The following is a 225,733-nucleotide window of genomic DNA, read 5'->3' as shown; positions in this document are numbered from 1 at the left end:
CCGGACACTGACCTTCTCGGCCCGCTTCGACTCCTTCGAGCGCCCCTCGGATCTGGCCGACCGGCTGCCCAAGACGCTCATCCACCGCAACGTCCCCGGTGAGCCCGTCCACGCCTTCCTGCGTGACTTCGACCACGCCTGGGCGGTCAACGCGCCTTTCGGCTCCTACGGTTCCCGCCAGCGCTGGATCGCCTCCGCGGAGACGCTCGCCGCGACCTGGCCGCTGGCCGAACGCCCCCCGCTCGGCGGCCGGTCGCGCTGGCGGCTCGGTGAGATCACCCTCCCCTGGTCCGCGGTCGCCCCGAGATGACCGGCTAGACTCTGCCGCGCCCTGAGCGAAGAGCGTGAGACGAGCGGGTACGCCGTGAAACGCATCACTCGACAACCCGTAGTACTACCCCTCGTGGTGCGGGGGTTAGTCTTGATGGTGTGAAGGGTCTCGGCGAGCTTGAACGCAGCATAATGGACATCATCTGGGCACAATCATCCCCCGTGACGGCACGGGAGGTCGGACGCCTGATATCCGACCGCGACCTGGCGCCGACCACCGTGATGACCGTGCTCGACCGACTCACCCGCAAAGGCTTCCTGGTCCGCACCCGCGACGGGCGCGCGTGGCGGTACGCATCCGCGGAGAGCCGCGACGCCTACGTCGCGGAGCTTATGCTGGAGGCGCTGGATCTGACCGGTGACCGGTCTGCGGCCCTCACCAGGTTCGCCCAGGCCGTCACCGGCACCGAAGCCGACATCCTGCGCAGGGCCCTGACCGGCCTTGAGGAGGAGCTGGAGGACGAGTAAAAATGACCGCGGCAGCCCTGGCGACGCTCGCCCTGGCCTGCACGGTCGGCGCCTGGCGGTTCACCAGGGCACGGTGGACCTACCGCGCTCCGCACGTGGCCATCGTGCTGTGGCAGGCACTGGGGGTCACCTGGGGGCTGGCCGGGACGGGCGCCCTGCTCGGCTACGCGCTGGAGCCCTATGGCCAGGGTGTGCTGCACGGCTTGGCCGGCTTCGCCGCCTCCGCGTTCGGCGGCGGCCGGGGATTGCCCCAGCCGTACGACCTGCCGAGGGTCGTCGCGCTCATCGCCGGGCTGACGGCGCTCGCCGTGCTGATCATGGTGCTCCTCGCCGCGGGCGTGCAGACGTTCCGCGCCCGGCACCGCCACCGCACCCTGCTCGCCCTGATCGCCAGGGAGGACCCGGTGGTCCCCGGCGTACGGGTGCTCGACCACCCGGGCGCCACCGCCTACTGTGTGCCCGGCCTCCGCTCCCAGGTGGTGGTCAGCGAGGGTGCGCTGAAGCTGCTCTCCGCCGACGAGCTGACCGCGGTGCTCGCCCACGAGACCGCCCATGTGCGCGAGCGACACGACCTGGTGCTGCTGCCCTTCGCCGCGCTGCGCAGGGCCCTGCCCTGGTCGCGTGTGGTCAAGGACGCGCAGAGCGAGGTCAGCCTGCTGGTGGAAATGGCCGCCGACGACGTCGCCCGCCGCTACTGCTCCCCACGCCGCCTGGCGACCGCCCTGCTGCGCTTCGGCACGGCGGGCGCCGTCCCCGCGCCGCACGGCGCGCTGGGCGCCGCGACCTCGTCGTCCGCCGCCGTGATGGCCAGAGTCGAGCGCCTGGTGACGCCGGGCCCGATCCTGCCGCTCGGCGTCCGCTACGCCATCGTCGCCTTCTCCGTCACCCTGACGGCCTCGGCCCCGTTGCTCTGGCTGATCCCGCACTGACCTCACCTCGGCGTACCGGCCGGCCCTGATACAACTTCACCCCAAAACGCTTGCAAGTGTTAGCCATGGTGTTTGCAATTGCAAGCATGGTGGGGCAGACTCAAGGTATGGCACTACCCAAGGTCGGCTCGATCGGTGAGTACATCCGCGAGCAGCGCACGCACGCGAAAATCTCCCTGCGTCAGCTCGCCGCGGCGGCGGGGGTCTCCAACCCCTACCTGAGCCAGATCGAGCGCGGGCTGCGCAAGCCCAGCGCCGAGATCCTGAACCAGATCGCCAAGGGCCTGCACATCTCGTCGCAGGCGCTCTATGTCCAGGCCGGTCTCATCGAGGAGCGCGAGCCGGACAGCGACGTGCTGACCGCGATCAGAGCCGACCACCTCATCACCGAGCGCCAGCGCCAGGTGCTGATCGACATCTACGAGTCGTTTCGCAAGGAGAACCGGGCCGAGGCTCCGGACGAGGATGCGCAGACCTCCCAGAAAGCGCATCCCGCACCGGAGCCCCGGCAGGGTGACGCGGGCTCCTCGCCGGACGACGAGGTACCGCTGCCCGGGGAATATCTCACCGCGTTGAAACCCTACGCGGCGCCCCCGAGCAACGGCCACATCACAAAGGAAACCAAGGAAGGTTAACCCATGCCCATCACCACCGAAGTCAAGAAGCTCGCCGAGTCCAAGCCGTTCTACGCCGTCGCCGGGGCCGGCGACTTCGCCGTCGAGAAGCTCATGAAGCTTCCGGAGCGGATCCAGAGGCTGCAGGGCCGCCGCGAGGAGATCCGCGAGGCCGCGAAGGACCTCCCGGAGAAGGCCAGGGAACTCGCCGGCAAGGCCGAGGGCTACGCCAAGGACTTCCCCGTGAAGGCGCGCGACTACGCCGACCAGTTCGCGGGCAGGGCCACCGAGCTCTACGAGGAGTTCGCCAACCGCGGCCGCAAGGTCGTCTCCAAGACGAGCAGCGAGGCCGCCCTGGAGCTGGAGGAGCTCTCCGCGGCCGCCCGGCCCACGACGCAGAGGAAGAGCACCCGCACCTCGAAGTCCGGCAGTTCCAAGGCCTGAGCCCGTCGAGGGCTCGTCAAGCGAGGTCGCGGCCGGGCAAACCGGCTCCAGGACCCGTTCCGGCGCCGCCGGGGCGGGTCCTGCGGCGTTCGAGGGCCGTTCCCCGGCCGCGGGTGTTCGACCGGAGCGGGCAGGTGGAGGCCGATGACGCCGCGAAGGGGACTTTCGGCATTAGGCTGAAGGAAACCGGTGAGGCGAGCGTTCTGGAGAAACGATGATCCAAATCCACGGTGCCCTGGACCTGGTCTTCTGGATCCTGGCCGTCGGGGTGTTCGCGCTGTCGGGCTGGGCACTCGTCCACGCGGTGAAGACCCCCGCACGGGCGTTCGCGGTCACCGGCAAGCAGAGTAAGAACCTGTGGCTGGTCATCCTGGGGCTGGCGGCACTGTTCGGCTTCGCCGCCGCGGTGGGTTATCTCAACACGCTGAGCATCTTCACGATCGCGTCCGTCATCGCCTCGAGCATCTACCTCGCCGACGTGCGCCCCGCCGTGCGGGAGATCGGCAAGGGCGGCAACCAGGGGCCGTACGGCCCCTGGTGAGGCACTCTCCCCCGGCTGAGGACCGGCGCCTCCGGCGATCCGGTTGCCCTGCGAGGTTTCGGCCGGTAGACACACCGAATGATGTTCGCGCACAAACCCACGCTCTCCGGAGAGCACGTGACGCTCCGGCCTGTCGGCCCCGAGCATGTGGACGGTCTCTGGGAGCTGGTCAACGATCCCGAGACCGTCCGGCTGACCGGCTCGCACGGCAAACCGGAGTTCGAGTCGATCAAGGGTTGGTACGGTTCGCGGGGTGACCACGACAACCGGCTGGATCTGGCGATCTGCACCGCCACCGACGACGCCTACGTGGGCGAGATCGTGCTCAACCAGCTCGACGCCGACAACCTCTCCTGCAACCTGCGCATCGCGCTGATCGGCCCGCGCGCCTACGGCAGGGGGTACGGCACCGAGGCGATCCGGCTGGCCCTCGACCATGCCTTCACCTCCACACCGCTGCACCGGGTGAGCCTGGAGGTCTACGCGTTCAACGAGCGGGCCGCTCACGTCTACCGCAAGATCGGCTTCACTCAGGAGGGGGTATGCCGTGACGCACTGCGCATGAACGGTGAATGGTACGACTCCGTAATCATGGCGATACTTGCCTCTGACTGGGCTGTCAGGGAAATTTGACATACATATGGTGATTTTTCGGAAACATCTTTTGACACTTCCGAAACAATGCTAGGTTCACTGGGAGCGCTCCCACCTGTGCGGAATCTTGGTGTGGAGGAAGTTATGACGGATCTACCCACACTTGCCCAGGTCGCAGCAGCGGCAGGGGTCTCCCCTGCCACAGCGTCCCGGGTACTCACCGGTTCAGTCAGAGTCAGCACATCGACTCGTAGGCAGGTGCATGACGCGATCTCGCGTCTCGGTTACGTAAGGCATCGCGCTCCCCGTGGCGGCTCCGGCCGCCGATCCGACCAAGTCGTGGCCGTGGTGGTCTGCGAGCCCGCGCACCGGCTGTTCACCGAGCCGTTCTACGCGAGAATGATCACCGCTGCCGAGGAGGTTCTCACCGGGCACGGCGTTCCCCTGGCCGTGATGACCGCCACGGCGGCCACCTCCACCATCGCCACGCCCCCGCTCGTCGCCGGAGGCATCGACGGCGTGCTGTTGATCGGCGCGCGCGACAGGCACCCGCTGGTGGTGACCCTGGCCGCCTCGGGCATCCCGGTACGCAGCGCGGGCCGTCCCCCGGACGGCATCGACCTCCCCCATGTCGACATGGACAACCGCGACGGCGGCAGGCAGGCGGCGGAGCACCTGTTGCTCGGCGGCCGGCGGTCCATCGGCGTCATCGCGGGGCCGCCCGCCCTGCCGGCCGCCCGTGACCGGCTCGACGGGTTCCTGCAGACTCTCACCCTGGCCGGGATGACCGGCGTGCCGGTCGCGTACGGCGACTTCAGCCACGCGTCGGGGGTGCACGGCATGCAGTGGCTGTTACGCCGGATGCCGCACCTCGACGCGGTCTTCGCGGCCTCCGACGTGATGGCCGCGGCCGCGTTACAGACCCTGCGCCGGGCCGGCCGCCGGGTGCCTGAGGACGTGGCGGTCATCGGCTTCGACGACGCCCCCGCCGCCCGGCGGACCTCCCCCACGCTCACCACGGTCCGTCAGCCGGTGGAGGAGTTCGCGGCGCTGGCCACCAGGCTGCTGCTGCTCTCGATGGGCTCGGCAGGCGCATCCCGTGACAACCCCGTACTCCCCACTGAGCTGGTGGTCCGTGAGTCCGCCTGACCCCGTCGGACTCCGTGCGGGAGACGTGCTCACCCGCAGGTACCTGCTGCTGGAGCGGATCGCCTGGGGCGGCATGAGCGTCATCTGGCGTGCCTTCGACCAGTCCTTGCAGCGGATGGTCGCGGTCAAGCTGCTGGACGGCGAGCTCGGCGTCGACCACGGGGAGCGCGAGCTCATCCGCAGGGAGGCGCGCGCCACCGCGCGCCTCATCCACCCCGACGCGATCGAGGTCTACGACTACGGGGAGACCGTGACCTCGCACGGTCGCCTGGCCGCCTACGTGGTGATGCGCCTGCTGGAGGGGCGACCGCTCGCCGACCGGATCATCGAAGGCCCGCTGCCGTGGGCGGAGGCGGCGCTGATCGCCGCCAGGCTGGCCACCGTGCTGGCCGCCGCCCACGAGCGGGGGATCGTCCACCGGGATGTCACCGCCGACAACGTGCTGCTCACCTCTACCGGCGCCAAGTTGCTCGACTTCGGCATCGCGGCGTTCATCGGGGAGGACGGCGACGACCGGGCCTCCGACTACGGCACGCCTCCCTACGTGGCGCCCGAGCGGCTGACCGGCACCGTCGCGGACCCGGCGAGCGACGTCTACGCGCTGGGCGTGCTGCTGTTCGAGATGCTCACCGGCAACCCCCCGTATCCGGAACGCACCTGGGAGGAGATCGAGAACGTCCGGCGGGAGGGCCCCCCGCCGATGGCGGACGTGCCGGGAATGCCCGCACAGATCAGCGCACTCTGCCAGATCTGCCTGTCACATCGGCCCGAGGTCCGGCCGAAGGCACAGGAGGTGGCCGACGGCCTGGCAGAAGCCCTGATGCCGCCCCGTTCGACCGGCAGGGGCACCCTGACGCGCTGGAGCATGGTCACGGCGACGGCGACGACACTGCTGGTGGGAGGCCTGGTGTGGAACCAGCTCGCCGGCTACCCCGACGGCCATGTGTCCGACCCCCAGGGGCGCGGAACGCTCCCGGCCGCCGACCTCGGCCCCACCACCGCGTTCCCCGGACCGGGCACGACTCCGAGCCCCAGCCCCTCCCCTTCCGCTCTCGCCATCCGCAAGGGGGGCGGGCGGGAGGTGGAGCGGACGCCCTGGACAGAGGCTGTCCGCTCCTCCATCCCGAACCTCAACCAGAGCCTGCGGAGCTTCAACGCCGTACTGGCGAAGGGGGAGAACGAGGGCAGGATCCGCCCGGACGTGGCCCTGGACCTGCGGCAGGTGCTGGCCAACAGTGTCCGGGACTCCGGCGACCTCACCTCGATCTGGGGAAAGATCGCCGACCGGAACCGGGAGGGCTCCCTGCCCGACGATTTCCGCCACGCGCTGGAGGCACAGCTCCTGCTCGTGTCGGTGGCCCTGACCGGTTGAGCCCGTCGCGCCGGCCTGCCGCGGTGGTACCCCACCACCGGTGAGCAGACCGGCGGGTGGCGCGACGGGTGAAACCTTCACCTGGTGATCGGCGGGACGGGAAGCGTACAGGGCGAGCTAGGAGGGGTCGCGGGTGCCCGCGAGGGGGCGGGAATGGTCCCGCACACGGTTGACGGGAGCGGGGTGAGCGCCGAACCATGGCGAACGCGACCGGCCGCACCTTCGATCGCGGGGGCCTCTCCTCGCGTACAGATCCCGTCCCCGAAGGGCACTTGATGAAGGTCTGGCTCCAGGAACTGATGAAGTACACCGGCACCGGGGTGAACGGCATGTCCTTCACCTACTGGTCGTGGAATCCCAACTCGGGTGACACCGGTGGCATCGCCAAGGACGACTGAATCTCCATCAATCAGGACAAGCAGGACATCCTCCAGCCGTACCTGATCCCACCGGTCGGCGGCGGTGGCGGAGGCACCCCCACGCCCACGCCCACCACCTGCCAGACCACCTACGCGATCACGAACTCCTGGTCCGGCGGCTTCCAGGCGGAGCTGACCGTGAAGAACACCGGGACGTCGACCTGGAACAACTGGTCGGCGAGCTGGACCATGCCGTCCGGGGTGACGCTCGGCAGCGGCTGGAACGCCACGGTCACCCAGAGCGGGACCACCTTCACCGCGAAGGCCCCGAGCTACGCGGCCAACCTCGGGGCGGGCCAGTCCGTCGTCGTCGGGTTCACCGCCACCGGGCCCGCCACCCCGGGCCCGTCCGACATCACCTGTTCCTGATCGACATCTCCCCGACGGGTGCCCGCCCGCCGGCACCGTCGAGGGCGTGCCGCCGAGCGGCACGCCCTCGCGTGGCATCTCTCCGGGTCCTGAAACGGATCCTGAAACGGGCCCTGCGCCGGATCCCGGCACGAACCCCGGTGTCCGGCGGCCCCCGGGGCCGGACGCGGCCCCACAAGCAAGCGCTCGACTCTCAAGATCGGGAAGCCTGAAACTTTCACGGCCTGCGAAAAAAGTGGCGCGGATCGTAGCAGCCTGGCGGCATGGGCCGTGAAACATCGACGTAACCGAGGACACATGCCATTGACATCCCCGGGACTGTCCCCAGAATCCCTTATGGGAGCGCTCCCACCCCCTCTCTCCCTTGCTTGATCCTGCGCGAGGCCACTACCAGCAAATTCGTGCTGATCTCACCCCCGGAGGCCCACTTCATGCATCGATATCCCATCAAAGCGGGAGCGCTCCCACGCTTCCGGAGACGAGTCGCCGCGCTGGCACTGCTCAGCCTGGCGGCCGGGACGACCACCGCGCTGGCAGCCTCGCCCGCGCTCGCCGCCGTCGCCTGTGACGTGACCTACACGACCAACGACTGGCAGGGCGGCTTCACCGCGAACCTGACCGTCAAGAACCTCGGTGACCCGCTGACCGGCTGGACCCTCGGGTTCAGCTTCCCGACGACCACCCAGAAGGTCACCCAGGGCTGGAGCGCCACCTGGGCGCAGAGCGGCCAGGCCGTCACCGCCAAGAACCTGGACTGGAACGGCAACCTGGCCACCGGCGCCTCGACCAGCATCGGCTTCAACGGCAGCTGGTCCGGTACCAACCCCAAGCCGACCTCCTTCACGGTCAACGGCGTGGCCTGTGGCGGGACCACCCCCGTCAACCAGCCGCCCACGGTGAAGATCACCGCGCCGGCGGCCGGGGCCACCTTCGCCGCGCCCGCGACGGTCCCGATCACCGCCGACGCGGCCGACAGCGACGGCACCGTCTCCAAGGTCGAGTTCCTCAACGGCAACACGGTGCTGAGCACCGACACCACCGCGCCGTACGCCTTCAACTGGACGAACGTCGCCGCCGGCAGCTACTCGCTCACCGCGCGGGCGACCGACAACGCGGGGGCGGTCACCACCTCCACCCCGGTGGGGATCACCGTCACCGCCGACTCCGCCGCCGCGGTGCTCGCCACCCCGTCCACGATCGCCGTCCCCGAGGGCGGCACCGCCGACTTCTCGGTCAAGCTCTCCAAGGCCCCGACCTCGAACGTCACCGTGACGACCGCCAGGACGAGCGGTGACACCGACCTGACCGTCTCCTCCGGCGCGTCGCTGACCTTCACCACCGCCAACTGGAACACGGCCCAGACGGTGCGGATCGCCGCCGCCGAGGACGCCGACCAGACCTCCGGCAGTGCGGAGTTCACCTCGACCGCCACCGGTCACACCTCGGCCAAGGTGACCGCCACCGAGGTGGACAACGACGTCAGCGGTGGCGACAACGAGTACATCAAGCGCTTCGTCGCGATGTACAACAAGCTCAAGGACCCGGCGAACGGCTACTTCTCGCCGGAGGGCGTGCCCTACCACTCCGTCGAGACCTTCATGGTCGAGGCGCCGGACCACGGGCACGAGACCACCTCCGAGGCCTACAGCTACTACCTGTGGCTGGAGGCGGCCTACGGCAAGGTGAGCGGCGACTGGAGCAGGTTCAACGCCGCCTGGGCCTCGATGGAGAAGTACATCATCCCGGCCACCGCCGACCAGCCGACCAACTCCTTCTACAACCCGTCCAAGCCCGCCACGTACGCCGGTGAGTGGGACGACATCAAGCAGTACCCGTCCAAGCTGGACAACGGCGTGAGCGTCGGCGTCGACCCGATCGCGAACGAGCTGAAGACCGCCTACGGCACCAGCGACGTCTACGGCATGCACTGGCTGCTGGACGTGGACAACACCTACGGCTTCGGCCGCTGCGGGGACGGCACCACCAGGCCCGCCTACATCAACACCTACCAGCGCGGCCCCGAGGAGTCGGTCTTCGAGACCATTCCGCAGCCGTCCTGCGACACCTTCAAGCACGGCGGCCCGAACGGCTTCCTGGACCTGTTCACCGGGGACAGCAGCTACGCCAAGCAGTGGAAGTACACCAACGCCCCCGACGCGGACGCCCGCGCCGTCCAGGTGGCCTACTGGGCGCACACCTGGGCCACCGAGCAGAACAAGGCGTCGCAGGTCTCGGCCACGGTCGCCAAGGCCGCGAAGATGGGTGACTACCTGCGCTACGCGATGTACGACAAGTACTTCAAGAAGCAGGGCTGCACCAGCACCTCGTGTCCGGCGGGCACCGGCAAGGACAGTGCCTCCTACCTGCTGAGCTGGTACTACGCCTGGGGCGGCGCCAACGACAGCTCCGCCGGTTGGGCCTGGCGGATCGGCTCCAGCCACAACCACTCCGGCTACCAGAACCCGATGGCCGCCTGGGCGCTGTCCAGCGTGGACGTGCTCAAGCCCAAGGGCACGACCGCCGTCGCGGACTGGACCGTCAGCGCCAAGCGGCAGCTTGAGTTCTACCGCTGGCTCCAGTCGAGCGAGGGCGCGATCGCCGGTGGCGCCACCAACAGCTGGCAGGGTCACTACGCGGCCCCGCCGTCGACACTGCCCACCTTCTACGGCATGGCCTACGACTGGCAGCCGGTCTACCACGACCCGCCGTCCAACCAGTGGTTCGGCTTCCAGGCGTGGACGATGGAGCGGGTCGCGGAGCTCTACTACGCGACCGGCAACGCCGACGCCAAGCTGATCCTCGACAAGTGGGTCAAGTGGGCCACCGACAACACCACCGTCAACGCCGACGGGACCTACCAGATCCCCTCGACCCTGGTGTGGACCGGCCAGCCCGACACCTGGAACGCGAACAACCCCGGCGGCAACAGCGGGCTGCACGTGAGCATCAGGGACTACACGACGGACGTGGGCGTGGCGGGTTCCTACGCCAAGGTGCTGATGTACTACGCGGCCAAGTCCGGCAACGCCACCGCCAAGAACGTCGCCAAGGGCCTGCTCGACGGCATGTGGAAGAACAACCAGGACGCCAAGGGTGTCTCGGTCCCCGAGACCAAGGCCGACTACCGGCGCCTCAACGACCCGGTCTACGTCCCCGCGGGCTGGAGCGGCAAGATGCCCAACGGTGACGTGATCAACTCCAGCTCGACCTTCCTGTCCATCCGGTCCTTCTACAAGAACGACCCGGACTGGCCGAAGGTGGACGCCTTCCTGAAGGGCACCGGGCCCGCCCCGTCCTTCAACTACCACCGGTTCTGGGCACAGGTGGACGTCGCCGTCGCCCTGGCCGAGTACGGCCGGCTCTTCCCCTGATCCGGCCCCAATTCCCGGTCCGGCTCTCGTCTGAGCCGGACCGGACGGGATTCCACCTCCCCTGAGACCTCGGGGCGTGGCAGCACCCCTGACCTGTTGCCACGCCCCGAGCACCACCTCCGAGAGGCACCCTATGAAATCCAGCGAGGGGACTGCCGGATTCGTCCGGCGAGGAAATCGCTCCCCCGTCAGTCTTTCTCTGTTTGAGGCGGGCAGGGCTTGTCCGTCGCCTACCCCGACCGGGGAAGGCGAGAAGCCGCTTCCTTCGAGGAGCGGAGGAGTCACGAAGAAAACCCTGGCGGTTCTCGCCATGGGGATTCTCACGTTGTCCGGCCTGACGGCCGTGCCGGTGCCCGCGGCGTCTGCCGCCGCGGCGCCGCAGTTCAGCTACGGCGAGGCGCTGCAGAAGTCCATCTGGTTCTACGAGGCCCAGCAGTCGGGGAAGCTGCCGAGCTGGAACCGCGTCAGCTGGCGCGGCGACTCCGGGCTCACCGACGGCCAGGACGTCGGGCTCGACCTGACAGGCGGCTGGTACGACGCGGGCGACCACGTCAAGTTCGGCCTGCCGATGGCGGCCAGCGCGACGATGCTGGCCTGGGGCGCGGTGGAGTACCGCGACGCGTACGTCTCCTCAGGGCAGCTCACCCACCTGCTGAACAACCTCAAGTTCGTCAACGACTACTTCATCAAGGCCCACCCGTCGGCGAACGTGCTGTACGGGCAGGTCGGCAACGGCGGCAAGGACCACGCCTGGTGGGGGCCCGCCGAGGCGATGCAGATGGAGCGGCCCGCTTACAAGATCGACGCTTCCTGCGGCGGAGCGGACCTGGCCGGGGAGACGGCGGCGGCGATGGCGGCGTCATCCATCGTCTTCCGTCCGACAAATCCGACTTATGCCGACACGCTGGTGACACACGCCAAGCAGCTCTACACCTTCGCCGACACCGTGCGGAAGAAGTACAGCGACTGCATCACCGACGCGTCGGGCTACTACCAGTCGTGGAGCGGCTACAACGACGAGCTGGTCTGGGGCGCGATCTGGCTGCACCGGGCCACCCAGGACGCCTCCTACCTGGCCAAGGCGGAGTCGTACTACGACAACCTCGGCACCGAGCCGCAGTCCACCACGAAGTCCTACAAGTGGACGATCGCCTGGGACGACAAGTCGTACGGCACCTACGTGCTGCTGGGCAAGCTGACCGGCAAGCAGAAGTACCTCGACGACGCCAACCGCTGGCTCGACTACTGGACCGTCGGGGTCAACGGCCAGCGGGTGAAGTACTCACCGGGCGGCCAGGCGGTGCTCGACCGGTGGGGATCGCTGCGCTACGCGGCCAACACCTCGTTCGCGGCCCTGGTCCACTCGGACTCGATCCCTGACGCGACGCGTAAGGCGAGGTATCACGACTTCGCGGTCAGGCAGATCAACTACGCCCTCGGCGACAACCCGCGCAACTCCTCGTATGTGATCGGGTTCGGCGCGAACCCGCCGAAGAACCCGCACCACCGCACCGCGCACGGCTCGTGGACCGACCAGATGACCAACCCGGTCGAGACCCGGCACACCCTGTACGGCGCCCTCGTCGGCGGTCCGCCCGACCCCGACGACGCCTACACCGACAAGCGCGACGACTACGTGATGAACGAGGTCGCCACCGACTACAACGCCGGTTTCACCAGCGCCCTCGCCCGGCTCCACCGGGAGTACGGCGGAGCCCCCGCCGCGAACTTCCCGGTCGCCGAGACCCCCGACGGCCCGGAGATCTTCATCGAGGCCGGAGTGAACGCCGCGGGCTCGACGTTCACCGAGATCAAGGCCATCGTCAGGAACCAGTCGGCCTGGCCCGCGCGCCCGCTGACCAACGGCTCGTTCCGCTACTACTTCACCCTCGACGGCGCCACGACCGCGAACCAGGTCACCGTGTCGTCGGCCTACAACCAGTGCAAGGCGCCGACCGGGCCGACCCTGCTCTCCGGTAAGACCTACTACGTCACCATCGACTGCTCCGGCACCTCCATCTCCCCCGCAGGCCAGTCGCAGCACCGGCGCGAGGTGCAGTTCCGCCTCGCGAGCACCGGTACCTGGGACCCGTCCAACGACTGGTCGTACGTGGGCGTCGCCACCACTCCCGGCGCGACCCCGGTCCGGGTGCAGAACATGACGCTCTACTCCGGCACGGCGAAGATCTGGGGCACTCCCCCCGGTGACGAGCCGCCGCCGCAGGAGGACCTCGTCGCCCCGTCCCGGCCCGGTAAGCCCGTCGTCTCCGCGATCACCGGGAGCGGCGCCACGCTGACCTGGGCCGCGTCGACGGACAACGTGGGCGTCAGCGGCTACGACGTCTACCGGGGCACGACGAAGGTCGCCACCTCCGCAGCCGCCTCGTACACCCTCACCGGCCTGACCCCGGCGACGGCGTACACCGTGTCCGTGGTGGCCAGGGACGCGGCCGGCAACTCCTCCGAGGCCTCCGAGAGCACCGCGTTCACCACGACCCAGGCCCCGGCGGGCGGTTGCACCGCCACCTACACGGTGGGCAACAGCTGGCAGGGCGCCTTCCAGGGCGAGGTCACCGTCAGGAACGAGGGCGCCTCGGCGATCTCCGGCTGGACCGTGACCTGGAAGTTCCCCAACGGCCAGACGATCAGCCAGCTCTGGAACGGCACGCTCACCCAGACCGGGGCGGACGTGTCGGTCAGGAACGTGGCCTGGAACGGCAACCTCGCCCCGAACGCGTCGGCGTCCTTCGGCTTCACCGCGAGCCAGAGCGGCGCGGGCGGCACCCCCACTCCGGTGACCTGCACCGCGAGCTGACACCTTCGTCCCTCCAATGTCCAGGCGCCCCGGTCCACTCAACCGGCGCCCCCTCCGCCCGGCCGGGCACTCCCCAACCGAGGTAGGTCATGCGTTTCAGAAGCCTGGCGCTGCTCGCGGCGCTCCTTCTCTCGTTCTTCGTCTCGATCCCACCCGCCCATGCCGCCGTCGGTCTCCGCGTGAGCGGCACGAAGATCGTTGAGTCGAACGGCAACACGTTCGTCATGCGGGGTACCAGCCACGCGCACACCTGGTACCCGTCCCAGACCGCCTCGTTCGCGGGGATCAAGTCGCTCGGCGCCAACACGGTCCGGGTGGTGCTCAGCGGCGGCCGGTGGACCGCCAACGGCGCCTCCGACGTGGCGAACGTGGTCTCGCTCTGCAAGCAGAACAAGCTCATCTGCGTGCTGGAGAACCACGACACCACCGGGTACGGCGAGCAGAGCGGCGCCTACACCCTCGACCAGGCCGTGGACTACTGGATCAGCGTCAAGAGCGCGATCGTCGGCCAGGAGGACTACGTGGTCCTCAACATCGGCAACGAGCCCTTCGGCAACAACGCGACCACCCCCGGCTGGACCCAGGCCACCTCGTCCGCGATCTCCCGGCTGCGGAGCAACGGCTTCCAGCACCTGATCATGGTCGACGCGCCCAACTGGGGCCAGGACTGGGGCTTCACCATGCGTGACAACGCGGCCACCGTCTTCGCCGCCGACTCACAGCGCAACACCGTCTTCTCCATCCACATGTACGGCGTGTTCGACACGGCCGCCGAGGTCACCGGCTACATGCAGAGCTTCCAGACCGCCGGGCTGCCCCTGGTCGTCGGCGAGTTCGGCTTCGACCACTCGGACGGCAACCCCGACGAGGACACGATCATGGCCCAGGCCCAGGCCAGGGGCATCGGCTACCTCGGCTGGTCGTGGAGCGGCAACGGCGGCGGCGTCGAGTACCTCGACCAGGTGACCAACTTCAACACCGCCAGCCTCACCAGCTGGGGCCAGCGGCTCTTCAACGGCGCGAACGGCATCGCGCAGACCTCCGTCGAGGCCAAGATCTACGGTGGGAGCACCACCCCCGACACCGAGGCGCCGACCAAGCCGGGCACGCCCGCCGCCTCCGCGATCACCGGGAACGGCGCCACGCTGACCTGGACCGCCTCGACGGACAACCGCGCCGTCACCGGCTACGACGTCTACCAGGGCACCACCAGGCTCGGCTCCTCGGCGACGAACTCGATCACCCTGACCGGGCTCGGCGCGCAGACCTCCTACACCGTCCACGTGGTGGCCAGGGACGCGGCCGGGAACACCTCCCCCGCTTCCAGCACCACCACCTTCACCACCACCTCGGCCCCGCCGAGCGGCTGCACCTCCACCTACAAGACGGTCAACTCCTGGCAGGGCGGTTTCCAGGGTGAGGTCACCGTCAAGTGCACCGCCGCCGTCACCGGCTGGAAGACGGTCCTGACCTACCCCTCCGGCGTGAACATCACCCAGTCCTGGAGCTCCACCCTGTCCGCCGCTCCCCCGGCCTTCACCTTCACCAACGCCGCCTGGAACGGCTCCATCCCCGCCGGCGGATCCACCACCTTCGGCTTCATCGGCAGCTGGAACGGAAGCGGCACCCCACCCACCCCCACCATCTCCTAGCCCGCCCACAGGCCCCACCCGCACGGAGTTCTCCCGCGCGAGCGACCCTCCCGTACGAGAACCCGGTGCGGCCGGGGCAAGGGGGTACGGCTCACCTGCCGTGCCCCCTCTCCCCGGACCGTTTCCGAAACTTTCGGTATATTCTCGCAAATTTTCTAGTCACCAGGCCGGATCTTCCCGACCCTCAGAGAGGACCCCCCATGTCCAGCCTCCGCAAAGCGATCTCGGCAGGGGCGATCGCCCTGCTCCCGCTCGTCACGGCAGCCGTCGCCGTCCTGCCCGCCACCCCGGCCCACGCCTCCGCCTCCCTGCGCGAACACGCCGCCGCGCGCGGCAAGTTCATCGGCGCCGCGGTCGCCACCTCCCCGCTGGCGAACGAGACCTCCTACCGCAACATCGCGGCGACCGAGTTCAACCAGATCACCGCCGAGAACGTCATGAAGTGGGACACCACCGAACCCAGTCAGAACCAGTTCAACTGGACCGGAGCGGACGCCGTCGTCAACTTCGCCACGCAGAACAACCAGCAGGTGCACGGGCACACGCTGGTCTGGCACAGCCAGACACCGAGCTGGGTGCAGAACCTCAGCGCCACCGACATGCGCTCCGCGATGCAGAACCACATCGCCAAGGTCGCCGGCCGCTACGCCGCCAACCCCACGGTCGTCTCCTGGGACGTCGTGAACGAGGTCTTCGACGACAACGGCAACATGCGCAACTCGTTCTGGTACCAGAAGCTCGGCGACACCTACATCGCCGATGCCTTCCGGGCCGCCCGGGCCGCCGACCCTGACGCCAGGCTCTGCATCAACGACTACAACGTCGAGGGCGTCAACGCCAAGAGCACCGCGATGTACAACCTGGTGCGGACGCTGCGGGCGCAGAACGTGCCGGTCGACTGCGTCGGGTTCCAGGGGCACCTGGCCACCCAGTACGGCTTCCCCGGCCAGGTCCAGCAGAACCTCCAGCGCTTCGCCGACCTCGGCGTCCAGGTCAGGTTCACCGAGATCGACATCCGGATCCAGATGCCCCGCGACGCGGCCAAGGACGCCCAGCAGGCCACCTACTACCGCGACGTCGTCAACGCCTGCCTGGCGGTGACCCAGTGCGCGGGCATCACGCTCTGGGGCTTCACCGACAAGTACTCCTGGGTCCCCGACACCTTCCCCAGCGAGGGCGCGGCCCTGATCTACGACGCGAACTACGCCAAGAAGCCCGCCTACACGGCGGTGCACGACGCGCTGGCCGGTGGCACCACCACCCCGGACACCGAGGCCCCGACCAGGCCGGGCACTCCGGTCGCCTCGGCCATCACCTCCTCGGGAGCGACCCTCAACTGGACCGCCTCCACCGACAACCGCGCGGTGACCGGCTACGACGTCTACCGGGGAAGCACCAGGCTCGGCTCGTCGGCCACCAACTCCATCACGCTGACCGGCCTCAGCCCGCAGACCGCCTACAGCGTCACCGTCGTCGCCCGTGACGCGGCGGGGAACACCTCGACCGCCTCCGCGGCGGTGACCTTCACCACCCTCGCCGGGCAGCCCGGCGGCCCCTGCGCCGCCACCTACAAGACGGTCAACTCCTGGCAGGGCGGTTTCCAGGGCGAGGTCACCGTGAGCTGCCCCGCCGCCGTCACCAGTTGGAGGACCGTTCTGACCTACCCCTCGGGCGTGAACATCACCCAGTCCTGGAGCTCCACCCTGTCCGCCGCTCCCCCGGCCTTCACCTTCACCAACGCCGCCTGGAACGGCTCCATCCCCGCCGGCGGATCCACCACCTTCGGCTTCATCGGCAGCTGGAGCGGAAGCGGCACCCCACCCACCCCCACCATCTCCTAGCCGTACGCGGACCGGCGGTCCAGCGTCGGTCTCACGGGCCCCGTGGCCGGTTCACACCGCGTCACGGGGTTTCCCGCCTCAAGATCGATAATGACGCGACGGAAGCCGGGCAGCGCGAGGCGGCGACACCGCGGTTCGAAAACCGCGGCGCCGCCGCCGGTAATCCTGTGAGAAACAACAACTCGCACTGTGTTGAGAGTCAGGATCCCGAAGAGATTCCTCCCGGGTTTCCGTGCCCTCGGTTCGGGGCGGCGTTTCTCTGTGGAAAAACACGGTCCCGGTGAATACCGGATCCCTATCTCTTGGCGACGCTTCCGGAGCCGCACGAAATCGCGGATCCGGCCGCGAGTGGCCTCACATCCCGGATGTCCCCGACATCCCGGATACCCCGGCCCCGCATCGCACCCCGATCAGAGCGCGGCCACGGCTGGACGGCCGGAAGGCCTAGTCATCGTCGAAGTCACGGAAGCGGGAACGACCGCTCCCGTTGCTCAGCCGGTTGACGTTGTTGTTGTGGTTGTTGATGATCACCCTGACCCGGCTGTGGCCGCCGCCGCGACGGCCCCAGCCGCCGCCGCAGCCGCCGCCGCCGCCGCAGCCGCAGCCGCGCCCGCAGCCACCGCCCCAGGTCGGGAAGGCCGCGGCGGTGACCGTGCTGGTGGTCGCGCCGGCGCTTGTGGCGGTGGTCGCCGCACCCATACCGACAACCCCACCGGTCAGCGCCGTACTGATCGCGAGCCCTGCGATAACACTCTTGGACTTGGGCATTGTGTTTCCCCTCGAAAGGTTCAGTTACCCCAATTTCCGGCATTTCCTAGATCGGCCGAAAATCGCCTGAGATGACCAGATATGAGCCATCTCTGATTGTCATAGTTTCCTGCCATGTCTGCCCACAAACAACGATTCAAGGCTTTTACGCTATTCTTGTCTAGTTATGGCGGACATTAAACTATTATGAGTCGCTTTGGGGTGAAATATCCTTTATGCACCCCGGAGAGCCGCGATCCACGAGGACCGGGCGAGCCATCGGACCCACGACTCCCGGTCCCGCCACCGTGAACGGACGGACCGCTTTTCGTACCGCCGGCCGGGGCAGCGGGCGGTGCGGGTCACAGGTGTGGGTCACGGGGGGCGGGCGTCGATGCCGTACTCGTGCAGCCTGGCGACCATCCAGCGGGCGAGGCGCAGATGGCCCACGAGGGTGGGATGGACGCCGTCAGGCAGCACCGCTCCTCTGCCCCAACCCCGGCCGTGCGGGCCGAGCGGTTCGAACGGGTCGAGGAAGGGCACCTCCAGCCGGTCGGCCGCGGTCGAGACGGCCTCCCTCACCCGGTAGGCCCATCGGGGAGCCCTCGTCATCCAGATCGGGCCGACCAGCACGATCCTGGTGTGCGGCCACTGCCGCCTGACCAGCTCCAGCAGGCGGAGCACCGCTCCCTCGATCCTGGCGGCCCCGATCCGGCGGTCGTTACGCCCGCCGGAGACGATCAGCAGGTCGGGCTCCGGACGCCAGGAGAGCTCCTTGACGAAGGACTGCTGGAAGGTCCGGCGCACCCTGCCCGGGTTGACGAAGCCCGTTCCCGCGGCGCCCGCGGTGATCAGCTGCCAGCCCAGCTGCCGGGCGACATGTGCCGCGTAGCCGTCCCATCCCCGTACCGGCCCCGACCCGACCGTGAAACTGTCACCGATGATCATGACGAGCGGCGCCTGGCTCGGGGGTGACGGGGTGGCCGAGGCGGGGAGTTCGGCACCCAGCGTCACCGGTACGGCCGTACCGCCCTCAGGGACACATCCCGAAATAAGACAGGAAATCGCTACAACAAGCGCGACCGCGAACGCCCACGGTCGTCTACGTGCGGGCGTGCGCATGCCACCTCGGGGGACGTCGGACTGCCGACAAGATTGTAGATGTCCGCCGGTAGCCGGACCCGGAAAGCGGAAAAGCCGGACCCGGTGGCATCACGGGGCCCGGAAGCCTTTCCGAGCGGCCTGCCCGTTCGGCGGGAGCGGGTCAGCTGACCTGGGAGGGAGGGACGACCCAGGTGTTGCAGTAGGCGATCCGGGCGTACTTCCAGCCCTGGTGGAGCCAGGCGGCGTAGTGCTCGCCGTTGCCGTGGTCGCGCCGGGGGTTGCCGTTCCGGTCGTCGCCGCGATCGTGGTCCGTCCGCAGCACCTGCTGCCAGCGGGCGCCGGTGATACCCAGCGGGACCCGCACGGTTCGGGCGAAGGCCCCGGCGAGACACTGCGCCTGAAGCTCGTGGCGACGGGAGTGCGCGTCCTGCGCCTCGCGGGACCTGGTGGAGACCTCCCACCACCAGGCCCCGCCGATGCCCGACATGGACTGCACGTGGTGGGCGTACTCATGGGCGAGCACGGTCAGGTAGGGCACATGGTTCCGGGCGGGGTCGACCTGACCGCTCTGCTGGATCACATGGCTCAGGCCGATGTACATGCCCCGGTTGGCCGGGCAGTAGTAGGCGGAGGCGTCGGGGTTGGGATAGACCCCGCAGGGCCCGCGTCCCGCACGGGACCAGTAGACCTTGCTCGGCCGCAGGAAGACCGCTCCGGCCTGGGAGAACTTCGCGCTCCAGGCCCGGTCCAGACAGCCGGTGACGGCGTTGAGGTAGGCGAGCATGTCGCCGGGGTGGGTCGAGGGCCGAGAGGCGCGGCAGGAGGTGGGGCGCATCAGGCCGGTGCCGTAAAGCGGGTTGCGCTTGAGCCGGGCCGCGGTGTCGGAACGGCGCATGTAGCGGAGGTCGACGGCCGTGCTCCGCTCCGCGGCGGCCGGCACGATCTCGGTGTCCCCCAGCGAGCCGAGGTTCAGCTTCCGCGGCGGGGTGAAGGCCGGCGGAGTGACCTCGACCTCGCCGGTCTGCGTGGGGACGGCCTTCCCGGTCGCCACCGGGCCGGTCCCGGGACCGGCCGGACTCTCGGCCTCCTCGCCACCGGCCAGGCCGGCGATCACCACGACCCCGGCGAACGCCAGGGCGAGAATGCCCAGAACGCCAAAGGCCAGCGGGTTCGACCTCCGTGGGCGCATGCGACCGCCTCTCCAAAGAGTGGATCTTCGGGCGGCAATCTAGCGGATACACACACATATGGGTTTACGGGCGTACAGAAATGGATACGGGGCCGATCATCACGGCTCGGTGCTTCTCGATAGGCTCCCGACCCATGGCGGCATCTTTCTCGCACCGAGCAGCCGGAAGCCTGGCCGCGACGGCCATCCTCGCGCTGCTGGTCGGCGCCTCCCCTGCCCTCGCGACCGTTTCCACGTCCCCCCAGGCCACCCAGGACGGCAAGGTGACGAGCACGACGGTCCAGCTGGAGCTCCGGCAGGACGGGGTGCTTCATGTCAAGGAAGAGGTCACCTTCGAGGGCGACGCACCGTCGCGCGACCTCGTCGACCGGACCCGCTACGACAGTCGCAGCGACCGGCTCTACCAGGTCACCGACCTGAAGGGCGACGCCACTCTGACCGGCGGCACCATCACCCTGAAGGGCACGGGCAGCGCCGTCCTGGAGTACGACGTCAGGGGCACCGTCACTCCGCTCACCGACGCCCAGGAACTGCGCTGGTACGCCGTGGGCGGCTGGTCCGTCCCGGTCGAGCAGGCCAGGGTCACCGTGAGCGGCCCGGCCGCGCTGCAGCACCTGTCGTGCTTCGCCGGCCCCCTGACCTCGGCGATCGCCTGCACCGAGGCATCCATGGACCACACGGGCGTCGCCGCCGAGTTCGGGCAGCAGGGCCTGGACGCCGGCGAGGTGCTCACCGTGGTCATCGGCTACCCCGCCGCCGCCACCAAGGGCGCGCCGATCCTGGCGCGCCGCTTCGAGTTGTCCAACGCCTTCACCCTCAACACCGTGACCGGCGGCGCGCTGGCCGCCCTGCTCCTCCTGATGCTCGGCGGCCTCGCCCTTCTCTACTGGACGCGAGGCCGGGACGCCCGCGTGGTCGGCCACGGGTCGGGCTCGCTCAGCGGCGTCGAGAACGGCCACTTCGCCCCGCCGGACGGCGTCCGCCCCGGTCAGATCGGCACCCTCATGGACGAGCAGGCCGACGTGATCGACGTGACCGCCACGATCGTCGACCTGGCCGTCCGGGGCTACCTCAGGATCGACGAGCAGCCCCGGCAGACGTACGAGACACCCGACTGGAGGCTCGTACGGCTGCCCACCGCCCAGGTCTCCGCGCTGATGGCCTACGAACTGGAGCTCTACGACGCCATCTTCGACGGCCGCGACACGGTGCTGCTCTCGGAACTCCGGGGATCGTTCGGCGCCAAGCTCGGCAAGGTCCGCGAGGCGCTCTACCGCGACGTGGTCAAGCAGGGCTGGTTCGCCCGCCGCCCCGACACCGTCCGCACCCGCTGGACGACCCTCGGCGTGCTCCTCACCGTGCTTGGCGTCCTCACCACCTTCGCGCTGGCCTGGCTCACCACGTACGGACTGCTCGGCCTGACCCTGATCATCGCCGGTGCCGCCCTGGCGGTGGGCGGCCAGTACATGCCGGCCAAGACCGCCAAGGGTGCGGGAGCGCTCGCCCACACCCTGGGGTTCAAGGAGTACCTGTCCGGCGGCGACATCACCGATGACGTGCCGACGGCCCAGCGGGTGGAGCTGTTCTCCCGTTACCTGCCCTACGCCGTGATCTTCGACAGCGTCGACCGCTGGGCCCGTGTGGTCTCCTCGGTGACCGGCGACGGTCAGCAGGCCGACAACCTGTACTGGTACCACGGCCCGGCCGAGTGGGACCTGTCCAGGTTCGCCGACTCGATGCGGACCTTCACCATGACCACCTCCGGCGCGATCTCCAGCACCCGCCAGTTCCGCTCCCTTTGACCTCGACGGCTGGGCACCGGGGAGACCTGTGCGGATCACTACCGCACGCGGATCTCACCCACCGGACGCCCGCCGCCGAGCAGCACCCCGGTGGCCAGCTCGTCGAGCTCGGGACCCTCGAAGCCGAGCGCCCGCAGGGCCGCGACGGTGACCGGAACCCGGGCGCGCTGGCCACCATCCTCGATCTTGACGGTCCCCGAACGCCCGTCGCTGAAGGCGAAGGCGTCGAACGCCTCCGCACCGACCTTGACCATCAGCCCGGGAATCGCCCGCATCAGCCGGGCCTCGGGGCGGCTGGTGCCCGACGTCCATTCGGGGTGGGCCCGGAAGGCGTCCGCGATCCGGCGCTCCGGAGTGCCCGGCTCGGCCAGGACCAGTGCGCGGAACGCCCGGGTCACGCCCAGCATCGAGACGAAGAACAGCGGGGCGCCGCAGCCGTCCACCCCGCCGGCCGCGACACGCTCGCCGGTCAGCTCCTCGACCGCGGCGCGGATCGTCCGCTGCAGCGGATGGGCCTGGTCGAGGTAGGTCTCCACCGGCCAGTCATTGACCACGCAGGTGGCGAGCATCGCCGCGTGCTTGCCCGAGCAGTTCATGTAGACCCTGGCCCGGCCCCCTCCGGAGCGCAGCACCTCCTCCCGGGAGGCGGTGTGCTCGGGCAGGTCCTCCGGGCAGCCCAGCGCGCTCCCGTCCAGCCCGGCCCCGGCCAGGATCTCGCGTACCCCGTCCACGTGGAACGGCTCACCCGCGTGGCTCGCGCACGCCAGCGCGAGCAGCTCCCCCTCCAGGAGGAGCCCGGCGCGGACCATGGCGAGCGCCTGGAGGGGCTTTATCGACGAGCGCGGCGAGGCCGGCGCGTCCACCGCCCCGTGCACCCTCACCAGGGAGCCGTCGGCGGCGACGGCGAGCATCCGCGCCCGATGGGTGGACTCCACGAACCCCGAGCGGACGACCTCGACGAACAATGACTCAGCAGACACCTTTGTCTCCTTTCGCCCAGAGTCTAGGGAGGTCGGGAGGCACGGGATGATGGGAGGCATGCGTGCGGTCGTGCAGCGGGTGAGTTCCGCGTCAGTGGTGGTGGACGGCGTGACGGTCGGGGCGATCGACGAGCCGGGGCTGCTGGTCCTGGTCGGCGTGACCCATACCGACACCCCCGAGCAGGCGGCCAGGCTCGCCGCCAAGCTCTGGGGCCTGCGGATCCTCTCCGGCGAGAAGTCCTGCTCCGACATCGGCGCGCCCCTGCTGGTGGTCAGCCAGTTCACCCTGTACGGCGACACCCGCAAGGGACGCCGCCCCACCTGGCAGGCCGCCGCGCCGGGTCCGGTCGCCGAGCCGCTGGTCGAGACGGTCTGCGCCGAACTGCGCGGGCTGGGCGCCCAGGTGGAGACGGGGGTCTTCGGCGCCGACATGAAGGTCGGGTTGACCAACGACGGCCCGATCACTCTGATCCTGGACGTCTGAGCCCCGGAACCGGGACTTTCCCGGTAAGCCGATCTCTCCGGGGCTCGGTGCCCCGAGGAGATCGCCCGAGAGGTGACCCGGAGAGGTGGCCCGACCACGCCGATCCCGGACGTCCGGCCGGGGTCGTCCCGGACCGGAAGCGATGCCGCCCATGACGCGACGCGGTGCCGTCAGCGGATGCGGCGGCGCAGGGCGGGGTCGATCTGGACGTTGCGCCCGGCGTCCGGCGGCACGATGACCTCCTGGGACGCGGCCACCCCGCCGGCCTCCAGCGTGGCGTCCACCGGCACCGTCCGCTTGACCACGGCCAGCGCGATCGGGCCCAGCTCGTGGTGGCGCGCGGCGCTGCCGACGGAGCCGACCTCCGCCCCGTCGTACGTCACGGGGGCACCGTGCTTCGGCAGGGTGTCGACGCTGCCGTCCAGGTGCAGGAAGACCAGGCGGCGCGGGGGATGGCCCAGGTTGTGGACGCGGGCCACGGTCTCCTGGCCCTTGTAACAGCCCTTGCTGAGGTGCAGGGCCGTGCCGATCCAGCCCACCTCGTGCGGGATCGTCTTGTGGTCGGTCTCGAAACCCAGCCGGGGGCGGTGCTCCTCGATCCGCAGCGCCTCGTACGCCCAGAGCCCGGCGAGTCTCAGCCCGAGCCCCGTCGCCAGCTCCTCGCGGGGGAGCAGGATGTCGCGCCCCACGGCGACCGCTCCGGCCGGCAGGTCGGGCCGCGCCGGTCCGGCCACGGAGACCACGGCGTAGCGATCCGTCACGTCGGTGACCTCGACCCTCAGCATGAACCGCATCTTGTCGAGGAAGGCGGCCAGCTCCGCGCCGGTGCCCGGCTCGACGTGCGCCCAGACGGCCGCACCGTCGTCGACGAGGACGAGGTGGTGCTCCACCCTGCCCTGGGCGTCCAGCAGCAGCGTCTCGGTGGGCCGGCCAGGTTCAAGGTCGTCGAGTTTCTGCGAGCTGAGGCTGTTGAGCCAGCTCAGACGGTCGGGCCCGGAGATCCGGACGACCTCGCGGTTGCTCCGGTCGACCATCGCCTCTCCGGCGAGCAGCGCGCGCTGCTCGGCGAACGGGTCGCCGTAGTGTCCGGCGACATCGGCGTCGGGGGTGTCGGCCGCGACCGCGCCGGGAGTGTCCAGCAGAGGGCTTCGCATGTACACAGCCTACGAGGCCGCACCGGGCAGGGCGGCGGCGGCTCCGCCACGCTCCCGGGACGGATTGCGGAGGCATCCACGGAATCCGGGTGTCCGCGGAATCCGGGGGCGCCCGCGGATCGCGGCGGCTCAGGGGCGAAGCGCCTCCGGAGGATCAACGGGTGCGCGCGTCCCCCAGCGGTCGGCACGATCCGGGCGCGGGCCACGTGTTTATCCGGTGGATCCGCCCTTCCCTCTCCCCGTACAGTCGCCGGAACGCGACGTCGTCACCGGGAGCGGATCATGCGAGTGCCCTACCCCCGCACCCCTCACCTGCCCTGGTCTCCCGGGGCCACCTCGGACGACGTACGCGCCGACGGCCTGTCGGGGCTGGCCGGCCGGGAGGTCGTCGTCACCGAGAAGCTCGACGGGGAGAACACCACCGTGTACCCCGACGGGGTGCACGCCCGTTCGCTGGATTCGGCGCACCATCCGTCCCGCGCGTGGGTCAAGGCCCTGCACGGCAGGATCGCCCGGTTCCTCCCACCGGGCCGGCGGGTATGCGGCGAGAACCTCTACGCCCGGCACTCGATCGAGTACCGGGACCTGGAGAGCTGGTTCTATGCCTTCTCCATCTGGGACGGCGACCACTGCCTCGACTGGGACCGGACGGTGCGCCTGACCCGGCGGCTGGGGATCCCGGTTCCGCCGGTGCTGTGGCGCGGCACCTTCGACGAGCGGGCGCTGCGGGCCCTGCGCCTGGACACGGCGCGGCGGGAAGGGTACGTCGTACGAACGGCCGCCGGATTCCACCGGGAGGAGTTCGCCCACCACATCGCCAAATGGGTGCGTCCACGACATGTCCGGACGACCGAGCACTGGATGCTCGCGCCTGTCGTCGAGAACGGCCTGGGACCGGCCGCCGCGCTGTGGGAGGTGCGTTCGGGAGCCGATCCGGACGTGCCGGCGCTCATCGCGGCGACGGGGATGACGGCCGGTGACCCGGCGGGGCCGGGGGCAGGCTCCCCGGAAGCGGCGCGACGGTCGACCACGGCGACCGACGACCCGGCGGGGCCGACGATCCCGGCGGCCGCCGCCGAGCGCGTCGAGGCGGCCGTGGCCGACGTCTCCGCCAGGCTCGACCTGCTCGGCCGGACGGGGGACGCCCGGCTGGCGGGCGTCCTGGCCACCCTGTGCCACGGCACCCGCCGGGCCTGGCTGGCGTCCGCCCTGGTGGCTCCCCTTGGCATGCCCCTGGCCCGGCGGGTCGCCGACCTGGCCGAGCTGAGCACCCGCCTGCACCGCCCCTTCCCCGACGAGGAGCGCAGGACCGGCCTGGTACGGCTGACGGCCGCGGCCGACCTGGGAGCCCTGCACGCGGTCGCCGCCGCGGCCCTGACCGGGCGCGCCGACGGTGACGCCGCCGACGCGCGCGAGCAGGTCGGCTGGTCCGAGCTGCACGCCGACGAGGCCGGGCTGCTCGGCGAGGCGCCGCTGGAGCCGCTGCGCCTGGGCCTGCGCCAGGCGCTCGGCGGATGTGATCCCGACGTGGCGGACCGGTGCTGGGCCGAGACGCGGGAGTCCTACGCGCTGGGCCGGATCACCACGGCCGAGGGGGGCCTGGCGGTGAGCGGGCGCTGGCGGTCCGGCCGGTTTCCCCGGCTCGTCGTCATGGTCGGCCCGTCGGGCAGCGGGAAGAGCACGTTCGCCCGCGGCCTCCCGGACGCCGGGGCCGTCGTCGCGCTCGACGACCTGCGCCAGGACCGGGGGTCCCGGTCCGACCAGCGGGCCAACCCGGCGATCCTCCGTGAGGGCCTGCACCGGCTCGACGCGCTCCTGGCCGGCGGCGGAACCGTCGTGTGGGACGCCACGGCCCTGAACCGGCACCAGCGCTCCCTGGTGCACGCCGTGGCCCGCGGGCGCGACGCGCTGACGACACAGGCGGTCATGCTGGTCCCCGGCGACGTGCTGGCCCGGCGTAACGTGGGCCGTGCGCACCCGGTGCCGCCGGAGGTGCTCTCCGCCCAGCTTCGCCGCTTCTCCCCGCCCTATCCGGGAGAGGCGCACCGCACGTGGTACATCGGGCCGGAGGGGAACGTCCTCGACGTCGCCGGAGCCCTCGACAGCGATGAGGAATGATCATGCGGACGAGTGAGGAGATCTTCCACCGGATCCGCTGGGATCCGCGGTTCGACCCGGCGCGGTTCGTCCTGGGCATCAACGTGCGCGGGGCCTCGCCCAAGCGCGTGCCACTGCCCGCGTTCGTACCGGGAGGCGACATTCCCTGGCACCGGATCCTGTTCGTCGAGGCGGACGGCGAGACGGTCTGGGACCGGTCGGCGGGCCTGGACCGCATCGACTCGTCGCAGGCCGGCCGGGTACGGGATCCGCGCAGGCTCCGGGCACCGTTCTTCGCGGCCAGGACGCCGTTCGCGTGGGATCCGGTCGCGGGCTGGCGCCCCGCGCCCCCCGTGCCGGCCGGGGCCGCGTCCACGACGGCACACCTGCGCGTGCTGACCTGGAACACCCTGTGGGACCGCTACGACAGCGACCGGCTGGACACCGCGCGGCGCCGACCGCTGCTGCTGGAGGAGCTGGAGCGGGCCGACGCGGACGTCATCGCGCTGCAGGAGGTCGAGGCCGAGTTGCTCGTCATGCTGCTGCGGACCCCGTGGATCCGCTCCGGTTACACGCTGAGCACCGACCCGGCCGGCCAGGACGTCGACGACGCCGGGCTCCTCCTGCTGACCCGCCTGCCCGTTCGAGAGGCGGGCCTGCACGTCCTCGGCCCGCACAAGGCCGTCGCGGCCGTCACGGTGGAGTCCGCCGCCGGGCCGGTCGTGGTGGCCGCCACGCATCTGACCAGCGACCACACCGACAACGGCCCCGCCCGGCGCCAGGCCGAGCTCACCCGGCTCGCCGAGGTGCTGCTCGGCGTGGACGGGGATGTGATCCTGCTGGGCGATCTCAACGACGGCGGGAGCCGGCCCGCCGAGGTGCTGGGCCTGCGGGACGCCTGGACCGAGGTCCACGGCCCCGATGATGCGACCGCCACCTTCGATCCGCGGGTCAATCCGCTGGCGGCCCTCTCCTCGCTCTCCGGCCGTGCCTCCCGGCTCGACCGCGTCCTGCTGCGCGGCCACGACCTGTGCGTCACGACCGCGGCCGTACGGGGTGACGTTCCGACGCCGGACGGCCTGTTCGTGTCGGACCACTACGCCGTCGCCGCCGACGTCGCCATCGGCGGGAGCGGGCACGACGTCCTCGGCGTCTCCGGCGTCCTCGACGCGCGCCCGACGGCACGGACCGCGCTGGCCTGGATCCCACCGCGGGAGCTCTGGCCGGCGATCCAGGGGATCCGCCGGGAGCACGACCCGCAGATCCGCAGGTGGCCACCGCACGTCACGGTGATGTTCGGTTTCGTACCGGAGTCCGACTTCGAGGAGGCGGCCCCCCTGCTGGCCGCCGCCGCGGCCGCGATTCCCCCGTTCACCACCCGGTTGGAGGGCGTGCACGCCTTCTCCCATCGGGACGGCTCCACGGTCTGGCTCGACCCGGCCGCGGGCGGAGCCGAACCGTGGGCCGCGCTGCGCGGCGCGCTGGAGCGCGGGTTCCCCCGCTGCCGGGGCCGCTCCGAGGGCTACACCCCGCACCTGACCCTGGGCAGGGTCAAGGATCCCCGGCGGCTCGTCGCCGACTGCGCGGCGCGGCTGGGCGGCCGGTCGGCGCGGGTCGGCGAGCTGGTCCTGCTGTCACGCCGGGGTGAGGAGCCCATGCGGCCCCGGGCGACCGTCGCTCTCGGAACGGGCGAGGTGCGCTGGCTCGACCACGGAACACCCGCGCCCGACGCCCCGCCGGACCCGGCGCGCCCCCCTGGGGACGCCCCGGGATCGGGAAAGGACGGCTCCGAGGCGCGGGAGCGTCACGGCGCCGCCTTGGCACGGGAGGTCGTGGCGCGGCTACGAGTCTCGCTGGCCGAGGGGGTCGTTCACGTCACCGGGTCGCGACGCCTGGGCTGCGCCCTGGCCGACGCGGACCTGGACCTGGTGGTGGCGCTGCCCGCGGCGGTCGCCCTCGCGGACGTCGAGGCGCGGGTGCGGGCGGCACTGCCGGAGGCGACCGGGCTGCGGGGGGTGATCGGTGCCAGGGTGCCCGGCCTCCGGTTGCGGATCGACGGTCTGGACGTCGATCTGGCCGTCGTGGCGGTCACCGGCGTCACCCCCGCCGAGGCGGTGTCGCGCCGTACGGAGCTGGACGAGGCCTCGGCGATCGCATTGAGCGCGGTCAGCGACGCCGACGCCGTACTCGCCGCGGTCGGCGCGAACCGCGCCGCCTTCGCCGGGCTGGCTCGGGAGGTGAAGGCATGGGCGAGGGCGCGCGGGCTGGACTCGGCCCCGTTCGGCGGGTTGCCGGGCCTGGCCTGGACCATCTTCGCGGCGCGGACGGTGTGCGAATCCGGGGATCTTCCTCCCGGCGACCTGCTCCGGCACTTCTTCGGTACGTGGGCCGCATGGGACTGGCACCGGCCGGTCGGCCTGTGGCCGGAGGCACCGGACGGGCCGCCGGGCGAGCCGCCGGGCGGAGGGTCCGGCGCGGCCGTGTCGGTCACGACCCCCACGGCCCCCGTCCGCCTGTGCAGTGAACAGGTCGGCGCCGGCGTGCGGGATCTGCTGGCACAGGAGCTCTACACCGCCTGGGAGGTCGTGGAGGAGGCGGCGCGGACCGGCCGGAGCCCACGGGAGGAGTTGCTGTCGGCGCCGCCGTCGCACCGGCGGCACGCCGCGTGGGCGGTGGTGACCGTGAGGGACGAGCGGGCCGAGAGGTTCGCCGTGACGCTGGGCCGCGTCCGGGGCCGGATGCGTGCGCTGCTCACCTCCCTGGAACGCGCGGGGGCACGGGACGCGCACGCCTGGCCCAGGCCGTTCGAGACCGGGCCGGGAATGGCCCGGTTCGCGATTGGGCTCGGCCGCACGCCGCCGGACGCGGCCGCGCTGGCCGAGACAGCCGGTCCGTGGGCGGCGGGCCTGCGCGGAGTCGGCGTCGAGTGGGCGGAGGGCGGCGAGGTGCCGACGCTCCACTGATCACACCTCGATCCGGGTTCCCCGCGGCCGGGTGTGCCTCCGCCGCGGCGCCGGCGCGGTCGCCGGCCGGCCGCGTCCGCGAAGGTGGCGGCCGGCATCCCGCCGCTAGCGGCAGTTCCGGCAGCGGCCGAAGACCGTCAGGTGGTGCACGTCGGTGACGAACCCGAGCTTCTGGTCGAGGTTGTCGACGAAGCTCTCCACCAGATCCGGACTGACCTCGCTGATCTCCCCGCAGCCGCGGCAGACCAGGTGCACGTGATCGGCCTCGGAGGTCAGGTGGTAGGTGGGGGCACCGTGCCCGAGGTGGGAGTGGGTGACCATGCCGAGCTCCTCAAGGAGCTCAAGGGTCCGGTAGACGGTCGAGATGTTCACCCCGCGAGCGGTCTCCCGCACCCGGTTGCAGATCTCCTCCGGGGTGGCGTGCTCGCAGGCCTTGACCGCCTCAAGCACCAGCTGGCGTTGCGGAGTGACCCGGTAACCGCGCGCCCGCAGTTCCTCATGCCACGACGTTTCGGTCATTCCCCGAGTCTATGAGCATCGGGGCCGCCGATGAACGTCACACGGTACGCGACCTGAGAGGAACAGGGCGCGAAACATCCCTCGAAGAGGGACCATACGCCGGCGCTCAGGGGCCGAAACCGATCCGCGCCGGGTCGCCGGTCTCCCGACCATCGGGGGTTCCTTTTCAAGGGGGTGCGTCACGCCTTGATCGTCATCTGAGGCCACACCGGAAGGTGTACGGGCATCCGGGCCAGGCGAGAGGGGCGCGGATGCCGCACCTGGAGCCGGTCGCCGTTGAGAAGCGCGGCATCGCAGGTGGTGGAAACCCGGCGACGGCGGCGAGGGGGCACGGGTCCGCTCATCGGCACCGCGCCGCGTGGGGCCCCCAGCCATGCGGGTGGGTACGAGGTCCGCAGGACATGCGGCCATGAACCGGTCACCTCCACGAACGTGACCTCAGTCCATGTCGGGCCTGGTCAGGGGGTCGGCTTCGGGGTGGAAGCCACGGCTTCGCGGGGCGGAGAATATTCATTTGCCCTGACGGTGTGGAGTTTCATAACGTACAGGCACGCCGAAAGGAGGTGGTCCGAACAATGGTTGATCATAGTTGGGCTAGCGAGGTGGCTGTCCGCTAGGACGCCGCGACCGGACTCTGTCCGGGCGTCTGGCGACGTTCGGCGAATCCACGACAATCACCGGAACCCCGGGCCGCCGGGGGCGGGCAATCCCGCCTTTGGTCCACCGGCCCTCCTGTTCAGCCAGGGGGAAGTGGCCCGGGGTTCTTCCCTTTCCGGCACTCCTCTTTCCAGACCCTCCTCACCCGGGCCGGGACGCGCCTTTCCGGTACGACTCCAGATCGTGTCGCGGTCGCCGCCCGTCAGGCCGCGATGCACGGACCCGGGACCGTGACACCCTCGGGGCCGAGGGGCTGGGAGTCACCCCTGGAAGCCGGGGTTGGCGCAGTGCAGCGGGCTTTCCCCGCCGAGGATCCTGACGATGTCCTCGCAGATCATCCGGGTGTGGTTGATCTCGGTGTCGTAGGTCCCCGAGCCCAGGTGCGGGGTGAGCACCACGTTGTCCATGTCGGCGAGTGGGTGGGACGGGTCGAGCCAGTCCCCGGCGAACCTGTCGAGGGCCGCACCGCCCAGATGGCCCGTCTTCAACGCGCCGACGAGGGCGTCCATGTCGTGCAGGGCCGCGTCGGAGGTGTTGACGAAGATCGCTCCGGCCCTCATCGCGGCGAACTCCACAGCGCCGATCAGCGGCCTCTCGGACGCGAGGGCGTGTACGGAGATGACGTCGGCCTGGGCCAGCAGGACGTCGAGGCCGTACCGGTTCTCCACCGCCTCGGGGTCGTAGACCATGACGCGCATGCCCAGCCCCCTCATCCGCCAGGCCACCGCGTGACCGACCGCCCCGTAGCCGATCAGGCCGACGGTCCGGCCCGCGAGCTCCCACGCGCGGTACCGCCGGTAGGAGACCATGCCGTAGCGGATCTCCCGGTCGCCGACCGCCACCCGGCGGGTCACCGCGAGGATCAGGGCGAGGGTGAGTTCGGCCACCGCGTCGGCGTCGCGCCCCGGGGCGCAGACGACGGGAATGCCCCTGTCGGTGGCCGTGCCGAGGTCCACGTTCCCCGCGTCGCCGCGGGCGCAGCCCACCACCAGCAGGGGAAGATCCAGCACCGGGCCCGCGACCTCGTCGGACTCGGTGATGAGGATGCGCGCCCCGATGTCCGCGAGCCGCCGGGCGAGGTCGGCGGCCTGGTACGGACTGTGCTCAGCAGGGTCGTGGTGGACGTCGATCAGCTCTCTCAGACGGTCCCACTCCGGACCTCGCATTGGCGCCAGCACAAGGGCTCGCGGTTTCACCGCGCCTCCTTATTTCAGGAAATTTCAGCATCTGGGAGCTTTCCACGAATGCCATGATCAATCCTGACATTGACCCGACTGTCACCAACGGCCCCATCAGCCTCTCCTGTTTTCGGACTTGTCCCTTCGTGGCCTCCTCCAGCGGGAAGTTCAGCGCGAAAATGCATTCAAGGTATGAGAGGTCAGAAAAAGCCAACGAATAAGGTCATCCGAATAAAACCCTCGGTCGGCGCCGTAATCACCGGCCCCGCCCACGCCGGCCCCGGTCTCCGGCCGGTGCCTCCAGGGCGGTGCCCCGGGCAGGCTCCGGGCAGTGCCCCGGGGCAGCGGAAAGCGAAGGTCCGTGACCGGGCTCGGCTCCGGTGGCCGGCCCGCCGATCCTCACGACCGCCGCGCCCGGCGCCGGGCGGCAGGGTCTCGGACCGAGGAGGCTCCCGGTCAGTGCTCGCCGCGGGCAGGGACGCCAAGGGCCGCACAGGCGTCCCGATAGAGGCGGACAACCTCCGTACGGACCTGCGCGCGTTCGGTCAGCGTGCTGCTCCACGGGACCCGGACCGGAATCTCAAGCCCGCCGACCACGGCGGCGAACTCGATCGCCTCGGCGTCGACACCGGTCGTCGTCGCGCCGGTGGCCTCGGGCTGTCCGCCGAGGCCCTTGCAGATCAGTAGCGCGTCGTCAGCGTGATCGTCGTTCATGTGGCGCTTGATGGCCTCGACCGCTTCGGGGGTGAAGGGAGTGCTCATCGGATACCTCCAGTGTGGAGACCCCCGCCTTCAGGCGGGGAAGGAAACGCGGCACGGTGCCGCGTTTCCGGGTGGGTGGTGTAGCCGTAGCCATCGGCTCGCTGGAGCAGGCGGACGTGGCGGTGGCCGATGCCCTGCACGAGGCCGTGCCGGGTGGTGATGTTGAAACTGCCGGTGCTGCGGACCGCGACCCGCCCGGTATGAACTCCGGTGTTCTTGCCGGTCGGGACGGTCGCGCGGACCAGGTCGCCGGTGGCGAACCCCTTGACCTGCTTGATCCGGGGGAGTCGTAGCCGGGGGAAGCCGTAGCGGTCGGTGCGAGTACGGCAGTAGGTACCGCGCCCGGTCGCCTTGACCACGAGCACGGTGGACGGCCAGGTGGTCACGGTGTCGAGCGAGCCGACGTGCAGCGCGTCCAACGTGTGGGACTTCGGTGCGCCGGTGCGGGAACGGTTCCATGTGGTGCGCCCGCCGGAGGCGTCTGCCACGGGTAGGCCGGTGGCCTTCAGCGCCTGCCGCAGTGCCCAGCGGGTGGTGCTGACGGCGGCGGCGTCAGCACCACCCGCTGGGCACTGCGGCAGTGCGGCCGGACCGGTCTCCCCTCGCCCATGGTGAACACCGGATACCGCCGCCAGGCGGTGTCCGTGAGCCGTTTCGTGCCCACCCTCGGGCGTGTCTGCTCCCACGGATTCGAGAGCTTGGAGCTGAGGAAGCACCCCAAGGTCGGTCTGCGCTCTTGTGTTCAACGTGGCCATCTGGATCACACCTCCAGTTCATGACGGCCAGGGCTGGTCAACACGGGGCTTGTAAAGCGCATCACCGCGCCTCAAGCCCCCTCCCTCAGGAAGGGGTCGTTGACTCCACAGAGCGTAGTCAGCGCCCTGCCTCTGTCGCCCCCGGGTGCGAGCAGGAGCGCTCATCCGGTACCCGGCTCGCGCCCCTTCGGGAATTCACCCGGCGTCGGGGACGAAGTCACCGACCCGCTTGAGCTCGGCCGAGATGTGGGACTGAAGCGGCTGGCCCATGGCCGCCATGTCGTACGCCCACATCAGGTTGCCGTTGACCAGGCCGTAGAGACGGTGGCCTCCGGTGTACTCCTTGGCGGTGGCGGTGCGGGCCACCACGTCGGTATGCAGCTCGATCTTGTGAAAGACCACCTCACCGACGTAGACCTCCACGATGCCCGTGGGATGTGACAGGCACACCTCCAGCTGACGCCCGGGGAGCTGGCGCCAGAAACCGGTCTCGACGCCCAGCGGGCGGACCTTGTCGCCCGCCTCGTCGAGCAGCCAGGTGCGGCTGTTGTAGGTCAGGAACGGCTTACCGTTGTGGCCGAAGACGATTTCCTGGCCGAAGTTGAAACTCTCGATCGTCGGATATCCCCCGACGCCGGCGCCTTCCCACACGCCCACGAGGAAGGCGATCGGCTCAAGATCGGGATGCAGTTCGGGAACGTCCATGGGTCCGAGCCTAGGCCCTGTCGCGCGACGCTCGCCGTGCTGAGGGCCGGTCAGCTGATGCCTCGCAGGGCGGCGACAGGGAGCGGCGGCGGGCCGCGATGACCGGCGGTAACGCGGTGAGGCGCCGCCTGACCGACCGCGGTGGGCAAAAGATCCAGGAAACAGGACCTGGAACCGCCCTGATATGGTTCGCGCCCGCGAGGCGGACCCGCATAGGCTTCGGCCATGGCACGATCACTGGTGATCAAGATTACCTCCGGCGAAGACTCACCCGAGCGCTGCAACCAGGCGTTCACGGTGGCCGCGGCGGCGTTGGCGAGCGGAGTCCCCGTCTCGCTCTGGCTGACCGGCGAGTCCGCGTGGTTCGCCCTCCCCGGACGGGCGAAGGAGTTCACCCTCCCGCACGCCGCCCAGCTCGGCGACCTGCTCGACGCGGTGCTCGCCGGCGGCAGGGTGACGCTGTGCACCCAGTGCGCGGCCCGGCGCGACATAACGGCCGACGACGTGATCGAGGGCATTCGCATCGCGGGCGCCCCCACGTTCGTCGAGGAGGTCCTGGGCGAGGGCGTCCAGGCTCTCGTCTACTGAACACCGCGCGCCCTCCGGCCGCCCGGCAAGGCCGTACGGCCGGTTTCCGGCGTCAGCCGGGCAGCACCGCTGCCAGGCGTTCTTCGCGGAGGCGCTCGAACCAGGAGTCGTCGATCGGCGGCAACTGGGCGCCCACCGCCCAGGTGAGCAGCAGGTCGGCGAGGCCGGAGTTACGGGCGAGCGCCGGACCGTGCAGGTAGGTGCCGACGATCTTGCCGGTGTAGCAGCCCTCGGTGCCGTCGCCGTTACCCGTGCCGACCGCCGTACGCGCCAGTGGCCGGACGCCGGGCCCGAGCCGGGTGACGCCCATGTGGTTCTCGAAGCCGGTCAGCGTCGGGATGCCGAGCGCCGGGTCCGCCTCCCCGGCCAGCTCGCCGACGGCCCGGCCCTCACCACGACCGCTGGAGATGTCGATCAGGCCGATGCCGTCGACCGGCTGCCCCTCCTCGCCGCCGAAGGTGGTGCCCATGATCTGGTAGCCCGCGCACACGGCCAGCAGGGCCGCGCCCCGTTGGATGGCCCGGTGCAGGCCGCCGTCACGCCGGAGCCGCTCGGAAGCCAGGATCTGCGGCCGGTCCTCGCCGCCGCCGATCAGGTAGATGTCGCCGCTCTCCGGGACCGGGTCGGCCGAGCGCACGTGCACGGTCTCGACCGGGATGCCGCGGCGCCGGGCGCGCTGCTCCAGGACCAGGACATTGCCCTGGTCGCCGTACGTGCTCAACAGGTCCGGATAAATCCAGACAAGGCGTAGAGCGCTGTCAGACTGCACGACCGAACTCCGATCGAATCTGCTGGAAGGCGGTGTAATTGGCGATCACGTCGACCTTGCCCGGCGGTTGCGCGCCGAGCGCCTGCTCGAACGATCCGGCCAGCTGGAACGGCACGTCCGCCACATCCAGCCGGAGCGCGAGGTCGAGCCGCCGCTCACCGGTCACGAAGACCGGCCTGCCGCGCAGCACGCGGTAGTCGACGTCCCACAGCCATGAGGTGTCGCGGCCGTCGGGGCCCTGGGCGTTGACCGAGAGGATCACCGGCAGCGAGGAGTCGAGCACGTCGAAGGCCTCCAGCCAGCCGGCCGGGTTCTTGGCCAGCAGCAGCCGGGCGTGCCGTCCGTCGCGCTCCACGGTGGTGTAGCGGCCGGCGACCGACCTGACCTCGCGCAGCCGGGGCAGCGCCCGCTCGACGGGCAGCCCGAACGCCTCGGCGGTGGCCAGCGCCATCGCCGCGTTGGCCCGGTTGGCTCGCCCGGGAAGCTGGATGTCCAGCACCCAGCGCTGCCCGCGCGGGTCGATCACCGCGTCGTCGTCGAGCACCCAGGACGGCTCAGGCCGCCGGAAGGTGCACTCGCGGCAGGCCCAGTCGTTCTCCCCGGCCTGTGAGGAGGCGCCGGAGCCGAGGCTGCCCGGCGGAACGTACTCCATGCCCTTGCGGTCGAGGGGGCCGCCGCACTCGGGGCAGCACCAGGAGTCCTCCTTCCACGGCTGCCCGGCCGACACCCAGGTGACCGAGGCCGCGGTGGAGGCGCCCCAGGTCACCAGCGGGTCGTCGGCATTGGCGATCACGTGGGTGTTCCTGCCGGCCAGCGCCCGCCGCCACTTCTGGGCGAGCAGCCAGATCTCGCCCGCCCGGTCCATCTGGTCCCGGCTGAGGTTCATCAGGCAGATGACCCCGGCGCCGGTGGTGTCGATCACCTCGGGCAGGTACTTCTCGTCGACCTCAAGCACCCCGTACGGGGCGTGCTTGGCCGACGACAGTGCCGAGACGTGCCCGGCGGGCATGTTGGCGCCAAAGGCGTTGGTGGCGATGTCGCCGAGATCCGACAGTGCGGAGGTGATCAGGCGGGTCGTCGTGGTCTTGCCGTTGGTCGCGCTCACCAGCGCGAGCTTGCGGTCGCGTGCCAGCTGGCGCAGCAGGTCGGGCTCCAGGAGCATGCTGACCCGGCCTCCGATCACCGACCCGTCTCCGCGTCCGGTGACCCGGGACAGGGTCGCGGCCGTCCGGCCGAGAGCGGTGGCGAGCTGCGCCCGCAGCGGAAGCTGAGTCATGCCGTCTCCTCGCTTGGCGACCGTTCGCGGGACGACCCGGCGGCCGGCCGGCCCGGCCGCGGGGCCGGAATCGCCGAATCGTTCATGCCGCAGATCTTAGCCGGGCTTCGGCACCCCAACCCCCGGACGGCACGTCACACGCCCCGGCCGGTGACGGTCAGCTGTGAAGGCCGCAGACCAGACCGCTCTCACCATACGGCGGGAACGAACTCCACAGGCTCCACAGCGGAAGATGTGGCCGGATATCACCTCACTGCTCGGCGAAGGCGAGTTCGACGGGTTCCTGCGAATCGGCGTCGAACGGCAGCACGAACCGGTGCGGCCACGACAGCACGCTCTCCAGCCAGCCCGCCCCCATCGCCTGGGCCACGTGCCGGAGCCGCTCGGCCGGGTCGATGCCGATGGTGACCGTGAGGATGTCGCGCTCCACACTCTCGCGATCGTCGTCGCCGAGGATCACCCGCCAGGCCAGTTCCCGGTTGCGGTCCACCTCCATGGAGAGCGGGTGGTGGCGGAGCGCCTTGGCCCGGTGGCCGAGCAGCTCGGAGCCGCCCGCGGGACGGTTGAACAGGGCGTACTCCATGACCGGCGCGGAGCCGCGCGGGTTGGGCGCGGGCTGGCCGTGCGGGAAGAGCCGATCCACCTCATGCAGCCACCGCACCTGCGGGATGACCCAGGCGGGCCCGGGCCGCTCTCCGGGGTCGCGGTCGGGACCGAGCAGCCTGGTCGCGATCGCGGCGACCTGCTCGGTCAGCTTGGCCGGGTCGTGGACGGTCCGCAACGACCACGCGCGGCGGCCCACGCACCGTTCGGCGGTCGTGGCCAGCAGGCATTCGCGGCGCCGTGCCGGGAGCTCCACCCACAGGTCGGCCAGCGCCCGGGGCACCCCGGGCGCCGGCCTGTTGGTACAGAACGCCAGCACCAACGTGTCCGTCCAGATCCGCAGCCAGGCCCACTCGGGCGCCTCGGCGAGCAGGTCCGCCTCGCGCAGCTCGACCAGCGTGCACGCCCGGCCGTTGCGGCACTCCTGCCCGCACGCCGCCGAGCGGCGACCGCAGATGGGCGGCGTGTGGCCGGGGACCGGGCGCTCGCGGTCCTCGCCCAGCGGCACCTGGATGCGGAGCGGCCGGTCCATGCCGTCGGCGAAGACCGCGGCGACGCCGGGCGGGAGCGAGACGACCTGCCGGGACTGCTCCTCGCTCAGATTCGTCGCCGCCCCGACCAGCCGGCGATCGTCCTCGGCGGGGAGCCTGTGGATGACCTTCAGCGCGGTGTTCTTCACGACGTCGGAGACCAGTTTCGTGGGAATCTGCTCGGCGACCACGATGCCCTCGCCGTACGCGCGGATCTCGGCGAGCATGCCCGCCAGGAGCTCGACGGCGTGCGTGCTGGCCCGCCCCGCGCCCCGGTCGCGGAGCAGCCGGTGCGCCTCCTCGATCACGATGACGTGCTTCAGCCCGCTGCTCCGCTCCTTCCTGGCCCGCATCCGCAGGTGCTCCACGATCCGGATGATCAGCGTGCCCATCAGGAACGCCTTGTCCTCGTCGTTGGCGACGTCCTCGATCGCGAGCACCACGTTGCGCTGGAGCAGGTCGCCGATGTCGGCGGGGTGGCCGCCCTCGAAGAACCGGCCGGCGGAGCCGACCCGGAGCGACCGCAGCCGCAGCGAGATGAAGCCCTCCACATCGGCCTGGACCTCCCGCCCGTAGCCGATCTCCTTGATCACCTCCATCGCGTGCCGCTGCAGCTGTTCGAGGGTCGGCACGGCGGGCCGCACTGCGGCGCCGGGAGCGGCCCAGCCGGTGACCACGTCCCACCCGTTGGCCTCGTACACCCGCTGCAGGGCGAGCGACATGATCTGCGGGAACGGCTCCTCGGCGTCGAAGGCCGCCATGAACAGCGCCCGGACCATGTCGATGTGGGCCTGGACCGGATAGCCGGGTTCGGGAGCGAGCGGGTTCACGCTGAACGGCACGCTCTCCGGGGCGGACGGGTTGATCACGGTCACCGGGGCGAGGTGCTCGATCCGGCCGCCCATCGAGGCGTACTCGGACTTCGCCGGCTCGATGGCCAGCCACGGGACGCCCGCGCCGGTGAGCTGTTCCAGCAGGTGCCTGACGGTCTGGGACTTGCCGGAGCCGGTGGCGCCGGTGACGAACGCGTGCCGGTTGAGGGTGGCCAGCGGGACCCTGAACGCGCCGACCGGCCTGTCCTGGCCGTCGAGGATGGCCCCGAGCTCGACGGCCGACGTGCCGGGCGCGGTGTCGGCCTCGCTGGTCACGTCGAAGAAGCCCGCGTCGAGCACCCGTACCCCCGGCACCTCCCGGTGCGGCAGCCCGGCGAGCGCGGCGAGCGCCCCGGCGGTGGCCGCGAACGGGGCGGCGGCACCGTCCGCCGGATCCTGCAGGGTCACCGCCAGCGCCTCGGCGAAACCGTGTACGGGGCCGGACAGCGCGCTGCGCAGGCGGTAGGGGTGGTGGCTCATCTCGGCGGAGCCGACGAGCACCGGGGCGATCTGGCGCAGTTCCTCGGGACCGGCGGCCCCGGCCAGCAACCGGACGTTCCACAGCCCCGCCTCGCGGAAGGCGTCCAGCTCCTGCATGCGCCGCTCGGCCCGCTCCGCGTCGTAGCGGGAGCGCTCGGAGGCGTCGCCGTACTGCCGCAACACGTTGAGCTGAGTGCGCAGGTGCGCGACCTCGGCGTCCAGCAGGTCGGTCTGCTCGGCCACCACCAGCCAGGCGAACGGCCGGGACATGAGCGTGACCAGCGTCGACTCGAAAAGCGTGGGCCGCCTGATCTCGTCGGCGTCCGGCTCGCGACGGCCGCCGAGCGGCGGGGCCTGCCGGCCGGGGCAGACGGTCCACACCAGGTCGGACAGGTCGCGGAGCCACTCGTCACCGATCCGGACACCGCGGGCGCCGCTGGGAAAGAGCAGCGGCTCGGGACCGCCGGAGGCGTGCTCGACCTCGGTTGCGGCCCTGCGGGGCGGGCGCGGTGGAGTCAGCGGTCCCGCGTTGGTGATCAGCTCCAGCGGGGCGCCGGACCCCCGTGAGAGCCAGCCGACCACGAAGGGCCGGTTGCGCTGGGCCGTGGAGAGCACGGCGGGCAGGACCGTGACGAAGTCCCACTCGGCGGAGGAACTGCGCGAGGGCGCTGTGATCGCCTGGATTCTGTACCAGGGACCGGTCAGGGCGTTGGGCGGACGGGACACACTTGGCTGCATTTGGTCTCCACCCGGGGGACCCGGCTCCAGGCCGGGGGGTTGACGCTTCACGGATCACTCCGCCATACCGGCCGACGCGTAATCGGGGGTAGGTCACCCCCGTAACCACGGTCGAACCTGACTCGGGGCTCGCACCTCCACATTGACCATCCCATTACGACATACGGACGCCCCATTGGCATGCCCGGCGATACCGTCCCCGACGGGATCATCGCTACCCGGATCCCCACCGGCCGAATCCCCGCCGCCCACCGACTCGTCGGCGGCGCGGGCCAGGGCCTCATTGGCGGCGGCGCCAGTCGAGCCTGGCCGGGGGCGGGCCGAGGTTGGGCGGCGCGTCCTCGAACGGGCTCGGCTCGCGTGGCTCCGCCTTGCTCTCCTGTACGCGCTCCAGCACGGCTTCCTTGATCTCGTCGAACTCGCCCAGCGTCGTCTTGGGGAAGGTCAGTATGGCCGGATTGGCATCGGCGAGACGGACCCTGCGCCCTTGGGCGGTGGCGTCGGTGACGATCACCGAGGTGGTGGGAAGCTGCTGGAGCTGGTGGGGCTCGACGAGGAACTCCCGGGAACGGTGCAGCACCCGCTCCGTCTCCCCCATCGCCTTGGTCGCGCGACGGCCCCACTCGGTGGAGGAGGTGATGTCCTCCTTGAGGTCCGCGCGGCTCACGTCGCGCTCGTCGTCGCCCTCCTCCGCCTGGCCGACCGTGGAGATGTAGCCGCCGTCCATACCGGCCCCGGCGGCACTGATCGTCTCGGTGAGCTGGGCGAGCTCCAGGCGGTGCTCGGTGCCGACGTGCTCGCTGGCGATCCGGGCGTCCTCGGCGTTGCCGAGCCGCATGAACGTGACCGCCGCGTGCCCGCGCCCGAGCCGTTCCCGCACGGTCGGGGTCAGCGAGCGATAGGTGAGCACCAGCCCGGTCCTGGAGGTCTCGCAGGCGTCCATGAGCCGGTCCAGCACGTCACCGCGGAGCTTGTCCGCGCCCGCGACGATGATCGTGTGGTACCAGGGCCGCTCGGAGGCGGGCGACTGGCGCAGGATGTGGGTCAGCGCGGTGGCCACGTACGTGCCGAGGACGCGGTTGCCGAACACGCCCGCCTGGCGGTCCATCGACACGACCCGCAGGCGCGCGGGCGGCAGGCGCACCGCCTCAGAGCCGAGGGTCTCCAGCTTGCGCAGCTGCGACTCCAGCGCCCAGGCCCGCTCGATCACCACGCGGTCGCTGACGCCACGGCCGAAAAGCGTGCCGATCCGCTCCAGCTGGGTGGCGGTGATCAGGCCGAACCGCAGGTCCTCCCGGGGGTCACCGACCTGGGCCAGGGCGCGCAGCGCGGCGGTGACCTGGTTGATCGTGGCACTCTCGCCGAGGACTTCCAGCACCCGTTCCAGGATCGCGTTGTCGAACGACAGGTCCCTGGTCGTGCGGTGCTCCTCGCTGACGCTCACGACGTGGGCGAGGACGTCGGCGAACGCCTCGGGGGCCAGCGTGGCACCCAGGTCGAGCTTGGGGAGGTCGACCGGCAGCACCCAGACCAGCGGGTCGTCACCGCCCCTGCGCGCCAGCTCGATCAGGTCCTTGGCGATCGCGCCCTCGGACAGGTCGAGCACGGTCAGGTGGCCACCGCTGTAGAGGCGGGTCGCACCGAGCAGTGTGATCAGCGCCGACCAGCCGGGCAGCGTGCCGCCGGCCACGTCGATCCGGTCGATCTCGTCGGGCACGGCCACCGCGTACCAGGTCAGCTGGCGGTCGTGGCGCTCCTTCTGCTCGGCCCACTCCCGGTAGCGGGCGGCGTGCTCCTCCTGGGCGGCGAAGAGCTCCCGATCCCGTTCCTCCCGTAGCCGGTCACCGGCCACCTCTCGCTCCCTGATGCGGTGGCGGACCGCCCGGTCGCCCTGGTGGACGGCGTAGCTGCAGAACACCGCGATGCCACCGGCGGCGATCACCCCGACGACGGCGAACGACCAGCTCAGCATCTCGGTGAGGCCGAGGACGAGGATCAGCGTGGCGAGCGCGGCCATGAACGCACGGACGATCTTGACCGGCCGGTTCAGCAGGTCTTCGTTGAGGCGCTCCCTGCGCACCCACTCGGGGTCGACGGGCTCCGCGGGATTCTCCACCGGCGAGGGTCGCTTGGGAGCCGGACCTGGATCCGGGTGCAACAGCGCATACTGCCAGCCCAGGTAGATCCGGTCCGCCTGGAGTTGCGCATGCTCGGGATGCACGTCCGCCACGGAACCCCTCCGCCATCGGGCTCATCGGAAGCCTCTGAGACAGCGTAAGAGTTCGACATCATATTCGGGCAGCGTTCCCGTCAATCCGCTGTATTTTCCCCAGCTTTACCACCACTTAGCGGATCAGGTTCCACGCCACCGCCGCGATCTCCTCGGCCGGACGGGGCGGATGCTCTCCCAGCCAGTACGTAAAGAGCCCGACCAGCGCGCCCGCCACATGATGGGCGTGGATCTCCGGTGGCACCTCGTCGTGCCCGGGGGGCCGGGAGCCCGCCGCGAAGGGGCCGCGCAGCTCCGCGACCAACGCCGCGCGCAGCCGCGCGCAGAAGCGTGCGCTGCCGGAGGGCCCGAGCATCCGCCGGTAGAGCGGGGCTCGCTCACCGACGTGCCCGAACAGCGCGACCAGCGACGCCGGCACCGGCCCCGGCTCCCGGTAGGGACACCGCGCGGCCTCGGCGGCCAGTTCCTTGACCGCGGCCTCCATCGCGTCGAGCACGAGGTCGTCGCGGTCACGGTAGTGAACGTAGACCGTGGCCCGGTTCACCCCGGCCAGCTGGGCGATCTCGGCGACGGTGATCGAGCCGGGATCGCGCGCGGCGGTCAACTCCAGGGCGGCGGACCGCAGCCGGGCGCGGGTTCTGCGGATTCTGGGATCGTCTCCGGGCACGCCGTCAACTTTAAACGACACCTGTCGAATAAACGACACCTGTCGTTTGTTGTAGCGGCCATGAAGCGCATCGAAGTCTGGGCCGACATGGTCTGCGCGTGGGCCTACATCGGCAAGCGACGGCTGGAGCAGGCCGACCTCGGCGAGGACGTGGAGATCGTCTGGCGTCCGTACCTCATCGACCCGATGGCTCCGGCCCGGTCCGAACCGCTGCAGGACGCCCTTCGCGACCCGATCGCCGAGGGTGCCCTGCGGGCCTGCCACCCCGTTCTGACCCCGGCCGAGAACCGGGCCCGGGTCTCACGCGTCGCCGCCGCGGAGCGGATCGGCGAGCACCCCGGTGACGGCGGGCGGCGCTGGGGAGCGGTGTGGCGGGCGAACACGTTCGACGCCCACCGGGTCATCGCCCTCGCCTACGACCGCGGCGGCGCGGCGCTCCAGGACGCGGTCGTGGAGCGGATCCTGCGTGCCCACTTCATCGAGGGCTCCGACATCGGCGACCGCGGCACGCTGGCAGCGCTCGCCGCCGACGCCGGACTCGGGGGCATGACCGAGGCGCTGGAGCGCGGCGAGGGGGCGGCGGAGGTCCGCTCCGAGCTGCTGCGCGGCAAGGCCGTCGGCATCGCCACCTCGCCGACCTTCGTGGTGGGTGACACGGCGGTCGCGGGCGCGCAGCCGCCCGAGGTCCTCACCGACCTGGTGCGGCACGCCGCTCCCCGGCGGGAACTCCCCGACGAGGTCAGGTGGCTACGCCAGGCCGAGGCCCTGCTGGGTGTCAGAGACCCCCTCGGCGCCCTGCGGACCCTGGAGCCGTTGCTGGCCGAGCACGGCGAGGACCCCGCCGTCCGCCTGCTGGCGGCCCGCGCCTACTTTGGTTCGGCCCAGCTCGGCCGGGCGAGCGAGACGCTGGAGTCGCTGCTGGAGCGCACCCCCGGTGACCACTACGCCCGATTCCTGCTGGGCAGGACCCTCGAACGCGCCAACCGCCACCCCGAGGCCCTGCCACACCTGCGCCTGGCCGCGGCCATGTCCCCAGAGCCCGACTACCTCGACGCCCTCCGGCGCGTCGAGCACCGGCTGGCCGGCTGACCTGGTGTGACCAAAAAAGGACCGGCACTCCTCCGAGGGAGTGCCGGTCCTTCTTGCTGTGCCGGCGGGCGTCGGACCGAAGGGTCAGACGGACACCGCGAGCTGGGTGACCTCACCCAGGCGGGCCTGGGCCGGGATGTCCTTGGTGACACCGCCGCCCGCGATGATGCGGACGGTCCAGTCACCGGGGGCGGCGAAGAAGCGGAAGACTCCCTCCTCGGACACCACGACCTCACCGGTGAACTCACCGGAGTGGTCGAGCAGACGGGCGTAGGCCGTGCCCGCGCCCGTGACCACGCCCTGGATGACGGCCTGGTTCGTAAGATCGATCCCGGCCGGCAGAGCGACCGTCTGTTCCGGAGCAGCGCATCCCTGAGTCATTATCGAGCCTCTCCCAATTCGATCGGCACGCCGACCAGCGAGCCGTACTCAACCCATGAACCGTCGTAGTTCTTGACACCGGCCTGGTCGAGGAGCTCGTGCAGCACGAACCACGTGTGGGCCGAGCGCTCCCCGATGCGGCAGTAGGCGATGATGTCCTTGCTGAAGTCGACACCCGCGCCCTCGTAGAGAGCCTTGAGCTCCTCGTCGGACTTGAAGGTGCCGTCGTCGTTGGCAGCCTTGGACCACGGGATGTTGCGGGCGGTGGGCACGTGGCCGACACGCTGCGCCTGCTCCTGCGGAAGGTGCGCGGGGGCGAGCAGCTTGCCGGTGAACTCGTCGGGCGAGCGCACGTCGACCAGGCTGAGCTTGCCGATCGCGGCGACGACCTCGTCGCGGGAGGCACGCAGGGACCGGTCCTGCTCCTTGGCCTTGTAGTCCGTGGCGGGGCGGCTGGGAACATCCTTGACCAGCTCGCGGGACTCAAGCTCCCACTTCTTGCGGCCACCGTCGAGAAGCCTGATGTTCTCGTGGCCGTACAGCTTGAAGTACCAGTACGCGTAGGCGGCGAACCAGTTGTTGTTGCCACCGTAGAGAACCACGGTGTCGTCGCCCGCGATGCCCCGGGCGGACAGCAGCGCCTCGAAGCCCTCGCGGTCGACGAAGTCACGGCGGACCGGGTCCTGCAGGTCCTTCTTCCAGTCGACCTTCACGGCGCCACGGATGTGGCCCTTGTCATACGCGCTGGCGTCCTCGTCCACTTCAACGAGAACGACACCGGGGGTATCGAGGTTGGCCTCGACCCAGTCAGCGTCGACCAGGACGGCGGAGCGGCTCATTTTGATCCTCCAGGATCATCGTGCGGCGGGTAGTAGGCGGCGAATGATCAAAAACATCTCGCAGCCAAGACAGAAGCCGAAAGCGGCGTTGAGAAATCCGGCGAAAAGTGCCGCCGCGGTGGCCCCGAGGGCCAGCGGCGTGATCTGTGCGACGTATCCGACCAAGCCCACCAGGGCGAAGGCGAGGCCGACTCCCTGCGCGAAGCGCGGCGGGCCGGCGTCCTCCAACTCCCCCGGAGGGCTTTTCACCATCCCTTTGAAAACCATCCCGTACGGCGAGAGGCCGAGAGTGCCCAGTGCGAACGCCACGGCCTGTGCGGCCAGCAGCCACGCACTGCCCGTCACGAGGACGAGCGCGAGCACGACTGTTGTGACGGCCGCGGTGAAGCGGAGAGCTCGGGGATCAGCTTGCATCGCTTGATGCTCCTGAAGGGTTGTGCAGATCGGTGCGGCTCGACGGCCGCTTGAGATCGCCCTTTAGGAAATACGACAGAGCGCGGTGGTCACGCGGCAAAAATCAACCGCGCGCCGCTTTGTGAGCAGCTCTGTCGTGGGGTTCATGTCCACGACAGTACCCCGGCGTCCCGCCATCTGTCACATCCCTGTCCAATTTCTGAGACGTGATCATTTAAGGAACGATAGGGTGCCCCGTTCATCCGTCGATCACCAGACCCAGAGCGCCGATCACGTCGGCCTTCCTGGGCTGGCCGGATGCTCGCCGCACCACCCGCCCCGACGCGTCGAGGACGAGGACGGTGGGGGTGCGCAGAATGTTCAGCGACCGGACCAGATCGAGGTGGGACTCCGCGTCGATCTCCACGTGCGCGACGCCGGGCACCATCCCCGCCACCTCGTCGAGGATCCGCCGGGTCGCCCGGCACGGCTGGCAGAAGGAACTGGAGAACTGCACCAGCGTGGCCCGCTCCCCCAGCTCCGCGTGGATGTCGCCGGACGTGAGCCGCTCCACCTCGCCCCTCACCTCTCGCGCCACGCCGTTCCGCCGCCGCGCCACCACGCCCACGAGCGTGGCGAGGGCGAGAGTGACGACCACCACCGTCAATCCGGTCACGGAACACGACAACAGGCGGGCGCTTCGAGCCATTCCCGCACCGCTCACGCATCCGGCGCCGTTTCCGCACCCCGCCGGAACGCTCCTCGCCCGCAACGCCCCCGCGCCCGCAACGCCCCCGCGCCGAACGCCCTCGCCTGCCGCGCGGCCCCCGGCGGCGCCGGACAGGCTCAGCGGGCGTCGACCGTGACCAGCACCCGTCCTCCGGCGGTGGCGATCTCGAACGACGTGATGCGCTCCGGCGGGATCGTCGTGGTGCCCGTGAAGGCGCCCGACTCGTCATAGGCGGCCCTGTTGACGGTCCAGTTGCCCGCCGTCTCCCTGACGCCACCGTCCCCGATCACGTCCAGCCGGCAACGCGTGCCTTTGGCCACGCCGGTGAGCACGACCTTGACCGTGGTCGCCCCCTGCCCGGCGGACGCGGTCACCACCGCGCGGATCGTGCCCGTACCGTCCCTCCCCGTGACCCGCAGGTCGCCCGGGGCGAGCAGGAGCTGCGAGTCGGCGCTGGGCGCGGGGGCGGAAGAGGCCTTGGCCTTGGCTTCGGGCTCAGAGGCCGAGGCCGAGGCCGAGGCCGAGAAGGGCTCGGCGCGCTCCTGAACGCCCTGCTCCTGACTGCTCAGGTCCGCGGCCGACTCGGGCACGGCGGACCCGGCGACCGTCATGCCGTCCCCCGGGGACTGGATGACGGCCCAGAAGGTCCCGCCACCGAGCCCGACCACCAGGACCGAGGCCGCCAGGACGAGCATCAGCCGGGTGATGCGACGCCGCTTGACCTTGGCGCTGAGCAGCCGCTCCAGCACCGCCGTGGGCGGGCTCGCCACCTGCGCCACATCGTCCTCGGACACCCTGCCGAGGAACGTCACCACCCCGCTCAGTTCGGCGAGCTCCGCCGCACACTCCGCGCACTCGGCGAGATGGGCCTCGACGAGCACGCGCTCGTCCGGCTCCAGGGCTCCGAGCACGTAGACCCCGAGCGACATCCGTACTTCGTCACAGGTCATCATGGCGCGAGCCCCCGCTCCTCCAGCGCCAGCTTGAGCGCCCGAAGCGCGTAATACGTGCGCGACTTAACCGTTCCGGCGGGGATGCCGAGCGACGCGGCCGCCTCCGCGACGGATTTCCCCTGGTAGTAGACCTCGGCCAGCACCTCGCGGTGCTCGGGCCGCAGCGCGGCCAGCGCCTCGGCGACCGCCCACGACTCCACCGCCCGCTCCAGCTCGTCATCGGCGGGCACCACGGCGAGCGCCTCGTCGCCCGTCTCCGGCGGGCGCGCCTTACGTGCCCGGTGCTGGTCGACGACGAGGTTGCGGGCCACCGTGAACAGCCACGCACGGATGGAGCGGCCGGCGAACGCGTTCGGATGGCGCCAGGCCCGCAACAGCGTCTCCTGCACGACATCCTCCGCTCTCCCCGAGTCGCCCGTCAGCCGCAGCGCGTAACCGTAGAGTGGCCCGCCGTGCTCGTCGAAGAGCGCTCTGACAAGCTGCTCGTCGGCGGTTCCGGCTTGACTCACATCCCCACGACGTACGGCGGGACGATCCGGTTCAGACACGGGGCACGTTCAGCCTCTCAGCGGCACGTCGGAGGCCTCACCCGAGATGCGCAGGCCCTCGGGCGCGACCTTGACGTCGGTCAGCTTGACGTCGTACGGCAGCTTCCCGATCGGGATCCGGAAGTCGATGAACCGCTCGGGATCGGGCACCGGGATGCCGCCGCCCAGGGTCACCTTCTCGGGGACGAGTTGCAGGCCGCCCTCGACGATCTCGACCTTCAGCGCCGCCTTCACCGGCACCTTCTGCCCCAGCACGGTGATCTCCCCGCTGACGTTGAGCGCGTCGCCCACGACGTCGACCTTGATCCCGCGGGGTGCCCGCCGGCTGAGCGTCCTCACCGGGACGACCACCGACCCCACCACGCGCTCGGCGCGCATGTCGACCTGCTGGGGGCGGAGCACCAGGTCCGCGAGCGGCGCGGTGACCCCGTAAAGGGTGAAGTCCACGCTCGACAGCGCGACACCCGAGACGGTCATCGCGCCCGCGGCGACCTTGACCTCCTCGTAGCGCCCGGCGATCGCCTGGGTCAGGAAGGGGATGCCCTCGATGGTGACCTCTGGCGGGGACTCCAGGTCGTACTTGGCCGTCGCCTGCGTGGCGATCTCACGCTGGACTCCGGCGACGGCGACCCTGTCCAGGATCGCGACGAGAGCGAGCAGCAGGACCAGAAAAGCGATCAGCTTGCGCATCCGACTCCCTGTTCATTCTCCGGCCCGAGGGTGGCCTGTTCGCATTCCCTCTCCCTGCAATCCTGTACGAAACGCCGTGCCGGCGACAGCACCCGATCACCCCCCCGCGAAGGGCGGGAGCACCTCCACCGTCGCCCCCTCGGCCAGGACTATCGTCTCGTGCGCCCGTCTGCCCACCGGATCCCCGTTGACCAGGAACGACGACCGCTGCAGCACGCGAGCCAGCTCTTCACGGCCCGGTGTGATTTTCGTCATCAGCTCGGCAAGGGTCTCGGCCTCGAAAGGCTCCTCCGCGATGCCCGCCGCGTCCTTGGCCGCGGCCCAATATCTGACAGTGCCTGTCGCCACCTGTGAATCAACTCCTCGAACACACACAGGGTTACCACACCCTTACGGTGAATCCACTCGGAGAACCGGTGTTCACCAGGTGGACCTTCACTGGACGCTTACTCCTCGTGGGTTATCCTCACGTACTACGGGACCTGGGCAACGTAGCCCCCGGGTCCTTACGTGTTTGTACGGCTATTGCCGACATGACGCGGGAAGGAGGCATTGTGGGCAATCTCCTACTGCTCACCAACGCCCTTGAGCCCTCGACTGAGGTGCTCCCGGCGCTGGGGCTGCTGTTGCACTCGGTACGTGTTGTGCCTGCGGAGGCGTCCGCCCTGCTCGACGCCCCGCCCGCCGACGCGATTCTGGTGGACGCGCGCCGCGAGCTCGTCCAGGCCAAGAGCCTGTGCAGGCTGCTCCGCACCACGGGCGTTTCCTGCCCTCTGGTGGTGATCGTCACCGAGGGCGGTCTCGCCGGGCTGACCGCGGAATGGGGTGCCGACGACGTCATCCTCGACAGCGCCGGTCCCGCCGAGGTCGAGGCGCGCCTGCGGATGGCCGTGGGCAGGCTCAACCTGGCCGCCGCGGAGGAGGTGCCGGACGAGATCCGCAACGGTGACCTGTCGATCGACGAGGCCACCTACACCGCCCGGCTCCGCGGCCGCGCGCTGGATCTGACCTTCAAGGAGTTCGAGCTCCTGAAATACCTGGCGCAGCACCCGGGCAGGGTCTTCACCCGCGCCCAACTCCTCCAGGAGGTCTGGGGATACGACTACTTCGGCGGCACCCGTACCGTGGACGTCCACGTCCGGCGGCTCCGCGCCAAGCTCGGCGCCGAGTACGAGGCACTGATCGGAACGGTCCGCAACGTCGGTTACCGGTTCGTCCCCGAGCGCGGCAACGAGGCCGTCGAGGAGCGCGAGCCCGCCCACCAGTAGGGCGAGCGGTTCCCACCGCGATCGGCACTGACCTCTCCAAGGTGTCAGGTCGGCCGCCGACCGGTGAGTTCGCGCGTCCACGGCCGTAGAGGTGCCTCCGTGCCCCGTGTGCGCGGGTTCCCGGCATCACGCCAGACCCACCGGAGGTGTCCCGGCAGGTCTGACGCGTGCGTCGTGCCTTTCGCCCCTGTTAGGGAGCGACCGTGATGTGGTTGGGAACCGGGGGCGTGATCAACGGGTTCGCCGCGAAGTGGGCGGCGAAGGCGTCGATGTCGAGCGGGCCGCTCCACAGGTCGGTGCCACCGGTGAAGGCGGCGAACGCGTCACCGCCACCGACGAGGAAGTTGTTGGCCGCGACCCTGATCGTCTGGGTGTCCGTCACGTCGACACCGTCGATCTTCATGGCGGAGATCTTCGAACCCCACGGCGCGCTCGCACTGTAGGTGTAGGTGAAGTTCGACGAGGGCTGCAGGATCTTGGTGAACGCCTGGGCGTTGGGGCCGCCGGTGAACTGCTGCTCCAGAACGGTCTTGAGCTGCGCACCGGTGAGCGTGATCACCTGCATGAGGTTGTTGAACGGCTGGACCGTGAACGCCTCGCCGTACGTCACCACCCCGTCGCCCTCACCGGCGGGCGAGCCCGTGTAGGTGAGGCCGGCCCGCACGCCGCCCGGGTTCATCAGGGCGATCTGGGCGTTGCCGCCGGTCCTGGTCGCGGCCAGCTGGCCGTCGGCGATCAGGTTGCCCAGCGAGGACTCGCCGGACGCGGACGCGGCGTTGGTGATGTCCGCGGTGATCTTGCCGATCGGCCTGTTGGCCACCGGCGCGACGCGGTCCTTCCAGGTCTGGACGAACGCGCTGATCTCCGGGTCGGGAGTGACGGTCCTGGTCACGACCTGGTTGTCGGCCACGACAGAGGAGCGCACGACGTCGCGGGTCCTGACGTCCACCTGGAAGTCGACCTTGGTGATGACCCGGCCGAAGGAACCACCCTGGCTGTAGAGACGGCCGGCACCCTTGGGGTCGGCCACCGTGCACAGGTAGGCCTGGTGGGAGTGGCCGCTGAGGATCATGTCGATCTCGGCGTCGACCTGCGTGGCGATCCGGTTGCCCGCGCCTGGCTGGGCGCTGCAGCTGTCGGGCGACCGGCCCGCGGTGACCTGGTCACCCTCGTGGACGAGCACGACCTGGGCCTTGACTCCAACGATCTTGAGAAGCCTGGACGCGACGTTCGCGGCCTTCACCTCGTCGATGAAGTCGAGGTCCTTGATGCCCTCCGAGGTGACGATGCTCGGGGTGCTCCCGGTGACCAGGCCGATGAAGCCGATCGGCACGCCGTTCATCCAGCGGATCGCGACCGGGGGCAGGGCCGGGATGCCGTAGTCCTTGAGCAGGGCGCGCAGCGAGGGGGTGTTCGTCCCGCCCAGGGCGCCCAGCGCCTGCTTCTCCGCGCCCTGCGCCGGCCGCTTGAAGACGACGTTCGCGCCGAGGTAGCTGTAGGCCGCGCCCTTCCACTCGCCCGCGGGTGAGCAGCCGTCCACCGGGTGGCAGCCACCGTTCATGATCCGCCTGAGCTCGGCGTACCCCTCGTCGAACTCGTGGTTGCCCACGGCGGAGGCGGTGACGCCGATCTTGCCGAGGAACTCCACCGAAGGCTCGTCGTGGTAGGCCGCCGAGATCAGCGGGGTCGCGCCGATCAGGTCGCCCTGGGCGACCTTCAGCGTGTTCTTGTCGGACAGCTGCTTGAGGTGGGTGGCGACGTAAACGGCGCCCCCCGCTTCGACCGTGGCGCCGGTCTCGTCGACCATGCGGCCGGACGAACCGGTCGGCGGCTCAAGGTTGCCGTGGAAATCGTTGAGGGAGAGCAGGCGGACCGGCACCGTCTTGGCGGGCGTGTTGCCCGCCTCGGCCGGCCCCGTCGCAAGCGTGACACCGGCCCCGGCGAGCACGCACGCCATGGTCAGCCGCAGGAAGGAACGAGACATCATGGTCCACGACACTAAGGGGACTATCTGTGCAAGGAATGTCCGAGAGATAACGATTCGCCCGACCGGTAGCTGGCGGCTTTTGCCAGTCCCCGGTGCTCTCCCAGGACGTGTACCCGCTTAGAGTCCAGAGCATGAACGTGCGTGTTGAACACCGGGGACTACTCGGCGAACAAGAGGTGTCCAGGGTCCTTGCGGTGGTGGATGCGGCCACGAAGGCCGACGGGGTCCGGCCACTCAACGAACATGTCATGCTGCACCTGCGCTACGGCGGCGACGAGCGGGCCGGAGCCGTGCTCCTGTACGCCGGGGACGACCTCGCGGGCTACGCCCACCTGGACCCGACGGACCCCGTCGAGGGGCCCAGCGGGGAGCTGGTCGTCCACCCGGCGTTCCGCGGGCGGGGATACGGACGGCGGCTGCTGCGGGCCGTGCTCGACCACGCCGGCGGGCACCTGCGTCTGTGGGCGCACGGCGGACACCCGGCGGCCGATGCCCTCGCCCTGTCGGAGGGGTTCGAAAGGGCGAGGTCGCTGTGGCAGATGCGCCGCCCCCTCACCGCCGACATCGGTGGTTTCGACCTCCCCCAGGGCGTACGGCTCCGCACCTTCGAGCCGGGCACCTCAGACCAGGAGGCCTGGCTCGCCCTCAACGCCAAGGCCTTCGCCGACCACCCGGAGCAGGGCGCGTGGACGCTTGACGACCTCAAACTGCGCGAGCGGGAACCCTGGTTCGACCCGGCCGGGTTCTTCCTCGCCGTACGGCCCGGCGGCCCCGAGGGCCGTGACCGGCTGGTGGGCTTCCACTGGACCAAGGTGCACGGCGACGGCGACCACGCGCACGAGCCGGTCGGCGAGGTCTACGTCGTCGGCGTCGACCCCGCCGAGCAGGGCGGCGGCCTGGGCAGGTCACTGACCCTGGCGGGCCTGGCCCACCTGCGCTCGCGAGGCCTGACCCACGTGATGCTGTACGTCGACGAGAGCAACCCCGCGGCGATCCGCCTGTACCAGGGACTGGGTTTCACCCGGTGGGACGTCGACGTGATGTACCGGAAGGGCAGTGCCTGACGGACTTGAAGTGGACCAGGTCCCCCCCGAGGGATCTGGTCCACCTGGAGTACTACTCGATCATCCAGTGGAGCGCGAAGTAGGACAGCGCGGCGACCAACGCGGCGGCCGGGATCGTGAGAACCCAGGCGGTCACGATGTTGCCCGCGACACCCCAGCGCACGGCCGACAGACGCTTGGTGGCGCCGACGCCCATGATCGCACTGGTGATCGTGTGGGTGGTCGAGATGGGGGCACCGAAGCCGATGGCCGCGGTGTAGAGCACCGCCGCCGCGGCCGTCTCCGCGGCGAACCCCTGCGGAGGGTCGAGCGCGATGATCCGGCGGCCGAGCGTCCGCATGATCCGCCAGCCTCCCGCGTACGTGCCGAGCGAGATGGCCGTGGCGGCGGCGAGGATGACCCACTGCGGGATCGGGTCACCGTCATGCTGGTAGCCGCCGACCACGAGGGCCAGGAAGATGACGCCCATGGTCTTCTGCGCGTCCTGAAGACCGTGGCCCAGCGCCATCGCCGCCGCGGAGACGGTCTGCGCGTAGCGGAAGCCCCGGTTGGTCTTCGCCGGCTGGGAGCGCCGGAACCCCCACAGGATGCCGATCATGATCAGCCCGGCGAGGCTGAAGCCGACCAGCGGGGACAGGATCATCGGGATGACGACCTTGTCCACCACCCCGTCCCAGTGCACGGTGCTCGCCGAGGCGAGCGCGGCGCCGACCAGACCGCCGATCAGCGCGTGACTGCTGGAGGAGGGAAGGCCGAAGTACCAGGTGATGAGGTTCCAGGTGATCGCGCCGATCAGGCCCGAGCCGACGATCACGAGACCGTGGCTTCCCTGTGGAGCGTCGATGATGCCCTTGCCGACGGTCGCGGCCACCTGCGTACCGAGGTGCGCGCCCAGGAAGTTCATGGCCGCGGCCATGAAGAGCGCGGCCCTCGGCGTCAGCGCGCGCGTTGAGACGGAGGTCGCGATCGCGTTCGCGGCGTCGTGGAAGCCGTTGGTGTAGTCGAACACCAACGCTACGACCACCACGCCGATGACGAGTGCGAGCGTGAGGTCCACTTAGCTTTCCTTGACCGCGATCGACTCGATCGTGTTGGCCACGTGCTCGAAGGCGTCGGCGGCCATCTCGAGCTGATCGATGACCTCCTTCATCTTGAGGACCGTCAACGCGTCGTACTCCCCGCCGAAGAGCTTGGCGAGAAGGCGGCGGTAGACCTGGTCGGCCTGGTTCTCCAGCCGGTTGATCTCGATCCAGTACTCGTTGAGGTTCTTCATCGAGCGCAGCCGCGGCATGGCCTCGGCGGTGAGCTCGGCGGCACGTTCCAGAACCTCGACCTGCCGGACGACCTCCTTGGGAAGGTGGTCGATCTGGTACAGGACGATGAGGTCGGCGGCCGCCTCCATGTAGTCCATCACGTCGTCGAGGTTCGAGGCGAGACGGTAGATGTCCTCGCGGTCGAAGGGGGTGATGAAGCTCTCGTTGAGCCGGTTCATGATCGCGTGAGTACGCTCGTCACCGGCGTGCTCACATGCGCGCATCTTCTCGGCCAGAGCTTCCCTGTCCGATCCGTCACTGATGATCTCTACCAGCAGACGGGACGCTGTGACGAGGTTGTTCGCCGAGTCTGCGAACAAGTCGTAGTAGCTGTCCTCACTTGGTGTGAGACGGAGGCGCACGTCGTTCTCCAGATGTGCGGGGATGGTCCGCAGAGAAGGGTACGGGTTACCAGCGGAAATGCGAACTTCACCCGCTAGACATGCACTCTTCCCGATGTCGCTACCCGGCGCATACCCGGCGACACACAGCTTGAGGCAGCCTTGAGGCCATCTTTCCGCTGACCGTTTTGCTGGTTTTCGGCCACAGTATGACGAAGACAGGCCAAGTATGGGACTTCTCTACCCCTGAACGCCATCCGGCATCTTCCCCGCGCTTCCCCCGGAAACCCCCGCGCCCAACGCGCTTCCCGCACGGTTCACCAAGGTCACCAGGGCTCGTCGGCCCCCGCGAAAGATCAGGGTGATTTCCATCACGGTCGCCCGTTAACCCGTATTTTGGCTGCTCGCAGCAGCCCAAACCGCGGCCCCGTTCCCGCGGCCTCTCGCCCCTCGGAGTCCCCGGGCGCTCCCCTTCTTCGGAGGGTTCACCCCGCCACGACAACCCGCCCCGGCATGAAAGTTCACTTTGAATTCATCATCAGTTCATCTTTGGCGGGGAATCCGCCTCCGGGACCTCAGATCGGCGTCCGGTGGAAGTTGAGGTACGAACGGCTCGGCGTCGGCCCCCGCTGCCCCTGGTAGCGGGATCCGTACTTCTCCGAACCATAGGGATACTCGGCCGGAGAGCTGAGCCTGAACATGCAGAGCTGGCCGATCTTCATCCCGGGCCAGAGCTTGATCGGCAACGTCGCGACGTTGGAGAGCTCAAGCGTGACGTGCCCGCTGAAGCCCGGATCGATGAACCCGGCCGTGGAGTGGGTCAGCAGGCCGAGCCTGCCCAGCGAGCTCTTCCCCTCCAGCCGCGAGGCGATGTCGTCCGGCAGCGTGACGACCTCGTACGTGCTCGCCAGCACGAACTCCCCCGGGTGCAGAATGAACGGCTCGCCCTTGTCGGGCTCGACCATCCGCGTCAGGTCCGGTTGCTCGACAGCCGGATCGATGTGCGGGTACCGGTGGTTCTCGAAGACCCTGAAGTAGCGGTCCAGGCATACGTCGACACTGGACGGCTGGATCATCTCCGGCTGGAAGGGATCTATCCTCACCCTCCCCGCCTCGATCTCGGCAACGATGTCACGATCGGAAAGCAGCACGTGAGGCAACCTACCAACGCCACGCCCTCCCGGGAGCGTCGGCACAGACCCCGATCCCGCTTCCCACAGTGGACGAGAGGCACCCAACTTCCGCTACAGTGGTGGGGCGGCACACCGCTGCGGGTGTAGTTCAATGGCAGAACATCAGCTTCCCAAGCTGACAGCGCGGGTTCGATTCCCGTCACCCGCTCCACGCTCAAAGGCCCAGGTCAGGGATGGATTCCCGACCCGGGCCTTGTTTGTTTCTAAAACTATTTGATCTTCGCGTGCCATTAGCGTGCCATTAGCTCTCGATCAGCGCACCGGGATCAGCATCCCCGCCGAGCCGTCCTCCTCCTCGTCGCGCCCAATGATCTGCCGGTCGATCGCGTCCGTGATCGTTCTGTCGGCACCCCGCACGGCGTGCTGATAGATCATCGCGGCGCGCACGTTGTCGTGACCCATCCGGGCCATCAGATCCTTGAGCCCCGCGCCGGACTCTGCGGCGAGCATGTTGCCCGTGTGACGGAGATCATGGAGGTGGAGACCGGGAAGACCCATCTCCCTGACCACATCCACCCAGCGCGTGCGGGTGTTGAACCCGCTGCGCCGGAGCGGGCCGCCCTTGGCACCGGGGAAGACGAGCGCGCCGGGATCGTCCTGGACATAGGTGCCCAGGTGCTCCCACAGCGCCGGAATGACGCCCTGGGGAATGCCGACGATGCGCCGGCCCGCCTTGGACTTGGGCGGGCCGAGGACCAGCTCACCCGTAGAGCGCTCGACGAAGGCCGCCCGGATGCGCACCGTCCCTGCGCCGAGGTCGATGTCACTGCGGCGGAGCGCGCTCACCTCACCCCATCGCAGGCTCGCGAAGGTAGTCAGGAGCACCAGGGCTCGGAAGCGCCGGTCATGGGTGCAGTCGGCCCGATCGTCCATCCCCATTTTCCACAGCGCCCGTTCGGCGTCCGCCCGTGTGGTGAAGATCTCCGGATGGGTGCGCATCTCGCCGTGCCGCTGGAAGCGCAGCCGATAAGCGTTGTCCTTGAGCTTTCGGACATTGCCGACCGGACGACGGCCCACCAGGTCGGCCAGCTCGAAGACCTGGGCCACGGTGAGCACCGGGCGCTCCTGGGCGTGCTCGTCGCCGGCCCCGCGAATCCGACACGGGTTGCGCGCAATGATGTGATCCTCTTCCGCCGCCGTCATCAGTACGGCCCGCAACAGGCGATACGCCTTGGCCGCCATGCTGACCGAGACCCCGTTGCCGAGCAGGTCGGCCCGCCACTGCCGAATCATCGCGGTGGAGAGCTTGCCAAGCGGCGGCGCGCCGCGCCGCCGTACGCCCCGCGCCGACGTCCCCGCGCCGCGCTGCGGCCTGGGGGCCGGTCACGGCGCGAGCGTCACGCGGGGCATCGCCGCAGGCACGCCACGCCGTACCAGACCAACGCGCCGACCACCGGCACACCGCCGCCAAGTTCTCGCCGTAGCCCTGCACCCGCCGCCCGATTGTCCGGGGCAGACGGAACCTGTCAAGGATGGCTGTGCAGGCAGGACAACCTCCCAAGGTGGAAGGTCACCGGCTCAGGGACACGCCAAGCCATCCTTGACAGAACCCGCCTGACAGTCCCGGAGGAGGCAGCTAGCGGGGGCAGGGGGAGAGTGGCGCATGGAAAGCGCGGGTCCGAAGAGTCACATCCCGTCCCTCACATCATGAAGCGGGCGGGAAGGTCCAATACAGGGTGAGGACGGTATAGCCATTCACGATCAAGGCAAATCCCGCTCTCCCACTCGACAACCGCCAGACACAACGCCCTGATGTAGATGGCGCCGTACTCGTCGTCATCAAGGTTGTATCGCTGGAAGAGGTCGGCGTACTTCACCAGTGGCCCGAGGGCCGCAATCACCGTTTCCGATGGGTGCTCCTCGAAGTATTCGATGTCCCAGCCTCCACCGCCTCCGTCGCCTTGGTAGTAGCTGAGCCCGAGGTTGTAGGAGTCCCATTGGACGCACCAATGGCGGGCATCCGGGGTGAGCGCGTCGTGGATCTGGCGGGAGAATCGTCCGTACCCACCCATGTCGTATGTGACGATGCCGGAACCTGCCTGCTCGATGAGGAAGTAGCCCTCCTCTATCGGGTTGTCCTCATCGGTGGATGTGCCCAGATCACGAGGACGCATGCCCATGCGGGTGACGACTTCCTTCGGAGACAGCGTTCCTGTCAAGGGGAACGTGACGGTCCAGCACAGAGCCTCAGGGTCCAGCACCCAGTGGTCAAGCATGTCGCGGTAGCGGGCGATTGCTTCGTGATGCATGCGGAGATCTTTCCAGAGCTAACGATCGCTATTGCAGCAAGTACTGCAACAGAGCCACACAACCGCTCACGTCCACATCCATCCAGCACTGCTCAGGACCGGGTTGCGCGCCCCTAACCACAGGTGGTGTGGTCCTGATAAGGAAGCGGTCTGGCCGTCAAGGAGCCTTGGCTGTACAGCCACAGCTACAGCCAAGAGCGCGGACGACGGCGGACTCTGGCGAACCACCACGGACGCCGGATCGCATGGTCAGAGCCTCAGAGCTTGATCGAATCGTCTTCTTTTAGTCCGCAGGTTTTGAGTTCGAGCCGTGCTGCAGCGCGGGCAGATTCCGGGCAGCGGAATGTGGTGCCAGCCTCTCCAGGCTGGCCGTCGGACGTGGCATCGTGGACGGATCAGCCAACGACGCCACTCATGAGCGGCCCTTTGACGATCTCCGGGGTCAGCACCACGCCGGTCAATCGGGCTGCGAGGAGAAGTGCTCCGGACGCGGACGACGGTGCCTCAGCACCGATTCCAGGTACGTCGTCGGGATCAAGGCCCGCCTGCCTCATCAGGTCGTTGAGCCGATCGGGATCACTTCCGTGCCGCCATTGGGGAATCTTGGGATTGAAATGCGTGACCAACTCCCCGTCCACCGCGTAGACGAAGTCGTCGGATGCGTAGTCGTGCCGCAGCACCGCCACGGCCACGGTCCCGGCCGAGAGGGCCTGTGCCTTGTCGGCTTCCGTGCACGTCCACCCGCTCTCCTCGATAAGCACCGTCCAGTCGCCCACTCGCCCCACGAGCACCGTCTCAGGAAAGAGGCCATCGTCTATCAACTCGTCATAGGTGAGTGGCCGGATGCTCTCCTGGTCGGCCCCCAGTCAGCGAAGCGCCTGCACCTCGCTGACTCCACGCACGAAGGTCAGGCACCACAGATCGCCCAGTTCGTCGTCTTCGGCCAGCCAGGCAACATCGGCGTAGGTAAACGCCATCCGCAACACCTCATCTGTTGATCGTCGTGCCATTAGCGTGCCATTAAGGGGGGTAACGAGGGGTCAACCGCGGTCACTCACGACCGGCACGAAGCCCAGGTCAGCTGCCCGACAAGGCGTGATCCATACGATTCCCAAGCTGACAGCGCGGGTTCGATTCCCGTCACCCGCTCCACTCACGAAGGCCCAGGTCAGGACATGAATCCAGATCTGGGCCTTGGTTGTTTTCGAGATTCTTTGATCTTCTCGGGCCATCAGCGGCCATTAGCTCTGTGGATCACCCTGCGGGCATCTCGTCGGCCACGTCCCGCGCATGGAGTTGCTTGTTGATCGCATCGGTGATCACCTTGTCCGCGCCTCGTACGGCGTGCCGATAGATCATGGCCGCCCTGACGTTGTCGTGTCCCATCCGGGCCATGAGGTCCTTGAGCCCCGCGCCCAACTCGGCCGCGAGCATATTGCCGTATGCCGAAGGTCACGGAAGTGCAGGCCCGGCATGCCCATATCCCTCACGACATCGACCCAACGCGTACGGGTATTGAAGCCGCTACGCCGCAGCGGCCCGCCCTCGGCACCGGGAACGACGAGCGCGCCCGGCTCGTCCTGGACGTAGGTCGCCAGGTACTCACGCAGGGCCGGAATGATCCCCTCGGGGATGCCGACTACCCGCCGGCCCGCCTTGGGACTTGGGAGGCCCGAGAACCAGTTCTCCCGTGAAGCGCTCGACGAAGGCCGCTCGGATGCGCACGGCCCCTGCCGCCGACCGCGAACGAACAGCCGCAGACAGCGTGAACAACCAGCTCAGCCAGTCGCTGAGGGACGGCTACAACCATGCCAGATGGACACTCCCGCGCAGCTGAGGCCGAGCAGGAACGGATGGACGGCGCCGCGTTCGATGAGGCCGACGAGGACGTTGGCCCCGGAAATGAGGTCGGCGAAATAAGCCACCATCGAAACCAGACCGATCACGCCAACGGTGACCAGCGTCCGCCCGAGTTTCAGAGAAAATCCGACGCGTCGGTGCATGCTCCCGAGCATGATGGCCAGTACGTTAGCGCCGACGAAGCCTGCGAAGGCGCCCAAGGCATGGAAGTCACCGGTGCCGTCGTTCATCGCCTCGCCGGATCCGGGAAACAATCCCAGCAGGACGCCGCCGGCGGCCAGCAGCGTCGCGGGCACAAGCGCTGCCCAGCGGCGCCAACCCAGCAGACCGCGCAGCACAGCCACACCGGCCAGAATTGTGATCCCGAACAGGAAGAAACCGGTGTTCATCACCCATGCCAGCGGTGAGTACATGTACTGCCCGAACAGTGTCGAGGGCCCGTGAACTCCGAGATTGCTGATGAAGTGATACGTGTAGCTGTAGGGCGGGTCTGTCCATGCCGCGGCGGCGATGAACTCGGCGAGCAAGAAGATCACCGGCCCGGCGATGAGTAAAGCTCCCGCGGTTCGGCGCTGCGAAGGCCGACGCGCGTCGGGGACGAGCGCTTCAGGCTTTGCGTCGTTCACAGGTTCGTTTCGTTCGCGGCTCGAGAGCGGGTTGATGTTGCTGGCCATGGTCATGGTCCTTTCCGGTGTCTGCGCTGGGCGCCGAGGCCGGTGCGGGTTCGCGCCGAGTCGACGCAGCATCGGGGATCCCAGCCCGCCAATTTAACTTAACTCACATACTTACTACATCGAGACTACTTTTACTGTCAATGTAGTTAGAGTCCGGCACTAGTAGGATCTGGCCATGGTTGATGGAACGGCCGTGGGACGGCGCGAACGCAAGAAGGCAGCAACGCGGGCGGCGATCCTGGACGCGGCAACGGCGCTCTTCCTCGAGCGCGGCTTCGACGGGGTCAGTGTTCGCGAGATCGCGGACAAGGCGGACGTCTCACCCAAGACGGTCTTCACGCATTTCCCGCAGAAGGAGGCGCTTGTCTTCAGCGACGAGGACGAACGGCATGAGCGCCTCGTGGCCGCGGTAGGTGGCCGGGCGCCGGGGACCACGATCTCCGATGCGCTGAAGGCGCACTACCTCTCCGAGATCGCCGCGATGAGGTCCGGGCCCCAACGTCAGATCCTCACCCTCATGGAAGAGACACCGGCCCTTATCGATTACGCGGAGAAGATGTGGTTCCGCCATGAGGACGCCCTGGTTGCCGAGATCACCAAGGAGTTCGGGCTCACGGAGCCGAACAACGAGATCCGCTTCTACGTCCGCTTCGCCCTGCAAATCCAGCTCAGCGCCACCCACGAGGCAGATCCAGGATCAACCATCGATGCGGGGTTCCGACTCCTCAATGAAGGCTGGGCGCGCTACTACGAGGCTGGAGACTGGAGCCGTATCCGGGTGCAGGCTCGCGAGCGGTAGCCTCGCCGAGGCGGACGAAGGCCCCAGCCACGGTGGCCGCTTTGTCGGGGCCGCAACGCTGCTCCCAAGCGCTGTGAGCTGTTGCGTACCCAACGCGCGTCGTACAGGTCGGCGAATTCGCCCGGCTCCACACTGAACCTTTTCATCCCTTGTGGCGGGTGAGCTGGCGTTCCGATCCGCCTGCACACTACGTGGGGCTAACCAGGGATCTGTTCCTCCCCATAGCTGAAAGAGATCCGCCCATCACTGTCCCAAGTCATCTCGAAGACGCCCGGATGAGCGGTGACGCCCTTCACCCGCAGCCCTGGGCGGAAGGGACGCTCTGGAGCGGCCAGATCAAGAACGAACGCCTCCATCACGACCTTACGGAACAGAGCCTGTCGCGGCTCGGAAAGCTTCTTCCAATCTCGCTCGAATCGCGGCGTGGTCTCAAAGGTCGGCATCACTCGTCCGCGGACCCCAACTTGTCCAGGTGGGCGAACATGCCCTCTGTGGACTCGCGCTTGGTCCCTCGCTCACGCCTGATGTCCTCGTCCGCCTCCCGCTCTCCCGCCCTGCTGCCGGTCGTGACACACACCTTGTGCCGACCCTTGGGCACTCTCAGTCAGGACGATCGATCGCGTGCCAGATCCGTGCCAGAACAGGCGGGGAACCTAGGCCATTCACGGGGACGCACAGGCAGTCGACCCGCCCTGACCTGCACCCCTGCCTTCCCAGCTCAGGACCCCAAGATCAGCAGATGATTCCCAAGCTGACAGCGCGGGTTCGATTCCCGTCACCCGCTCCAACATCAAAGGTCCAGCTCAAGAATGTGATCTAGAGCTGGGCCTTCCTCGTTCCCTTGGCGCTGACGACTCCCGAGCAAGCCTGTCGCGGCTGAAGACCACTACCACGGAAGGGGCAGCGGAAGCCTATGGACTGAGCCTCGAAGTTGCCGCCTGCAACTTATGCGGTCGCGAGCTGTCGGTGATGCACCGTTAGAGGCTCGATTTCAGTGGTGTCGTCGTCGACGACGAGTTCGACGCGGAACCGAACCCCCATTGCCGCACCGAGGCGCAGCAGTGTCGCTATATCCGGAATGCCGCCACCGCCCTCGATGCGAGACAGGGCGGGTTGGGACATCCCAGAGCGCTCCGCTACGACCTTCTGAGACAAGCCTCGGCGCTTACGGATCTCACGCAACTGGTCTCCGAGCTCCAGGTCACGGCCCGCCTGCTCGTATTCGGAGTGGGGCTGCGCATCCGCTTCCATCTCGCGCAGACGCTTCGCCTTGTAGGTTTCCCAACGGCTGTGACCCATCATGCGCTCCTCTCGAACACGTGCGTGGTGGTTAGGTCGTGCTCTGCCTCACACCGCTTCTTAGCAGCGATCGCTCGGTCGACGTCGGCGGTCTGCGCCCCGTCCCGTGTCTTGCGAAAGACCGTCAGGACCACGATCACCTTGCTGGATGGCTTCCAGAAGGTCAACCGCCAGGTTGTGCGGTCGAGAGCAACACGCAGCTCGTGCACACCTTCGGCATCCTTCAGCTTCTTCACGTGATCCCCGTCAGGGATGCCACCAGTGACGAGGTAGTCGTCTACGTTCCGCATAACCCGCTGGTAGAGCGGAAAGGAAAGTCCGTCCAGCCAAGACTCCACCTCCGGCTCTAAGTCGATCTCCCACCGAGACATACCATCAATAGTATATGCACTCGATGGTAACCCATGGCGGTAATGAACACCAGGCCCACCCCCGCGTCCACTTCTCGACCTTGGTTACTCGCCCAGTTCCTCCCGGGCGGCGTTGATCGCGTGCCAGATCCGTGCCAGAACAGGCAGGGAACCCCGGTCGCTCAAGGGGACTCACGGGGAACCGCACCCCGCCTACCTTCACCCCTGTTTTCCCAGCTCAGTCCACCAGCACCAGCAGCCGATTCCCAAGCTGACAGCGCGGGTTCGATTCCCGTCACCCGCTCCACCTCAGGAAAACGGCATCTTCCCGGCCGTATAACCCACATGCTCGGGATCATGCCTTGATGTCACACTGTCGCGGTGTCCCGAACCGACCTCAGCGATATCGAGTACCTACGTCACATCGAGCACCTGGCGCGCGAGGTCGTGAACGCGGCAGACAACGAGGGATGGCTCACTCTCACCACCACCTCCGATGAGGCCACGCCACTTCAGCGAGCGGTGATCGAGACAGCCCGCCAACTCCGTCACCATCACTTCGACGGGGACGGATGTCTCGACGAGGACCTTCCCCTGATGAAACTCGCCGGGGTGGTCATCCTCCGGCCGGACGCTCTTCCCATCGGCATGGAAGAGAGCTACAGCGAGATCTGCGCCCGCCTGGACGTCGAAGCCCGACCCGAAGGGTGGGCGATCTGGAACACCTGGGCCAAAGACAGCCAGCCCATCTCGATCGTCCTGATCGACTCCAGCGGCACCGAAGGACTGCTCACGAACTGGGCACAAGGCATCGAGATCTACCCGATCACCCCTCTCCCCGCCCAAGTGATCCTGACACTGCAGGGGTGGATCACCCCCATGATCTTGTCCCCTGCCAGTGCCCGGAAACTGGGGGCGACTCAGCCCATCCGTACTCAGTGATCAGGAGATTTTCGGAAAGGTCGAGTGACTCTGCACCATCGCTGCTGAGTCCGCCACCGCACCCGCTCCAGAGCTTCGACCGTCGGGCCATTAGCGGGCCATTAACCAGGGTGACGAGAGGTCAACCACGGTCACTCACGACCGGCCGAACGCCCAGCTCAGCCGCTCTACAAGGCGTGATCGATGCACTTCCCAAGCTGACAGCGCCTTGGTGTACACCGGAAGTCGGGACTGCAGAACTCCTCCCCTGGAGGAAGTGCTCCGGCCTCAGGACGATCCAGATAGGCGAGGTCGTAGGGGTTCCCAGCTCTATGGATCAAGACAAGATGGGTTCATGCGCCTGCCCCATCCCTCCGATCCGGAACTTATGGCGGCTGTTCGCCGCTACGTCACACCGGGCCGCGGAGTAGCGAAGCGATACATGGACCTCCTCCACGGCAATTTCATGGACAGGCCCGAGCCCGAGCGATCCCAGTTCACCCGCTCCCTCGTCAGAGCGGCGAAGAAGATCACCGACGAGGAACTCCACACGCTTCTGGACAGCGAATGGCGAGCCCGCCTCACCGCGTCCTGGCTGATCGGGTTGGATCGCCGCTCGCAGTTCCGCAGCCGCATCGGTGAACTGCTCCTGGCCAGCGAACTCGTCTATGCGGGCCAGGGCTACTGCTTCTCGCTCGCCCGCTTCGAGGACACCACTGATGCTGCCCTTCTCGTGGCCTACCTCGATCGCTATTTGCCCAGACTGGACTGTCAATATGACCAGCACTGGGCGATCGGCGCGCTACTCCGGCTCGACGAACGTCTCGGTACCAGCCATGCCGCGAGATTCCTTGCCCCGGACGGTCTGTGGCAGCACTCGGCGATGAAGAACCAAGATCCAGCGGAGTGGCAGGAGCGCATCGTCAAGTTGTGCTCCATCGCCGATGTGTGCATGACTCGGAAGCGCTTCCTCGAATCGTAGCTTTCTCCACTGCCGCTGGTGCCAGGCATGTGCCGCAACAGCTCTGGATCGCTTCCACTGATTCACAAGATCCGAAATATGCGCGGATTGCTCTTACTGAACAAGGACAAGGCAGCATCCAAACTGCCCGGTCAGGGTTTCCCGGAGGGCAATAAGCTCCATCCACTTTTAATCCGCAGGTTTTGAGTTCGAGCCGTGCTGCAGCGCGGGCAGATTCCGGGCAGCGGAATGTGGTGCCAGCCTCTCCAGGCTGGCCGTCGGACGTGGCATCGTGGACGGATCAGCCAACGACGCCACTCATGAGCGGCCCTTTGACGATCTCCGGGGTCAGCACCACGCCGGTCAACCGGGCTGCGAGGAGAAGTGCTCCGGACGCGGACGACGGTACCTGAGCACCGGTTCCGGGTGCGTCGTCGGGATCAAGGCCCGCCTGCCTCATCAGGTCGTTGAGCCGATCGGGATCACTTCCGTGGCGCCATTGGGGAATCTTGGGATTGAAATGCGTGACCAACTCCCCGTCCACCGCGTAGACGAAGTCGTCGGATGCGTAGTCATGCCGCAGCACCGCCACGGCCACGGTCCCGGCCGAGAGAGCCTGTGCCTTGTCGGCTTCCGTGCACGTCCACCCGCTCTCCTCGATAAGCACCGTCCACTCGCCCACTCGCCCCACGAGCACCGTCTCAGGAAAGAGGCCATCGTCTATCAACTCGTCATAGGTAAGTGGCCGAATGCTCTCCTGGTCGGCACCCAGCCGGCGAAGCGCCTGCACCTCGCTGACTCCACGCACGAAGGTCAGACACCACAGATCGCCCAGCTCGTCGTCTTCGGCCAGCCAGGCAACATCGGCGTAGGTAAACGCCATCCGCAACACCTCATCTGTTGATCGTCGTGCCATTAGCGTGCCATTAAGGAGGGTAACGAGGGGTCAACTACGGTCACTCACGACCAGCCCGAAACCCAGGTCGGCCGCCCAACAAGGCGTGATCCATACGATTCCCAAGCTGACAGCGCGGGTTCGATTCCCGTCACCCGCTCCACGTGAGAAAGCCCAGGCCGGAAGGAGATTCCGAGACCTGGGCTTTGATCTTGTGAGGGCCCTGTTCTCGCTGTCGTGCCAGACTCGTGCCGGGACAGTTGATCATGACGTCTCATCCCACCGACGAGAGCGCTTCGGGATCTGGAGTTGCCGGGCGATCCGGTGAGGTCGGTGAAGTATCTGGCGCGGTCGACGCGGGGCCGAGCGGGCTGAGCTGAGCCGGTGACGGGTCGCTGTACCGTACCGCGTGATCTGTCCTGCCCTCGGGTCACGACGGCGCTTGTTCCCGCGACCAGTCCTGTGCGTGCAGCTTGTCCTGTTCGCGTAGCCAGGGCCGCAGTGCGGCGTCCGTCGCCTCCTGCAAGCGGCGGCTCATGGCGGCGGGATCATCGCCCGCTGTCTCCAGCAACACCTGCAAAGCCCCGGTGACCGCCCCGACGAACGCCCCCACGAGAGCCGCCGCCCCGACCTCGTCCAGCTCATCGGGATAGGCCGCACACAGGTGACGCGCGATCTCCCGCTGCGCGTCGAGCTGGAGCTGCAAGCCGCGCCCCCGCACCGCGGGCACGCTCCGGATGAGCCGCAGCCGGAGCGCGGCCACCCTGCTCACCATCTCATCGCTGTCACGGTTCACGTTGCGCAGCGCACGCAGCAGCACGTCGGCCGGCCGGTCCTCGGGCCCGCGCGTGGCGATGGCCTCGACGGCGGCCGTAATCCGCGAGTCGCTCTCCGGGAAGAGCAGTTCCTCCTTGCTGGCGAAGTAGCTGAAGAAGGTGCGCGTGCCGATCTCGGCCGCCTCGGCGATGTCGGCGACGGTCGTGCGCTCGTAGCCATGCTCCTCGAACAGCTCCACGGCGGCCTCGACGATCGCCTGGCGGGTGCGCTGCCGCTTCCGTTCGCGCAGGGTGAGCTCAGCCATGCCGCAGATGATACCGCACAGAATGCGGATCGGCACTCATTGCAAACCTGCATTGAGTGCGGCTATCGTCCAAGACATGAAGACCGTGCTGATCTCAGGAGCCGGCATAGCCGGAAGCACCCTCGCCTGCTGGCTCACCCGCCACGGGTTCGAGCCCACCGTCGTGGAGCGCGTCCACGGCCAGCGTTCCAGCGGCAACCCCGTCGACGTGCGCGGTCCCGCCCGTGAGGTCGTCGAGCGCATGGGTGTCCTGCCCCAGCTGCGCGCCGCGGCGACACGCGTGACCCGGCTGAGCTTCGTCGACGACCACGGCAAGCGGGTCGGCGGCATACCCATGCCCTCCGACGACATCGAACTGCCCCGCGCCGACCTGGCCCGCGTCCTCTCCTCAACGGTGGCCGCCGACTACCTCTACAACGACACCATCACCGCCCTGCACCAGGACCCCGGCGGCGTGAACGTCACCTTCGAGAACGCCGCGCCCCGCCGCTTCGACCTGGTCATCGGCACCGATGGGCTGCACTCGGCGGTCCGCCGCCTGGCCTTCGGCCCGGAGCAGCGGTTCATCGACCATCTGGGCATCTACGTGGCCACCCTGCCCCTGCCCGGCCTCGCCCTCGACCCGCACGAGGTGCTCCTGCACAACACCCCCGGCCGGGCCGTCGCCCTGCACCCCGGCAGCGATCAGGGCGGGGCCGCGTTCTTCTTCCGCAGTCCCGCCGTGCCCGGTTTCGACCACCGTGACACCACCCAGCACAAGCGCCTGCTCGCCGACGCCTTCGCCGGGGGTTCCTGGCGCATCCCCGAGCTGCTTGATCAGGTACGGCAGACGGACGACCTCTTCTTCGACTCCGTCAGCCGGGTGCGCCTTGACAGCTGGTCGACCGGGCGGATCGCGCTGCTCGGCGACGCGGCCTCCTGTGTCTCGCTGTTCGGTGACGGATCCACCCTGGCCATCGCCGGCGCCGCGACCCTGGCCAATGCGCTGGCCGTACACCGGGACGATCATGCGGCGGCGTTCCGTGCCTACGAGTCCCAGCACCGCCTGCTGACCAGCCCCAAGCAGCGCTTCGTCTCCCCGGCGTCCCGGCTGCTCATCCCGGCCACCGGGTACGGCATCGCCGCCCGGAACGCCGGCACGCGCCTGCTGTCGGCGGTCTCGCGCGCCCGCGCCGCCTGATCGGGCGCCGCGATCTGCCTATGCATGCGGCAATCTCATGGCGTCGATCGCTTGGCCACCGCGCGGCCATGTCTGACGATGGCAACAATCTGCTCTGTCACCTCAACAACATCCTCGGGAATCGAAAGCGAAGTAGGCGGGTCGCCAACGTACTGTTCGGCCAGTAGCCCCTCATGCTGTAGTCCCGGATCACCCCGCGGCCGTCCCGGTGCCCTCGTCGTCGTCACGCGCTTCGAGCCGCCGGTTGATCGCGTCCATGATCGCCCTGTCGGCACCGCGTACGGCGTGCTGGTAGATCATCGCAGCGCGCACGTTGTCGTGTCCCATCCGGAACCTCAATTTGATCAAGGCGGTTGAGCTGAGCTGATTCCGTGTCGGCTGTTCTGGTGTGTTCTTCTGCTCGTTCGTGTCGTCGTTCTTGGGCTTGTTGATCCATGCCGGTCCGGGCAGGTCGGGCGGGGTGGGGGTGCCGCGGTTGACCTTCTGCTTGAGCATGGTCTGCCGGATCAGCCGTTCGGCCGGCGCGGCCGACTCGCGGGAGGCGACCATCCAGCCGACCACGCAGCGGCTGTAGATGTCGACGATCGTGTACAGGTGGTACCAGACGCCCTTGTCCGGGGCCGCGTAGCTTGGTGATGTCCCATGCCCATACGCGGTTGGGGGCATCGGCGAACAGTTCGGGGATGGTCTTGGGCGGGTGGGTGGCCTGACGGCGCCGATCACGTGGCTAGGACGGTTTCAGTTGGCCCCTTTTAACGCGGCTTGACCTGGACCCACTTGAGCGATCTTGGCCGAGGTGGCGTGACGGCTTGATTTTTAGCCCCACCTGGGGCGCCGGTAAGAAATGCGTCACCAGACCTGAACAAGCGCGTTCGCGCAGCTCAGCCGGCCTGAGCCAAATCGGATTCGGGGCTCTGACCAGGCATAACGCGAACGCTTGTGCCTGGTGGCACGAGCCTTGCCGACACCCCGGGCCGGCGTCTTCTTCCCGGCGGTCATCGGGAGGTCTCGAGTGCGGCGTCGATGAGTTCGAGGATCTGTTCCGTCAGGAGCGGGGCGGGTCGTGCGAGCACCACAGAGCGGCCCCGCCGCCCGGATTCGCGCAGGATCCCCGCGGGGTCAGGCAGACACGAGCCGTGCTCGAAGAACAGGGAGACCTCGCTTTCGCGGGGGAAGATTCCGCACAGGTACCCGGCTGTGGGATGCCGGTACCCGAAGCCGTGCCAGCCCGGCCAGACCTTCTCCTTGGCGTCGGGCAGCGCCGAGGCCACCAGATCGCGTAGCCACAGGGCCGTCTCGGCGACCTGTGGGTCATGGCCGCGCAAGAGCTCTTCGACGGTCATTTCCGCTCCTGCTGCCCGTTCACTCTGCCGGGGGAGCAAAGACCCCGAAGAGGTTGCCCGCAGGGTCGCGCAGATAGGCGTTGGCGGGACCGCCCTCGGCGGCATCGTGGCGTGCCACCACGATGCCGCCGAGCCGTTCGGTCGCGGCGCACACCGCGGCCACGTCGGGGACGGCGACAGAGAACACCGCATGGCCTGGCATCCGCCCGTCCGTGCCCAGGATCCCCCCTGCGGGAGCGCCCCCCGCCGGGGTGGTGATCAGCCGGTAGTCCATCTCGCCGGCCTCCCGGGTCGCGCGCCACCCGAACACCTCGCCGTAGAAGCGCTCGGCCCCGTCCGGGTCGTCGGTGGCGATCTCGAACCAGGCGACGGAGTTGTGGGCGGGAACGGTCATGACGATCTCCTGAGAATGAAGACGCCCGCGCGAGCGGGATCATGGCCATTCTCGGCACTGGAGGCGACAACCCTATGTCGGTGTTTTCGCGTGATGTACATCACTCCAGGTGGGGGGTCAGCGTCCGCAGCTCCGGCACCGAGGGATCGGGAACCGCCCGTGGTCTCGGCACCGGCTCGGGAGTGAGCATTGCGGAGAGCACCCGGTCGAGCCGGAAGGCCCGCGTGTCGCGGCGCAACCGGCACCAGCCCGTCAGGTACCAGCCGCGCGGCCCTGCCACCAGGAGCTGGGCCTCCACCTCCCGGATCGTCTTCTCCCCCCGAACGTCGGCGTACTCGATGCGCACCACCCGCTGCCGCCGCACCGCCTCCCGTATCTCCTGGGCGACACCGGCATCGAGGGGCTCCCCGGCGGGAACGAGCAGCCGCACCGTTTCAGCGAGTCCGTGCGCCTCACGGGCGGCGGCACCGGGCATCACCGCGATGATTTTCCGCAGCGCGCTGTGCGCGTCGCGGGCGAACGGTGTCCCCCGCGCGCCGCTCAGCGCCACGGCCACGGCCACCGCCTCTCCAGGGGTGAAGTTCAGCGGCGGCAAGGTCATCGCCTTGTCCAGCGCGTAACCGCCGTTGCGGCCCTGCCGCGCGCTGATCGGCAGCCCCGCCTGCCGCAACGCATCGAGGTCACGCTCGATGGTCCGCACACTCACCTCGAACCGCTCGGCCAGCCTCCGCGAACTCAGCCCTCGCGGCGCCACCGCCCGCAACTCCTCCACCAGCGCATACAGCCGATCCATGCGATTCACACCACAGAGCCTACGAAATCGCCACCTGATCATCATCGCCTGCGGCCGGACGTGCTGAGCTGCGCGAACGCGCTCGTTTGGGCCTGATGACGCGTTTCTTACCGGCGCCCCCACCTGCAACTGATCAAGAACGCCGACGACAGTTCGGCCTGTGGCCCCGGGGACTGCCGTCCCCGGACCCCTGCCAGGCGAGAACATCGCCCGCCCAGCGGGCGCGGATCCTAGCGCCGTATGAGGCGGGCGACGCCCTCGCGCCGAAGCGCAGGGAGAAGGTCATCTCGTGGTGCTGAAGGCCACACCTCAGGTGGGGCCAGTTCAGGCCGACATCGACTTTCCATGATCAACAGGGGGGCGAGGTGGGTCCACCGGGTGGGGACAACTCAAGCCGTCATAACCAATCACGGCCGACCTCATCATGGGCGCGCAGGATCCGGTACATCGTGGACTCTGAGGCCAGGTAGGTGCCCTCGTCCGGCAGCGTGAAGTACGCCGTGGCGGGGGCCGCATCCGCGAAGCGCTCGTTGAGCACGGCTCGGACGTGGTCACGCCCGGCGGTCGACAGCGCGGCCGGGTGCGGCTTGCGCGGGGTGATGGGACGGGCCGGAGCCGGGCCGCGGCGGTTGTTTCGGTACCAGTCGGCCTGTGGCACTCCGGCCGCCGTGCACGCTTTACGGCGGCCGGGCAACGGGGTGAGTGCCTCGACCGCCTCGGCCCGCGCGGCCTGGATGATCCCGGTCACCGCTCGCCCCGAGCCGTCGGCGTCTCGCTGCCGGTGGCGAGCTGATCCAGCAGCACGAAGAGCTTTCCCCGCACCTCGATCACCTGGCGGGTCTTGCCGAGCTCGGCGCGTAGCCGTTCGACCTCGCCCTCCAGCGTGCCGATCTGCTTGTCGCGCGGGTCGGCCTTCGGACGGCCGGCCGGCCGGGCCAGTGCCTGGGTCGCCCCATGGTCTCAGGCGGTCTTCCAACTGGAGACCAGCGAGGAGTACAGGCCCTCGCGGCGCGGTAGCGCGCCCTTGCCGGCCTTGTCGAGCTGCTCGTACTCCTGCAGGATCCAAGCCTTGTACGCCGCGGAGTACCGGCGGGCTGTGGCCCGCTCATGTACCTGCGGGTCAGGGATCTCGGGGTCCGGCTGTCATGCTCCCACGAAGGGATGCCTCCTTCCCCGCCCTTGATACAGAGTCATGCACCTTTTCGTCACCTCTGTCTAGTTTGACAGGGAGGGAGGAGAAATACAGGCGCCGGAACGAGGTCGAGCGCACGATCAACCGGCTCAAGCACTCCCGCGCCGTGGCCACGCGCTACGACAAGCGCGCCTATGTCTTCCACGGCACCGTCACCGTGGCCTCAATCCGCCTGTGGCTCAGGTCGTGATCAAGCAGATAAAGCGGTGGTCATCCGCCCGGCTGCCCTGACACGATCTGGGCGTGACCACGTTGTTCCTGATGGTCGGCCTGCCCGGGGCCGGCAAGACCACGCGCGCCCGGCAGCTCGCCAAGGAACACGGCGCGCTGCGCCTGACGCCCGACGACTGGATGATCCCACTGTTCGGTGTATCGGAGGCGGACGGGAAGCGCGACGTACTGGAAGGACGGATGCTCTGGCTCGCCCTGGAGGCGTTGAGGCTCGGCACCAACGTAGTCGTGGACTACGGCTGTTGGTCCCGGGATGAACGGTCCGCGATCCGCTGGCTGGTGGAGGCCGAGGACGCATACTTCCGCATGGTCTACCTGCCAGTAAACGATGAGACCCAACGCGCCCGGATCGCCCATCGCTGGGCAACCACCCCGGAGGAGACGTTCCCGATGACCGAGGCCGACATCCTGCACGGACGGGCGCACTTCGAAGAGCCCGACACGGTGGAACGCGACGGGCGCACGATCGACGGCCCGCCTCCCGGGTGGCCGACCTGGCGGGAGTGGGCCACCGACCGGTGGCCGTCGTTCGCGTGACTGTTTTGGCCCACGACAACGCCGCCGCGCCGGGCGTACCCGCACCAGTCCGTAAAGATCCGCCGGACAGGGCCCAGTGGTCTGTGACCTGGAGGTGGACACCACACGTACAGAGCCCCTGGCGCGTGTGCGGACCATCGTCGCCCACGTCGGCTGATCGACAGCTCGGATGCCGCACCCGGGTGGGCGACCGTGCCGTGCGGCACGGTCGCCCCAGGGCCCTCGATCCGATCACCCAGACGCCCGCCGTCCCACGAGAGCGGAGTGGGCGGGTGCGGGGACCGGAGCTTCCGGCGCGGCGACCTCCACCAATGACCCCCGCGAGGGATCAGGCGGGCTTTGTCAGTCGGACCTCAAGGGTGATGCCGTCGGCCCGGACGGCGCAGGTGCGGAAGGCGGTCTCGGCGGCGAGGCGCTCGAACTGGGCGCGCGAGTAGGCCCGGCGTTTGAGCATCGTCAGCGGCACCCTGGTCAGGATGGAGTTCAGCGGGCTGAGCCCCATCCTCTCGACCTCCTGGCCGATGTCGGCGCGGGACGCGCCTCTGTTCATGTCGTGGATCACCGCCGTACCGCCGCCGCGGAGGACCCGGTGCATCTCGTCCAGCGCGCGGACGGGCCGCCCGAAGTTCTTGAAGGCTGCCTGGCAGACGACCAGGTCGAACGAGTCGGCGTCGAAGGGCAGGTCGGCCGCGTCGCCGAGCTCGATCTGGACATGCACGCCGGCGCGGCATGCGTGTTCGGTCGCGATCTCCACGAACGTGTGGCTGATGTCCAGTCCGGTCACCGCGAACCCGAGCCGTGCCATCTCAACGGCCAGGTAGCCGGGCCCCGGGGCCACCTCCAGCACGGCGGCTCCGCGGGGCAGGCCCGCGGTCAGCAGTGCGGCATGGTGCTGGACGATCGCCAGTTGGGGGGCCGAGCCGCGCTGGCGGGAGTACCAGCGCGCCGTCGCTCCCTCCATCATTGGAGCCTGCGATCGAGTGGTGCTTGTCTTCTCCATGTTCCCTCCGGTTTCGGATGCTTTCCGAACCGGCCCGGGAAAGGAGCCCGGCTATCCTTACGGTTGCCACCTCGTGGCCGGACTGCGTTCCGCGGGTTTCGGTTCGAGGTCTCCCCGGCGGTCGTGTTGGCGCACGCCGCCGGGGTCCTGCCTTACGATTCGGCCGGTGCCGCCCCCCTTTCCGCGAGCTTCGCGATTTCGGACGGCTTCCGGCCCGTCTCGTGCCAGTCGCGCCACAGCGCGAGGTCGGGAAACGTCCCAGAGGTGAGCTCGTCGAGGAGTGACCGGGTCCAGGCCAGCTCGGCCTCCCGGATGGCGAGGTCGTACTCCGCCTCCACGAGGAACAGCCGGGGGATCTCGCGGCGCGATTCGGCCAACGCAGCCCGCTGGTCGGCGACCTCTGCCTCCATCAGGTCGAGCCGCCGCCGGAGCAGGCTCATCACCTCGTCGGGCGGGAGAACTCCGCACACCGAGAGCGCGGCCTCGAACTTCGGCTGCTCCCGGTCGGGTGCCGCAAGAAGGTCGCGAATCCAGTCCGCGAGTTCCTCCCGCCCGGCGTCGGTGATGCGATAGATCGTGCGCTCGGGGTGCGCGCTGTCGCGGACGCTGTCGGTCACCTCAAGGAATCCGTGCTTCTCCAGGTTGCCCACGACCGTGTAGAGCGAGCCCCATTTGATCCTCATGTCCCGGTCCTTGCCGCGGGCGCGCATCAGGGAGGCCATCTCGTAGGGGTGCATCGGCCTCTCGATGACCGTCGAGAGCACGGCCAGGCCGAGCATGTTGTTCACCTTGCGCCGTTCGGCCACACCGCCACCTCATCCTGATACTCGTATACGAGTATACGCTGACGAGTATCAGCGGGCAAAGGGCCGGAGCCCACGTGATTGCCGGAGCGGACGGCCGCGTAGAGTCCACCTCCGTGACCGTCGCGCGTTCTGTGCTCCTGTTCTTTCTGGCCGCGCTCCTGGAGATCGGTGGGGCCTGGCTGGTGTGGCAGGGCACGCGTGAGAGCCGCGGCTGGGCGTGGATCGGCGCCGGCGTGGTGGCGCTCGGCGCGTACGGCTTCATCGCCACGCTCCAGCAGGACGCGCACTTCGGCCGCATCCTGGCGGCGTACGGCGGGGTGTTCGTGGCGGGTTCCCTGGCCTGGGGCATGGTGATGGACGGCTACCGGCCCGACCGGTTCGACGTCATCGGCGCGCTGATCTGCCTGGCCGGAGTCGCCGTGATCATGTACGCGCCGCGAGGCCACTGACCTCGGCCACCACATGAACCGCGCTGATCATCGAGGTGGAAGCCGCGCCCGTGTGTTCATTGTGACGAGGGGTCCCGCGGGCGGCCGCGTTCGATGAGTACGGCCGGCCCTAGGAGGCTGGTGTTAAACGGCCGCTTAGCGATCATGGTGGAGCGTCACACCCACAGAGCGTCCATTCCGGAGGCGGATTCGGCCTCCAAGTGGAGTGTGTGCTCCCGATCCTCACCGTTTTTGACGGCTTGGTGGAGGGACCAAGATTACTTCGCGCGAAAAACACCAGCCTCCTAGGACGCTCTTTCTCCGCCGAGTGGCCCTCCATCCGGGGCGGCGCGACGAGCCCCGAGCGGTCATGCGAGACGGCCGCAACGGAAGGCGGTCCTCTTCAATGACGGCCATCTGCGGCCGGGCCGTCCCATGACTTACAAGTCGTTCTCCAGTGCCGGTCTCTAGCGTCATCGTCGACCCTCGTGCCCGAAGCGGCCGAGGAGGGGACGGAGACCGGTACGGCGCAGGGGCGAGCCCAGGCGCGCGAGCGACAAGGAGAAGAAAGATCATGATGGACTCCGAGGCAGGCCAGGCGATCGCCGTCACACGGATCACCGAGTGCTTGGGGGACGGATCGACCCACCTCGACCTGTCCCGTCTCCGGCTGAGCACGGTGCCTGGGTCACTCGCCCAGCTCACCGCCCTCGAACGGCTTAACCTGGGCGGCAATCAGTTGACCGTTCTGCCCAAGTCCTTGAGGAACCTCACCGCCCTCGAATCGCTCGACCTGTACGGCAATCAGTTGACCGTTCTGCCCGAGTGGCTGGGGAACCTCACCGCCCTCACCGGGCTCAACCTGGATGGCAACCATTTGACCGCTCTACCCGAGTCCTTGAGGAACCTCATCGATGTCGACTAGTTCGGCCCCGACGGTCGCTAACCGATTGCGGTCCCACACTTCCTGTGCGCCTTAGCCAGGGCATCGCCGCGTGATAGCGCCGCTCCAACAGAAAAATCGATCAGGGCCAATCCCGGCCTCCTGACATGCGACACCCGCAAACGACGCACGACAGAATCGCCGAAAACGGCACCCGTCAAACATCTCCCAGGACACGACAACCGAACGTAGCGAGTAGCTTGCCGAATTGTTCTTATGGGTTATCAAGGCGGCGGCGCGCCGCGCCGCCGTACCCGGCCCTCTGCCGCCCGCCGTCCGGACGTGCGGCGTGGGCGCCGGTCCCGGTCGGCGGCGCCCCGGGCCGTAGCCGCACCGCGCGCCCGCCGTAACCAATCAACGCGCCGACCATCGGCACGCCGCCGCATCAGACGCGCGAGTCGACAGCACCGCCCAGCAGCGACCTGTTCAAGACATCCTGAGTCAGGATGACGCCGGTCAGACGAAACGCGAGCAGCAGAGCACCGTCCACTGTCGGATGATCGAAGATTTCCTCTTCGTTCTCGTCTCCGTCTCCTGGCGCGTATCCGGGATCGAAGCCCACGGCCCGCATGGCGTCCACAAGGCGGTCTGGGTCGCTCCCATACCGCCATGCGGGAATCATCGGGTCGAAGGAGGTCACCATCTCCCCATCAACGGCGTACCCAAAAAGATGGGCCGAGTGGTCCTGCCGCATGACCATCACAGCCTCCGTCCCAGCCGACAGCGCTCGTAGAACACCGGGCTCCGACGCCCGCCAGCCATGCGGCTCGATGAGTACCGTCCAATCCTCTAGACGCCCGGCTAGGACCGTGCCGGGGAACAGTCCCTCATCTATCAGTTCCTCACAGGTGAGCAGCCGGATACTCCTCTCACTGGCACCCATGCGCCGAAGCGCTTCGGCCTCGGCGAGCCCTCGCGCGAAAGCCAGACACCACTGATCACCCAACTCATAGCCCCTGGCGAGCCAGGCGACATCGGCATATGTGATCTCCACCCACACCACTCCTCATCCGTCCCCTCAGGTATGTCGCCACGGTAACGATCACCTCCGACATCCGTGAGCCCCTCCGGCCCCTGCGGTTTTGAACACCATGTGCCTCCGGCGGGGGAGGCGTGTGCGTCCGCACGGGGTTCTCAGGCCGTGCCACTCGCGTGCCAGTAAGGCCGGGGAACAAGGGGGAATCACGGGGGCTCACGGACAGGGCAAGACCGCCTCTCACCTGCACAGCAGCAGTTCAGGGAGCCGCGTACCGAGATCTTGTAAACTGTAGGCCGGGCGTTCAATCTCTCTCCTATGTGCGCCCATGGCATTTCACCGGCCTCGGCTCTCGGAGTCGGAGACCGCTCATCCTCAGGCCATTAACCAGGGTGACGAGGGGTCAACCACGGGCACTCACGGCTGGTCCGAAGTTGCCGTTAACCAGGAGCCCAGGGCCCAAAGTCCGTGATCATTGCGATTTCCAAGCTTTGGGGTTCAGTAAGTACTGGAGGAATTGACTCGTAGTTTTCAGCACGGCGGGGTCATGCTGCGGCGCGGGCCATATCTGAAGGTAGTAGCCATCTATGGACCAGCTCTCCATATCCCCTTGGGTGTGATACCGCAAGCGGTATGTTCCGGGACCAGCAGGCAACGGAGGAAGGCTGTGCGCCTTTTCATCGTCCCAATCCATCTGCCATCCCGCCAGGAGGAGCTCGCCCGACGAAGATTCAAAACTGATCTCCACGATGTCTTCGTAGCCGTCAAAGTGGGTACCCGGATCCCGATCGGCGACAGCCACCGTGAAGTCCACCACCCCCCACTGAGTGGCGATATTCAGGCAGGCGATGCCTCTCCCCTCCACTTCGATGAGCCCAATGGAGTGAGTCGGGGAGTCATCCAACCCAGCGTCGGCCCCGTAGTCCTCCCGATCCAGGAGATAGACCGAACTGCAGTCCTCCACCTTCACCTCCATCCGCTGGGTGTGCACGACAGGGGCCTCGTCTCTGCTCATGGGCGGGAAGCATAGAGTCCGTCAGCGACAATTTCGGTTATCGGGGCAGTGCAACCGGGCTGCCCGCGAGCGATGGGTACTGAGCGGCTTCCGTGCCAGATGCGTGCCAGAACAGGCGGGGAACCACGGTCACTCACGGGGGCTCACGGGGACTCGGTCCGCCCTGACCTGCCCCCCTGCTTTCCCAGCTCAGGGCAGCAAGGTCAGTGGATGATTCCCAAGCTGATGGCTCCAACTCACCGGACGTGGCAGCTTCGGATAGTGCAGGACCTCCACGTACATGATCCGTTCCTCAACGACGTCAAGGATCAGATCACCTCTCGGCGGAAGCAGTGGCACGCATCTGTGCCCGGGACCGTACGCTCCGTCCGGCCGCTCGGCCGTATAGAAACTCTGGCAGAAGTCATCACCGCATCCGCACTCCCCGTAGAATCGAATGTCCCAGGTGGAGACGGCAAGATCTTCCTCCCCTTCTTCTCTCAGACACGCGATGAGATCCGCGACGAGATCGGGGAACAGCTCACGTACGAGCGGCCGCTCGATCTTGCTCATGTCGCACAGTCTCCCAGCCCCCTCTTCGGAAGCGGCATCAAGATCCGGACCATGCACGGATTTCCTTCCCCAGGCAAGAGGGAGACAGCATCCGAAACGCCAGGTCAGAGCATTGTGAATGCCAATAAGGGCCGTCCACTTTTAATCCGTATCCTACTCGTCATCTCGCATACTGGAATAGCCCCTGCGCTCCATGATCTTCTAGATCGATGCCCAGATGCCGGAGGCCGGCCACTTCACCCACCGCAGACTATCGGAAGCCATCAGCAGTACCAGTGCCCAGCAATGCGATTCGGGAGGCAGCCACATGGTTGGGAAACTGTCGTCCTGCTCTGCTTAGATCATCACCAGTTCAACAAACAGGAACGCCCTCCGGCGGTTGGGGCATGAAAAGGGAGCATTCGTGGCCGAGTTACTCGCAGACCTAGTACAGGAGATACATCCGAGACAGTGGGAGGGCGGCGGATGGATGGTGACCGACCAGGGGGCACTCATTGGAGATGAGCTAGCAGTTTGGGATCAGGGGTGGCCGAGAGTATCGCACGGATGGTTCCAAATCGGTCCCAACGCTGTGATTTTTAACGACCACGACAAAATCGCGTACGTTCGATACGAGTTGTGGAGCGAGGAACCACCTCAGGCCGAGCCCGAATGGAAATACTCCTGGTCGGGCGAGATCTACCTGCGGACAGGGCGGATACAGCTCAGTCACCACCATCCCCAGGAAGACGAATTCGAGGCATTTGACCTTGGACGACCAGGCGCCACATGGCGCGTTCGCGTGCTGCAGAGAGAGCCGCAGAGCGTTCCGAAGATTGAGTACCCCACTTTTGTTCATATGGTTGGTATCTACAAGCTTCAGTTCTGGGGGCCTGCTCTACCAAGAGAAGTCCCGGAAGCATGACTCAGCGTTCCGTACCGAGCCACTCATGCCCAAGCTGGTGACACAGGGGTGATGAGTGTTGTCCAGTTGCACTGCCCGTTGCAGTACAGGGTTGTTCAGAATCGTTCAGGACGGACCGCACATGTCCGCTGACCTGCATTGAACTGTCCAGAACAATGCAAAGTCGATCTCTTAATCCGCATATCTAGCATCAGAGTTCCGGCGGATCTCCGCCGACCGCGTGCAAGGCGTCAAGGTAGCCGCCGCCGACATCAAGCCTAGCGATATCGACCGTTCGGTTCTTGAAGCAGGTGTTTCCCCAGGTTGCTCGGGGGCTGATTTCCTGGAGCCGCAAGTTCTTTTTCCTGGTGACCCCACGGGCGCGGCCGATATAGCAGGAACACGGGTCGATCTCCTCGACGTAGACACCTATCAATGGGAATGTCTTGGTCTATGAAGTGTTCCGAAACCGACCCTTACCTGGCCCGCAGCAGCTCGGAGGGTTGCGTGCCGAGATCTTCCAAGATGGCTCCTCCGATCATCGAAAAATCGAAAGTCCACCGCCCGGCAGGCAGGCGAAGCGTAAATCGTCAGGACCGCAGGTGCTCCACGCCTCGAATTGGGAGTCGGGTTTCACGTTCAGGTGCGTCCCGGTGTCGAAGACCAACCGCAGCGCACCAGACTTGAAGGCAACCGACGACACGATTGTCGCGCCGAAGAGAGCCAGGGCCGGTGCCACCTCCTGACGTTCAGGGGCCAGCTGGACCGGCTCCGCGTTGGGAGCGCTCAGTGGGCCGCTGGTGAGCGTCACCGTGCACTCGATGTTCACCTGAACGTCACCGTCGAGGAGCAACGTCAACCGATAACTCACCCGGACTTGAACCACCTGCATCCCCCGCTAGGGCAGAAGCCAACGGTCCTCCAGCTCAGCCAGATCTGCCGGTGTGTTCACAATGCCGTCTGAGCGCATGACCGCTTCCCGGATCAGCGGGTCAGCAGCCGCATGATCCCTCCTCCGGTGGTTTACCGAGATCACCATCCGAAGCGCCTCGTCGCCGTGCGGAAGCACGTAGGCGAGGAGTTTGTACTCCTGGCCATCCTCGCCGGTGACGTTCTCCCAGTCCTTGTCACCGTTCTCTTCCATCACGGCAAGCTCGTCGTAGCGCGCGACACGTCGCCACCGGTCCAGGTACTCCTCCGCGATCCCCGCCGCGACCTTCTCGTTCAGCTTCACCAGATCACCCTGTCGCTCGTGCCATTAGCGTGCCATTAGACAGGGTGACGAAGGGTCGACCACGGTCACTCACGACCGGCCGAACGCCCAGCTCAGCGTCCCTGCAAGCCGTGATCCACACACTTCCCAGGCTGACAGCGCGGGTTCGATTCCCGTCACCCCCTCCAAGATCGAAGGCCCAGCACAGGGACGACCCGATCTGGGCCCTGTTTTCAGTGTCGTTCGGCTCGACTGCTCCCACTTCGGTGATCTGCGGCTCCGGAAACACATCGGAAGATCAGCTCGCCTCGCGCAGGGGTTGGAACTGAACGCTCAGCCGCATCTCCAGAGCCTCCGCGAGCCGCTCCAGCATCGGGATGGTCGGCATCGTCCCGCCCGCCTCGAACCGTGCCACCGCCGGCTGCTTCAAGCCTGTCCGCTCAGCCAACTCGCTCTGGGTCAGACCGAGCTGCTCACGGCGCAGCCGTACCGCCTCCCCTAGCTCAAACCGGACCCTGGCCGCCTCATACGCCGCTCCGGCCCCCGGACGGCTCATGATCTCAGCCCGCTTGGCACCCCAGCTCTTGCGCTCACCCATACCGCTCACTCCTCGTCTGCCGTGTGAGCCTCGGCGATACACCGCTGCATGGCCCGCCACGCCCGCTCGATCTCAGCGGACTCGCGCATCCGCTGCTTGCGGAACACCGTCAGCATGATGATCCGCCGACCTGGTGCGATCCAGTAAGTGATCCGTACCGCCTCCCGGTCGAGGTGGAAACGCAGCTCACGTAACTTGCCGCGGAGCTGACGAGTGTGGGGCTCATCCAGCAGGACACCACGCTCGGCCAGCAGGTCGACGTAGAACGCCGCTGTCTCCTGCCCCTCCTGATCAAGCGTGTCGAACCACTCATCGACCTCTGGCTCCAGTTCCACCTCTCCCCAGTTCATAACACGGACGTTATAGCGACGGCAAGTATCACGTCCTGAAAACGCTCCTGCTCTTCCTGCCGAGAAAGGCCCGCAGCGGGAGGCCCATGAGCACGCTCTGCCCCGAGGGCAGTCGTCCGGCTTCCCCCGCAACGTTGATCACGTGCCAGATCCGTGCCAGAACGGGCGGGGAACCCTGGTCACTCATGGGGAACCGCATCCCGCCTACCTGCACATCTGTTTTCCCAACTCAGCCCACCAACACCAGCAGCCGATTCCCAAACTGACAGCTCTCCTCCGCGTTGCCGGCTGCGCGATCATTGGGTGATGAGAGCACGCGTGCCCCTCTTCCGCTGGCTGGATCTTGAACACCGTGGCATCGACGATCCCACCAACGCGTGCGAACTCCTGGAGATGTACGTCGGTCCGCAGAACGAGCCGGGTGACGAGCAGTTCCAGATCACCGTGTGCACTCCATCCGCCCTTGCCGAACAGTTGCGCCAGCACCACTTCCTCATCGGCCGGCACTACCTCTTCGTTCGCGAGCTGTGTCCCGCCGAGGTGACGTGCTGGTTGAGCGACCGTATCGCCGTACTGGAGGCCCCGACATGGGGCGAACTCGCTGAGAAGATCGGTCGGATCGGGTTGTGGGAGTTCGAGGACTACGAGGACTGACGCTCTGATCCGGGTTGCAGTTTGGGTTGCGGTTCACCGCCGTACCGGTGCGTTCCAGGAAGACCAGGGAGGGGGCGTTGGTCCAGGTGGGACTGCCCTGAACGATGGCCTCCCGAGCTGCCAATGCGGTTTGGGTTGGGCGTCATGCCGTGCCCGTTGCGTGCCCGTCAGGAGGGTGAACAAGGGGGAATCACGGACACAGCGAGACCGCCGCCGACCTGGGAAGCAGCAGATCGGAGAGCCGCGTGCCGAGATCTTCCAAACTGGTGGTGCGGTGCCACCACAAGGAGTCCGTCGTGCGGCGGCTGTGACTTACGGCTCAGATGGACTTCACCCATGACCGAGCTTCGTCAGCAGGCATCGCAAGCTCACTTTGAACGAGAAGCACAGCTTCCTCTTCATTGCCTCGAACCTTGAGCTGGCGCACCCGACCAATAATGTCCATGGCTCTCATTGGATCTGTGTATTTAAGTACACGGCGTTGTCGAATACCTTTGACCATCAACACTATAAAAAATATGAAGAGGCAAACAAAAAGCGTGACGAAGAGCCCGATGAAGATAAAGGGGAGCACGAAGTCAGGCATCTGAGGATCGTAGCGTAGTGGCTGAAGTAGGGGCTGATCACCCTGCCTGCCGTCGGCCCTGGACAAGCCAGGCAGACCTCGGGGAGGGGCAGATCACACCGCCAGAGGAAGACCAGTTCACAGGCTGATCCTCGGGCCATTAGCGGGCCATTAACCAGGGTGACGAGGGGTCAACCACGGTCACTCACGACCGGCCGAACATCCAGCTCAGCCGCCCCACCTGCCGTACTCGATGCACTTCCCAAGCTGACAGCGCGGGTTCGATTCCCGTCACCCGCTCCACTCTCTCGTCCAGCCTGGCCAGGCGATCCCTTGATCACTGCTTAAGCTTTCGATCTTCATGGGCATACCGTGGGCACACCACACGAAAACGATCTTCTGAATTCCCTTTGGCATGCCATCTGACCAGCTGAAACTGGCTCCGCGGCAAGCATCAACAGCGGGTTGACGACGGCCCGATCCTCCTCCTCGCCCAGGTCATGTCCCGGTATGAACACTTACGGAGGCCTCGGTGAAGGAGAGGCGTGAACCCTAGGAGCGATAGGTGACCGCGATGACACGGGCGTTGCCCGCGCAAACCGCGGACGCCGTGATCATCGAGCAGTCCTGGCGGGAGCCCGAGCGCTTCTCCACCTGGAGTTGGCCCGGTTTGGTGGACACCTGATCTCTGGGGAACCCTGGTTCCCGGAAGAAGGAGTCTGCTGTGCCGAACAACTATCCGCCGGAGTTTCGCCGGCAGATGGTGGAGCTGGTGCGCGCGGGACGGACGCCGGAGGAACCGGCCAAGGAGTTCCAGCCTTCCGCGCAGTCGATCCGTACCTGGGTGCGCCAGGCCGACCTCGATGACGGCCGCCGCCAGGACGGTCTGACCAGCGCCGAGAAGGACGAGCTGGCCCGGCTGCGGCGCGAGAACAAGATTCTCCGTGAGGAGAAGGAGATCTTGCGCAAGGCCGCGGCTTTCTTCGCGCGGGAGACGGATCTGCCGAGATGAAGTTCCGGCTGATTCATGCGGAGAAGGACCACCACGAGGTCTCCCTGCCGGCCCGGGTGCTGGGTGTGTCGCGCCAGGGCTACTACGCCTGGGCGGCCCGGCAGCGGCGCGGCCCGTCGACTCGAGCCCGTCGCGACGCCGAGCCGACCGAGCGGATCCGTCGGCATCACCAGGCCTGTGATCAGATCTATGAGGCGCCGCGTATCCATGCCGGCCTGCGCGAGCTGGATGGGGTCCGGGTGGGCCGCATACGAGTGGCCCGGCTGATGCGTGCCGCCGGGCCGGCCGGGGTGAGCAGGGGTAAGGGCGCCCGCACCACTGTCACCGATCCGCGCGCCAGATCTGCATCCGACCTGGTCCGGCGCAACTTCTGTGCCGAGGAGCCGAACCGGATCTGGACCGCTGACATCACGTACGTGCCGACCTGGCAGGGCTTCGTCTATCCGGCGGTGGTGCTGGATGTCTTCTCCCGCCGGATCGTCGGCTGGGCGATGGCCGAGCACATGCGCACCGAGTTGGTGACCGATGCGCCGGCGATGGCGCTGCACCGGCGCCGCCCCGAGGCCGGGGTGATTCACCACAGCGATAAGGGGGGTCGATACACCTCGATTGCCTTCGGCCGGCGCTGTGAGCAGGCAGGCGTCCGCCCGTCGACGGGCCGGACCGGGACGTGCTTCGACAATGCGATCACCGAGAGCTTCTTTGCCTCGCTGGAGTGCGAGCTGATTGACCGGCGCACCTTCCGCACCAGGTCAGAAGCCGAACGGGCCCTGTTCGGCTACATCGAGGGCTTCTACAACCCGCGCCGCCGTCACTCCGCCAACGGCCGGCTCAGCCCCGCCGAATACGAACGCCGACACGCGCTCAAGAACGCCCAAGACCTCGACCATGCTGCCGCGTAGTCGCAAGCCCTGATGTGTCTATCGAACCGGGGCAACTCCACTTGCGGGTCAGGGATATGCGGATCCGGCTTGCTTGCTCCCACGAAGGGATGTCTCCTTCCCCGCCCTCAGCACAGAGTTTTATGCCTGTTTGCCACCTCTGTCTATTTTGGCGGGGAGGGTGTGTTCGATCAGACAGCCCCTGCCTAGGCTTTGCGGGCGAGCAGTTGAATCTCCTGGAACTGCCGCCGGTCGGTGGGCTGAGGCTCGCGAACCATCCGGGCCACCTCGGCCAACCCGGACTTGCGCAGCATCGCGGCGAGGTGATCAGGCCACCACCGATAGGCCGGCGCGACTGCGTGATCGAAGACCTGCGTCGGGTGAGACGGATCATCGCTTGCCGAAAAGCCGACCAGAAGGTGGCCGCCAGGTGCCAGCACACGATGGAACTCCGCCAGGATGACGGGGAGTTCCTGCGGCGGAGTGTGGATGATGGACCAACGTGAGAGTACGCCGCCCAGCACGCCGTCAGCGATGTTCAACGCGGCCATCGAGCCCACGTCGAACCGCAGGCCCGGATAGGCCTGTCGAGCCAACTCGATCATCGCGGGAGAGGTATCGACACCAAAGGCCGCCAGCCCCAGCTCGTCCAGATAAGCGGTGATATGGCCAGGCCCACACCCCAGGTCCGCGACCTGACCGTCCCCACTCGCGCTTACAACCTCGGCGAAGGCACCCAAGATCGCGCGGTCCAGGGGCCTGTCACGCAGCTCACCGCGGAACAGCTGCGCATAGGTGAGGGCAGCAGCGTCGTAAGCCTCGCGGGTGGCACTGAGGGCATCGTGTTCGACCATGCTCGCGACAGTAGTTCCTGGCCCCGAGGCGAGCCGAGAGAATCACGATCTTCCCTCCCGCCCGTTCGCCTGGGCCATCGCTAGTTCGGAGAAGGCAAGTGAGGTGAGGGCGTACTTGCCTCACCAGTATTCAGGCATGTCAGTGCGGCAGCTGACAGTCTGGGAAACGCCCGAAACCCTGGGCCTCCTGACCTGAGGGCACCCCGGCTCAAAGCATCCACGAAGAAGATCAACAGCTAGTGCAGAGAATCCGCCGGAGCGCAGTCAGATGGCGTCATCCAGCTGTTCGGCCAGCCGCTCCAGGCCACCCTTGATGAGCCGCCCATACTCGTCGTCGCCAAGTGCGCCGATCCCGGCCCGCGCCTGCTGGAGGTGCTCACGGGCGCGGCCGAGATCGCCCAGCTTGCGATAGCACTCACTCAAGTTCAGGTGCAACGACGGATACAAGCCGGCCACCGAAAGCGGCACCCCGGCTTGGGCCACCCGCTCATCAGTGATCAGGCCGACGGCGGCAAGCGCTCGCAGATCCCACATCAACTCCTGGTGCACGTCGTCCTGCACGTCGGCCATCGAGTGGGCAAGGACGCAAACATGCAGCGGGTCGCCTTGCTCGCCGCCGATGTCGTCCCAGATCTGCGCGAACAAGTCGCGAGCGGCTTCACGCTGACCTTGGTGGTGATGCAACTCCACCCCCTGGCCGATCCGGGTCATCGTCGGGTCGGTGGTCATTAGCGGCTCCTTCACCGTCGCGGGCGACCGCAGGCAGCCTACTTGTCTGACGCGGCTTAACGATCTTCAAGCTTCTGACCAGCTAGTTCGCTTGACAACCCCAGATAACCCACGCTTCGACTGGCAGGCCCAACCGCCACGCGGCTCCTTCGGAGTGCTTCGCATTGCGCCGGCCCGCTCGCTCTCTCAGGTCTGAAAACTCGCCTGGCTTCAACCGAATGCCCCCGGCGGGGGTACTCGGCTCCGGGATGATCGACGTCGCACCACGAAGGCCGTAAGTGGTTGAAGAGGTGCGCGCCCAGATTCCTACGCCGATCCGGCCCGCTCCGACTACATCGACCTCTACAAGTTCTCCGACCTGGACGCGCTGTTCGAGCTGCACGGCCATCTCCGGGCCGCCAACCCGGACAGCCTGGTGACGTTACGGTCGGACTGCGACCACGAACGAGCCCTGCACGTCCTGGCCGAGGGCTTCGGCGCGTTCGTACGTGGACTCACGCCTCTACGGAGTCGTCGGACCGGGTGAAGCGGACCCAGCGACAGCTCCAGTCGTCGTCCGCATATGACTGTGCTGGTCCGTACATCTCTTCCGTGGACATGTACCGTCCCCGAGTTCCTTCGTGCCATCCGCAGGTGACGCGATACATGCCGGGCTTGACCCACAGCACCGTACCGAGACCCCCTGGCCGTCCAGGTTGAGTTGGACAGGGGGATTCAGCCGGGCCAGGGCCTTGATTGACGCGGCTCTTTCCTGCGGTGTCGCGTACGAGCCGGTCTCACGAGCGTTTACCGCCGCCCAGACGACAACGACCCGGCCGCTGCGGAGCTCAAGCTCTCCTACTTCCTGTTCTTCGGCCGCGGACGCCCCGGCTGCGCGCCGACGTGGCGCATCCGTCCTACCGTGGGGGATCCATGAGCGCATGATCAGAAAGTTGTCGTCGTCGCCGACAGGGCCCTTCTGGTACCGGGCGTAGGCAATCTCCGCGCTGCCCTCGCGGTCCATTTCCCAGATGAGGCCGGCATGTTCCTCGTGCTCGCCGAAACGCACGAACGCGGCTTCGAGGTCATCGTCGTCCGGGTGGACCGCCGACCAGGCACGGGCATAGTCGCAGGCAGGATCCAGTTCGTAGTCAGGGCTGTGCACTGCACCGCCCCAGTCCGAGAAGGAGTCGACCTCACAGACGAGCAGCGGTCCACCCAGACAGCCAACCGTGGCGGACTCCCACACATATGTGGACTGCGACCTGGAATCTTCGTTGCTCACGTAAGCGGCTGCCGATCAATGACGGGTATCAGAAAACATTGGACGGTCACCAGTGTGAGTCATAGCGGCGCCATCAGCATCGGTGGAACTACGTAGTCCGACGGAGGGCTGACTGCTAGGCCACCCGCGCCGTCGAGGTGGGACAGGCAGCCCGCACGGTCATCGCAGCCGGACCTCAGTGACCGGCCACGGCGGCCAGCAGGTCGCCGGCACCGGCACCGGCGGCAATGCCCAGGGCCCGGCCGCCGGGTAGTGCCGGCACCTCGGGCCGGACGGGGTTGACACGCAGCAGGCGGCCGTGCGCGCGGCTGCGGGCGATGCGCTCCATGGGCAGGCGGACGACGGTGGGGGTGTTGTAGCCGCTGCCGATGTCCAGGACGAGCAGGCGCTCGTCGGCCGGGCCGCCGTCCAGCCATGCCCGCAGCCGCCGGCCGACGGGCGGGTAGGGATCGGGGATGTACAAGGAGTTCATCGACCGCCGCATCATCCTGGAGGCGAAACGTCTGCTGGCCCACGGCGACCAACCGGCCGCCCACATCGCCGCCCAACTCGGCTTCTCCAGCCCCACCAACTTCAGCAAGTACTTCCACCACCGCGTCGGCACGACCCCGATCGCCTTCCGCACCGCCATACGCCGCCCGGCACCCGAGCACTGACTCGTCAGCAATGCCCGCTATGGCCTATCGCATCCTCCGCCGGCGCTCCCCACGGAAAGTCGCCAAATCACCACAAAGGGCCTACTCGCGGGCATCCCACATCGCAGCGGATACTCCTCCACCGGAGGCCAGGCAGTGGCGCGGCACGCGGCCGGCCTGGGTCCAGCCGGCCGCGTGGTGGGAAGGCCGTCAGAAGGGATAGCGCGCGGGCTCGCCGCGCATGGTGATCCAGCGGGTCTCGGTGAACGCCTCGATGTTCGCCGCGGCGCCCCCGAAGCGGGCCCCGGTGCCGGACGCCCGTACGCCGCCGAATGGCGCGTTGGCCTCGTCGTTCACGGTCTGGTCGTTGATGTGCACGATGCCGGTGGGGATGCGTTCCGCGACGGCGAGCCCGTGCATCACGTCACGTGTCACGATGCCCAGCGAGAGCCCGTACTCGCCCGCCGCGGCAAGCTCGGCGGCCTCCTCGGCCGAGGACACCCGGGTGACCGGCGCGACGGGACCGAACACCTCCTCGGCGAAGGCGGGCGCGGTGAGGGGGACGTCGGCCAGCACGGTCGGCCGGTAGAAGAGGTCGTCGTACGTTCCGCCGGACACCGGTTTCGCGCCCTGCGCCACGCTCGCCGTGACCATACGGTGGATCTTGTCTCGCTGTCCCGCGTCGATGACCGGCCCCAGCGCGACCGCGCCGGATTTCGGGTCGCCCACCAGAAGCCTGCCGGCCTTCTCCGCGAGCCGTTCCACGAAGTCGTCGTACAGCCGCGCGGAGACCAGGTGACGCCCGGTCGTCATGCAGATCTGCCCCTGGTGGAAGAACGACCCCCAGGCGGCCAGGTTCACCGCCGCGTCCACGTCGGCGTCGTCGAGCACCAGCAGCGCGGAGTTCCCGCCGAGCTCCAGATGCGCCCGCTTCAGCTGCCGCCCCGCCAGCTCGCCGATACGGCGGCCCACGGGGGTCGAGCCGGTGAACGAGATGACCCGGACGTTCGGGTCGGTGACCAGGGCCTCGCCGACATCGGCGCGGCCGGGCAGCATCTGCAGGACACCGGGCGGCAGGCCGGCCTCCTCGAAGACGCGCGCCATGAGTGTGCCGCCGGTGACCGCGGTGCGTGGGTCCGGCTTGAGGATGACGGCGTTGCCGAGGGCGAGCGCCGGGGCGACCGACCGGATGCCGAGAATGATCGGCACGTTGAACGGTGAGATCACCGCGACCACGCCCGCCGGCATCCGCCGCGCCATGGACAGCCGCGGCTGCTCCGACGGCAGGACCTCGCCGATCGCCCGGCTCGGCAGCGAGGCCGCCTCGTAGCACTCCTCCGCCGCCACGTGTAGCGCGAACCCGGCCATCCCCGGGACCGCGCCGACCTCACGGATGTTCCAGTCGCCGATCTCCTCGGCGTGGCGCTGCCACAGGTCTCCGGCTCTGCGCAGGACGGCCGCGCGCGCGGTGTGCGGCATCGCCGCCCACTCCCGCTGGGCCCTGGTGGCCGTCTCCCCCGCCTCGGCGACGTCCTCGGGGGTCGCCAGCCCCATCCGGCCGAGTTTCTCACCGGTGGCCGGTTCGACGACCGCATAGTCGCCGCCCCGCCCGGTGGTCCACACGCCGTTCTTGAAGATGTTCCCCTGCCAGTCGACGTCGTCGAGAAGTCCCACAGCGGGTGTCCTTTCCTGTTGTCCTCAGTGGCTCATGCGCAGGACGGGCTTGAGCACGTCGCCCTGGCGGCTGTCTTGCAGTGCCGTGTCGATGTCGGCCAGGTCGTAGAACCGCACCAGCCGGTCGAACGGGAAGCGTCCCTGGCGATGCAGTTCGACGAGGGTGCCGATGAGCGTCTCGCTGCGGCCGCTGCCGCCCAGGGTGCCGACGACCCGCTTGCCCCACAGCGTCGACAGGTGGTCGAGGCCGAACTCCGCGCCCGCCGGCGCGCCGCCGATGAGGACGCAGGTCCCGAGCATTCCCACGCTGTCGGCCGCCTGGCGTACGACGGGGATGACGCCGGTGCACTCCATGGCGTAGTCGGCCGGCCCGCCGCAGATCCGGTGCACCTCCGCCACCGGGTCGGCCTCGGAGACGTGGACGGTGTGGGTGGCGCCGAACTCCTCGGCCAGGGAGAGGCGGGCCGGGTGCCGGTCCACCGCGATGATCGTCGTGGCCGGGGAGAGCCGGGCGGCCATCACCGCGGCCAGCCCGACCGCGCCCACGCCGTACACCACGAGGCTCGACCCCGGGCCGGGCTTCAGCGTGTTGAACACCGCCCCCGCGCCCGTCGAGATGCCGCAGGCGAGCGGGCCGAGCAGGTCCAACGGCGCGTCCCGGGGGACCACGACCAGGGCGTCGGCCCAGGTGAGTGAGTAGGTCGAGAACGACGATTGACCGAAGAAGTGGCTGTGCACCGGTGAGCCGTCGGGGCGGCGCAGGGCGGTCTGCCCGGCGCGCGGGCCGAGCAGCCGCCCGCCTCCGCACAGGGCCTCCCCGAGGCGGGCGCAGTAGCGCGGCTCGCCGTCGCGGCAGTTGCGGCAGGCGCCGCACGACGGCCAGCCGATTACCACGTGGTCGCCCGGCCGCACCCGGGTGACGCCGTCGCCCACGGCCACGACCTCCCCGGCCCCCTCGTGGCCGAGCACGCCGGGGAACGGCATCGGCAGGTCCCCGTGCCGGGTGATCTCGTCGGTGTGGCAGACTCCCGAGGCGACGATCTTCACCAGCGCCTCGCCCGGCCCGGGCTCGTCGAGATCGAGTTCTTCGATGCGGAACGGTCCGTGGAGCTCGTCGACGACGGCGGCGGTCACCTTCATGGCGTTCTTTCCTCAGGACTCGGGGGACGGACGAAGTAGCCGACGGGGAACAGGCTCAGACCGGTCCTGTCACGCACCAGCCCCCACAACCCCCGCGGGAGCCGGAGCGCCGCCGCGATGCCGATGGCGCCCAGGAGCACCAGGTACCAGGAACCGTGGTCGGACAGCAGTTGCTGCAGCCCGAAGAAGACGACCGCCCCGATCAGGGGACCTTCGATGGAGCCGATGCCGCCGATGACGACAATGAAGATCATGTACGCCGACCACTGCACGCTGAAGACGGCGTCGGGGTTGACGCTGAGCGAGCTCACCGTGATGACCCCGCCGGCCGCGCCGCAGCCGATCGCCGAGACGAGGTAGACCACCTGCTTGGCCCGCCGTACGTCGATCCCGACGGAGCTCGCGGCGGTCTCCTCGTCGCGTACGGCCATGAGCGACAGGCCGAGCCTGCCCCGCAGCAACAGGTGGCATCCGGCGATCGTGGCCAGTGCCAGGACGAGCGCGGTCCAGTAGGTCAGCGCCCCGCGCAGGACCTGGTCGATGCCGGAGAGCCCGGTCAGGCCCTTGCCGCTGCCGCCGCCGAGGCTGTCCACCCGTACGACCAGGAGCCGGTAGACCTCGGCGATCACCCAGGTCCCGACGGCGAAGTAGTCGCCGCGCAGCCGGAAGGCCAGCCACGAGGTCGGCAGCGCGAAGGCGGCGCAGGTGAGCGCGGCCAGCGGCACCGCGAGGTACGGCTGCACGCCCAGGTCGGCGAGCGCGATGACACTGTAGGCGCCGATGCCGATGTAGGCCTGCTGCCCCACCGAGACCAGCCCGCCGAACCCGGCGAGCAGGTTCCACATGCCGGCCAGCGCGACCAGCACGAACAGGTTGACGAGGGTGTCGGTGACCGTGCTGAACACCAGGAACGGGAGCGCCGCGAGCACCGCGACGGCGATCAGCATCGCGACGGCCGGCAGGTGGGAGGAACGGGCGGCGCGGCTCACGTCCACCGCCACCGCCGCGCGTGCGGTCGGCATCTGGGAGATGGTCATGCGGTCCGTCCTGCGAGCAGGCCCTGCGGCCGGAAAGCCAGCACGGCGAGGAAGACGAGGTGGCCGGCGAGCAGGGTCAGCGCGGGGTCGATCTGCGCCCCCAGGGACTGGGTGACGCCGAGGACGATGCCGCCGAGCAGTGTCCCCCACAGCGACCCGAGGCCGCCGATGACGACCGCCTCGAAGGCGAAGATCAGCCGCGAGGGGCCGATCGCGGGGTCGAACGAGGAGCGGATCGCGAACATCAGGCCGGCCAGCGCGACGGTGGCGAAAGCGATGGCGGTCGCGATGCCGTAGACGTGCCGGCTGTCGGCGCCCACCAGGTTCGCGGTCTCCCGGTCGTCGGACGAGGCGCGCAGCATCCGGCCAAGGCCGGTGCGCGACAGGAACAGCTGGATGCCGGCCAGGGCGAGGCAGGCCAGCAGGAAGGTCGTCAGCGAGAGGTAGCCGACGGAGATCGAGCCGCTGAGCTCGAACGAGCCCGTGGCGAAGGGGCCTCCGTCGAGGGTGCGGGTGTCCGCGGAGAAGATCTCCAGCAGGACGTTCTGGAGCACGATGGACAGGCCGAAGGTGACCAGCAGAGTCGCCAGCGGCCCCGCGGACAGGCTGCGTTGCAGCAGCACCCGCTGGGTGAGGTAGCCGAGCACGGCGAACAGCGGCACGGTCACGACCAGCACGACCCACAGGGGGAGCCCGGTTCCGCTGATCAGGGCCAGCGCCAGGAACGAGGCGACCACCGCGAGGTCGCCGTGCGCGAGGTTCACGATCCGCATGACGCCGAACATCACCGACAACCCGGTCGCGAACAGCGCGTAGAGCCCGCCGAGTAGCAGCCCTTGGATAACGGCGTTGAGCCAACCCATGTCAGTTTCGTCCCTTTCCTGCGGGCTCGGCCGGCGCCGCTCCGATCCCGAAATACGCGTGCTCGACCTGTTCCGAGGTCAGGTCCTGGGGGCGTCCGTGCAGGACGGAGCGGCCTTCGAGCAGGCAGTGCACCCGGTCTGCCACCTGCAGGGCCTGGGAGACGTCCTGCTCGACGATCAGCGCGGTGGTGCCGCCGGCGACGATGTCCGGGAGCACCTGGTAGATGCGGCGTACGATCACCGGCGCCAGGCCCAGCGACAGCTCGTCGATGAGCAGGAGGTCGGGGTTGGACAACAGCGCCCTGCCGATGGCCACCGACTGCTGCTCGCCGCCCGACAGCTGTGCGGCGTTCTGCCTGCGCCGGTCGGCCATCCAGGGGAACAGCTCGTAGACCCGGGCCACGGTCCAGGGGCCGGGACGCCTGCGGTACGCCCCGGTCAGCAGGTTCTCCTCTACCGTGAGGGAGCGGAACAGCCGCCGCCCCTCCGGCACCAGGGCGATCCCCTCCGGCACGCGCCGGTACGCGGGGAAGCGGGTGATGTCGCGCCCCTTGAAGTGGATGCTCCCCGACGTCAGGGGGTTGAGCCCGGCCAGGGCGCGCAGCAGCGTGGACTTGCCCGCGCCGTTGGCGCCGATGACCGTGAGCACCTCGCCCTTCTCCATGTCCAGGCTGAGGCCGTCCACGGCGCGGAGCTGGCCGTGGTGCACGGTGAGGTCGCGGATCGACAGCAGCGTCATGAGCCCTCCTCGTCGGTCAGACCGGTCTCCGGGCCGCCGCCCAGGTAGAGCTCGCGTACCTTCGGGTCGGCGAGCACCGCCATCGGCTCGCCGTCCGCGACCACGTCGCCGCCGGCCAGGCACACCATCCGGCCGACCGTCTTCACCAGCGCGTGCACGACGTGTTCGATCCAGACGATGCCGAGGCCCTCGGTGTGCAGCCGTTTCACCACCTCGACCAGTTCGACCACCTCCGGCTCGGTCAGCCCGCCGGCGACCTCGTCCAGCAGCAGCAGCCGGGGCGCGGTGCCGATGGCGCGGGCCACCTCCAGACGCTTGCGCTGGAGCAGGGTGAGCCGTCCCGCAGGGGTGTTGGCGAGGTCGGCCAGGCCGGTGCCGTCGAGCACGTCCATGCTGTGCGTCCAGGCCTGCCTGCCCTTGAGCCCGGCGCCCTGGTGGGCGCAGACCAGCACGTTCTCGAACACGGTCAGGTGCTCGAAGGGCCGGGGCACCTGGTAGGTGCGGCCGACGCCGGCCCGGGTGCGGGCGTGCGGCGGTACCGCGGTGACCTCCCGCCCCTCGAACCACACCGCGCCGCTGTCGGGGCGCAGGTCACCGGAGATCATGGCGAACAGGCTGGACTTTCCGGCTCCGTTCGGCCCCACGATCCCGAGCGCCTCACCCGGCTGGACGGAAAGCGTCAGCTCCCTGGCGACGGTCACCTTGCCGAAGCTCTTGGTGACGCCGTCGAGGTGCAGCAGTGGCGAGGCCATCAGGCGTTGGTGGGCATCAGGTCGCCGCCGACGGGGACGTCCTTGTTCGCCGAGTTGTCGACGATGACGACGTCCCAGGGGAAGCGCTCGCCCTTGCGCCACTGACCGCCGACCGGGTGCTGGATGGCGATGCCCGGCTGCGGGCCCGCGGTGAAGTCGAGGTTCCCGCTCATGCAGTTGATCTTCATGCCACGCAGCTTGGCGGCCACCTCGTCGCGGTCCTTGGGGTCGCTCGCCTCCTTGAACGCCTGGACCGCGATCTCGAACAGGGAGTAGACCGAGCCGAGGGCCTGGGTCCACTGCTTGCCGGTGGCCGCGGCGAAGCCGTCGGCGAGCTGCCTGGCGCTCTTGCCGTCGATGGTGGAGGTGTACGGGTGGGCGGGGCTCCACCAGAAGTCGGTGGCGATGTTGTTCGCGAGCTCACCGAGGGCCTCGGCCTCCGAAGGGAACAGCATGACCTTCGCGACGGTGGCCAGCTTCGGCCGGAAGCCCTGCTGCCGGGCCTGCTTCCAGAAGGTCTGGAAGTCCGGGGGGATCGGGGTGCAGGTGAACAGCTCGGCGTCCGACTCCTTGAACTTCGCGATCTGCGCGGTGAAGTCGGTCGCGCCGCCCTGGTAGGCGCCGCCGTCGACCACGGTGTAGCCGGCCTTCTCCATCATCGGGCCGAGCCCCCGGCGGAACGCGTTGGCGTCGGTGTCGTTGGGCCACAGGGACGCCACGTTCTTGTTCGAGACGTCCATGCGCTCCCACATCGGGAAGAAGCAGTCGGCGAACTCCTGCATGCCGAAGAAGAACAGCGTCGTGTATGTGAAACCCTCGCCCGGCTTGCCGCCCCGGCCGTGGAACCACGCCTCCCACGGAGCGATCGTGGTGATGTTCGGGATGCCGTTGGCCTCGCACTGATCGGCCACGGGGTTGGTGGTGTCGGGCGTGGAGGAGCCGACGATGAGGTCGACCTTGTCGCTGTTGATCAGCTGCCGGGTGACCTCGGTGGCGCGATTGGGGTTCGACTGCGTGTCCTTGACGACGATCTCGAGCGTGCGCTTCTTGCCGCCGGAGGTGAACCCGTTCCGCAGTGCCTCCTGGATCTGTTTGACCACGAAGTTGTCGGCGGTGGCGAAACCGGCCAGCGGGCCCGTCTGAGGGCTGACATATCCGATCTTGAGCACGTCGGACGAGGAACCGCCCGTGCCCTTCAGCCCGCCGCAGGCGCTCACCAGCGAGCCGCCGCCGAGGGCCGCGGCACCGAGACCGACCGCCCTGAGGAAGGAACGGCGGCCCAGGCCGTCCATGGAGATGTCGCTCACGCCAAACTCCTTCTTTGACGGTGTCCGAGCGAAGGCGCTCTTCGTGGGACACCGCGTTGCTCTGTGTTGCCTTGGGGGGAACTCGTTCGGCCACCTCTCGACTGGGAGACGGCACGGACATCCGGGTGGCGGAAAGTTGAGCCGACCGTACGGTCCCGTTAACACCAGAGCAACACTGTGTTCCGGAAGTTCGAACGCGATTTGCGTGTTTGGAACGACTCAGGACTGCGGGCGGTATCCGAGGCGCTTGGAGATCTCGGCGGCGGCGCGCCGGAGCGGCGGTTCGACCCGTCCCGCCAGGGCCTCGACGGTGGTCGGCGCGACGGTGAGGTGAACGGCGACGTTGACCGCCGCGACGACCTCGCCCGAACGATCCCGCACCGGAGCCGCGAACGAGCGCAGCCCCGGGGCCAGTTCCTCGTCGTTCACCGCGACGCCGCTCTGACGCACCTTGGCGAGGGCGGCGGTCAGCTGCTCCCGGTTGGTGATCGTCTTCGGCCCCCGGCGTGCCATGTCCGTGCGGTCGAGGATCTGCCTGAGCGCCGCCGGGTCCCGGTACGCCAGCAGCGCCTTGCCCATCGCGGTGCAGTAGGCGGGCAGCCGGGAGCCCACGTGCAGGTTGAGGTCCATGGCCAGGGAACTGCGCCGGCCGCTTCGCCTGCGGTCCACGTAGACGACGTCGGGTCCGTCGCACAGCCCCATGCTGGCCGTGAACCCCGTCTCGTCGGCCAAGGTCTGGAGCAGGGGTCCGGCGACGCGGGTGAGCTCCATGGAGTCGATCGCCGCGAACCCGAGGTCGATCGCCCGCGGGCCGAGGAAGTACTTTTTGGTCTCCGGGTCCTGCTGGATGTACTCCAGCTTGGTCAGGGTGGCGACGTACCGGTGCGTCGTGCTCTTGTTGAGGCCGACGGCCCGTGCCAGGTCGGCGATCCCCAGCACCGAGCGGTTCCCGGTGAAGGCGGACAGGATGCTCAGCCCCCGCTCCAGGGACACGGAGAAGGAACCGGAGGGGTCGGATGTTGCGCGGCCGCGCGGGCGGGGGGACTCGTCATCGGTCACAGGGGTCAGCATATGGTGACTTCGTTCCACCTGTTCGAACCATTTTGACTACGGGCTCGATCGGGTGAACGCTGTTCGACCGGGTGGCACAGGTGGCCTCCCCGCGTCCGGCGGCGTGGCCGTACGAGACGAGGCGAGGCGAAAGAGAGGATCGAGCCATATGGCCGGAGCGGGGGGCACCGGAAGCGGGGCGATCCGTGCTGCGAGCGGCTGCCGGAAGGCGCGCGTCGAGCACTTCGTCGGTGGCGACTGGGCGCCGGCCGGATCCGGACGCTGGTATCCGAACCGTTCCCCCTGGTCCGGCGAGGTACTCGGCGAGATCGCCGCCGGTGACGGCGAGGACGCGCACCGGGCGATCGAGGCCGCCTCCGCGGCGTTCGGCGGCTGGGCCGGGGAGTCGCCCTGGCGACGCCAGCAGATCTTCCTGCGCGCGGCCGACCTCCTGGAGGGGCGCCGCGCCGAGATCCTCGACGCCCTCGCGGTGGAGACCGGGTGCGGGCGCCACTTCGGCGGCGTCCAGGTCGACTTCGCCCTCAAGCTCCTCCGCCAGGCCGCGCAGCTGGCGTACCGGCCGACCGGGGAGCTGCTCCCGTCGGACATCGAGGGCACCCAGGCCATGGCCGTACGCCGCCCGGTGGGAGTGGTCTGCGCGATCGCCCCCTGGAACGCCTCACTCGCCCTGGCGGGACGGGCGGCCATCGGGCCGCTCGCGCTCGGCAACACCGTGGTGCTGAAACCCTCGGAGGAGTCCCCCTACACCGGTGGCGCGCTCTGGGCGGAGCTCCTCCAGGAGGCCGGCCTGCCCCCCGGCGCGTTCAACGTCGTCACCCACGCCCCGGGCGAGGCCGGCGACATCGGCGACGCGATGCTCACCAACCCCCTGGTCAAGCGGATCAACTTCACCGGGTCGACGCCGACGGGACGGCGCCTCGCCGAGAAGGCGGGCAGGCACCTCAAGCGCGTCGTGCTCCAGCTCAGCGGCCAGAACCCGCTCATCGTCGCGGGCGACGCCGAGGTCGGGTACGCGGTGGACGCCGCGGCCTACGGCGCCTTCGTCCACCAAGGACAGGTGTGCATGTGCGCACGGCGGATCTACGTCGAACACCCGCTGGCCGAGGAGTTCACCGAGCGGTTCGCGGCCAAGGTGGCGGCGCTGCCGACGGGCGACCCGCGCGATCCGGCGACGGTCGTCGGGCCGGTCATCAACGAGTGGGCCCTGGCCCTCCTCGACCGCCGCGTCAACGAGGCCGTCGAACTCGGCGCCCGCATCCTGGCCGGCGGAGTCCCCCGGCCGCCCTGCTATCCGGCCACCGTGCTCACCGACGTCCCCGACGAGGCCGAGATCGCCCACGGCGAGACCTTCGGGCCGGTCGTGATCCTGGAGGCCGTCGCCTCGGCCGAGGAGGCGGTCGCCCGGGCCAACCGGTCGGATCTGGGCCTGGCCGCCTCGATCATCACGGGGGACAGCCGACGCGGCCTGCGACTGGCGGCGAAACTGGACGTCGGCATCGTCCACGTGAACGACCAGCCCGTCAACGACGAGCCGCACATGCCGTTCGGCGGCGTCAAGGACAGCGGCTGGGGACGTTTCGGGCTCGGTTTCGCCGCCGAGGAGTTCTGCGAGCTCCAGTGGGTCACCGTACGCGACCAGGACCGGGCCTTCCCCTTCTGACCTACCACCGCCGGCGGCGGCCTGGATGAGGAGGCCTGGCTCAGGAAAGGTCGATGGTGAGACCGGAAACGGCGATGCCGATCTCGCCGTCGTATTCGGCCCCAGCGGCGGCTTGCGCGGCTGTGGCGTCTGTGCCTGGCTGCAGGTGAGTCAGTAACAGGTGTCGGGCGTCGGCTTCCTTGGCTTGCCGGCCTGCTTGGCGGGCGCTCGACAGGTGGCGCCGCGAATCCTCCGGGACCCGGTCCACGTAGGTGGCCTCGGCCAGAAGCAGGTCAGCGCCGCGCGCCAGGTCCACCACATCGGGGCTCGGGCCGGTGTCACCGGTGTACGCGAGCACCCGCTCGCCCGCTGTCAGCCGTATGCCGGCATTGGGCACCGAGTGCGGCAGCAGACGGGTCTGCGCGTGGAACGGGCCGATGTCGAGCCGGTCGCCGGCGGTGAACTCGTGCAGGACATAGGCGTCGGCCAGCATCCCCGGGCGGTCCAGCGCGAGTACCGCATCCAGGGCGCCGGGCAGCGAGTACACCGGCAGCGGTGCCGGCGGGTCATCACGCAGTGCACGCGCCCGCAACAGCGGGTTCAGGTCGGCGCAGTGATCGGGATGTCCGTGACTGATGAACACCGCGTCGACCTGATCGGCGGTGACCCGTTCCAGCAGCCGCGGCACCGTCGCATAACCAGGGTCGACGAGTAGCCTGAACCGATCGTGTTCCACGAGATAACCACTGCAGGCCTGGCCCGCCCCCGGCCACGCACCGCATCCGCCAAGGATTGTCAGCAACATCCATGAACTCTACGGCCGGCTCATCGACCATGGCGCGCCCGTATGAGCTGTGCACGTCAGCCCGTACGCCGACAGCACCTGGTCAGGCAGCCCCACTCTCGCGAGGCATGGCCGCCCAGGATGTCGTGTTCGGCAATGATGTCGACGACGCCCGGTAGGGCGAACCGCGGGGGCGACGACGAGCGGGGCGGGGCGCCTGCTCTTCCTCCCGGCCGGTGCGGCTGACCGAGCCCATGCGACCAAGCGCGATAACCGGCCGGCGGCCACCTCAAGCAGGCTCACGCGGGTGACACTAACTCACCCCGTTTTGGCATGGATCATGTCAGCCGAAAGAGCCTCCGGCTCCGAGATGATCGCCACACCCGGGTCAGGGTTGGTCAGTGGCTGAGGTGGAAGCCTGAAGCAACGCCTGCCGAGTTCCCGGCAGTAAGGCCGGATCGGCGAACGACGCGGGGTGACACCGGTTCCATTCTCTGACTAAAGTCAGAGAATGGAACCGGTGTTGATCGATCGGGTGCGGCGGTTCAACCGGACCGTCACCCAGCGGATAGGTGCCCTTGACGACGCATTCCTCTCTCGCGCCCGCCCGCTCGGGCAGGCACGCCTGCTGTGGGAGATCGGTGCCGAGGGAGGTGAGGTGCGGTCGCTGCGCTCGCGGCTCGGCCTGGACTCCGGCTATCTGAGTCGGCTGCTACGCGCCCTGCAGGCCGACGGGCTGGTCGTGGTCGACGCGGACGGCGCCGATGGACGGGTACGCACAGCGCGGCTCACGCAGGCGGGGCTGGCCGAGCGGGCCGAGCTGGACCGGTGCTCCGACGATCTGGCCACGTCAATCCTTGAGCCGCTCACCGGCCATCAGCGCGAGCGGCTCGTCGCCGCCATGGCCGAGGTCGAGCGCCTGCTGGCCTCGTCCCAGGTTCACCTCGCCGTTGTCGACCCGCGCCACCCGGGCGCCCGCCATTGCCTCCGCGCGTACTTCGCCGAGCTGGCGCACCGGTTCGACAGCGGTTTCGACCCGGACCTCGGCATCTCCGCCGACGATGAGGAGCTCACCCCACCGGCGGGCCTGCTACTGGTCGCCACGCTGCACGGCGACCCGGTCGGCTGCGGCGCGCTCAAGCTCCACCGGGACGACACCTTCGCGGAGGTGAAGCGGATGTGGATCTCCCCCACCGTGCGCGGGCTGGGACTGGGCCGTCGGCTCCTCGCCGAACTCGAGACTCAGGCCGCGGCTCACGGCGTGCGCACGCTCCGGCTGGAGACCAACCGCGCCCTGGCCGAAGCGATCGGGCTCTACCGCGCGGCCGGATTCCGCGAGGTGGACGCGTTCAACGACGAGATCTACGCCCACCACTGGTTCGAGAAGACCCTCGGCGCCGACACCGCCGGGACCGGCTGACAACCGCCCCCCCGGCGGACCTTGAGACCCGGTGGTGTCCGGCTGCTGCGCGTGGTCGTTTACGTGAGTCCGTATGCCGGCGCAACGGCCCTCCCGTGACATCCCGGCCGCCAGGCTGCCGGGGTGGTGGCGATCTCGGTCATCCAGCCGGGAAAGGGCAGAACCGTCATCGGTGTACTGCCCTTTCCCAGCGGCCGTCCGAGATCACCATTCCGGCTGTCTGCTCACGTGGTGGGTGCGGGGTGTGGGTCGGCGTCGATGGACCGGTGCCTGGTCTCGCCGATGACCAGTACACACACGGTGCTGATCAGGCCGAGGACGGCGAGGTAGTAGCCGACGCCGATGCCACCGTACGCGGCGACGAGTGGCGGGGCGACGATCAGCGGGACCGCACCGCCGAAGATGCCGGCGAGGTTGTAGCCCATGCCTGCGCCGGTGTACCGGTAGCGGGCATGGAATATCTCGGGCAGGTAGGCGGCGGCCGGGCCGTAGGGGATGCCCATCACCACCATCAGCAGGCCGAGCGCGAGGAAGTATGACACCGCGTCTCCCGGCTTCATGATGAGGAACGCGGCGGGGCCGGCGACGATCGACGAGACGGTGCCGATGAGCATCACATTGCGGCGGCCGATCAGGTCGGAATAGTGGGCCGAAAGGATGATGGAGATGATGAACAGGATCCCGCTGACGATCCCGGCGGTCAGCACGGTGGGCCGGTCCAGGCCGAGCACGCCGACGCCGGGAGCGTTTCCGGCGTAGCCGGTGAGGAACACGCCGCCGATATAGAACACGCCGAGCGCCATGGTGAGCGTCCCGCCGGTGAGCAGGACCTGCTTCCACTGGTGGCGCAGGGCGTCGGCGAACGGCAACGTGACCTGGGCAGCCGTCGCTGAGGCCTTGGTGAACACCGGGGTCTCCTCGACCATGAGCCGGATGTACACCCCGATTCCGACCAGCGCCAGGCTGGCCAGGAACGGGAGCCTCCACCCCCAGGCGGTGAAGTCCGCCGGGCTCATCGTCAGCGCGGCGATGAGGAACGTGGCGCTCGACATCACCAGTCCGACCGCCGGGCCGAACTGAGGGTACATGCTGTACCAGCCGCGCTTTTTCGGCGGGGCGTACTCGGCGGTGAGCAACGCCGCGCCGGCCCACTCACCGCCGAGCGCGAGCCCCTGGAGCGCCCGCAGTACCACCAGCAGGATCGGGGCGATCACCCCGATGCTGTCCGCGGTCGGCATCAGGCCGATCGCGAAGGTCGACAGCCCCATCATCAGAAGCGTGGACATCAAGGTCTTCTTCCTGCCCAGGCGGTCTCCGAAGTGACCGAACAGGATCGCCCCGACCGGCCGGAAGAAGAACGCCACCCCGAACGTCGCGAACGCCGCCACCGAGGCCGCCGCGTCGCCGAGCGCGGGGAAGAACAGTGGCCCGAACACGAGTGCGGCCGCGGTGCCGTAGATGAAGAAATCGTAGAACTCGATCGAGGTGCCGACGGCCGATGCAATGGCCACCCGTCGCATCACCCTCCGCTTGTCTCCCAGAAGTCTGGAGGATCCTGGATCCGTCTGCTTGATTGTCATGATCACCTCGCATGGGGTGGGCTGGGCCGGCGCCCAGCGGATGGGGAGTTCCGAGGCCGTTCTGTCGCCCCGCCGCCCCGGACCGTCACTATCCCTCGGATGTGACCTCGACCACACGGTGATCGGGTGACAAGATGTCCGACGACGCCCTGTGGTCCAACCACAAGACGTGAGTATTTCCGCCGCGGCCCCCAGACCGTCCGGGCCGGCCAGGAAGGTGGACGATGAGCGAATCAGTCGATCCGGGCATGGGCGGTCTCGATCCGCGGGTGCGGCAGATCCTCGACGCGGTCGAGGCGTCGCTGCCGCAGGTGACCGAGGCGGCGGTGGACGAGATCTGGCGTCAGGTGCCCGGTTACGCCACCAGCCCGGACCCCGGTCTGCGTGGAGAGGTGGCCGCGCATGTGGACGCGATATTCCGGCTGTTGCCGGTCACGGTGGCCGAGCATCGGCCCGCACGGCCTTCGGACTTCCCCGTCACGGTGGAGAACGCCGCCCACCGCGTACGCCAGGGGGTGTCGCTGTCGGACTTCCTGCAGGCGTTCCGGCTCAGCCAGCTGATTCTGTGGGAGGGCATGCTGGAGATCGTCCGGGACGACGCGGCGGCGCGGGAGGCCGTGTTGTCGCTGGTCGGCAAGCTGATGCAGGTGATCGAGGTGGGCAGTTCGGTGGCCGCGGAGGCCTATGTCGAGGCCCAGCACCTGCAGTTGGCCGAACGTGACCGCGTCCGCCGCGACCTGCTGGAAGACCTGCTCGCCCGCCGGGACGTCTCCCCCGGGTCCAAACGGGCGATGCTGCGGTCGGTCGGGCTCGATCCGGCCGCCCGCCTGGTCGTCGCCTCGGCGGTGCCGGTACGGCCGCTGACAGGCGATCAGACGATGCACGGCGCGGTGGCCGACGTACGCCGCGCGATCGGGGGGCGGCACCTCGGGCTCGTCGTGGTCCGCCAGGAGGAGGTCGTCGCGGTCTCCCCCATGCCCACCACCGGACTGTGGTCCCTGGTCACGGGCCTGCGCGAGGCGGTAGATCAACTGGCCCGCCAGAGCCTGGAACTGGCCGTGGGGATCAGCACCGTGCACCGCGGGCTGGCCAAGGTACCCGAGGCCTACACCGAGGCGTGCGTCGCCCGCGACGGCCTGGACGGCGGAACCGGCGTGCTCGCACTGCCCATGCTGTCCAGCTTCGACTACCTGATGTTGCGCGACGACGAGATCGCCCGCCGTCTGATCCGTGCCCCGTTGCGACGGTTCGTGGAGGACGACCGCGCCCGCGGCGGCGCCCTGATCACCACGCTGATGGAGTACATCGCCTGCGACCTCAACGCCAAGATCGCCGCCCAACGGCTGCACCTGCACGTCAACACCGCCTACTACCGCCTGGAACGCATCGCCGAGCGCACCGGATGCGACCTGCGCAGCCTCGCCGACATTCAAGAGCTGCAGATCGCGGTGCGGTTGCTGGGCGGCCGCCGCCGTCCGCCGGCACCGCCATCAGGCACGTGATACCTCGTCCGGCGGACGAGGATTGTGGTCGTCCCACAAAGAGGTCTGTGGATCTACCCCTAACGGCGGGCGATGGTGTGAGGTCACGCTGATGGTCCGGCCGCCGACCGCGTGGAGGTTTCGGCCAAGCCACGGAGGTACCGCATGCTCAACCTCGCCACCCTGCTGGAGCACAGCGCACGGGAGTTTCCCGACCGAGAGGCGGTCGTGGCCGGCGCCGTCAGACTCACCTACGCCCAGGTCGACCGGACCGCGAACCAGGTCGCAGGCGCCCTGGTCGCGCTCGGTGTCGCACCGGGCGACACGGTCGCGCTCAGCTGTCCGAACGTGCCGGAGTTCCCCATCCTCTACTACGGGATACTCAAGACCGGCGCCGGCGTGATGCCGCTGAACATGCTGCTGACCGAACGGGAGGTCGCCTACCACCTCCACGACAGCGCCGCCAAGGCCTACGTGTGCTTCGAAGGCACCACGGAACTGCCCACGGGCGAGGTCGGCCGGGCGGCGTTCGACGCGACCCCCGGTTGCGAGCATTTCGTCGTCATCACCGAGGACCCGCACGACAGACGGCCCGGCACCCTTGCCGCCCTCATCGACGGCAGGCCGGGCACCTTCGACACCTCACCGACCCAGGAGTGCCATACCGCGGTGGTGCTGTACACGAGCGGGACGACCGGGACCCCCAAGGGCGCCGAGCTGACCCACAGCAGTCTCGTGCTGAACGCGCTGATCCCCGACCGGCTGTTCGGCCACCACCCGCACGACGTCCACCTGGTCGCCCTGCCGCTGTTCCACACCTACGGGCAGACCGTTCAGCTGAACGCAGGATTCGCCGCCGGCGCGACCCTGGTGCTCCAGCGGCGGTTCGACGCCGAACAGGCCCTGGACCTCATGGAGCGGGAAGGGGTCACGTTCTTCGCGGGCGTGCCGACCATGTTCTGGGAACTGCTCGCCTACCGGAGCGCCGAGCGGTTCGACCTCGCCACGATCGCCCGCACCCTGCGGATGTGCCTGAGCGCCGGGGCGGCGCTGCCCGTCAGCATCGCGGAGAAGTTCGAACGCAGGTTCGGCGTGCCATTGCTGGAGGGGTACGGCATGACCGAGCTCAGCCCGATCGCCCTGTGGCACCCGATGGACCAGCCGTACCGTCCCGGATCGATCGGCCTGCCCGTCTGGGGCGTGGAGGTCAAGGTCGTCGCCGAGGACGGCGCCGAGGCGGGCGTCGACGAGCCGGGAGAGCTCCATGTACGCGGCCACAACGTGATGAAGGGCTACCTCAACCGGCCCGGCGCGACGGCCGAGGCCCTGAGCGCCGACGGCTGGTTTCGAACCGGTGACATCGGCCGCCGTGACAAGGACGGCTACTACCACCTCATCGACCGCAAGAAGGACATGATCATCCGTGGCGGGTACAACGTGTATCCGCGCGAGCTGGAAGAGATCCTGCTCACCCACCCTGAGGTCAGCCTCGCCGCCGTCGTCGGCGTACCGCACGAACGCAACGGCCAGGAAGTCCAGGCCTTCGTCATCCGCAAGCCCGGCTCCACGATCAGCGAGGACGAGCTGATCGCCTGGTGCAGGCAGAACATGGCCGCTTACAAGTACCCGCGGATCATCACCTTCCGCGACACACTGCCGATGACCGCCAGCGGCAAGATCCTCAAACGCGAACTCGCCCCCGCCCCGAACTGACTCCCTACCCGATCCGGCACCGCCGGACGACCGCCACGTGCGGCCCACGCCCGGGCTCGGGCACCTTCGTTCGCCCTCCGCACCTCCCCGCCCGCACGCCTCCATCCGATTCGGAGAGAACATCGGTGATCGCACAACCACAGTCCGCCCGCAGCTATTACCAGCGAATCGACGCGCAGCGCTACAAACCGACCGCCCACGCTGGTGGGGCATGGCGGAGGGACGAACAACACTTCAGCCCGCTGGGAGGCCTGATCGTCCACGCGATCGACCGCTTCCTGGCGTCGCACCAACGTCGACCTGTCCCTCCACCTCCATCGCCAACCAGAAGGCCGATGGGTCGGACTGGACACCACTGTCATCTTCGGAGCCACCGGCCAAGGCGTCACCAGCACCATTCTTCATGACACCAACGGGCCGATCGGGCTCGCACAGCAGAGCCTCACCGTCCGGCCTCTATAGCCCGCCTGCAACGGCATCGTCCTCCGACAGGATCGTGTTCATCGCGGCCACATGCTTGGCTGACATGAAGCCGGGCTCGGTCATCCCATCACCGTGCCCGTCGAGTCCGCGTTGCGCGGCCGGGCACGACCGAAGGCGGCGAGCCCTATCTCCAACCCGGTGTGCTCACCGACGACGCGGCTCTCACCGTCGATCACGGCCCGCATCAGGCGCCCGACCATGGGGGCGTTCTTGAACTGGTTGCCACTGGTCCCGATCGCGACGTAGAAGCCCGCGCGTTCCGTGCCATCGTAGATCGGGGTCCAGTCCTCGGCGACGTCGTAGACGCCGGCGATACCGATCGGCCTGCCGGGCACACCGAGGTCGGGAAGGCGTCGGGCGGCACGCGTGACCTGCGCCTCAAAGACCTGCTGGGTGGGGTTGGGATTGATGGCGTCGGGATCGTCGACCCACTGCAGCTCGTCACACGCGGGCTCGGTGCCGCCGACCAACAGCCCGTCACCTGGGGCGCCCCGCATATAGACACCGAGGTCGAGGTCGGCGATGCACGGGCCGATGCCCTCGCCGTTGTAGCCGGCCGGCGCGGGCACGTGGTGCACCTCCTGGCGCATCGGCCGGACGGAGACCGACCAGCCCGCACCGACGCCCGCCAGCGCGTTCAACGTGCCGGACCACGGCCCGGCCGCGTTGATGACGACGGGCGCACTCACGGTCGTACCATCGTCGAGCCGGACACCGCTCACCGCACCGTCACCGAGGACGGCGATCACCTGACGCCTGAACAGGAACCGCGCACCCCGCCGCTTCGCCCCGTTGGCGAGGTTGACGGCAGCCAGACCCGGATCGTCGACAAAGCCGGCGTCCGGGGTCCACAGCGCACCCAGGCGCCTGTCCGTGTCCTCCCAGAAGGCCGGATCCTCGATGCGCTTCGGAGGCCAGAACCGGCCAGGGGCGAGCCCGGGCATCCGGCGGGCCAGCTCGTCGGCCCCCCAGACCTCGTACGGGATCCCCGCCCGGTCGAACATCTCGAGGACACGGCCCATCGGCGCGATGTCGACGTCCATGAACACCTTGCCGACGCGGTGGAACCTCGCCATCCCGGCATCGTCCACGCCCTCGAGGTGGTCGGCCCACCTCTCCCAGCAGTGCTTGGACTCCCAGGACAGCGCGATGCCGTCCCAGGTCGAGTAGTTGAACCGGATCACCGCGCTGGACGCGCTGGTCGACCCCTGGCCGGGCCCGCTCGCCTTGTCGACCACCACCACCGAGCGGCCCGTCTTGGCCAGCTCGAAGGCGATCGAGGAGCCGATCACGCCGGCACCGACCACTACTACGTCTGCTGTCACACTCATCTGCAAAGTCTCGCCTCGCGTCACCGCAGAGCCCACCGACGACTGTCGAGACTTCCCCGTCCCCGGTTCGTCACCTGCCGAGAAGCCCCTGCAGGCGGGCGAGCTTCAGCCCGAGGTGCAGGTCGAGCCGTACGCCGCCGCTTTTCAGGGACAGCCCGGTGATCTCCTCGATGCGCCCCAGCCGGTAGTACAGCGACGTGCGATGCACCTGCAGCCGCGCCACCGTGTGCCGCGAGTCGCAGCCCTCGTCCAGCCAGGTCTCCAGGGTCTCGGCCAGCGTGCCCTCGTGGTCGGACTCCATGAGGGTGCGCAGCCCGTCGGGGATGGCGTCCTCCGGCAGGTCGGAGAGCGGCAGCTGCACGAGCAGCCGGTAGACGCCGAGGTCGTCCCACGCGGTCACCGTGCCGAAGCCGGTCACCTTCTGCGTGACGTCGAGCGCCTCGCGCGCCCGCCGCGCGCTCACCGAGGCGCGCGCGGGATCATCCACGACGGGACCGATGCCCACCCGCACCTGGGCGCTGTCACCGAGCTGCTTGACCAGCTCGTCCCGCACCTGCTCGGCCACCCCTCGCAGGTCGGCCGCCCCGGGCGGACGTCGCCCGGCCAGGAGCAGAACACCACGGCCGCCGGCACGTGCCATCGACAGGCTCACCAGCGGCGTGGCCCGTCGCCCTGCCCGGCGCAGTACAGCGTGCAACGTGCTGCGCAGGTCCTCCTGCTCGGTCGAGCTCACCTGCACCACGAGGACCGCGACCGAGCAGGCAGGGGGCAGCATCTCCTCGTCGGCCAGCAGGTCTGCGGCTGCGGAGCCGACCGCGGGGTCGTCGGAGACGAGGTCACGCAACAGCTCACGCTCGCGGCTGTCTCGCAGGTCGTCGACGAGGCGCTCGCGGAAGAGCACCTGGCCCGCGTCCGCCGCGGCCTTCGCCGCCGCCCGCACCTCGTCCGCGGGCAGACCGTCCTCGGGCTCGATGATCCAGAGGTAGCCGAACAGGAGCCCCTGGCAGCGGACCGGAAAGCAGATCCGGGGCAGCAGTTCGATCTCAGGCCGCCCGGCCACGCGCACCGGCCCCTCGGCCGTGGCGATGCCCTGGGCGACGGCGTGTGCCACCACCTCGTCCGGGGCGCGCATCTTCATGATGCTCGAGATCCGGTGCCGGTCGATGTGGTCGTCGTGGGCGGTGTGGCAGATCAGGTTCATCTGAGGGTCGTCGATCGCCACCGCCAGGCTGATCCGGTCCGCGAGCGCCTGCGCGACCCGCTGCAGCTCATCCACCTCGCACCACCACCCCTGCGTACGATGATTCTGCCATCCTCGCTCGCCAAGGGGGCGAGCGAGCGCGTCGATACGTCGCCGGTCAGGGGCTCGACAGAAGGCGAGCCGAGCGGCACGGAAGGTGATCGTCATGGCGGGACGGTAGGCGGCGTGCGCCACGTCCGCCGGCCGACCGCGGGTGAATCAGCCCTCTTACCTCCAATCATCGCACGCTATGCCATAGCCGTACCTTCGGCCACGAAGGGTGTCAGCCGCGGGCCGGCATGTGCTTCTGGAACCAGTCCACGACGCGGGTGCAGAAGTCGATCAGAGCCGGGAGGCTACGGACGCCGTGGCCTTCCTGCGGGTAGATCACGAGCTGGGACTCGACCCCGTGTTCGAGCAGCGCCTGATGGAACTCCTGGGCCTGCGTCGGCGGCGTGCAGCGGTCCAGGGCACCGGCGATGTTCAGGCACGGCGTGCGCACCTTGCCGGCGTGGATGACCGGGCTCCTGGAGTGGAACTTGTCGCCGGGGACTTCCGGGTTCCCGTTGAGGAACAGCGCGTCGAAGTAGGGGATGTTGCTGGTGAAGTGCTGGCTGTACCAGTTCGTCACGGGTGAGACCGGTACGGCGGCAGCCCAGCGCTGGTCCTGGGTGACCAGCCACGAGGACATGTAGCCGCCGTACGACCCGCCGATGAGGCCGACCCTGGCCGGGTCCACGATCCCGCGCTCAACAAGAGCGTCGATCGCGGACGTGAAGTCGGCCGTGTCCTCACCGCCCATGTCCCCGAAGACCAGCCGGGCGAAGTCCTGCCCGCGGCCGGAGCTGCCCCGCGGGTTGGGGTTGAGGACGGCGTACCCCTGGGCTACCAGCAGCGGGGTATAGGGGGAGAACATCGACCAGGTGTTCCGGTAGGCCCACACCGGGCCACCGTGGATGTTCACCACGAGCGGGAAGGGCCCGTCCCCGGCAGGGACGCACAGGATCCCCTCGATTCGCAGCCCGTCCGGTGCGGACCAGGCGACCGTCTCGGCCTTGCCCGCGACCGACAGCAGGTACTCGGTGCCCGGGTGTCCGATCCCTGCGAGCTCGACCCGGTCGTCACCCAGCACCACGACCCGTTGCGGCACCGAGTAGCCCTCCTCGACGAGCACCACGCGGCCGTCGGCGGACCAGGCCGCCTCCGGGTAGCGCGTGCCGCAACCGGTGTCCGTGCTCGACCACAGCTCGGTGATCTTCCCGGTCACCGCGTCGTACACCGCGGCGACGGTCTCCAGGCCGCGGATCCCCAGGATTCCCAGGCGATCCGCGTCGATCCACCGGGTCGCGGTGACGTCCACCTCACCGGTGTCGACCCGCTCGAAGGCAGCATCGGGAGCGCCCACCAGCAGGTCACCCGCGACGACCCCGCGATCGCTGCCCACCGCCTCGACCACCGCCAACCGTTCCCCGGAAGGCGAGGCCGCGGGCCAGCCGAGCTGCACCTCGGAGCGGGCCAGTTCGGTGACCGCCCCGTCGAGGCCCAGGCGGGAGAGCACGGCCGTGTACCAGGCGGCCTCGTCCGGAGCAGGGCTGGTGACCGCGACGACCGCGTCGGGGCCGAGCCAGACCGCCTCCCAGATGTTGAGACCCTCCGGCGACAGCCTGGTGGTCGTACCTGCCGCGAGGTCATGGATCCACAACGACCGCCACGACTCCTCCGTCACGCCGATCTCGACGCGCGGGTGCCAGTCCGGCAGCTTCTCCGTCGGCTTGTACGTCGTGCCGCTCCCCTGACCACCGGCCAGATCGGCACCGAGCCCCGCCACCCCGAGCAGCACCCTCGTGCCGTCCGGCGACCAGGAACAGTACTCCACCGTCCCGGGCACGGCCGGGGTCGCCTCCGCCTCACCCAGCTGACCGGTGCGCAACAGGTACAGCTGGAACCGGCCTGCCTCCGTGCGGTCCGACAGGAATGCCACCGTCGCCCCGTCCAGGGAGAAGCACGGTTGCCGCGAGGAACCGGACGATCCCGTCAGCGGCCGCAGGTCCGCACCGTCGACCAGGAAGCATGCCTGGCGTGGAAGGCCGGCCAGCTCGTCGTACACGAGGCCGGTCACCGCGATCCGCGACCCGTCGGCGGAGCAGGACGGCTCCAGCAGCTTGTACGGCTGTCCCAACGCCGGCTCGTGCAACCGCCGGAAATACTCTTCGACCTGGCCCCAAGTGGCGCTGCCGCGCACGTCGCTACCGCTCATGGGCGGACCTTACGCGATGGGGCGGCCCGTCTCCATCGACCCGGGACGGAAACCGGAGGGCTTGGATTCTACGGGTGTCGAGGGCAGAACCTCTTGTGGGGGCCGATCACAACGAAGCACTTGCAGTCTGCCGGGCATGGCTGACCGGGCGGGCATCCGGCCAAGGAACCGGCCGGTGTCCGGCATGAACCGAACGAGGTCGGCATCGCCGAACAGCCGGAACGGCCCATATGGAAACGGTGCCGGCGGTGCTGCCGCGCGGCTTGGGCCGCTCCAGCGTCACATCCGCCTGAGGGTCTCTCGTCCTCGGCAGGTGGTAGGCCAGGACCCGGGGTTGCGTTCGACCCCGGGGGTGGTGTTACCGTGTAAATGGCTCATCGATGTGATCGATCTGATCCCTTTTCCGATTCAGAGCCCTTCTCCAGCCGCCGCTGAGCGTCGGTATTCCGCTTTCGCCCACCGCTGAGGGCGTCACTTTCCGTTCGGCAACCGGACCGCGTCATCACGCACCTCTCTTTGTGCGCGTGAACCGCCCGCCGCCTGCCAGAACTTCATCGCGCCATGCCCGCCATCGGGCCGAATCGGCGCGCATCCCCCTTTCCATCACCCATCTCCGCTCTTAAGGACACGCCCATGACCATCACCACCGACAAGCCCTCGAAAAGAAGCACCACGACCACCGCCCCGGTAGCCCGGAACAGCACACGCCCACCCGCCGAAGAGCGGGAGGTGACCGGGTTGCTCGACATCCGCGACGGGAGGGCCTACCTCAGGGCGAGCGGCTACCTCCCGGGCGAGGACGACGCCTGCCTGCCCGCCGCACGGGTGAAAGCACTCGGCCTGCGCCCGGGCGACCTGATCACGGCAACACTGCGCAGGCCGTACGGCAAGCCGGCCGAGGTGGTGTCGATCGACGGCGAGGAGCCGGGCGGCGCACGGCCGCACTTCGCCGACATGACGCCCGTCCACCCCCACCGCCGCCTGCCATTGGAGACCGGATCGTCGATCACCCGCCTGATCGACCTCATCACCCCGGTCGGCCTGGGGCAGCGCGGCCTGATCGCCGCGCCACCGAAGACCGGGAAGACCATGGCGCTCAAGGCGATCGCCGACGCCATCGCGGCGAACCATCCCGCGGTCCACCTCATGGTGGTACTTATGGGCGAGCGCCCCGAGGAGGTCACCGACTTCCGCCGGCAGGTGCGCGGCGAGGTGATCGCCTCGACGTTCGACCAGCCCGAACGCGACCATACGGCGCTCGCCGAACTCGCGATCGAGCGGGCCAAGCGGCTCGTCGAGCGTGGCCGGAACGTGGTCGTCCTCATGGACTCCCTGACCCGGCTCGCCAGGGCGTACAACGTCATCGCCCCGAAAGGCGGCAGGACGCTGACGGGTGGGGTCGACGCGTACGCCGTCCACCAGCCGAAACGGCTGTTCGGCGCGGCCCGCGCGACCGAGGAGGGCGGCTCGCTCTCCATCCTGGCGACCGCGCTCGTCGAGACGGGCTCGCGGATGGACGACTACCTCTTCGAGGAGTTCAAGAGCACCGGCAACATGGAGCTGCGGCTTGACCGGACTCTCGCCGAGCAGCGCCTGTTCCCCGCCGTGGACGTGACCTCCTCCAGCACACGGCGGGAGGAGATGCTCCTCACCGGCGACGAGCGCGAGATCATCTGGAAGCTCCGGCAGGTGCTCGCGGGCCTGGACCGCGAGCAGGCGCTCACCGGGATACTCGACGGTCTGCGCACGTCACCGTCCAACGCCGTCTTCCTCCGGCAGCTCGCGCTCTCACAAGGCCCCCGCTGAGGCCGATCGCGGCAATCCGGCGGTGGTGCGGGCGCCCGAGTCGGAAGATCCATGGAGGCGATGCGATCACGGGGTCGCGCGACAGAGGACAGCGCCGCTCCGCCACTGAGGACCTTCGGCCCTGCTTCGGCTGCGACCTGCGGATCGGCCACGTGGAGCAGCCTTGTTCAGCGTCCGCGTACCGCTCCGGGCCGACCAGGCGCGGGGCTGCCCCGGCCCAACTCCCCGATCATCAGCCGAGGGCCGGTCTTTAGCGGGTATCCAGCCGGCCGATCACTGACGACAGGCGTGAGCTCAGGAGATCCGGCGGCACAGCGGCACCGGAACGGCCCTCGTCGATGGGACCTATGGACCGGCCAACGAAGGACGTAAGTCCCTGTGCCGCGAGTATCGGTCCCGGCAAGGGTGGGAAGGAGAACACTTCCTGGGAGGTGGAGCTGATGTCTCAGTCCAAACCCAGTACGGTTCCGGCGTCCGGGGAAACGCATTCGCTTGAGGTCGAACTGAACCTCCTCAAGGGCCGGGTCAGCAGGATCGAGAAGCAGATCCAGGTGCTGGCCGAGGCCAATCTGGTCCTCGCGCGGGGCATGGAGGCCGGGCCCATGGAGGAGCCCGGGCAGATGCACCCCGAGCAGGCCGCGCGGCTCGCTCACGAACTGTTGCTCGCCGCCGGCCTCGTCAAGGGCGGGGGATGACATGGCATGAGCCGTCGGCACGCCTCCACATCACACCCAGCAGGTGATCGGCCGCGGTTTCGTCGCAGGTCGCCGCTGGAGCACCGGCCGGTGAGGTGGATCGGCGACGGACTCGCGGCGGCCACCCCGATGCGCCGGGTCGAGACATGACGCGATACGACACTGCCACGAGACTCATCCAGGAGACGCCCTTCCGGTTCCGGATCGACCAGGGCGAGCACATGCCGGTCCCCGGGATCGTGTTCGCCTCCGGTGACCTGCTTCCCGAAGAGCAGGCCTTGCGGCAGGTCGTCAACGTGGCCATGCTGCCTGGCGTCGTACGCGCCTCCTACGCCATGCCCGACATCCACTGGGGGTACGGCTTCCCGATAGGCGGCGTGGCCGCCACCGACATCGCCGCGGGCGGAGTGGTCTCACCCGGCGGAGTCGGGTTCGACATCTCCTGTGGGGTCCGGCTGCTCACCGTCGCTCTCCAGCGCGACCAACTCGCCACCACGCTGAATCGGCTCATGGACGAGTTGGACAGGACCACACCCCGCGGAATCGGCCAAGGCGGGCTATGGCGGCTTTCCGAGGGGCAACTCGAAGGGGTGCTGTACGGCGGTGCGGGCTACGCCGTACAGCACGGACACGGCCTGCCCCGCGATCTGGACCGCTGCGAGGACTTTGGGGCGGTCGCCGACGCCGACCCGGCACAGGTCAGCCCCCGCGCCGTCGAACGAGGCCTGGCCCAGGTCGGCAGCCTCGGCTCCGGAAATCACTTCCTGGAGGTCCAGGCGGTCGAGAAGATCTACGACCCGGCGGTGGCGGCCGCGTTCGGCCTCCGGCTCGGCCAGGTATGCGTGATGATCCACTGCGGGTCGCGTGGCCTGGGACACCAGATCTGCACCGATCACGTCCGCGTCATGGAAAAGGCCATGCCGGGGTACGGCATCAGCGTCCCGGACCGGCAGCTCGCCTGCGCCCCGGTCGAATCCCGCGAGGGCCGTGCCTACCTGGGCGCGATGGCCGCCGCGGCCAACTACGGCAGGGCCAACCGGCAACTGCTCACCGAGGCCACCCGCACCGCGTTCCGCCACGTGACCGGTGCCACCGTGGACCTGGTCTACGACGTGTCGCACAACCTCGCCAAGATCGAGGTACACGAGGGGATGCGGTTGTGCGTACACCGCAAGGGCGCCACCCGGGCACTTCCGCCGCACCACCCCGACCTACCGGCCGATCTGGCACCGTACGGCCAACCGGTGCTCATTCCCGGCACCATGGGCACCGCCTCCCACGTACTCACCGGCGTGACCGGCGCGGATGCCTTCCACTCCACCTGCCACGGTGCCGGCCGCACCCACAGCCGCCACCAAGCCGCCCGCTCCACCGACGGACGCCGGCTTCGCGACCGGCTGGAGGCGCAGGGCATCGCCGTGCGCGGCTCGTCCTGGCGCGGCTTGGCGGAGGAGGCTCCGACCGCCTACAAGGACGTCGACGCCGTGGTGGCCGCCGGCGTCGGAGCCGGCCTGTGCCGCAGGGTCGCCCGGCTGGTCCCGCTCGGCGTGGTGAAGGGCTGATCCCGGTGAAAGGCCACGTGAAAGGCCACCGTGCCCTGCCCCACACCGCCGACGCCCGCATCGAGGCGTGGGCGCCCACCGCCGCCGAGTGCATCGCCGAGGCGATCCGCGCCATGATCGAAGGCTTCGCCGATCTCGGCCACGCCGAAAGCGGTGCCGTCCAGACGGTGCGCATCGGCCCCGGCTTCCCCGAGGACCAGCTCGTGACAGCGCTCGACGAGGTGATCTACCGCATGGACACCACCGCGAGGATCCCCCGCGGCGTCGAAGCGGGTGAGGATCAGAGCGGGCTGTGGCTGCGACTGGACATGGCCGACGTCGCCACCATCTCCCAGATCGGCGCCATCCCCAAAGCAGTCGCCCTCCACGACCTGCGCTTCCTTCGTGAACCCCGCGGCTGGAGCTGCGCGGTGACCCTGGACGTGTGAGTGAGCGGGGAGTCCGCGATGCCTGCCGGAACTCCCACACGGCCACCACGATGGCATGGTCGGTCGGCGCAAGGCCCTTTTCCGTAGGCGTTAAGCGGACTCGGCTTGACGGGAATGAACGCCTTCGGCTCCGCCCAGCGGTCGCCACCCGGCCGAGCCCCGGTCACGGAGCGGGCAGTGGGTACGGTGGCCCCAGACTCCACACCCGCATCATGCCGTCGTCACCGCCGGAGACCACCACCGGGCGACCGTCCAACTACCCCACCGCCACCGACAGGACCCACTTCTGATGACCGGTGGAGGTTTCGCGGATGTGGCGGCGTAGACCATGGTGGCGGCCCAGGCGAACACGTCCAGAGAAGGGCCTCGGACGTATTCGCTGACCAGGTAGGGCCGGTCCCGGGCGATCCCCGCGTCGATGACCCGTGCGGTGCAGAAGGCCGCAACTCGGCGGGCGAGGGGAGGCCGCGCGCAGTGCCCTGATCGCACCCCGCCTCACCCACCGGCTGGTCGCCCGGATGCTGCGCGTCGCCGAACCGACAGCCGAACGACGCGACCTCACCACCGCAGCCGATGCCGGATTCGCCGGCCCTTCCCACTTCAGCGAGGCCTTCCACCACATGTTCGGACTCCGCGGCCCAGCCGCCTGCTCGCCGCTGGAGTCACCGCCATCGACGCGCTCGGTGTCAGACGGACGGTGATTCGTTTCCGCGCCGGAAGGGGCTGACCGGAACTGTCGGCGGCGTGGTCACACGGTGCGCAGGAAGTCTTCGAGGATCTCGTTGAAGATGTCCGGGCGCTCCATGTTGGGGTAGTGGGCGCTCCCCTCTACCGAGATCGCGCGGCCGTTGGCAACGGTGCGGACGAGGCGTTCGGCCATGCCGATGTGGTCCGGCGAGTCGATGGCGCCGTTGATGGCCAGCACGGGAACGTCGATCTTGGCGGCGCGGTCCCAGGTGTCGCGCACCGGGACGAGCCGGTTGGGTTCGTCGCCGGTGTGCTTGGACATGGTGCCCCGGGACATCCGGCGCAGGCGGCCCACAACCTCGGGATCGAGATCGCCGAGGGTGCGGTGCGGGCCCGCAGCGAAGAGCGTGAACGCCTCGACCGAGGCATCAAGATCACCGGCAGCCATCGCCGAGTGCCACGCGGCCATGGCTTGGGTGGTCCAGGGATCGGTGAAATACGGCTCGTTGGTCCCGCCGCCGCTGACGACCACGGCGCCGACCAGTTCCGGGTGCTCCAGCGCGGTGTCGACCGCGATGCCCGCCCCCATGGAGACTCCCACCAGGATCGCGGGACCGGTGTCCAGGTGGCGCAGCAGCGCGGCGAGGTCGTCGGTGAGCCGGAACGGCTCGGTGGCGTTGGCGGACCGGCCGTGGCCGCGGGCGTCGGGCGCGATGACGCGGTATCGCGAGGCGAAGACCGGAATCTGGTCACCCCACATGCCATGGTCCACGAAGCCGCCGTGCAGCAGGACGAGGGGTCGGCCAGTGCCGGTGTCGAGCCAGAACAGATCATTCATGACAACCAGGGTGTCATTATTGTCCAAAGATGACAACCTAGGTGTCATCATGGTGAGGTGAGCGAAACAGACCGCGGCCTGGCGTCCGAAGAGTCGGCCGACCGGCTCATCGAGGTGTTCGACCTGGTGGGGCCGCTGTACCGGCGCGCCCAGCGCAAGGTGGAGCAGGACGCGCCCATCGAGGGGCTGTCAGTCGGGGTACGAGCCGTGCTCAACATGCTCCGCGAGCACGGGCTCATGACCGTCCCCCAGATGGGTCGGGCCCAGGCGCTGAGCCGCCAGTTCGTGCAGCGCATGATCAACGACGCTGCCGCGCGACGCCTGGTCGAGTTCGTCCCCAACCCGGTGCACAAGAGGTCCTCCCTCATCCGGTTGACCGAGGAGGGCCAGGCCGCCATCACCGCCGTGATCGACCGCGAGCGCGCGGTGCTGCGCCAGGTCGGCGGCGACCTGACCGACGCCGAGGTCGCCGCCTGCGTCCATGTGCTCTCGCGCCTCCTCCAACTCCTCGACAACGTCGACATGGATTAAGCCCGGCCGATGCGAACATTCACCGAGAATCCGGCTGTACCCGGGGAATTCGAGTCGGCCGCTGTGCGACCAAACCCTTCCTGGGCGCTTCGTCGCCTTTCTGCCGGCGCCGCCCAAGAAGCGTTTCTGCCGGAAAAACAGAAAAGCACGACGACATTGCCTTCTGTCGCCGCACGACTGCTCTTATTCGTAGGTGTCCGGTTGTCAGACGGGCGGCGCGCCTTTCTGAAGGGGGTTGCCGAGAGGTGAGTCTCCTTCGCCCTCCGGCCGGGGCTCTCCGACTCCGGGATGATCAGGCGCGTACCCGGGTGCGTGGCCCGGGGGCCGGCCCTGGACAGCGGCGGCCCGAACCGTAGCCACACCCAGGCGACGCGCCGACCGTCGCCACGACTGCCCCCGGGCGTGCCGGGCCGGCACGAAACCGGCCCGGCGGCGGTCAGCGAGTGGGAGTGATCCCGCCGGGATGGGTCACATCTCGGTGGTCTGGGCGGCCTGCTCGGCGGTCTGGCGGATTCGTTCGATCTGTGCCTCGGTGACGTTGAGGGTGCCGAACTCCCGGACCGCCTGGTAATAGCTCCAGGCGAGGCCGTTGCAGGTGTTTCTGGGGATGGCGGAATATCCCGCGCAGACCTGCTTCATGTCGAAGTAGAACGAGTCGTCGATGCGCGACTTGTTCGCCGGGAACTGACTTACCGCCTTGTAGTTGCGGTAGCCGAAGTCATGACGCCGGCACGGCATTCTGAAGTCGAAGCCGAGTGGCTGGTCGGGGCTGCTCGAACAGAGGTCGGTCGACCAGTCGAAGGCGTAGTCCGCCCAGCCCGCCTGGTTCTGCCACGCGGAGCGCCAACTGGCGGCGCTGGACGCCGTGGGCTGACTGAAACCGGAAAGTGCGGCGAGCTTTTGCTCCAGTGTCACCGCGTAGGCGGGCAGTGTTAATCCGAGTAATGTGACGAGGGAGAGGGCGACGGCTGCGAGGGCTCGTTTGACCATGGGGCTCTGCCTTTGTCTGGGGGGTGCCTCTCATGGCAGGTTTCTGCCATCGCCTAACAATGAAACGAAATAATCTGATACGCCGGAACGGATCTTCGTCAAGATCGGCATAGGTGTTCGTAAACGATCGCTCTTTACACGGATTACAACATCCTGTAATGGCGCATTTCGAAAGGCCGAATCACCAGGACGGGTCCCTGTTCACGGCGCGGAGGTGGCCGGCGACCCGCTCCCTCAGATCACCGAGACTCGGCACCGGAGCGGACGGCCATCACAGCCGTCGACATCTCGCGGGCACCGACCGGCGCGCAGCCGGGCCGCGCGCCGATCATGGGCCGACCGGCCGGAGGAAGCGGTGGATGACCTCCGTCGAGCCGGCCGGTCGGCCGCCGGCCTGATCACCGACCACCTGGCCGCGATATCCGGCGGACCCGTGTGGCGGAGTGTGGAACCACCCGAAGGCCCTACTCGCGCGTCACCCGGGCGACGAGTCCCGCCCAACCGGCTTCGAGGCGCTCCGCGGACAGGTCGCGTTCACTGCGCAGATAGTCGATGAGCGCCGTGTCCAGGTAGCCGAGCAGCGCTTCCGCGAGGAGCTCGATGTCACCGGTGACGCCGGCCTCGCGCAGGAGCGCTGCCACATGCGTGACGCGGACCACACGAGCCGGGACGGCGTAACGACGTTTGGAACACTGCTCCGCCTCAAGGTACAGGTCGGTGTACTTCATCAGATGACGAAGGGTCGCGACGCCGAACGCGTCAAGCCGCTCCACCGCCGGCGCCCCGGGCCCGAGCGGAGGCGGACCGGACAGAAACGCCTCCTGGTACTCGCGCTCCGCGTGGTCCAGCAGGGCGCGCATCAGCCCCACCCGGTCACCGAAACGACGGAAGACCGTGCCCTTGCCGACCGAGGCGGCGGCGGCGACCGCCTCCATCGTCACGTGTTCCGCGCCTCGCTCCGCCACCAGCCGGGACGCGGCCTCAAGCAGGCGCATCCGGTTGCGTGCCGCGTCGGCACGCTCCTGATGAGGCTCGTCCGCCAGAGGCAGCCCCCACATCGGGGGTGATGCGTCCTGAGTGGGGGCGGGGGGGCGGGTCATCTGCCCAGCATAGCGCGCCAGAGCACAAATGGACCACAGTCCGCTTATGTGATACATCTACTTTCGGGACGATTGTCCATAAATGTCGGTTTTCACCTCCAGTAGGAGTTTTCATGTCCGTCCGCATCCTCGCCCTCGTCGGCAGCCTCCGGGCCGCCTCGCACAATCGGCAGCTCGCCGAGGCAGCCGTCAAGCTCGCCCCCGAGGGCGTCGAGGTCGAGATCTGCGAGGGTCTCGCCGACGTCCCGTTCTACAACGAGGACATCGACGTCGAGGGCAGCCTTCCCGAGGCCGCCCGGAAGCTCCGCGAGGCCGGCAGGTGGGCCGATGCCTTCCTCCTCTTCTCGCCCGAGTACAACGGCACGATTCCGGCCGTCCTGAAGAACGCGATCGACTGGTACTCCCGCCCCATGGGCTCCGGCACCTTCGTGGGCAAGCCCGTGGCGGTCGTCGGCACGGCGTACGGCCAGTACGGCGGCGTATGGGCCCAGGACGAGGCACGCAAGGCCATCGGCATCGCAGGCGGCACCGTCCTCGACGACGTCAGGCTTTCGATCCCCGGCTCCATCGTCCGCTTCGCCGAGACCCACCCGGTCGACGACAGCGAGATCACCGAGAAGCTGCCCACCGTCCTGAAGCAGGTGGCCGCCGCGGCCAGGCAGGCTACGGCGGTCTGAGGAACACAGCCGTCCCCACCGGCTCTGGAACGCCTGTCCACTTTGGCCGGGAGGGTTCGTGTCCCGTCGTCCGCACCGCCGGAACGGTTGTTCCGGCGGTGCGGACGACGGGACTCTCAGCGCACTCGTCGGCCCACATCCCGGCGGGGACGACATCGTCGAACGAGCGCCCACCTGTGGCCGGGGAGCCATCGACGCGCCGTCGTCGTCGCACGGTTCAGCTCGCACCCCGAGCGGCAGCGGCGCATCCCGGAGGAGAGTGCGGAGACGCTGCCGTTGTCCCTGCCCACCACCCGTCGCGGGTGTCTCCCGCGGTTCGTACCACCCGGGTATCGCAACCCGGTCCGGCGCCCCTCCGCGTCAGCAGATCGTGCCCGGCCCGGCCGCGGTGGCCGCCAGCAGATCCCGTACGAGGCCGAGATCGATCTTTTCCGGCTTACGGAAGCGCAGGCAGCCCTTGCCCATGTCCTGCCCGGCCAGGCGCTGCTCGAAGGCCTCGCGGACATCGCCGCGCAGGAGATAGAAGGAGATGTACTGCCTCTGGCTTGCGAAGGCGATCTCAACGGCACCGTCCCGCTGGTACGCGGGCATTCCATACGCCATGACCTCGGTGAAGCCCGTGAGCTCCGTACGGCACAGTTCGCGTAGGCCGGTCAGGACCGCCCTGCGCTCGTCAGACACCTCGGCGAGGTAGCCGTCCACGCTTTCCGCATTGCTTCGCACCATGCTCAGAGCGTATGTCGCGTTTGAGCCCCGTACCGTGCACGACCTTGTCGTAACCGCGGGTGCCGTCCCGGGAGGCGGAGCTCTCGCCGATCGCACGGGCACGGCAGACGACATGCCCTGCCCGAAGCGCGGACGTCGCCCGCCATGGTCCTCTCTGGCGATGTCACATATCCTCAAAAATCCATTTCTGATCAGGAGTCACCGTGCCGGTCTACGCGGGAAGCGACCCCATCCTCCCCGAAACACCCGAACTAATCATGATCGGTGTCGTCGCCCTCGGAGTTCTCTTCGCCGCCGTGGCCGTCGCCATTCTGATCCTCGTCCTGCTGATCAAACTGCTCCGCGACTCCTGACGCTCTCGGCGGGAGCCTCGGCTCCGGGATGATTCCCGGCACCAGGAGCCGATGGCCCAGAATCGGCGATCAGGGAGCGTGGCCGTCGGTGGGAAGCCGGTCGGGGTGCCAGGGCATCCACTTTCGCTCGACCTCCGTCTCCAGGTCGACCCCGTGATGTCGTGCCATGACCAGGAGCTGCGACAGGACGTCCGCGAGCTCGGACCGGAAGCCCAGCTCCAACTCGTCGGCGGAGTGCCCCTTGTCCCTGGCCTGGCCGGAGCGCATCAGGAACGCCTGCGTCAACTCGCCGACCTCCTCCTGGAGCTTCAGCAGGAACCAGGTGTCGTCCCGGGTGATCCCGTGCCTGCGCGCATAGGTGCTCGACACCGCCTCGACCTCGTCCGTGAGCCGCCTCAGATCCATGCCGGGAGTGTAGGGGGCAGGTCCGACAACCACTCTCCGGCGAACCCGTCGCGGTCTCATTCCGCAAATCCACAAATATCAGCTAAATACCGTAGAAAACCTCAAGGCTCCCAGAGCCCAGGTGAATTCTTCGCGGCGGACCGGTGCCGAACCGCCGCCCGCGTGGCGCGCGGCATTTACCACCCGGCCCTCCACCGCTGGATTAAGGTGACATTGCCCGCATCACGTGATCAACCCGTGACAGGGGGCGATCTTCCCCTCAGGCCCTGAAAGCCAAGGTCGAGGAGGGATTCATGTCCCGCGGACACGCCGTCGCCACAGGACGCGTTCTGGCGGTCAACACGCCATAGCCCGCCCACGTCTCTGTCGCCGGAACGGTGCCGAGGCACCATGACATCGCGGAAAAGGTGACGCGCCCGATGATCTTCATTGACGGACGGCACACCATCGGGAACCGGAAAGCCGTGCGCCGGTGACCGCGGCGATCCTGGCCGTGCTCACCGCCGCCTGCAACGCCCTCTCCTCGGTGCTGCAGCGGCAGGCTGCGCGAAACGCACCGCAGAGCCGGGTGTTCAAGCTGGCGCTGATCGGATACCTGATCCGGCAACCCTCATGGCTGGGCGGCATCGGCGCGCTGATCGTGGGCTTCCTGCTGCAGGCGGCCGCGCTGAACTTCGGCGCCCTCGCTCTCGTACAGCCCATTCTCGTCACCGAACTGCCCTTCACGATGATCCTCGTCTCGCTCATCCTGCACGTCCATCTGGACCGGGGGTCATGGCTGGCCATCGGCATCCTGACCATCGGGCTGGCCGTCTTCCTCATCTCCGCCGATCCGGGACAGAGCGGAACCCGCTCCCCGACCATGGACCTCTGGCTGATCACCGTGGTCGTGACGGTCGGCGTCGCCGCCGGTCTGATCGCGATGGCGAAGATCCGCACCGGCCCGTCCCGTGGTGCCCTGCTCGGGATCACCTCCGCGCTGGGATTCGCCTTCACCGCCGCGCTGATAAAGGAGAACACCGAGATCTTCGCCGCGGAGGACGCCGCCGTACTGACCAGCTGGTCGCTGTACGCCATGATCGCGGCCGGCCTGTTCAGCGTCTTCGTGCTGCAGAGCGCGCTGAGCAGCGCGTCCCTGGTGGTCGTGCAGCCGACGCTCAACATCGCCGACCCCGTCGTCAGCATCATGTACGGCGTCGCGCTGTTCGGCGAGGACATCCGGCTTGGCTGGTGGGTCGTCCCGGAACTCGTCGGGGTGGCGTTGATCTTCTACGGCAGTGTCCGGCTGAGCCGGTCGCCGCTCGTCGGGTAGGGGCCTCGCGGAGGTGAGGAAGGACTCCGCGGGCGCGGCGTCGAACAGGGCGGCTCCCCTGGCGATCCGCCGCGTCCGCTCCGCCCCGCACCCGAGGCGATCCAGCGCGGTGAGCAGTTCCCCGGCGTCACCCGCGTACACGCTCAGCCCGGCCCGCGCCATGGCCCGCGCGCCGTCCCTGCCGTGGCCGGGAATCGGCCGGTAGGAGATGACCGGCACTCCGGCGGCCATCGCCTCCCGGCAGGTCAGGCCCGCCGCGTTGTCCACCAGCGCGTACGCGGCGGCCATCAGATCCGGCATGTCGTCGCACCAGCCGAGGGCGACACCGGTGTGCCGAAGCAGGTGGCGCAGCTCGCGGTTGTGCCCGCAGAGGACGACGGGCAGGTACCGTCCCGAGCGCACCAGAACGCGAGCCGTCTCCTCGACTCCGCCCACCCCCCACGCGCCAGCCGAGACGAGGACCAGCCGCTCCCCGGCGCGGGCGCCGATCCGGGAACGCACCGGCGCCGCGTCGGCCGCCGGCCGCCGGAACTCCGGGCGCACCAGGGGTGCGTGACAGAACGCCGGGCGGCCGGTCGCGGCGTGAACGGCGCGAGCGGCCGCCTGATCCGAGCACAGGTACCGGTCGTTGCCCGGATGCAACCAGAGCCGATGCGCCGCGAAGTCGGTCAGCAGGACGGTGCCGGGAACCGGCAGGCGGCCATGTAGCCTCAGGTGGCCGACCGCCTGCGCGGCCAGGTGGAAGGTCGAGACGACCTCGTCCGGCATCCGGCGGCGGATGAGCCCGCGCAGCCGTGCCGCGGCCATGACCGTCAGCGGCGAGGTCGGCGGCGCCCGGTCCGGCACGAAGAAGGCCCGGTAGATCAGCGCGTACAGCCAGGGCGCGGAGCGCATCATCCAGCCGTACCAACCGCGCAGCGCCACTCCCAGCCGGAACGGCAGCAGCCTCAGGACATCGACGATCTCCGCTTCGACGCCCTCGGCGGCGAGCCGCCTGGCCAGTTCCACCGCGACCGCGTCGTGCCCGGCCCCCATACCGGCACTGACGATCAGCACAGTGCGTCGCGTTGGCATCACGGCCCCCATGACCCAGACTTGACACGGTGAACCGTGCCGCGTTGACCCTCGCCGGTCTGGCCGTTCTGCACGTGGGGCCCGCGGCGACCTGGCTGCCCTCCGTGCGCCGGCTGCTGCCCGGCCTCGCCGGGGTGGGCCTCGCCGACCATGTCGCGCTGACCTTCGACGACGGGCCCGACCCGCGATCCACCCCGCGTTTCCTCGCGGAACTGGAGCGGCTCGGATGCCGGGCCACCTTCTTCGTCCTCGGTGAGATGCTCCAACGTCACCCCGCGCTGGGCCGCCGCATCGTCGCGGAGGGCCATGAGATCGCGGTGCACGGCTGGTCGCACGAGAACGCCCTGACGACCCGCCCCGGCCGGATGGCGGCCGAGACGCACCGGGCTGCCGATCTGGTCGTCGCCGTCACCGGCGTCGACCCCACGTGGTACCGGCCGCCCTACGGCGTCCTCAGCGCCGAGACACTGCTCGCCGCCCGTCTGCGGGGACTGCGTCCCGTCCTGTGGACCGCGTGGGGCAGAGACTGGACACGCTCGGCAAGCCCGGCCTCGGTGCTGGCCACGCTGGCATCCGGCCTGCGGGGCGGGGCGACGCTCCTGCTGCACGACTCCGACCACACCTCGGCCCCCGGCTCCTGGCGGTCGGGGCTCGGTGCCCTGCCCGAACTGGTGAACCGCTGCCGCTCCGCGGGTCTGCGGATCGGACCGCTCCGGGACCACGGCGTCTCCGGCGGCCGCACGGCCCTTCATGACGTTCGTGAGATCACCGCTCCTTGAAAAAGCATGCCGCAAAAGCCGTACCGCTTTTTGTGACGGCTTTTACCCCAACCCGATCCGGCTCACCTTCCGGCAAAAGAACAACCATTTTTCCAAAGGCAGAGATATAACGCGATACTAAATATTTTCCCAGCTCTCACCGATAAAAACCAGCAGATCGTTCATCCGCGTTTATAACAGCCCGCCGGGGACAACCTCAATTTATGAATTGGAGGGGAGCCGATACGCGGAACGTCGTGCTCAAAGCGCGCAGGGAGAACTTCCCGGTCGCCTCATGTGTACTGCCGCGTACCCATCGCCGCCACCTCCTCGCGGTGTACGGCTTCGCACGGACCGTCGACGACATCGGGGACGAGGCGCAGACCGAGGATCCGCTCCGGCTGCTCGACACCGTCGACGACGACCTCGCCCGCCTGTACGCCGGTCGGGCTCCCCGGCTGCCGGTCATCCGCGCGCTCGCGGGTACCGTCGAGACCTGCTCCGTCCCGGCCGAGCCCTTTCACCGGCTGATCGAGGCCAACCGGCGCGACCAGACGGTCAGCCGGTACGACACCTTCGACGACCTGCTCTCCTACTGCGAGCTGTCCGCGAACCCCGTCGGGCACATCGTGCTGCACGTGTTCGACATGGTCACCCCCTCCCGCCTGGCCCTGTCCGACCGCGTGTGCACGGCGCTGCAGATCATCGAGCACTGCCAGGACGTCGGGGAGGACCACACCCGAGGCCGCGTCTACCTGCCAGGAGAGGATCTGCGCCGGTTCGGCTGCGGCGAGGACGATCTCGCCGCGGCCACCACCTCGGCGCGGCTGCGCGATGTCGTCGCGCTCCAGACGCGGCGGGCCGATCGGCTGCTCGACGAGGGAGACCGGCTCGCCCGATCGGCGACGGGGTTCGCCCGCCTGGCCATCGCGGGCTACATCGCGGGCGGCCGGGCCACCAGCGCGGCACTGGCCCAGGCCGGTTACGACGTTCTCGGCCGCGCCGTACGCCCGCGCGGCGCGCGGTTCCTGACGGCCTGGCTGCGGATCCTCACGAGCAGGGGGCACCACCGTGGACACAGCTGACGCCTACCGGCACTGCGAAAAGATCGTCCGTGGTCAGGCGCGGAACTTCTCCTACGGTCTCCGGCTGCTGCCGCCCCCCAAGCGCCGCGCGCTCAGCGCCGTCTACGCGTTCGCCCGCCGGGTCGACGACATCGCCGACGGGGACGCCCCCGACGGGCAGCGCCTGACCGATCTGGCCGCCGCGCGCGCCGCACTCGGCACGGCACGGCCCGACCCCGAGGACCCGGTGCTGGTCGCGCTGCACGACACCGCCATCCGCTACCCACTGCCGCTGTCGGCGTTCGAGGAGCTGATCGACGGTTGCGCCGCGGACGTACGCGGGGAGACCTACGAGCACTTCGACGAGCTGCTCTCCTACTGCCGATGCGTCGCCGGGTCGATCGGGCGGCTCTCCCTCGGAGTCTTCGGCACCGCGGGCGCTGCGGGCACAAGGGACGCCGGAGACGGCAGGAGCGACGGCAGGGACGTGGCGAGGGTGGCACATCTGGCGGACGCGCTGGGAGTGGCCCTGCAGATCACGAACATCCTGCGGGACGTGCGCGAGGACCGGCTGGCCGGGCGGACCTACCTCCCCGCCGAGGACCTCAGGCGATTCGGATGCACCCTGAACATCGACTCCTCCGGCAGGTTCACCGACCCTCCCGACCGGCTCGCCGCGCTGATGCGGTTCGAGGCCGACCGGGCGCGCGACTGGTTCGACGACGGCATGCGCCTGCTGACCGCACTCGACGTACGCAGCGCGGCGTGCACCGCGGCGATGGCCGGCATCTACCGGTGCCTGCTCGGCCGCATCGCCGCGGATCCCGCCGAGGCACTGGCCTCACGGCTGTCACTGCCTCCGTGGCAGAAGGCGATGGTGGCGGCGCGCGCCCTGGCGGGGGCCGCCCGATGAACGGCGCTCCGGTCGCGATCGTCGGCGGCGGGCTGGCGGGCATCGCCGCCGCCGTCGCGCTCGGGGAGGCCGGTCACCGCGTGACCCTGTACGAGGCCCGGCCGAGGCTGGGCGGCGCCACCCACTCCTTCGTCAGGAACGGGCTGAGCGTCGACAACGGCCAGCACGTGTTCCTCCGCTGCTGCACGGCCTACCGCGGCCTGCTCGACCGGCTCGGCGTCGCCGGACGCGTACACCTGCAGGACCGGTTCGACGTACGGGTGCTCACTCCCGCGGGGCGGTACGGGCGGCTGAGACGCGGGATGCTGCCGGGACCGTTCCACCTGCTGCCGGCGCTGGCCGGATACCAACTGCTCAAGCCCGCCGACCGGCTGCGCGCGATGCGGGTCTCACTCGCCCTTCGCCGGCTCGACCCGGCCGACCCCGCGCTGGACCTGACCGACCTCGGGAGCTGGCTGACCGCCCACGGGCAGCGCGAGCGCGCGCGACACGCCCTCTGGGAGCTGTTCGCGATGGCGGCCCTGAACGTCGGGGTCGAGGGCGCGGCCCTGGGGCCCGCGGCGATGGTCTTCAAGACCGCGCTGCTCGGCCGGGCGGGAGCCGCCGACATCGGCGTTCCCGCCGTGCCCCTCGGCGAGCTGCACGGCGACGCGGCACGGGCCGCCATCGAACGGCGCGGCGGTGCCGTACGCCTGTCGGCGAAGGTCACCGCCATCGAGCGAGGCTCCGTGATCGTGGACGGCAGCCGGGTCGAGGCGCCCGCCGTCATCGTCGCCACGGCGCACGAGCAGGCCGCGGCCCTGGTCCCCGAACAGGCCGCTCCCGGCAGGGAGCGCTGGCGCGGCCTGGACGCGAGCCCGATCGTCAACGTGCACGTCGTCTACGACCGGCGGGTCACCCGGGTGCCGTTCGCGGCGGTCGTGGACTCGCCCGTGCAGTGGGTGTTCGACAAGACCGGCGCCGCGGGGCTGCGCGAAGGCCAGTACCTCGCGGTCTCGGTCTCCGCGGCGGACCAGTGGATCGACGCACCCACCGCGCGGGTGCGAGCCACGTTCGTACCCGCGCTTGAGCAGATCTTCCCGGGAGCGCGGCAGGCACGGATCACCGATTTCTTCGTCACGAGGGAACGTCGCGCCACCTTCCGCCAGTGCCCCGGCAGTGGCGCGCTCCGCCCCGAGGCCGCCACCCGGTGGCCTGGACTGTTTCTCGCCGGCGCGTGGACCGACACGGGCTGGCCCGACACGATGGAGGCTGCCGTGCGTAGCGGACTCAGCGCGACCTGCCTGGTCAGGCGTCATCTGAAGAGGGAACGTCCCCGGTGACGGCGGTCGTCCCGCCCTCGGTCGTGGCCGCCCGCGGGCTCGTGGAACCCGTACTCCGGGACGCCGTGGCCAGGCTCGACCCACTGACCTCGCGCGTCGCCGCCTACCACCTCGGCTGGGCCGACCCGGCGGGCCTGCCCGCCGCCTCCGGCGGCAAGGCGCTACGCCCGGCGCTGGCCATCCTGTCTGCGAGAGCGGCGCGGGGAAGCCAGGAGCAGGGGCTGCCGGTCGCCGCCGCGGTGGAACTCGTGCACGCGTTCTCACTGCTGCACGACGACATCATGGACGGCGACCGGATGCGACGGCACCGACCGGCCGCGTGGACCGTCTTCGGCTGCTCCGCGGCCATCCTCGCAGGCGACGCCCTGCTCTCGCTCGCGGGGGAGTTGCTGCTTGAGGAGGGCGGCCTTCCCGGCCTGCGGGCCGCCCGGCAGCTGGCCGTCGCCACCCGGGAGCTGATCGCCGGTCAGGCGCTCGACCTGGAGTTCGAACAGCTCACCGAGGTGAGCCTGGCGGAGTGCCGGCGGATGTCCACGCAGAAGACCGGCTCCCTGCTGGCCTGTGCCTGCTCGATCGGTGCGACCGTGGTGAACGGCCCCGCTCCGCTGGTCGCCGCCCTGACGGCCTTCGGAACCGAGGCCGGCCTGGCCTTCCAGCTCGTCGACGACCTGCTGGGCATCTGGGGCAGCCCCGAGACGACCGGCAAACCAGTCCTTTCCGACCTGCGTGCCCGCAAGAAGTCGCTGCCGATCGTCGCCGCGCTCACCAGCGACACGCCGGCCGGTGAGCGGCTCGCCCACCTGCTGGCCGATCCCCTGCCGCTGTCCGAATCCGACCTGCACGACGCCGCCCGGCTCGTCGAGGAGGCCGGCGGCCGGGCGTGGGCCGAGACCGAGGCCAAGCACCGGCTCGACGCCGCCGAACACCATCTCGCCGGCGCGGACATGCCCCCGGACGTCCGCGCCGAATTCCTGGACATCGTCCGCTTCCTCACATCCAGGGGCCACTGACATGACCACCGTCGCCGCTTCCACTTCCGTCGAACTCACCCTCGACGCGGCATGCGACCACCTGCTCGGCCTCCAGACGCCCGGGGGATGGTGGAAGGGTGAGCTGCAGACGAACGTGACCATGGACGCCGAAGACCTGCTGCTCAGGGAGTTCCTCGGCATCCGCACCGAGCGGGACACCGCCCAGGCGGCCCGTTGGATCCGCTCCGAGCAGCGCGACGACGGTACCTGGGCCAACTTCCACGACGGCCCCGGCGACCTGTCCACCACGATCGAGGCGTACGCCGCGCTACGGCTCGCCGGTGACCGGACCGACGCCCCGCACATGCGAGCCGCGGCCCGGTCCGTGCGGGAATCCGGTGGGATCGAGGCCGGCCGGGTGTTCACCCGGATCTGGCTGGCGCTGTTCGGGCAGTGGCGATGGGAGGACCTCCCGGTGCTGCCCCCCGAGATGATGTTCCTGCCGCGCTGGTTCCCGCTCAACGTCTACGACTGGGCCTGCTGGGCCAGGCAGACGATCGTCCCGCTCACCATCGTGAGCGCGCACCGCCCGGTCCGGCCGCTCCCGTTCGACCTGGCCGAACTGCGTACCGGACGCCCCGCACCGCCGCACCCCCACGGGCCGTTCACCGCGCTCGACCGCGTCCTGCACCGCTACCAGCGACGTCCCGTCCCCGGCCTGCGGCGGGCCGCGCTGAGGCGGGCCGCCGAGTGGATCGTGGCCAGGCAGGAGGCGGACGGGTCCTGGGGCGGGATCCAGCCGCCGTGGGTGTACTCGCTGATCGCGCTGAGCCTGCACGGCTACCCTCTCGACCATCCGGTGATGAGGAAGGGCATCGAGGGATTCGACAGATTCACCATCCGGGACGGGAAGGGGCGCAGGCTGGAGGCCTGCCAGTCCCCCGTGTGGGACACGGTGCTCGCGATCAACGGCCTTCTCGACGCGGGCCTGCCCGCCGACCATCCCGCCCTCGTCGCCTCCTCCGGCTGGGTGCTCACCGAGGAGATCCGGAGCCGGGGCGACTGGTCCGTACGGCGCCCTTCGCTGGCGCCCGGCGGCTGGGCCTTCGAGTTCGACAACGACGGCTACCCGGACATCGACGACACGGCGGAGGCGATCCTCGCCCTGCGCCGGGTGCGTCATCCGGACGCCAGGCCGGCCGTCGACCGCGGGGTGCGCTGGATCATCGGCATGGCGTCCCGCGACGGCGGCTTCGGGGCCTTCGATGCCGACAACACCCGCGAGATGTGTAAGAAGCTGCCGTTCTGCGACTTCGGCGCGGTCATCGACCCGCCGTCCGCCGATGTCACCGCCCACGTCGTCGAGGCGCTGGCGCGGGAGCGGCCGGACTCCCCCGTCGTGCGACGTGCCGTCGTCTGGCTGCTGAAGGCGCAGGAGGCGGACGGATCGTGGTTCGGCCGCTGGGGGGCCAACCACGTCTACGGCACCGGCGCCGTACTCCCCGCGCTCATCGTGGCCGGCGTACGGCCCGGCAAGCCGTGCATAAGGCGTGCTGTCGCCTGGCTGGAGAGGCACCAGAACGACGACGGTGGCTGGGGGGAGGATCTGCGCTCCTACACCGATCCCCGCTGGATCGGGCGTGGCCACTCCACTCCCTCGCAGACGGCGTGGGCCCTGATGGCGCTGCTCGCCGCCGGGGAGCGGTCACCGGCGGTGGAGCGCGGCGTGGAGTGGCTGGTCGGCCACCAGCGCCCGGACGGCGGCTGGGACGAGCCGTACTTCACCGGGACCGGCTTCCCCGGCGCCTTCTACATCAACTACCACCTCTATCGCCTCGTCTTCCCGATCAGCGCGCTGGGCCGTTACGTGCGCTCCCGAGAGGTGTCCTCGCACCCCGGGCCCGCGCTGAGGGACGAGGCGGTCACCATGGACGCCGGGTGACCGGCCTGCTGATCTGCACCGCCCTGGCCGTCGAGGCGCGGGCCGTACGGAGCGGCCTGCCGACCGAGGAGGTGAGGGTGATCCGGACCGGGATGGGCCCGCGCCGCGCCGCGAGCGCGGCGGCGCGGCTCCCGCCGGCGGGCGCGCTGGCGGTGACCGGTTTCTGCGGGGCGCTCGACGAGGGCCTGCGCCCGGGAGACGTGCTGGTGGCGAGCGAGATCCGCTTCGAGGGCCGGATGGTGCCCTGTCCCTCGGCGTGGCCGCTGGCCGAGGAGCTGGCTCGGGCCGGCCTGTCCGCGCGTACCGGACCGCTGGTCACCTCCGATCACATCGTGACGGGGGCCGAACGCCGCAGGCTCGCCGCCGGGGGGGCGGCGGCCGTCGACATGGAGACCGGGCCGCTGGCGGGCGCGGTGCCCGGCCTGCCGTTCGCCGCGCTGCGCGTCGTCGCCGACATCGCCGGTGCCGCGCTGGTGCGCCCGGCCACGATACGCGGCGGCGCCGTGGCGTACCGCGTGCTGTGCCGGCTCGGCCCGGTCCTGGCCCGCTGGGCCGTCGCGATCTCCCCCTCTCTCCCCGAGGAGCCCGTCCCGTTCCATTACCCAAGGAGATGCAACCCAGATGCCGACACCGATCCGCCAGAGTCTTCGCATCGGCGGCTACATCCTCCGCCAGAAGCTGCGCGGGCGGGCGAAGTTCCCCCTGCTGGTGGAACTTGAGCCCTTGTTCGCCTGCAACCTGCACTGTGCGGGCTGCGGAAAGATCCAGCACCCCGCCGACGTGCTGAAACAGCGCATGCCGGTCGAGCAGGCCCTGGCCGCCATCGAGGAGTGCGGCGCGCCCATGGTCTCGATCGCGGGCGGGGAACCGCTCATGCACCCGCAGATAGGGGAGCTGGTCCGGGAGCTGGTCGCCAGGAGGAAGTACGTGTTCCTGTGCACCAACGCGCTGCTGATCCCCAAGAAGATCGACCAGTTCAAGCCCTCTCGGTACTTCGCGTGGACGATCCACCTGGACGGCATGCGTGAGCGCCACGACGAGTCGGTGTGCAAGGAGGGCGTGTTCGACGAGGCCGTCGCCGCGGTCCGGGAGTGCCGGCGCCGTGGTTTCCGGGTCACCACGAACACGACGTTCTTCAACACCGACAGCCCGCAGACGGTCGTCGACGTGCTCGACTATCTCAACGACGATCTTCGCGTCGACGAGATGATGATCTCTCCCGGGTACGCGTACGAGAAGGCGCCCGACCAGGAGCACTTCCTCGGCGTGCGGGAGACCCGGGAGCTGTTCCGCAAGGCGTTCTCCGGCGGGAACCGGCGGCGGTGGAGGTTCAACCACACCCCGCTCTTCCTCGACTTCCTCGAAGGGAAGATCGACTTCCCGTGCACGGCGTGGGCCATCCCCTCGTACTCGCTCTTCGGCTGGCAGCGCCCCTGCTACCTCATGTCCGACGGCTACGCGGCCACCTATCGGGAACTGGTCGCCGAGACCGACTGGGACGCCTACGGCCGGGGGCGCGATGACCGGTGCGCCAACTGCATGGCCCACTGTGGATACGAGCCGACCGCCGTCTTCGCCACGCTCACCTCCCTCAAGGAGTCGATCCGGGCTCTGGGCGGCGGCTGAGCTCCGGCTGCCCGCCGAATATCCCGGCGAGGGTGCGGAAGGGGCCGGGTGCCGCGCCCTTCAGCCTGGCCGGCAGCCGCAGCCAGCCCGGCACGTACGACTCGGGCCTGCCGCGCTCGACGGCGGACACGATCGCCTGGGCGACCCGTTCCGCGGGGATCGGCACGGGCCATCGCCGCGTGTAGGGGGCGCCGCGCCGCTCGAAGAACGGGGTCTCCACCACGCCGGGCAGCACGACGGACACGCCGATCCCGTGCGACTCGTACCGCAGGCTCTCGGCGAAGCCGAGGAGGCCCGCCTTGGTGGCGGCGTACACCGCCTCGTCCCGCACCCCGATCGCTCCGGCGATCGAGGCCACGAAGACGAGGTGCCCCCGACCGCGCTCGATCATGGCGGGCAGCAGCGACCGGGTCAGCAGGATGGGAGCGGTCAGGTTCCCCGCGACCAGGCGCTCGACGGTACCGTCCGGCATCGCCGGGAACGGCCCCGCCCACCCGCACCCGGCGTTGCCGACCAGCACGTCGACCGGCCCCGCGCGCCCGGCGAGACCCGCGAGGTCCGTCGTGAGGTCGCCGGCGAGTGCCCGGCCGCCGGTCTCCGAGGCGACGGCCGCGAGCCTGTCCCGATCGCGCCCCGACAGGACGAGGCGGGCCCCCGCGGCGGCCATCGCCCGCGCGGTCGCGGCCCCTATGCCGGACGACGCACCGGTGATCAGCACCCGAGCGCCCGCGAGTCTCATCTCGATCCCTCCGGTGTGCGGATGTCAGGAGCCCATGGTGCTCCTGTCCGTCCCACATCCCGGGGAGGGAACGGCCGTTGAGACCGTTCTTTACCGCACGGATTCCGTCAGCTGAGAAGGGTGTCTCCGATCCAGCCGCCCGGGGAGCAGCCTGGCGGGATGGCGAAGACCGCCGAGCCGATCGGGGTCGTCCACTCGTTGAGCAGGTCGGCCTCGTCCAGCCTGCGCTGGACGGGGATGAACTGCCGGGCGATGTCGGCCTGGTAGGAGGCGAACAGCAGCCCGGAGTCGGCGTGCCCGTCCGGGGTGAGCCCCTCGTCGTAGTTGTAGACCCGGCGCAGGATCCGCATTCCCGGGTCGGCGACGTGGGCCCGGCGGATGTGAGCCTGCTCGGAGATGACCGGGAAGCCGATCGCGTTGAGCTTGGTGAAGTCGGCCGCGTCGTGCTCGTCGCGCCCGGTGAGCGGGGCGCCGTTGTCCAGGCGGCGGCCCACGGTGAACTCCTTGGCGACCCGGTCGACGGCGTCCCAGGTCTCCATCTCCGCCCGGATGCGCCGCAGCACCAGCGTGGTGCCGCCGTGCAGCCAGGACGGTCCCTCCCGCACCCACACGGCCCGGTCGAACTCGGGGGTGCCGGGTGAGAGGTTGACGGTCCCGTCGAGCTGGCCCATGACGTTGCGCTGGGTCAGATCGGCGGCGTGGGTGCCGGCGGCACGCCGGAAGCCCCGCTGGGTCCAGCGCACCTTGGCGAAGGAGCGGACGTCCTTGACGACCATGCGCAGGGCGTGGGCGAGGGCGAGGGCGTCGTCGGCGCAGATCTGCAGCAGCAGGTCCCCGCCGCTCCACTCCTTCCGGAGCCTGTCGATGGTGAAGGCGGGCAGCGGCGCCACGGCCTCGGGCCTGCGGTCGGCCAGTCCTGCCGCCGCGAAGAGGCCGGGGCCGAATCCGAAGGTCACGGTCAGCCTGGCGGGCAGCAGGGCCAGCTCGGGCTCGGTGTCGGCCAGGGCGGGCCTGCCCTGGGTCAGCCGCCTGGCGTCGTCGGTGAGCAGCCGCATCATCCGCCCCAGCGCCTCGCGGTCGGTGCCCGGCAGCAGGTCCAGGCCGACGAACACCCCGTACGCCTGTGGCGGGGTCGCGATTCCCGCCTGGTGGGCCCCGTCGAAGGGTTCCACCGCGGAACCGCCGAAGACGGGGACGGCCGAGGCGGGCCGGGGAGCGGCCGGGGGGACGGCCTGGTCAGGAGCGCACGCGGCGAGGGCACCGGCCGCGGTGACGGCGCCCCCCGCGAGCAGTCCCCTACGGCTGATTCGGGGGTCTGACATGAGTTCTACTCCGCTTCCCGCTCAGCCGTGGCTCTCGCCCGTGCCCATGCCCTCATGGCCCTCCGGGTCCGTGCCGGGCTGGTAGTTCTCCTGGCCTCCGGCGAAGTCCTTGCCGACCGCGGTGAACTCCAGGGTCTTGCCGTCCTTGAGCTTGAGGGTGAAGGGAATCTCAGCTCCGGGTTTCACCGCTTCGGTGACGCCCATCAGCATGATGTGGTCACCGCCGGGCTGGAGCCGGTGGGTGCCCCTCGGCGGGATCACGATCCCGCCCTCCTTTGGCCGCATGATCATCTTTCCCGCGGCGTCGACGACCTCGTGCAGCTCGACCTTCGGCGACAGCGGCGAGGCGACGGAGACGACCGTCACCTCGGCGTCGGTGTTGTTGACCAGGGTGCCGAAGGCCGCGCTCATCCCCTTCTTCGCGGTCTTCACCCACGGGTCGGTGATCGTCAACGTGGGAGCGGCGGAGCTGGCGGGGGCCGCGGCGGGGGCCGCTGCCGGGGCGACGGTGCTCTGGGAGCCGCACCCGGCCAGGGCCACCGCGGCCGCGACCAGGATTCCGGCAGGGGTGATACGACGAACGGACATGGTGATGCCTCTCTTCTGGCAGGCAGCCGACAGGCCGCGGCCGGACGCCGCTCGATGGCCATGCCGGGCAGGCAGCCTGGAACTGTCACGCTGGTTCGGTCCGCCGGGCGGCGGGAAGGCCGCATCGGCGCAGGCCCGCGCGTGCGGGCTCGGGAACGGGTGATGCCCCCGGGTGACCCGCGCGGTCAGCCGGAGGTGACGGTCCGGGGAGGGCCACGCCGGCTGAGAACGTGGCGCAGCACGGCGGAGCGGAGAGGGCCCGGCTCGATCGCGGGCGGGGTGAGGAAGGCCACGTACGCCGGGGTCACGGGCACGATGAGCACGCGGCCGAACCGCGCACCGAGCCGTCGCAGCAGCGCCCACAGCGCCGCCTCGCCGCGCGCCAGCCAGAGCGCGGTCAGCCCGACGGCCCACCCGTGCGTCACCAGCATGCCCAGTCCGGGCAGCAGCCCCGCGTGGACATGCCCGATGAACTCGACGGGGGACGCCTCGTGCGCGAGGGAGAACAGCACGTGCGCCCCGGCCTGCACGCCCGCCAGCAGCGGCAGGATCACCGCCAGCGTGCGCTCGCGCCCCGAGGCGGCGAGGGCCGCGCCGAAGGCGAGGGCCAGGGCGGCGGCCGCGCTCGGCGCGGAGACCGAGCCTCCCGCGAGGACATGCGCCATCACGCTCAGGCCCAGGCAGACCGCGGCGAAAGCGGCGGCGCGGGCGATACGGAAAGGCCAGGTCGCGGGCATGGTCCGGCAATCATCCCATGTCGCCGTGGCGGGTCCCGGACCCCCCTTGGCGAAGCGGGCTCTCAGCACCTCGGGCCGGTCGCCACACTGCCGTACTCACCGGTAACCAAGTAGCCGCACTCATGCCTCGAAAGGTGGATCGTCCCGATGATGGAGGGCATGACACGACCGGTGAAGAGCACCACGACCCCCGCCTTCTACCTGCAGGCCGTCATCTCGTTCGGACTGTCGGTGACCGCAATGGTGATCGGTATCGCCTACCTGCCCGTGACCACCTGGGTCCGGTCCTTCATCGGCATCGGACTGCTCTACGTGGTGACGTCGACGTTCACTCTCGCCAAGTGCGTCCGGGACCGCAACGAGGAGGCCGCGGTCGTCAGCCGCGTCGACCAGGCCAGGCTGGACAAGCTGCTGGCGGAGCACGACCCCTTCAGGAACGACTGACGCCCCCGCGCCACCGGGCGGGGCTAGGCCCTGTCCTGTGGATCTTTTGCCCACTACGGTCAGGCGGCGCCTCGCCGCGTTGTCGTCGGTCACCGCAGCACGCCGCGGCTCCCTCCTCCGCCGTGCGAGGCACCACCTGACCGATCCTCGCCACGGCAAGATCCACAGGACAGGGCCTAGGAGGCTGGTGTTTTTCGCGCGAAGTAATCTTGGTCCCTCCACCAAGCCGTCAAAAACGGTGAGGATCGGGAGCACACACTCCACTTGGAGGCCGAATCCGCCTCCGGAATGGACGCTCTGTGGGTGTGACGCTCCACCATGATCGCTAAGCGGCCGTTTAACACCAGCCTCCTAGGGCGCCGGAGACTCGCGGATCTCGGCCAGCGAGATCCGCATGGCGTCGGCGGCGCGGGTGAACCCGTCGGAGATGGCGGCCAGTTCGTCCGGGTCGTAGCTCTCGAAGAGCTCGATGAGCCGCCGGTGGGTGGGTTCGTACGCCACCGCGATGCGGGCGGCCGGGTCCCCCTCGGGGACGATCCGGATGCGACGGCGGTCGTGGGGGTCGGGGACGCGCCGGGCGTAGCCCGCGCTCTCCAGGCGGTTGACCACCCCGGTGACGGCCCCGGTGGTGAGACCCGCCAGTTCGGCGAGGCGCCCCGCGGTGAGCGCCTCCCCTTTCGCGCCGAGGATGAAGCCGAGACACGTCAGGTCCGTGACGTTGATGCCAAGGCGCTCGGCGAGCGTGTGCTGCCCGACCATGCTCAACGCGATCAGCTGGTCCATCCGGCTCAGGACATCCAGCGGCGAGGCCCCGGGGCTGGACTTGCCCTCCATCGCGCATTCTCCTTACTCTCTAAGAGATTTAGCTCGTGAGATAAATGATACGAGCCCCTCTTCTGGACGGGCATGGGGGTCGTGGCCCCCGGCCTCCTGCCCATCTCGTCGTCCCCCTGATGAGACGAAAAATCGTAAGCATCCAGTGATTTCGCCCTCCGCTGGGGCAGCCGGCCACACATACCTGGTAAGACGGAGGGAACGCCCGCCCTGTGAACCGCGGGCTTAAGGAGTCTTTCCATGCCACCCGAAGGTGTGAACGCGCTCTCCGTCTCGGCCGGCGCGTACGAGGGCGCCATCGTGGTCCGGGCGATCGGCGAACTCGACTACGTCTACGCACCGGTCTTCCGGAGGGAGTTCGACCGGTTCTGGAGCACCGGCACCGACGACTCTCCCCTGTCGCTCCTCCTGGAGAACCCACCCTCCCCGTCGCCACTGGTTCCGGGTACGCGGGCCGAGGCCACCCCCTTGCTCATCCTCGATCTGGCGGGGCTCACCTTCTGCGACTCCACCGGGCTCGCGGAACTGCTGAGGATCCTGCGCCAGAGCCAGGAGACGCGGACCCGCCTGGTGGTGACCGGGGCGAACCGGACACTGCGCCACATGCTCGCCACCACCGGGCTGCTGAGCCACTTCACGATGGCCGCCTCCGTGGAGGAGGCACTGCCACTCGGGGAGGCCGGGACGGCGGAAGGCTGAAGGACACCTGCTGGCGCGCGACGGTGCCGGTCCGGCGGGCCCCGCCCGGCCGCCGTGAACGGCCGGCCGCGCCCCGCGGGTGACGTGCCCGCAGAAGTCCTGAGATATATGTCGTCAAAACACACTCATTAGCCTGACAAGTGAGTCAATATCTTCCTACGGGAAAATCCACTCTTCGTCGAAAGTGGGGTCCCGATGCGGAAGATGTCACCGCGGGCGACCGCGGAAGCACTGCCCGAGACCCTGGACGGGCTGCCAGTGGCACCCAGGGAATTCCTTGCCCTCGTGTCCGTGGACTTCACCGGGACGTACCAGGTCTACCTGGCCGCCAAGGACGAGCGCATCAAGATGACCAGGCTCTCCATGAGCCTGCTCTCCGCCCCGTTCGCCGCCGCGATCGCGCTGACCGGCGCGAAAGTGATCAGCCCGAACATGCTGACCTCATGGCAGGGCGTGCCCTGGTACCTGTTCGCGACGGTCGCCGCGTTCGGGCTGCTCAGCGTACTGCCCTTCCTGCGGCTGATCGAGGCGGTGAACGCGCACATGAGAACCGCGCGGGCGCTCAACAATTTCCGTCTGCTCTACGTCGTCCACCTCAAGGACCAGTTCTCGGCCCTCGGCTGGACTCCCAACCTGCCGGTGGACCCCCGCTATCCGGAGACGTACGCGCCGTTGGCCTGGCCGGGGATCAACGTGATGATGCTGGCCCTGGTCAACAGTTCCTACATCGCGGTCGGCGTGCTCGGGATGATCGGAGCCGTGCCCACCACAGCCCTGCTCCTGGTGGTCATCGGGCTGCTCGCAATGATCCACTACTTCGTCTACTACGTCCGCGCCAACGTTTCCCGGCAACGCCGGCTCCCACACAATCCCTTCCATTTCCCCAACGTGGAGACCTGAATGCCCGACCTCCTCAGATTCGCGTCTTGTGGGGAGACGTGGATCTGGCTGATGCGACACGTGACGAACAACGGCCGGCCCGCCCTGGACGACCGCGGCCCGATCATCGAGGCACCGGCGGTGCTGTTCGAGATCACCACTCTGGCCTGGGACGATCCGGTCCTGAAGTGCTACGGCGATGTGGGGAAGATCCCGCTGTACGCCAGCAAGTTCAGCGAGCGGTCGATCGTGCCACCCTTCAAATACAGTTACGGAGGGCGGCTCCGCCAGTTGCTCGGTGTCGACCAGCTCGGCTGGATCGTCGACGTGCTCCGCTCCAAGCCGTACACCAAGAGCGGTTGGATCTCGCTGACCGTTCCCGGCGAGCAGCCCGACGCGGTGCCCTGCCTGACCAGCCTCGCCTTCAGGCTCCGTGCCGGGCGGCTGGCCATGACCGCCGCCTTCCGGTCCCAGAACGCGTTCACCAGCTACCTGAACTACGTGCCGCTGCGCGGTGTGCAGAGCGAGGTGGCGGACGGCCTCGCGGTGGGCTGCGGATCGATGAGGATCTTCGTCGACGTGCCGCACATCTACGCCGCGGACTCAGCGACGGTCGGCAGGATCCTCCGGCTGTCGGAACGCGACGGGCTCGGCTCGGGAGACCCCGCGCCGAGCCCTGACCTCGACCCCGCACCCTCCGCCGACCTGGCGGTGCCGGTACGGTGACCGGTCACCTGAAGCGGCGCAGCCGGAGGCTGTTGCTGACCACGAAGACCGAGGAGAGCGCCATCGCGCCTCCGGCGATCATCGGGGTGAGCAGCCCGAACGCGGCCAGCGGGAGGGCGGCCACGTTGTAGGCGAAGGCCCAGAACAGGTTGCCCTTGATGGTGCGCAGCGTGCGGCGGGACAGCCGGATCGCGTCCGCGGCCACCCGCAGGTCGCCGCGGACCAGGGTGAGGTCGGAGGCCTCGATCGCGACGTCGGTGCCGGTGCCCATCGCCATGCCGAGGTCGGCCTGGGCGAGCGCGGCGGCGTCGTTGACCCCGTCGCCGATCATGGCCACGGTACGGCCCTCGGCCTGGAGACGCTTGACGACCTCCACCTTGTCCGCGGGCAGCACGTCGGCGATGACGTCGTCGACGGCGTTGATGCCGACGGCCTCGGCGACCGTACGGGCCACCGTCTCGTTGTCGCCGGTCAGCAGGATCGGGCGCAGGCCGAGCGCGCGCAGCGTGGCGATCGCCTCGGCCGAGGTGGGCTTGATCGCGTCGGCGACGGTGAGCACCGCGCGGGCCTTGCCGTCCCAGCCGACCGCGATGGCGGTCTCCCCGCGCGCCCACGCCCGGTCCAGCTCCTCCGAAAGGTCGGCCGGCAGGTGCTGCGACCATTCGGCGAGCAGTTGGGGGCGCCCGACGAGGACGGCGTGCCCGTCGACGACACCCTGGACGCCCAGGCCCTCGATGTTCGCGAAGTCCTCGACCTTGGCGGTGGAGTCCGCGGCGCGGGCGACGGCGCGGGCGATGGGGTGCTCGGAGGCCGCCTCCAGCGCCCCGGCCAGCCGGAGCACCTCGTCGCGATCCTGCCCCTCCGCGGTGAAGACGTCCTTGAGGGTCATCGTGCCCGACGTCACGGTGCCGGTCTTGTCCAGCACGACGGTGTCGATGCCGTGGGTCGACTCCAGCGCCTCGGGCCCCTTGATCAGGATGCCCAGCTGGGCGCCGCGGCCGGTGCCGACCATCAACGCGGTCGGCGTGGCGAGACCCAGGGCGCAGGGGCAGGCGATGATGAGCACCGCCACGGCGGCGGTGAAGGCCGCGGCGGCACCGGAACCGGTGCCGAGCCAGAAGCCCAGGGTGACCACGGAAAGGGCGATCACGATCGGCACGAACACCGCGGAGATCCGGTCGGCCAGCCGCTGTACGGCGGCCTTGCCGTTCTGCGCGTCCTCCACCAGCCTGGCCATCTGGGCGAGCTGGGTGTCCGACCCGACCCGGGTGGCCCTGACCACGAGCCGTCCCCCGGCGTTCACGGTGGCGCCGACCACGGTGTCACCCGGCCGTACCTCAACGGGAACCGACTCACCGGTCAGCATGGAGGTGTCCACGGCCGAGGAACCCTCCTCGACCACGCCATCGGTCGCGATCTTCTCCCCCGGCCGTACCAGGAAGCGGTCTCCCACCTTGAGACTGTCGACGGGAACGAGCTCCCCGGAGGCCAGCGTGACCTCCTTGGCGCCCATCGACAGCAGCGCGCGGAGCGCGGCACCGGCGCGGCGCTTGGAACGGACCTCGAAGTAGCGGCCCGCGAGGATGAAGGTGATCACTCCGGCGGCGGCCTCGAAGTAGATGTTCCCTGAGCCGTCGCCCCTGGAGAGGGTGAACTCGAAGCCGTGCCGCATGCCCGGCATCCCGGCCGTACCGAAGAACAGAGCCCAGAGGGACCAGGCGAACGCGGCGATCGTCCCCATCGAGATCAGCGTGTCCATGGTCGCGGTGCCGTGCCGCAGGTTGGTCCAGGCCGCCCGGTGGAAGGGCCAGCCGCCGTAGACCACGACGGGTCCCGCCAGCGCCAGGGAGAGCCACTGCCAGTTGTCGAACTGCAGCGCCGGGATCATCGCCATCGCGACGACCGGCACCGACAGCACGATGGAGATGATCAGGCGCTGCCTGAGCGGCGTGAGCACGTCCGGCTCGACCGGCTCCTCCGTCCCCTCGGGGGACGGCGCGGCGGGCAGCTCGGCGGTGTATCCGGCCTTCGCGACCTCCGCGACCAGGTCCTCGGGGGTGACGTCACCGGGGTAGGCGACCTTCGCCTTCTCGGTGGCGTAGTTGACGGTCGCGGTCACCCCGTCGAGCTTGTTGAGCTTGCGCTCGATGCGTGCCGCGCAGGAGGCACAGGTCATGCCACCGATGGCGAGCTCGATCTCGCCGCCGGCGGGCGGCCTGCCGGTGGTCATGGACGTCATGTCCTCTCCTCGTGTCTCGTCTGTCGTCGTACTCGGCCGTGCGCCGCGTCGGGGCGCCGCGTCGCGGGCTGGGCGCCGGCCCGTTCGGGCGGTCGCCCCCACCACGGATGGGGGCGGAAATGCTCTGCCCTCTCCCTTTGGGAACACATAACCCCCTTGGGGTATTTCACGGCTACCGTTCGTGCTCGTGGGAGCCGTGATCGTCCTCGGTCGGCGCCGTAGCCCCACCGGCCTCGGGATCCGGGCCGCTGGTGGCGGTGAAGGCGGCGGTGCGCACGGTGCCGGCGTGCTTGAAGTCCAGGTAGAGCCCGTAGGTCCCCGCGCTCGGCACCTCGGCGTAGAAGGTGATGTTCGGGCCGGGCGCGGTGCGCCCGTCACCGGGCGCGCCATCGGGGTGCACGTGCAGGTAGGCCAGGTCACCGTCACGGAGCGCGACCAGGTGACCGTACGCGGCCAGGTAGGGCTCCAGGTCGGTGACCGGTTTCCCGTCCTTGGAGATCGAGAGCGTGAGCATGCTGGTGCGGCCGGGCACCAGGTCTCCGGCCAGGGTGACGGTGTAGTCGCCCACCTTCGTGGTCTCCGCCGGGACGGCCGGCGGCTCGGGCCGGTAGTCACCCGCCACCGACAGATCCATGCCGAGCGTCATGGCCTCCGCCCCCTCCGGGGCGAAGTCGGCGAACGCCCGGTACTCCCCGGCGTCGGGAAGCTCCAGCGGGACCGACCAGACCCCGCCCTTCTGGGTGGGGTGCAGGTGCTGGAAGCCGGTCAGGTCGCGGCGGACCACGATGAGGTGCAGCTTCTTGTCGTGCTGGGTGGTGAACCCGGTGACCGGATGGCCGCCGGGACCGATCACCGAGAAGCGGAAGTCGGTCTGCTTGCCCGCCTTGACCTCGCCGGTCTCCGGCAGGAGCGTGTATCCCCCCTGGGAGACCTGGAGCCCACCGGGAACGGCCGGTGCCCGCACCGCCCCCGGCCCCTCGTCGTGCCCCGCGCCCGCCCCGGCGGCGTGGCCGGCGCCCGGCTCGGCGCCGTGGCCCGCATCGCGAGTGGCCTCGGCCACCGCGCCGCCAACGGGCCCGACCAGCCGGCCGGCCCCCAGCGCGCCGCCGAACACCACCGCCAGCCCGACCGCGTACGCACCCACCTTGATCGCGCCGTTCATCACTCCTCCTCAATACCCATAGGGGGTATCTATCGACTCCGCCACAGTGCCACACCACCCTCCTTTTCAGCAACCCCCCGGGGGTATATCTGGAGCTGGTCTCCGGAGCCCGGGATCGCCGGTGCCCAGGTCGGTGACGGGCTTTACCGAAAATTGGCGGCAGGCAACCCTTCTCTCCGCTCAGGCGTATGGAGAGGTATGAGATCGGATGAACTGAGGTGATCGGCCGGGATGATGCTGGATTCTCAGCTTTCGTCGCCGCACGCGGCACGAGCCTGCTGAGGATCGCCCATCTCGCCTGCGATGCCACCGAGGACGCCGAGGACCTGCTGCAGACGGCCCTGGAACGGGCGTACCGCAACTGGGGCCGGGTCCGGAACGGCAGCGATCCAGAACCCTACGTCCGCCGCATCATCGTGAACACCGCCATCAGCCGTGCCCGGCGCAGGACGGTCCTGAGGATCATCCCGACCGGCACCCCGCCGGAACGGCCGTCGCGGGAGACCGACATCCCGCTCCGCCACGCGCTCATGGACGCGCTGCGCGAGCTGCCGCCCCGGCAGCGCGCGGTGGTCGTCCTGCGCTACTGGGAGGACCTCAGCGAGGCGCAGACCGCGGAGATCCTCGGTTGCTCGACGGGAACGGTCAAGAGCCAGGCGTCCAAGGCGCTCGCCAAGCTGCGGCCGGCGGTCGGCGGGGAGCCGTTGGAGGAGGCGATCAGGAGTGCCCATGCTTGAGCAGGAGATCCGCCAGATCATGGCGGACGAGACCACGCGGCTGCGCGCGGCCCCCGGCCTGGCCGAGCGGGTGATCCGGTCCTCGCGGCGCAGGAGCGCCAGGCGGATCAGGATCACCGCCGTGGTCGCCACGGCGGCCGTCGCGGGGATCGCGGCCTCCGCCCAGCTGGCGCTGAGCCCGGCTCCCGCACCGCACGACCAGGTCGCGACCTACGGGACGCCGGAGCCTGACACCGGCGACCGGGACGCGCCGCAGCCCCTGTTCACCGAACCCCCGATGCCCACGCCGACGCCCACGGCCACCCCGCGCGTCTTCCGTACGCCCGTCGACATCGGCACCGGGAACACCCTGGGGCGCGTCCAGGTGGGATACATGACCGGCGGCCTGGTACGGAACGCCTGGGCGGTGAACCGAGGCGACGAGTACTCCACGTCGTGGAGCTATCCGAACGACGGCGAGGGCTCCTACCGTGTCCAGATCTTCGTCTACGAAGGTCTGGCCGCCGCACGCATCGGCGAGCAGTGGCAGAGCTACCGCGTTGCGAACGATGGGGAACAGGTGCCCCTCGGCGATGGCCGGACCGGTTATATCGTCAACCGGTGGGTCGGCGAGGACGGTGGGAAGGGCACCCCGAGCATCTTCCTGCAGGTAGGCGAGGAACGGGCGGTCGAGGTGATGATCAGCCCTGATTACGCGAAGGATCTCGGCGGCAGGCGGGCGGTCGAGCGCGAGCTGACCGCGGTCGCCGCCGGTCTCACATCGGACGACTGAACCGGCGGGGGGACGGGCCCCGGACGGCGCGCTCTCCGGAACCCTGGCGGTGCGCGCCGTCCGGAAATCCGGTGTCGCGCGCCTTTCCGAGGCTCCGGTACGGCACCGCTCCGGGGAGGCCCTGCCCCTCGGCGGGACGGTCAGGACGGCAGGCGACGGACGCGTGCCGAGGACGGGTCGTAGAGGGGTTCGGCGGCGACGGCGGCGCCCACCCAGGTGCCGGTCACGCCGACCTCGACGCGGTCACCCGGGGCGGTGCCCTCGGGCAGGTAGGCGTAGGCGATCGAGCGGTCGACGCGATGGCCGTACCCGCCGCTGGTCACCCGCGAGGCGGGCAGGCCGCCGGAGCGGACCGGCTCGCCACCGAGACAGACCTGACGCGGGTCGTCCAGGACCAGGCAGAACAGGCTCCGCGCGGGCACCGGGGCCGTCGGACTCGCGGCCGACACGGCCGCGGGACGGTCCTCGGCGGGGCGGTGGGAGGCAGGACGGTGGGAGGCGTCCAGGGCGGCGCGGCCGAGGAAGTCCTTGTCCCCGGCGACCGCGAAGCCCAGACCCGCCTCGTACGGGGTGGTCTCCGGGGTGACGTCCAGGCCCCAGGCGCGGTAGCCCTTCTCCAGGCGCATCGAGTCGATCGCACGGTACCCGGCCGGGCGCATGCCGTGCGGCGTTCCCGCCTCCATGAGCGTGTCCCAGAGCGTCAGGCCGTACTCCGAAGGGCAGTACAGCTCCCAGCCGAACTCGCCCACGAACGTCACCCGCTGGGCCAGCACCGGGACTCCTCCGACGCTGATCTCCCTGGCCCTCATATAGCCGAAGGTCAGGTCGTCGCCGGAGACGGAGCCGAGGATGTCGAGCGCTCGCGGGCCCCACAGGCAGTAGCAGGCATGGGCCGAGGTGACGTCACGGACGTCGAGTCCCTGGCCACGGAGCCAGGCGGCGTCGTGGACGCCGAAGGCGGTGCCGGTGACCAACCGGAAGCGGTCGTCGGCCAGGCGGGTGACGGTCAGGTCGGCCTCGACGCCGCCGCGCGCGTTGAGGAGCTGGGTGTAGACGATCGAGCCCACCGGCCTGTCGAGCTGCCCGGCGCACGCCCGCTGCAGCCCTTCCAGCGCTCCTGCTCCCGCCACCTCCAGCTTGGCGAACGAGGTCTGGTCGAACAGGCCCGCGGCGTCACGGGTGGCCAGGCACTCCTCCCGGACGGCCGGCGACCAGATCCGGCCGGCCCACCCGCCCGGACGGAGGCCCTGGCCTGCCGAGCGGACATCCCCGTCGCCCAGGGGAGGGTCCCGGTCGGGCTCCGCGGCCGAGCGGGCGTTGGACTCGAACCAGTTCACCCGCTCCCAGCCGGCCTTCTCGCCGAACGCCGCCCCGAGCTCCGCGTGCCGGACCCAGGCGGGAGAGCGGCGGAGCGGCCGGGCGGCGGTCCGTTCCTCGCCCGGGTAGACGATGTCGTAGTACTTCGAGTAGGAGTCCAGGGCCTTGGCGCGGCTCCACGCCGCGGAACGGGCGTGGAGCCCGAAGCGTCGCAGATCCATGCCGAACACGTCGTACTCGGGCGAGCCATCCACGATCCACTCGGCCATGACCTTGCCCACGCCGCCGGCCGCGGCCAGACCGTGGACGCAGAAGCCCGCCGCCGCCCACAACCCGCGGACCGAGGTCTCGCCGAGGAGGAACTCCCCGTCGGGGGTGAACGCCTCGGGGCCGTGGACGACCTTCGTGATCTCGGTACCGGCCAGGGCGGGGACCCGCCGCACCGCCGACTCCCACGATTCCTGAAATTTCGGCATATCAGGGGGAAAAACGGTCCGAGGCTCCTCAAGCGGGGCAGCCGTGGACCAGATCTCCGGGTTTCGGATATACCCACCGACCAGAATCCCGCCATTTTCTTCCCGGAAATAGACAATGTTATCCGGATCCCGCACCGTGGGCGTGGAGGAAGGAACCCCGAAAGGCTCGGTGACCACATATTGGTGTTTGATCGGCACAACCGGAATGTCCACCCCGGCCAGCCGCCCGACCCGTCCGCTGGCCGCACCCGCCGCGACGACCACGGTCTCCGCCTGGACCGACCACTCCTCGAAATCCTCGGCTCCCTCGGTACCCGAAGCGAGCCGTACGCCGGTGATCGCCCCGCCCGCCACGTCGAGCCCCATCGCGCGAGTCCCGGTGAGGATCCGCACGCCCAGCTTCCGCGCCCCGGCCGCCAGCGCCCTGGCCAGCAGCGCCGGATCCAGCCAGCCGTCCCCGGGCAGCCAGAGCGCGGCCCGCACGTCGTCGGCGTACAGCAGCGGGAACATCTCCCCGGCCTCGGCGCCGGAGAGCACCTCAAGACCCAGCCCGTAGGTCTCCCCGGCCCCGGCCAGGCGCAGGGACTCCTCCACCCGCTCGGGCGTGGTCGCCAGGCGGAGTCCACCGACCCCGTGCCACCCCGGGTCCAGGCCGGTGAGCTCGGCCAGCTCGGGATAGAGACCGGCCGAATACATAATCATCTTGGTCTGGGTGACCGTGGAGCGGAGCTGGCCCACGAACCCGGCCGAATGCCAGGTGGTCCCCTCGGTGAGTTCGTGTCGCTCGACGAGTATCACCTCGGTCCAGCCGAGCCTTGCCAGATGATAGGCCACGCTGCACCCGGCCACCCCGCCACCGATCACGACGGCCCGTGCAGAGCCGGGAAGTTTCAAAGTCCGCAACCCCTCTGTAACACCTCGTCCGCAGAATCGGATCAATGGTCTGAAGGTAGGCCAAAGGAGAGCGGCATGCCAGATCCTCTAGGGGACGTCCGTAAATGGGCCGGACAGCCCGTGACCGAGACACCGATCAAGGGCGGGCTCAGCCATCGGATCGCCAGGCTCGACGCCGCCGACGGACAGCGCTGGCTGCTGCGGGTGCTCGATCCCCGGGTGTCGGCCGCCGGCCTGGGCATACCGCTCGATGAGGAGATCGCCAACACCGTCCACGCGGCGGACACGGGGGTCGGCCCCAGGGTGCTGCACCGGCTGCCCGGCGCGCTGGTGCTGGAGTATCTCGACGGCGTCACCCTGGACGCGCACACCGTACGGACACTTCCCGGCCCTATCGCGGCGGCCTGCCGCCGGCTGCACGCCGGGCCCCGGTTCGTCAACGACTTCTCCATCTTCCGCAAGCTCGACGAGTTCCTCACCCTCTGCCGTACCCACGAACTGGGCACACCCGACGGCTACCAGGACCGTCTTGCCACGGCGGCGGAGATCGAGCGGGCACTGGCCGCCGACCCGCTGCCCAAGGTGCCGTGCCACAACGACCTGCTGCCGGAGAACTTCATCCGCTGCGGCGCCGAGGTCAGGATCGTCGACTACCAGCTCTCCGGGAACAACGACCCCGCCTTCGAACTGGGCGACATCGCCGCCGAGGCGGACTACGACCCGGACCTGACCACCCGGCTGGCCCGCGCCTACTTCGGCACCGACGACCGGCGGCTCACCTCCCGGGTCCGGCTCAACCTGATCATGTCCAACCTGACCTGGACGCTCTGGTTCGCCGTGCACCACGGGCTGCTGAAGGAGCGGGCCGCCGACGCCGACTTCGACTACGAGGCCGAGGCGGCCGACAAGTTCTCACAGGCCGTACGAGATCTGGACGACCCGGAGTTCGGGCGGCTCGTCGATGACGTCCGGGGCGCGAGCACCGGATTTCCACCCCCCGCACCACCACGCTAGGAGGCTTGAGTGACCAAGCCAACGTCGGTCGACGAGGACGCGAGGCGACTCGCCGAACTCGGTTACAAACAGGAGCTCTCCAGAACCTGGAGCGGTTTCTCGAACTTCGCCATCTCCTTCTCGATCATCTCCATCCTGGCCGGTTGCTTCACCACGTTCGGCCAGGCCTGGAACAACGGCGGCCCCATCGCGATCTCATGGGGGTGGCCGCTGATCTCGATCTTCATCCTGATCATCGGGCTCTGCATGTCAGAGCTGGTGTCGGCCTATCCGACCGCCGGCGGCATCTACTGGTGGGCCGCGAAGATGGGCAAGCCCATCCACGGCTGGTTCACCGGCTGGTTCAACCTCATCGGCCTGATCGCCGTGACGGCCTCGGTCGACTACGGCTGCGCGACCTTCCTGAACATCACCCTCAACCGGTTCTTCCCCGGCTGGAATCCCACCCTGACCAACGCGTTCATCCTGTTCGCGATCGTCCTGGTGCTGCACGCGCTGATCAACATCTTCAGCCACCGGCTGATCTCGCTGCTGCAGAACGTCTCGGTGTGGTGGCACGTGTTCGGCGCGGCGGTGATCGTGCTGATCCTGATCTTCGGTCCCGACTCGCACCAGTCGATGTCGTTCGTCTTCACCGAGACGATCAACAACTCCGGCTTCTCCGACTCGTCCTACTGGTTCTACGTGCTGCCCCTCGGATTCCTGCTGACCCAGTACACGATCACCGGGTTCGACGCGTGCGCGCACGTGTCCGAGGAGACCCAGGGCGCCTCCACCGCCGCCGCCAGGGGACTGTGGCAGTCGATCTTCTACTCGGCGATCGGCGGCTGGATCCTACTGCTGGCCTTCCTGTTCGCGGCCACCGACGTGACCGCGGTCAACGAGGCGGGTGGCTTCGTCGGCGCCATCTTCGACAGCGCGCTCCCCGGCAACCTGGCCACGGCGATCTTCACGATCTCCACCATCGGCCAGTTCTTCTGCGGGATGAGCTGCGTGACCTCGATGTCCCGGATGACCTACGCGTTCTCCCGCGACGGCGCCGTCCCCGGCTGGCGCCTGTGGTCGAAGGTGGACGGCAACAGGACCCCGGTCAACGCGATCATCTTCGGCTGCGCGGCCGCGCTGGTCCTCACCCTGCCCGCGCTGTACGAGGCCCCCGGCGGGTTGCCGCTGGCCTTCTACGCGGTCGTCTCGGTGGCGGTCATCGGTCTCTACATCGCCTTCGCGATCCCGATCTGGCTCCGGCTGCGGATGGGCGACCGGTTCGAGCCGGGACCCTGGACGCTGGGATCGAAGTACCGGGTCATGTGCTGGATCGCCATCGTCGAGATCGTCATCGTCTCGATCTACTTCGTCATGCCGCTGGTCCCGGCGGCCGTGCCGTTCAGTGACGACTTCACACCGGCCGCGGTGAACTACGCGCCGATCGTGGTCGGCGTGATGGTGCTGGGCGTGGGCCTGTGGTGGGCGCTGTCGGCCAGGCACTGGTTCACCGGCCCGCGCCGCACGATCGACGAGCTCGACCCGGTCGACCCGGTCGGCAAGGAGCCGATCGGCTGACCGGCCCCGGCCGGCTTCCCGAGACCGGTGCCGGTCACCGCCTGAGGATCGGCCGGCGCGAATCCGGATCACCCCGGAAGGCCGAGAAGTCGGTCAGCTCGCCTCGAACGCCTCCGCCACCGCGGCCCGGACCTGTTCCATGGCCGCGGCGGCGGGGGCCTCCCGCCGCATCGAGGTCATGTCGACCTCGGGCATGCCGCAGGCCACCGCCCAGCCCCACGGGGTCAGGTCGCCGTCGACGTTGAGGGCGAACCCGTGGCTGGTGACGCCCCGGCTCTGCCGCATGCCGATCGAGACGATCTTGCGTCCCGTCTCGACGGTCCACACGCCGGTCAGCAACTCCGAGCCCGACGGGGTGTCGCGGCGCTCGGCCGCGACTCCCAGCGCGCCGAGCGCCGCGACGAGCCTCAGCTCGACCTCTCGGACGTAGTCGACGATCCCCTCGCCCTCGCCGAGCTTGACGATCAGGTACCCGACCAGCTGGCCGGGGCCGTGGTAGGTGAGCTGGCCGCCGCGACCCGTGCTCACGACCGGGATGCCGTGAGCCGGATCCGGCAGGTGCCGCTCAAGGGTTCGCCTGCCCGCGGTGTACACCTGCGGGTGGCTGAGCAGCCAGAGCGTGTCGGGGCGCTCGTCGCGCTGCCGCTGACCGACCAGGTCGGTCATCCGCTCCATCGCCTTCTCGTAGTCGACCAGGTCGTCCTGGACCAGGGTCAGGGGGCGTTGCCTCATGCCCCCAGCTTATTTTCAGTGGCGAGCCGCCGGCGCCTTGGGCACGAAGATCCACATGAGCACGTAGACGACCCAGAGCGGCCCGGGAATGAGCGAGAGCAGCAGCCACAGCACCCGGACGAGGGTGGGCGGCAGGTTGAGACTGTCCGCGATCCCGCCGCAGACTCCGGCGATTATCTTGTGGTTTCTCGAACGGTACACGGTGCCTCTCCCCGAAGTCGGTGTTCTTCATCTCTTCAAACGGACGACCGGACCCGGCCCGTTCCCTAGGCATCCCTGAGAAAACCCTGACAGGGTCGAGTTCGACAACTTTTCTCGCAACTCCGTGTCAAAACACATCTAGGCGAAACTGGTTGATCACGGTACGTTCCGCCATGTACCTAATAGGGGATCCCCCTCCGTTCCACCCCCGAGGAGCGTTATGCGCCTGAGGTTACGACGCAGCATGGTCCAGACCGCCACCCTGGTCACGGCCATCGCCCTCCCCCTCGCCTTCACCGCACCGGCGAGCGCGACCACCGCGGCCCCCAACGTCCCAGACGTCCTCGCCAACGTGTTCGCGACACAGGTCAAGGGCAGCAACGTCAAGAAGCACCTGGACAAGTTCCAGGAGATCGCCACCGCCAACGGCGGCAACCGGGCGGCGGGCACGTCCGGTTACGACGCCTCCCTGGCCTACGTGCAGGACAAGCTGCACAAGGCCGGATACACGACCTCCACCACCGACGTCGAGTTCCCGATCAACTGGGAGGAGTTCAGCCCCTCCATCCTGCAGCAGACGGCTCCGGTGGCGAAGACCTACGCCAACCCCGCCGACTTCGTGACGGTGGTCTCCTCCAGCGGCGGCGACGTCACCGCCCAGATCCAGGTCGTCGACGCGGTCATCCCGCCGGGACCGACCCCGAGCACCTCGAACGCGGGCTGCGAGGCCGCTGACTTCGCCGGGTTCGTCCCCGGCCGGATCGCCCTGCTCCAGCGCGGCACCTGCCCGTTCGTCGACAAGGCCACCAACGCCAAGGCGGCCGGCGCGTCCGGTGTGATCTTCTTCAACGAGGGCCAGCCCGGCCGTACCGACCCGCTCCTCTTCGACATCGTCGAGTGGCGCTTCGGCTTCCCCATCGTGATGGCGAGCACGGCCGTCGGCCTGGACCTGGCCGCCAACCCGAACACCACGGTCCGCCTGAAGGTGGACGCCAAGACCACGGTCGGCCGTACCAAGAACCTGATCGCCGACTCCCGCTGGGGCAAGTCCGGCGAGATCGTGGCGGTCGGCGCGCACCTGGACGGCGTTCCCGAGGGCCCCGGCATCAACGACAACGGCTCCGGCAGCGCCGCCGTCCTGGAGACCGCGCTGAAGCTGGCCAAGGTGCCGACCAAGTACAAGCTCCGCTTCGCCTGGTGGGGCGCCGAGGAACTGGGCCTGCTCGGCTCCGAGCAGTACGTCGCGGGCCTGTCCCAGGCCGAGCGGGACAAGATCAGGCTCTACCTGAACTTCGACATGATCGCCTCGCCGAACGGCGGTGCCTTCCTCTACGACGGTGACGACTCCGACGCCGAGGGCGCCCCGGCCGGTCCGGCGGGGTCGGCCGAGATCGAGAAGCGCCTGGAGAGGTTCTACGGCAAGCGCGGCCTGCCCTTCGAGGGCACCGACTTCACCGGCCGCTCCGACTACGGCGCGTTCATCGCCAACGGCATCCCGGCCGGAGGCATCTTCAGCGGCGCCGAGGGCATCAAGACCGCCGAGCAGGCCGCCAAGTTCGGCGGGACCGCCGGTGCCGCCTACGACCCCTGCTACCACGCCGCCTGCGACGGCATCGGCAACATCGACCCCGCCGCGCTCGAACGCAACGCCAAGGCCATCGGCTACGCCACCGCGTTCTTCGCCTACGACCTGACGGGCATCCCCGACCGCAACGCCGCGACGCTCGCCAGGGCCGCGGCGCAGACCGCGACGGCTCCTGAGGGAGCGGCCCGCTAACGACAAAGTCCAGCGAAGCGCACCACCACGCTGTACGGCGCGCACCCACCACGGGTGCGCGCCGCTCGGGGGACCCCCACACCCTCAAACCCGAGGAGCATGATGCGCAGTCTGTGGACCATGGGCATGGCGGCGATCCTGGCCATCCCTCTGGCATTCACCGCACCGTCGGCGTCGGCCGCCGTCCCACCGGACATCTCGCTGACCGCCGTGAAGGCACACCTCACCCAACTCCAGTCCATCGCCACCGCCAACGGCGGCAACCGCGCGCACGGCCGCCCCGGCTATCTGGCCTCGGCCAACTACGTCAAGGGCCTGCTGGACGGCGCGGGGTTCACCACCACCCTGCAGTCGTTCACCTACGGCGGCGCGACCGGCTACAACGTCATCGCCGACTGGCCCGGAGGCGACCCGAACGACATCCTCATGGTCGGCTCCCACCTCGACAGCGTGACCGCGGGCCCCGGTATCAATGACAACGGCTCGGGCAGTGCCGCCATCCTGGAGACCGCCCTGGAGGTCTCCCGCCAGTCGCTGACTCCCACCAAGCATCTGCGCTTCGCCTGGTGGGGCGCGGAAGAGCTGGGTCTGCGCGGCTCGCAGGCCTACGTGAACAGCCTCTCGGCCACCGAGCGGGCCAAGATCAAGGGCTACTACAACTTCGACATGGTCGGCTCGCCCAACGCCGGCTACTTCATCTACGACGGCGACAACTCCGACGGCGTCGGCTCGGGCCCCGGCCCGGCGGGCTCGGCGCAGCTGGAGACGACGCTCCAGGCGTACTTCACCTCGATCGGCGTGGCCACCCGGGGCACCGACTTCGACGGCCGCTCCGACTACGGGCCTTTCATCGCCGTCGGCATCCCGGCCGGAGGCACCTTCACCGGCGCCGAGGGCGTCAAGACCAGCGCCCAGGCCACCCTCTGGGGCGGTACGGCGGGCCAGGCGTTCGATCCCTGCTATCACCGGGCCTGCGACACCACGACCAACATCAGCGACACCGCGCTGAACCGCAACGCCGACGCCATCGCCTACGCGGTGTGGACCACCGCCACCGCCACACCGCCGACGGTCGTCTGGCAGGACACCTTCGAGACCTCGACCGGCTGGACGACCAACCCCTCGGGCACCGACACCGCCACCTTGGGCCAGTGGGAGCGCGGCGTCCCGCAGGCCACCACCTCCAGCGGCGCCAAGCAGCTCGGCACCACGGTCAGCGGCACCAACGACCTGGTCACCGGCAGGCTCGCGGGCGCCGCGGCGGGCGACCACGACATCGACGGAGGAGTCACCAGCGTCCAGTCACCGGCCGTCACCCTGCCGTCGACGGGAACGCTCAAGCTGGCGTTCTCCTGGTACCTGGCGCACGGTTCCAACTCCTCCACCGCCGACTTCCTGCGGGTGAAGGTCGTCGGCTCCACCACCACCCAGGTGTTCCAGCAGCTCGGCTCGGCCGCCAACCGCAACGGCGCCTGGGGCTCGGCCGACGTCGACATCTCCGCCTTCGCCGGGCAGAGCGTCCGGATCCTCGTCGAGGCCGCCGACGCCTCGACCGCCTCCCTGGTCGAGGCGGGGGTGGACGACGTCAAGATAACCCAGCAGTAGACAAGGCCGGGTGCGACCCGCGCCTTCCCCCTTCTCGGGCCGTCCGGTCTGCTCCGGACGGCCCGCCACGCGGGCCGCACCCTCCCAGAGCACACCGCCCCGCCTGGGTCCGCCCTCTCCCCCGGCGCGAAAAGATGAAAAATCAGAAACGCGAGAGCGCATGTCCAAAAAAGTGATGGTGAACATCAGCCGAATGACCGGTCACGCCCACCGTGCGCTCCGCTAGCCTCGCGTAGGTTACGCACGTGCTGGTACGGAAGGCGCTCAAGTGATCAGCTGGTTCGAAGCCGTGGTCCTCGGACTGATCCAGGGACTGACGGAGTTTCTGCCGATCTCCTCCAGCGCCCACATCCGGGTCGCCTCGGCGTTCTTCGGCTGGCAGGACCCCGGGGCCGCGTTCACCGCGGTCATCCAGCTCGGCACCGAGGCCGCGGTGCTGATCTACTTCCGCACGGAGATCTGGGAGATCATCTCCACCTGGACGCGGTCCCTGTGGACACCCGGCCTGCGTAGCCACCACTCCGCCCGGATGGGCTGGTACGTCATCGTGGGAACCATCCCGATCGTGGTGCTCGGCCTGCTCTTCAAGGACTCCATCGAGGGCGCCTTCCGCGACCTGCGCCTGATCGGCACGACCCTGATCGTCTTCGGCCTCGTCCTGTGGTTCGCCGACCACACCGCCCGCAACAGGCTCACCCTGGAGCGGCACCTCAGCTTCACCCACGCCCTGATCTACGGCTTCGCCCAGTCCCTCGCGCTGGTTCCCGGCGTGTCACGCTCCGGCGGCACGATCAGCGCCGGGCTGCTGCTGGACTACCGCAGGGAGGAGGCCGCGAAGTACTCCTTCCTGCTGGCCATCCCGGCCGTGCTGGGCTCGGGCTTCCTGGAGCTGTCCAAGATCGGCGAAGGCCCGGCGCCCGACTGGGGGCCCACGATCCTGGCCACCGTGATCTCCTTCGTCGTGGGCTACCTGGCGGTCTCGTGGTTCCTGAAGTACATCAGCACCCACCGCTTCACCGGCTTCGTGATCTACCGGATCGCCCTCGGCGTCCTCATCATCGCCCTGGTGAGCACCGGAGTCCTCGACCCATCGGCCTAAAGTCCCGGCGTCGGCGGCTCGGACCGTCCGCCCCCCGCCCTGCCCCCCTCGGTCGCGGGCGTGTCCGGCCGCCATCGTGTGGAACACCTTCTTCGGTGTCCAGCGCCTCTCGTCGAGCATCCTGACCACGCCGTAGGAGGCGATGTCCCCGTCCCCGATGTGGCTGAAGCCCGCGAAGGTGAACCAGAGAGCGGTGTCCACCCCCTCCTTCTCGAAGACGTCCAGCAGCTCGGTGAAATAGCGCACCTGCTCGCCCTCGTCCCGTACCGCGCCCTCCGGTGGCTGCCAGGCCATGCCACCGCGCTCGCCCGCACCCCGGTAGGCGCAGGTGCCGAACTCGGTCACCGCGACCGGTTTGCCGTGCTTGAACTTGTCGCGCAGTTCCTCCTGGAAGGTGGCGGCGTTGTAGGCGGCCTACGACGAGGCGGTGCGGGCCTCCCATACCGAGGGCATCGGCCTGATCGGCGAACACGTCGGCACCCCGGTGGTCGCCGCCACCGGTGGCGAGCGCGTGGCTAGGGCCTGTTCGAGATTTAGATCATGGCGTTGTCCTGCGCGGTGCCGTCTGGCCTTGGTATAGCACGTGGCATGGCGTGTGAACCTTGGTCGAACCTCATCTGCCGATGGGTGAGCGGTGGCCGGCACCCGGGTGAAGACCCCGCACCGGACGCTCGAGCGAGCCGGCCGCCGCGCCCAGGCCGCCGAAGGTACACCGGTGTGTCGTGAACGGCTCGGCAGGCAGCCGGATCCTGCCAGCGCCGCTCGGTCTGCACGAGGTCGTCGCGCCAACCACGGCTAAACCTTTCAGTCGGTCTGGCTAGGCTGGTGGGATGCCACTTGTCGAGGTGACCTACGCGCCGGATGTCCCCGAAGCGTCTCTTCGCAAACTCGCCGCCGAACTGCCCCACCTCGTTTCGATCGCTGTGCAGTGCCCGGAGGAGCCGTACGACGGAGACCTCCAGCCAGGCGATGTCGAGATCCGATTTCGTCAGCTCGGCCTGCTAGACCGCAGCGGGCTGGACGTCGTGATCGAGGTGCGCTCCAAGTGGTTCGACAGCCGCGCCCGAAATCGGCAGGACCGGGTCAATCTGCTGCACCGTGAAGTCGAGGCCGCTACCGACCTGGACAACTTCGGCGTATATATCTCGCTGCCCGTCGCCGCCTGGGCGCAAAGCGAATAGGAAGTGGTGAAGTCGGCGGGAAATGCCGGCTGGCAAGAACCTGTACGAACTTCGGATCTTCAAATGGGTTGAAGACTTCGGATCCACAGGATAGCTCCGCGGAGATGCAGGCCGGCGAGGTAGCTTTCGGGTGTCTTGTCGAAGCGGAAGGCCAGCCCGCGCCACTCCTTGATCTTGTTGGTTGGGTAGGCCACGCGGCGAGGTGCCTGCCCCGGGCAGGTCCTTTTCCGCACGGCCCCCCTCCGAACCCGCCGTACGAGTTTCCCCGTAACGGGCTCTCCAGTGACCACGTAGGCGCCCCACTCATCTCCTTGAATGTCCTCACTGGACATCGCCCCATGCCGCAGAGGGTGCGTCGGCCCTGCATCAAAGCCGTCACACCATCGCCTACGACCGGAATCGGTCGTAGGCGGTGGACCATGGCCCGTACTCGGCGGGCAGATCCCGCCACGGGCTGCCGGTCCGAAACCGCCACATCACGGCGTTGAACTGCAGTCGCAGGTCCGGAATCGGGCCTCGCTCACCTAAAGGCAAGTGCGGCTCGATCAAGGACCATTCGTCATCGGTGAGGTCTCCACGCGCCATAGCAGTGGCCTACCAGGACCTGACACCAAGGCGCAGGCGAATGCCTCTGATCTCAACTCCGCACAGGCCCTAAGGCGACAGCGTGTGCCGGGGGCGGGTCTCGTGGCGGGACGGGCTCGTGGACACTGGACGGGTGCGTTCCGACTGGTCCGGCCTGCCCGTCCGCCATGCCCTGCCCGAGTTGCTCGCGGCGCTGGGTGAGCGGGGCGTCGCCGTGCTCACCGCGCCCCCGGGCACCGGCAAGACCACGCTCGTCCCGCTCGCGCTGGCCGGGCTCCTCGACGGCCCGGCGCCGAAGCGGGTGATCGTGGCCGAGCCGAGGCGGATGGCGGTACGGGCGGCGGCCAGGCGGATGGCATGGCTGCTGGAGTCTGAGGTGGGCGCGGAGGTCGGGTTCTCCGTCCGCGGCGAGCGCAGGGCCGGCGCGAGGACGGTCGTCGAGGTCGTCACCACGGGGGTCCTCCTCCAGCGGCTCCAGCGCGACCCCGACCTCGAAGGCGTGGACACGGTCCTGCTGGACGAGTGCCACGAGCGCCACCTGGACGCCGACACCGCGCTGGCCTTCCTCCTCGACGTCCGCGCCACGCTCCGCCCCGACCTGCGGATCGTCGCCACCTCCGCCACCGCCGACGCCGCCCCCTGGGCCCGCCTCCTCGGCTCGGGCGACCCCGCCCCGATCGTGCACGCGTCCGGCACCGCGCATCCCGTCACGCCCGTCTGGGCCCCGCCCTCGGGGAACGTCGCGCCGCCCCATGGCATGCGGGTGGACCCGGCGTTCCTGGCCCATGTCGCAGCCGTCGTACGGCGTGCGCTGGCAGAGCACGAGGGGGACGTGCTCTGCTTCCTGCCGGGCGTCGGCGAGATCGGCCGGGTGGCCGCGATGCTTCCCGGCGTCGACGTCCTCCAGGTGCACGGCCAGGCCCCGGCCCGGGTCCAGGACGCGGTTCTCTCCCCGGGCGAGGGGCGCAGGGTGGTTCTCGCCACCTCGGTCGCCGAGTCGAGCCTGACCGTGCCCGGCGTACGGGTGGTGGTCGACTCCGGCCTGGCCAGGGAGCCCCGTACCGACCACGCCCGCGGCCTCGGCTCGCTCACCACGGTCCGGGCGTCCCGGGCCTCGGCCACCCAGCGTGCGGGGCGGGCGGGCCGCGAGGCACCGGGCGTGGTCTACCGCTGCTGGTCGCGGGCCGAGCACGAGCGGCTGCCCGAGCACGCGCGGCCCGAGATCGCGCTCGCCGATCTGACCGGCTTCGCCCTCCAGGCCGCCTGCTGGGGCGACCCCGCCGCCACCGGCCTGGCCCTGCTCGACCCGCCCCCGGCCGCCGCGATGGACGCCGCCCGCCGCACCCTGCACGCCCTGGGCGCCCTGGACTCCCCTGGCACACCGGATCTCACCATGGGCCGGGTGACCGAGCGGGGACGGCGGATGGCCGGAGCCGGGGTCCATCCGCGCCTGGCGCGGGCCCTGATCGACGCCGGAACCGATCCCCTGGCCGGCACCGGGAGCAACACGAGGTCCCGGGTCGCCGAGGTCGTGGCGCTGCTGTCGGAGCAGTTACCCAGGGACGCGGGTGACGACCTGGTGGCGGTCTGGCGCTCCGCGCGCCGGGGCGGGGACGGCTTCTCCGCCCGGTGGCGTCAGGAGGCCGGACGCCTGGCTCGCGCCGTCCCCGGCCCCGACCGGCGTCGGGGACGACCGCTGCCCGCCGACGTCACGCCCCGGCGCGGCCGGGAGACCCAGGCCGGCAGGACGCACCAGGATGACGAGACGGCCTGGGACGACGATGCCCTGGCCGGGATCGTCGTGGCGCTGGCCTACCCCGAGCGGGTGGCGCGGCGGCGGGGCGGGTCGTACCTGATGGCCTCGGGAACGGCCGCCGAGTTGCCACGCGGGTCGCGGCTGGGGACGGCGGAGTGGCTGGCCATCGCGGTCGCGGACCGGCCCGCCGGGGTGGCGTCCGCCAGGATCAGGCAGGCGGTGGTGATCGACGAGGAGATCGCCAGGCTCGCCGCGGCTCCCCTGTACGGCTCCGACGAGGAGATCATCTGGCGCGTACCGCCGGGAGAGCGGCGTGGCGATGTGTCGGCTCGCCGGGTGGAACGGCTGGGCGCGATCGAGCTGGCCGACAGCGCGCTCCGCGGCGCCGACGTACGACCCGCCGTCCTGGAGGGTCTGCGCGCCGAGGGCCTGTCGATCCTGCGCTGGACGCCCGAGGCCGTGGCCCTGCGCGAGCGCCTGGCCTTCTGCCGGCGCACGCTCGGCGACCCCTGGCCCGCGACGGACGACGACGCGCTGATCGAGGCGGCCGACCGCTGGCTGGAGCCCGAGCTGTCGCGGGCCCGCCGCCGGTCCGACCTGGAGCGCCTCGACGTGGTCTCCGCGCTGCACCGCCTGGTCCCGTGGCACGCCCGGCTGGCGGAGACGGCCCCGGAACGGGTCGAGGTGCCGAGCGGGTCACGGATCAGGATCGACTACTCGGGCGAGCAGCCGGTACTGGCGGCCAAGCTGCAGGAGCTGTTCGGCTGGGCCGAGACCCCGCGCGTCGCGGGAGTCCCACTGGTGATCCACCTGCTCTCCCCCGCGGGCCGTCCGGCCGCGGTCACCGCCGACCTGGCCTCGTTCTGGCGCGAGGGCTACCGCGCGGTCCGCGCCGAGCTCCGCGGCCGCTATCCCCGGCATCCCTGGCCGGACGACCCCATGTCGGCCACCGCCACCCGCCGCACCAACCCACGGCGCTGACCCGGCGCTGACCCGGGAGCCACGCCCGGCGCTCCCGGCGGCGGAGCCGGAGACCTCACCTCCCATACCGGCCGGGCAATCGTGCTCGGTACTCCCGGCGGCAAGGCCGGAGACCTCACCTCACCCGGCGACCGGCGCACGGCGGGCCTTTGTGAGCTATCGTAGTGATATCACTTCGATAGCAAAGGTGGCGTACATGGAACGACGTGCTTTCCGGATGAGCGGGTTCGGCGTCCTGGCCGGGCTCCTGGTGCTCGGGGCCGTCCTGGCCTGGGCCGGCTGGACGGCGGGGGAAACACAGCTGATCGCCGCGGCGATCGGGTGGGGGGTCGTCGCGACGGTCATGGCCACCGGGTTCACGGTGATCAACCCGAACGAGGCGAAGGTCGTGCAGTTCTTCGGCCGCTACATCGGGACGGTGAACCAGGCCGGGTTCCAGTGGGTGCTGCCGTTCACCAACAAGGAGCGCGTCACCCTCCGGGTGCGCAACTTCGAGACGACCAAGCTCAAGGTGAACGACGCCGACGGCAACCCCGTGGAGATCGCCGCCGTCGTCGTCTACAAGGTCGCCGACACCGCCAAGGCGACGTTCTCGGTGGACGACTACGAGCAGTACGTGGCGATCCAGTCCGAGGCCGCCGTCAGGCACCTGGCCACCAGCCACCCGTACGACGCCCACGAGGAGGGCCGCACCAGCCTGCGCGACGGTGCCGAGGTGGCCGCCGAGCTCACCACCGAGCTGAGCGACCGCACCCAGCTCGCCGGGGTGGAGGTGCTGGAGGCGCGGATCACCCACCTCGCCTACGCTCCGGAGATCGCCCAGGCGATGCTGGTCCGGCAGCAGGCCGCCCAGGTGGTCGCGGCGCGCACCCACATCGTCGCCGGCGCGGTCGGCATGGTCCAGCTCGCACTGACCAAGTTGCGGGAGGATGAGGTGGTGGAACTCGACGAGGAGCGCAAGGCGCAGATGGTCTCCAACCTGCTGGTCGTCCTCTGCGGTGACAAGGCGACGCAGCCGGTGGTCAACGCCGGCAGCCTCTATGGCTGAGCGCAAGAAGATCCTGCTGAGGCTCGACCCGGCCGTCTACGAGGTGATCGCCAAGTGGGCGGCCGACGACCTGCGAAGTGTCAACGCCCAGTTGGAGTACGCACTCCGCCTGGCACTCAGGGCGGCGGGGCGCGAGCCCCGGCGGGGCGAGCGGAATAACACCGATGAGCCGGACAAGTCATCTGATTGAGACATGGGACGCTTCCCCTGGCGGACTCGCCGGACCACACTCGGTTCATGTCGTGGGTGGGAAGTTCCGCAGTGGAGATCGCGGAGGCCGTGCGACGGGGGAAGGTCACCGCGCCCATGGTCGTCGAGGAGCACCTCGACGCCATCGCCGAGCGTGACGGGCGCGTCGGGGCGTTCCGCACGGTCCTCGCCGAGCGGGCGCTGGCCGAGGCGCGGGCACTACAGGAGCGGGCGGACCTGTCCGGGCTGCCGCTCGCCGGGGTACCGATCGCGATCAAGGACAATGTGCCGATCAGGGGCGAGGCCTCCCGCAACGGTTCCGCGGCGACGCCGGACGCGCCCGCGGACGAGGATCATCCCGTGGTGGCCAGGCTCAGGGCCGCGGGCGCGGTGGTCGTCGGCATCACCAACGTGCCGGAGCTCTGCCTGGTCGGATTCTCCGACAGCGTGTACGGCGTGACGCGCAACCCGTGGGACCTCGGGCGCACCCCCGGCGGGTCGTCGGGCGGGAGCGCCGCCGCCGTGGCGGCGGGCATGGTCCCGCTGGCCCACGGCAACGACGGGCTGGGCTCGCTGCGCATCCCGGCCGCCTGCTGCGGCCTGGTCTCGATCAAGCCGGGTCACGGGGTGGTCCCGCCGCCCGAGCACGACTGGTACGGGATGTCGGAGAACGGCCCGCTGGCCACGACCGTGGCCGATCTCGCCCTGGCCCTGGCCGTCATGGCGGATGACATGTCACTGGCGACGCCCGGCGAGAGCGAGACCCTCGGCGTGGACAGCGCCATCGACGACTACCCGGGCGGGCTGACCCTGTCGGAACCGCTGAGGCTGCGGATCGCGGTCGCGCCGATGCCGCTGCCCTCCGGGCTCTCGGTGGACGCCGAGTTCCAGCGGGCGGTGACCGGTGCGGCGGAGGTCCTGGGCGCGGCGGGGCACACCGTGGTGGAGCACCCCCAGCGGATGCCCTTCGGGGTCGGTGCGGCCGCTGTCGCCACCTGGTTCGCGTGCGCCAGGGGCGACGTGGACGGCCTCGACCCGCGCGGCCTCGAACGGCGCACCAGGTCCCTGGCGAGAGCCGGACGGCTGCTCGCCAGGTTCGGGGCGGACGGCACGGCGGGCCGTGACCGCTGGCGCGCGTACGGCGCCGACCAGTGGTTCGGCAACGCCGACGTGCTCGTCACGCCGACGCTCGCCGCCCTGCCACCGGCCGCCGAGCGCTGGGGCCGGCGCGGGCTCCTGGCGAACGCCCGCGCCAACCTGACGTACGCGCCCGCCACCGCGGCCTGGAACATGGCCGGCTGGCCCGCGATGACCGTCCCGTACGGCCGGCACTCGAGCGGCATGCCGATCGGCGTCCAGCTCGTCGCCGCCCCGGGGGGTGAGGCGCAGCTCCTGGCCCTGGCCGGCCAGCTGGAGACCGCCCGCCCCTGGACCCGCCACGCCCTGCCCGCCTGATCGTCTTTCCGTCTGGCCGCCGCCTACCGGCGCGCCGGGCAACCGGCCGGCGCGGCGCCGGGGCCGCCCGCGGGAGAGACCCCACGCGGGCGGCCCCGTACCGGTCAGACGCCGGTGGGGTGCCAGACCGTCTTGGTCTCCAGGAAGGCGGTCATCCGCCCGGTGCCCGGGTCTGCGAACCAGTCGGTCTCGGCGGGACGGAGGACCCGCTTGAGGTTCTCCGCCGCCGCCTGCTCGCACGCGACCGCCACGGCCCGGTCGGTGACCCCGGCCAGGTCGAGGGCGTTGACGTCCATGTGCGCGGCCAGATGGGGGGCGATCTCGGCGACGGAGCCGGTGAGGATGTTGACCACCCCACCGGGCAGGTCCGAGGTGGCGAGCACCTCGGCCAGGGTGATCGCGGGCAGCGGGGCGCGCTCGCTCGCGATCACCACGCAGGTGTTGCCCGTGACGATCACCGGGGCGATCACCGAGACGAGCCCGAGCAGCGGCTTGTCGGGGGCGACCACCGCGACCACGCCGGTCGGCTCCGGCGAGGAGATGTTGAAGTAGGGACCGGCGACGGGGTTGGCGGACCCGGCGACCGCGGCGATCTTGTCCGACCATCCGGCGTACCAGACCAGCCGGTCGACGCTCGCGTCCACGACCTCCCGCGCGTTCTTCGTCCCGGACTCGGCCAGCTCGGCGATGAACTGGGCCCGGCGACTCTCCAGCATCTCGGCGACGCGGTAGAGGACCTGTCCCCGGTTGTACGCGGTGGCCCCCGACCAGCCGCCGAAGGCCTTGCGCGCGGCCGTCACCGCGTCGCGGGCGTCCTTGCGGGAGGCCTTGGCGGCGTTGGCGAGGAAGTCGCCGCTGGAGGAGGTCACCGGGTAGGACCTTCCGCTCTCGGAGCGCGGGAACGCCCCGCCGATGTACAGCTTGTACGTCTTGCGCACGGCGAGCCGTGCGGGCCGGCGTCCGTCCCCGAGGTCAGTGGCCTGCTCCGGGGCCTGCTCCGGGGCCTGCTCAGTGGCCTGCTCCGGGGCCTGCTTGGTCGCCCGCGCCCGGCCCGGCTTCTCCGCCTTACTCATTTCCCAGCCCTCTCCACGAGCTCTCCTGCTGCGCCAGCCGGGCCGGCACGAAGACCTGACCGCAGCGGCTCACGCCGCACCGGTGGGCGAACCAGCCACGCAGCACCGGCCGCCCGGCGCGGGCGAAGCCGTGACCCCGGGTGCTCTGGTCGCGGCGGCGACGGCGCCTGAGGCGCTGATGCTCACACATCGAGGTACGCCTCCAGCCCGTGCCGTCCGCCCTCTCGCCCGTATCCCGACTCCTTGTAGCCGCCGAACGGCGAGGTGGGGTCGAACCGGTTGAAGGTGTTGGCCCAGACGACGCCGGCGCGGAGTCTGCTCGCCATCCACAGGATGCGCGAACCCTTCTCCGTCCACACGCCCGCCGAGAGGCCGAACGGGGTGTTGTTCGCCTTCTCCACCGCCTCGGCCGGGGTGCGGAAGGTCAGCACGGACAGCACGGGGCCGAAGACCTCCTCGCGGGCGATCCGGTGTGACTGGGCGACACCGGTGAAGATGGTCGGCGGGAACCAGAACCCCTTGTCGGGCAGCGAGCAGGCCGGAGACCAGCGCTCGGCGCCCTCCGCCTCCCCCAGGTCCGACAGCTCGCGGATCCTGGCGAGCTGGGCCGCGGAGTTGATCGCGCCGATGTCGGTGTTCTTGTCCAGCGGGTCGCCCAGCCTGAGCGTGCCGAGCCGCCGCTTCAGCGCGTCGAGCAGTTCCGTCTCGATCGACTCCTGCACCAGCAGCCGGGAGCCCGCACAGCAGACGTGGCCCTGGTTGAAGAAGATCCCGTTGACGATGCCCTCGACCGCCTGGTCCAGCGCGGCGTCCTCGAACACGATGTTCGCGGCCTTGCCACCGAGCTCCAGGGTGACCTTCTTGCCGGAGCCCGCGACCGACCTGGCGATCTGGCGGCCGACCTCGGTGGAGCCGGTGAAAGCCACCTTGTCGACGTCGGGGTGGCCGACCAGGGCCGCGCCGGTCTGTCCGGCACCGGTCACGATGTTGACCACGCCGGGCGGCAGGTCGGCCTGCGCGCAGATCTCCGCGAACAGCAGCGCGGTCAGCGGGGTGGTCTCGGCGGGCTTGAGGACCACGGTGTTACCGCAGGCCAGGGCGGGGGCGATCTTCCATGCGAGCATGAGCAGCGGGAAGTTCCACGGGATGACCTGGCCGGCCACCCCGAGCGGGCGCGGACCGGGGCCGTACCCGGCGTATCCCAGCTTGTCCGCCCAGCCTGCGTAGTAGAAGAAGTGGGCCGCCACCAGGGGCAGGTCCACGTCGCGGGACTCGCGGATGGGCTTGCCGTTGTCCAGGGACTCCAGGACGGCCAGCTCGCGCGAGCGCTCCTGGATGATCCGCGCGATCCTGAAGAGGTACTTGGCCCTTTCCGAGCCGGGCAGCGCCGACCAGACGCCGAACGCCTTGCGGGCGGCCGAGACCGCCCGGTCGACATCGGCCTCCGTCGCCCAGGCGACCTCCGCCAGGACCTCCTCGGACGCGGGGTTGACGGTCTTGTGAAGACCCCCGCCCTGGGAGTCGACCCACTCACCGTCGATGAACAGGCCGTAGGACGGCCTGATGTCGACGACGTCACGCGACTCGGGCGCCGGTGCGTACTCAAACATGTGAACGCCTTAGTCGAGGGTGAAGTAGTCGGGACCCGCGTACCTGCCGGTGGCCATCTTCTGGCGCTGCATCAGCAGATCGTTGAGAAGTGTGGAGGCGCCGAGCCGGAACCAGTCGGGGCTGAGCCAGCCCTCGCCGACGGTCTCGTTGACCAGGACGAGCATCTTGACCGCGTCCTTGGTGGTCCGGATACCGCCCGCGGGCTTCACCCCGACCTTCCGGCCGGTCACGGCCAGGAAGTCACGGACCGCCTCCAGCATGATCAGCGTCACCGGAAGGGTCGCGGCGGGCTGCACCTTTCCGGTGGAGGTCTTGATGAAGTCGCCCCCGGCCAGCATGGCCAGCCAGGACGCGCGGCGCACGTTGTCGTACGTGGACAGCTCGCCGGTCTCCAGGATCACCTTCAGGTGAGCGGAGCCGCAGGCGGCCTTGATCGCGACGATCTCCTCGAAGACCTTGACGTAGTCACCCGCGAGGAACGCGCCCCTGTCGATGACCATGTCGATCTCGTCGGCTCCGGCCGCCACCGCGAAGCCGGTGTCGGCGACCTTGACGTCGAGCGAGGAGCGTCCGCTGGGGAAGGCGGTCGCGACGCTGGCCACCTTGACACCGGTGCCCCTCAGCGCCGTCGCGGCCTCGGCGACCAGGTCGGGATAGACGCACACCGCGGCCACCCTGGGTACCGAGGGGTCGGCCGGGTCGGGGTGGAGGGCCTTGGCGCACATCGCGCGGACCTTACCCGGGGTGTCGGCTCCCTCCAGGGTCGTCAGGTCCACCATGCCGATGGCGAGATCGATGGCCTGGGCCTTGGCGGTCGTCTTGATGGATCGGGTGCCGAGCATCGCGGCGCGCTGGTCGGCGCCCACGCGATCGACACCGGGCAGGCCGTGCAGGAAGGTTCGCAGCGTGGCGTTGGACGTGGCCACGTCCGCGAGCGAGGTAGTCATAGTTGACACCTCTCCAGCATGCCCACTGGTGTGATTACTTCCAAACTGGACCTTGCACAACCCTCTCACCGGTTTTCGTGAACATCCGCCCAGCGTGACCGGTTCGCCCAGGGAGATGGCGTTCAGGGCCGACGCGGCGCGTGCGCCTCAGGGCGGTACCCGTCCGCCTGCAGGGCGAACAGCCGGGCGTACTCCCCCTCGCCAGCCATCAGCTCGGTATGCGTACCCCGCTCCACGATGCGCCCGTCGGCGAGGACCACGATGAGATCCGCCTCACGCACGGCACTGAGCCGATGGGAGATCAGCAGGCTGGTCCGCCCGGACCTGTGCCGACGCAGATCGGTGTGCAGGTCGTGCTCGGCCTCCGCGTCCAGCCCCGTGCTCGGCTCGTCGAGGATGACCAGATCGCGATCTTCTCTCAGGTAGGCACGGGCGAGCGCGATCCGCTGCCACTGCCCGCCGGAGAGCAGGACGCCCGTCTCCGGGTCATCCTCGCTCGAACCGAAGAAGGTGCGGCTCAGCATCGTGTCGTAGCCGCGCGGGAGGCTTTCGAGCGCCTCGTCGATCCCGGACAGGGTGGCGGCGGTACGGATCCGCTCCCGATCGGACATGGCGGAGACGTCACCGACGCCGATGTTCTCCGCGGCGGTGAAGTCGTAGGCGACGCAGTCCTGGAAGACGGCCGCCATCCGCTCCCGCAGCTCCGCCGGGGCGATCTCACGGATGTCCACCCCGTCCCAGAGCACCGCGCCCCGCTGCGGGTCGTAGAACCGACAAAGCAGCTTGACCAGTGTCGACTTGCCGGACCCGTTGAGGCCGACCAGGGCCAGCGCGGTGCCGTGGGGCAGGAAGAGATCGACTCCCCGCAGCACCCACGGGTGCGAGTCGTCATAGCGGAACCACACGTTCCGCAACTCGATTCCGCGCCTCAGCGGCACGGCCTGCGAGGGCTTCTCGGGGATCGGAAGATCAGGTTCGGCCCGCACCACCTCGCGGTAGTGGCCGAACATCAGCAGGGCCTCGTATATCCCGCCGAGGGATCCGACGAATTCCGCGAGACCGAACTGCACTCCGGCCACGGCGGCGATGAACACGGCCACGTCGCCGATCGACAGCAGGCCGCCGGCCGTACCCGCCACCACCCAGATCAGCCCGGCGCCCGCGGTCACCGCGCTGAGCGCGCTGAGCCACGTCTGGACCTTCAACTCTCGCACGTCGACGGCGCGTTCGCTCTCCTGGGCCGCTCGCACATCGGTCATCAGCCGCCGCCGGAGGAAGTCGCCGAGCCCGAACAGGCGGACCTCCTTGGCGGAGTCGAGGCTGGTGAGCAACCGGCCGTAGAAGACGGTCCGGCGGCCGAGCGGGCTGATCCGCCACAGCGTGCCGGCCCTGAGCCGGCTCAGGAACAGTTCGGCGAGAACCGTCGGTACCGCGGTGAGCAGCACCACGACGGTCATAACCGGACTCAGCAGGGTCAGCGTGACGACGAAGCCGACGACCGTGATGACCACCCGCAGCAGGGAGATCGCCGGCAAGACGATCTGAATGGCCGCCGTCTGCCCGGCCTGTTCGGCCAACCTCAGTCGATCATGGAAAAACGGGGTCTCGAAGCGGATCAGTCCGGTGAAGCGGTTCACCGCGGCGAACAGCTCGTCGCGGGCGAGCAGATCGACCCGGCGGCGCAACTGGGCGTCGAGATAGCGGCCGAGATGGGGAAGAGTGGCGGTCAGCAGACCGGTGACGGCCAGCCCGGCCGCCAGGGCGACCAGCAGCGCCTGGTCATGCCGCGGGCCGCTCAGTTCGTCGAGGAGCAGCTTGGTGAGCCAGGCGCCCGCGACGGGCCAGGTACCCGACAGCACCGCCATCGCGACGGAGCCGAACAGCACCTTCGGTCCGGATCTCCAGACCAGCGCCCACGCGGCGACGGCCCGCTCCCAGAGCGTCCCTGCCGCCGCGCTGTAAATCCTGTTCGGCTTGTCCGGAGCCGAACCGTTCGCCTGGTTTCGCACGCGGTTTCGCACGCGACGGATCACGCCGGAACCGGCCGGTCCAGGTTCGCCACGGAGATGGAGGTGACCCGCACGACTCCGTCGGAGGCAAGGTAGAAGTTGGGGAAGAGCCTCGCCTGGAACGCCTTTTCGATCGGACCGCCCCATGGCTGGCGGACCACCTGTGCGACCGGGCGCAGCCCCTCGACGAGTTTCTCGGCCTTGGGGGTGTCGCCCCCCATGATCACCACAACCGCGGCGGAACGGTCGACGCCCCGGTCGCCGAGGAATCGGAGGAACCTCGGCATTTCCTCCAGACAGACCACGCATTCGGTGGAGAGCAGGGCCAGGACCTCTGGGGGAGCCGCCTGGCTGTTGACCGTCTCACCGTCGACCGACTCGGCGTCGAATGCCGGAAGCGGCGTCCCCTCCCGCAGCAGCGACTGGGCCGGATCGCCGTTCTGTAGCGCCGCGAACTGTTCGGTGTGCTCTCGCAACCGGCGGATCACCGCCATCGTGAGCAGCAGATCGACGGCGCACAGCAGCCCGACGAACACCATCCCCGCGATCAGAAACGGCACTCTGGATTCCTTTCAGGATCAAGCCGGCCCAGAGGCCGGTGCGAACAGTGACGCGAGGTCGTCGGTGAACAGGATCCCGACGACGATCACCGCCGCGGCGGCCACGGCGATCACCGCCCCGCCTGGAAGCAGGTCGGCGCCGGCGCCGATGTGGGCGACGGCACCGGCCACCGCGACGGTCATCAGTACCGCGTTGCGCACCAGGTGCGCGCGGCTGACCGGCGCGTCGGACCAGCCGAAGCAAGCGCAGGAGACCGGCACCGCCCGGCCAGTGCCACGTACTCCATCTCGTTCCCGCCGGATGACCGTGGAGATCAGTTACAGCAGTCGTAGCACTCGATCTGGCATCCCGTCGCCCTGCTGCACCACTTGTACTGCGCCGTACGGTCGCCGTAGCGGTAGCAGTAGTGTTCGCAACCGCTCCAGTAGCCGATGTACCTGCCTGAGCACAGCGAGGCCGCGGCAGCGCTGGTGCTCGGCAGCAGCAGCCCGAGCAGCCTGTCGCCCAGGGAGTTCATCTTCCCGATCATGGTTCTCCTAACGGATCGACCAACTCGCCCGCCCGATCGAACGAGCGCGGGACCCGTGGCAGCCATCACCCTCAATGATCCGCAGACCACGGTTCCCCGCGAGCGTCCCAAGCGCCTCTACCGGATCGCTACCGGGTCACTACCGGATCACTACCGGCGTCACCGTCGGCGGTGCGAGGGGAGACGCCGTACCACGACGCCGACCAGGCGCTCGACCGGCAGGAAACCCCAGGATCTGGAGTCGTAACTGTGCCGCGCGTCCCCGAAGACCACAAGGCGGCCGGTCGGGACCGGAGTTCCCGCCGGTCGGCCACATGCCTCCTCGGCGGCCCGTGGCAGAGGATCACCGGGTACCGCGACCACCCGCTTGATGCTCCGGCTGTTTCGCACGGGACCCGCGCTCGGCGGCGGCGCGTCCCAGCCCGCCTCGGACGGCGGCGTCCACAGGACCACCACATCACCCCTGCGCGGCGTCCGGGCGCCCCCCGTGCGCACCAGAACCCGGTCGCCGTCGAGGAAGGTCGGGTGCATGCTGGCACCGTTGACCGTGACGATGAGATACCGGCGCCGTGCGGCCACCAGACCCGCGACCGCGGTGACCGCGACGGCCGCACCCGCCAGACGGTTCAGCATGGCGCGGGCAGCACCTGGGCCACCGGCACCTCGGTCAGGATGGCGTGCTCGACGTCACGCAGTTGCGGACCCGGGTCGATACCAAGATCCTCCTTCAGCAGAAGGCGGGCGTTGTGGAACACCTGCAGCGCCTCCGCCCGGCGGCCGCAACCGTACAGGGCGATCATCTGCAACACGCGTAGCCGTTCGCGCAGCGGATGAGCGGTGACCAGTCGCTCCAGTTCGGTCGCGACCTCCGCGTGCCTGCCGAGCATCAGTTCGATATGCGCGCACTTCTCCAGCGCGACCAGTCGTTGCTCCTCCAGATGGGTGGCTTCCGCGACGAGCCCGGGGACGCCGTCGATCGCCCGGCCGAACCAGCGGGCCAGAGCGCCGCGAAAACAGGTGGTGGCCTCGAGCAGGTTGCCCGCCGCGACGGCGGACGAGGCTTGCTGGACCCCCTGCTCGAAGAGCCCGACGTCGATCTCTCCCGGCTCGGCGTACAGCATGTACCCCGAGGACACCGTGTTGATCCGCTCGCCCCCGGCCGCCGGACTGTCCAGCAGTTGACGCAACGCCGACACCGTTTTCTGGATCTGTGCCTGCGCGGTCGGTGGCGGACGGTCACTCCATACGACGTCGACCAACCGGTCGACCACCACGACCCGGTTGGCGCTCAGTGCCAGAGTTGCGAACACCGCGCGCTGGCGGTGCCCCCGAAACCATTCACGGCCGGCCACGCCGCGGACCTCCGGCGGCCCCAGCAGTCGAAACTCCATCTGCACCCCGCAGGAGCTCGCGTATTTGAAATTATAAAAAAGGGTCAGTTTCCCTGACATAACCCGCTAATCCGGGATTATGCATTATGGCCCCTCCGGATCACCAGTGAAACGCAAGTGGAAATGTAATCTCCGCCCTAATGTCATGCAACCGATACGTTCTGTGGCGTCCCAGCGCGGGCTAAGCATCACTAGACGGCGCCGAGGCTCGGAGCGGCCGGGAGATAGGGCATCCTCCCGATGTGGGACCGGGGGCCTTAGGACGAATCTTGAGTGTGTAAGGAAAGCGCCACACCAGGAAGGAACCCCCATGGGTCCCGAGCTTCAGCTCCAGATGATCACCCAGAAGACCGCCGAGCTCCGCGAGCAGGCCGACAGCCACCGCCTCGCCCGCGAGGCTCAGCAGACCAGGAAGGCCCGCTCGGGTGGCAAGCGCCGCAGGGGCCTCCTCAGCAAGATCATTTCGGCATGACCACATCCCGAGAGCCCGGCCGCCTCCTTGCGTCCGGCCGGGCCTCTCTGCCGCCGTAGGAGATCGATTTCACCGCACGAAAAATAGGGAGAGTGCTACCGGTAAGGCATGACATGCTGGCAGACATGGTGGGTCGGGCGGTAAGCCCCGTCTTCGTAGGACGGGAGGCGGAACTTGCGGATCTGACCGAGGCATTCGAACAGACACGGAAGAACGCGGCGACGACGGTGCTGCTCGGCGGCGAGGCCGGCGTCGGCAAGTCACGGCTGATCGGGTGTTTCGCGGAACGGGCCTCGGCCGACAGCGCCCACGTGCTTAACGGGGGCTGCGTGGAGCTGTCGACCGAGGGCTTCGCCTACGCGCCGTTCACCGCGGCGATCCGCCAGCTCGTCCGCGAGTGCGGTGCCGAGGAGGTCGCGGCGCTGCTCCCCGAGGGAGGGGCACGCGACCTGGCCCGGCTACTGCCCGAGTTCGGTGAGCCGAGCGGCGACACGGAGAGCGACACCGCCCGGGCTCGGCTCTTCGAGCAGGTTCTCACCCTGCTGGAACGGCTCGCCGAGAGCCGGCCGGTGATCCTCCTCATCGAGGACGTCCACTGGGCCGACAGCTCCAGCCGCGACCTGATCGCCTTCCTCAGCCGGAACCTGCGCGCCGCACCCGTGCTGATGGTCCTCACCTACCGCTCCGACGAGCTCCACCGCCAGCATCCGCTCAGACCGGTGCTCGCCGAGCTCGGCCGGCTGGACGGGGTCCTCCGGATGGACCTGCCCCGGCTCACCCTGCCGGAGGTGGCGGACCAGATGGCCGGCATCCTCGGCACCGCACCCGAGCCCGCCCAGGTGAACAGGGTTTTCCGGCGCAGCGAGGGCATCCCGCTCTTCGTCGAGGCGCTGATGGAGTGCGGCGGCGACTGCACCTTCCCCGACTCCCTGCACGACCTGATCATCGGCTCCGTCGAGCGGCTCCCCGAGGAGACCCAGCGAGTGCTGCGCATCGCCGCGGCCGGCGGCATCCGGGTGGGCCACGCCCTGCTCGCCGCGGTCGGCGGCCTGTCCGACGTCGACCTCGACGACGCGCTGCGTACCGCGATCGCGGCCAACGTACTGCAGGTCGCCGACGGCCACGCCTATGTCTTCCGGCACGCGCTGATCCGCGAGGCCGTGCACGACGAGCTCCTGCCGGGTGAGCACGTACGGCTGCACGCCCGCTTCGCCGAGGAGATCGGCAACGACCGCGCGCTCGTCCCGCCCGGCCGGGCCGCCATCGAGATCGCCCACCACTGGCACGCCGCCAGAAACGACCTCTGGGCCCTCATCTCCGCCTGGGAGGCGGCGAGCAAGGCCGCGAAGACCTTCGCCTACAACGAGATGATGCAGCTGCTTGAGCGGGTGCTCACACTGTGGAGCAAGGTCCCCGACGCCGCCGAACGCATCGGTGTCGACCACACCACGGTCCTGGAGCGCGCCTCGGAGGCCGCGAGCGCGTGCGGGGAGGTCGACAGGGGCAGCAAGTTCGTCAAGGCCGCACTGGACGAGCTCGACGAGCGGACCGAGCCCGCGCGGGTGGCGGACCTGCTGGTACGGAGGTCGCAGTTCAAGAAGGCCAAACGGAAGCCGGGGGTGCTCGACGATCTCCGCTACGCCGAGCGACTGGTCCCCGAACCGGGGCTGGACCGCGCCGAGGTGCTGTCCAAGCTGGGTGCGTACCTGATGTTCAGCGGCGAGCTGGACGAGGGTACGGCGCTCACCGAGGAGGCGCTGCGGATCGTGCGTGAGTACGGCGAGGAGCCCCTGGAGGCCGAGCTGCTGCTCAACCTCGCGCTGGGCGACTCGATCGCGGGACGCGTCGACGCCGTGGCCCGGCTCAACGCGAGAGCGCAGGCGATCGGCAGGCGCGTCGGCTCCGGCGGCAGCGTGCTGCGCGCCCTCGCCAACAACGTGGACGCGCTGAACAGCATGGGCCGCTCCGCCGAGGCGATCGAGCTGGCGCTCGAAGGGGAACGACTGGCCAGGAAGTACGGTCTCTACCGGGTCCAGGGCACGTTCATCGCCAACAACCGGGCCGAGGCTCTGGACGCGCTGGGCAGGTTCGAGGAGGCGGCCCAGCTGGCCGAGCAGGCCCTGGGCATGGACCCCATCCTGCGTACCCGCCACCATCTGCGGCGGATCCGCGCCGACGTGGCGCTCGCCCGGGGCGAGACGGACGTGCTCAGAGCCGTCCTGAACGAGGTGGGCGCCTTCGGCGTCGCCTCGGAGGAGTTCACCCAGGAACTGAGCGCCAACTCCCGGCTCCTGATCGGCCTGCACATGCTCGACGGGGAGCCGCTGGCCGCACTGGAGGTCGCCGAGCGGGTAGCCCGGGAGGCACGGATCATGAATCCCATGCTGGGCTGGCGGATGCTCGACCTGCTCGGAGGGGTCTGCGAGACGATCGGGGCGTTCGCCCCCGAACGGGTGGCGGCGCTGCGCGCCCGCGTCGAGGAGGCGGCGGCCGCGATGACCGTGGACAGCCCCGTCTCCGAGGCCTACCGGCTCGGTATCGCCCGCGACCACGACGCCGCGGCCGCGGCCTGGGGACGGCTGGGCCGTCCTCTTCCGCAGGCGAGGTCACTGCTGCACGCCGGACGGGCGGCGGCCGGTGCAGGCGATCGCGACGGTGCCGCCGACCGGCTGCGCACCGCCCATCCGATCGCCGTGGCGATCTCCGCCCGGCCGCTGGCAGGCGAGATCTCCGCGCTCGCCCGCCGGGTGGGGATCTCCCTCACCGACCGGACGGGGAGCGAGGAGCAGTTGCTGACCCCGCGCGAACTGGAGGTGCTCCGGCTGGTCGCCCGGGGACGGTCCAACCGCGAGATCGCCGCCGAGTTGTTCATCTCGGCCAAGACCGTGAGCGTCCATGTCTCCAACATCCTCGGCAAGCTGAGCGTCTCCACCCGGGGCGAGGCGGCTGCCGCCGCCCACCGCCTCGCCCTGATCGGCTGACCACCCCGCCCCCGATCACCAACCCAGCCGCACGACACCATCAACGCCCTGATCGGCTGACCACCCCGCCCCCGATCACCAACCCAGCCGCACGACACCATCAACGCCCTGATCGGCTGACCACCACGCCCCCGATCACCGACCCAGCCGCACGACACCATCAACGCCCTGATCGGCTGACCACCCCGCCCCCGATCACCAACCCAGCCGCACGACACCATCAACGCCCTGATCGGCTGACCACCCCGCCCCCGATCACCAACCCAGCCGCACGACACCATCAACGCCCTGATCGGCTGACCACCCCGCCCCCGATCACCAACCCAGCCGCACGACACCATCAACGCCCTGATCAGCTGACCACCACGTACGGCCTCGATCACCAACCCAGCCGCACGGCACCATCAACGCCCTGATCGGCTGACCACCACGTACGGCCTCGATCAGGCCAGCAGGGGTTCGAGCAGCAGGATCACGCCGAAGACGGCGAACGCGGCGGCGGCGCCGTACCTGATGATCTTCTCCGGCAGGTGCTTGCCGAGCATCCGTCCGACCAGGATGGCCAGGGCGTCGGCGGCGACCATGCCGACGGTCGAGCCGACCCAGGTGCCGAACCAGCCGTGCTGGGTGGCGAGGGTGATGGTGGCGAGCATGGTCTTGTCGCCCAGCTCGGCGAGGAAGAAGGCGACGGTCACGGCGATGATCGCCGATCGGGTGGTGCGCTGCGCCTTCTGGGCCTCCTCGTCCGTCAGCTCGTCCCCGCGCAGCGTCCACAGCGCGAAGCCGAGGAAGGCGATTCCGGCGATGATCGTGATCGCCGTGGTGGGGAGAAGGTCACCGGCCAGCCCGCCGACACCGACACTGACCAGGTGGACCACCGCGGTGGCCAGGGTGATTCCGGCGAGGACCGGCCACGGCTTGAACCGGGTGGCGAAGGTCATGGCCATGAGCTGGCTCTTGTCGCCCAACTCCGCGACGAAGATCACAACAAGGCTGATCCAGAACGCTTCCAATGGAGGGTGCCCTTCCCGCGCGTGCGGCCGGGCTGAAGGGGGCACCCGGGGAGTTTCGGGCACGACTTCGGCCCGGCGGCATCGATGATTGCCTGCCAGGCCGAAGGTCTCGTCCGCCCCGGAGCCGTGTGAGAACGGCCGAATCCGAGGCCCGCGCGACCGGGCGCCCTGGGGCGCCAGTGTGTCGATCACGCGATTGGGACTACTCCCCTTCGGGTGTTTCCATCAGACCATAGCAGCCGGGGCAGGATGCTCGTTCCCGGCTCCTGCCCCTGCCCCGGAGACCGACGCCTTCGCAGGTCAGCCCCCAGGCAAGCCGGCTCCTCAGAGCTCAGAGGCGAGTGCCGACCATCACGGGCTCGTTGACGAGGGTGACGCCGAATTTCTCGAAGACCCCGTCCCTGACCTCGCGGGCGAGATCGAGAAGCTCCTCGGTCGAGGCCGACATTTCCGGATTTGTCATTGCAAGGGTGTGCTTAGTGGAGATGCGTGCCGGACCGCGCCGGTATCCCTTCGGGAACCCGGCGTTCTCGATCAACCATGCCGCCGGGACCTTGACCGCCCCGTCCGGCATGTCCCAGCGGGGGAACCCCGGCACCCGCAGCTCCAACTCGGCGGCCTGTCCGCCGGTCAGGATCGGGTTGGTGAAGAACGACCCCGCGCTGCGGGTGTCCGGGTCGGCCGCGTCCAGGACCATGCCCTTGCCCGCGCGCAACTCCAGCACCGCCGCGCGAGCCCGCGCCGACGGTACCCGATCGCCCAGCGCGACACCCAGCCGGACCGCGAGCTCCCGGTAGGCGATCGGACCGGACAGCGCGTCGCCGGCCAGCTGGTAGGTGACCGCGAGCACGACGTGCCGCCCGAGTTCCTGCTTGAACGCGCTGTGCCGGTAGGCGAACCCGCACTCCCGCGCGGTCAGGTCCCGCACCTCGCCGCTCCGGCGGTCGTAGACCCGGACAGCGATGATCGTCTGGGAGACGTCCTGCCCGTAGGCGCCGACGTTCTGGATCGGTGTGGACCCGACCAGCCCGGGGATGCCGGACAGGCACTCCACTCCCGAGCGGCCCTCCGCCACCACGCGCTCGACCAGTGAGTCCCAGTCCTCGCCCGCCTGCGCGGTGACCCGGTCCCCGTCGATCTCGACGCCCTGGGAGGCGACCCGCACGACCAGGCCGTCGAACCCCTCGTCGGAGACGACCAGGTTGCTGCCGCCGCCGAGCACGAGCACCGGCTCGCCCGCCCGGTCGGCCTCGGCCACCAGTTCGACGATCTCCTCGGCCGACCCGGCCTCCACGAACGCCCTGGCCTCTCCGCCCAGCCCAAGCGTCGTGTACGGCGCCAGCCGTACCCCTGCCACCCGCTCCGTCATACGCTTCCCCACACCCGGCAGAAATCCGCGACCAGCCTACGGGGAGCGCAGCAGCCTCAGCACCCGGTCGTAGGTCCGCCGCGACTCCCTGTCGCGATATTCGGGGTCGACGTCGTCCTGACCGCGGTGCCGCTCCTGATGAACCGGGAGGTCCTTGCCCAGGCCGACCAGGATGCCGGGGAGCCCGAGCGAGAACTCCAGGTCGGCGTTGCGGTAGTAACGGGCCTCGGTGGGGAAGCCGCCCGCGGCGAGCACCGTGTCGCGCCTGACCGCGATCAGGTGGCCGAGCAGTGCCCGGACCTCGCCCGGCTCGGCCTCCAGCCACTCCTGGCCGTCCTCGCGAGGGTTCACCCCCTTCCAGCCCGCCGCGGTGACGTCGTCGTCCAGCGCCTTGACCAGCGGGGTGATGGCGTCGCCCGCCAGGATCATCGAGGTGTCCATGACGACGTGCACGTCAGAGGTGTCGAGGCGGAGTAGCTTGTCACGGCTCTCCCCCCACCCGGCGGAACCGTCCCTCCAGTGCGGGAGCTCGGCCACATGCCATGCCTCCACCCGATGGGGGAACTCCCGCACCAACTCCTGCAGGACGGCTCCGGCTCCGTCCAGGTTCCCCAGGTCGAGGGCGAGGATCCTGGCCTCCGTACGGGCGACCAGGGCGCGTACGCACTCGCGCAGCTCTTCCGGCCGGCCGTCGACCAGCAGCGCGACGGTCACCGTCGAGTGCGCGGCCCTCGGCTCCTCGACCTCGGCGGGGGCGACGATGGTCTCGTCGAGCCGGGAGACCGACAGGCTGGCGTCCCAGAGCAACTGGGAGGAGACCATCCACTCGGGATGACCGTGGAGATCGTCCGACCGGCCGACCAACTCGGAGCCCTCGGGCCTCGGCCGGGGTGCCGCCTCGGTCGCGGCGACCCGCTCCGCGTCCAGGGCTCCGAGCCGCCCGGGGTGACGCCCCGGATCCGCGGCCTCGGCGACCTGTCCGGCATCGGCGGATCCGTCCCGCCCCTGGGCCGCGCCCTCGGTGCCGGTGTCCGCGGAGGTGCCCGGCCGCGCACCGGAACCGCCCCGCCCGGCCTCTGAGGAACCCTCGCGCCTCCCGGCAGCCGAGGCGTCCTCGGGCAGGGAACGGAGCGTGGGCCACACCTCGAAGGGGGGGACGGGGATGAGCTCGAAGCCGACCGCGGTGTCCTGGACGAGCCAGCCCTCGGCCCTGATCTCGTCACGGAGCGCGTCGGCCATGACATGGTCGTGCTCGGCTCGCGCCCTGGCCCACCGCTCGGCCAGGTCGGTCACGTCAGGTGATACTTCGCTCATGCTGGGGACGCTACCCACGGGCCGGGAGAAGATTCGGCCCCGGCCCGCGAGCATGCCGCCGCCCGACAGGACCTAGGACAGCTGGACCACCGCGCGGGCCTTGGACAGGACCCGGGAGTCGTTGGACTTGGCGGTCAGGACGACCACCACGCGCTTGTCCTCAAGCTTCTCCTCGATGAGCCCGCTCACCGTGATCACGGCACCATGGTCGTCGTCCGGGACGACGACCATGGAGGAGAACCGCACCCCGTAGTCGACGATCGCGCCCGGGTCGCCCGCCCAGTCGGTGACGAACCGTCCGCCCTGGGCCATGGTGAACATGCCGTGGGCGATGACGTCCGGCAGCCCGACGGTCTTGGCGAAGCGCTCGTTCCAGTGGATGGGGTTGAAGTCGCCGGACGCCCCGGCGTACATCACCAGGCCGGCGCGGCGCACCGGGTATTCGACGGGCGGGATCTCCTGACCCGTCTCGACCTCGTCGTACTTGACAGTCGCGGCCATCTCAGCCCGCCCCTCCACGCTCGACGATGGTGCTGTAGGTCGTGCACACGGGCTCGCCGTCGACGGTGCTGACCTCGCTCCTGACGGTGATCATCCCGTTGCGGCCGGCGCTTCGGATGTCGGTCACGGTGGAGACGCTGACCAGTTCGTCCCCGGCGTGGATCGGCCGCCGGTACTCGAAACGCTGCTCGCCGTGGACCACCATGGCGAAGTTCAGGCCGAGCTCGGGGTCGGTCAGAATCGACCCCCCGGCCAGGCCGAACACGATGGGGAAGGTCGGCGGGGCGATCACGTCGGGGTGCCCGGCCGCCTGGGCGGCCTCCCGGTCCCGGTAGATCGGGTTGTCGTCGCCGATCGCGGCGGCGAACTCTTTGATCTTCACGCGGCTGACCTCGTACGGCGAGGAGGGCGCGGACGCCCGCCCGACGAAGTCACGGTTCAAGGCCATCGTGCTCCTTTGCGGATACCGAGCCGGCGAGGCCGGACCGGTGAGTCAGGCCGACAGTAACAGAACAAGATTCCAGGGTGTGCCCTCGGGGCCACCAGGAAACCGTAGCCCGAAGCCACCACGGCCCCGCCTGTCCGCCACGGTCAACAGCCGACCGGAAAAGCTGTGCGGATACGACAAACCGGCGCCCGCCTGAGGACGCCGGTTTTCGTGGAGTATGTGCGTGCCCATCCAGACACTCATCTCCCACCGGAGCGGGAGGCTTCGCGGACTAGCGAGTCTCGCGGTGCGCCTGGTGCGTCTTGCAGTTCGGGCAGTACTTCTTCAGCTCAAGCCGATCCGGGTCGTTGCGCCGGTTCTTCCGCGTGATGTAGTTGCGGTGCTTGCACTCCTGGCAGGCCAGCGTGATCTTCGGCCTAACGTCGGTGGCAGCCACTTGGGAGTGCCTTTCTACGTTCGGGACAGTGGACAACCCACGACAGAGCCCCTCTTAGAGGAGAGGACCCCGGTGGGTAGTAGCGGAGGCCGGACTTGAACCGGCGACACAACGATTATGAGCCGTTTGCTCTGCCTGACTGAGCTACTCCGCCTTGAGGCCGATGAAATCGACCGACCTCGCAAGGATACCCGACCCGCAGAGTGCCTGCGTACTTGTGCAGGTCAGGGCGACCTCTTCTGGGTTACCCCAGTATGCCCGTTCGTGCGTCGGGAACCTTGAGTGTTTTCTGGCCGACTTAAAGGCCAACCAAGCCGAAAGCCCCAACCCGAAGGTTAGGGCTTTTAGGCTGTTGAGCCCCTTTACGGAATCGAACCGTAGACCTTCTCCTTACCATGGAGACGCTCTGCCGACTGAGCTAAAGGGGCCTGTCCGTGTCGCTCTCGCTTGCGGACAGGTGTAACCATACACGGCTCCGGAGCGGGATGCGAAATCAATCGAGGACCGTCCGGATCACCACACCTCCTCCCCCGAGGATCCCCCCAAACCGCCGCCGGCGCCCCGGATCCGGGAGCCCCCGGCGGCCACCACGACGGGCACCACGACGGGCACCACGACGGGCACCGGGCGACAGCGGAGGCGCGTCCTCGCCGCGTCCGCCGCGTCGGAGCCGATCGCACTACCAAGTAGCCGCCAAGTAGCTCATAAGAGGGTTGCCGCACCGTGGTGGGGTAAGCGCCCGCACCGCCTAAGGAGCCCCCGAGATGAACCCGGAACTGCTGGGATTCCAGATCACCCACCGCGCCATGCGCGCCGACACCCGCCGCCTCGCCGACCTCATGACCCAGCTGACCGAGGGACGGCAGGTGACCGATCCGGCGCGTGCCCGCGCCATCGCCGAATTCATCACGATCCTGAGCCAGGGCATCCACCATCACCACACGATGGAGGACGAGGTGCTCTGGCCCGTCCTCGAACGGTCCGCCGGAGTCGAGCTGGACCTGCGCGACCTCAGTGACGACCACGCCGACCTCGACCCGCTGCTGGCCGAGATCAACGGCCAGGCCGCCGCGTTCGCCTCGACCGGCGACGCCTCCGCACTCGCCAAGTCCCTCACCCGGCTGGCCGACATGCTCGACGAGCACATCACCGAAGAGGAGCGGCTGCTCTTCCCGATCATCAAGAAGTACGTGTCCGTCGCCGACTGGGAGATGGTCGAGACGGCGGTCCGCAAGGGCGGGAACGTCAAGATCGACCTGCCGAGGATCGAGCAGTACGCCAGGCCCGACGAGCTGGCCCGGCTGCGCAAGCTCGCCGGTCCCATGCTGACGCTGATGCTCTCCCTGTTCCGGCGTGGCCACCGGCGCCGTCAGCGGCTCGTCTTCGGCCCGCTCGCCGACCTCTGATCCGGGCCGCACTCCCATGCCGTCCCGGAGCGCCTGCCGCGCGCCATGAGCCGGATCATGCCCACGGATCCGTGGGTGATCCGGCGCTGGGCCCGGTGTGCCCGCTCCCGCCCCGAGCGGGCCGCCTACGCCCGGTTCGAGCCTCCCGCCGGACTCTGCCCCCCACTCCCCGCGAGTGCCTCCGCCGCCCTGCGCGCCCAGTGTGGCGAGCCGATCCGCTCGGCGACCCGCACCGCCTGCTGGTAGTGGGCACTCGCGTCGTGTCCGAGGAAGGCCGCCAGGTCGCCCAGGATCAGGGCGACCGGCCCCAGCGTGATCGACCCGGAGTGCATCCCGGCCAGCTCGCCGTCCCAGGGCAGCAGCGTCCGGTAGCAGCCTTCGGCCACCGCCAGGTCGCCCAGCGCGATCGCGCTCTCCCCACGCAGTCCCTGCCAGAGGAGCCAGTAGTAGTCCCGGTTGGGCTCCTGGTCGGGCTTCCAGTAGAAGCGCGCCTCGTCCACCCTGCCCTCGGCGACCAGCGCCCGGACGACGATGTCCGCCAGCCCCTCGGGAACGAAGGAGTACAGCGTCAGCAGCTCCGTCATGTCGTGCGGCAGGCCGCCCGCCAGCCGGGCCACGAACCGGCCCATGGCGCCGATGATGCCGGCGACGGCCCCGCCCGCGGCCACCATCCGCTCACCGATCGCCAGGTAGGACCGTTCCGCGCCCTCGAAGTCGCCCTTGATCAGCATGACCAGCGTGTCGAGCATGGACAGCACGCTCAGCGCCAGTCCGAGCTGGCCGGTGGTGGAGTGCTCCAGAGCGCGGTCCGCGTGCCGCCTGGCCGCGGCCAGGTCGCAGCGGCCCAGGCTGACCATGAACAGGGCGTGGTGCCCCTGCATGGCGTACCCGGGCAGCCCGTCGCGGTCGCCCAGCCTGACCAGCTCCTGGCCCAGCACCTCCAGCTCGTCACGGCGGTCCGGGGTCAGCAGCACGAAGTAGCGGGCGTTCAGGGCCAGGCGGACGAGGTCGCTGCGGCCCAGCCGCCGGGCGATCACGACCGCCTCGGCGCTGTAGGCCAGGCAGCGCTCGTCGTCGTGCCCCTCCAGCTCGAAGACGAGCGTGGCCAGCAGCCGGCAGCGGGTCTCGTCGTCGGCGCCGTCCAGCGCCTGCACCAGCGCGTCGACGAGCGGCTGGTCCACCTGCCTGTTGGGCTGGATCGACCAGGTCACCGGGGCGTCGTAGGCGGTCAGCGCCCGGTTCAGGCCGCCGCCCAGCCGCCGCGCGAGGGCGATGGCCCGCTCCCGGTTCTCCCTGGCGGCCAGCACGTTGCCCTCGTGCGCCTGGACCTGCACCAGCGAGCAGAGCAGGTCGAACCGGAGCGCGTCGTCGTCGGCGAGGTCCAGCGCCCCCCGGTAGAACGTCCCGGCCTCCCGGTAGGAGTGCATGCCGCGCGCCTGCTCGGCCGCCGCCCTGGCGTAGCAGACCGCCCGCCCCGCCGAGGCCGGGGCGGCCGCGGCGAGCGCGTGGTGACCCAGCGCGGTGATCTCTCCCGGCCTGACCCGTTCCAGTGCGCCGACGACCCTGCCGTGCAGGCGCATGCGGCGCAGTCCCGGCGTGTCCTCGTACAGCGTCTCCCTGACGAGCACGTGGGCGAAGCGCACCCGGCCCGGCGCGGGCTCGGTCAGCAGCCCGGTCAGCACGCCCGCCTCCAGCCCTTCGAGCACGGTGTCCTCGTCGGAGCCGTCCAGGGCGAGCAGCACGTCGACGTCGACGTCCCGCCCGATGATGGCCGCGTCCCGCAGGGTTCTCTGTGCCACCGCGGGCAGCCTGGCGATCCTGCGCCTGATCAGGTCGCGCACGCCCGGCGGCAGCGCGCGGGCGGCCGAGGTGCCGTCCGTGGTGATCAGCCGCGCGGTCTCGCAGACGAACAGCGGGTTGCCGCCGGTGCGCTCGGCCACGGTCCGCACGGTCGCCGCGTCCACCTCCCGGCCCGAGCGGTCACGCAGCAGCAGCGCCACGTCCTCGTCGCCGAGCCCGTGCAGGTCGAGCCGGTGGGTGTCGCGCCCGGCCAGGGCTGCCCAGGTCGCCCCCAGGTGGTCGACGGCCTCGGTGGGCCGGTAGGTCGCGACGATCATGATGTCGGCCTCGGCGACGCCCGTGGCGAGGTGGCGCAGGAGCTGGAGCGTCTCGCTGTCGGCGCGGTGCACGTCCTCCATGACCACCAGCAGCCGGGCGCCCTGCCCGACGATCCAGGACAGGTAGTCGCCCACCGCCCGGGCCAGTAGGAACGGGCCCGCCGGTAGGGCGTCGTCGTCCAGCAGCGGCGCCAGCCGGGCGGCCAGGTCGTCCTGGGGCGGCCGGTCCGCGGCCAGGGCGCGCAGCACCTCGCTCCACGCCCAGGCGGGCGGCGCCCCGCCCTCGGTCTCCGGGCACTGCCCGGTCGCGGTCAGCCAGCCACGTGCCGCCTGCCGCCTGACGAAGGCCGCGGCCAGCGCGCTCTTGCCCGCTCCGGGATCTCCGCCCAGCCAGACCGTGCGCAGCCCGCCCCGGTCGGCGACCGCCTGCAGCGTCGCCATCTCCCCGGTACGGCCCACGAGGTCGGGTACGGGGACGGTGGCGAGGTCCGGCGTGTCCAGGTCTCGCTCAGGCCTGTCCTGCCCCGGCTCCTCCACGGCGGCCCCATCGGCACCGGAGGCGGGCGTGGCCGGGCGGTTCAGTGAGTCGGCGTGGGTGAGGATGTCGCCCTCCAGCGCGCGCAGCGCGGGACCGGGGTCCACCCCCAGCTCGTCGGCGAGGGTCTCGCGGGCCTTCCTGATCGTGGCCAGGGCATCGGCCTGCCGACCGGCCCGGTAGTAGGCCAGGGCGAGCAGCCGGACGGCGTTCTCCCTGAGCGGATGGGCTCGGACGTGCTGCTCAAGCTCGATCTCGGCGTTGCGGCCGAGCACCAGCAGCGCCTCCGCCCGGTGCTCCACCGCGACCAGCCGCAACTCGTCCAGCCGTACGGCCTCGGGCTCCGCCCATTCGTCGTCGGCGAACTCCGCGTAGGCGGGCCCCTGCCAGAGCGCGAGTGCCCGGTCCACCGCCTCCAGGGCCCGCGCCCCGTCTCCCGCGGCGAGCGCGGCCCCTGCGGTGTCGACCAGGCGGGGGAACAGCCAGGCGTCCACCCGTTCGGGCTCCAGCCGGAGACGGTAACCGGGTGCGGCACTGACCAGCACCGTGGCGGGCGTGCGCGGCAGCCGTCCGGGTTCGAGCACCCGTCGCAGGTTGGACACGTAGACCTGGAGGGCGGCCAGCGCCTTGGGAGGGGGTTGCCCGCGCCACAGGTCATCGATGAAACGATCGGTGGAGACCACGTGCCCACCCGCCGCGACGAGCCTGGCCACCACGGCCCGCTGCCGGGAGGTGCCGAGGTCGACCGGATGACCGTTGATCTCCGCCTGAAGCGGACCAAGAACTCGCAACATAGCAAAGGGCAGGATAAGCGCCCTCGGACTGCTTTTGGTGAACATTGGGAGCAGAATGCTGCAAGACCGTCGTAAGGAAACGATCCGGGCGCTCGACGAGAGCGACCGGCCACACCTGTACTGGCACGGGGTGGACGACGACGGCCACGTATGGCTGTTCGAGACCGTCATCGACAGCGGCGGGGAGTACTGGCCCGTGCGCCACGCCGAGCTGGGCTCGGACGGCGTGGCCCGCACGTACTCGTGGAACCATATCGAGGACGAGCACGGCTTCCTGGCCGAGGGCCCGATCTATCCCGGCGACTTCGGCCTGAACTCCTTGACCTCTGAGGAGTTCGAAACCCTGTGGGCCGCGCTCAGCGGGCGATGAGATCTTCCCCTGGAGGGCTCCTCCCGCCGACCGGGCAGGGCCCTCGGGGTGGCCGGAGCTGTCGGGCAAGCTCGAATCCGGACATTTGCTGGCTACACATGAAGCTAACGGCCAAAAAGCGCATATAGCATCTCTTTCTATTGATTTTCGAATGTTTTCGATCACTACTCGGTAGTAGTTCCGGCCCCGCCGTAAGTCCGACACATTGAGATGACAAAGCGGGTTATTTCGCATATAGGCATGGGGGTAGGTTGCTCGCATGAGCGGAACGCCCGGCCTGAGAATGGCAGCCTCGGACATGACCGCGCTGAGCCTGTGGACCGCCGACGCGGTGGTGCTGTTCGACTGGCTCATCAACGTGGACCTTGACCAGATCCCCGTCCAGCACCTGGCACAGAAGCAGGCCCTGATGGACCTCCTCCAGCAGCTCGACCGGAGCGTCCCCGGCTACACCCACGCCGACATCGAGCAGGCACATCGGTTGCTGACCCGCGAGATGGGCCTGTAGTCCCGCCCGCTCCCCACCTCCGGCGCTGGACACCCACCCCGTAGCGGCTCGCCGGGGTGTGCCGCGTGAACTCCGGCAGATTTTTCCGCACGGATGTCCGGCAGAATGTCGAGAACGGCCGGCTCTGCTTCTACCTGTGGGTGAGAGCGCCGAGGACGGCGCTCGAACGTGAGGAGCGAAGACGTGAAGTACATGATGTTGATGCAGTTCAGCGGGCAGATGACGGACGAGGTCCCGCCGATGCACACCTGGCCCGTCGAGGACGTCAGGGCCCACATCGAGTTCATGCACGACACGAACAGGAAGTTCACCGAGACCGGGGAGTTCGTGGACGCGCAGGGGCTGGCGGCCCCGGACCAGGCCAGGATCGTCCGGGGCGGCGCGGGCGGCGCCGCCGTCGTCACGGACGGCCCCTTCCCCGAGACGAAGGAGTTCCTGATCGGCTACTGGATCATCGACTGCGACAGCCCCGAGCGCGCCGTCGATCTCGCCGCCTACATCTCGGCCGCGCCCGGGCCCGGCGGCAAGCCGCTGAACATGCCGATCGAGGTGCGCGAGGTGATGTCGGCAGCCCCACCCGAGGAGCTGTGACCGCTGGACAGCCCGGCCATCGACGACCTGCTGCGCCAGCTGGTGCCGCAGGTCGTCGGCGTGCTCACCCGCCGCTTCGGAGACTTCGCCGCCGCTGAGGACGCGGTCCAGGAGGCGCTGCTCGACGCCATCGCCCAGTGGCCGGCGGAGGGCGTACCCGCCAACCCGCGAGGATGGCTCATCCAGGTCGCGTACCGCCGGATGACCGAGCAGGTGCGCAACGAGCAGGCCCGCCGCCGCCGGGAGGAGCTGGTGGCCACGCAGGCGCCCGCCGAGCTGCGTACCGCCCCGCCGGCGGACGACACGCGCGCGAGGGACCGGGACGACACGCTGACCACGCTGTTCCTCTGCTGTCACCCCGCGCTGACCCCGGCCTCGGCGATCGCCCTCACCCTGCGGTCCGTGGGCGGCCTGACCACCGCCGAGATCGCCAGGGCCTTCCTGGTACCCGAGGCGACCATGGCGCAGCGGATCAGCCGGGCCAAGCAGCGCATCAAGGCCTCCGGCATCCCCTTCGGCATGCCCGCTCCCAAGGAACGGGCGCGGCGACTCGGCTCGGTGCTGCACGTGCTGTACCTCGTCTTCAACGAGGGCTACGCCAGCAGCGCCGGCCCCGACCTGCAGCGCGTGGAGCTGTCCCGCGAGGCGATCAGGCTGACCAGGACGGCTCACGACCTGCTCCCCGACGACCGCGAGGTGGCCGGGCTGCTCGCGCTGATGCTGCTCACCGATGCCCGGCGCCCCGCGCGGACCGGCGCGGACGGCGCCCCGATTCCGCTGGCGGAGCAGGACCGGAGCCTGTGGGACGGCGAGGCGGTCGCCGAGGGGATCGCGCTCATCACCGACACCCTGGCCAGGGGTGCGGTCGGCCCCTACCAGCTCCAGGCGGCGATAGCCGCGGTCCACGACGAGGCGCCGACGGCCGGGGAGACCGACTGGCCACAGATCCTGGCCCTGTACGGCCTGCTGGAACGCATGTCCGACAACCCGATGGTCTCGCTCAACCGCACCGTCGCCGCCGCCATGGCGCACGGCCCCGCGACCGGCCTGGAGATGCTCGGCGAACTCGAAGACCGCCTGTCGGGACACCACCGCTTCCACGCCGCCCGGGCCCACCTGCTGGAGATGGCCGGTGACCTGCGGGCGGCCGTCGACGACTACCGCGCGGCGGCGAGCCGCACGACGAGCGCCCCGGAGCGCGACTACCTCACCACCCGCGCCGCCCGGCTCAGCGCCGCGGACCACCCGGACCTGCGGGCCTGAGCCATAATGAGGCCATGTCCCCACGCCCGCGACCGGTCCGTGCCACTCCGGCGACCTGCCCCTGCGGGCTGCCCTCGGCCTACGACGACTGCTGCGGCCGGCTGCACCGTGGGGAGACCAGGGCGAGCACCGCCGAGCAGTTGATGCGCTCCCGCTTCAGCGCGTTCGCCGTTCACGACGAGGCGTACCTGCTCCGCAGCTGGCACCCCACGACCAGGCCGCCCGGCATCGACTTCGACCCCGGGCTGCGCTGGGTGTGCCTGGACATCCTCGGCGGCACCGAGGGCGGCCCGTTCTCCACCGCGGGCACCGTCGAGTTCCGCGCCCACTACACCGAACGCGGCCGTCCGGGCGAACTCCGGGAGAACAGCCGTTTCGTACGCCACGACTACGCCTGGGTCTACCTCGACGGCAATATCAGTAAATAAAAAGACATCTTTAAGAGGGCGATTTATCCGGAAAAATCGCCATCAATCCGTATGATCGCTTCATGCGATCGGGATACAACGAGGCACTGGCGATGCTCGGGTACGTGCTGGGCGCCCTCGCCGCGACCATGCTCGGCCAGTGGGCATACGAGAGCCACCGGGAGTCGCTCGGTGAGGCCATGACCGTATCCGGCCTGCTGTGCCAACTGGCGTTCTTCTTTGGGCTTGTCCGCCTCGCTTTCCGAGGACTTCGCCGCCTCGCCCGCACCTCCGCGCGAGCCCATACCTCCGCGCGACTTTCACCGACATCGAAATCATAAGAAACCCGGCTGTCCCAACCGGCAAGGGCCTCGGCGTCCCCCCGGAGGGGAATTACCTCTTTTCATCCACTTACTTCAGATAAAACAGTCACCAACGGCAAGAACATAAATACTCATAGTTTGCGGGCTCGACTGGTTACCCGGCGCGGCCGTCGGTAAATACACAGCATGGTCGACGAGCGAATGGCTGGGAAACCCACGACGGAGGGGGCCGCGGAGGCGCTGCTGCGGGTGGGGCGGTTCTTCAGCCGGGGCACCTACTCCCACGACTTTCGAGACGTCTCCTACCGGGGTGGCAGGAACTCGGACACCTTTTACCGGGACCGGTGGTCACACGACAAGATCGTGCGCTCCACCCACGGGGTGAACTGCACCGGATCGTGCAGCTGGCGGGTGTACGTCAAGAACGGGATCATCACCTGGGAGACGCAGGAGGTCGACTACCCGACGGCCGGCCCCGACCGGCCCGAGTACGAGCCGCGAGGGTGCCCGCGAGGGGCGGCGTTCTCCTGGTACACCTACTCGCCGACCCGGGTGCGGTACCCGTACGCGCGCGGGGTGCTCGTGGAGATGTACCGCCAGGCCAAGGAGCGGCTCGGGGACCCGTTGCTGGCCTGGGCGGACGTCGTGGGCGACCCGGAGCGGCGGCGACGCTACCAACAGGCGCGCGGCAAGGGCGGGCTGGTGCGCGTCACCTGGTCCGAGGCACTGGAGATGATCGCCGCCGCCCACGTGTACACCATCAAGAGATACGGCCCGGACCGGATCGCCGGGTTCACTCCCATCCCGGGCCAGTCGGTCCTCTCCCACGCGGTCGGCACCCGGTTCCTGGCGCTGATCGGCGGTCAGGCGCTGTCGTTCTACGACTGGTACGCCGACCTGCCGGTGGCCTCCCCGCAGGTGTTCGGCGACCAGACCGACGTGCCCGTGTCCGGCGACTGGTGGGACGCGGCCTACCTGATCATGTGGGGTTCCAACGTTCCGGTCACCCGGACGCCGGACGCGCACTGGATGGCCGAGGCCCGCTACAACGGCCAGAAGGTGGTGGTGGTCTCCCCCGACTTCGCCGACAACACCAAGTTCGCCGACGACTGGCTCCATCCCCATCCGGGCACCGACGGCGCGCTGGCCGCCGCGATGGGGCACGTGCTCCTGCGGGAGTGGTTCGTCGAGCGGCAGGTGCCGTACTTCGTCGACTACGTCCGCCGCTTCACCGATCTGCCGTTCCTGGTGACGCTGGAGGAGCGGGACGGCGCCTATATCCCGGGGCGGTTCCTGCGCGCCACCGACCTCGGCGCGCGGTACGCCACGGCCGAGCACGCCATCTGGCGCACCGTACTGCTGGACGACGTCACCGGTGCCCCGGTCGTCCCGAACGGCACGGTCGCCGACCGCTGGTCACAGCAGGCGGGGCGGTGGAACCTGAACCTCGGCGACGTGATCCCCCGGCTCACCCTGTACGGCGACGCGGAGGCCACCGGCACCGAGGTGCTGCTGCCCCGGTTCGACACCGCCGACGGCTCGGGCGCGGTGCTGCGGCGCGGCGTGCCTGCCAGGCGGGTGACACCCGGCGGACCGCTGGTCACCACCGTCTTCGACCTGCTGCTGGCCCGCTACGGAGTGGGCCGGGACGGGCTTCCCGGCGACTGGCCGACCGGCTACGACGACGCGGCGGCACCCGGCACCCCGGCGTGGCAGGAGACGATCACCTCGGTGCCGGCCGCCGCCGCCACCCGGATCGCCCGGGAGTTCGCCCGGACCGCCGAGCGCACCAGGGGCCGCTGCATGATCATCATGGGTGCGGGCACCAACCACTGGTTCCATTCGGAGACCACCTACCGTAACTTCATCACCCTGCTGCTGCTCACCGGCTGCGTGGGACGCAACGGCGGCGGCTGGGCACACTACGTCGGCCAGGAGAAGTGCCGCCCGCTCACCGGCTGGACCACGCTGGCCACCGCCGCCGACTGGCAGCGGCCCAGCCGGCAGATGATCGGCACCGGGTTCTTCTTCCTGCACACCGACCAGTGGCGCTACGACCGCTTCCGTGCCGACGCCCTGGCCTCGCCGCTCGGGGCGAACCGCTTCGCCGGAATGGCCGCGGTGGACGTCCTGGCCCAGTCCTCCCGGCTCGGCTGGATGCCCACCTATCCCACCTTCGATCGCAACCCGCTGGACCTGGCCGACGAGGCGCGCGCGTCCGGCCGGGACCCGAACGAGCACATCGCCGCCGAGCTGGCCGCCGGCCGGCTCGGCTTCGCCATCGACGACCCCGACCATCCGGACAACTGGCCACGCATCCTCGTCACCTGGCGGGCCAACCTGCTGGGCGCTTCCGGCAAGGGCGCCGAGTACTTCCAGCGCCACCTGCTCGGCACGCACAGCAACCTGCGGGCCACCGAGGCGTCCGAGGACGTCCGGCCACGGGACGTGCGATGGCGCGACCCGGCCCCCGAGGGGAAGCTCGATCTGCTGCTCTCCCTGGACTTCCGGATGACCTCCACGACGCTGCTGGCGGACATCACCCTGCCCGCCGCGACCTGGTACGAGAAGCACGACCTGAACGCCACCGACATGCATCCGTTCGTGCACTCGTTCAACCCCGCCGTGGAACCGGCCTGGCAGGCGCGCACCGACTTCGAGACCTTCAACGACATCGCCAAGGCCTTCTCCGAGATGGCCGTCCGGTACCTGGGAACCCGGTACGACCTGGTGGCCACCCCGTTCAACCACGACACGCCCGGCGACATCGGCGACCCGCTGGGCGCAGCCCAGGACTGGCGGGCCGACGCCTCGACGCCGGTGCCGGGCAGGACGATGCCGGCCCTGACCATCGTCGAGCGGGACTACACGGCGATCGCCGACCAGATGCGCACGCTCGGCCCGCTCGCCGGCTCCAAGGGGCTGCCCTGCAAGGGCGTCGTCTACCAGGTGGGCTCCGAACTCGCCGAACTGGCCGCCGCGAACGGAACCGCGCGCGGCGGCCCGGCCGACGGACGGCCACTGATCGACACCGGGGAGAAGGCGTGCGAGGCGATACTCGCGCTCTCGGCCTCCACCAACGGGCGCCTGGCCGACCAGGGCTTCCACACCCTGGACCGGCGGGTCGGCTCCGGAGCCGGCCTGGCCGGGCTGGGCAGTGCGGACGCGGATCGGCGCATCCGGTTCGCCGACACCCAGGCACAACCGCAGCGCACCCTCACCAGCCCCGAGTGGGCCGGTGACGAGAGCGGCGACCGCCACTACAGCCCTTTCACCATCAACGTCGAGCACGCCAAACCCTGGCACACCCTCACCGGGCGCCAGCACTTCTATCTCGACCACGACTGGATACGGGAGCTCGGCGAGAACCTGCCGATCTACCGGCCGCCGTTGAACATGCACCGGCTGTTCGGCGAACCCGCCCTCGGTGAGAACGGAGCCCGGGAGGTGACGGTCCGGTATCTCACCCCGCACAACAAGTGGTCCATCCACTCGGAGTACCAGGACAACCTGATCATGCTCTCGCTCTCCCGGGGTGGTCAGGTGATCTGGATCAGCCCGCAGGACGCCGAGGCCATCGGGGTCCTCGACAACGACTGGATCGAGGCGGTCAACCGCAACGGCGTCGTGGTCGCCCGGGCCGTCGTCTCGCACCGGATGCCGGCCGGGACCGTCTACATGCACCACGCCCAGGACCGGGTCATCGCGGTGCCCAAGAGCGAGGCCACCGGGCGGCGCGGCGGCATCCACAACTCGCTGACCCGGGTACTGCTCAAACCCACTCACCTCATCGGCGGTTACGGGCAGCTGACCTTCTTTCCCAACTACCTCGGCCCGGTCGGCACCCAGCGGGACGAGATCACCGTGCTCCGGCGGCGCGCGCAGGAGGTCGAGTACTGATGCGGGTGATGTCGCAGATCGCCATGGTGATGAACCTCGACAAGTGCATCGGCTGCCACACCTGCTCGGTCACCTGCAAGCAGACCTGGACCAGCAGGCCCGGGGTCGAGTACGTGTGGTTCAACAACGTGGAGACCCGTCCCGGGCAGGGCTATCCGCGCCGTTACGAGGACCAGGAGCGGTGGCGCGGTGGCTGGAAGCTGACCCGGCGGGGCCGGCTGGTTCCCCGGGCCGGAGGCCGGATGCGACGGCTGGCGAGCATCTTCGCCAACCCGCTGCTGCCCAACATCCGCGACTACTACGAGCCGTGGACGTACGACTACCAGTCGGTCGCCGAGGCTCCGGCCGGCGACGACTTCCCGGTGGCCGCGCCCCGGTCACTGCTCAGCGGCAAGCCGATGAACACCATCGCCTGGTCGGCGAACTGGGACGACAGTCTGGGCGGCATGCCGCAGTACGGCGAGGACGACGTCGTCCTCAACCGGATCCAGGAGAAGGTCAGGCTGGAGTTCGAGCAGACGTTCATGTTCTACCTGCCGCGGATCTGCGAGCACTGCCTCAACCCGTCCTGCGTGGCGTCCTGCCCGTCCGGCGCGCTGTACAAGCGGGTGGAGGACGGGATCGTGCTGGTCGACCAGGACCGCTGCCGGGGGTGGCGGATGTGCGTGACCGGCTGCCCGTACAAGAAGATGTACTTCAACCACAAGACCGGCAAGGCCGAGAAGTGCACCTTCTGCTTCCCGCGGATCGAGGTCGGGCTGCCCACCGTCTGCTCGGAGACCTGCGTGGGGCGGCTGCGGAACATCGGCGTGCTCCTCTACGACGCCGACCGGGTGCCACAGGCCGCCGCCACCCCGCGCGAGCAGGATCTCTACCCGGCACAGCTCGGCGTCTTCCTCGATCCCCACGACCCGCGGGTCGGCGTAGAGGCCGAGCGGGCGGGCATCCCGCACGAATGGATGGAGGCGGCCCGCCGCTCTCCCGTCTACGATCTGATCGCCACATACGGGGTGGCACTGCCCCTGCATCCGGAGTACCGCACGCTGCCGATGGTCTGGTACGTGCCGCCGCTCTCCCCCGTGGTGGAGGCGATCACCGCCGCCGGGCACGACGGGGAGGACCACGAGAACCTGTTCGGCGCCATCGAGAAGCTGCGCATCCCGGTCTCCTATCTCGCCGAACTGTTCACGGCGGGCGATCCGGCCCCCGTCGAGCTGTCGCTGCGGCGGCTGGCCGCGATGCGCGCCCACCGGCGGCGGCTCAACCTCGGTGACGCCGCCGACCCGGCGATCGCCGAGTCGGTCGGCTTCACCGTCGAGCAACTGGACGACATGTACCGGCTGCTGGCCCTGTCGAAGTACGAGGACCGTTACGTCATCCCGACCGCCGTCGCCGGGGACGTCCGGGCCCTGGAGGAGTCGGCGCTGACCGGGTGCAGCCTGAACTACGAGGGCGGTCCCGGGATGGGCGGCGGCACCGGCTCGGGACCGTTCGGCGAGGCGTCCGGACGTCCGTTGCCGCTCTCCGTGGAGACCTTCCACATCCTGCGCGACCGCAGCACGGCCGACCGCTCCTCGGACACCTCCGGCCTGCGTGGCCGGGTCAACCTGCTCAACTGGGACGGCCGTGGCCTGCCCGAGGGGATGTTCCCTCCCGGGACGGGCAACGGCCCGACCGGCTCACCGGACGGTGAGACGGCCAGGGGCGCCGGACCGGATGCCGGCCCCGGCGAGATCACCGGGCGACCTCCCCAGGAAGGCGAGAGCACTCGACGGCCTTTCCAGAAAGGGCCGAACCCGTGAGACCGCGCTGGATCTCCTGGAAACGAAGGGCGTCCGCGAACGACCGGGCCGTGGTGCGCCGGGCCGCCGGACTGTGCCTGGACTATCCCGACCGGGACCTCTTCGACCGGCTGCCGCTGATCCGGGCCGCGCTCGCCGAGAGCGGCGCGCATCCGGCGGTGGCCGCCGTCACCGGGTTCGTCGACCATCTGGCGGCCGAGGAACCGTTGCGGGCCGAGAGGCACTATGTGGCGACCTTCGACACCCGCAACCGCCGTTCGCTCCACCTGACGTGGTGGAGCGACGGGGACACCCGCCGCCGGGGGTTCTCACTGGCCGCGCTCAAGGCCCGCTACCAAGCCCGCGGGATGATCCCTCCGGAGGCCGCCGAGCTCCCGGACTATCTGCCGGTCGTCCTGGAGTACGCGGCGCTGGAGCCCGAGGACGGCACCGCGCTGCTGCTGGAGCACCGGGCCGCCCTGGAGCTGCTGCGGTTCGCTCTCATCGAGGCCGGTACACCGTACGCGGCGCTGCTGGAGGCGGTGTCCGGCACGCTGCCCGGCCCCTCCCCGCGCACCCGCGAGGAGGCCCGCGCCCTGGGGAAACTCCCGCTGAACATCGGCCCGGAACTGGTCGGACTGCACACCACCGGTCTCCTCCCGCCGACCCCCGTCCCGAACCCGGCCGGCAGTCCCGTCGAAAGTCCCACCGGCGATCTCGGAGGCATCGGATGACCTCGTACACCTCGGCCCGGAACCGGCAGGCGCACTGGAGAACGCCGTCGGACAGCAGAGTCCCGGAGGTCCGTGATGCCCTCGCCCGCTGATGTCTTCCTGTGGGGGGCGCTGCCCTACGCGGTCGTCGCCCTGCTCATCACCGGCCTCATCTGGCGGTACCGCTACGACAAGTTCGGATGGACCACGCGCTCATCGGAGCTGTACGAGTCGCGGCTGCTGCGGTTCGGCAGCCCGATCTTCCACATCGGGCTGCTGTGCGTGCTGGCGGGACACCTGCTCGGCCTGTTCGTCCCGCAGAGCTGGACGGACGCCATCGGCTTCGACGAGAACGACTACCACACGATGGCGCTCTGGCTGGGCGTGGTCGCCGGGGTGCTCACCTTCGGCGGCCTCGTGCTGCTGATCTGGCGGCGCCGCACCACCGGGCCGGTCTTCCTCGCCACCACCCTCAACGACAAGGTGATGTACGTCTTCCTGGTCGGCGCGCTGGGTCTCGGGCTGTCCACCACGCTGATCAACGCCTCCGGGCTCGGCTACAACTACCGGACGGACATCGCCCCCTGGGTGCGCAGCCTGTTCGTCTTCCAGCCGGAGGTCTCGCTCATGGCCGGCACACCGGTGGAGTACCGCATCCACGCGGTGTCCGGGCTGCTGCTGTTCGCGATCCTGCCGTTCACCCGGCTGGTGCACGCGTTCACCGCCCCGGTGCAGTACCTGTTCCGGCCCTACATCGTCTATCGCGCCCGTGACCCCCAGGTCCTCGGCACCGCCGCGCCCCGGCGGGGCTGGGAGCGTAGCGACATATGAACGACCGGCCCCGGCACGGGATCGCCGCGCTCCAGCTGGACGATCTGCTGCGGCGTTACCCGGAGCGGGCGGTGCGCGCCGTGTACAGCGGTCTCAACAGCTTCATCTCGCTGGGACTCATGGCGATGATCGCCTACACCACCAGCGCTCCGTTCGTCTTCCCTTCCCTGGGTCCCACCGCGTTCCTGCTCTTCTACACGCCGCGCAACGCCTCGGCCTCGCCGCACAACACCCTGATCGGGCACCTGATCGGCGTACTGGCCGGCTGGTTCGCGCTGGCGGTCACCGGGCTGCTGAACACCCCGCCCGACCTGGAGAGCATCGGTCCCAACCGGATTCTGGCCTCCGCCATCGCGCTCGGCCTGACCTGCGGGCTGATGCCGGTGTTCAACGCCGCGCACCCGCCGGCCGGCGCCACCACCCTGATCGTCGCGCTGGGCCTGCTCCGGACACCCCCTCAGCTGGGCATCATGATGCTCGCGGTGCTGGTCATCGTCATCCAGGGATTCGTCATCAACCGGATGGCGGGCATCCCCTACCCGCTGTGGAGCCGCCCACCGACCGGCGACGGCAGGGGCTCCACATAACCCGTTCCCGCGACCTACGCGCGGATCAGGCCCGTATTCGCCGCGGTGGGCTACATCCACACCAGCGCGGAGACGACCACGAGGGCGGCGAGAAAAATGAGGACGACGCCCAGGCCGAACAGGGATCCGGATCCTCCGGACTTCTCCCGGGCGGGGCTGCCGAGGTCGACCACGACGGTCTCAGCGATCACGTCATGCAGGCATCGGCGCTTCGAACCGAAGAACGCACACAGCGGATCGACCAGGCTGATCAGCACTCCGAGGTAGGGCACCAAGGTCAGGACGGGGTAGACGAGAACCCGCATTCCCGCCTGACGGAAGCCGGGCGTCTCTCCGGTCACCCCGGACACCACCTTCAGACGCCAGAGCCGCTTGCCGAGCGTCTGCCCCCACAGCGCGTGCTGCAGCCAGAAGTAGACCGCGAGAAGGACCGTGACCGAGACGTCGATCGGCCAGTAAGAGTTTCCCGCATAGGGGTTGAGATAACCAACGAGAGCCGATTCGTCGGACACCTCGTAATCAGTGGCGAACAGCGCGCGGACCGGTAATACCACTGCGGCAAAAATCAAACCGTCTATGATCGCGGCCACCAGACGGTGACGTCTCGCGGCGAGAGTCCACGTTGTCGGAGCATGGGGGGTGGTTGTCATGCCGATCAGTGTGCCGCACGACCCACCGGTCCACCGACGGTTCACTCCGCATGCCACTGCTGGCGGCGCACGACTCGCGACACCGCTTACGGAACACCTGGTACGACCCACAGTGCGTCTCCTGGATCGCCCACTACGACGCTCTCCGCCGGGCGGCCGGCGTGCCCTTCACCCCCGAGCAGAACCGTCGGCTCGACCTGTGGGCGACGGTGGCCCGGTCAGGTGGCTGGTGGTGGCCTCGTGAAGGTGCGTGCGTCATCTCCGAGCGCCCCGTCACCATGCGCACGGAGGTGTGCGGCGACGACGGCGAGGTACGGCTGCACAGCGCGGACGGCCCCGCGGTGCGGTACGCCGACGGGTGGGACGTGCACGCCTGGCACGGGACACGGGTGCCCTCCTGGGTGATCACCGATCCGAGCGTCCAGCGGATCGCGCGGGAGGCCAACGTCGAGGTCAGGCGGTGCGCGATCGAGCGCATCGGCTGGGCGTCCTACATCGACCAGGCCGGGCTGCGGCTGGTCGCCTCCGCACCGGACCCCGGCAATCCCGGTTCGGAACTACGGCTCTACGACATGCGCAGGGAGACCAGGGTGCTCCTCGCGGTCAACGGGTCCGTCGAACGCGACGGACGCCGCCGCCGGTACGGGCTGACCGTGCCGGGTTTCCTCGACGATCCGATCGCCGCCGCCGGCTGGACCTACGGGCTCTCCGCCGAGCAGTACTCCCTTCTTCTCCGCCGAACCTGAGGTGACCTTTATGACCGTGACTCTCGCTTCACTCTCCCGGCAGACCGGACTCGCCGTGCTCGACCACCTTGAGCGGTCGGCGAGCATCCCCGTCGTCCACGGGCTCCAGGCCCAGGGCGACCTCATCGTCATCCCGCTCCCCGTCATCGCCTCCTCCGTGCAGGTCTGGCCCGGCTCCCGCTGGACGGACGTGCCCGCCGAGGGGGTCGAACTGCTCCGCGGCGCGGCCGGGGGCAACCCGCACACCCTCGTCGCCGACCCGGGCACCTGCCGGTGGACGACCCACGTACTGGACTCCGACCAACTGGCGATCGGCGTCTTCGAGACCTCGGCCGTCGCCTATCTGCTCCACCCCGAGCACGGCGCCACCGGCTGCCCGCCGGGCAGCTACGTCATCCGGCGGCAACGCGAACACGAGGGACAGCGGGCCCGCCTCGTCGCGGACTGAGTCACGCAGGTCGAAGGCACGGCGCCCCAGGCCTGGGGCGCCGTGCCTGCTCAGCAGCGGCCGATACCGGCCGCGGTGGAGGTGAGCGCCCAGCGGTGGAGCAGCGCGGTCATCTCCGCCTCGCGCATCTGCGCCTTCAACCCCTCGACGGTGCGGTCACACAGAAGCAACGGTTCGGGAGTGGGCCAGGTCGCGATGGCGTGGAAGAGACGACTGCCGGTGCCGTACAGCACGGCCCACCCCGGCCAGGTGATCTCCAGCATCGCGGCCTCCGCGCGGGCCTCGTGATCCCAGGTGTAGTGCGGCACGGGAACGGCGGCCAGGCCGTCACGGTGCCGCCCGCGAGGACGGGCGGGCCGCCGCCGGATCATGAGATCACCTGCCCGCCCTGCTCGACGGCCTCCCGCGCGATGCTCTCCTGCCGGTCGGTTTCAGCCCGCAGCGCGTCAAGGCTGTCGGCATCGACGGTCCGTTCGGCCCCGGCGTGGAAGGCGGCCAGGGGGAAGGGCTCCTCCCGGCTCGCCCACAGCCGCCCGGCATCACTGAGAATCAGCCGCCAGCCGGGGATAGCCGGTTCGGGAGTGCTGGCTCTAACATCGTCCACTGATTGGACCTCCATCCGATCAAGGGCCCGTCCGGTCGTTTCCAGCGGTGGACGGGCCCGCTTCATGGGGCGGTGCAGGACATGGAGGGGTACGCCGTACGGGCCGGGCGGCCGGTACGGAGATCGGGTAAGCACGGCCCGCGGCAAAGCGCAGGTGGCCGTTCGCCCAGGGCGGGCCGTAAGCCGACGCCGGGACGGTCGGATGGGCGCGGACCCGGGTGGAAGCGCCGGGCGATGGCGACAACGCACCCGCCGGAACGGCGCCGGTACGACGGGTTCTGCGGCCTGGACCTGCTCGGGACGGTGTTGGGTGGGCACCGATGGGATCATCTCGGCGAAGACCTGATCACCGGAGAGCTGAACGGGCACCGATGCCCCCGTTCCAACCAAGGGCTGCTCACCGGGCACCGCCGTGAGCACCTCGGTCGGGGCCGTGGGGACGGACGACTCGAAGCAGGGCAGGGACAGGTCTCCGATGCGGCGAGCCTCCAAGCGGACGGCCATCAACGCACCGGACGGCTGCGCGTACTCATGATCAGGCGCGGTGTCATCGCAGCCATGGTCATAGGGCGGATGGCCACAGACGGCGCACCCCATCGGCATCGGCGGAGCATCGGCAAAGCACCCGCAGCCGCTCTTCACCGGCCGTTCAAGGACCGGAGCAGCATGGTTGGTCACGGGCCAGAGAACCTTCCTGATCAATGGCCTGCCCACTCGCCGCGAGCGTTGAGCGGACCTACGCATAGGACGTAATAGCGCCGCAAAATCGGTCGAAAAGGTACTTCATAGGCGCTATCCTGTTGGCTTGTTAGCTAATAGGGTGGGTGGCCAAGTGGCCTGCTGCGATGTTTCCGTGCGCATCGATCCGGACTCGTATGTTCCCGCGTATCACCAGATCGCCGATGACCTGCGTCAGCGCATTGAGAACGGGAGCCTTGCACCCGGGCATAAGCTCCCGCCTGAAGCACGCCTCGCTCATGAGTACGGCGTCGGCAAAGATGCCTTGCGCGATGCGCTGGCTCAATTACGCGGTGAAGGTCTCATCCGTACCGTAAGTCGAGATGGGTCATACATTCGGGATCAAGTCGAACCTGTCCCGGTACCTCTCCATGGCCCGGCTCGAATTCGAACCCGCATGCCCACCCCGGAGGAGCGCAGGCGACTACACCTGGGTGAGGGAATTCCCGTACTCATCGTGGATGTGGACGGAGACTGCCGGATCTTCGCGGGCCACACGACCGAGATCGAGGTTCTGTGAGTGAGCACTGTCATCCCGGCCCGCCTCCAAGCCAATAGATAACTACCTATTCAGTGTCGACCGACCGCCAGGGCCGCGTCAATAGATACTGATGTAATTGAAGGGGGAATTTACATGGCGCGATGGCATGCTGTTGCCGCTTCGCTCCGCGAAGCGATCGCAAAGGGTGCATACAGGCCGGGAGACACCATTCCAAAAGAGGAGGAATTGGAAGCACTTCACGGCGTCAGCCGTTCAACCGTGCGCAGGGCCGTTGCTCAGCTAACCACTGAAGGGTTACTGACACCGGTCCGCAGAGGCGGCACAAAGGTCAGAGAACGATATGAGCGAAATCGGATAACCCGCGCCCGAATGGTCTACCGCGACGAACGTGGCTACTACTTTGATCCGGCTGCGCGCCCCTGGGCCGCCTTACGTCCTCCGGTAGTGCGTTGGGAGCCGGCTCCCCAAGACATCGCGTACGCCCTGGGTGTGGAGCCGGGGGCGGAAGTGCTGGTTCGAGACCGGCTAATGGGTGACCCTCGGACAGGTGATCCCATCCAACTCGCTACCAGCTACCTACCGGCCGACCTGGCCCGTGGCACCGTTCTCGCCGAGGCCGACACCGGGCCGGGCGGCATCTACGACCGTCTCGAAGAGGCAGGTCATGGTCCCTTGCAATGGTCGGAGGTCGTTGTCGCATCAGCGCCCTCCGAGACCGAAGCGACTTCCTTGAAGCTCGCACCGGGTGTCCCGCTACTACGCCTCATACGGACCACGAGATCCGCTGATGGACAGGTACTGGAAGTCAACGACTGCCGAATGTCCGGCGAACGCTGGGAGATCGGCTACGAACTCCTTCGAGGCCACGACACAGAGCCCGACCAGTAGCACTGGCAACGACGCCTTTCACCGATGGGAAGTCAGGACATCTCGGGTCCCGAACGGGACCCCTCTTCAAGAACCAGAACACCAAGGGCGATCACAGGCCAGAGAGTCTTCCTGATCAGTGGCTTATCTGATATTTCACCATCGGTCCGGCCTGCCATAGAGTGTCGTACGACACTTTGGGTACGATAACGTGCGTGCACATAGATTCGGATTCGCCCGCGCGGCGTATAGCGGCCGATCTGCGGGCTGACATCGCGTCAGGACACCTGCCACCGGGCGGAAAACTGCCCTCGGTCCGAGATCTCGCCGAGCGCTACGAGGTGTCCCGCACCACGGCGGGCAAGGCGTTGATCCTGCTCAAGACGGATGGGCTGGTGACCACCCGACACGGGTCGGGCGCCTACGTACGCGAGTCGCACCCGATCCGGCGGCTTGGCCCGGAGCGGTACGCGCGACACCACTGGGAACAGACCACTGTCCGGGCATTCGCCACCGAGGCCCCGGAGAGCGACGCCACTCAGCAGCAGGGGCACCAGACTCAGGAGGTATCCCTGGTCCCCGCCGACGACCTCGTCGCCACCGCGCTCGGCGTCGAGAGCGGGTCACCGGTGTACGAGCGGGCCCGCGTCGTGCCCCGCGAAGGCAACCCCACCCACACGATGACCTCGTACTACCGCCCCGCCGACGTCGAAGGAACACCCCTGGTCGATCCCTCACCGGGAATGTCCGGGCAGGGCGGCTGGTTCCGGGTCCTGGCCGACAGGGGGCTCTCCCCTCACGAGATCACCGAAGACCTCTGCGCTCGGATGCCGACCACCGAGGAGACCCTGCTCCTCGATCTCCCGCCCGGCGAACCCGTCGTCGAGCTGCGTCGCGTCACCCGTACGGCCGACGGCCAGGTCGTCGAATACGCCCGAGGCGTACACGCGGCAAGCCGGTTCGTCTGGTCCTACACCTTCGCCATCCCCGACTGAGATGGGCGATCACCAACCAGCCCCTCGCTGCTACGGTGGCTCCTCTTCTTCATGACTCAGGAGCCGTCTTGCGAAAAACGATCTGGTTCCTCTCGTTGGTGCTGCTGCTGGCCGCATGCGGTTATAACGGCATGTCGCCGGGAGAGTTCCAGGATCGCGCCCGTGAGGTGGCGGAGCGCTGGCACGACTCCGAGGACGACCGCGCATGGCGGACAGGCTTCGTCCCACTGGAGGATCTCGACATCCAGCCGCGCGAACGGATTCCTGACTGGGTGCCCCTGAGCGTGCACAACGGCGCGTGGTCCCTTGACGTCGATCTGCCCGCGGATACTCCGCCCAGCAGGCGAATGAGCTGGCCGGACGGCTCCACCCTGACGGTTCCGCTGGTCACGGCGGCGACGGCGTACGCGGAGCGGAGCAAGGCCGCCGACTTCATCGACGAGGAGTGCCCACCGGACGGCTGCACCCCGCTCCGGGTCACCGGCGCCGAGCTCGGCGAGGTGCCGCTGCGCACCAGCCGAGGGACGATTCAGGTGCCCGCCTGGCACTTCACGGTGCAGGACGTCAAGGAAAGGTTCAGCCGGGTGGCGGTCCACCCATCGCGGATCAGCCCGCGCCCGGCCCGGAAAGAAGGTGAGCACGAGGAGGTGATGGCCTTCGACCTCACCCCGGCGAAGCCCCGGGACCTGCTTCTCCAGTACGGTCACGGCTCGTGCGACCAGATCCACGGCGCCCGCGCCTACGAGACCGAAGACCTGGTGGTGGTCGACGTGGACGAGGAAGCCAGCGACGGACTCTGCAACCTGATGCTCCTTATCACCCGGATCACCGTCACGCTCGACAAACCCCTGGGTAACCGACTCCTGCTCGACTCCGGAACCGGACTGCCGGTACTGCCGGAAAAGGACGCTCGCTAAAACCGAACTACCTTGTCCAACACGCACCGGTGCCTACCCGCCCGCCATGGCCCCCACGACCATGAACGGCTCGGCCCCCATTGCGACCGGCTCGGGCAACGGGGTGTCCGGCGGTTCGTGGGACAGATCCTGTTCGCAGGCGAAGAACCTCACGAATGGTCGACGCCGCTGCGTGACGTGATCACGGATCGTCCCGCGCAACATCGGATAGCGGGCCTCCAGCGCGTCGAGGACCGAGCGCTGCGTGACCTGCCCCTGAACGTGGATCCTCACCTCGCTTTCGGCACGTGCGAGGTTCCGCAGATGCGCCGGGAGCACGACACGGATCATGGCAACGTTTGGACTTCGACCGACAGCACGGCCGGAAGGTCTCGGGCGATGGGCGCCCAGCTGTCGCCGGCATCGGCCGATGCGTACACCTGCCCGCCGGTCGTACCGAAGTACACGCCGCACGAATCCAGCGAGTCGACGGCCATCGCGTCCCGTAGCACGTTGACGTAGCAGTGGCTCTGTGGCAACCCCTTCGTGAGCGGCTCCCATTCGTTTCCGCCCGTCCGGCTGCGGTACACACGTAGCTTTCCCTCGGGCGGGTAATGTTCCGAGTCGCTCTTGATCGGAACGACGTAGACGGTGTCCGGCTCGTGCGCGTGGACAGCTATCGGGAATCCGAAGTCGCTGGGCAGGTCGCCGCTGATCTCGTACCACGACTCACCGGCGTCGTCACTGCGCATGACGTCCCAGTGTTTCTGCATGAAGAGCACCTCTGGACGTGATCGGTGCATCGCGATGTGGTGGACGCAGTGACCGACCTCGGCATCCGGGTCAGGAATGCCTTCGGACCGCAGGCCGCGATTCATCGGCTGCCAGCTCTTGCCGGCGTCGTCCGTTCTGAACACACCCGCCGCCGAGATCGCCACGACGATACGCCCGGGATCGCGCGGATCCGGAATGACCGTGTGCAGGCACATCCCACCGGCACCCGGCTGCCAGGAAGGCCCTGAGCGATGGTCGCGCAGCCCGGGCAGTTCCTGCCAGGTCTGCCCGCCGTTCACCGAGCGGAACAGGGCGGCGTCTTCAACCCCGGCATAAACCGTGTCCGGATCGGTCAGCGAGGGCTCGAGATGCCAGACTCGTGCGAACTCCCATGGATGCGGCGTGCCGTCGTACCACTGGTGAGTGCCGGGGACACCCTCGTACTGGAACTGGTTACCGACCGGTTCCCACGTCATACCGCCGTCGTCGGAACGCTGGATCAACTGTCCGAACCAGCCACCGGACTGCGACATGTACAGCCGGGACGGATCAGCAGGAGATCCCGTGAGGTGGTAGATCTCCCAGCCTCCGAAGTGGGGGCCACTGATGTCCCACCGTTCGCGCCTGCCGTCCGACGTCAGGATGAACGCGCCCTTGCGCGTGCCAACCAGTACTCGTACACCACTCATCGGCGTTCCTTTCCGACCTCGGTGCCGAGCTGTGTCGGCACTGCGGCCACGCTCCGGATCGTCCGACCGGGCTCGAAGTCGACCCCATTCACGACATGCCCGCCGCGGCCGTGGCCACGACGCTACGGCAGCCCTCCGACAAAATTGCCGCACGCCGCAGCGACGGACCAGCGACGTGCTGGTAAAGGTTCCCGTGTTCACTGGCCGAACGCGTTTTGCAGCCTTGGCAGCCGGACGCGGCTTGGCATCAGTAGCGGGCGCCCCACGGTGCGGGTAGGACGTCGAGGTCGGCGGCGTTCAGCGCCGAATCACCCAGCCCGGCGCCCAGGTCCCGGCGGCGTCGTGGCCGGCCGCGGTGGCGGCGAGGTGGGCGCGGAGGGTGGCCAGCCCCGGGTGGGGGTTGTCGCGGTGCCACAGGAGCGAGTGCGGGTAGACGGGCGTCGGGTCGGTCACCGGGATGCGGCGCAGGCCGTGGTCGACGGGCCAGACCAGGCGGGTCTGCTCGCTCATGAAAGTGGCCAGGGCCGGAGTGTCGGCGATGGTGTCGAGGAGCGCGTCGGAGCCGAAGTTGGGGCCGGTCGCCTCGATGGTGAGGCCGAACTCGGCGACGAGATCGTCGTAGTAGGCGGCCCACTCGGTACCGGGGACGATGCCGGGCATCCAGATCCGGTGCCCGGCGAGCTGAGCGAGGGGCACCGACCGGGCGCCCGCCAGCGTGTGGGCGGGGCCGGTGAGGAGCTGGAGCGGCTCGTCGAGCACCCGGACGGACTCGATGTCCTCGGGAAAGGGCCGGCCGGGCACGGCGACGGCGCGGAAGGACGCGTCAATCACACCGGACCGGATGGCGGCGACGGCCGTCTCGACATCGAACAGCATCACCACGTCGAGCTCGATCTCGGGGTGCGCGCGGTGGAAGCCGCGCATCAGGCCCGAGGCCGCGGTGCGTGAGGCGATCACGTCGACGCGCAGCGGCCGGCTGCCGGGGAGCACGGACGCGACCGCGCGCTCGGCGACGCGCAGCAGCTCGCGCGCGTGGGGCAGGAACGCCTGCCCGTCGATGGTGAGCTCGGCGCCGCGCGCAGCGCGGGTGAACAGCCGCACCCCGAGGTCCTTCTCCAGCCCGGCGATGCGCTTGGAGACGGCCTGCTGGGTGACCGACAGGTCTGCGGCGGCGTGCTGGAACTGGCCGGTGTCCACCACGGCGACGAACGTGCGCACAGCATCGAGATCCACACCGACCGACCTTAGCGAACAACTCAAAGTTGTGTGACTTCGGTCGGCTGGTTGTTTGACCTGCCTACCAGCTGCGCGTTTTGATCTCTCAAGTCAATGGACGGTTGTTTCCTGGAGATGGCGGGGTCCGCGTTGGGAAGGTCGCCGGGACGGCGGTTCAGGTGGTTCTGGGCCGCCTATGCGGTCAGCACGTTCGGCACATGGCTCGCGTTCGACGCGTTCGCCCTGGTCGCGATTCTCGCTCTGGACGCGGGGCCTACCGAGGTGTCGGTGCTGGCCGCCGCGGGGCTCGCGGTCGGGGCGGTGGTCGCGGTGCCGCTCGGGCCGTGGGTGGAGTTCCGGCGCAAACGGCCGGTGATGATCGCGATGGACCTGATCCGGTTCGCGGCGCTGATGAGCGTTCCCGCCGCCTACCTGCTCGGCCGGCTGAGCTTCGCCCAACTTCTGATCGTGGCGGTCGTTGTCGGCGCGGCCGACATCGCCTTCACCGCTGCGAGCGGAGCATGTCTGAAGGCGCTCGTCCGGCCCGAGGACCTGCTCGTCGCGAACGGGCGGCTCGAGGCCACGGCCTGGACCGCCACCGCGCTCGGGCCGCCGCTCGGTACCGCCGCGATCGGGCTGGTGGGCCCGGTGACGAGCGTGGCGGCCAACGCGGTCAGCTTCCTCCTCTCGGCCGCGGGGGTCCACGCCATCGGCGGGCGGGAGCCACGTCCCGCGCGAACCGCCGCACCGTCCCGGCCTGGAGCCGGCGACCTGCTGGAGGGATGGCGGTACATCCTCGCCAGCCCGGCGCTGCGCCCGTTGTTCTTCAACACCGTCCTGGTCAACGGCCTGATCATGGCAACCTCACCGTTGCTCGCCGTCCTCATGCTCGGCGACCTCGGGTTCGCACCCTGGCAGTACGGCCTCGCCTTCGGCGTTCCCTGCGTCGGCGGCCTCATCGGCTCGCGACTGGCCCGCCCGCTCCTCGCCCGGTTCGGACGGCACAGGGTCATGCTCACCGCCGGGACGCTGCGCGCGTGCTGGTCACTCGGATTGGCCTTCGTCGGCCCCGGCCCCGCCGGGCTCGTCCTCGTCATCGTCGTCGAACTCGGGCTGATCACCTGCATGGGCGTGTTCAACCCGGTATTCGCCACCTACCGGCTCGAACAGCTCCCGTCGGACCGGATCGCCCGCACGCTGTCCGCCTGGTCGATCACCAGTAAAACCACCGTCGCGGCCATGACCGGCGCGTGGGGCCTGCTGGCCGGCCTCACCAGTCCCCGCACCGCGATCGCGATCGCCGGTCTCCTCCTCCTGGCGACCTCGCTCCTCCTCCCTCGACATGACCGCACACCCCAACTCAAGAACGCCGACCAGGCGCCACCGGAAAGGCAGACACTCGCATGATCGACCCCGCACACACCGCCCTGCTCGTCATGGACTATCAGCCCGCGATCCTCGCGCTGCTCCCCGAAAACGACAGTGAAGCCCTGCTGGGACGCATGGAAAAGGTAATCGCCGACGTTCGCGCCAAGGGCGGCACCGTCGCCTATGTCCGGGTCGGCTTCACCGAGGCCGACTGGGCTGCGATCCCGCCCACCAACAGGTCTTTCGCACCGATCGCCCAGCACCGTCTCATGCACCACGCAGACCTTGACACCGCTGTCCACGAACGTCTCGCTCCCCAGGACGGAGACATCGTCGTGCGTAAGATCCGTTACGGAGGCCTGTCCACCACCGACCTCGATCAGCGGCTGCGCGAACACGGCATCACCACTCTGATCATCGCGGGCATCAGTACCAGCGGCGTCGTCCTGTCCACCGTCCTCGACGCGGCCGACCGCGACTACCGGCTCTACGTCCTGGCCGACGGCGTCGCCGACCCTGACCCCGAAGCGCACGACGTCCTGCTCCGTCAGGTCTTTCCCTCACGGGCCCACATCCTCGAAACCGCCGAGTTGCACACCCTCCTGCGGGCTGACTGACGCCGGCCGCGCCGGCCCCGTTGGAGCTGATTAGCAGCGGGGCCGACCGTGCCGCCCTCGCTGGTGGCGCGGGCGCGACGGAACTCCAGGTCCAGATCCTCGATGTCACTCCCGCCGGCCTTTCCGGCGGATCTTGATATGGCGCATGTCCGTCACCGCGACGTGAAGAACCTGATATGGGTGGCCGTGCGCGTCCAACGCCGCCGTCGCCTTCCGGACGGCATCGTCCTCGCCGTCATCCGGGCCCGCGGGCACCTGGCAGCGGAAGGTGAAGGCCGAAAAACTCACGTCGTGGGTGAAGGCTCCCGCCTCGGTGAAGGCGGCACCCCCCGCGGCCAGGACGGCGGCGCGACCGACGTCGTTCAGCCCGCCGAACTTGCCGCGGATCATCACTCTGAACACGGTTGTTCCTTTCGTACGGCATAGCTGAGAACGCGTTCGCCGAGCAGGTCCTCGAAGGCGTCCAGGAGGTCCAGCACGGCCTCGGCGATCGCGTCGGGGTTCTCTCCCGCCGTGGTGCGCCTGCCGATCTCGGTGTAGACCAGCGAGTGGAGACAGCCGAGTTGCCAGGCCACCATGCGGGGCAGTGGGTCGTCCGGCGCGGTCCCGGTCTCCTCGGCGAGAGCGGCGGCGAGAGCGGCGGTCATCTGCTGGGCGAGATCGCCCAGCCGGGCGGTGAGCGTGGGGGCGGCCAGCATCATCTCGAGGACACGGCCGAACCCGTCGGTCAGCCCCAGCTTGCGGTCGCGCCGCCGCACCTCCGCACGCAGCCCGGTCAGCACCGCCCGCACGGCGGAGTCACCGGACGGGCGCTGCCGCACGATGTCGGCGAGCCGCTGCGGGGAAGCCCGGTCCGGCGGCAGGACGAGGTCCTCCTTGGACGGGAAATAGTTGTAGAGGGTGTTCACGGACACCTCCGCCGCAGCGGCGACCTCGGCGATCGTGACGCGCTCGAAGCCCCGCTGCACGAACAGGCCGATGGCCACATCGGAGATGCGCTGCCGCGTCTGCCGCTTCTTCCGTTCCCGCAGCCCTTCAGACATGGCCGGAAGCCTAACTCCACTCCAAATATGAAGTCGACTGCATTTTTGACATGGACTGTGCCACCTCGACCCGTCCTCCCCGTTCATCCGCGCCGGAGGTCTCCCCCCTGGACGTTCCACCTCTCCGGTGCGCGGCGAGCACCGCAGGTCCCGCCTGCGACACGAAGATCACACAGACCATCACCTGACGCGATGAGTCGAACGCGGAGAGTAGCTTCGCTGTGAAGTCGATCTACGAAGACACCCCTAAGACAGACTGGGAGTTCAGCGTTGATGTCACAACGATCCGGATCCGCGCTCACCGCGCTGGCCTGCGCCCTGTTGACACTGCTGGCCACATCGGGAACGCAGGGGGCGGCCAGTGCCGACACGCACGCCACCACCGCGCGGCAGGCTGTCACGCAAGCCGCCGCGCCCTGTATCCGGCCAGGGCAGATGACCTACCCCGTGGACTACTACTGGAAGAACGCGTTCGGCATGAGGCTGGGCAGCGGGTCGGTCTCGGTCGACACCTCCCCGTCCCTGTGGGGCGGGCAGATCACACCGGGCGGCACCTTCACCCTCACACTGGCGCACCGCACGGCCCAGTGGCCGCTGCTGGTCAGGAGCTACACCACCACGTGGGACCTGTCGTCACTGCTGGCAAGCGCCGATGTCGTCGGCCAGTCGGGGACCGGCACCATCAGTGGCAACACCCTGTCGATCACCTCGCCGGGTACCAAGACCGACCCACCTGCGAAGGTCATCACCTTCCGGGTCAGGCAGGGCACCGTCGGGAGCGGCATGACCATCCGGCCGACCGGGATCAGCAGCGTCATCGCCGCTCCGGGCCAGCTCGGAGGCAACACCCCCGCCCCCCCGATCCAGATCGTCGACGGGCAGTCCATCTCGCCCACCAGGGCCGTAGACGACAGCGCCACCACCACCGTCATGCGGGGCACACCCGTCAGCGTGCCCGTCCTGGCCAACGACACCGCGACCGCACCGACGATCAGCAACGTCACCAGGCCCGGCAACGGCACCGCGACGATCTCCGGTAGCAACGTGATCTACACACCCGCCACGGGCTTCAGCGGCACCGACACCTTCACCTACACCGTCACCACCGCCTGCGGAACCAGCACCGCCACGGTCACCGTCACCGTCATCTGCGACTACACACCGGTCAACCTGGTCAACGGCAGCTTCGAGACGCCACCCGTGGCCACGGTCGACTGGTCCATCTCCGACGCCTCCACCAACCCAGGCGTCGGCTGGCACACCACCGCCACCGACAACAAGCTGGAGTTCTGGCGCGGCGGCGCGAGCGGAGTCCCGGCAGCCGACGGCCGGCAGTTCGCCGAACTCAACGCCACCCAGGTCTCCACGCTCTACCAGGATCTGCCCACCGTTCCGGGAACACCGATGACCTGGTCGCTGTATCACCGAGGCCGCCTCGGTACCGACGTGATGCGGGTGCTCATCGGCGCACCAGGCGCGACCGTGGCTCAAATCCCCACCGGGGCCTCCTCCCCGGACATCTCCGACGACAACACCGCCTGGGGCCACTACACCGGGGTGTACGTCGTACCTCCGGGACAGACCACCACACGATTCGCCTTCGAGTCGGTGTCGGCTGCGGGAGGAACCCCGACGGCCGGCAACTTCCTGGACGGCGTGGTATTCGAGGCGCCGACCTGTCCTGCGCGAAAGGCCGGCTGACCGCCGACGCGCATCCGCAGCTCCCCGGCGACGGCCGTGGACAGCCGGACATACGCGAAGAGCCCCGTCGGCGACGGGGCTCTTCTGCGGTGTGGCAGGGGTAGCCGTAGCGGGACACGTTGTGAGACACGTTCGTGATCAAGATTCGGCAGGATTTCCCTTCCCCGTACCGGGCTGAGAGGAATCACTGTGAAGCAAGTGATCGCTGGCATCGCCGCAGCCACGGTCATCACGTCCATGGCCGTGACACCTGTCCAAGCCGCCGCCGTGGATCCGGTCAAGGCGTTGAAGAGCCAGTTCGCCGCGGACAAGGGGGTGACGTTCACCGACGTCACCACTCTGGTCGAGTTCACCGGGAACACGTCCTTCTTCAAGCGCACCGGTTCCTTCCAGTTCGGCAGGGCCGGGATCGTCGCCTCCGACGTCAGCGCGAAGCGCACCACTGACGCCCCAGAGACATCCGACATCATCCCGTGGGCGCTGGACCGGCCGGAGCGGACGATCAGGATCGGCACCACCAGCTACTACTCCGGCGGGCCCTGGACACCGCCGAAGGGCAAAACCTGGATCAAGCACCCGAACGGCATGAGCGCCGGCTTCAGCGGCTGGTACGGCCAGCTGGTGAACGTGGCCGAACCGGCGACCCTGAAGGCCCTGATCACGAAGGGGAAGCGAACGGGGCGCACCTACTCGGGCACGATCAGCTTCGGCGCGCTGGAGAAGATCTCCCCCTGGCTGCGGAACGTCAGCCTGGTCAGGATGTCCGAGGACAGTAAGGCCGCGGTGCTGCGCTTCAGGCTCACCCTGGGCTCCGACCAACTCCCCCAGCGACTGGTCACCGTTTATCCGGGGAGCACCCACGTCAGTGCGGCGGTGGCGGAGGACAGGCAGCTCAGCGTTGAGACCCGGTACACCGGGTGGGGCGGTCGGGTGACCGTCAAGGCGCCTCCGGCGAGCAAGACGGAGAGCGCGGGAAAGCGCGAGCCGACCGTCCGGGGCGGTAGCCGGGGGTAGTTCCGGGAACTCGGCGCCGGACCGGAATCACCGGTGAGCCAGGCGTAACCGTTCCCCGCCGGAGTGCGGAAAACTGGAGCGATCCCCCCGGCAGGGGACGGCGGGTGACGATCAGACGTCGATGCCCTTGCGCAGGAGCAGCCAAGCACGGTCGGCGGTCTCACGACGGGTGTCCGCCGGTATCTTGGCCAGGAGCGCCGCGATCATGCCGGTGGCCGTGACCAGGTCTTCGGCGGTGACGTGCTCGCGTACGCGGCCGGCCTCCCGCGCCTCGGAGAGCAGGCCCTCCAGCAACTCCGACACCCGGTCGCGCACATGGATGAGGCGCGCGTCGGCCGAGGCGCTGACCACATCGATGAACGCGGTCGAGGTGACGGCTCGCTCGGTCATCAGCGCCAGCATGTCGTCGAGGGTGGTGCCGGGCTCCGCGGCGAGCGCTTCCATCTCCCTGACGCCGTCCTCGAACACGGCCAGCGCGAGACTGACGCGATCGGGGAAGTGCCGGTACAGACTGCCCTGGCCGACCCCGGCCGCACGTGCGATCGAGGTGAGCGGCGCATCGTATCCATCGCTGGCGAACACCTCGCGAGCTGCCGCGATCAGCGCCGCCCGGTTCTCCGCCGCGGCGCTGGGGCCTCTGTTGGGTCGCCGTGCGCTGAACATGACACCTACCGTAGCAACCGGACCATATCATCCGGTTTACTGACTCCAGTCCCCAACACCTCTCGACACATGTCAATGACAGGGTCTACGGTAGCAACCGGACGATTCAGTCCGGTTGTTGTGGCACGTCACCACCACGGCGCACCCCACCGCCCGCTTCGATCGAAAGGAACCACGCTTGACCAGCCCCGAGAACGTCCTGATCGTGGGCGCTTCGGCAGGCGGCCTCGCCGTGGCGGAGGCGCCGGAGCCTGACCACGGTGAACAAGCTCGTCGTCATCGGCGAGGGCGTGCTGGGCGCGGAGGTCGCCGCCACCGCCTGCGGCATGGGGCTCGACGTCACCCTCGCCGGCCTCGGCCACGCCGTCATGGCCGACCAACTCGGCGGCTCGGTCGGCACGACGCTCACCTCGCTGCACGCCAGGCACGGCGTCCGGCTCCGGCTCGGCGTCGCCGCCGAGGCCCTCGCGGGCGACGACGGCCGCGTCACCGGGGTGCGGCTGGCCTCCGGCGAATCGCTGCCCGCCGACGCCGTCATGGTGGCGACCGGATCCCGCCCGGCCACGGGCCGGCTCGACGGCAGCGGGCTGGCCATCGGCGACGGCGTCGAGTGCGACTCACGCTGCCGCGCCGCCCCGGACGTCTACGCCGTCGGCGACATGGCCTCCTGGCACCACGAAGGGTTGGGCAGGCGGTTGCGACTGGAGAACCGCACCAACGCCGTCGAACAGGCGCAGATCGTGGCGGCCAACATCCTGGGCGAGGACCGCCCGTATGTCCCCATCCCCTACTTCTGGACCGACCAGTACGACGTCAAGATCCAAGCACACGGCTTCCTCACCCCGAAGCTCAGGTGAACGTGGTCGAAGGCGCCCCCGAGGAGAACCGATTCGTCGCCCACTACAGCGTCGGCGGCCACATCACCGGAGTGCTCGGCTGGAACATGGCCAAGGCCGCCCGGGTACACCGCCAGAACGTGGTCGAAGCTCTCGCGCGACTGTGAGCGCCCGCGACCCGATGCCGGAACAAGGTCGCACCCCGTCAACGACAGCGAAAACGCCCCTTCCGAGGAGAAGCCGAATGAGCCAGAACGAGCAGGTCCTGAGCTATCCCATCCCGAGCGAGGCGGCGTTGGAGCCGCCGGCGGAGTGGGCGGAGCTGCGCCGGCGGTGTCCGGTCGCGCGGATCACGTTGCCCAGCGGTGACGAGGCGAAGCTGCTGACCCGTTACGAGGACGTCAAGCAGGTGCTGGCCGACCCGCGCTTCACCCGCCTGCTGAACGCACCCGACGCGGCCCGGCTGTCGGACAACGAATCCGGCGGGGTGTTCAACACCGACATGGCCCAGATCATCCCCGACAGCGGCGAGGGTCACCAGCGGTGGCGGCGCCTGGTCGGCAAGTACTTCACCGCCAAGCGCATGACCGCGCTGCGGCCCGTCATGACGGAGATCGCCGAGCGGCTCATCGACGACATGGTCAAGCGCGGCGGGCCCGGAGACCTCAAGGCGTCCCTGGGTTTCCCGCTGCCCGTGTACGTGATCTGCGACCTGCTCGGAGTTCCCGCCGCCGACCGGGACCGCTTCGCCCACTGGTCCGACGCGCTGCTCAACCTCACCCGCTACAGCCAGGCGGAAATGGACGCGGCGCAGGCCGAGTTCGTCCAGTACATGTCCGACCACGTCGCCGCCAAGCGGGAGCTGCCGGGCGACGACCTGCTCGGCGCGCTGATCAAGGAGAGCGCCGCCGAGGGGCAAGGCCTGACCGACATCGAGCTGCTGGTCACCGGGATGGCGCTGCTGGTGGCCGGGCACGAGACCACCGCGAACATGATCGGCAAGATGGTCTCCATGTTGCTGGTCGACCGCACCCGCTGGGAGCGGCTGCTGGCCGACCCGTCGCTGGTGCGTTCGGCGGTGGAGGAGTCGCTACGGTTCGACGCCAACTCCGGCTTCGGCCTGCCGCGCTACCTGAAGGAGGAGACCGAGGTCGACGGGGCGGTGCTGCCGCGCGGCACCACGGTGATCTGCAGCATGGCCGCGGCCAACCGCGACGAGAGCGTCTTCGACGGTGCCGGCGACATGGACCTGAGCCGCAGCCCGAACCCCCACCTGGCCTTCGGCTCCGGCGCGCACTCCTGCCTGGGCCAAGCGCTGGCCCGCACCGAACTGCAGGTCGTGCTCGAAGTGCTGCTGCGCAGGCTGCCGTCCCTGCGACTGGCCGTCCCGGTGGAGGAATTGCAGCGGGTGGACGGCCTCGTGGTCGGCGGCCTGCGCGAAGTCCCGGTGCACTGGTGACACCGGCCCCCGCGGGCCAACGCGACACGCGTACGAATGCCGGTGACACCCGGCCGACCAGAGGAGTCCCGCATGAAAGTCATCGTGGACGAGGCCAAGTGCTGCGGCGCGGGCCAGTGTGTGCTGATCGCACCAGAGGTGTTCGACCAGCGCGAGGACGACGGCATCGTCATCCTGCTGGAGTCCGAACCGGCCGAAAACCTGCACGCCACGGTACGTGAAGCCGCCGCCGTCTGCCCCGCGGCCGCCATCGAGGTAAGCGAGAGTGCCTGAACGTTCTTCGCGGACGTGATGTCGACGCTGCGGCTTCCCAGCTTGCCGCAACGAGAAGCCGCAGCACGAGGACTGTCCATACCGCCCGCCCGCCCGCCGTCCGGGCGTGCGGCCGTGGGCGCCACGTCCCAAACGACGGCGACAATCCCCCATCGTCATCTAAGTACCTGTACTCAAGCCCGCACATCTCAGACGATGCAGACTCCGGATCATGCGACCAATACGAGCCGTGAGCCGCTGTGTCTCCCCATACGACCGGGGCACCTTCGCCCTGGTCATCGCCTGCTCCTACGCGCTGCTCGTCATCGCCGCAACCATCTACGTCGAAATCAGCACCCGCCAACCGGGCAGCCAAGGCTTGGAGGCGCTGGTGCTGCTCGCGATCACCTCCCCGACCTCGCAGCTCTTGATCTTCCTCCCCATTGCCTCGCTCAACCCGACGATCTCTCTTTTGACGTACACCGTCACCGGACTGTTCCAAGCGTGGATCCTCTGGCTGATCGCACGCGGGCGCAGGAAAAGCACGGCTCCGGCGGGGGCGCCCGGCTCCGGGATGACCGACGTTCCAACGTGAGAGCCGTAGATGGCCGAGAGGACCGGATCTTCCCATCTGCCATGTCCCGGCAAGCCCAACATCTCGATGATCCATACGCAGTGAGTATGATGAGGGAACCGAAGTGATCGGCTCGGCGTTTGCGGGGCGCCTTGGTCGGCGGGATCCACGTCACGGTGACTGCAAGCGTGGTGATCTTTCCCGGTTCGCGTCATGGTTCCATCGGCTGCGCGCCGGCACACCGGCGCGCTGGGTCAATTCACCTTCTGGACGCGAGTTGTGCCGGAGGTGAGTGAGGCGCCGGTGGTGTCGATGGCCCGCAGCTCGGGGACGACCTCTCCTCTCTGGTCGACGAGTACCGAGTACTCCTCCCCGGAGGCGAAGGCGTTGCGCTCACCCCACTGACGGAGGGCCAGCACCACGGTGAACAGGTCGCGGCCCGCGCCTGTCAGCGCGTAGGTCTGCCGCTTGCCGGATGGTGCGGTGTCCCGGGCGAGGATGCCGTACTCGGTGAGGCGGCGCAGCCGGTCGGTGAGGATGTTGCGGGCGATCCCGAGCCGCTGGTGGAAGTCGGTGAAGGCGGATGCTCCATCCATCGCGTCCCGGATGATGAGCAGGCTCCAGCGGTCTCCGACCAGGTCGACGGTCCTGGCCACCGGGCAGCTCGGGTCGGTCCAGTGCTCGGCTGTCATGCACACCTCCATTCGGTTGCTTTTCGCTACTATTCTGCCCTAGCCTCCGATCGGTTGCAATTTGCTACTGATTGGAGAATGGTGTGTCGACGATCCTCGGTGGAGGGCGCAGGTTGCTGCTGGCCGTGGTGTGCGCGGTAGCCGTGGCGAACATCTACGCCGTGCAGCCCGTCCTGGACGCGGCGGGATCGGAGCTGGGGCTCACGTCCGGCGGTCTGGGATGGCTCGTCGCTATCGGGCAGGCCGGCTATCTGGCCGGGCTGGTCACGCTCGTTCCGCTGGGAGACGTGCTCGACCGGCGGCGGCTCATCGCGGGCCAACTGGTGCTCACCGCGGCAGGAAGCGCTGTCGTCGCGGCCTCGGCGACGGCGCCGCTCGCGCTGGCGGGTCTTGGCGTCGCGGGGATGTTCGCGGTCGTGGTGCAGACGACCGTCGCCTACACGGCCGCGGTGTCGCCGCCGCACGAGCGTGGCAGGAACATCGGTACGGTCACCTCCGGCGTGGTCGTCGGCATCCTCGGCTCCCGCGTGATCGCGGGCTTCCTGGCCGAGGCCGCAGGCTGGCGCAGCGTGTACGCCACACTGGCCACCGCCTCGGTGATCCTGGCCGGACTCGTCCTGATTTCGCTGCCCTCGGACGAGTCGCATGAGTGCCCACGCGGCGGTTACCGGCAGGTGATCGTCTCCATGGGGCGGCTCGTCGCCGCGGACCGGATGTTCCGCAGCCGAGCGGTCATTGCGTTCTTCGTGTTCGCCTCGTTCGGGACGCTCTGGAGCGGTCTGGCGCTCCCGCTGAGCGCCGAACCCTGGCGCTTGACACCGGCACAGATCGGCCTGTTCGCTTTCGCCGGGCTCGCCGGCGCTCTGGGTGCCGCCCGCGCGGGACAGTGGGCTGACCGCGGATACGCGGGCCCGGTCACGGGCTGGGCGCTGGTGGTCCTGATCGTGTCGTGGACGTTCACCGCCTACACCGGGCAGTCCCTGTGGTTGCTGGGCGCGGGCGTGATCCTGCTGGACCTCGCGGTGCAGGTCGTCCACGTCAGCAACCAGCACCTCATCACCACGGCCCGGCCCCGGCAGGCCGGCAGCGTGATCGGCGCGTACATGACCTTCTACTCCATCGGCTCCGCCCTCGGCGCGGTGACCACGGCGTGGATGTACGCAACCGCCGGGTGGCCCGCTGCCTGCCTGCTCGGCGCCGGCTACGCGACCGCAGCCCTCGCGGTCTACGTTTTGTCCCCTCGACCTCATCCCGCTGGCGCGGCTCCGCACCAGCCGTCCGAAAGCTCCGAGGAACTCACCCAACGGTGAAGGGAGCGCTGGCGGACCACGCGCTGGAACAGCTCCCACAGCTCGTCAGGCACCAGCCGCCAGAGAAACGCGTCCGACGGACGATCTAACAACCGATCACCAGAGCCGCGGTCCTGGTCGTGTCCTGTTGGTCATGGGGGACGCGGCCAACTGGGTACCTTGGTGATCTGTCGACACTTGCTGTGGCACTGGTCATGCCGCTGATTGCGCCCTCTGTGGTTCCGCGGGGCTCCCCGTGAGAGTCGTCTCCCGACGGGCACGTAGCAGACGATCCGTTCGCAGTGCAGGTCACTCAAGGAACCGCGTCCTGGACCCGACCCGTCAAGGCCAGGTATTCCTCGTGTGGCAATCTGCGTGCTTCGAACCTCAGGATGCCCCGTCCGGCGAAGCGCTGCGTATCCTCTGGATCCCACCGTCCGGGCAGGTGCACCAAGGGCCGGCCGGACTCGCCGAACACCATCAAGCCACGGACGTCCGACTCGGATGTGTAGCACAACAACAGATCGGCCTGGGGAATCAGACGTAGGCCATCCTCCGACGTCTCCAGGACTGCCACCTGCCCGCGAAAGGCTGGGGACGGTTGACAATCGGCGTCTCCCGGCCCGAGGTCAACAGGCAGTGGACGGACAGCGGGGACGCTCACGAGGAACGGGGCCTCAAGCACCGGGGCAACGCCGACGTCCGGCCGGTGCCGATCCCTCCCGAACTCGTGAAGATCCTGCGGCAGCACATCGACGAGTACGGGACCGGCGCGGACGGGCGCATCTTCCGCAGCGAGCGCGGCAACGTGATCGCCTCGACGGCCTACACCGAGGTACGGCAGGAGGCACGGGCACTCGCTCTCACTCCGGCTCAGGTCGCCTCTCCCCTCGCCCGGCGGCCGTACGACTTGCGGCACGCGGCGGTCTCGCTCTGGCTCAACGCGGGCGTCTCCGCTCCCGACGTGGCCGAGCGGGCGGGCCACGGCGTGGACGTCCTGCTGAGGGTCTACGCCAAGTGCCTCGACGGGCAGAAAGAGATCGCCAACAAGCGGATCAGTGACGTGCTGACCGTATGAGACGCACGCCGTACGACCAGGGTCCCGGACACCACCGGGACCCTTCGGCGTTCCAGGGGTGGTTCTGGCCCGTACGGCACTCGGAAAGCTTGGCGCCACCTGGGAAAACGCCCTCAAGATCATTGCGCGTATATTCCGCGACCACCGACATAGGGCCGCTCAGGGTGGCATCTGGCTGCATACCCCGGAAACGCAAAAGAGGCCCCGGAGGGCCTCTGAGCTGCCAGTTTGGCTGGTGGCAGGTGCAGGACTTGAACCTGCGTAGGCTGAGCCGACGGTTTTACAGAGGGCTACGTTTCGGGCAACGACAGGGCGTCCGACCAGGGCGGGAACCTTCTCCTTCGCTTCGCCCGCCGAAGATCATCCCGTACATATCCCACGCGGCCGACTGGGCACCTTGGTGATGTGTCGACACTTGCTGCGGCACTGGTTATGCCGTTGATTGCGCCCTCTGTGGTTCCGCGTGGTTCCCGTGAGAGTCTTCTCCCGACGTGTACGTAGTAGACGATCCGTTCGCAGTGCAGGTCACTCAAGGAACCGCGTCTTGGACCCGACCCGTCAAGGCCAGGTATTCCTCGTGTGGCAATCTGCGTGCTTCGAACCCCAGGATGTTCCGTCCAGCGAAGCGCTGCGTATCCTCTGGATCCCACCGTCCGGGTAGGTGCACCAAGGGCCGGCCGGGCTCGCCGAACACCATCAAGCCACAAACGTCCGACTCGGATGTGTAGTACACCAACAGATCGGCCTGGGGAATCAGACGTAAGCCATCCTCCGACTCCAGCGCCGGCTGGCCGTGCTCGGCGAAGAGGTGACAGGCCCGGCCGTCCAGACGCGAGAGTTTGCGGCCGCCTGATCTGTGAGGCCGATTCAGCCGGGCATGGGCACGACGGGCTCGCATATCGCGCCACATGTTGATGATCATCTCGATGTAGCGGAATTGGTTCACGGGTTCGAGTAGGTGCATGCGTGGGCTCTCATGGGGAGCAGGAGGGTCCGTGGGGGCAAGCCCCTTCCAGCCTGAGGCGCGACGGGCCAAGGCGACCCTCGCCTCCGCAGCGGTACCATATCGCCGGAACTCGAAGATCAGCCCCTGGCCAGCGGCGAATTCCTCCAGCTCATGCCGGGATCTGGCCCCCGGCGAGTAGAACAGGACCAGCCCGTCCCCGTCCAAGACGGCCACGCCGTACACCGTCCTGTTCTCTGCGGGGTAGCCGTAGAAGAGGAGCATCGTGGCGCGTCCGGCGAGTGCTCGGACGCGCGGGGCCAGGTTGATCAAAATACGTCGCCCTTCGGCTGGTATGAGGTCAATATATGATCGATCGGCGCCGCCCGTTCCCCCGTTTGATGATGATGACGGATAAGACGGACATAAAGTTCCGGTCGAGTTGGACGAAGCGCTGAAGCGGAGACGCCAGAATTAATCACGCGCTATCAGCTTGGGAAGTCTCTATCGCACCTGGTCGCTGAGCTGGGGAGACGATGACCTGCGAGGGAGGGTTCCGATTATCCGCGGTTCCCCGTGAGTCCCCCTTGATCACCCTTCTGACGGGCACGCAACGGGCACGCAAAGGACACGCGGAGCGTCTCGCCCTCGTCGCTCTGGTGCCCGGTGGGCCGGGGCTGAGGAACGAAGCCACGGACCGTCGATCGCCCCCGACCCTCACAAGGATCAGCCATCATCAGGCGATCGTGAGGGCGAGGCCGGTTCAGGATATTTCGGTTTCCCCAGTCACGTACGGCCCTGGCTCGGGTAGCGTGATCATTACGGAGCCGGGTTTCCCTGGGAGATCAAAGAGGTTGAGCATGCAAGACGAGCAAGCTCCCTTATGGCGAGTGGGCCTTCGTGGTCTCGGGCAAGGCGCCGCCGGAGGTTTTCTGGTAAGCCTCCTCGCGCTTGGCTCTATAACAACGATCTCTGGCCCCTGAGTACAGTCTTCAGTTGGCAGAGCGTCATCGGCTACACGGTGTTCTTGGGCTGGATCAGCGGCTTTGGTGCGGTCCTCATTGAGTACAAACGCCGGAAGGCGGCCGCCAAAGAGGCCGGCCAAACGGCGTCCAGCTCGACAGAGCATGTCGCAACCGGCGAAACCTCGTAGGTATCCCGATACTAAGCCGAGTGTGTTAGGGCGGCGGTGCGGTCCCGGTGCGGCGGGATGGAATGGGTGCGGCGGGCGCTGGGTGCGGCGCGCGGCCCAGAGTCCCGCGCCGTCCGGGACCGGCGCCCACGCCGCACGCCCGGACGGCAGGCGGGCGGCGGGCCGTGCGGCGGCGCGCCGCGCCGCCGCCTTGTTCGTGAACGCGGAAGTCCGGCGGCGGGGTATCGCGACGGCAGTGATCGAGTGGGTGGCGCAGGACGCCAAGGAGCACGGCTTCCCAGGCCTCTACTGGAACACGTTGGAAGACGCCCCGGCTCGCGCGCTGTACAACAAGATGGGCAAGTTCCACGAAGGGCTCATCCACTACACCTACCGGCGTGACGCGAACTAGGCCTCCACCCAGCGCTGAGGGGCGATCAGGATAGGGCGATCTCGACCGGACCGACGAAAGTCAGCGGAACGATCCCGTCGAGTGAGGCGACCGGCCTGTGGAACACCGCCAAGCCGACTCCGACGTCCTGCCGGCTTGCCTTCGGCCCTCCGACCAACCGCTCTCCTCACTCTCCGCTACCGCGTCATCGAGAGCGGGCCAGAGCCCGTAAAGATCACCTCTGTCGTGGGGCTCTGGGACACACTCCCGGAACCCCTTCGGCGTTTCCGGTGTCCCATCCCGCGCATGTCCCGCAACGCCTGGCGCGACCTGGGGAAACGCTCCATGATCCATCCCGCGTATATCCCGCGACCACTGACATACGGCTGCTTCTGGCTGCGTTCGGCTGCATGTCCCGGAAAAGCAAAAGAGCCCCTCGCGGGGCTCTGAGCTGGGGAAATCCAGTGTGGCAGGTGCAGGACTTGAACCTGCGTAGGCTGAGCCGACGGTTTTACAGCCCGTGACCGTTCTTCGGGCGACATGGCCGCTGACCTGGCGCGCAGTACGTTCGCCACTCTCTCTCCGCCATGATCATTGCACGCATATTGCACAGCTCCTTCTCACCAACTGGCCAAGAAGGTCACCGACCGCTTGAGTCAGGCTCCCAAGCTGGCCAACGTGGCAGGCATTGGACGGTGCGCGGCGGGGTTAGGTCGACTCGTCACGGCGAACGGAAACTTGTTGTCGACCCACAACAGTCCGGCTAACTCCCTGGACATGTCCCAGCGAGGCGGCGGAGAGATCGCATCACCGATGTGTGTATCGCCCAGATTGAACTGGAAGGTCAGGACCGGCTCGCCGGCGAGCAAGTCGTCGAGTTCACGCAACCCCAGGCCCGTGAAGCGGTGCGCGCCTACTGCCACTACGAGCGGCAGATCATGTTCGTCGACTATCCGCCGGTACTTGCTGATCTTGTTCTTGACAGGCCCGATGATCTGCGCCGCGCTGACTTGTCCGGCGGTCGAACTGGGCGGATCGAAGCAGGCAAACAACCCGAAGGGAGAGGGAACCACACCCCCGTAGCGGTCACCTTGAACGAGAAAGGTGTAGCCGAAGCTGGTGGAAATACGTGACGGACACAGCGCACTGCACAACGCCCCCCGAATCTCTCCTGCGATTCTCTTGGCCGTGCGTGAGTCAGGTGCCTGGACGGGGTGGCCGGTGGGCTCCAGCCTGAGCACCACTCCGACCGGGATGGTCTTGATCTGCTGGGTCAACTGGTGCCAGGCGCGCATTGAGTCGTAGGTCTTCTGCGGCGGGGAGGCGGTGTGCACCTCAACCAAGCACAGCGGCTCACCGGTGTCCGACATCACGGTCCAGTCGGGTGTCTGCCCACCCCAGGAGTAGTCATAGACGATATGCAGCCCGACCTGGCGTAACGCAGCACCGACTGCCATCTCGAAGTGAACGGGCCAGTAGTGCTCGTCTTTCCACACACAGCGTGCGAGCCGGTCGGCCTGCCTGACAGGCAGCTGACGTAGTTGCTCATCAAGCCAGTCCCGACGTGGCGCGAACTCCTCGTTCACGGCGTTCTCGTAGGTGAGAGTGCGTCCCTGCGGAGTCTTGTTGCCGTGGCGGCGACGGTACTCCTCGACGAACTCAGGGCCGAACCGGCGTGAGGGGGCAGAGGCATCTTTCACACTGCGAAGTGTGACGGATTGACCACGCACCAGTGATGCGAAGCGGAAAACCCGCCCCCCTTGACTCAAAAATGATCTTCAGGGCCACTTGAGAGCATCTACTTAACCCGGCCAATAGGAAATAATAGCTCAAAACTCATCGTATTGGTCAATCATAATCCCTTTTATGTTGTGACCGATTTCCGTTGATTCAATCGCATTCCTCTTGCAACCCGATCGGGTACCTTGATGAGTGGATTCCGCTTATGATCCAGGCACGTAAAGCTGATGGATCAGCAGGCGCTCAGCTCCGTCTAGGCGAATCAGAGAGGGTCCAAAGTGATTGAACATGCGGAACTAATAGCTCTTGCTACTGCTGCAGCAACAGCGCTAGTTTCAGAAATGGTAAAAGATGGCTGGACTTCCGCTCGCGCAACCGCTGCTCGCATCTTCCGCCACGGGGGCGAATCCGAGGAGCAACGCCAATTGGAGCGTCTAGACGCCGATCAAGCGCAAGTCGATACAATCGATGGCACTGAGCTCCGCAATAGGTGGCAACGGCGCTTAATTACACTCGTTGAGGATTTCCCGGAAGCCACCAAGGACTTGGAAGCTTTGGCAAGCCACTATAAGAACGATCAGTCTGGTGGCGTAAATCAGAACGCTGCTGGAAATACCGGCCCAGTTATCCAAATAGGTAGGGACAATTCCGGCAGCCTTAACACAGGAGACAAGTGAAGTGTCCCAAGATGAAACAGGAGTTCACCTTCCAGGACAGTTGGCTTCCAATAATCTTGCCCCCATCATCCAGGTTGCTGGCGACAATTCAGGATCTATTAGCATCTTACGGCGTCTAAAACTGCCATTTTCTCCGATCCCGGAAAAAGACATTAAGGCCGCTACCGAGCCACTATGGGCACATACTCCGACGCCACAGCGCGCAGCGGAATATCTAGCATTACACGGCTTTGCCATTATATCTGGAGAACACGGTACCGGAAGACGTATATCTGCCGTTCGAGCTCTACATACATATCTCTCAGAACGAGTCAGGGGCATTCAGCTCTTCGACGTATCTGCCGACTGGGATGATGAAGAAACTCCAGACCGTGAGGTATTTCCAGATCCATTACCTGCGCGTGGCTACCTAATCGACGCTACATCTAGGACTTTCTCTCAAGAAGCTACGATTGCCTTATCTTCCTGGGCAGAAAGGCTCTACGCATCAGGCTCTTGTGTAATCATTATGACAAACCAACGGGACTGGAAAGGCGACAGCCGACTTCAGGTAGACGCTATACGGCCGGATGCTATACAGGTCGCATACAACTATCTCGCCAATAGGGCTAGTAGTTCAATGCACGCGCAATGGCTACAGCTAGATCCGAATCAAGCCACTTCGCGCGGCATATTTAGCTCTTCCGCTCACGATCCGACAGTTGGTATCTTCTCTGATCTCATAACTCGTAGCGTTAGTCCGTCTGATTCCATTTCAATCGCCGAGCGCCTTAGCCGTATAGATCCACAAAGGCTAGCTAATGCGGTAAGTCGGCGCAATGACAAGAGCTCCCCAACTGTCCAGCAGCAAGGTCGCGAAGAGCTTGAGCGCATCCGAGAGGAAGTTCTGCTGTGGACTAACTTTCTAGAGAAAGTAGTCACTGAGCCGGGAACTCGCGGGCAAGATAGAGTAATGCTTCTATCCGCTGCTTACCTCGAAGGCGCCCCTCTAGAAACCTGCATAAAGGCCGCAGCAGATTTCGGTCCTCGCGACGAAGCTACCACAAGGCGTTATCGTGAGGGACGCAGTCCTCGGCGCCGTATGCGAGACGTCGGCGTAGATGTCACCCTGGACGACAAAGCTGCATTCGAGAGCCGGCCAGGCTTGGCTCTTTCTGCTATCCATATGGACTGGCATCACTGGGCCGACGAAAGATCAGAAACAAGAAAATGGATTGAGCGTATCACAGCACCCGATGGGCTGGCGGGTTCCTGGGCAGAGCAGATCGGTGATCGTCTCCTTCACTTGTCCCGTGCAGCCGTTGATCCCCCTTTCTTTGCTGTCCTTGACGCATGGACCAACTATCCGGGTGGTGTAGACAAAAACCGAATCCATATCATTGCTCGGCTCTTAACACAGGCCGCTCGAACAAGCGAGCTTGCCCGAGGCACACATAAGAAACTACTAGAGTGGTCAATAAGAAAAAATCCATACCAGCGTCAAGCCGTTGCTCAGGTATGCACGGGTGAATACGGACGTCGATGGCCACATACAGCCCTCGTTCGCCTGCGACACATTCTCGCTATAAACGACGCTGCTACCGAGGCGGCAGCACACACCTTGGTAGCTCATGCAGCAAGTAGCGAGAATGGACTTGTCCGGATCATTGATACGGTCGATTCATGGCTCGACAAGTATCCAGATCATTCCGCTGGCCCTCGGGCTTTCCTTGCTCTGATCGACCCCTCGCACCCCGTCAACATACTGGGCAAACTAATCGCAATAGCTCAGGCATCCCCTAAAGTGCGTGACTTTCTAATTAACGGCTGGGGGAAGACGCTCGAACAAACAGATGTGCGCAATCAGGCATATCAAGTGCTGCTTTCCTGGTCCCGGGCTATACACGAGAATCAGCTCGATCGAAACTTCACGTTTGGCATCCTCACCGATGTACGTAATGCCCATACTCCGGTCGACGCAATGTCTCGTTTCCTCTACGGCAGCCCGGATAATGAAGATCTAGCGCTCATCAATGCGCGCTTCGCGCTCGCCAATCTCCGTGCCTGCAATCATGCGCAGTGCTCACAGCCGGACTGCCCGCTCAGAGCACAGAGCGAGGTCTCTAAAAATGGAAGCGCAGAGGAGAACGACAATTTCCCCGACGAATGACCATGGGACGGTTACTCGGTGGGTCGAGGCTGAGACATCCGATGGGCGGGGTGCGTCAAGTCGGTCCGGAGTGACCGCCGACGCGATCGGCGGGTTGTGGGCACGGCGAGGTGCGCGTCGGCGGTTGCTCCGGCGCGCGGGGGTCTGGGGGCTGCGAAGCCCCCAGCGGTAACGGTGATCAGGTGGTGTGGTTCAGGCCTGGGCCGCTGCGGGCTGCTAGAGGAATGCGGTGTGTTCTTGGTAGCTCTGGCGGGTGGTCAGGCAGTGAAACAGGCAACCGAGGAAGCGGTTGTAAAGGTTGCGCAGGACGGTGGCGTGGCGGTCGCCGCGGTGTTAACGTGCCCGCACCGTCATTAGGAACGAAGTCCCGGACCGTCGATCCCCCCAGCCACGGATGGGCGATCGTGAGGACTTTACGCTCCTTAACCTAAAAACATTTATTAGCCCGCATGGGGTCCACGACGTCTGACTTAGACAGCAGAGGAAACATATCGATCTATCTCCAAAATGATCCTCTCTACGGTTGCCAACGCGTCGATCGCATCTTGATCGATGATGCCATTAACAGTTGTTGGAAGCGCAGGGTCTACATCGCAGCTATGAACAATCACATTTCGTCTAGCGACAATCAGCCCAAGGGCCAACTTCTCAACTCCTGCCTGCTGGCCGAAAATTGCGGCCCATAGTTTCGGAAGTCCAACTAGAGCGAATGCATTTCCTATATCATCTGGCTTCTGAAAGGTCTCATGCGACAGTCGTTCTGTTACATGCGTCCTAGCACGCAACTCCTGTTCGATCGCACTCGTAGCAGTCAAAATATCAGCAATAGCGCCGACAGGAAGTCCGAGCTTTCCTTTACTGCCTGCTGGCCGTCGCCCAAGAATGATATCTACCCCAAAGTCTATAATCACCCCATGAACGTATGCATCCACAGCCGCCACAGCGTTGACTAAGGCAGATCGATACATGTCGCTCGAATCGATACCGTCTGACGTCATGCGCGCGATTGATTGACCAAGGCCAATGAGGCTACGTGCACGGTTGATGTTTGATTCGAACTGCTGTAGTCGCGCAGTAGGCATTATGACTGACGCAATCCTGCCAGGATTTCTACGCGATGGGCCAGGTCTTCAAAGTTCTGGCGAAATGTGGCAATGTTGCCTTCTGCTGTGGCCCCGGACTGCCCACCACGGTTGATCTCCTTTGCTGATAGCGTGAATACCGGCTTACGGAGCTGCTGCGAGTTAGCGATCAGGGTGTTGAAGTCGGAGATCTCAGAAATGATGTAGGTTCCAGTCATTCCAACCGACTCATAGGCATCATCAGAAAGCATGACACCTGACCTCCGGAGGGCAGGAACAAGCACCGTTTTGACGGATTCGTCGAGCTTGTCGAAATATTTCTGGAAGGCCTGCGTGGCCCGCCCTCCTCGCAACCGAAATCGCTGTACCAGTACACCCAGGAACTTTAGATCAGGTGCGGGGAAAGGGTAGTCCGCGTCTGAAAGTGCCTCCAGCTCAGCAGCGCGTTTGGCCCAGTTGCTCCAACGAGGAATTACTCGGGATAGTGACTCGATTGCCATCACTGAAAAGATATCTGGACTGCAGGGAACCAACACGTAATCTGCAGTAGCGACCAGGTTCTGGTTGATAGCCCCGAGACCGGGACTAAGGTCAAGCAGAACTACGTCCGCCTCATAGGCTTTCGCTGTAAGGTTGAAGAGATGAGTGAAGCTGCCCGGAAGGTTCCGCAGGCCTTGCACCGACTCCGAGAGTTGCTGAGCAATACCTAGCGAGGTTTCGTCCTCTGCTAGCGCAACATGCCCAGGAATGAGAAACATACCTGGACGTTGGTCGACTTCTACACATTCAACAGCTTTGAGCGGAACTGGACGAGACTTGAAGGCTGGCTCTAGAGCTTCCTTCAAGTTGCGGCCTGGGTGTTCAGCATAGAAACGGTCGAGTGCGCCCTCTTCACCTACATCGAGGACCATACCTGTCAAATTGCACTGTGGGTCGGCGTCCACCACTATTACACGGTGCCCTCTCTCGGCCAACATCCACCCGAGGTTGAAACAGGTCGTCGTCTTGCTCACTCCACCTTTGTTGTTGAAGAAAGCAATCTTGATAGGCATCGATCCCCTAACCAGAACCATGTTCGTGAGCGGTGAAAATAAGCGCCACCAACATATCGTAAACTCGGGCGAAAGCTACTCTATTATCGCGTTTGTTTCGGACCTGTAACGCATGGAGCCGACAGCGGCGCTATTGGGGCGATGGTCCAATCTCCGCGTGGCCCGAGCACGGCGCACGCGAGAACGGCCCCCAGGCCGCACGCGCAGCGTGCGGCCGAGCGCAGGGCCGCGCGGCGGCGCGGAGCGTCGCCCTTGATACCCATGAGAACAATTCGGCAACTCGGTGACATGCGCTTAGAGCCCGGCTCCCTGGCGCTGGCAACAGGGTCCTGACTCGACTGACCATAGACGCGGGTCAACGGAGTTGTCTCCAT

Annotated in this window: 224 protein-coding genes, 3 tRNA genes and 5 pseudogenes (1 of these 232 only partly in view); 110 read left to right on the top strand and 122 right to left on the bottom strand. The window is 68.7% G+C overall.

The window, feature by feature from the left end; all coding sequences use genetic code 11:
• The 15 genes from ACQP0P_RS06660 to ACQP0P_RS06590 all read left to right on the top strand — a co-directional run.
• Positions 1-310 carry the 3' portion of a class I SAM-dependent methyltransferase gene (locus tag ACQP0P_RS06660; protein ID WP_433372339.1) on the top strand. Its footprint begins 482 nt before the window's first position, so 310 of the gene's 792 nt are visible here — the last part of the coding sequence; its start codon lies off the left edge, out of view; it ends in the stop codon at positions 308-310.
• A gap of 119 nt (positions 311-429) precedes the next feature.
• The gene (locus tag ACQP0P_RS06655; RefSeq protein ID WP_350911232.1) at positions 430-798 is read left to right on the top strand and encodes a BlaI/MecI/CopY family transcriptional regulator; all 369 of its coding nucleotides are present in this window, start codon (positions 430-432) and stop codon (positions 796-798) included.
• A 2-nt stretch (positions 799-800) separates the two neighbouring features.
• Entirely contained in the window at positions 801-1,727 is a 927-nt protein-coding gene (locus tag ACQP0P_RS06650; protein WP_433372337.1) for a M56 family metallopeptidase, read from the top strand.
• A 107-nt stretch (positions 1,728-1,834) separates the two neighbouring features.
• Positions 1,835-2,362, top strand: coding sequence for a helix-turn-helix domain-containing protein (locus ACQP0P_RS06645; protein ID WP_350911228.1), 528 nt, complete (start codon positions 1,835-1,837; stop codon positions 2,360-2,362).
• Between the two features lie 3 nt (positions 2,363-2,365).
• The gene (locus tag ACQP0P_RS06640) at positions 2,366-2,785 is read left to right on the top strand and encodes a hypothetical protein (RefSeq protein WP_433372335.1); all 420 of its coding nucleotides are present in this window, start codon (positions 2,366-2,368) and stop codon (positions 2,783-2,785) included.
• A gap of 214 nt (positions 2,786-2,999) precedes the next feature.
• Positions 3,000-3,326, top strand: a complete 327-nt coding sequence (locus ACQP0P_RS06635; protein WP_433372332.1) for a DUF2516 family protein — start codon at positions 3,000-3,002, stop codon at positions 3,324-3,326.
• Between the two features lie 78 nt (positions 3,327-3,404).
• A complete protein-coding gene (locus ACQP0P_RS06630) occupies positions 3,405-3,959 on the top strand; it encodes a GNAT family N-acetyltransferase (RefSeq protein WP_433372330.1) in 555 nt (184 codons plus the stop codon).
• Positions 3,960-4,007: 48 nt separating this feature from the next.
• Entirely contained in the window at positions 4,008-5,069 is a 1,062-nt protein-coding gene (locus ACQP0P_RS06625) for a LacI family DNA-binding transcriptional regulator (RefSeq protein ID WP_433372327.1), read from the top strand.
• Complete coding sequence (locus ACQP0P_RS06620) at positions 5,056-6,441, top strand: serine/threonine-protein kinase (protein WP_433372324.1); 1,386 nt, start codon at positions 5,056-5,058, stop codon at positions 6,439-6,441. The genes ACQP0P_RS06625 and ACQP0P_RS06620 overlap by 14 nt, the downstream gene beginning before the upstream one ends.
• Positions 6,442-6,716: 275 nt before the next feature.
• Positions 6,717-6,839 carry a hypothetical protein gene (locus tag ACQP0P_RS06615; RefSeq protein WP_433372321.1) on the top strand — a complete coding sequence of 41 codons (123 nt, stop codon included), beginning with the start codon at positions 6,717-6,719 and terminating at the stop codon, positions 6,837-6,839.
• A gap of 159 nt (positions 6,840-6,998) precedes the next feature.
• On the top strand, positions 6,999-7,229 hold the full coding sequence (locus ACQP0P_RS06610; protein WP_433372319.1) for a cellulose binding domain-containing protein: 231 nt from the start codon (positions 6,999-7,001) through the stop codon (positions 7,227-7,229).
• A 431-nt stretch (positions 7,230-7,660) separates the two neighbouring features.
• Positions 7,661-10,600 carry a glycoside hydrolase family 48 protein gene (locus ACQP0P_RS06605; protein ID WP_433372316.1) on the top strand — a complete coding sequence of 980 codons (2,940 nt, stop codon included), beginning with the start codon at positions 7,661-7,663 and terminating at the stop codon, positions 10,598-10,600.
• Positions 10,601-10,910: 310 nt separating this feature from the next.
• The gene (locus ACQP0P_RS06600) at positions 10,911-13,415 is read left to right on the top strand and encodes a glycoside hydrolase family 9 protein (protein ID WP_433372313.1); all 2,505 of its coding nucleotides are present in this window, start codon (positions 10,911-10,913) and stop codon (positions 13,413-13,415) included.
• Positions 13,416-13,504: 89 nt separating this feature from the next.
• Entirely contained in the window at positions 13,505-15,067 is a 1,563-nt protein-coding gene (locus ACQP0P_RS06595; RefSeq protein ID WP_433372310.1) for a cellulase family glycosylhydrolase, read from the top strand.
• Positions 15,068-15,267: 200 nt separating this feature from the next.
• Positions 15,268-16,908: an endo-1,4-beta-xylanase gene (locus ACQP0P_RS06590; protein ID WP_433372307.1), complete on the top strand. Its 1,641-nt coding sequence runs from the start codon at positions 15,268-15,270 to the stop codon at positions 16,906-16,908.
• A gap of 444 nt (positions 16,909-17,352) precedes the next feature.
• On the opposite strand, the gene ACQP0P_RS06585 is transcribed toward ACQP0P_RS06590, so the two are convergent.
• From ACQP0P_RS06585 to ACQP0P_RS06575, 3 genes are all read right to left on the bottom strand, one after another.
• On the bottom strand, positions 17,353-17,676 hold the full coding sequence (locus ACQP0P_RS06585) for a hypothetical protein (RefSeq protein ID WP_433372304.1): 324 nt from the start codon (positions 17,674-17,676) through the stop codon (positions 17,353-17,355).
• A gap of 354 nt (positions 17,677-18,030) precedes the next feature.
• Entirely contained in the window at positions 18,031-18,669 is a 639-nt protein-coding gene (locus ACQP0P_RS06580) for an SGNH/GDSL hydrolase family protein (protein ID WP_433372302.1), read from the bottom strand.
• Between the two features lie 250 nt (positions 18,670-18,919).
• Positions 18,920-19,948 carry a neutral zinc metallopeptidase gene (locus ACQP0P_RS06575; protein ID WP_433372299.1) on the bottom strand — a complete coding sequence of 343 codons (1,029 nt, stop codon included), beginning with the start codon at positions 19,946-19,948 and terminating at the stop codon, positions 18,920-18,922.
• Between the two features lie 134 nt (positions 19,949-20,082).
• Between ACQP0P_RS06575 and ACQP0P_RS06570 the strand changes: the two genes are divergently transcribed.
• Entirely contained in the window at positions 20,083-21,750 is a 1,668-nt protein-coding gene (locus ACQP0P_RS06570) for a DUF2207 domain-containing protein (RefSeq protein ID WP_433372296.1), read from the top strand.
• 38 nt (positions 21,751-21,788) lie between these two features.
• Here ACQP0P_RS06570 and ACQP0P_RS06565 read toward each other — a convergent pair whose 3' ends face one another.
• Positions 21,789-22,730, bottom strand: coding sequence for an asparaginase (locus ACQP0P_RS06565; protein ID WP_433372294.1), 942 nt, complete (start codon positions 22,728-22,730; stop codon positions 21,789-21,791).
• A 58-nt stretch (positions 22,731-22,788) separates the two neighbouring features.
• Here ACQP0P_RS06565 and dtd point away from each other — a divergent pair, with 58 nt between their 5' ends.
• The gene (gene dtd / locus ACQP0P_RS06560; RefSeq protein WP_433372291.1) at positions 22,789-23,214 is read left to right on the top strand and encodes a D-aminoacyl-tRNA deacylase; all 426 of its coding nucleotides are present in this window, start codon (positions 22,789-22,791) and stop codon (positions 23,212-23,214) included.
• A 170-nt stretch (positions 23,215-23,384) separates the two neighbouring features.
• Here dtd and ACQP0P_RS06555 read toward each other — a convergent pair whose 3' ends face one another.
• Entirely contained in the window at positions 23,385-24,368 is a 984-nt protein-coding gene (locus tag ACQP0P_RS06555; RefSeq protein WP_433372288.1) for a YgfZ/GcvT domain-containing protein, read from the bottom strand.
• Between the two features lie 282 nt (positions 24,369-24,650).
• Here ACQP0P_RS06555 and ACQP0P_RS06550 point away from each other — a divergent pair, with 282 nt between their 5' ends.
• Entirely contained in the window at positions 24,651-26,486 is a 1,836-nt protein-coding gene (locus tag ACQP0P_RS06550; RefSeq protein WP_433372285.1) for an RNA ligase family protein, read from the top strand.
• 2 nt (positions 26,487-26,488) lie between these two features.
• Positions 26,489-29,428: a poly(A) polymerase gene (locus ACQP0P_RS06545; RefSeq protein ID WP_433372283.1), complete on the top strand. Its 2,940-nt coding sequence runs from the start codon at positions 26,489-26,491 to the stop codon at positions 29,426-29,428.
• Positions 29,429-29,533: 105 nt separating this feature from the next.
• On the opposite strand, the gene ACQP0P_RS06540 is transcribed toward ACQP0P_RS06545, so the two are convergent.
• From ACQP0P_RS06540 to ACQP0P_RS06520, 5 genes are all read right to left on the bottom strand, one after another.
• The gene (locus ACQP0P_RS06540; RefSeq protein WP_030924489.1) at positions 29,534-29,947 is read right to left on the bottom strand and encodes a Fur family transcriptional regulator; all 414 of its coding nucleotides are present in this window, start codon (positions 29,945-29,947) and stop codon (positions 29,534-29,536) included.
• 917 nt (positions 29,948-30,864) lie between these two features.
• On the bottom strand, positions 30,865-31,800 hold the full coding sequence (locus ACQP0P_RS06535) for an NAD(P)-dependent oxidoreductase (protein WP_433372279.1): 936 nt from the start codon (positions 31,798-31,800) through the stop codon (positions 30,865-30,867).
• Between the two features lie 438 nt (positions 31,801-32,238).
• Positions 32,239-32,544 carry a DUF2470 domain-containing protein gene (locus tag ACQP0P_RS06530; RefSeq protein WP_433372276.1) on the bottom strand — a complete coding sequence of 102 codons (306 nt, stop codon included), beginning with the start codon at positions 32,542-32,544 and terminating at the stop codon, positions 32,239-32,241.
• Positions 32,541-33,299, bottom strand: a complete 759-nt coding sequence (locus ACQP0P_RS06525) for a hypothetical protein (protein WP_433372273.1) — start codon at positions 33,297-33,299, stop codon at positions 32,541-32,543. The genes ACQP0P_RS06530 and ACQP0P_RS06525 overlap by 4 nt, the downstream gene beginning before the upstream one ends.
• A 195-nt stretch (positions 33,300-33,494) precedes the next feature.
• Entirely contained in the window at positions 33,495-34,004 is a 510-nt protein-coding gene (locus ACQP0P_RS06520; RefSeq protein ID WP_433372271.1) for an FABP family protein, read from the bottom strand.
• Positions 34,005-34,229: 225 nt separating this feature from the next.
• Here ACQP0P_RS06520 and ACQP0P_RS06515 point away from each other — a divergent pair, with 225 nt between their 5' ends.
• On the top strand, positions 34,230-34,592 hold the full coding sequence (locus ACQP0P_RS06515) for a DsrE family protein (RefSeq protein ID WP_433372268.1): 363 nt from the start codon (positions 34,230-34,232) through the stop codon (positions 34,590-34,592).
• A 52-nt stretch (positions 34,593-34,644) separates the two neighbouring features.
• Here the strand turns inward: ACQP0P_RS06515 and ACQP0P_RS06510 are convergent, their stop codons facing one another.
• From ACQP0P_RS06510 to ACQP0P_RS06490, 5 genes are all read right to left on the bottom strand, one after another.
• Entirely contained in the window at positions 34,645-35,361 is a 717-nt protein-coding gene (locus ACQP0P_RS06510; RefSeq protein WP_433372265.1) for a type 1 glutamine amidotransferase, read from the bottom strand.
• Positions 35,351-36,637 (bottom strand): MurT ligase domain-containing protein, encoded by a 1,287-nt coding sequence (locus tag ACQP0P_RS06505; RefSeq protein WP_433372262.1) that lies wholly within the window; start codon positions 36,635-36,637, stop codon positions 35,351-35,353. The genes ACQP0P_RS06510 and ACQP0P_RS06505 overlap by 11 nt, the downstream gene beginning before the upstream one ends.
• A 250-nt stretch (positions 36,638-36,887) precedes the next feature.
• The gene (locus ACQP0P_RS06500; RefSeq protein WP_433372259.1) at positions 36,888-39,860 is read right to left on the bottom strand and encodes an ATP-binding protein; all 2,973 of its coding nucleotides are present in this window, start codon (positions 39,858-39,860) and stop codon (positions 36,888-36,890) included.
• Positions 39,861-40,140: 280 nt separating this feature from the next.
• Positions 40,141-42,090 carry a hypothetical protein gene (locus tag ACQP0P_RS06495; RefSeq protein WP_433372256.1) on the bottom strand — a complete coding sequence of 650 codons (1,950 nt, stop codon included), beginning with the start codon at positions 42,088-42,090 and terminating at the stop codon, positions 40,141-40,143.
• A gap of 115 nt (positions 42,091-42,205) precedes the next feature.
• Entirely contained in the window at positions 42,206-42,757 is a 552-nt protein-coding gene (locus tag ACQP0P_RS06490; RefSeq protein WP_433372253.1) for a TetR/AcrR family transcriptional regulator, read from the bottom strand.
• A gap of 60 nt (positions 42,758-42,817) precedes the next feature.
• Between ACQP0P_RS06490 and ACQP0P_RS06485 the strand changes: the two genes are divergently transcribed.
• Positions 42,818-43,846, top strand: coding sequence for a DsbA family protein (locus tag ACQP0P_RS06485; RefSeq protein WP_433372250.1), 1,029 nt, complete (start codon positions 42,818-42,820; stop codon positions 43,844-43,846).
• 84 nt (positions 43,847-43,930) lie between these two features.
• Here ACQP0P_RS06485 and ACQP0P_RS06480 read toward each other — a convergent pair whose 3' ends face one another.
• From ACQP0P_RS06480 to ACQP0P_RS06440, 9 genes are all read right to left on the bottom strand, one after another.
• Positions 43,931-44,227 carry a DUF1416 domain-containing protein gene (locus ACQP0P_RS06480; RefSeq protein ID WP_433372247.1) on the bottom strand — a complete coding sequence of 99 codons (297 nt, stop codon included), beginning with the start codon at positions 44,225-44,227 and terminating at the stop codon, positions 43,931-43,933.
• The gene (locus ACQP0P_RS06475) at positions 44,227-45,066 is read right to left on the bottom strand and encodes a sulfurtransferase (protein WP_350911166.1); all 840 of its coding nucleotides are present in this window, start codon (positions 45,064-45,066) and stop codon (positions 44,227-44,229) included. The genes ACQP0P_RS06480 and ACQP0P_RS06475 overlap by 1 nt, the downstream gene beginning before the upstream one ends.
• Before the next feature lie 15 nt (positions 45,067-45,081).
• Entirely contained in the window at positions 45,082-45,480 is a 399-nt protein-coding gene (locus tag ACQP0P_RS06470) for a DUF4395 domain-containing protein (RefSeq protein ID WP_433372244.1), read from the bottom strand.
• Between the two features lie 63 nt (positions 45,481-45,543).
• Complete coding sequence (locus ACQP0P_RS06465) at positions 45,544-45,627, bottom strand: putative leader peptide (RefSeq protein ID WP_350911956.1); 84 nt, start codon at positions 45,625-45,627, stop codon at positions 45,544-45,546.
• Positions 45,628-45,718: 91 nt separating this feature from the next.
• Positions 45,719-46,135 carry a TlpA family protein disulfide reductase gene (locus ACQP0P_RS06460; RefSeq protein WP_433372241.1) on the bottom strand — a complete coding sequence of 139 codons (417 nt, stop codon included), beginning with the start codon at positions 46,133-46,135 and terminating at the stop codon, positions 45,719-45,721.
• A 170-nt stretch (positions 46,136-46,305) separates the two neighbouring features.
• Positions 46,306-47,142 (bottom strand): anti-sigma factor family protein, encoded by an 837-nt coding sequence (locus ACQP0P_RS06455; RefSeq protein WP_433372238.1) that lies wholly within the window; start codon positions 47,140-47,142, stop codon positions 46,306-46,308.
• Entirely contained in the window at positions 47,139-47,651 is a 513-nt protein-coding gene (locus tag ACQP0P_RS06450) for a sigma-70 family RNA polymerase sigma factor (protein WP_030924537.1), read from the bottom strand. Before ACQP0P_RS06450 ends, ACQP0P_RS06455 begins: the two co-directional genes overlap by 4 nt.
• A gap of 48 nt (positions 47,652-47,699) precedes the next feature.
• Positions 47,700-48,380, bottom strand: coding sequence for an LmeA family phospholipid-binding protein (locus ACQP0P_RS06445; RefSeq protein ID WP_433372234.1), 681 nt, complete (start codon positions 48,378-48,380; stop codon positions 47,700-47,702).
• Positions 48,381-48,476: 96 nt separating this feature from the next.
• The gene (locus ACQP0P_RS06440; protein WP_433372231.1) at positions 48,477-48,728 is read right to left on the bottom strand and encodes a MoaD/ThiS family protein; all 252 of its coding nucleotides are present in this window, start codon (positions 48,726-48,728) and stop codon (positions 48,477-48,479) included.
• Between the two features lie 206 nt (positions 48,729-48,934).
• Between ACQP0P_RS06440 and ACQP0P_RS06435 the strand changes: the two genes are divergently transcribed.
• A complete protein-coding gene (locus tag ACQP0P_RS06435; RefSeq protein WP_433372228.1) occupies positions 48,935-49,648 on the top strand; it encodes a response regulator transcription factor in 714 nt (237 codons plus the stop codon).
• A 190-nt stretch (positions 49,649-49,838) separates the two neighbouring features.
• On the opposite strand, the gene ACQP0P_RS06430 is transcribed toward ACQP0P_RS06435, so the two are convergent.
• On the bottom strand, positions 49,839-51,635 hold the full coding sequence (locus tag ACQP0P_RS06430) for a bifunctional metallophosphatase/5'-nucleotidase (protein WP_433372225.1): 1,797 nt from the start codon (positions 51,633-51,635) through the stop codon (positions 49,839-49,841).
• Between the two features lie 131 nt (positions 51,636-51,766).
• Here ACQP0P_RS06430 and mshD point away from each other — a divergent pair, with 131 nt between their 5' ends.
• A complete protein-coding gene (gene mshD, locus ACQP0P_RS06425; RefSeq protein ID WP_433372222.1) occupies positions 51,767-52,699 on the top strand; it encodes a mycothiol synthase in 933 nt (310 codons plus the stop codon).
• 52 nt (positions 52,700-52,751) lie between these two features.
• Here mshD and ACQP0P_RS06420 read toward each other — a convergent pair whose 3' ends face one another.
• The 3 genes from ACQP0P_RS06420 to dcd all read right to left on the bottom strand — a co-directional run bounded on the left by ACQP0P_RS06420 (position 52,752) and on the right by dcd (position 55,504).
• Positions 52,752-53,756, bottom strand: coding sequence for an anion permease (locus ACQP0P_RS06420; RefSeq protein ID WP_433372219.1), 1,005 nt, complete (start codon positions 53,754-53,756; stop codon positions 52,752-52,754).
• Positions 53,757-54,374 (bottom strand): DUF47 domain-containing protein, encoded by a 618-nt coding sequence (locus tag ACQP0P_RS06415; RefSeq protein ID WP_030924556.1) that lies wholly within the window; start codon positions 54,372-54,374, stop codon positions 53,757-53,759.
• A gap of 554 nt (positions 54,375-54,928) precedes the next feature.
• The gene (dcd, locus tag ACQP0P_RS06410; RefSeq protein WP_433372216.1) at positions 54,929-55,504 is read right to left on the bottom strand and encodes a dCTP deaminase; all 576 of its coding nucleotides are present in this window, start codon (positions 55,502-55,504) and stop codon (positions 54,929-54,931) included.
• 119 nt (positions 55,505-55,623) lie between these two features.
• On the opposite strand from dcd, the gene ACQP0P_RS06405 reads away from it, so the two are divergent.
• A tRNA-Gly gene (locus ACQP0P_RS06405) sits at positions 55,624-55,697 on the top strand.
• Positions 55,698-55,798: 101 nt separating this feature from the next.
• Here the strand turns inward: ACQP0P_RS06405 and ACQP0P_RS06400 are convergent.
• From ACQP0P_RS06400 to ACQP0P_RS06380, 5 genes are all read right to left on the bottom strand, one after another.
• Complete coding sequence (locus ACQP0P_RS06400) at positions 55,799-56,779, bottom strand: tyrosine-type recombinase/integrase (RefSeq protein WP_433372213.1); 981 nt, start codon at positions 56,777-56,779, stop codon at positions 55,799-55,801.
• Positions 56,780-57,186: 407 nt separating this feature from the next.
• Positions 57,187-57,795 (bottom strand): hypothetical protein, encoded by a 609-nt coding sequence (locus ACQP0P_RS06395; RefSeq protein ID WP_433372210.1) that lies wholly within the window; start codon positions 57,793-57,795, stop codon positions 57,187-57,189.
• Positions 57,796-58,190: 395 nt separating this feature from the next.
• A complete protein-coding gene (locus ACQP0P_RS06390; RefSeq protein WP_433372208.1) occupies positions 58,191-58,586 on the bottom strand; it encodes a DUF6461 domain-containing protein in 396 nt (131 codons plus the stop codon).
• Positions 58,587-59,049: 463 nt separating this feature from the next.
• Positions 59,050-59,229 carry a hypothetical protein gene (locus ACQP0P_RS06385; protein ID WP_433372205.1) on the bottom strand — a complete coding sequence of 60 codons (180 nt, stop codon included), beginning with the start codon at positions 59,227-59,229 and terminating at the stop codon, positions 59,050-59,052.
• 344 nt (positions 59,230-59,573) lie between these two features.
• Positions 59,574-60,329 (bottom strand): DUF998 domain-containing protein, encoded by a 756-nt coding sequence (locus tag ACQP0P_RS06380; protein WP_433372202.1) that lies wholly within the window; start codon positions 60,327-60,329, stop codon positions 59,574-59,576.
• Between the two features lie 175 nt (positions 60,330-60,504).
• On the opposite strand from ACQP0P_RS06380, the gene ACQP0P_RS06375 reads away from it, so the two are divergent.
• Entirely contained in the window at positions 60,505-61,128 is a 624-nt protein-coding gene (locus ACQP0P_RS06375) for a TetR/AcrR family transcriptional regulator (RefSeq protein ID WP_433372199.1), read from the top strand.
• Between the two features lie 197 nt (positions 61,129-61,325).
• Here the strand turns inward: ACQP0P_RS06375 and ACQP0P_RS06370 are convergent, their stop codons facing one another.
• The 4 genes from ACQP0P_RS06370 to ACQP0P_RS06355 form a co-directional block, all read right to left on the bottom strand.
• Positions 61,326-61,571 carry a hypothetical protein gene (locus tag ACQP0P_RS06370; RefSeq protein ID WP_433372197.1) on the bottom strand — a complete coding sequence of 82 codons (246 nt, stop codon included), beginning with the start codon at positions 61,569-61,571 and terminating at the stop codon, positions 61,326-61,328.
• Positions 61,571-61,705 carry a hypothetical protein gene (locus ACQP0P_RS06365; RefSeq protein WP_433372194.1) on the bottom strand — a complete coding sequence of 45 codons (135 nt, stop codon included), beginning with the start codon at positions 61,703-61,705 and terminating at the stop codon, positions 61,571-61,573. The genes ACQP0P_RS06370 and ACQP0P_RS06365 overlap by 1 nt, the downstream gene beginning before the upstream one ends.
• A 368-nt stretch (positions 61,706-62,073) precedes the next feature.
• Positions 62,074-62,430 carry a helix-turn-helix domain-containing protein gene (locus tag ACQP0P_RS06360; RefSeq protein ID WP_366283321.1) on the bottom strand — a complete coding sequence of 119 codons (357 nt, stop codon included), beginning with the start codon at positions 62,428-62,430 and terminating at the stop codon, positions 62,074-62,076.
• Positions 62,427-62,798, bottom strand: a complete 372-nt coding sequence (locus ACQP0P_RS06355) for a type II toxin-antitoxin system RelE/ParE family toxin (RefSeq protein ID WP_433372190.1) — start codon at positions 62,796-62,798, stop codon at positions 62,427-62,429. Before ACQP0P_RS06355 ends, ACQP0P_RS06360 begins: the two co-directional genes overlap by 4 nt.
• Before the next feature lie 360 nt (positions 62,799-63,158).
• Here ACQP0P_RS06355 and ACQP0P_RS06350 point away from each other — a divergent pair, with 360 nt between their 5' ends.
• Complete coding sequence (locus ACQP0P_RS06350; protein ID WP_433372187.1) at positions 63,159-63,719, top strand: hypothetical protein; 561 nt, start codon at positions 63,159-63,161, stop codon at positions 63,717-63,719.
• A 334-nt stretch (positions 63,720-64,053) separates the two neighbouring features.
• The gene (locus ACQP0P_RS06345) at positions 64,054-64,680 is read left to right on the top strand and encodes a DUF6000 family protein (protein WP_433372184.1); all 627 of its coding nucleotides are present in this window, start codon (positions 64,054-64,056) and stop codon (positions 64,678-64,680) included.
• Between the two features lie 280 nt (positions 64,681-64,960).
• Here the strand turns inward: ACQP0P_RS06345 and ACQP0P_RS06340 are convergent, their stop codons facing one another.
• Both ACQP0P_RS06340 and ACQP0P_RS06335 read right to left on the bottom strand, forming a co-directional pair.
• On the bottom strand, positions 64,961-65,542 hold the full coding sequence (locus ACQP0P_RS06340) for a DUF6461 domain-containing protein (protein ID WP_433372181.1): 582 nt from the start codon (positions 65,540-65,542) through the stop codon (positions 64,961-64,963).
• A gap of 442 nt (positions 65,543-65,984) precedes the next feature.
• Positions 65,985-66,635, bottom strand: a complete 651-nt coding sequence (locus tag ACQP0P_RS06335; protein ID WP_433372178.1) for a TetR/AcrR family transcriptional regulator — start codon at positions 66,633-66,635, stop codon at positions 65,985-65,987.
• A gap of 76 nt (positions 66,636-66,711) precedes the next feature.
• On the opposite strand from ACQP0P_RS06335, the gene ACQP0P_RS06330 reads away from it, so the two are divergent.
• Positions 66,712-67,815, top strand: coding sequence for an FAD-dependent monooxygenase (locus tag ACQP0P_RS06330; protein WP_433372175.1), 1,104 nt, complete (start codon positions 66,712-66,714; stop codon positions 67,813-67,815).
• Positions 67,816-68,297: 482 nt separating this feature from the next.
• On the opposite strand, the pseudogene ACQP0P_RS06325 reads toward ACQP0P_RS06330, so the two are convergent.
• The 5 genes and pseudogenes from ACQP0P_RS06325 to ACQP0P_RS06305 all read right to left on the bottom strand — a co-directional run.
• Positions 68,298-68,539: pseudogene (locus ACQP0P_RS06325) on the bottom strand (DDE-type integrase/transposase/recombinase); the annotation flags it as partial.
• 271 nt (positions 68,540-68,810) lie between these two features.
• Positions 68,811-69,158 (bottom strand): DUF1801 domain-containing protein, encoded by a 348-nt coding sequence (locus ACQP0P_RS06320; RefSeq protein WP_433372172.1) that lies wholly within the window; start codon positions 69,156-69,158, stop codon positions 68,811-68,813.
• A gap of 19 nt (positions 69,159-69,177) precedes the next feature.
• Complete coding sequence (locus ACQP0P_RS06315; RefSeq protein WP_433372169.1) at positions 69,178-69,552, bottom strand: VOC family protein; 375 nt, start codon at positions 69,550-69,552, stop codon at positions 69,178-69,180.
• Between the two features lie 100 nt (positions 69,553-69,652).
• Entirely contained in the window at positions 69,653-70,345 is a 693-nt protein-coding gene (locus ACQP0P_RS06310) for a helix-turn-helix transcriptional regulator (RefSeq protein ID WP_433372166.1), read from the bottom strand.
• Between the two features lie 397 nt (positions 70,346-70,742).
• Complete coding sequence (locus ACQP0P_RS06305; RefSeq protein ID WP_433372164.1) at positions 70,743-71,093, bottom strand: hypothetical protein; 351 nt, start codon at positions 71,091-71,093, stop codon at positions 70,743-70,745.
• Positions 71,094-71,580: 487 nt separating this feature from the next.
• Between ACQP0P_RS06305 and ACQP0P_RS06300 the strand changes: the two are divergent.
• Positions 71,581-71,727 (top strand): annotated as a pseudogene (locus ACQP0P_RS06300) (IS5/IS1182 family transposase); the annotation flags it as partial.
• A 53-nt stretch (positions 71,728-71,780) separates the two neighbouring features.
• Positions 71,781-72,305, top strand: coding sequence for an AAA family ATPase (locus tag ACQP0P_RS06295; RefSeq protein ID WP_433372161.1), 525 nt, complete (start codon positions 71,781-71,783; stop codon positions 72,303-72,305).
• Positions 72,306-72,633: 328 nt separating this feature from the next.
• Here the strand turns inward: ACQP0P_RS06295 and ACQP0P_RS06290 are convergent, their stop codons facing one another.
• Both ACQP0P_RS06290 and ACQP0P_RS06285 read right to left on the bottom strand, forming a co-directional pair.
• Positions 72,634-73,305: a class I SAM-dependent methyltransferase gene (locus ACQP0P_RS06290; protein ID WP_433372158.1), complete on the bottom strand. Its 672-nt coding sequence runs from the start codon at positions 73,303-73,305 to the stop codon at positions 72,634-72,636.
• A 152-nt stretch (positions 73,306-73,457) separates the two neighbouring features.
• Entirely contained in the window at positions 73,458-74,111 is a 654-nt protein-coding gene (locus tag ACQP0P_RS06285; RefSeq protein ID WP_433372155.1) for a PadR family transcriptional regulator, read from the bottom strand.
• Between the two features lie 113 nt (positions 74,112-74,224).
• Here ACQP0P_RS06285 and ACQP0P_RS06280 point away from each other — a divergent pair, with 113 nt between their 5' ends.
• Both ACQP0P_RS06280 and ACQP0P_RS06275 read left to right on the top strand, forming a co-directional pair.
• A complete protein-coding gene (locus ACQP0P_RS06280; RefSeq protein ID WP_433372152.1) occupies positions 74,225-74,560 on the top strand; it encodes a YnfA family protein in 336 nt (111 codons plus the stop codon).
• A 553-nt stretch (positions 74,561-75,113) separates the two neighbouring features.
• The gene (locus tag ACQP0P_RS06275) at positions 75,114-75,464 is read left to right on the top strand and encodes a leucine-rich repeat domain-containing protein (protein ID WP_433372149.1); all 351 of its coding nucleotides are present in this window, start codon (positions 75,114-75,116) and stop codon (positions 75,462-75,464) included.
• A 403-nt stretch (positions 75,465-75,867) separates the two neighbouring features.
• Here ACQP0P_RS06275 and ACQP0P_RS06270 read toward each other — a convergent pair whose 3' ends face one another.
• From ACQP0P_RS06270 to ACQP0P_RS06260, 3 genes are all read right to left on the bottom strand, one after another.
• On the bottom strand, positions 75,868-76,476 hold the full coding sequence (locus tag ACQP0P_RS06270) for a DUF6461 domain-containing protein (protein WP_433372146.1): 609 nt from the start codon (positions 76,474-76,476) through the stop codon (positions 75,868-75,870).
• Positions 76,477-76,930: 454 nt separating this feature from the next.
• Entirely contained in the window at positions 76,931-77,473 is a 543-nt protein-coding gene (locus tag ACQP0P_RS06265) for a hypothetical protein (protein ID WP_433372143.1), read from the bottom strand.
• A 189-nt stretch (positions 77,474-77,662) separates the two neighbouring features.
• Positions 77,663-78,025: a hypothetical protein gene (locus ACQP0P_RS06260; protein WP_433372141.1), complete on the bottom strand. Its 363-nt coding sequence runs from the start codon at positions 78,023-78,025 to the stop codon at positions 77,663-77,665.
• Positions 78,026-78,428: 403 nt separating this feature from the next.
• On the opposite strand from ACQP0P_RS06260, the gene ACQP0P_RS06255 reads away from it, so the two are divergent.
• A complete protein-coding gene (locus ACQP0P_RS06255) occupies positions 78,429-78,929 on the top strand; it encodes a hypothetical protein (RefSeq protein WP_433372138.1) in 501 nt (166 codons plus the stop codon).
• Between the two features lie 190 nt (positions 78,930-79,119).
• Here ACQP0P_RS06255 and ACQP0P_RS06250 read toward each other — a convergent pair whose 3' ends face one another.
• The 6 genes from ACQP0P_RS06250 to ACQP0P_RS06225 all read right to left on the bottom strand — a co-directional run bounded on the left by ACQP0P_RS06250 (position 79,120) and on the right by ACQP0P_RS06225 (position 81,256).
• The gene (locus ACQP0P_RS06250) at positions 79,120-79,344 is read right to left on the bottom strand and encodes a hypothetical protein (RefSeq protein ID WP_433372135.1); all 225 of its coding nucleotides are present in this window, start codon (positions 79,342-79,344) and stop codon (positions 79,120-79,122) included.
• Positions 79,345-79,446: 102 nt separating this feature from the next.
• Positions 79,447-79,767, bottom strand: coding sequence for a DUF6188 family protein (locus tag ACQP0P_RS06245; protein WP_433372132.1), 321 nt, complete (start codon positions 79,765-79,767; stop codon positions 79,447-79,449).
• A 39-nt stretch (positions 79,768-79,806) separates the two neighbouring features.
• Positions 79,807-80,142: a hypothetical protein gene (locus tag ACQP0P_RS06240; RefSeq protein WP_433372129.1), complete on the bottom strand. Its 336-nt coding sequence runs from the start codon at positions 80,140-80,142 to the stop codon at positions 79,807-79,809.
• A 277-nt stretch (positions 80,143-80,419) separates the two neighbouring features.
• Positions 80,420-80,719: a helix-turn-helix domain-containing protein gene (locus ACQP0P_RS06235; protein WP_433372126.1), complete on the bottom strand. Its 300-nt coding sequence runs from the start codon at positions 80,717-80,719 to the stop codon at positions 80,420-80,422.
• Positions 80,720-80,724: 5 nt separating this feature from the next.
• On the bottom strand, positions 80,725-81,069 hold the full coding sequence (locus ACQP0P_RS06230; protein WP_433372123.1) for a type II toxin-antitoxin system RelE/ParE family toxin: 345 nt from the start codon (positions 81,067-81,069) through the stop codon (positions 80,725-80,727).
• A 28-nt stretch (positions 81,070-81,097) separates the two neighbouring features.
• The gene (locus ACQP0P_RS06225) at positions 81,098-81,256 is read right to left on the bottom strand and encodes a hypothetical protein (protein ID WP_433372120.1); all 159 of its coding nucleotides are present in this window, start codon (positions 81,254-81,256) and stop codon (positions 81,098-81,100) included.
• Between the two features lie 119 nt (positions 81,257-81,375).
• Here ACQP0P_RS06225 and ACQP0P_RS06220 point away from each other — a divergent pair, with 119 nt between their 5' ends.
• On the top strand, positions 81,376-81,723 hold the full coding sequence (locus tag ACQP0P_RS06220) for an Imm8 family immunity protein (protein ID WP_433372117.1): 348 nt from the start codon (positions 81,376-81,378) through the stop codon (positions 81,721-81,723).
• 319 nt (positions 81,724-82,042) lie between these two features.
• Here ACQP0P_RS06220 and ACQP0P_RS06215 read toward each other — a convergent pair whose 3' ends face one another.
• On the bottom strand, positions 82,043-82,309 hold the full coding sequence (locus tag ACQP0P_RS06215; protein ID WP_433372114.1) for a hypothetical protein: 267 nt from the start codon (positions 82,307-82,309) through the stop codon (positions 82,043-82,045).
• 739 nt (positions 82,310-83,048) lie between these two features.
• Here ACQP0P_RS06215 and ACQP0P_RS06210 point away from each other — a divergent pair.
• Positions 83,049-84,202 (top strand): IS3 family transposase gene (locus ACQP0P_RS06210; RefSeq protein ID WP_433381717.1). Its coding sequence is split into 2 segments (ribosomal slippage): positions 83,049-83,262 and positions 83,262-84,202, totalling 1,155 coding nucleotides; the frame shifts between segments, so codons are not numbered across the junction.
• 185 nt (positions 84,203-84,387) lie between these two features.
• On the opposite strand, the gene ACQP0P_RS06205 is transcribed toward ACQP0P_RS06210, so the two are convergent.
• From ACQP0P_RS06205 to ACQP0P_RS06195, 3 genes are all read right to left on the bottom strand, one after another.
• On the bottom strand, positions 84,388-85,035 hold the full coding sequence (locus ACQP0P_RS06205; protein WP_433372111.1) for a class I SAM-dependent methyltransferase: 648 nt from the start codon (positions 85,033-85,035) through the stop codon (positions 84,388-84,390).
• A gap of 264 nt (positions 85,036-85,299) precedes the next feature.
• Positions 85,300-85,764, bottom strand: a complete 465-nt coding sequence (locus ACQP0P_RS06200; protein WP_433372108.1) for a hypothetical protein — start codon at positions 85,762-85,764, stop codon at positions 85,300-85,302.
• A 1,439-nt stretch (positions 85,765-87,203) separates the two neighbouring features.
• Positions 87,204-87,500: a hypothetical protein gene (locus ACQP0P_RS06195; protein ID WP_433372105.1), complete on the bottom strand. Its 297-nt coding sequence runs from the start codon at positions 87,498-87,500 to the stop codon at positions 87,204-87,206.
• Between ACQP0P_RS06195 and ACQP0P_RS06190 the strand changes: the two genes are divergently transcribed.
• Positions 87,484-87,684: a helix-turn-helix domain-containing protein gene (locus tag ACQP0P_RS06190; RefSeq protein WP_433372102.1), complete on the top strand. Its 201-nt coding sequence runs from the start codon at positions 87,484-87,486 to the stop codon at positions 87,682-87,684. The genes ACQP0P_RS06195 and ACQP0P_RS06190 overlap by 17 nt on opposite strands.
• A 189-nt stretch (positions 87,685-87,873) precedes the next feature.
• Here ACQP0P_RS06190 and ACQP0P_RS06185 read toward each other — a convergent pair whose 3' ends face one another.
• The 8 genes from ACQP0P_RS06185 to ACQP0P_RS06150 all read right to left on the bottom strand — a co-directional run bounded on the left by ACQP0P_RS06185 (position 87,874) and on the right by ACQP0P_RS06150 (position 96,234).
• On the bottom strand, positions 87,874-89,337 hold the full coding sequence (locus ACQP0P_RS06185; RefSeq protein ID WP_433372099.1) for a benzaldehyde dehydrogenase: 1,464 nt from the start codon (positions 89,335-89,337) through the stop codon (positions 87,874-87,876).
• A gap of 24 nt (positions 89,338-89,361) precedes the next feature.
• Entirely contained in the window at positions 89,362-90,477 is a 1,116-nt protein-coding gene (locus tag ACQP0P_RS06180) for an NAD(P)-dependent alcohol dehydrogenase (protein ID WP_433372096.1), read from the bottom strand.
• Complete coding sequence (locus ACQP0P_RS06175) at positions 90,474-91,514, bottom strand: branched-chain amino acid ABC transporter permease (protein ID WP_433372093.1); 1,041 nt, start codon at positions 91,512-91,514, stop codon at positions 90,474-90,476. The genes ACQP0P_RS06180 and ACQP0P_RS06175 overlap by 4 nt, the downstream gene beginning before the upstream one ends.
• The gene (locus tag ACQP0P_RS06170) at positions 91,511-92,377 is read right to left on the bottom strand and encodes a branched-chain amino acid ABC transporter permease (RefSeq protein ID WP_433372090.1); all 867 of its coding nucleotides are present in this window, start codon (positions 92,375-92,377) and stop codon (positions 91,511-91,513) included. The genes ACQP0P_RS06175 and ACQP0P_RS06170 overlap by 4 nt, the downstream gene beginning before the upstream one ends.
• Position 92,378: 1 nt before the next feature.
• Positions 92,379-93,116, bottom strand: a complete 738-nt coding sequence (locus ACQP0P_RS06165) for an ABC transporter ATP-binding protein (RefSeq protein ID WP_433372087.1) — start codon at positions 93,114-93,116, stop codon at positions 92,379-92,381.
• A complete protein-coding gene (locus ACQP0P_RS06160) occupies positions 93,113-93,868 on the bottom strand; it encodes an ABC transporter ATP-binding protein (RefSeq protein ID WP_350951785.1) in 756 nt (251 codons plus the stop codon). The genes ACQP0P_RS06165 and ACQP0P_RS06160 overlap by 4 nt, the downstream gene beginning before the upstream one ends.
• Positions 93,868-95,175, bottom strand: coding sequence for an ABC transporter substrate-binding protein (locus ACQP0P_RS06155; protein ID WP_433372083.1), 1,308 nt, complete (start codon positions 95,173-95,175; stop codon positions 93,868-93,870). Before ACQP0P_RS06155 ends, ACQP0P_RS06160 begins: the two co-directional genes overlap by 1 nt.
• 219 nt (positions 95,176-95,394) lie before the next feature.
• Positions 95,395-96,234 carry an IclR family transcriptional regulator gene (locus tag ACQP0P_RS06150; protein WP_433372080.1) on the bottom strand — a complete coding sequence of 280 codons (840 nt, stop codon included), beginning with the start codon at positions 96,232-96,234 and terminating at the stop codon, positions 95,395-95,397.
• A gap of 160 nt (positions 96,235-96,394) precedes the next feature.
• Here ACQP0P_RS06150 and ACQP0P_RS06145 point away from each other — a divergent pair, with 160 nt between their 5' ends.
• Positions 96,395-97,906, top strand: coding sequence for an aldehyde dehydrogenase family protein (locus ACQP0P_RS06145; protein WP_433372077.1), 1,512 nt, complete (start codon positions 96,395-96,397; stop codon positions 97,904-97,906).
• A gap of 40 nt (positions 97,907-97,946) precedes the next feature.
• Here ACQP0P_RS06145 and ACQP0P_RS06140 read toward each other — a convergent pair whose 3' ends face one another.
• Positions 97,947-98,690 carry an MBL fold metallo-hydrolase gene (locus tag ACQP0P_RS06140; RefSeq protein ID WP_433372074.1) on the bottom strand — a complete coding sequence of 248 codons (744 nt, stop codon included), beginning with the start codon at positions 98,688-98,690 and terminating at the stop codon, positions 97,947-97,949.
• A 490-nt stretch (positions 98,691-99,180) separates the two neighbouring features.
• Here ACQP0P_RS06140 and ACQP0P_RS06135 point away from each other — a divergent pair, with 490 nt between their 5' ends.
• Entirely contained in the window at positions 99,181-100,089 is a 909-nt protein-coding gene (locus ACQP0P_RS06135) for a bifunctional helix-turn-helix transcriptional regulator/GNAT family N-acetyltransferase (protein WP_433372071.1), read from the top strand.
• A 224-nt stretch (positions 100,090-100,313) separates the two neighbouring features.
• Here the strand turns inward: ACQP0P_RS06135 and ACQP0P_RS06130 are convergent, their stop codons facing one another.
• Positions 100,314-101,600: an MFS transporter gene (locus tag ACQP0P_RS06130; protein WP_433372068.1), complete on the bottom strand. Its 1,287-nt coding sequence runs from the start codon at positions 101,598-101,600 to the stop codon at positions 100,314-100,316.
• Positions 101,601-101,893: 293 nt separating this feature from the next.
• On the opposite strand from ACQP0P_RS06130, the gene ACQP0P_RS06125 reads away from it, so the two are divergent.
• The 3 genes from ACQP0P_RS06125 (at position 101,894) to ACQP0P_RS06115 (ending at position 105,325) form a co-directional block, all read left to right on the top strand.
• Positions 101,894-103,171: a PucR family transcriptional regulator gene (locus ACQP0P_RS06125; RefSeq protein ID WP_433372065.1), complete on the top strand. Its 1,278-nt coding sequence runs from the start codon at positions 101,894-101,896 to the stop codon at positions 103,169-103,171.
• 144 nt (positions 103,172-103,315) lie between these two features.
• On the top strand, positions 103,316-104,863 hold the full coding sequence (locus ACQP0P_RS06120) for a long-chain-fatty-acid--CoA ligase (RefSeq protein ID WP_433372062.1): 1,548 nt from the start codon (positions 103,316-103,318) through the stop codon (positions 104,861-104,863).
• A 300-nt stretch (positions 104,864-105,163) separates the two neighbouring features.
• On the top strand, positions 105,164-105,325 hold the full coding sequence (locus ACQP0P_RS06115; protein ID WP_433381714.1) for a hypothetical protein: 162 nt from the start codon (positions 105,164-105,166) through the stop codon (positions 105,323-105,325).
• Positions 105,326-105,405: 80 nt separating this feature from the next.
• On the opposite strand, the gene ACQP0P_RS06110 is transcribed toward ACQP0P_RS06115, so the two are convergent.
• The 3 genes from ACQP0P_RS06110 to ACQP0P_RS06100 form a co-directional block, all read right to left on the bottom strand.
• Complete coding sequence (locus ACQP0P_RS06110) at positions 105,406-106,677, bottom strand: NAD(P)/FAD-dependent oxidoreductase (protein ID WP_433372059.1); 1,272 nt, start codon at positions 106,675-106,677, stop codon at positions 105,406-105,408.
• 70 nt (positions 106,678-106,747) lie between these two features.
• Positions 106,748-107,953 carry a PucR family transcriptional regulator gene (locus tag ACQP0P_RS06105; protein WP_433372056.1) on the bottom strand — a complete coding sequence of 402 codons (1,206 nt, stop codon included), beginning with the start codon at positions 107,951-107,953 and terminating at the stop codon, positions 106,748-106,750.
• A gap of 247 nt (positions 107,954-108,200) precedes the next feature.
• Positions 108,201-110,174 (bottom strand): S9 family peptidase, encoded by a 1,974-nt coding sequence (locus tag ACQP0P_RS06100; protein WP_433372053.1) that lies wholly within the window; start codon positions 110,172-110,174, stop codon positions 108,201-108,203.
• A gap of 633 nt (positions 110,175-110,807) precedes the next feature.
• On the opposite strand from ACQP0P_RS06100, the gene rho reads away from it, so the two are divergent.
• The 5 genes from rho to ACQP0P_RS06075 all read left to right on the top strand — a co-directional run bounded on the left by rho (position 110,808) and on the right by ACQP0P_RS06075 (position 115,366).
• Positions 110,808-111,980, top strand: coding sequence for a transcription termination factor Rho (gene rho, locus ACQP0P_RS06095; protein WP_433372050.1), 1,173 nt, complete (start codon positions 110,808-110,810; stop codon positions 111,978-111,980).
• A 440-nt stretch (positions 111,981-112,420) separates the two neighbouring features.
• Positions 112,421-112,675: a hypothetical protein gene (locus ACQP0P_RS06090; RefSeq protein ID WP_433372047.1), complete on the top strand. Its 255-nt coding sequence runs from the start codon at positions 112,421-112,423 to the stop codon at positions 112,673-112,675.
• Positions 112,676-112,821: 146 nt separating this feature from the next.
• Positions 112,822-114,237 (top strand): RtcB family protein, encoded by a 1,416-nt coding sequence (locus ACQP0P_RS06085; RefSeq protein WP_433372044.1) that lies wholly within the window; start codon positions 112,822-112,824, stop codon positions 114,235-114,237.
• 17 nt (positions 114,238-114,254) lie between these two features.
• Positions 114,255-114,665 carry an archease gene (locus tag ACQP0P_RS06080; RefSeq protein ID WP_433372041.1) on the top strand — a complete coding sequence of 137 codons (411 nt, stop codon included), beginning with the start codon at positions 114,255-114,257 and terminating at the stop codon, positions 114,663-114,665.
• A gap of 425 nt (positions 114,666-115,090) precedes the next feature.
• Positions 115,091-115,366: a hypothetical protein gene (locus ACQP0P_RS06075; RefSeq protein WP_433372038.1), complete on the top strand. Its 276-nt coding sequence runs from the start codon at positions 115,091-115,093 to the stop codon at positions 115,364-115,366.
• A gap of 47 nt (positions 115,367-115,413) precedes the next feature.
• On the opposite strand, the gene ACQP0P_RS06070 is transcribed toward ACQP0P_RS06075, so the two are convergent.
• On the bottom strand, positions 115,414-116,190 hold the full coding sequence (locus ACQP0P_RS06070) for an alpha/beta fold hydrolase (protein WP_433372035.1): 777 nt from the start codon (positions 116,188-116,190) through the stop codon (positions 115,414-115,416).
• A gap of 57 nt (positions 116,191-116,247) precedes the next feature.
• Between ACQP0P_RS06070 and ACQP0P_RS06065 the strand changes: the two genes are divergently transcribed.
• Positions 116,248-116,721 (top strand): MarR family winged helix-turn-helix transcriptional regulator, encoded by a 474-nt coding sequence (locus ACQP0P_RS06065; RefSeq protein WP_433372032.1) that lies wholly within the window; start codon positions 116,248-116,250, stop codon positions 116,719-116,721.
• A gap of 468 nt (positions 116,722-117,189) precedes the next feature.
• On the opposite strand, the gene ACQP0P_RS06060 is transcribed toward ACQP0P_RS06065, so the two are convergent.
• Together ACQP0P_RS06060 and ACQP0P_RS06055 are read right to left on the bottom strand one after the other, a co-directional pair.
• On the bottom strand, positions 117,190-117,711 hold the full coding sequence (locus tag ACQP0P_RS06060; protein ID WP_433372029.1) for a phospholipase: 522 nt from the start codon (positions 117,709-117,711) through the stop codon (positions 117,190-117,192).
• A gap of 464 nt (positions 117,712-118,175) precedes the next feature.
• Positions 118,176-118,811 (bottom strand): TetR/AcrR family transcriptional regulator, encoded by a 636-nt coding sequence (locus ACQP0P_RS06055; protein WP_433372026.1) that lies wholly within the window; start codon positions 118,809-118,811, stop codon positions 118,176-118,178.
• Positions 118,812-118,924: 113 nt separating this feature from the next.
• On the opposite strand from ACQP0P_RS06055, the gene ACQP0P_RS06050 reads away from it, so the two are divergent.
• Entirely contained in the window at positions 118,925-119,488 is a 564-nt protein-coding gene (locus ACQP0P_RS06050) for an NADPH-dependent FMN reductase (RefSeq protein WP_433372023.1), read from the top strand.
• A 360-nt stretch (positions 119,489-119,848) separates the two neighbouring features.
• On the opposite strand, the gene ACQP0P_RS06045 is transcribed toward ACQP0P_RS06050, so the two are convergent.
• Positions 119,849-120,214, bottom strand: coding sequence for an iron chaperone (locus ACQP0P_RS06045; protein WP_433372020.1), 366 nt, complete (start codon positions 120,212-120,214; stop codon positions 119,849-119,851).
• Positions 120,215-120,417: 203 nt separating this feature from the next.
• Here ACQP0P_RS06045 and ACQP0P_RS06040 point away from each other — a divergent pair, with 203 nt between their 5' ends.
• A complete protein-coding gene (locus tag ACQP0P_RS06040; RefSeq protein ID WP_433372017.1) occupies positions 120,418-120,567 on the top strand; it encodes a hypothetical protein in 150 nt (49 codons plus the stop codon).
• A 69-nt stretch (positions 120,568-120,636) separates the two neighbouring features.
• On the opposite strand, the gene ACQP0P_RS06035 is transcribed toward ACQP0P_RS06040, so the two are convergent.
• The gene (locus ACQP0P_RS06035; RefSeq protein WP_433372014.1) at positions 120,637-120,972 is read right to left on the bottom strand and encodes a pyrophosphatase; all 336 of its coding nucleotides are present in this window, start codon (positions 120,970-120,972) and stop codon (positions 120,637-120,639) included.
• A gap of 472 nt (positions 120,973-121,444) precedes the next feature.
• Here ACQP0P_RS06035 and ACQP0P_RS06030 point away from each other — a divergent pair, with 472 nt between their 5' ends.
• Both ACQP0P_RS06030 and ACQP0P_RS06025 read left to right on the top strand, forming a co-directional pair.
• Complete coding sequence (locus ACQP0P_RS06030; protein ID WP_433372011.1) at positions 121,445-122,284, top strand: DMT family transporter; 840 nt, start codon at positions 121,445-121,447, stop codon at positions 122,282-122,284.
• A gap of 208 nt (positions 122,285-122,492) precedes the next feature.
• Positions 122,493-122,840, top strand: a complete 348-nt coding sequence (locus ACQP0P_RS06025) for a hypothetical protein (protein ID WP_433372008.1) — start codon at positions 122,493-122,495, stop codon at positions 122,838-122,840.
• Positions 122,841-122,932: 92 nt separating this feature from the next.
• Here the strand turns inward: ACQP0P_RS06025 and ACQP0P_RS06020 are convergent.
• A pseudogene (locus ACQP0P_RS06020) lies at positions 122,933-123,319 on the bottom strand (MGDG synthase family glycosyltransferase); the annotation flags it as partial.
• A 68-nt stretch (positions 123,320-123,387) separates the two neighbouring features.
• On the opposite strand from ACQP0P_RS06020, the gene ACQP0P_RS06015 reads away from it, so the two are divergent.
• The 8 genes from ACQP0P_RS06015 to hpnH all read left to right on the top strand — a co-directional run bounded on the left by ACQP0P_RS06015 (position 123,388) and on the right by hpnH (position 131,954).
• The gene (locus ACQP0P_RS06015) at positions 123,388-124,137 is read left to right on the top strand and encodes a polysaccharide deacetylase family protein (protein WP_433372005.1); all 750 of its coding nucleotides are present in this window, start codon (positions 123,388-123,390) and stop codon (positions 124,135-124,137) included.
• Positions 124,138-124,340: 203 nt separating this feature from the next.
• Positions 124,341-125,201, top strand: coding sequence for a squalene synthase HpnC (hpnC, locus tag ACQP0P_RS06010; protein WP_433372003.1), 861 nt, complete (start codon positions 124,341-124,343; stop codon positions 125,199-125,201).
• On the top strand, positions 125,188-126,093 hold the full coding sequence (gene hpnD / locus ACQP0P_RS06005) for a presqualene diphosphate synthase HpnD (protein ID WP_433372001.1): 906 nt from the start codon (positions 125,188-125,190) through the stop codon (positions 126,091-126,093). The genes hpnC and hpnD overlap by 14 nt, the downstream gene beginning before the upstream one ends.
• Positions 126,090-127,415: a hydroxysqualene dehydroxylase HpnE gene (hpnE, locus tag ACQP0P_RS06000; protein WP_433371999.1), complete on the top strand. Its 1,326-nt coding sequence runs from the start codon at positions 126,090-126,092 to the stop codon at positions 127,413-127,415. The genes hpnD and hpnE overlap by 4 nt, the downstream gene beginning before the upstream one ends.
• Entirely contained in the window at positions 127,412-128,425 is a 1,014-nt protein-coding gene (locus ACQP0P_RS05995; protein WP_433371996.1) for a polyprenyl synthetase family protein, read from the top strand. The genes hpnE and ACQP0P_RS05995 overlap by 4 nt, the downstream gene beginning before the upstream one ends.
• Position 128,426: 1 nt before the next feature.
• Complete coding sequence (gene shc / locus ACQP0P_RS05990) at positions 128,427-130,328, top strand: squalene--hopene cyclase (RefSeq protein ID WP_433371993.1); 1,902 nt, start codon at positions 128,427-128,429, stop codon at positions 130,326-130,328.
• Positions 130,325-131,047, top strand: coding sequence for a hypothetical protein (locus tag ACQP0P_RS05985; RefSeq protein WP_433371990.1), 723 nt, complete (start codon positions 130,325-130,327; stop codon positions 131,045-131,047). The genes shc and ACQP0P_RS05985 overlap by 4 nt, the downstream gene beginning before the upstream one ends.
• Positions 130,950-131,954: an adenosyl-hopene transferase HpnH gene (gene hpnH / locus ACQP0P_RS05980; RefSeq protein ID WP_433371987.1), complete on the top strand. Its 1,005-nt coding sequence runs from the start codon at positions 130,950-130,952 to the stop codon at positions 131,952-131,954. The genes ACQP0P_RS05985 and hpnH overlap by 98 nt, the downstream gene beginning before the upstream one ends.
• Here the strand turns inward: hpnH and ACQP0P_RS05975 are convergent.
• The 4 genes from ACQP0P_RS05975 to ACQP0P_RS05960 all read right to left on the bottom strand — a co-directional run bounded on the left by ACQP0P_RS05975 (position 131,920) and on the right by ACQP0P_RS05960 (position 135,340).
• Positions 131,920-132,693 (bottom strand): SDR family NAD(P)-dependent oxidoreductase, encoded by a 774-nt coding sequence (locus ACQP0P_RS05975; protein WP_433371984.1) that lies wholly within the window; start codon positions 132,691-132,693, stop codon positions 131,920-131,922. The two genes, hpnH and ACQP0P_RS05975, sit on opposite strands and share 35 nt — an antisense overlap.
• Before the next feature lie 107 nt (positions 132,694-132,800).
• The gene (locus ACQP0P_RS05970) at positions 132,801-134,015 is read right to left on the bottom strand and encodes a Dyp-type peroxidase (protein ID WP_433371981.1); all 1,215 of its coding nucleotides are present in this window, start codon (positions 134,013-134,015) and stop codon (positions 132,801-132,803) included.
• A 21-nt stretch (positions 134,016-134,036) separates the two neighbouring features.
• Entirely contained in the window at positions 134,037-134,603 is a 567-nt protein-coding gene (locus ACQP0P_RS05965; protein ID WP_433371978.1) for a copper chaperone PCu(A)C, read from the bottom strand.
• 185 nt (positions 134,604-134,788) lie between these two features.
• Positions 134,789-135,340: an MFS transporter gene (locus ACQP0P_RS05960; RefSeq protein WP_433371975.1), complete on the bottom strand. Its 552-nt coding sequence runs from the start codon at positions 135,338-135,340 to the stop codon at positions 134,789-134,791.
• A 159-nt stretch (positions 135,341-135,499) separates the two neighbouring features.
• Here ACQP0P_RS05960 and ACQP0P_RS05955 point away from each other — a divergent pair, with 159 nt between their 5' ends.
• Complete coding sequence (locus ACQP0P_RS05955) at positions 135,500-135,784, top strand: YiaA/YiaB family inner membrane protein (RefSeq protein ID WP_433371972.1); 285 nt, start codon at positions 135,500-135,502, stop codon at positions 135,782-135,784.
• 351 nt (positions 135,785-136,135) lie between these two features.
• Here the strand turns inward: ACQP0P_RS05955 and ACQP0P_RS05950 are convergent, their stop codons facing one another.
• The gene (locus ACQP0P_RS05950) at positions 136,136-136,618 is read right to left on the bottom strand and encodes a MarR family winged helix-turn-helix transcriptional regulator (protein WP_433371969.1); all 483 of its coding nucleotides are present in this window, start codon (positions 136,616-136,618) and stop codon (positions 136,136-136,138) included.
• Between the two features lie 240 nt (positions 136,619-136,858).
• Here ACQP0P_RS05950 and ACQP0P_RS05945 point away from each other — a divergent pair, with 240 nt between their 5' ends.
• From ACQP0P_RS05945 to ACQP0P_RS05935, 3 genes are all read left to right on the top strand, one after another.
• Positions 136,859-137,317 carry an STAS domain-containing protein gene (locus tag ACQP0P_RS05945; RefSeq protein ID WP_433371966.1) on the top strand — a complete coding sequence of 153 codons (459 nt, stop codon included), beginning with the start codon at positions 136,859-136,861 and terminating at the stop codon, positions 137,315-137,317.
• Between the two features lie 204 nt (positions 137,318-137,521).
• Positions 137,522-138,217, top strand: a complete 696-nt coding sequence (locus tag ACQP0P_RS05940) for a hypothetical protein (protein WP_433371963.1) — start codon at positions 137,522-137,524, stop codon at positions 138,215-138,217.
• A gap of 51 nt (positions 138,218-138,268) precedes the next feature.
• A complete protein-coding gene (locus ACQP0P_RS05935; RefSeq protein ID WP_433371961.1) occupies positions 138,269-138,922 on the top strand; it encodes a hypothetical protein in 654 nt (217 codons plus the stop codon).
• A 4-nt stretch (positions 138,923-138,926) separates the two neighbouring features.
• Here ACQP0P_RS05935 and ACQP0P_RS05930 read toward each other — a convergent pair whose 3' ends face one another.
• Positions 138,927-141,161: a heavy metal translocating P-type ATPase gene (locus ACQP0P_RS05930; RefSeq protein WP_433371958.1), complete on the bottom strand. Its 2,235-nt coding sequence runs from the start codon at positions 141,159-141,161 to the stop codon at positions 138,927-138,929.
• Positions 141,162-141,333: 172 nt separating this feature from the next.
• Entirely contained in the window at positions 141,334-142,323 is a 990-nt protein-coding gene (locus ACQP0P_RS05925) for a hypothetical protein (RefSeq protein ID WP_433371956.1), read from the bottom strand.
• A gap of 218 nt (positions 142,324-142,541) precedes the next feature.
• Between ACQP0P_RS05925 and ACQP0P_RS05920 the strand changes: the two genes are divergently transcribed.
• The gene (locus ACQP0P_RS05920; RefSeq protein WP_433371953.1) at positions 142,542-143,060 is read left to right on the top strand and encodes a SigE family RNA polymerase sigma factor; all 519 of its coding nucleotides are present in this window, start codon (positions 142,542-142,544) and stop codon (positions 143,058-143,060) included.
• Positions 143,053-143,832: a hypothetical protein gene (locus tag ACQP0P_RS05915; protein ID WP_433371951.1), complete on the top strand. Its 780-nt coding sequence runs from the start codon at positions 143,053-143,055 to the stop codon at positions 143,830-143,832. Before ACQP0P_RS05920 ends, ACQP0P_RS05915 begins: the two co-directional genes overlap by 8 nt.
• A 140-nt stretch (positions 143,833-143,972) precedes the next feature.
• On the opposite strand, the gene ACQP0P_RS05910 is transcribed toward ACQP0P_RS05915, so the two are convergent.
• Positions 143,973-146,459, bottom strand: coding sequence for a GcvT family protein (locus ACQP0P_RS05910; protein ID WP_433371949.1), 2,487 nt, complete (start codon positions 146,457-146,459; stop codon positions 143,973-143,975).
• A gap of 135 nt (positions 146,460-146,594) precedes the next feature.
• Here ACQP0P_RS05910 and ACQP0P_RS05905 point away from each other — a divergent pair, with 135 nt between their 5' ends.
• Together ACQP0P_RS05905 and ACQP0P_RS05900 are read left to right on the top strand one after the other, a co-directional pair.
• The gene (locus ACQP0P_RS05905; protein WP_433371946.1) at positions 146,595-147,533 is read left to right on the top strand and encodes a phosphotransferase; all 939 of its coding nucleotides are present in this window, start codon (positions 146,595-146,597) and stop codon (positions 147,531-147,533) included.
• Between the two features lie 9 nt (positions 147,534-147,542).
• Positions 147,543-149,093 (top strand): amino acid permease, encoded by a 1,551-nt coding sequence (locus ACQP0P_RS05900; RefSeq protein ID WP_433371944.1) that lies wholly within the window; start codon positions 147,543-147,545, stop codon positions 149,091-149,093.
• 93 nt (positions 149,094-149,186) lie between these two features.
• Here ACQP0P_RS05900 and lipB read toward each other — a convergent pair whose 3' ends face one another.
• Both lipB and ACQP0P_RS05890 read right to left on the bottom strand, forming a co-directional pair.
• Complete coding sequence (gene lipB / locus ACQP0P_RS05895; protein WP_433371942.1) at positions 149,187-149,825, bottom strand: lipoyl(octanoyl) transferase LipB; 639 nt, start codon at positions 149,823-149,825, stop codon at positions 149,187-149,189.
• 15 nt (positions 149,826-149,840) lie between these two features.
• Positions 149,841-150,026 (bottom strand): PspC domain-containing protein, encoded by a 186-nt coding sequence (locus ACQP0P_RS05890; RefSeq protein WP_433371939.1) that lies wholly within the window; start codon positions 150,024-150,026, stop codon positions 149,841-149,843.
• Between the two features lie 244 nt (positions 150,027-150,270).
• Here ACQP0P_RS05890 and ACQP0P_RS05885 point away from each other — a divergent pair, with 244 nt between their 5' ends.
• The 4 genes from ACQP0P_RS05885 to ACQP0P_RS05870 all read left to right on the top strand — a co-directional run bounded on the left by ACQP0P_RS05885 (position 150,271) and on the right by ACQP0P_RS05870 (position 155,688).
• Positions 150,271-151,803 (top strand): M28 family peptidase, encoded by a 1,533-nt coding sequence (locus ACQP0P_RS05885; RefSeq protein ID WP_433371936.1) that lies wholly within the window; start codon positions 150,271-150,273, stop codon positions 151,801-151,803.
• Between the two features lie 99 nt (positions 151,804-151,902).
• Positions 151,903-153,408, top strand: coding sequence for a M28 family metallopeptidase (locus tag ACQP0P_RS05880; protein WP_433371933.1), 1,506 nt, complete (start codon positions 151,903-151,905; stop codon positions 153,406-153,408).
• Positions 153,409-153,676: 268 nt separating this feature from the next.
• Positions 153,677-154,507, top strand: a complete 831-nt coding sequence (locus ACQP0P_RS05875; RefSeq protein ID WP_433371930.1) for an undecaprenyl-diphosphate phosphatase — start codon at positions 153,677-153,679, stop codon at positions 154,505-154,507.
• A gap of 830 nt (positions 154,508-155,337) precedes the next feature.
• Complete coding sequence (locus ACQP0P_RS05870; RefSeq protein WP_433371927.1) at positions 155,338-155,688, top strand: hypothetical protein; 351 nt, start codon at positions 155,338-155,340, stop codon at positions 155,686-155,688.
• A 59-nt stretch (positions 155,689-155,747) separates the two neighbouring features.
• Here the strand turns inward: ACQP0P_RS05870 and ACQP0P_RS05865 are convergent.
• Positions 155,748-156,273, bottom strand: a pseudogene (locus tag ACQP0P_RS05865) (transposase).
• Between the two features lie 133 nt (positions 156,274-156,406).
• Between ACQP0P_RS05865 and hrpB the strand changes: the two are divergent.
• The 4 genes from hrpB (at position 156,407) to ACQP0P_RS05845 (ending at position 161,702) form a co-directional block, all read left to right on the top strand.
• Positions 156,407-159,010: an ATP-dependent helicase HrpB gene (gene hrpB, locus ACQP0P_RS05860; RefSeq protein ID WP_433371924.1), complete on the top strand. Its 2,604-nt coding sequence runs from the start codon at positions 156,407-156,409 to the stop codon at positions 159,008-159,010.
• Positions 159,011-159,206: 196 nt separating this feature from the next.
• Positions 159,207-160,058: an SPFH domain-containing protein gene (locus ACQP0P_RS05855; RefSeq protein WP_433371921.1), complete on the top strand. Its 852-nt coding sequence runs from the start codon at positions 159,207-159,209 to the stop codon at positions 160,056-160,058.
• On the top strand, positions 160,051-160,248 hold the full coding sequence (locus ACQP0P_RS05850) for a hypothetical protein (RefSeq protein WP_030921727.1): 198 nt from the start codon (positions 160,051-160,053) through the stop codon (positions 160,246-160,248). Before ACQP0P_RS05855 ends, ACQP0P_RS05850 begins: the two co-directional genes overlap by 8 nt.
• Positions 160,249-160,295: 47 nt before the next feature.
• The gene (locus ACQP0P_RS05845; RefSeq protein WP_433371918.1) at positions 160,296-161,702 is read left to right on the top strand and encodes an amidase; all 1,407 of its coding nucleotides are present in this window, start codon (positions 160,296-160,298) and stop codon (positions 161,700-161,702) included.
• Between the two features lie 104 nt (positions 161,703-161,806).
• On the opposite strand, the gene ACQP0P_RS05840 is transcribed toward ACQP0P_RS05845, so the two are convergent.
• The 10 genes from ACQP0P_RS05840 to ACQP0P_RS05795 all read right to left on the bottom strand — a co-directional run bounded on the left by ACQP0P_RS05840 (position 161,807) and on the right by ACQP0P_RS05795 (position 169,823).
• Positions 161,807-162,775 carry an aldehyde dehydrogenase family protein gene (locus tag ACQP0P_RS05840; protein ID WP_433371915.1) on the bottom strand — a complete coding sequence of 323 codons (969 nt, stop codon included), beginning with the start codon at positions 162,773-162,775 and terminating at the stop codon, positions 161,807-161,809.
• On the bottom strand, positions 162,768-162,965 hold the full coding sequence (locus ACQP0P_RS05835; protein ID WP_433371912.1) for a hypothetical protein: 198 nt from the start codon (positions 162,963-162,965) through the stop codon (positions 162,768-162,770). The genes ACQP0P_RS05840 and ACQP0P_RS05835 overlap by 8 nt, the downstream gene beginning before the upstream one ends.
• A complete protein-coding gene (locus ACQP0P_RS05830) occupies positions 162,958-164,385 on the bottom strand; it encodes an aldehyde dehydrogenase family protein (protein WP_433371910.1) in 1,428 nt (475 codons plus the stop codon). Before ACQP0P_RS05830 ends, ACQP0P_RS05835 begins: the two co-directional genes overlap by 8 nt.
• Before the next feature lie 9 nt (positions 164,386-164,394).
• Positions 164,395-165,333, bottom strand: coding sequence for a deoxyribose-phosphate aldolase (deoC, locus tag ACQP0P_RS05825; RefSeq protein ID WP_433371907.1), 939 nt, complete (start codon positions 165,331-165,333; stop codon positions 164,395-164,397).
• Positions 165,334-165,455: 122 nt separating this feature from the next.
• Positions 165,456-167,354 (bottom strand): ABC transporter ATP-binding protein, encoded by a 1,899-nt coding sequence (locus ACQP0P_RS05820; RefSeq protein ID WP_433371904.1) that lies wholly within the window; start codon positions 167,352-167,354, stop codon positions 165,456-165,458.
• Positions 167,355-167,362: 8 nt separating this feature from the next.
• Positions 167,363-167,902 (bottom strand): TlpA family protein disulfide reductase, encoded by a 540-nt coding sequence (locus ACQP0P_RS05815; RefSeq protein WP_433371901.1) that lies wholly within the window; start codon positions 167,900-167,902, stop codon positions 167,363-167,365.
• 18 nt (positions 167,903-167,920) lie between these two features.
• A complete protein-coding gene (locus ACQP0P_RS05810) occupies positions 167,921-168,163 on the bottom strand; it encodes a hypothetical protein (RefSeq protein WP_433371898.1) in 243 nt (80 codons plus the stop codon).
• 53 nt (positions 168,164-168,216) lie between these two features.
• Complete coding sequence (locus tag ACQP0P_RS05805) at positions 168,217-168,432, bottom strand: hypothetical protein (protein ID WP_433371895.1); 216 nt, start codon at positions 168,430-168,432, stop codon at positions 168,217-168,219.
• A 159-nt stretch (positions 168,433-168,591) separates the two neighbouring features.
• Complete coding sequence (locus ACQP0P_RS05800; protein ID WP_433371892.1) at positions 168,592-169,065, bottom strand: S26 family signal peptidase; 474 nt, start codon at positions 169,063-169,065, stop codon at positions 168,592-168,594.
• Positions 169,059-169,823: an AfsR/SARP family transcriptional regulator gene (locus tag ACQP0P_RS05795; RefSeq protein WP_433371889.1), complete on the bottom strand. Its 765-nt coding sequence runs from the start codon at positions 169,821-169,823 to the stop codon at positions 169,059-169,061. The genes ACQP0P_RS05800 and ACQP0P_RS05795 overlap by 7 nt, the downstream gene beginning before the upstream one ends.
• 310 nt (positions 169,824-170,133) lie before the next feature.
• Between ACQP0P_RS05795 and ACQP0P_RS05790 the strand changes: the two genes are divergently transcribed.
• Together ACQP0P_RS05790 and ACQP0P_RS05785 are read left to right on the top strand one after the other, a co-directional pair.
• Complete coding sequence (locus tag ACQP0P_RS05790; protein WP_433371886.1) at positions 170,134-170,295, top strand: hypothetical protein; 162 nt, start codon at positions 170,134-170,136, stop codon at positions 170,293-170,295.
• 125 nt (positions 170,296-170,420) lie between these two features.
• The gene (locus tag ACQP0P_RS05785) at positions 170,421-173,276 is read left to right on the top strand and encodes a helix-turn-helix transcriptional regulator (protein ID WP_433371883.1); all 2,856 of its coding nucleotides are present in this window, start codon (positions 170,421-170,423) and stop codon (positions 173,274-173,276) included.
• A 443-nt stretch (positions 173,277-173,719) separates the two neighbouring features.
• Here the strand turns inward: ACQP0P_RS05785 and ACQP0P_RS05780 are convergent, their stop codons facing one another.
• The 8 genes from ACQP0P_RS05780 to ACQP0P_RS05745 form a co-directional block, all read right to left on the bottom strand.
• The gene (locus ACQP0P_RS05780) at positions 173,720-174,289 is read right to left on the bottom strand and encodes a TMEM165/GDT1 family protein (protein WP_433371880.1); all 570 of its coding nucleotides are present in this window, start codon (positions 174,287-174,289) and stop codon (positions 173,720-173,722) included.
• A gap of 331 nt (positions 174,290-174,620) precedes the next feature.
• A complete protein-coding gene (locus ACQP0P_RS05775) occupies positions 174,621-175,658 on the bottom strand; it encodes a UDP-N-acetylmuramate dehydrogenase (protein WP_433371877.1) in 1,038 nt (345 codons plus the stop codon).
• A gap of 36 nt (positions 175,659-175,694) precedes the next feature.
• Positions 175,695-176,972, bottom strand: coding sequence for a hypothetical protein (locus ACQP0P_RS05770; RefSeq protein ID WP_433371875.1), 1,278 nt, complete (start codon positions 176,970-176,972; stop codon positions 175,695-175,697).
• A 72-nt stretch (positions 176,973-177,044) separates the two neighbouring features.
• Positions 177,045-177,473 (bottom strand): MaoC family dehydratase, encoded by a 429-nt coding sequence (locus ACQP0P_RS05765; RefSeq protein WP_433371872.1) that lies wholly within the window; start codon positions 177,471-177,473, stop codon positions 177,045-177,047.
• Position 177,474: 1 nt separating this feature from the next.
• The gene (locus tag ACQP0P_RS05760; RefSeq protein ID WP_433371869.1) at positions 177,475-177,921 is read right to left on the bottom strand and encodes a MaoC family dehydratase N-terminal domain-containing protein; all 447 of its coding nucleotides are present in this window, start codon (positions 177,919-177,921) and stop codon (positions 177,475-177,477) included.
• A 271-nt stretch (positions 177,922-178,192) separates the two neighbouring features.
• The gene (gene rpmG, locus ACQP0P_RS05755) at positions 178,193-178,357 is read right to left on the bottom strand and encodes a 50S ribosomal protein L33 (RefSeq protein WP_030921771.1); all 165 of its coding nucleotides are present in this window, start codon (positions 178,355-178,357) and stop codon (positions 178,193-178,195) included.
• Between the two features lie 80 nt (positions 178,358-178,437).
• A tRNA-Met gene (locus ACQP0P_RS05750) sits at positions 178,438-178,511 on the bottom strand.
• Between the two features lie 201 nt (positions 178,512-178,712).
• Positions 178,713-178,785 (bottom strand) — tRNA-Thr (locus tag ACQP0P_RS05745).
• 336 nt (positions 178,786-179,121) lie between these two features.
• On the opposite strand from ACQP0P_RS05745, the gene ACQP0P_RS05740 reads away from it, so the two are divergent.
• Positions 179,122-179,763, top strand: a complete 642-nt coding sequence (locus tag ACQP0P_RS05740; RefSeq protein WP_433371866.1) for a hemerythrin domain-containing protein — start codon at positions 179,122-179,124, stop codon at positions 179,761-179,763.
• 125 nt (positions 179,764-179,888) lie between these two features.
• Here ACQP0P_RS05740 and ACQP0P_RS05735 read toward each other — a convergent pair whose 3' ends face one another.
• Positions 179,889-183,209, bottom strand: a complete 3,321-nt coding sequence (locus tag ACQP0P_RS05735) for a BTAD domain-containing putative transcriptional regulator (protein WP_433371863.1) — start codon at positions 183,207-183,209, stop codon at positions 179,889-179,891.
• 55 nt (positions 183,210-183,264) lie between these two features.
• Between ACQP0P_RS05735 and ACQP0P_RS05730 the strand changes: the two genes are divergently transcribed.
• From ACQP0P_RS05730 to ACQP0P_RS05680, 11 genes are all read left to right on the top strand, one after another.
• A complete protein-coding gene (locus ACQP0P_RS05730; RefSeq protein ID WP_433371860.1) occupies positions 183,265-183,579 on the top strand; it encodes a hypothetical protein in 315 nt (104 codons plus the stop codon).
• A gap of 259 nt (positions 183,580-183,838) precedes the next feature.
• On the top strand, positions 183,839-184,087 hold the full coding sequence (locus ACQP0P_RS05725; protein ID WP_350918036.1) for a hypothetical protein: 249 nt from the start codon (positions 183,839-183,841) through the stop codon (positions 184,085-184,087).
• Positions 184,088-184,279: 192 nt separating this feature from the next.
• Positions 184,280-184,678, top strand: a complete 399-nt coding sequence (locus ACQP0P_RS05720; protein ID WP_433381711.1) for a YciI family protein — start codon at positions 184,280-184,282, stop codon at positions 184,676-184,678.
• Between the two features lie 42 nt (positions 184,679-184,720).
• Entirely contained in the window at positions 184,721-185,941 is a 1,221-nt protein-coding gene (locus ACQP0P_RS05715) for an RNA polymerase sigma factor (protein ID WP_433371857.1), read from the top strand.
• 14 nt (positions 185,942-185,955) lie between these two features.
• Entirely contained in the window at positions 185,956-186,369 is a 414-nt protein-coding gene (locus ACQP0P_RS05710) for a YchJ family protein (protein WP_433371854.1), read from the top strand.
• 62 nt (positions 186,370-186,431) lie between these two features.
• Complete coding sequence (locus tag ACQP0P_RS05705) at positions 186,432-186,689, top strand: hypothetical protein (RefSeq protein WP_433371851.1); 258 nt, start codon at positions 186,432-186,434, stop codon at positions 186,687-186,689.
• Between the two features lie 183 nt (positions 186,690-186,872).
• Positions 186,873-190,571 (top strand): nitrate reductase subunit alpha, encoded by a 3,699-nt coding sequence (locus ACQP0P_RS05700; RefSeq protein ID WP_433381708.1) that lies wholly within the window; start codon positions 186,873-186,875, stop codon positions 190,569-190,571.
• The gene (gene narH / locus ACQP0P_RS05695) at positions 190,571-192,373 is read left to right on the top strand and encodes a nitrate reductase subunit beta (protein WP_433371848.1); all 1,803 of its coding nucleotides are present in this window, start codon (positions 190,571-190,573) and stop codon (positions 192,371-192,373) included. Before ACQP0P_RS05700 ends, narH begins: the two co-directional genes overlap by 1 nt.
• A complete protein-coding gene (narJ, locus tag ACQP0P_RS05690; RefSeq protein ID WP_433371845.1) occupies positions 192,370-193,086 on the top strand; it encodes a nitrate reductase molybdenum cofactor assembly chaperone in 717 nt (238 codons plus the stop codon). Before narH ends, narJ begins: the two co-directional genes overlap by 4 nt.
• 75 nt (positions 193,087-193,161) lie before the next feature.
• Positions 193,162-193,896, top strand: coding sequence for a respiratory nitrate reductase subunit gamma (gene narI, locus ACQP0P_RS05685; protein ID WP_433371842.1), 735 nt, complete (start codon positions 193,162-193,164; stop codon positions 193,894-193,896).
• Positions 193,893-194,483: an HPP family protein gene (locus ACQP0P_RS05680; protein WP_433371839.1), complete on the top strand. Its 591-nt coding sequence runs from the start codon at positions 193,893-193,895 to the stop codon at positions 194,481-194,483. The genes narI and ACQP0P_RS05680 overlap by 4 nt, the downstream gene beginning before the upstream one ends.
• A 50-nt stretch (positions 194,484-194,533) precedes the next feature.
• On the opposite strand, the gene ACQP0P_RS05675 is transcribed toward ACQP0P_RS05680, so the two are convergent.
• Positions 194,534-195,133, bottom strand: a complete 600-nt coding sequence (locus ACQP0P_RS05675; protein WP_433371836.1) for an RDD family protein — start codon at positions 195,131-195,133, stop codon at positions 194,534-194,536.
• Positions 195,134-195,183: 50 nt separating this feature from the next.
• Here ACQP0P_RS05675 and ACQP0P_RS05670 point away from each other — a divergent pair, with 50 nt between their 5' ends.
• Positions 195,184-195,879, top strand: coding sequence for a DUF6745 domain-containing protein (locus ACQP0P_RS05670; protein ID WP_433371833.1), 696 nt, complete (start codon positions 195,184-195,186; stop codon positions 195,877-195,879).
• 10 nt (positions 195,880-195,889) lie between these two features.
• Positions 195,890-196,327: a hypothetical protein gene (locus ACQP0P_RS05665; RefSeq protein WP_433371830.1), complete on the top strand. Its 438-nt coding sequence runs from the start codon at positions 195,890-195,892 to the stop codon at positions 196,325-196,327.
• A gap of 50 nt (positions 196,328-196,377) precedes the next feature.
• Here the strand turns inward: ACQP0P_RS05665 and ACQP0P_RS05660 are convergent, their stop codons facing one another.
• On the bottom strand, positions 196,378-196,698 hold the full coding sequence (locus ACQP0P_RS05660; RefSeq protein ID WP_433371827.1) for a hypothetical protein: 321 nt from the start codon (positions 196,696-196,698) through the stop codon (positions 196,378-196,380).
• Positions 196,695-196,931, bottom strand: a complete 237-nt coding sequence (locus ACQP0P_RS05655; RefSeq protein ID WP_433371824.1) for a hypothetical protein — start codon at positions 196,929-196,931, stop codon at positions 196,695-196,697. Before ACQP0P_RS05655 ends, ACQP0P_RS05660 begins: the two co-directional genes overlap by 4 nt.
• An 820-nt stretch (positions 196,932-197,751) precedes the next feature.
• On the opposite strand from ACQP0P_RS05655, the pseudogene ACQP0P_RS05650 reads away from it, so the two are divergent.
• The 5 genes and pseudogenes from ACQP0P_RS05650 to ACQP0P_RS05630 form a co-directional block, all read left to right on the top strand.
• A pseudogene (locus ACQP0P_RS05650) lies at positions 197,752-197,946 on the top strand (winged helix-turn-helix domain-containing protein); the annotation flags it as partial.
• Positions 197,947-198,066: 120 nt separating this feature from the next.
• On the top strand, positions 198,067-198,189 hold the full coding sequence (locus ACQP0P_RS05645) for a hypothetical protein (protein WP_433382547.1): 123 nt from the start codon (positions 198,067-198,069) through the stop codon (positions 198,187-198,189).
• Positions 198,190-198,303: 114 nt separating this feature from the next.
• Positions 198,304-199,059, top strand: coding sequence for a GntR family transcriptional regulator (locus ACQP0P_RS05640; protein ID WP_433371821.1), 756 nt, complete (start codon positions 198,304-198,306; stop codon positions 199,057-199,059).
• Positions 199,060-199,253: 194 nt separating this feature from the next.
• Positions 199,254-200,033, top strand: coding sequence for a GntR family transcriptional regulator (locus tag ACQP0P_RS05635; RefSeq protein WP_433371818.1), 780 nt, complete (start codon positions 199,254-199,256; stop codon positions 200,031-200,033).
• Positions 200,034-200,101: 68 nt separating this feature from the next.
• On the top strand, positions 200,102-200,950 hold the full coding sequence (locus ACQP0P_RS05630; protein WP_433371816.1) for a hypothetical protein: 849 nt from the start codon (positions 200,102-200,104) through the stop codon (positions 200,948-200,950).
• Positions 200,951-200,983: 33 nt separating this feature from the next.
• Here ACQP0P_RS05630 and ACQP0P_RS05625 read toward each other — a convergent pair whose 3' ends face one another.
• The 3 genes from ACQP0P_RS05625 to ACQP0P_RS05615 all read right to left on the bottom strand — a co-directional run bounded on the left by ACQP0P_RS05625 (position 200,984) and on the right by ACQP0P_RS05615 (position 203,625).
• Positions 200,984-201,280, bottom strand: coding sequence for a MoaD/ThiS family protein (locus tag ACQP0P_RS05625; protein WP_433371813.1), 297 nt, complete (start codon positions 201,278-201,280; stop codon positions 200,984-200,986).
• Entirely contained in the window at positions 201,277-202,392 is a 1,116-nt protein-coding gene (locus ACQP0P_RS05620) for a WD40/YVTN/BNR-like repeat-containing protein (protein ID WP_433371811.1), read from the bottom strand. The genes ACQP0P_RS05625 and ACQP0P_RS05620 overlap by 4 nt, the downstream gene beginning before the upstream one ends.
• Before the next feature lie 297 nt (positions 202,393-202,689).
• Complete coding sequence (locus ACQP0P_RS05615) at positions 202,690-203,625, bottom strand: LysR family transcriptional regulator (RefSeq protein ID WP_433371808.1); 936 nt, start codon at positions 203,623-203,625, stop codon at positions 202,690-202,692.
• Between the two features lie 96 nt (positions 203,626-203,721).
• Here ACQP0P_RS05615 and ACQP0P_RS05610 point away from each other — a divergent pair, with 96 nt between their 5' ends.
• A complete protein-coding gene (locus tag ACQP0P_RS05610; RefSeq protein WP_433371805.1) occupies positions 203,722-205,014 on the top strand; it encodes an MFS transporter in 1,293 nt (430 codons plus the stop codon).
• On the top strand, positions 205,011-205,592 hold the full coding sequence (locus ACQP0P_RS05605) for a cysteine hydrolase family protein (protein WP_433371802.1): 582 nt from the start codon (positions 205,011-205,013) through the stop codon (positions 205,590-205,592). Before ACQP0P_RS05610 ends, ACQP0P_RS05605 begins: the two co-directional genes overlap by 4 nt.
• Before the next feature lie 105 nt (positions 205,593-205,697).
• Here the strand turns inward: ACQP0P_RS05605 and ACQP0P_RS05600 are convergent, their stop codons facing one another.
• Positions 205,698-205,994 (bottom strand): DUF6204 family protein, encoded by a 297-nt coding sequence (locus tag ACQP0P_RS05600; protein WP_433371800.1) that lies wholly within the window; start codon positions 205,992-205,994, stop codon positions 205,698-205,700.
• A complete protein-coding gene (locus ACQP0P_RS05595) occupies positions 205,982-206,635 on the bottom strand; it encodes a TetR/AcrR family transcriptional regulator (protein ID WP_433371797.1) in 654 nt (217 codons plus the stop codon). Before ACQP0P_RS05595 ends, ACQP0P_RS05600 begins: the two co-directional genes overlap by 13 nt.
• Positions 206,636-206,908: 273 nt before the next feature.
• Between ACQP0P_RS05595 and ACQP0P_RS05590 the strand changes: the two genes are divergently transcribed.
• Both ACQP0P_RS05590 and ACQP0P_RS05585 read left to right on the top strand, forming a co-directional pair.
• The gene (locus tag ACQP0P_RS05590) at positions 206,909-208,336 is read left to right on the top strand and encodes an Ig-like domain-containing protein (RefSeq protein WP_433371794.1); all 1,428 of its coding nucleotides are present in this window, start codon (positions 206,909-206,911) and stop codon (positions 208,334-208,336) included.
• Between the two features lie 189 nt (positions 208,337-208,525).
• Positions 208,526-209,350: a hypothetical protein gene (locus tag ACQP0P_RS05585; protein WP_433371791.1), complete on the top strand. Its 825-nt coding sequence runs from the start codon at positions 208,526-208,528 to the stop codon at positions 209,348-209,350.
• A 111-nt stretch (positions 209,351-209,461) separates the two neighbouring features.
• On the opposite strand, the gene ACQP0P_RS05580 is transcribed toward ACQP0P_RS05585, so the two are convergent.
• A complete protein-coding gene (locus ACQP0P_RS05580; protein ID WP_433371788.1) occupies positions 209,462-210,013 on the bottom strand; it encodes a TetR family transcriptional regulator in 552 nt (183 codons plus the stop codon).
• A 260-nt stretch (positions 210,014-210,273) separates the two neighbouring features.
• Between ACQP0P_RS05580 and ACQP0P_RS05575 the strand changes: the two genes are divergently transcribed.
• From ACQP0P_RS05575 to ACQP0P_RS05555, 5 genes are all read left to right on the top strand, one after another.
• Positions 210,274-210,870 (top strand): FAD-dependent oxidoreductase, encoded by a 597-nt coding sequence (locus ACQP0P_RS05575; protein ID WP_433371785.1) that lies wholly within the window; start codon positions 210,274-210,276, stop codon positions 210,868-210,870.
• A complete protein-coding gene (locus ACQP0P_RS05570) occupies positions 210,867-211,016 on the top strand; it encodes a hypothetical protein (protein ID WP_433371782.1) in 150 nt (49 codons plus the stop codon). The genes ACQP0P_RS05575 and ACQP0P_RS05570 overlap by 4 nt, the downstream gene beginning before the upstream one ends.
• Positions 211,017-211,093: 77 nt before the next feature.
• Positions 211,094-212,308: a cytochrome P450 gene (locus ACQP0P_RS05565; protein WP_433371779.1), complete on the top strand. Its 1,215-nt coding sequence runs from the start codon at positions 211,094-211,096 to the stop codon at positions 212,306-212,308.
• Positions 212,309-212,380: 72 nt separating this feature from the next.
• Entirely contained in the window at positions 212,381-212,581 is a 201-nt protein-coding gene (locus tag ACQP0P_RS05560; RefSeq protein WP_433371776.1) for a ferredoxin, read from the top strand.
• Between the two features lie 211 nt (positions 212,582-212,792).
• Positions 212,793-213,155 carry an SCO4225 family membrane protein gene (locus ACQP0P_RS05555; RefSeq protein WP_433371773.1) on the top strand — a complete coding sequence of 121 codons (363 nt, stop codon included), beginning with the start codon at positions 212,793-212,795 and terminating at the stop codon, positions 213,153-213,155.
• A gap of 233 nt (positions 213,156-213,388) precedes the next feature.
• Here the strand turns inward: ACQP0P_RS05555 and ACQP0P_RS05550 are convergent, their stop codons facing one another.
• On the bottom strand, positions 213,389-213,826 hold the full coding sequence (locus tag ACQP0P_RS05550; protein ID WP_433371770.1) for a winged helix-turn-helix transcriptional regulator: 438 nt from the start codon (positions 213,824-213,826) through the stop codon (positions 213,389-213,391).
• A gap of 83 nt (positions 213,827-213,909) precedes the next feature.
• Here ACQP0P_RS05550 and ACQP0P_RS05545 point away from each other — a divergent pair, with 83 nt between their 5' ends.
• A complete protein-coding gene (locus ACQP0P_RS05545; RefSeq protein ID WP_433371767.1) occupies positions 213,910-215,136 on the top strand; it encodes an MFS transporter in 1,227 nt (408 codons plus the stop codon).
• 580 nt (positions 215,137-215,716) lie between these two features.
• Positions 215,717-216,193, top strand: coding sequence for a hypothetical protein (locus tag ACQP0P_RS05540; RefSeq protein ID WP_433371764.1), 477 nt, complete (start codon positions 215,717-215,719; stop codon positions 216,191-216,193).
• Between the two features lie 529 nt (positions 216,194-216,722).
• Here the strand turns inward: ACQP0P_RS05540 and ACQP0P_RS05535 are convergent.
• Positions 216,723-217,469: a hypothetical protein gene (locus ACQP0P_RS05535; protein ID WP_433371761.1), complete on the bottom strand. Its 747-nt coding sequence runs from the start codon at positions 217,467-217,469 to the stop codon at positions 216,723-216,725.
• A 902-nt stretch (positions 217,470-218,371) separates the two neighbouring features.
• Here ACQP0P_RS05535 and ACQP0P_RS05530 point away from each other — a divergent pair.
• Complete coding sequence (locus tag ACQP0P_RS05530) at positions 218,372-218,680, top strand: GNAT family N-acetyltransferase (RefSeq protein WP_433371758.1); 309 nt, start codon at positions 218,372-218,374, stop codon at positions 218,678-218,680.
• A 635-nt stretch (positions 218,681-219,315) separates the two neighbouring features.
• On the opposite strand, the gene ACQP0P_RS05525 is transcribed toward ACQP0P_RS05530, so the two are convergent.
• A complete protein-coding gene (locus ACQP0P_RS05525) occupies positions 219,316-220,359 on the bottom strand; it encodes a hypothetical protein (protein WP_433371755.1) in 1,044 nt (347 codons plus the stop codon).
• 318 nt (positions 220,360-220,677) lie between these two features.
• On the opposite strand from ACQP0P_RS05525, the gene ACQP0P_RS05520 reads away from it, so the two are divergent.
• Positions 220,678-221,076 carry a hypothetical protein gene (locus ACQP0P_RS05520; protein WP_433371752.1) on the top strand — a complete coding sequence of 133 codons (399 nt, stop codon included), beginning with the start codon at positions 220,678-220,680 and terminating at the stop codon, positions 221,074-221,076.
• 1 nt (position 221,077) lies between these two features.
• Positions 221,078-223,225: a hypothetical protein gene (locus ACQP0P_RS05515; RefSeq protein ID WP_433371750.1), complete on the top strand. Its 2,148-nt coding sequence runs from the start codon at positions 221,078-221,080 to the stop codon at positions 223,223-223,225.
• A 470-nt stretch (positions 223,226-223,695) separates the two neighbouring features.
• On the opposite strand, the gene ACQP0P_RS05510 is transcribed toward ACQP0P_RS05515, so the two are convergent.
• Positions 223,696-224,223, bottom strand: a complete 528-nt coding sequence (locus tag ACQP0P_RS05510; protein WP_433371747.1) for a hypothetical protein — start codon at positions 224,221-224,223, stop codon at positions 223,696-223,698.
• 83 nt (positions 224,224-224,306) lie between these two features.
• Complete coding sequence (locus ACQP0P_RS05505; protein WP_433371744.1) at positions 224,307-225,359, bottom strand: ParA family protein; 1,053 nt, start codon at positions 225,357-225,359, stop codon at positions 224,307-224,309.
• Positions 225,360-225,733: the final 374 nt, after the last annotated feature.

Source organism: Streptosporangium sp. CA-115845 (assembly GCF_050943795.1).
GTDB lineage: Bacteria > Actinomycetota > Actinomycetes > Streptosporangiales > Streptosporangiaceae > Streptosporangium.
Note: the sequence above shows the minus strand (reverse complement) of the source record. Positions and strands in the feature narration are given on the sequence as shown.

Bases quoted from the DNA above. Each gene is read 5' to 3' on its own strand.
- ACQP0P_RS06650 (WP_433372337.1), top strand. From the start codon at position 801: ATGACCGCGGCAGCCCTGGCGACGCTCGCCCTGGCCTGCACGGTCGGC.
- ACQP0P_RS06645 (WP_350911228.1), top strand. From the start codon at position 1,835: ATGGCACTACCCAAGGTCGGCTCGATCGGTGAGTACATCCGCGAGCAG.
- ACQP0P_RS06640 (WP_433372335.1), top strand. From the start codon at position 2,366: ATGCCCATCACCACCGAAGTCAAGAAGCTCGCCGAGTCCAAGCCGTTC.
- ACQP0P_RS06635 (WP_433372332.1), top strand. From the start codon at position 3,000: ATGATCCAAATCCACGGTGCCCTGGACCTGGTCTTCTGGATCCTGGCC.
- ACQP0P_RS06630 (WP_433372330.1), top strand. From the start codon at position 3,405: ATGATGTTCGCGCACAAACCCACGCTCTCCGGAGAGCACGTGACGCTC.
- ACQP0P_RS06625 (WP_433372327.1), top strand. From the start codon at position 4,008: ATGCTAGGTTCACTGGGAGCGCTCCCACCTGTGCGGAATCTTGGTGTG.
- ACQP0P_RS06615 (WP_433372321.1), top strand. From the start codon at position 6,717: ATGAAGGTCTGGCTCCAGGAACTGATGAAGTACACCGGCACCGGGGTG.
- ACQP0P_RS06605 (WP_433372316.1), top strand. From the start codon at position 7,661: ATGCATCGATATCCCATCAAAGCGGGAGCGCTCCCACGCTTCCGGAGA.
- ACQP0P_RS06600 (WP_433372313.1), top strand. From the start codon at position 10,911: ATGGGGATTCTCACGTTGTCCGGCCTGACGGCCGTGCCGGTGCCCGCG.
- ACQP0P_RS06595 (WP_433372310.1), top strand. From the start codon at position 13,505: ATGCGTTTCAGAAGCCTGGCGCTGCTCGCGGCGCTCCTTCTCTCGTTC.
- ACQP0P_RS06590 (WP_433372307.1), top strand. From the start codon at position 15,268: ATGTCCAGCCTCCGCAAAGCGATCTCGGCAGGGGCGATCGCCCTGCTC.
- ACQP0P_RS06585 (WP_433372304.1), bottom strand. From the start codon at position 17,676: ATGCCCAAGTCCAAGAGTGTTATCGCAGGGCTCGCGATCAGTACGGCG.
- ACQP0P_RS06575 (WP_433372299.1), bottom strand. From the start codon at position 19,948: ATGCGCCCACGGAGGTCGAACCCGCTGGCCTTTGGCGTTCTGGGCATT.
- ACQP0P_RS06570 (WP_433372296.1), top strand. From the start codon at position 20,083: ATGGCGGCATCTTTCTCGCACCGAGCAGCCGGAAGCCTGGCCGCGACG.
- dtd (WP_433372291.1), top strand. From the start codon at position 22,789: ATGCGTGCGGTCGTGCAGCGGGTGAGTTCCGCGTCAGTGGTGGTGGAC.
- ACQP0P_RS06555 (WP_433372288.1), bottom strand. From the start codon at position 24,368: ATGCGAAGCCCTCTGCTGGACACTCCCGGCGCGGTCGCGGCCGACACC.
- ACQP0P_RS06550 (WP_433372285.1), top strand. From the start codon at position 24,651: ATGCGAGTGCCCTACCCCCGCACCCCTCACCTGCCCTGGTCTCCCGGG.
- ACQP0P_RS06545 (WP_433372283.1), top strand. From the start codon at position 26,489: ATGCGGACGAGTGAGGAGATCTTCCACCGGATCCGCTGGGATCCGCGG.
- ACQP0P_RS06540 (WP_030924489.1), bottom strand. From the start codon at position 29,947: ATGACCGAAACGTCGTGGCATGAGGAACTGCGGGCGCGCGGTTACCGG.
- ACQP0P_RS06530 (WP_433372276.1), bottom strand. From the start codon at position 32,544: ATGAGCACTCCCTTCACCCCCGAAGCGGTCGAGGCCATCAAGCGCCAC.
- ACQP0P_RS06525 (WP_433372273.1), bottom strand. From the start codon at position 33,299: ATGGCCACGTTGAACACAAGAGCGCAGACCGACCTTGGGGTGCTTCCT.
- ACQP0P_RS06520 (WP_433372271.1), bottom strand. From the start codon at position 34,004: ATGGACGTTCCCGAACTGCATCCCGATCTTGAGCCGATCGCCTTCCTC.
- ACQP0P_RS06515 (WP_433372268.1), top strand. From the start codon at position 34,230: ATGGCACGATCACTGGTGATCAAGATTACCTCCGGCGAAGACTCACCC.
- ACQP0P_RS06505 (WP_433372262.1), bottom strand. From the start codon at position 36,637: ATGACTCAGCTTCCGCTGCGGGCGCAGCTCGCCACCGCTCTCGGCCGG.
- ACQP0P_RS06500 (WP_433372259.1), bottom strand. From the start codon at position 39,860: ATGCAGCCAAGTGTGTCCCGTCCGCCCAACGCCCTGACCGGTCCCTGG.
- ACQP0P_RS06485 (WP_433372250.1), top strand. From the start codon at position 42,818: ATGAAGCGCATCGAAGTCTGGGCCGACATGGTCTGCGCGTGGGCCTAC.
- ACQP0P_RS06480 (WP_433372247.1), bottom strand. From the start codon at position 44,227: ATGACTCAGGGATGCGCTGCTCCGGAACAGACGGTCGCTCTGCCGGCC.
- ACQP0P_RS06475 (WP_350911166.1), bottom strand. From the start codon at position 45,066: ATGAGCCGCTCCGCCGTCCTGGTCGACGCTGACTGGGTCGAGGCCAAC.
- ACQP0P_RS06470 (WP_433372244.1), bottom strand. From the start codon at position 45,480: ATGCAAGCTGATCCCCGAGCTCTCCGCTTCACCGCGGCCGTCACAACA.
- ACQP0P_RS06465 (WP_350911956.1), bottom strand. From the start codon at position 45,627: ATGAACCCCACGACAGAGCTGCTCACAAAGCGGCGCGCGGTTGATTTT.
- ACQP0P_RS06455 (WP_433372238.1), bottom strand. From the start codon at position 47,142: ATGATGACCTGTGACGAAGTACGGATGTCGCTCGGGGTCTACGTGCTC.
- ACQP0P_RS06445 (WP_433372234.1), bottom strand. From the start codon at position 48,380: ATGCGCAAGCTGATCGCTTTTCTGGTCCTGCTGCTCGCTCTCGTCGCG.
- ACQP0P_RS06430 (WP_433372225.1), bottom strand. From the start codon at position 51,635: ATGATGTCTCGTTCCTTCCTGCGGCTGACCATGGCGTGCGTGCTCGCC.
- mshD (WP_433372222.1), top strand. From the start codon at position 51,767: ATGAACGTGCGTGTTGAACACCGGGGACTACTCGGCGAACAAGAGGTG.
- ACQP0P_RS06400 (WP_433372213.1), bottom strand. From the start codon at position 56,779: ATGATTCGGCAGTGGCGGGCCGACCTGCTCGGCAACGGGGTCTCGGTC.
- ACQP0P_RS06395 (WP_433372210.1), bottom strand. From the start codon at position 57,795: ATGCATCACGAAGCAATCGCCCGCTACCGCGACATGCTTGACCACTGG.
- ACQP0P_RS06385 (WP_433372205.1), bottom strand. From the start codon at position 59,229: ATGCTCGCGGCCGAGTTGGGCGCGGGGCTCAAGGACCTCATGGCCCGG.
- ACQP0P_RS06380 (WP_433372202.1), bottom strand. From the start codon at position 60,329: ATGGCCAGCAACATCAACCCGCTCTCGAGCCGCGAACGAAACGAACCT.
- ACQP0P_RS06375 (WP_433372199.1), top strand. From the start codon at position 60,505: ATGGTTGATGGAACGGCCGTGGGACGGCGCGAACGCAAGAAGGCAGCA.
- ACQP0P_RS06370 (WP_433372197.1), bottom strand. From the start codon at position 61,571: ATGCCGACCTTTGAGACCACGCCGCGATTCGAGCGAGATTGGAAGAAG.
- ACQP0P_RS06360 (WP_366283321.1), bottom strand. From the start codon at position 62,430: ATGATGGGTCACAGCCGTTGGGAAACCTACAAGGCGAAGCGTCTGCGC.
- ACQP0P_RS06355 (WP_433372190.1), bottom strand. From the start codon at position 62,798: ATGTCTCGGTGGGAGATCGACTTAGAGCCGGAGGTGGAGTCTTGGCTG.
- ACQP0P_RS06345 (WP_433372184.1), top strand. From the start codon at position 64,054: ATGCGCCTGCCCCATCCCTCCGATCCGGAACTTATGGCGGCTGTTCGC.
- ACQP0P_RS06340 (WP_433372181.1), bottom strand. From the start codon at position 65,542: ATGGCGTTTACCTACGCCGATGTTGCCTGGCTGGCCGAAGACGACGAG.
- ACQP0P_RS06335 (WP_433372178.1), bottom strand. From the start codon at position 66,635: ATGGCTGAGCTCACCCTGCGCGAACGGAAGCGGCAGCGCACCCGCCAG.
- ACQP0P_RS06330 (WP_433372175.1), top strand. From the start codon at position 66,712: ATGAAGACCGTGCTGATCTCAGGAGCCGGCATAGCCGGAAGCACCCTC.
- ACQP0P_RS06320 (WP_433372172.1), bottom strand. From the start codon at position 69,158: ATGACCGTCGAAGAGCTCTTGCGCGGCCATGACCCACAGGTCGCCGAG.
- ACQP0P_RS06315 (WP_433372169.1), bottom strand. From the start codon at position 69,552: ATGACCGTTCCCGCCCACAACTCCGTCGCCTGGTTCGAGATCGCCACC.
- ACQP0P_RS06310 (WP_433372166.1), bottom strand. From the start codon at position 70,345: ATGGATCGGCTGTATGCGCTGGTGGAGGAGTTGCGGGCGGTGGCGCCG.
- ACQP0P_RS06290 (WP_433372158.1), bottom strand. From the start codon at position 73,305: ATGGAGAAGACAAGCACCACTCGATCGCAGGCTCCAATGATGGAGGGA.
- ACQP0P_RS06275 (WP_433372149.1), top strand. From the start codon at position 75,114: ATGATGGACTCCGAGGCAGGCCAGGCGATCGCCGTCACACGGATCACC.
- ACQP0P_RS06265 (WP_433372143.1), bottom strand. From the start codon at position 77,473: ATGAGCAGAGACGAGGCCCCTGTCGTGCACACCCAGCGGATGGAGGTG.
- ACQP0P_RS06260 (WP_433372141.1), bottom strand. From the start codon at position 78,025: ATGAGCAAGATCGAGCGGCCGCTCGTACGTGAGCTGTTCCCCGATCTC.
- ACQP0P_RS06235 (WP_433372126.1), bottom strand. From the start codon at position 80,719: ATGGGTGAGCGCAAGAGCTGGGGTGCCAAGCGGGCTGAGATCATGAGC.
- ACQP0P_RS06230 (WP_433372123.1), bottom strand. From the start codon at position 81,069: ATGAACTGGGGAGAGGTGGAACTGGAGCCAGAGGTCGATGAGTGGTTC.
- ACQP0P_RS06225 (WP_433372120.1), bottom strand. From the start codon at position 81,256: ATGAGTGACCAGGGTTCCCCGCCCGTTCTGGCACGGATCTGGCACGTG.
- ACQP0P_RS06220 (WP_433372117.1), top strand. From the start codon at position 81,376: ATGAGAGCACGCGTGCCCCTCTTCCGCTGGCTGGATCTTGAACACCGT.
- ACQP0P_RS06215 (WP_433372114.1), bottom strand. From the start codon at position 82,309: ATGCCTGACTTCGTGCTCCCCTTTATCTTCATCGGGCTCTTCGTCACG.
- ACQP0P_RS06205 (WP_433372111.1), bottom strand. From the start codon at position 85,035: ATGGTCGAACACGATGCCCTCAGTGCCACCCGCGAGGCTTACGACGCT.
- ACQP0P_RS06200 (WP_433372108.1), bottom strand. From the start codon at position 85,764: ATGACCACCGACCCGACGATGACCCGGATCGGCCAGGGGGTGGAGTTG.
- ACQP0P_RS06190 (WP_433372102.1), top strand. From the start codon at position 87,484: ATGTACAAGGAGTTCATCGACCGCCGCATCATCCTGGAGGCGAAACGT.
- ACQP0P_RS06195 (WP_433372105.1), bottom strand. From the start codon at position 87,500: ATGAACTCCTTGTACATCCCCGATCCCTACCCGCCCGTCGGCCGGCGG.
- ACQP0P_RS06180 (WP_433372096.1), bottom strand. From the start codon at position 90,477: ATGAAGGTGACCGCCGCCGTCGTCGACGAGCTCCACGGACCGTTCCGC.
- ACQP0P_RS06175 (WP_433372093.1), bottom strand. From the start codon at position 91,514: ATGACCATCTCCCAGATGCCGACCGCACGCGCGGCGGTGGCGGTGGAC.
- ACQP0P_RS06170 (WP_433372090.1), bottom strand. From the start codon at position 92,377: ATGGGTTGGCTCAACGCCGTTATCCAAGGGCTGCTACTCGGCGGGCTC.
- ACQP0P_RS06165 (WP_433372087.1), bottom strand. From the start codon at position 93,116: ATGACGCTGCTGTCGATCCGCGACCTCACCGTGCACCACGGCCAGCTC.
- ACQP0P_RS06160 (WP_350951785.1), bottom strand. From the start codon at position 93,868: ATGGCCTCGCCACTGCTGCACCTCGACGGCGTCACCAAGAGCTTCGGC.
- ACQP0P_RS06145 (WP_433372077.1), top strand. From the start codon at position 96,395: ATGGCCGGAGCGGGGGGCACCGGAAGCGGGGCGATCCGTGCTGCGAGC.
- ACQP0P_RS06140 (WP_433372074.1), bottom strand. From the start codon at position 98,690: ATGTTGCTGACAATCCTTGGCGGATGCGGTGCGTGGCCGGGGGCGGGC.
- ACQP0P_RS06135 (WP_433372071.1), top strand. From the start codon at position 99,181: ATGGAACCGGTGTTGATCGATCGGGTGCGGCGGTTCAACCGGACCGTC.
- ACQP0P_RS06125 (WP_433372065.1), top strand. From the start codon at position 101,894: ATGAGCGAATCAGTCGATCCGGGCATGGGCGGTCTCGATCCGCGGGTG.
- ACQP0P_RS06120 (WP_433372062.1), top strand. From the start codon at position 103,316: ATGCTCAACCTCGCCACCCTGCTGGAGCACAGCGCACGGGAGTTTCCC.
- ACQP0P_RS06110 (WP_433372059.1), bottom strand. From the start codon at position 106,677: ATGAGTGTGACAGCAGACGTAGTAGTGGTCGGTGCCGGCGTGATCGGC.
- ACQP0P_RS06100 (WP_433372053.1), bottom strand. From the start codon at position 110,174: ATGAGCGGTAGCGACGTGCGCGGCAGCGCCACTTGGGGCCAGGTCGAA.
- rho (WP_433372050.1), top strand. From the start codon at position 110,808: ATGACCATCACCACCGACAAGCCCTCGAAAAGAAGCACCACGACCACC.
- ACQP0P_RS06090 (WP_433372047.1), top strand. From the start codon at position 112,421: ATGTCTCAGTCCAAACCCAGTACGGTTCCGGCGTCCGGGGAAACGCAT.
- ACQP0P_RS06085 (WP_433372044.1), top strand. From the start codon at position 112,822: ATGACGCGATACGACACTGCCACGAGACTCATCCAGGAGACGCCCTTC.
- ACQP0P_RS06070 (WP_433372035.1), bottom strand. From the start codon at position 116,190: ATGAATGATCTGTTCTGGCTCGACACCGGCACTGGCCGACCCCTCGTC.
- ACQP0P_RS06060 (WP_433372029.1), bottom strand. From the start codon at position 117,711: ATGGTCAAACGAGCCCTCGCAGCCGTCGCCCTCTCCCTCGTCACATTA.
- ACQP0P_RS06055 (WP_433372026.1), bottom strand. From the start codon at position 118,811: ATGACCCGCCCCCCCGCCCCCACTCAGGACGCATCACCCCCGATGTGG.
- ACQP0P_RS06050 (WP_433372023.1), top strand. From the start codon at position 118,925: ATGTCCGTCCGCATCCTCGCCCTCGTCGGCAGCCTCCGGGCCGCCTCG.
- ACQP0P_RS06045 (WP_433372020.1), bottom strand. From the start codon at position 120,214: ATGGTGCGAAGCAATGCGGAAAGCGTGGACGGCTACCTCGCCGAGGTG.
- ACQP0P_RS06035 (WP_433372014.1), bottom strand. From the start codon at position 120,972: ATGGATCTGAGGCGGCTCACGGACGAGGTCGAGGCGGTGTCGAGCACC.
- ACQP0P_RS06025 (WP_433372008.1), top strand. From the start codon at position 122,493: ATGACCGGCACTCCGGCGGCCATCGCCTCCCGGCAGGTCAGGCCCGCC.
- hpnC (WP_433372003.1), top strand. From the start codon at position 124,341: ATGAATTGGAGGGGAGCCGATACGCGGAACGTCGTGCTCAAAGCGCGC.
- hpnE (WP_433371999.1), top strand. From the start codon at position 126,090: ATGAACGGCGCTCCGGTCGCGATCGTCGGCGGCGGGCTGGCGGGCATC.
- shc (WP_433371993.1), top strand. From the start codon at position 128,427: ATGACCACCGTCGCCGCTTCCACTTCCGTCGAACTCACCCTCGACGCG.
- hpnH (WP_433371987.1), top strand. From the start codon at position 130,950: ATGCCGACACCGATCCGCCAGAGTCTTCGCATCGGCGGCTACATCCTC.
- ACQP0P_RS05975 (WP_433371984.1), bottom strand. From the start codon at position 132,693: ATGAGACTCGCGGGCGCTCGGGTGCTGATCACCGGTGCGTCGTCCGGC.
- ACQP0P_RS05970 (WP_433371981.1), bottom strand. From the start codon at position 134,015: ATGTCAGACCCCCGAATCAGCCGTAGGGGACTGCTCGCGGGGGGCGCC.
- ACQP0P_RS05965 (WP_433371978.1), bottom strand. From the start codon at position 134,603: ATGTCCGTTCGTCGTATCACCCCTGCCGGAATCCTGGTCGCGGCCGCG.
- ACQP0P_RS05960 (WP_433371975.1), bottom strand. From the start codon at position 135,340: ATGCCCGCGACCTGGCCTTTCCGTATCGCCCGCGCCGCCGCTTTCGCC.
- ACQP0P_RS05955 (WP_433371972.1), top strand. From the start codon at position 135,500: ATGACACGACCGGTGAAGAGCACCACGACCCCCGCCTTCTACCTGCAG.
- ACQP0P_RS05950 (WP_433371969.1), bottom strand. From the start codon at position 136,618: ATGGAGGGCAAGTCCAGCCCCGGGGCCTCGCCGCTGGATGTCCTGAGC.
- ACQP0P_RS05945 (WP_433371966.1), top strand. From the start codon at position 136,859: ATGCCACCCGAAGGTGTGAACGCGCTCTCCGTCTCGGCCGGCGCGTAC.
- ACQP0P_RS05940 (WP_433371963.1), top strand. From the start codon at position 137,522: ATGTCACCGCGGGCGACCGCGGAAGCACTGCCCGAGACCCTGGACGGG.
- ACQP0P_RS05935 (WP_433371961.1), top strand. From the start codon at position 138,269: ATGCGACACGTGACGAACAACGGCCGGCCCGCCCTGGACGACCGCGGC.
- ACQP0P_RS05930 (WP_433371958.1), bottom strand. From the start codon at position 141,161: ATGACGTCCATGACCACCGGCAGGCCGCCCGCCGGCGGCGAGATCGAG.
- ACQP0P_RS05925 (WP_433371956.1), bottom strand. From the start codon at position 142,323: ATGAACGGCGCGATCAAGGTGGGTGCGTACGCGGTCGGGCTGGCGGTG.
- ACQP0P_RS05915 (WP_433371951.1), top strand. From the start codon at position 143,053: ATGCTTGAGCAGGAGATCCGCCAGATCATGGCGGACGAGACCACGCGG.
- ACQP0P_RS05905 (WP_433371946.1), top strand. From the start codon at position 146,595: ATGCCAGATCCTCTAGGGGACGTCCGTAAATGGGCCGGACAGCCCGTG.
- lipB (WP_433371942.1), bottom strand. From the start codon at position 149,825: ATGAGGCAACGCCCCCTGACCCTGGTCCAGGACGACCTGGTCGACTAC.
- ACQP0P_RS05885 (WP_433371936.1), top strand. From the start codon at position 150,271: ATGGTCCAGACCGCCACCCTGGTCACGGCCATCGCCCTCCCCCTCGCC.
- ACQP0P_RS05880 (WP_433371933.1), top strand. From the start codon at position 151,903: ATGATGCGCAGTCTGTGGACCATGGGCATGGCGGCGATCCTGGCCATC.
- ACQP0P_RS05870 (WP_433371927.1), top strand. From the start codon at position 155,338: ATGCCACTTGTCGAGGTGACCTACGCGCCGGATGTCCCCGAAGCGTCT.
- ACQP0P_RS05855 (WP_433371921.1), top strand. From the start codon at position 159,207: ATGGAACGACGTGCTTTCCGGATGAGCGGGTTCGGCGTCCTGGCCGGG.
- ACQP0P_RS05850 (WP_030921727.1), top strand. From the start codon at position 160,051: ATGGCTGAGCGCAAGAAGATCCTGCTGAGGCTCGACCCGGCCGTCTAC.
- ACQP0P_RS05845 (WP_433371918.1), top strand. From the start codon at position 160,296: ATGTCGTGGGTGGGAAGTTCCGCAGTGGAGATCGCGGAGGCCGTGCGA.
- ACQP0P_RS05840 (WP_433371915.1), bottom strand. From the start codon at position 162,775: ATGAGTAAGGCGGAGAAGCCGGGCCGGGCGCGGGCGACCAAGCAGGCC.
- ACQP0P_RS05835 (WP_433371912.1), bottom strand. From the start codon at position 162,965: ATGTGTGAGCATCAGCGCCTCAGGCGCCGTCGCCGCCGCGACCAGAGC.
- ACQP0P_RS05830 (WP_433371910.1), bottom strand. From the start codon at position 164,385: ATGTTTGAGTACGCACCGGCGCCCGAGTCGCGTGACGTCGTCGACATC.
- deoC (WP_433371907.1), bottom strand. From the start codon at position 165,333: ATGACTACCTCGCTCGCGGACGTGGCCACGTCCAACGCCACGCTGCGA.
- ACQP0P_RS05805 (WP_433371895.1), bottom strand. From the start codon at position 168,432: ATGATCGGGAAGATGAACTCCCTGGGCGACAGGCTGCTCGGGCTGCTG.
- ACQP0P_RS05800 (WP_433371892.1), bottom strand. From the start codon at position 169,065: ATGCTGAACCGTCTGGCGGGTGCGGCCGTCGCGGTCACCGCGGTCGCG.
- ACQP0P_RS05795 (WP_433371889.1), bottom strand. From the start codon at position 169,823: ATGGAGTTTCGACTGCTGGGGCCGCCGGAGGTCCGCGGCGTGGCCGGC.
- ACQP0P_RS05790 (WP_433371886.1), top strand. From the start codon at position 170,134: ATGGGTCCCGAGCTTCAGCTCCAGATGATCACCCAGAAGACCGCCGAG.
- ACQP0P_RS05785 (WP_433371883.1), top strand. From the start codon at position 170,421: ATGGTGGGTCGGGCGGTAAGCCCCGTCTTCGTAGGACGGGAGGCGGAA.
- ACQP0P_RS05775 (WP_433371877.1), bottom strand. From the start codon at position 175,658: ATGACGGAGCGGGTGGCAGGGGTACGGCTGGCGCCGTACACGACGCTT.
- ACQP0P_RS05770 (WP_433371875.1), bottom strand. From the start codon at position 176,972: ATGAGCGAAGTATCACCTGACGTGACCGACCTGGCCGAGCGGTGGGCC.
- ACQP0P_RS05765 (WP_433371872.1), bottom strand. From the start codon at position 177,473: ATGGCCGCGACTGTCAAGTACGACGAGGTCGAGACGGGTCAGGAGATC.
- ACQP0P_RS05760 (WP_433371869.1), bottom strand. From the start codon at position 177,921: ATGGCCTTGAACCGTGACTTCGTCGGGCGGGCGTCCGCGCCCTCCTCG.
- ACQP0P_RS05740 (WP_433371866.1), top strand. From the start codon at position 179,122: ATGAACCCGGAACTGCTGGGATTCCAGATCACCCACCGCGCCATGCGC.
- ACQP0P_RS05735 (WP_433371863.1), bottom strand. From the start codon at position 183,209: ATGTTGCGAGTTCTTGGTCCGCTTCAGGCGGAGATCAACGGTCATCCG.
- ACQP0P_RS05730 (WP_433371860.1), top strand. From the start codon at position 183,265: ATGCTGCAAGACCGTCGTAAGGAAACGATCCGGGCGCTCGACGAGAGC.
- ACQP0P_RS05725 (WP_350918036.1), top strand. From the start codon at position 183,839: ATGAGCGGAACGCCCGGCCTGAGAATGGCAGCCTCGGACATGACCGCG.
- ACQP0P_RS05720 (WP_433381711.1), top strand. From the start codon at position 184,280: ATGATGTTGATGCAGTTCAGCGGGCAGATGACGGACGAGGTCCCGCCG.
- ACQP0P_RS05710 (WP_433371854.1), top strand. From the start codon at position 185,956: ATGTCCCCACGCCCGCGACCGGTCCGTGCCACTCCGGCGACCTGCCCC.
- ACQP0P_RS05705 (WP_433371851.1), top strand. From the start codon at position 186,432: ATGCGATCGGGATACAACGAGGCACTGGCGATGCTCGGGTACGTGCTG.
- ACQP0P_RS05700 (WP_433381708.1), top strand. From the start codon at position 186,873: ATGGCTGGGAAACCCACGACGGAGGGGGCCGCGGAGGCGCTGCTGCGG.
- narH (WP_433371848.1), top strand. From the start codon at position 190,571: ATGCGGGTGATGTCGCAGATCGCCATGGTGATGAACCTCGACAAGTGC.
- narI (WP_433371842.1), top strand. From the start codon at position 193,162: ATGCCCTCGCCCGCTGATGTCTTCCTGTGGGGGGCGCTGCCCTACGCG.
- ACQP0P_RS05680 (WP_433371839.1), top strand. From the start codon at position 193,893: ATGAACGACCGGCCCCGGCACGGGATCGCCGCGCTCCAGCTGGACGAT.
- ACQP0P_RS05675 (WP_433371836.1), bottom strand. From the start codon at position 195,133: ATGACAACCACCCCCCATGCTCCGACAACGTGGACTCTCGCCGCGAGA.
- ACQP0P_RS05670 (WP_433371833.1), top strand. From the start codon at position 195,184: ATGCCACTGCTGGCGGCGCACGACTCGCGACACCGCTTACGGAACACC.
- ACQP0P_RS05665 (WP_433371830.1), top strand. From the start codon at position 195,890: ATGACCGTGACTCTCGCTTCACTCTCCCGGCAGACCGGACTCGCCGTG.
- ACQP0P_RS05660 (WP_433371827.1), bottom strand. From the start codon at position 196,698: ATGATCCGGCGGCGGCCCGCCCGTCCTCGCGGGCGGCACCGTGACGGC.
- ACQP0P_RS05645 (WP_433382547.1), top strand. From the start codon at position 198,067: ATGCCCACCCCGGAGGAGCGCAGGCGACTACACCTGGGTGAGGGAATT.
- ACQP0P_RS05640 (WP_433371821.1), top strand. From the start codon at position 198,304: ATGGCGCGATGGCATGCTGTTGCCGCTTCGCTCCGCGAAGCGATCGCA.
- ACQP0P_RS05625 (WP_433371813.1), bottom strand. From the start codon at position 201,280: ATGATCCGTGTCGTGCTCCCGGCGCATCTGCGGAACCTCGCACGTGCC.
- ACQP0P_RS05620 (WP_433371811.1), bottom strand. From the start codon at position 202,392: ATGAGTGGTGTACGAGTACTGGTTGGCACGCGCAAGGGCGCGTTCATC.
- ACQP0P_RS05610 (WP_433371805.1), top strand. From the start codon at position 203,722: ATGGACGGTTGTTTCCTGGAGATGGCGGGGTCCGCGTTGGGAAGGTCG.
- ACQP0P_RS05605 (WP_433371802.1), top strand. From the start codon at position 205,011: ATGATCGACCCCGCACACACCGCCCTGCTCGTCATGGACTATCAGCCC.
- ACQP0P_RS05595 (WP_433371797.1), bottom strand. From the start codon at position 206,635: ATGTCTGAAGGGCTGCGGGAACGGAAGAAGCGGCAGACGCGGCAGCGC.
- ACQP0P_RS05590 (WP_433371794.1), top strand. From the start codon at position 206,909: ATGTCACAACGATCCGGATCCGCGCTCACCGCGCTGGCCTGCGCCCTG.
- ACQP0P_RS05580 (WP_433371788.1), bottom strand. From the start codon at position 210,013: ATGTTCAGCGCACGGCGACCCAACAGAGGCCCCAGCGCCGCGGCGGAG.
- ACQP0P_RS05565 (WP_433371779.1), top strand. From the start codon at position 211,094: ATGAGCCAGAACGAGCAGGTCCTGAGCTATCCCATCCCGAGCGAGGCG.
- ACQP0P_RS05560 (WP_433371776.1), top strand. From the start codon at position 212,381: ATGAAAGTCATCGTGGACGAGGCCAAGTGCTGCGGCGCGGGCCAGTGT.
- ACQP0P_RS05555 (WP_433371773.1), top strand. From the start codon at position 212,793: ATGCGACCAATACGAGCCGTGAGCCGCTGTGTCTCCCCATACGACCGG.
- ACQP0P_RS05550 (WP_433371770.1), bottom strand. From the start codon at position 213,826: ATGACAGCCGAGCACTGGACCGACCCGAGCTGCCCGGTGGCCAGGACC.
- ACQP0P_RS05510 (WP_433371747.1), bottom strand. From the start codon at position 224,223: ATGACGTCAGACGGTATCGATTCGAGCGACATGTATCGATCTGCCTTA.
- ACQP0P_RS05505 (WP_433371744.1), bottom strand. From the start codon at position 225,359: ATGCCTATCAAGATTGCTTTCTTCAACAACAAAGGTGGAGTGAGCAAG.